Source organism: Streptomyces sp. NBC_00829 (genome assembly GCF_045161795.1).
In the GTDB taxonomy this organism is placed as follows: domain Bacteria; phylum Actinomycetota; class Actinomycetes; order Streptomycetales; family Streptomycetaceae; genus Streptomyces.
Window position 1 is genome coordinate 575,377 of record NZ_CP108867.1, and the last position, 230,686, is coordinate 806,062.

Consider the following 230,686-nt stretch of genomic DNA (forward strand, 5'->3'; position numbering starts at 1 on the left):
CCGGGACTGCCCCGGGTGCCCCTGAGGCCTTCGGAAGGAACATCACACCCTCGACGCCCGCTGCCGATTCGACCGGCAGCGGGCGTCGCTGTGCCCGGACCGGCCCGCCGTCAGGGCCGGTGACCATGGAGGCGGCCGGTCACCCACGTCTTCCTCCGACACGACTGTCTCCGAGGCGGCCGGTCGCCCACACCGGCGGCCGCTGTTACCCGTCGGCGGTCGCTGAGGAGCGGGGCAGAACGGCCAGTACGCGTGTCCCCCTGCGGAGCGGGCCCACGGTGCACCAGCCACCGATCTCCGCGGCCCGGTCCGCCATGGAGCGCATGCCCACGCCGCCGCAGTCCGGGACCTCGGCGAAGCCGATCCCGTCGTCGATGACGGTCAGTGTGAGCGTGTGGGCGTCGACGTCCACACGGACCTGGGCATGCCCGGCACGGGCATGGCGCAGCACGTTGTTGAGGGCCTCGGCGGTGATCCGGTAGACCGCCACCTCCATCGCCGCCGGAAGAGGCGGCAGCGGAGACGGGACGAGTTCGGCGCTGACAGTCAGGCGGGTGCCGTCGAAGGCGGAGACGAGCTGCTGAAGGGCGCTGCTGAGTCCCAGTTCGCCCAGGGGCGCGGGCCCGAGCCGGTCGGTGATGCGCCGCACTTCCTTGATCGCCATGCCCAGGTCCCCGGAGACGTCTCTCAGCGCTTCGCGTACGGGGTCGTGGGACGGCATGCGCGCGGCGGCGCTGTCGACGCGCAGCCGGAGTCCGGCGAGCGCCGGGCCGAGACCGTCGTGGATGTCACGCCGCAGGCCGCGCCGTTCTTCCTCCCGGGCGGTGACGATCTGCTCCCGGCTGGTCTGGAGATCTTCCTGGAGGCGCAGAGAGGCGACGGCGGGGGCGGCCTGGTTGGCCAGGGAGGACAGGATGCCGGTGTCCTGGTCGTCGAGCGCGTCCTCCCCCTCGCGGGGGCTGACCGACAGTCGGCCGATGACGGTGCCGTGGTGCAGCAGCTCGAAGAACTGCCCGTCGCCGCCCGTCTTCCCGGCACGTGCCAGGACTCGCGGACCGGCGCGGGTGTGAACGGCCAGGGCGGCGCCGGGCAGCCGCAGTGTCTCCACGACGGTGGTGCACAGCGTGGCCGGGATGTCCTGGGGGCTGCCCGCGCGGCTGATGCGCTCGGCCAGGGTCTGCAACACCTGGTAGGGCTGCGTCCTGTCGCCGTAGTACAGCCGGTCCACCAGCCCGATCGACCAGCTCGTGGTGCGGCGCAGACCCGCTCCGAGCAGGAATGCCAGCACCACCAGAAGCACGCCGTCCGCGGCACGACCGAGAGTCAGCCCACCCGCCAGCAGGGCCGCGGCAGCGACGAAAACGGCGGTGAGCAGAGTGGCCACGAGCAGCCCGGCCAGGATGCGTCGCGCGGACCGGCCGATGCGCCAGGAGCCCGAACGGATCACCACATGGACCACTGACGCGGCCCACAGCGCCGAGGCGGCGGTGAACAGCCAGTACGTCGGCCAGTAGAAGCGGTCGTGCAGGAGGTAGTACGCCTGCTGTGCGCCCGCCCACACCAGGTAGGTCGACAGCAGCAGGAGGAGCTGACTGCGCAGCCGGGGCTCACCGCGACGGATGCGCAGCAGGAGCACGGACGAGCTCACCGCGATCAGTACGAAGTGCAAGACCTCCTGAGAGGTACCGAGCGAGCTGTTCAGCACGGTGGCGGTTTCGCCCCACCAGCCGGTGGCCAGCGGGTTCGGCGCGTCGAACGGCTCCCCGGCGGCAGCGTACGCGAACGCCTGCGGCGCAACCCATACGGCCACCGCCGCCAGATAGCACCACCACCGCCTGGTCAGCCGGCCTTGCGGGAACCACAGCGGGAGTGTGTACCAGAGCGTGACCTTGACCAGATTGGCGACGGCTCTGAAGACGAGGGCGGCACCACGCGCCCCGGGCCCCGCCTCCTCCACCCACACGGGTGCGTCCACGACGGACGGCAGAATCACGGCCATCGCGTAGGCCAGCAGCGCCCAGCCGACGGGAGCGCCGGGCCAGTGCGCATGGATCAGTACGCCCGCGGCGGCAAGCGGCAGGCCGTAGATCAGGCCGTTCAGCTGTTGGGCGCTGCCGGCGACCCCGGGTGAGCCGAGGTTGGCGAGGAGGTAGCAGATCCACAGGGCGCCGAGGGCCAGCGTGGCCGCGGCGCACAGGGCAGCTGCGGCCAGCTGCCTGTCGCCTTCCGCTCGAGGGGCGCTGAGCAGCGCTCCAACACTCCATGGAGTCATTTGCTTACCTATAGTAATCGCCATGACGGAAGAAAGGCCCGCACGGCCGGATTCGGATGCCGTGACCGTGCTGCTGGTGGACGACCACCCGATGTTTCTGGACGGGCTGCGCGGTGCCCTGCTTCCGCAGGACGGATTCCGCGTCGTGGGCGAGGCGAGTTCCGCCGAGGATGCCATCGCGCTCAGTGTTCAGATGTCTCCTCACGTGGTGGTGCTCGACCTCGGGCTGCCCGACGCCTCGGGCATCGAGGTCACCCGGCGCCTGCTGAGCGACCGTCAGGACGTCAGGGTTCTGGTGCTGAGCATGTCCGAGGACGACGACAACGTCCTCGCCGCGATGCGGGCCGGTGCCAGCGGCTACCTCGTCAAGGGCGCGGACCGCGAAGAGATCCTCGCCGCGATCCGGACCGTCGCGGGAGGGGGGGCCGTGTTCGGACCGCGGATCGCCGAGCGTCTGCCGTCGTTCTTCGGGGCTCTGGCAGCCGCTCCGGGGCGGAGCGTGTTCCCTGATCTGACACCGCGCGAGCTGGAGATCCTGGACCTGGTCGCGAGCGGCCTGGACTACCGCCAGATCGCGAGGCGTCTGACCATCTCCGACAAGACGGTCCGCAACCACGTCACGAACATCTTCACCAAGCTTCAGGTGAACGACCGCGCCCAGGCGATCGTCCGGGCACGCAACGCGGGCCTCGGCGCGGAAGGGGCGCCACCGCCCGGCCACGACTGACGGCGGTGGGTCGCCGGGCCGGCGGAGCCGACCCGGGTCGGCGAGGCCGTCGCCTCGCGGACTGCGGCGTGGGCAGCGCTCTCCGCCGGGAGCGGTATCTCGCATATGAGCGCTCAAGGCAACCTCCTCAGCCATGCGGCCCCGCCGGAAGGACCCAGTCTCGTGCGCCCACGGGACCGGGCGCATGAGTCCCGTATCCCGCTTGCGCCCCAAAACGCTTCCCGGCGCGGCCCGGGCACGGGCGCTTCGCGGACGCGGGCCCCGCACCCGGCGCCGTGCGGCACCGTGCGCGGCACACCCCCGGCACGACGATCCCGTCCTCGAACGGGAGGTGACGGGGGTGTCCGGCTCAGGTGCCCGGGCGCGTGGGCCGCGCACTGTGGGGCGACGACTCAGATCGACCGACACCGAAGGGACCGGCCATGTTCCGCACCGCACATCGACAGGCGTTCACCGACGCGGCCGAACTGCGCGAACTCAATCGCGCGACGGTCGAGACGTACATGAACACCAGTGGAGCCGACCGGCTGCGCCGCCACGAACTGTTCACCGAGGACGGCAGCGGCGGCCTGTGGACCACGGACAGCGGCACGCCGATCGTCATCAGCGGCCAGGACAGGCTGGCAGAGCACGCCGTCTGGTCACTGCGCTGCTTCCCCGACTGGCGGTGGTACAACATCCGGATCTTCGAGACGCAGGACCCGAATCAATTCTGGGTGGAATGCGACGGCTGCGGAAGGATTCTCTTCCCCGGCTACCCGGAGGGTTACTACGCGAATCACTTCCTCCACTCCTTCGAGCTGGAGAGCGGAAAGATCAAGCAGAACCGCGAGTTCATGAACCCGTTCGAGCAGCTGCGCGCGCTGAGGATTCCGGTGCCCGAGATAAGGCGCGATGGAATTCCGATATGACCGTGCCCGCAATTTGGCCTTTGGAGATCGCCATGGAAGATGTTCTGAACGGCATACGTTCCCAGAACGCGCCGCAGCAGCCCGAGTGGCCCAACCCCTCTCAGGTCAGGCGTGTTTGTGAAGCCCTGGCGTCGCGCCCCGCACTCGTCAGGCCCGAGGACCTCCGCACACTGCGCACCCGTCTGGCCCGGGTGGCCGACGGCCGGGCCCTGGTCGTGCAGGCGGGCGACTGCGCCGAGGACCCCGAGGAGCGACATCCCGTCCATGTGGGCCGCAGGATCGCGGTACTGGAAATGCTGGCCTGCGCGCTGCGCACGGCCACGGACAAGCCCGTGCTGCGCGTGGGCCGCATAGCCGGCCAGTTCGCCAAACCCCGCTCCAGTCCGGTCGAACGCGTGGGAGACGTCGAATTCCCCTCGTACCGCGGCCACATGGTCAACGGACCGGAGCCGGACCTCGAAAGCCGCCGGCCCGACCCGCTGCGCATGCTGACCGGCTATCTCGCGGCCGGCGACATCATGGGACACCTGGGCTGGCTCGGACACGACCCGCCGCGGGGCTCCGGACCGCCGGTCTGGACCAGCCACGAGGCGTTGTTGCTCGACTACGAGATCCCCATGCTGCGGCGGGACGAAGAAGGGCGCCTGTTCCTGGGCTCCACACACTGGCCGTGGATAGGCAAGAGGACCAGTCAACCCGACGGCGCCCATGTCGCTCTGCTCGCCGTGGTCTCGAACCCGGTGGCCTGCAAGGTCGATCCGGACATGAGGTCCGCCGCACTCCTCGCGCTGTGCGAGCGGCTCGATCCGGGGCGGCAGCCGGGCCGCCTCACGCTCATCGCCCGCATGGGCGCCGACCGTGTCACCGACCGTCTTCCGCCGCTCGTCGAGGCCGTGAAGGGCGCGGGCCATCCGGTGAGCTGGCTCACCGACCCAATGCACGGCAACACGATCACAGCACACGACGGCAACAAGACCCGCCTCGTGAAGACCGTCCAGCAGGAAGTCGCCCTGTTCCAGGAGGCCGTGCGGTCCGCGGGCGGCATGGCCGGCGGACTGCATCTGGAGACCACCCCGGACGACGTCACCGAGTGCGCCACCGAACAGGCGGACCTCGGGCGGGTCGGCGACACCTACACAAGCCTGTGCGATCCGCGTCTGAATCCGTGGCAGGCCCTGGCCGTGGTCACGGCCTGGCGGGCCGAACCACCGGGGAACTGGAGTACCGAACCATGACCGGACTGCCCACGATCGAGCGCTATGCCCTTCCGTCGGAAGGTGAGCTGCCCGCCAACACCGCCCGCTGGACGGTGAATCCGGACCGCGCGGTGCTCCTCGTCCACGACATGCAGCAATACTTCCTCGCCCCCTTCCCCGCGCCCGTGAGCCGTCAGCTGGTGGCGAACACCGCGCTCCTGCGCATGCGCTGCGCCGCCCGTGGCGTCCAGGTCGCCTACACCGCTCAGAGCGGTGACATGAGCGAGCACCAGCGCGGCCTGCTCAAGGACTTCTGGGGCCCCGGTATGCGCAGTACCGCGCAGGACCGCCAGGTGGTCCCGGAACTCGCGCCCGCCGAGAGCGACTGGGTCTTCCCCAAGTGGCGCTACAGCGCCTTCTTCCGCTCCGGACTGCTGAGGCGGATGCGGGAGAGCGGGCGCGACCAACTGGTCCTGTGCGGGGTGTACGCCCACCTCGGGGTGCTGATCACCGCGGTCGACGCCTTCACCAACGACATCCAGACATTCCTCGTCGCCGACGCGGTCGCCGACTTCTCGCGGGAGTACCACGACCGGGCCCTGCGCTACGCGGCGGAACGCTGCGCCGTGGTCGTGACTGCCAAGGAGGTCCTGTCATGAACGATCCACTGGACCAGGTGCTGGGCCCCGGGCCGGGCCCGTTCGCGCTGCTGCACCGCCCCGAGTCGGCCGGTGCCGGACGCCTCGACGTCCTGACCGGCACGCTGTCGCTGCCCCTGTCACTGGGCCGGATCCCGTTGCCCGGGCGGGCGCGGGAGGACCGCTCCGGCTCTCGCGAGACGCTGGTCGTCGTCCCGTACCGGCAGATCACCGAGCGCGGATTCAGCTGTACCGACGACGGTTCACCGCTGATCGCGATGGCCGTCACCAGTCATCGCACGGTGGGTGTGCGTCACGCGCTGGCCCGCCTGCCGCGGACACCTCTCACGCTGACCGACGGCGGCTTCGACGTCGACGACGACACCTACGCGCGTACCGTACGCCGCCTCGTCGAGGAGGTGATCGGCCGGGGCGAGGGCGCGAACTTCGTCATCAAGCGGTCGTTCACGGCCGAGATCGGCGACTACGGGCCGCACAGCGCGCTCTGCTTCTTCCGCCGTCTGCTGGAGCGCGAGTCCGGGGCGTACTGGACCTTCCTCATCCACACGGGCGCGCGCACCTTCGTCGGGGCGTCACCCGAGCGGCACATCAGCGTCCGCGACGGGACCGCCGTGATGAACCCCGTCAGCGGCACCTACCGCTACCCGGACACCGGCCCCACCCTGCCGGGCGTGCTGGAGTTCCTCGCCGACCGCAAGGAGACCGACGAGCTCTGCATGGTCGTCGACGAAGAGCTGAAGATGATGGCCCGGATCTGCGAAACGGGCGGCAAGGTGGCGGGCCCGTACTTCAAGGAGATGGCCCGGCTCGCCCACACCGGGTACCTCATCGAGGGCCGGACCACCCGCGACCCCCGCGACATCCTGCGCGAGACCCTCTTCGCCCCCACGGTCACCGGCAGCCCGCTGGAGAGCGCCTGCCGCATCATCAGCGCGTACGAGCAAGGCGGCCGCGGCTACTACGGCGGCGTCGCGGCGCTCATCGGCCGCGACGACCGCGGCGGGAGCACGCTCGACTCCACCATCCTCATCCGCACCGCCGACATCGACAGCGACGGCCGGGTACGGATCGGCGTGGGCTCCACGCTCGTACGCCACTCCGACCCGGACTCCGAGGCCGCCGAGACCCGGGCCAAAGCGGCCGGACTGCTCTGCGCGCTGGAGATCCCGGATGCCGGACTCCTCCCGGCCCCGCGCGCTTCTCATGCCCCCGGTTTCTTCGCCGCGCACCCCGGCGTCCGCACCGCGCTGGAGCGGCGCAACGACACCCTCTCCGGCTACTGGCTCCGCGACAGCCGGAAGCGGCAGCGGCCACATCCCGAACTGGCCGGGCGCACCGCGCTGGTCGTCGACGCCGAGGACACGTTCACCTCCATGATCGACCATCAGCTGCGGTCACTGGGCCTCGCGGTCACCGTGCGCCGATTCGACCAGGACTACGCCCTGGACGGATACGACGTGGTGGTGATGGGGCCGGGCCCCGGCGACCCGCAGGAGCACGGGCACCCGAGGATGGACCACCTCCGTTCGGCGGTACGCACCCTCCTGGCCCAGCGGCTGCCGTTCCTCGCCGTCTGCCTCAGCCACCAGATCCTCAGCCTTCAGCTCGGCTTCCCGCTTCAGCGCAAGGAATCCCCCGACCAGGGCGTCCAGAAGGTGATCGACCTCTTCGGCCACCGCGAACGCGTCGGCTTCTACAACACGTTCACCGCGCGCAGCAAGGACGACAAGGCCGAGATCGACGGCGTGGGCCTGGTGGAGGTCTGCCGCGATCAGCGGAGCGGCGAGGTGCACGCGCTGCGTGGACCTCACTTCGCCTCGCTGCAGTTCCACGCGGAGTCGCTGCTCACGCAGGACGGCCCGGGCATCGTCGCCCGGACCCTGCGCGAAATGGCCGCCCCGCGCCACAACGACCGCCCGCACGAAATGAGCTGAGGACCCATGCACTCCTATGTCGTCATCGACGCATTCGCCGGGAAGCCCCTTGAGGGCAATCCCGTGGCCGTCTTCTTCGACTGTGCCGACCTACCCGCCGAGCGGATGCAGCGCATCGCCGGGGAGATGAACCTCTCGGAAGTCACCTTCGTGCTGCCTGCCCGCAGCGGCGGCGACGCCCGCGTCCGTATCTTCACGCCCGTCAGGGAACTGCCCTTCGCCGGCCATCCGGTGCTTGGTGCCGCTGTCGCCCTCGGCCCGTTCACGACGGGAGACAGGCTGAGCCTGGAGACCGCCATGGGAACGATCCCCGTCGAACTCGACCGGAAGGACGGCAGGGTGGTCGCGGCCCGTATGCGGCAACCGCTGCCCACCTGGAAGCCGTTCGACCGGACCGCCGAGCTTCTCGACGCGCTGGGCGTGGAGAAGTCCACCCTGCCCGTGGAGATCTACCGCAACGGGCCCCGGCATGTCTTCGTCGGTCTCGGGAATGTGGCGGCCCTGGCAGAGGTCGCGCCGGACCACGACGGCCTCGCGGCATTCGACGACATGGCCGCCAACTGTTTCGCCGGTTTCGGTACGCACTGGCGGAACCGGATGTTCTCGCCTGCATACGGGGTACGGGAGGATCCGGCCACCGGCTCGGCGGCGGGCTCCCTCGCGGTCCACCTCGCCCGGCACGGACTGACCTGTCACGGCGAATCAATCGAGATCCTTCAAGGCGTCGAGATGGGCCGTCCCTCCCGGATGCTCGCCCGAGCCGACGGATACGGAGACCGGATCACCGCCGTCGAAGTGGGCGGCGAGGGCGTGACCGTGGCACACGGGACGATCCATGTCTGAGCGCACGCACGCACGCGCCGGCATACGCCCGGGAGCGGGCTCTTCGGAGACCCTCACCGGGTCCTGCGACCTCCCCTTCCCCGAGTACGCGGCTCCGCCGGCCGATCCGATCCCGCTGCTGCGGCACTGGCTGGACTGCGCCGTCGAGCTCGGTGTCCGCGAGCCGCGGGCGATGGCACTCGCCACCGCCGACGACGAAGGGCGTCCCTCGACCCGGACCGTCGCCCTGAACCAGGTCAGGGACACGGGCCTGGTCTTCGCCACCCATGACGACAGCCGCAAAGGGCGCGAACTGCGCCGGAATCCCTGGGCTTCGGGACTGCTCTACTGGCGGGAGACCAGCCGGCAGATCAGCACGGGCGGCCTCGTGCGGCGGCTGTCCGACACCGAGACGGGCGCCCTGTGGGCAGCCCGCCCGGCCTTCACCCACGCGATGACCGTGGCCTCGCGGCAGAGCGCTCCGCTGGCGGACGTGGCTGAGCTGCGGGCCCGCGCCGGACGCCTCTCCGACGCCGGCCCACAGCCACGCCCGCCCTCGTACATCGGGCTCGAACTGGTCCCGGAGTACGTGGAGTTCTGGGCGAACGGCACCGGACGACTGCACGAGCGGCTCCGGTACGACCGTACCGGCGAGGACTGGCGGACCATCCGCCTCCAGCCGTGACCCCGTCACCCCCTTGAAAGGAGCCCACGTCGTGGCTTTCCACCCGCCCGAACCGGCACCCGCACCCGCACCCTTTCCCGCCCCTGATCGAGCACCTGCGCCCGCTGAGCTCCGCCACCCCCACAACAGGAGTGAACCCACCATGACCGTCGACACACAGGCCGCCGGCACCGCCATCGACCTCATCACCGGCGCCTGGCGCACCCAGGCCACCTACGCCGCCGCCAGACTCCGGCTTCCCGACCTGGTCGCGTCCGGACACAGCAGCAGCGGAGACCTCGCCCGGGCCACAGGCACCGACGAGGACATCGTGCGACGGCTGATGCGCCTGCTCGTGCTGCTCGGCGTGTTCGACTCCGACGGCCACGGCGGCTACCGCACCACGCCGGTAAGTGACCTGCTGCGGGAGCGCCCCGGCACTCTGCGCGAGATGTGCCTGCTCTACGGCGAGGAGTTCTACCAGGCCTGGGGGCAGGCCTGGCACGCCTTCACCACGGCCACCCCCGGCTTCGCCGAAGCCCATGGCCAGTCGCTCAACGCGTATCTCTCCGACCACCAGGAGACGGCCGACCGGTTCCAACGGGCCATGCAGGACGGCGGCTTCGTCTTCGACGACATCCCCTCCGTCTTCGACTTCTCCCGGTGCCGACGCGTGGTGGACATCGGAGGCGGCAACGGGCATCTGCTGTCCACGGTGCTCGCTGCCGCCCCGGAGTCGACAGGCGTACTCGTCGACCTCCCCCATGCCATCCCGATCGCCCGCGCCTACCTGGCCGACGCCACCGGTCTCGACCGCGTCGAACTCATCGGCCGTGACATGTTCAGCGGCCCCCTGCCCACCGGAGACGTCTATCTGCTCTCCAGGGTGCTGGGCGGCTGGGATGTCGACTCCTGCACACGTCTGCTGCGGGGTCTGCGTGCCGCCATGACCGAGAAGTCGCGGCTGCTCGTGCTCGATCGCGTCGCCATGGACGACGGCACCGGCCCGCTCGCCGCCCTGTGGGACCTGCATCTGCTCATGACGAACGGCGGTCGTCAGCGCACGCTCGACGACTTCCGATCACTTCTCGACTCCTCCGGCCTGGCCATCGAGCGGATCGCGGAGCTCCCCATGGAACACAAGGCACTTGTCGTCTCGAAGGCGCCATGACCGCTGCGGCCCGCCGGAGAAGCGGCGGGCGAGGAGTGCGGCGGACGAGCGCGTCAACTGGTCCTGCGGAGCGTGCCAGGGGCTCGCCCTGCGTCTGGGCGGGAGTCCGGCCGGTCAGGACACGCGAAACCGACTTCGCCGTCCGTGTCACGGGAGCGCGCGACCGCAGCCGTACGATCGGGCACGACACAGCGGTCCGGGTCGGACGAGGAATCGAGCAGAAGATGGATGCGGTCGTCGCGATCTCCGCGGGCATGGTCCGCGGAACGACCCACGAGGGCATCACCAGCTTCAAGGGCATTCCCTTCGCCGCCGCTCCGGACGGGCCTCTGCGCTTCCGGACGCCCGTGCCCGCACCCGGCTGGGACGGCGTCAGGGACGCCGTGGCGTTCGGTACGCCGCCTCCCCAGCTGGCGCCCGCGCCGGGGGCGCCGCCTGTCTGGCGGCCCGACGACGGCCTGGACTGCCTGACGGTCAATGTGTGGACCCCCGACCTCGGCGGGGCAGGTCTGCCGGTCATGGTGTGGATCTACGGCGGCGGTTTCAAGCACGGGTCCTCGGGTCGGCCCGACTTCGACGGCGTGTGTCTGGCCGGCTCCGGGGTCGTGGTGGTCACCTTCGACTACCGCTTCGGGTTCGAGGGCTTCGGGCACCTGCCCGGGGTGCCGGACAACCGCGGGCTGCACGACCAGATCGCCGCACTGGAGTGGGTGCAGGGCAATGTCGCCGCCTTCGGCGGGGATCCTGGCAACGTGACCGTCTTCGGCCAGTCGGCGGGCGCCGCCTCGGCCGCCCTGCTGACCTCGGCACCGGCAGCGCGCGGCCTGTTCCGGCGGGCGATCGCCCAGAGCATTCCCGACGCCTTCGTATCCACCGCCGACGCGGAGCAGGTCACCCGGGTCCTGGCCGCCGAGGCCGGGGTGGAGGCGACATGGGAGGGCTTCGCCGCCCTGCCGCCCGAGGCGATCCTCCAGATCCAGGACGTACCGCTCCAAGGGCCCGCGGCGGGCATGAGCGCCTTCGGCCCGGTCATCGACGGCGATCTCGTGACCGGACCGCCGTGGGAGCAGCTCCGCGGCGGAGCGGGCCGGGACGTGGATCTGGTCTGCGGGTTCACTCAGGACGAAGCCCGGCTGTACACGGCCGCCATGAACCTGCCGACCGTCGACCTCTCGGCGGTGGCCGCCTCCATGCGGCTCCCGGCCAGCGCGGTCGCCGACTACCGCGGCGCGTATCCCGGCCTCACCAATGCCGACTTGTTCACGGTGTTGCTGTCCGACGCCCTGTTCCGGATGCCGACGACCTGGGTGGCCGAGGCCCATGCCACAGCCGGGGGCCGCACCTGGCTCTACGACCTCGCCTGGCAGAGCCCGCCTCTCGGCGCCTGTCACACCTTGGACGTGCCTCTCACCTTCGGCGCAGCGGCGGGCCCGCACGCAGCCCGGCTCCTCGGCTCTCCGCCGCCTGCCGATTTCGCGGTCCTCTCCGAGCACATCCGCACGTCGTGGACCGCCTTCGCCTCCACCGGCGACCCGGGGTGGCCGCGCTTCGACCTCGAAGCGCGGATCACGCGGATCTGGGACATCCCGCCGAGCGATGTGCGCTATCCGCTCGACGGCTCCCGGCGCATTTGGGAACGGGCGGTGCGCAGCTCGTAGCCGGAGGTCGTAGCCGGAGCTCCGGCAAAGGGCGGAGCGGCCGGCAGGAAGAGGCCCCGGCTGGACGGGGGAGACCAGCCGGGGCCGTACAGGGTGACTGGCGGAGGGCGGTCGCCTCTCGGCGAAGGGCTCCATGGGGCTTCAGCCGAACGATCTTCCCCATGGGCTATAGGTGGGCCCGGGGACACTGTCCCCTCCGCAGCCACATATCCCTCAACGGGCGCCCGCCGCGAATTGTTCCCGCCCGGCGTCTGGGCGACCGCCGTCAACGGGAGCTCCGTGCGCGGGAGCGCAGCCGGGTCGTGCGGCGCTTGAGGGCCCGCCGTTCGCTCTCGTCGAGTCCGCCCCACACACCGGAGTCCTGGCCGTGCTCCATGGCCCATTCCAGGCACCGCTCCACGACCGGGCACCGGCGGCAGACAGCCTTGGCTTCGGCGACCTGGAGCAGGGCGGGGCCGGTGCTTCCGATGGGAAAGAACAGGTCGGGGTCCTCGTCGCGGCAGGCCGCGTCCTGACGCCAGTTCTCGTACTCCACGGGGAGGCCTCCTCCATTCGCATGCGTTCATCGGTCCTGTGTCGGGTCGCCGATGATCGGCAGCTGAAACCAGGGAGGCGCCTGCGATTCCCGCATCTGTCCGAAACCGGTCGGCATCCGCCTCGGGACCGCCTCGGGACCGTTCGGTGCCTACGTCGCAACGTCACCCCCGGCCGCCAGCGCACCCGGAGCCCTTCCGAGCGCGAGCCCGGGGTGCGTTTGCAGCCAAACGCACGTCGTTCACCGAGAGCGCCCGGGTCAAGGCCGCCCCCAGGACGAAGCCTCACGAAGAAAGTGGATATTGTGCTAATTTCACAGCTAGTGTCACATTTAGTGACTGATACAGCTGTCCCTCACGACCGAGCCAGGCGCAGGAGCGACGGAATGCGCGACCTCAGATTCCACGCGGACTCCGGCGAGCTGCCCGGGCCCGCGGCTGAGGCCGACGTCCTGGTCGCCGGCGGCAAGATCGTGGCCTGGAGCGAGGGGGCTGCGGACCTGCTCGGCTACCGGGCGGAGGAGGTTCTCGGGCAACCGGCGGACGGCCTGCTCCTCAATCCCGAGGACGCGGAGTCCCTCGGCCGCCGGTCGGTGGTCGACGAGGCCGGACGGCTCGGACCGGTGGCACTGCGGCACCGCAGCGGTGACCGTGTCGACGTCGAGTTGTGGGGCCGCCCTCTGGCATCGGCGAACGGCGAGCGCCCCTGGCTGTTCCAGGCCGCGCGCGCCGACACGATCAGGACCTACGAGTTCGGCCGGGCCCTGCTGAGAGGGCTGTTCACCGACTCACCCTTCCTCATCGACGTCTTCGACACCGAACTGCGGTTCGTCGCGCAGAACCAGTCGCACCGCGGGGTCACGGGCTTCCGGGGCCGCGAGCTCGCCGGACGCACCATGCGCGAGATGGCCCCTCCCGGCATGATGGACATGGATGCCTTCGAGTCCAGGCAGCGCCAGGTTCTGGACAGCGGCCAGCCTCTGATCCACACGGAGGTCGTCGGCAACATCGTGCCGGGCGGCCCACCTCGGGAGTACGTCTGGTCCGAGTCGATCCTCCCGCTCAAGGACCGGTCCGGTGAGGTCATGGCGCTGGCTCACACGGTGTTCGACGTCACCCAGCAGGCCCGGTCCCGGGAGCGGTTGGCGCTGGTCAACGACGCGAGTATGCGCATCGGCCGCACTCTGGACCTGTCGCGGACGGCGCGCGAGCTCGCCGATGTCGCCGTCCCGCGCTTCGCCGACTTCGCCTATGTCAACCTGCTGGACGGTGTGTTCGGCGGCGATGAGCCGGTACGTGGGCAGCCGCCCGAGGCGATGCTGCTGCGCCGGGTCGCGCACCGCAGCGTGCTCCGCGAGGGGGTACGGCTGGGAGCCGTGGCGGAGGGCGAGGTCGACAGCTTCGCGACGGTGCCCGGATCGCCGTTCACCGACGCGCTCACGCACGGCGCGCCGGTGCTGCTGACCGGCGACGAGCTGCGTGTCGCCCTCGCCGAGATCGCGCCGGAGCGGGCCGCGCTGGCGAAGGAGCTGGAGGTCCACTCCTGGCTGCTCGTCCCCATGTTCGCCAGGGGCGCCGCGCTGGGAACAGCGGTGTTCGTGCGCTTTCGCAACCCCCGCCGGTTCGAGACCGATGACGTCCTGCTCGCCCGGGAGTTCGTGGCGAGGGCCGCCGTGTGCGTCGACAACGCGCGACGGTACGGCAGGGAGCGGTCGACCGCGCTGGCCCTTCAACGCAGCCTGCTGCCGCAGCGGTTCCCCTCGCCGACGGCGGTGGATGCCGCCTCCCGCTACCTGCCCGCGAGCGGGCACGCGAGCCTCGGCGGCGACTGGTTCGACGTCATCCCCCTGTCCGGTGCGCGGGTGGCACTGGTAGTGGGCGATGTCGTGGGCCACGACCTGCACTCCGCGGTCACGATGGGCCGTCTGCGGACCGCCGTACGTACGCTCGCCGATCTCGGTCTGCCGCCCGACGAGCTGCTCACGCATCTGGACGACCAGATGAACCGGTTCCTCGACGAGCGCGGCAGCGAGGACGTGCAGCTGGGCGCCGCGACGGGAGCCACCTGCCTGTACGCGGTCTACGATCCGCTGACCCGGCGCTGCGTCATGGCGCGCGCCGGACACCCTCCGCCGGCGGTGCTGTCCGCGGACGGCGAGGTGACCTTCACCGATCTGCCGGACGGCCCTCCCCTGGGCCTTGGCGGCGTTGTCTTCGAGTCGGCCGAAGTCGAGCTCGCCGACGGGGACCTGCTGGTTCTGTACACCGACGGTCTGGTGCGCTCGCGGGAGCGGGACCTCAGCGCGGGAATGGAGCTGCTGCGCGAGACACTGTCGGCGATTCCGTCCTCGGCGACCCCGGACGACATCTGCGACACTCTGGTGCGCTCCCTGCTTCCCGATCACCACCGCGACGACATGGCGCTGCTCGCGGCCCGCGCCCACGGGCTGCCCGAGGACTCGCACGCGACCTGGACCTTCGCCGCGGATGTGGAACTGGTGGCGCGCGCACGAGAAGTGACGAACCAGCAGCTCGCGCGATGGGGACTGGAGAACGAGGCGTTCACCACCGAACTGATCGTCAGCGAACTGGTGACGAACGCGATCCGCCACGGCGACGAGCCGATCACCCTGCGGCTCATCCGCGACCGCAACCTCATCTGCGAGGTCTCCGACGGCAGCAACACGTCCCCGCACGTCAGGAGGGCCCGGGAGACGGACGAGGGCGGGCGCGGGCTGTATCTCGTGGCCCAGCTGACCCAGAGCTGGGGCACCCGCTACGGAGGGCGGGGCAAGACGATCTGGGCCGAGCAGACGCTGTCCGACTGAGTCAACGTCCCGTACGCGGAGCTCCGTTGACCTCGTACGTACCTTCGGGTTTTCGCCAAGCCCGAACCCCGCGGGCAACCGGGTGCCCGCTGGATCAGTCTTTCGACGAGGGGTACGGGCGGACATCATGGGGATGATCGCGCAGTGCTCCAAGGGGTCCGCCATGCCATTGCGATTTCACTTCACCGACGACGACTTGGTACGCGTGAGACTGGCCCAGGAACCGGACGTCCTGTGGGAGTCGCTGCTGAGCATGCACCTGCTCCAGACGGCGGACAGCGCGTCAGTATTCGGCCATTGGCGTGGGACCGTCCGGGAGCAGCTGACGCCCCGTGCCCGTGAGGTGGTTCGGCTCGCGCCACCGACCGGTTACTCGCCCGACTTCCTGACGCCCACCGCGGGCGAAGGCTCCGTGGACGCGGCCATCGACGCCCTGCTGGGGACACCGCCGTCCCGGGTGCATCACGACCTGTCGGAGCTGGCACGTTCGACAGGCCACCTGCCTCGGACCGCGCACTGCCTGAGGGAAGGGAACGACACGGCGATCGAGCGGCTCGCCGTGGGCACGAAGGAGTACTTCGACATCGCCGTGGAGCCGCTGTGGCCCCGTATCGAGCGGCGCTTCCACCTTGAACGGGCGGCCCTTGTCCGTCAGTTCGCGCACGCGTCGCCGGGGTCGGCGCTGGCGGCGCTGCATCCGTCGCTGTCCTGGGACGAGCCGGTGCTGACGGTCACGGGCATCCGTATCGAGCGCGATGTACACCTCGGCGGCAGGGGCATCCTCGTCCTGCCGTCCTTCTTCTGCCGGCGTGTGCCCACGGTGCTCAGGGACCCGGGGCTGCCGCCCGTCCTGGTTCTGCCGATGGCCCTCGGCGACCGCGCCCCGGCGGAACGGTCTCCCGGGGAAGCCGTCGGTCCCGAGGAGCCGTTGGACACGCTGCTCGGACGCACGCGTGCGTCGATCCTGCGGGTTTCAGCCGTGAGCCGCACCACGACCGAGCTGGCGCGGAGAACGGGAGTGAGCACGGGAACGGCGAGCTACCACGCCAAGGTGCTGCGCGAGGCGGGGCTGATGGTCAGCAGACGTGCCGGAACGGCCGTACTGCACCACCTCACACCGCTGGGCCGGGCGATGGTGGACGGGCGCGGAGCTGTCGGGTAGGGCCTTCTTCCGGGCGGCACGGGGACAGCGTCCGCGGCGCAGACACCAGCCGGGCGGCGGTGTGCGGGCTGGTGCCTGTGCCGCCCTCCACCCACTCCCCAGGACCTGGAGCCGATCGTCACCGGTCACTTCTCGGACAGGCGCACCGCTCCGGTGACCGCGGCGCCCAGGACGACAGCCGCCGTGGCCGCGGTCAGAAAACCGCCGGACGAGCGCCAGGAGAATGCCGACCACCGTGAGCGGGCGGACAGCAGGGAACCCGTGCTCATCCACGACCCCGCCGACAGCAGCGACTGGGCAGATCCGATCGAGCCGACCGACAGAACGCTGCCGACCGAGCCGACCGACAGCGCGGAGCCGACGGATCCGATGGAGAGCACCGACCCCACCGAACCGATCGAGAGCACGGAGTCCTTCGAACAGAGGGAGAGAAACGACGTGTACTTCGTGGTCCCGGCGGACCTCATGGGATTCTCACACTTCTTGACCATGAGGCCATCCTGCCGCGAGACGCACCCCGGCGGGCGCCTCGCACGCCGGGATGTGCGCGCCGATAGGCCGTACGCGGGGCAACTGCGCGTGACTTGACCTGTTGCGGGGAGTTCCGGGGCGCGCAGCGCCTTAGGCTGGCCCGATGATCACAACCGAGCCCGGAGGAGTTCCTGTGACGCCACCTCAGCAGCCCGCCCAGCCCTCGGCCGTCCGCCGACGAGGCGCCGTTGTCGCGGCGGGCCTTCCCCTCGCCGTCGTGGGTCTGCTCGCCACCGCCGCCGGCCCCGCCGCGGCGAGCACGGTGGGTTCGGCGGGGGTGGGCGACCCCTACTTCCCTCTCGCGGGCAACGGCGGCTACCACGTCCACCACTACGACCTCACCCTCGGCTACGACCCGAAGACCCGTCACCTCGACGGACGGGCCGTCATCACGGCGAGCGCCACCCAGCGACTGACGCGCTTCAACCTCGACCTGAAGGGGCTGAAGGTCACCAGCATCACGGTCGGCCACGCGAAGGCGACCTTCCGCCGCGCCGGCCAGGAGCTCGAGGTCACCCCGAAGCAGCCCCTGCGCAAGGACCAGGAGTTCCGTACCACCGTCACCTACTCCGGAACTCCGGGGCCGGTCACCGACCCGGACGGCTCGCTGGACGGGTGGATCCCCACCGACGACGGCGCGTTCGTGGCCGGGGAGCCACAGGGCGCCATGACCTGGTTCCCCGCGAACAACCACCCCAAGGACAAGTCCGCCTACGACTTCACGATCACCGTCCCGCAGGGTCGCACCGCCGTCGCCAACGGCGTCTTCCGCGGGCAGAAGACGGCGAAGGGACGTACGACGTTCCGCTGGCATCAGCCCGAACCGATGGCCGCCTACCTCGCCACGGCCACGGTCGGAAACTTCAAGGTCGAGCAGTACACCGCGCCGGGCGGCCTCAAGGTCTACAACGCCGTCGACCCCCGCGAGGCGGCAGCCGCAGCGCCCGTGCTCAAGCAGCTTCCGTCGGTCCTGGAGTGGGAGAGCGAGCTGTTCGGCCCCTACCCCTTCAAGGCCGCCGGAGCCATCGTGGACCGCGCACCGAACGTCGGATACGCGCTGGAGACGCAGTCACGTCCCGTCTACGACCGCGCCCCGGACCTGAGCACCCTGGTCCATGAGAGCGCCCACCAGTGGTTCGGGGACTCCGTATCGATCACCACGTGGAAGGACATCTGGCTCAACGAAGGCTTCGCGACGTACGCCGAGTGGCTCTACGAGGAGCAGCACGGCGGCAAGAGCGCCCAGCAGACCTTCGACGCCCTGTATGCCAGCCCCGCGGACAGTGAGCTGTGGGCGTTCCCGCCCGCCGACCCGGGCAGCGGGGCGCACATCTTCGAGGAGCCCGTCTACGCACGCGGCGCCATGGCCCTGCACAAGCTGCGCCAGGCGGTCGGCGACAGGACGTTCTTCCGCATCCTGCGCGCGTGGGCGACCGTGAACCGCGAAGGACACGGAACCACCGCGCAGTTCATCCGCCTGTCGGAGCGTCAGTCCGGCATGGATCTCGACGAGCTGTTCCACACGTGGATCTTCACGGCGGGCAAGCCGGCCCAGCCGTAGGGCAGCGGCGGCCGGTGAGGCCCGGTCAGTCGGCGGGTTCGAGGCCGTCCTCGCGGACCCTCAGCGACAGGTCGATCTTTGTGTAGGAGGGGCGGCCCGCCTGCTGGTACTTGTCCTTCACACGGTCCAGGTAGTACTTGGCCGTGTGAGGGCTGATGCCGGCGCGCCTGGCGGTGGTCTTGAGGGTGAGGCCCGACGCGTAGCCGAGGAGGACTTCCAGCTCCTTGGGCGACAGTTGCGGTCGCGTCGGGCCGGGGTCGTGGGCCCAGGCGAAGGCGAGCTCCGGAGAGTGCGCCGTGCCGCCCGCGGCCACCTCCTCCACGGCGTTCACCAGGGTCTCCAGGTCGTGATCCTTGGTGAGATAGCCGTCGGCTCCCGCCGCCACGGCGGAGACGATACGGGGACGGTCCGCCACGGTGCTGATGATCAGCACCCGGCTCCCGGCCGCGCGCAGCCGGCGGATGTTCGTGTCGGGCCGGGACCCGTCCTTGAGCAGCAGGTCGAGTAGTACGACGTCGGCGGAGCCCGGCGCCTTCCGGGGCCCGGGGCCGTCCGGCGCCGAGGACAAGCCGGTGAGCAGCTCATCGACGGTGGCCACCGCAGCCACCACCCGGATCCGGGGTACCGAGCCGAGCCAGGAACGCAGTCCGTCGAGCAGCATCCGGTCGTCGTCGACCACGGCGACGGTGATCATCCGGGCCAGCGCAGTTCGACGCGGGCGCCCTCACCGGGCGCGCTGTCGACGTCGGCCGCGCCGCCTATCTCGCGCATCCGGGCGTGTACGGAGCCGCGCAAACCGAACCCGCCGCTCCCGGAGCGGGCGGGGTCGAAACCGACTCCGCGGTCGACGACGGTGACCACGAGGTGGCCGTCGCTCCCGGTGGCGGTGAGATAGGCACGCCCGGTGCCGGCGTGTTTCACCACGTTGTTGAGCGCCTCTCTGACGGCATCGCCGAGCGCCACCGCGACCCCGGGCGGAACGGTGGGCAGGTCGTGGTACTGCGCGGTGACCTTGAGATCCAGGTCTTCGGCGGACCGTACGGCGCTCTCCAGAGCCGCGCCGACCTCCGGGTTGGGCTCCTCGTCGGCATGCTGCTCGATCAGTCGGCGCAGATAGGCGGCTTCCCGGGCACAACGCCGCTTGATCTGTTCGGAGTTGGCGTCGATGCTTCCGCTCGCGATGGTGGTCAGGGTCGCGAGCACCGTGTCGTGCAGGGCGCGGTGGTGGGCGATCCGCTCGGCGTACCGGGCGCGTTGTGCCTCGGCCGCCATCGCCTGTTCGGTGGCTGCGTCGAGCAGCCTGCCCTGCCGCCGCAGGTACCACCAGAACACCGCCGTCATGACGGCGGAGGACAGCACGGAATTGGTGTGCCCGACGGTCACGGCGACACCGGCGTGGACCATGCGGTACCCGACGATGTGTGTGGCGGCGATCAGCAGCACCGCGGCGATGGCCGTCCATCGTTCGAACGCGACGCCGGCCGCCGCGCTCGCCGACCCCCCGAGCAGCATGACCCAGGCGATCGAGGGTGCCTGCTGGGCACCCGCCCAGGTATAGGCGACGAAGGGGAGCACGCACCCGGTCACGAGCACGTCGGCGGCAACGAACCGCCGGTCGAACCAGCCGTTGCGCCGGGCGTTTCCGTACACCAGCACACTGCAGCCGACCGCCGTGGCCAGTACGGCCCAGGAGACGGGCCGGTCCCGCTGGTGCTGGACGAGGGCGGCCAAGCCGACCAGGAGATGGCTGCCGCGATAGAGCAGCGTGGCCAGGACCATGAATGCCTGCGCTCGTTGTAACCCCGAGCCGATCGTCACCCCATGCCTCCTCCGCAGACATGCCTCCGACACGCAACCCGCCCGAACAGGCGGTACAGCGGCGCTGTGGGTCTCGCTACGTTCATGGCGTCACGTACGCCGCATACACGGGTGGCGCGGCGGACGCGGTCGGCGGGCGCCGGCCAGGGACATCAGACCACCGCGTCGGCCTGCGACGCCCGTCCATCGGAGAAAGAGGAGGCAAGGTGGCTCGAATCATGCACCGCGGGGCGGTCGCCGTCCTGATGTCGGTGCTTGTGCTGCTGCTGTCCACGCCCGCGCAGGCCGCGGACCCGCCGATTCGGTACACGACGACACCGCTGAACGCCGCCATCTACGAGATCAGGGCCTCGTACTCGTGGCAGTGTCTGGACGTCCGCGGCGAGTCGCAGCACCCGGGCGCGGTCATCCAGAGGTTCGACTGCAAGGGCCGGCTCCACCAGCGCTTCTACTTCATGCCCTCGAACACGCCCGGCCTGTTCCATATCGGTGTGTTCGGCCAGTACTGCGTCGGCGCGCAGAACGCCTCGACGGCCGACAACACACCGATCGTGCTGGGCTACTGCCAGGGGCCGGGACAGTACTTCCGCTGGGTCGACCAGGGCAACAACCACTGGGAGATCGTGGAGGCGTCGAGCGGCAAGTGCCTGCACGACACCGGCCGCAGATCGGCTGTGATGCTGAGGGCGTGCGGCAGCATCCAGGAGCCGTACCCGAGTCTGTGGACGCCGCGTTACGACCGGCAGTACGACTACTCCAGCGTCTGGGGCTGACGACTTCCACCCACAGCGCAGACGGGGAACGCGGGGGTGGTGGGGTGACGGGGGAAGGCGCCCGGTGGCAGGAGGAGGCCATCGGGCGCCTCGCGTCGTGCGCCGCCAGGCCGGATACCGCCCCGGACCCGCCGAGGAGGAAGGGCAGGCCGCGCCGCGGTTCCGTCGTTGAACGGCACGGCGGAGGGGACGCGTTCGGTCGTACCGCCGTCGCTTCGCCGTCGGCAGTGCCGGTCACGGCTCGGCCGGCCGCCCTCTCAGCGACGGACGGACCACGTGACCGAGGAACGAAGGGCCTGGGCAACCGCCGGATCGCGGACCGCGGCCGTGCGGTCGGTGACGGTGACGGACAACCGGTGCGTACGGTGGTGGCCGGGCCTCAGCGGCAGTGCCCGTACGGGCACTTCGGTGCGCCCGGCGAAGACGATCAGTTCCTCGCCGTCCAGATACCAGCGGACCGTAGGCTGCCGCGCCCCCGTCCCCACCAGCCGGGGCACAGTGACCTTGGCCGTGCTCCGCCGGCCCAGTGGGCGCTCGGTGGGGGTCGCGGCCGTGGCGATCGTCGCATGGCGGTAGAACCCGGCGATCATCGCCTCGACACCCGGCAGGTTGAAGGGCTTGTCCAGTACGCGCATCAGGGAGTTGTCGGTTGGCCGGTTCAGGCCGGTGACGTAGTAGCCGCCGCCCTCGTACGTTCCGACCGTGCCGCCGTCGGGTGACTTCTCGCCGAGCCAGCGATGCCACTTGGCGCGCAGCGCGGCCATCCGGCCGGCCGTCAGGACGGAGATGTTGGATTCGCCCGGCTCCGGGCCCGTGTACCGCTCGTAGCCCGGGTAGCCGGGGTAGAAGTACTCGTCGGCGAGCTTGCCGAGCGAGTGGCCGGTCTCGTGGATGGCGACCTGCCCCGAGCGTTCGTTGCCGGCGGAGGCGGTCGATATGCCCTCGTAACCGAGGCTCTCGCTGGGTTCGTTGTAGCCGGCACCGCCGTATTTCGCGCTGTTGGCGAGGACGATCACGAGGTCGGCCTCGGGCGCTCTGGCCACATAGGAGTCGACCTTGTTCTGGTCGATGCAGAGCAGCCGCTCGGTGTCCTCGCACCAGAAGTACGAGCCGAGCGCCGTGTCCTTGACTGCGGACTTGTCCGGATCCCCGGAGACACCCGACTCGTTGGAGACGGCATCGACGGTCCAGACGTTGAAAAGGTGCTGGTACGTGGTGTAGGGCTCGATGCCTGTCAGCTCGCCCCACTTCTTCTTTGCGTCGGCGTGGAAACGGCCCAGTTCGGCGGCGGTGTAACCGTCACCGACGACGACGATGTCGAGCCGGTCCGCGGTCGGGCCGTTGTCGACCGTCTTGGTGACTTCGCCGTCCGCCGCCTTCTCGGTGGGCGACAGGCGCGAAACGGAGGTGCCGCGACCGGCGACCGGCACACGAATGGTTCCCGATCCCGCCCAACCGCCGTGCTCGGGGCCCGGTATCTCCACCTCGGTCCCGGATCGGCCGGCCACCGGAGCGGAGTCGGCGGCGGCACCGGGTCCGGTGACCAGGGCCGCGGTGACGGCTGCCACGGCCAACGCCGTGACCGCGGCCCCGCGCAGGAATGAGCGCACGAAGTCCTCCACCCGGCAAGGGAATTAAGTCATCTGCTAAGTGTGCTGAATGCGGTGCTTAAACTAGAGGGCTGCCCAGAACGTGCGCAACGGCTGCGCCCCCTGAATACTGGGCGGGCCGAACACCCAGGGGGACTTCATGGACGAACCGGCCGAGATCGGCCGACGGGTACAGCGACTGCGTGCCCAACGAGGCCTGACACAACGCCAGTTGGCGGACACCTCCTACACCCCTGCCTACATCTCGACCCTGGAGGCCGGCAAAGTCCGCCCCTCCGAGACCGCGCTGCGCTTCCTCGCCGAACGCCTCGGGACCTCCTACGAGGAACTGGCCACGGGCCGCCCCGCCCATCTGGCCACTCAGCTGCGGCTCGACCTCACCGACGCCCAGCAGATGCTGGCCGACGGAGCCGCCGACGACGCGGCCGTGCGCTACCGCGAGCTCCTCACCGACGCCGAACAGCTCGGACTCGAACCGGAACAGGCGGAAGCCCTGCTCGGGCTCGGCGACTGCGCCATCGAGGGCGGAGACCTCTCCGATGCGGCGCGGCACTTCGAGGCCGCCGAGCGCATCCTGTCGAACGAGCCGCTCCCCCGGCGCGCCGGCGCCGTACGGGGCCGGGCCGTCGCACATCTGCTGGCGGGAGAACTGCGCTACGCCTGCTACCTCCTCGAGTCCACCATCGACGAACTCACCGCAAGCGGTCTCGGCGACCCCGAGGCGCTGGTGCTGCTGTACGCCGCCATCATCGGTCCCTACATCGACATGGGGGCCCACGCCCGAGCGGCACATGCCGCCGAACTCGCCCTCGCGCTGGCGCCGCAGGTCAACGACCCGGCGCTGGTGGCCGGCATGCACCGGCAGGTTGCGCGCACCTTCCTCGCGGAGGGCCGGACGGCCGATGCCGACGCCTCACTCGCCAAGGCCCAGACGATCTACCAGCAGCTCCGGCTGACCACGGATCTCGCCCACTGCCACTGGATGCGCGGCTACGTCCACGCACAGCGGGCCGAACTCCAGGCCGCCGAGCAGGAGTTGCGCACCGCCCGCTCCATGCTGGCCGCGAAACGTGCCGCGCTCTACACCGCCCAGGTCGAGGTCGAACTCGCCGACGTGCTGCGCCGCCTCGGCCGGCATCAGGAGGCGGCCGAACTCCTGGCCCAGCTGCTGGAACTGGGCGACCGGCACGGCGCCGTGCACGCGGGCGGCGCGCACCGGCTGCTCGGACTCATCGCCGACGAGCGGGGCGAGACCGAGGCGGCCGAGGAACACTATGTGACGGCACTCGGCTTCCTGGAACGCAGCGGGGCGACGGGCGACCTCGCCGACCTGTGCCGTCTGCTGGGCGACCTGCTGCGCCGTACGGGCCGGACCGAGGCCGCCCTCGACGCGTACCGCACAGGACTCGGGCACCGGGCGGCGCCCGGCACGACGACGCTCGGCCCCGCTCCCGCCTCGCCTCTCTGGTCAGTGGCAGACGCGGACGACGCGCCGTGATCAGCCGACGTGGATACGGGGTCTGCGCTTCGGATTGGGCTCGGCGCGGCGCAGCACCTCGCGGGTGACCGGGGCGACCTCGCCGTCGCCGAAGACGAGGAAGCGCAGCAGATGGCTCAGCGGATGGCCTTCGGTCCAGTTGAAGTAGGCGTGCGGGACCTGGCCGGTGCGGTCGCGCAGCTGCACCAGGACGGCGGCGATGGCGTTGGGAACCCCCGCGCTCTTCACCCGGAGCCTGCGGGCCCCGTGCTTCTCGTCGCCGTGGACGGCGAGGTCGGCGGTGAAGTCGGAGGAGTCCTGGACGAAGACCTCCAGGAAGAGAACGGGCCCGGCCTCGGGAATGTGGGTCTCCTCGCGCTGGGTGTACTCCTTCATCCGGTACTCGACCGTGCTGTGTTCCTGCGGCTCGTTGGCGATGATCCGCAGCGGCCCCTGCGCCGCCGCCTCGTCGATCAGGCGGGCCGCCGTCTCGTCGAAGGTGACCTCGGCGGTGCGCAGTTCGAAGGCACGGTGGATGCGGGACGCGAAGGAGGTGAGCAGGATGGCGAGGATGAAGAAGGAGGCGATCTTGATGCCGTCCGGCCTTTCGACGACATTGGTGACCAGGGTGTACGCGATGACGGCGGTGATCGCGCCGAAGCCGGCCGCGGCGCGCCGGTGGCCGCGCCGGTGCACGGCGACGGCGGAGGCGAAGGCCGCCGAGAGCATCAGGACCAGGACACCGGTCGCGTACGCGCCGCTCTGCGCGTCGACATCGGCGTCGAACCACACGGTGATGCCGACGGCGATCGCCATGAAGACCAGCACGAGCGGGCGCACGGCCCGGGTCCATTCCGGTGCCATGCCGTAGCGGGGGAGATAGCGCGGTACGAGGTTGAGCAGTCCGGCGAGCGCGGACGCGCCGGCGAACCAGAGGATCGCGATGGTGGACAGATCGTAGACCGTGCCGAAGGCTTCGCCCAGATGCTCATGGGCGAGAAAGGCCAGGGCACGTCCGTTCGCGGAACCACCGCTTCTGAACTCGTCCTGCGGGATCAGGATTGTCGTGGCGAGGCTGGACAGCAGCAGAAAACAGCTCATGATCACGGCGGCGGCGGTGAGCAGCTTGCGGGTGTCGCGGACACGTCCTGCCGGATTCTCGTACGTGTCCGTGGCATCGCCGCGCACCTGCGGCATCACGGCGACGCCGGTCTCGAAGCCGGACATGCCGAGGGCGAGTTTCGGGAAGACGAGAAGCGCGACGCCGACCATCGCGATCGGTGAGGAGTGTTCGGTGGTCAAGGCGTCGGTCCAGTCGCCGATCACATGGGGTTCGCTCACGACCTGCCATGCGGAGCTGAGCAGAACCACCACGTTCAGCGCGAGATAGAGGCCGACGAGCACGACGGCGACGCCGATCGCCTCACGGAATCCCTTGAGGAAGACAGCGCCCAGTGCGCCGATGAGGACAAGGGTGATCCAGACGCTGCCGCCGTGTGTCCAGTGCGGGGCGAACGGATTCTCCACCACGTGGGCCGAGGCGTCGGCGCCGGACAGCGTGATGGTGATGATGAAGTCGGTCGCGGCGAATCCCAGCAGCACAAGGACCAGGACCTTCCCCGCCCACCAGGGCAGCAGCCGCTCCAGCATGGCGATCGAGCCCTCACCGTGCGGGCTCTCCTTGGCCACCCGGCGGTACACGGGGAGCGCGCCGAGCAGAGTGAGGACGATGAGTACGAAGGTCGCCAGCGGTGAGAGCAGCCCGGCCGCGAGCGCGGCGATGCCGGGCTGGTAGCCGAGGGTGGAGAAGTAGTCGACGCCCGTGAGGCACATCACCCGCCACCAGGTGTGCCCCTTGTGTTCCGGGTGCGGCGTCCCGTGGGGGCCGGGGTGGCGTGCGGACGTCTCGCTCAGGCCCTCCAGCAGCCAGCCCCTCCATCGGCGGGGTCGTGCGACCCGCAGGTCCGCCTGGACCTCGGCCCGTGTGCCGGTCATGTGTGTGCTCCCCGTGCTGGTCCGCCGTGCAACGAGGAGCGAGTATCCAGGACGGCCTCATCACCCGGGCGACCGGGGGTGAACGCGCCAGTGGCGCGAACCGTCGCGCGTGGTCAACGCCACTGCGGGCACGACCTGGAATCGGTCTGCTCCGTGCTTTCTCCGGAGCTGTTCCAGCAGAAGTGCCGCGGTGGCCGGGGAACCGGGGGCACCGAACTCGTCGTGGAGAGGTCAGAGGAATTCAGCCATTCCGAGGGGGAAGCTGTGGGCGAGACGCGGATCGACGGAAACTGTCTGCATCTGCCGGGCGGGGTGCGCGTCCGCTTCATCCGTACGCTGCGCCTGCCGGAATCGGGAACGCATGCGCTGCCGCCCGGGCTGGGCGAGTTCCCCGTACGCCGGGTCGAGGACCATGCGGACCGGGTCCCGCCCGAGTGGCGCAAGCGCGGCGGGGTGATGCTCCCGGTGTATCTGCGCGAAGCGATGTGGCTGAGCTTCGCGGGGACCACCGAGCCGGCCGCTCTGCAGGTCGGCGTGGGAAAGGTGTGTGCGGTGTCCGGCAAGCCGTGGAGCAGCCGTCTGTCGCGCAACCCGCAGAACTATCTCGTCCTGCCACGGCAGCCCTGGCTGGACGGAATCAACTCGGGCACCGGGACAGTGCGTCAGTTCGTCGCGGTTCCGCTGGGCTTGGGTGCCACAGTGGAGGGACAGATCACCGGCGAGGAGACGTGGGGCGGGGTGCAGTTGCAGTCGTTCCCGCTCACGGCCACGGCGTTGACTGCGTGGCGCGAGGAGCAGCGCGAACTCGCCCGGCTGGCGGCCGAACGGGCGCGGTCGGCACCCACCGGGTACGGAGCGGCGCCCGGCGGCCCTCCCCTGCCGCCGCCGATGGCCGCCTTCGCCGGAGCGCCGGCGCCCGCACAGCCCGGCAGCGCGCCTCGGCCAGGCTCGGCCATGGGCCTCGGAGTCGGCGGAACGATGCGGCAGGAGGTCTATCAGGACGATCGATCGGGTACCGACTGGTCCCAGGAGCCGGCGGGCCGGGTCTTCGTCCATCTCGTCACCCCTCCGGAGTGGCAGCGGATCACCGGAGAGACTCCCCCGCCGTCGCCCGTCGATCGCGCGGCGTACACGCGTGCCGGACTGCCGTGGTTCGACTACTACGATGCCGACGCGACGGACCTCGCCGAGTCCGAGACCCTCAGTGGTGTCAAGCCGGTCGGAGCGTGGCTGGGCCAGGACCTCGATCCGTGGCAGCAGCCCTCACCGTCCCAGGTGAAGCCGCTCGGGGACGCGCCCGGGCCGGGGAAGCCGGTGTCGGAGGGCGACTGGTGACGCCGGACCGACCTTGGTTGGCGCACCCGGGCTCAGGCCTGTCTCAGGCGGCGGCGATGCCCGGCTTTCCGGCCCGGCGGCGGAAGACGAAGGCCGCCGCCACACCGGCGATCAGGCCGAAGAGGTGCCCCTGCCAGCTGACGTCGGCTCTTGCCGGAGATATACCGAACAGGATCGTGCCGCCGTAGACCGCGCCGATGATCAGCCCCACGCCCACGTCCAGCAGCTTGCGGTCCACGAACCCGCGCGCCACCAGGTAGCCGAACAGTCCGAAGATCAGGCCGGAGGCGCCCGCCGTGTTCGTGTGGGACGGCGAGACCAGCCAGACGCCGAGGCCGTCCACGAAAACGATCAGCAGCGACACCGCAAGGAAGCGGCGGATGCCGCCGAGCGCGGCGAGGAAGCCGAGGGCCAGGAGCGGGACGCTGTTCGCGGCGACATGCCCGAAGCCGAAGTGGATGAACGCGGCGGGGACGACGTCTGCCAGTTCGCCCGGCTCCCGCGGCACGATTCCGAAGGAGTCGAGGGCATGGCCCGTCAGCACGTCGACCGCTTCGAGTGCCCACAACAGCGCCACCCATCCGGCCATCAGCTTGGCCGCGGCCGAAGCCCGGTCAGATGTGCGCCGCTCGGTGACGCCTGTGCCTGTCATCTCGGCCCCCTGGTCTTTCGGCCATACGTACGCATCCACCCCGGAAACGACCGGCGCACCCTACTCGGTTCCGTATCCGCGTCATGGAGTGGGTCGTCGGTTCCGGCGTCGTTCGCCGCGCCCCGGCCGGACTGCGAGAGGGCCCCGGGGCGGGCCGTGACGGCTCCTCCCCGGGGCCCGGTGACGCACGTACCCGGACCGCCTCTAGAAGGTCAGGTTCCAGGCGTCGATCTTGCCGGTGTCCTGGGACGCTCCGTCACGCACGCGAAGCTTCCAGGTACCCGCGGCCACCTCCGACGAGGCGTTCACGGTGTACGTCTTGGCGACGTGGTCGGTGCCGTCGTTGTCCGGGAAGTCCTCGAGCGGGTAGAGCGTGCCGTCGGGGGCCACGAGGGAGAGCACGAGGTCGCCGCGGTAGGTGTGCTTGACGTCCACACCGACCTTGAGCGTGGCCGGGGCGTTGCCGCTGACACCGGTCACGGTGAGCGGGGACTCCACCGTGGCGTTGTCGGTGATCGCGACATCCGCGGTGTTCTCGAAGTACGCACCGGGCGGCGGCGTACCCCCGACGGCCTTCAGCGCGTCGACCTGGCCCTCACCGAAGAAGCTGTTGTCGGCGGTCGTGCCCGTGCAGCGGCTGTCGGAGGGGCAGGCCGTGTCGGTGGCCTGGGCAGACAGCTTGGCGCGGAGGTCTGCGGGCGTGGAGCCGGGGTTGGTTCTCGCCAGCAGCGCTGCCACACCCGCTACGTGCGGGGAGGCCATCGAGGTTCCGTTCATGGTGCCGTACTCGCCGCCCGGCAGCGTCGAGTAGACCCCCGACGCTCCGTCCCCACCGGGGGCTGCGACATCGATGACGCTCCGGCCGAGGTTGGAGTACGAGGCCTTCACGTTGCCGTTGCCCATGGCCGCGACGGTCACCACCCCCGGCAGCTCCGTGGGGATGTCGATGCAGGCGTTGGTGATGGTGCGCGTGACAGGCGTCGAGTCGTTCGGGCTCGACGTGTCGGTCCGCTTGTTCGCCAGGTCGTAGTTGGAGTTGCCCGCGGCCGCGACCTGCAGCGAGCCCTTGCTCTCCGCGTACGCCTGGGCACGCTTGACACCCTCGATGATCGCTGCCTGGTCCACGTTGTCCGGGCAGTTGAACATCCAGGGGTCCGTGTAATAGCTGTTGTTGGTGACCTTGAAGCCGTGGTCACCGGCCCACATGAAGCCGCAGACGGTGTTCTCGGCGTAGAACATGCTGCTGCTCGGCTCGGCGATGCGGACGGAGGAGATCTTCACGCCCGGGGCGACACCGACGACGCCCTTGCCGTTCTTGGCCGCCGCGATGGTTCCCGCCACGTGCGTACCGTGGTCTCCGACCGGACGCCAGGCTCCGGTGCGGGTGTCCGCCTTGCCGTAGGCGCAGGAGACGGAGTCCGCGGCGTCGAAGTTGGGCGCGATGTCCTGGTGCAGGTCGTCGACGCCGGTGTCCAGGACGCCGACCTTGACCGCGGAGGAACCGGTGGTGACGGCCCACGCCTTGTCGGCCTTGATCTGGGTCATGTCCCAGCGGTTGGACTCGGTGAGGGTGGTCGGCGTCTGCGAGGGAGCGGCGGGCAGCGCGGGGTTGTACGCGTCGGCCGGTACGTCCGAGGTCCGGGTGGCACCGACCTGCTGGACGCCGCTGACGGCCCGCATGGTGCCGGCGAAGGTCGTGGACGCCGAGTGCGCCACGATCACGCCTATCGCGTCGTAGTGCGCGAACACCGTCCCGCCGTTGGCGGTGACAGCGCTCTGTACGGACGATGTGTCGCCCGGCGCGGTGATGACCAGGTAGGCCCTGGTGCCTGCGGCCCACGCGGCGGTGGACTTCGCGGCGGCTGCCGGTGTCCCGGCCGTGGCCGGCGCGGCGTGCGCCGCCCCGACAGGATTGATGAGCGCCACAGCCGCACCGAGGACGGCGGCGGCGACCGAGCGTCTCAGGCGGCTGGATATGGGGGTACGCAATGCATCCTCCGAAAGCCCGGCTGCGCTGGTGGCGCGGACCGGGCCGAGTGTGGGAAGTGGTGGACGCAAGATGGCAGACAAGGACACTGGATGAAAAGGGCTCGATCACACAAGTGCGCATACTTGATGGTTGGTTGACTTGGAATCGGCCCATCCGGAAGACCCGATCCGGTCGCGCCCGGACGTCGGGGACGTCGGGCAGGGCCCGGGTTCTGGATCAGGCCGTGGGTGTATCGCCCTGTGACGTCGGGGCCGGCCTGTGGAACGTTCCAGCCCTGGCAGCCTGGTAGGCGGCTTCGGCGCTGATGTGGACGAGGCGGGCGTCGATCTGGCCACGGGTGATGAGGAGCCGGTAGTAGAAGGGTGCGCTCAGCGCGGCGATGACATCGGCAGGATCGGTGTCGGGGGCGAGTTCACCGCGTTCGATCGCCCGCCGCACCAACTGCGCGACGTGCTCGGTGCGGGCCGCGAAGACGTCACGGACGATGTCACCGAGGCGCGGGTCGTGGGCGGCGGCCGCCACGATCCCTTCGATGAGGTTGCGGTTGCGTCTGCTCGCATGGAAGTTCGCGATGATCTGGGCCAGGGCACGGAGATCCTGGCGGAGGTCGCCGGTGTCGGGCGTCGGGATCGTCGTGCTGTGCTGCGCCAGGAGGTCACCGATGACGCCTTCGACGCTGCGCCAGCGGCGGCGGATGGTCGACACATGGACGCCGGAGCGCTCGGCGATTCTCTCAAGGCTCAGCTCGCCGAAACCACCGATGTCGAGCTCCTCGAAGGCGGCGGCCAGCACGGCCGCGCGGGTGCGGGCCGTCCGCCCGCCGGGACGGGCCGAGCCGTGAGGTGTTCGCTCCGTCATGGTCCTGTGCTGTCCGGTGGCTTGGCGGGCGGAAATCGTCTCCCGCACAACCTAATGCGCACGAGACCTTCACCGCCCGCCCCCGCCGCGCCCGGCCGACTGCGATCGCGCCCCCGCCCGGGTGACACGAGGTCCGTTGTCGAGCACATCGACGCGCACGACGACGGACCTCGTGCTGGCCGCCGTGAGCGGGGTGCGCCGCTTCGAGCGCCTCTGCGCCCTGCTACGCCCCCGTGCGCCGGGCACCGGGTTCGAATACGAGCTCGGCAGGGCCGTACACTCGGCCACTGCTTCCGGCACAGGCCGGCCGGCAGTGAACAGGCCCGAGGGAAGAACCACTTCATGACTTACGGCGGCAGCGCCCCCATCTACGCGCAGCTCGTGCGAGAGCGCGGCGACATTCCGGCCGAGGTGCGCGACACCGCCGAGCGGACCCTGCGTGAACTCGACCGCGTCATCGCCCCGAAGGGCCCCTACCGGGGCGGACAGCCGGACCCGGGGCAGCGGCCGCTCATGCCGCCGCTGCGCTGAGCCTTTCGGATCAGCGGCACAGCGGCAGCGAGGGCGGCACCGCCGGGCGGTTGTGTCGGAGACCGAGCGGCGGGCGGCTCTTTGGCGCCGCCCGCCTGCGGGCCGGGGACGGCCAGGGTCGGCCGGGCCAGGGGTCCACCGAGGCCCCGGCCTCACCCGTGTCGCTCAGGACTCCTCGAAGTAGACGTCCAGGACAGCGTCCAGCTCGTCCGACCAGCCGCTGAGCTGGCTCCTGGCCGCCGCCTCGACCTCGGCGTCGAACCAACGGCGCGTCGACAGATGGACGGTAACGGTGAATCGGCGCCCGAACCGTGCCGGCTTGACCTCGACCGCTCCGATCTCGTCCCACCGGAAGTCGGCTTCCTGGTCGTCGAGCCGGAACAGGATGCCGTCCCGGTCCGCTCTGATCGAACCTCGGCGGTCGCTGACCTCGAAGACGGGGCCGGCCTCGTCCTTCTCCGCGTCGCCGGCCCCGGTCTCCTCCTCGGAGGCCGTGTCGGGCCCGGAGTCCTCGGCTGTGCCTTCGGTCAGGCCGTCCGAAGGCAGCACCGTGTCCTGAGGGACGGCCGTATCGGCCTCGGCGTCGTCCGCCTGTTCCGGGACCCGGTCCTCCGTCCCACCGCGGCCGGGGCCCGTGAGGCCGGGGATGTATGCCGGGTCTGTCCCCGCGGCGTACTCGAGCTTGATGTTTGGATCTACGCGCTGCTCCACGGCGGGCAGTATGGACGACGAACCTGTGCAATACCAATGCCCCTCATGCGAAACCCCTCACGACCGGCCAAAGTTAACGCTGGCTAACATGGCTCGGCAGCGTGTCCGACCAGGCGGACCTGACGTGAGGAAGACCACCGCGACCGCCACCCGCATGGAAGTGATGTACCGCGGGCCGGTCTACCGGCGAGGTGGCGGCCCTCGCGTGCTGACCGGCGTCCACATCGACACGAAGGAACGCCGCTCCTGCCCGCTGCCGGAGGCAGCAACGGGCGCGGGCCGCCGCCCTGGTCACGACTTCGATCCCGGCCTCTGAACCGCGCCGAGGGAGCCGAGTTGACCGCGCCGCGGCCCCGGGCCGGGCAGGCACCCGTCCTGGTCCGCGGGCGGCGGGCGCCTGCGGGGCGGGGCCCGCCCGGGGCTCGGGCGGGCGTCAGATCGGGTAGTGGGCGTGCCCCTTGGCCTGGACGGTGATCCAGCGGGTGTCGGTGAACGCTTCGACGCCCGCCTGGCCGCCGAAGCGGCCGTAGCCGGAGTTCTTCACGCCACCGAAGGGGGCCTGGGGCTCGTCCGCGATGCTCTGGTCGTTGACGTGGATGATGCCGGTACGGATCCTGCGGGCGATATCGAGGCCGGCCGCGAGGTCTTCGGTGATGACGCCCGCGGTCAGTCCATACGGAGTGTCATTGGCCAACTGCACGGCTTGGTCGGCGTCGTCGACGACATGGACGACGGTGGCAGGGCCGAAGATCTCGCGGGAGAAGATGTCCATGTCCCGGGTGACGCCGGTGAGGACGGCGGGTTTGATCAGGGTGCCGGGCGCTTCGACGGTGCCAGTTCCGGCCAGCAGGGTGGCGCCCTTCGCAACCGCGTCGGCGATCAGGGCGGCAACCCGTTGCGCGGCCTGCGCGGTGACCACCGGTCCGACCGCGGTGGCCGGGTCGGCGGGATCCCCGGACGGAAGGGCGTCGACGCGCTGCGCGAACTTGGCCAGGAACTCCTCCGCCACGGCCCGGTGGACGATGACCCGGTCGACGCACATACAGATCTGGCCCGCGTTCATGAACGCACCGAACGTTGCGGCGTCCACCGCGTAGTCGAGGTCCGCGTCCTCCAGTACGACGAGCGCGTTCTTGCCGCCCAGTTCCAGGACGGCCGGCTTGAGATGCTGGGCGGCCAGGACTCCTACGGCGCGGCCGGTCTCGGTGGAGCCGGTGAAGTTGACCATCCGCACGCGCGGGTCGCCGATGAGGGCCGACACCACCGCGGCGGCATCCGCGCGGTCGTTGGTGACCACATTGAGCACACCGGCCGGGAGTCCGGCCTCGTGCAGTACGTCGGATATCAGCAGGCCGCAGGCGATCGGCGCATCCTCGCTGGGCTTCATGACGACGGTGTTGCCGAGGGCCAGCGGGAGCGCCACGGCCCGGACCCCGAGGATGACGGGGGCGTTCCACGGCGAGATGGCGGCGACCACCCCGACCGGCACCCGTACCTGCATCGAGTAAGCGCCCTGGTGGTCCGTGGCCAGCATCTGCCCGGTGGGTTGCGTGGTGGCGGCCGCGGCCTCCAGCAGGATGTCGGTCGCCAGCTTGGCGTTGAACGCCGCCCACGGAGTCACGGCTCCCACCTCGGCAGCCATCAGCTCCACGATCTCCTGCGTGCGCGACGCCATGATCTCGGCGGCGCGCAGGAAGATCGCGCGCCGCCGGGTGGGAGGTGTTGCCGCCCACCCTTCGAAGGCGGCTTCGGCGGCGTCCACGGCGCGGGTGATGTCCTCGACCGTCCCGGCGGCGACCACGGCGCAGGTCTCACCGGTCCACGGGCCGACGTCGGGTGCGGTACGGCCGCCGGAGGCCGGGATCTCCCGGCCGTTGATGATCAGGCCGCGCGTGCGGTTCATGGCAGTTCTCCCAGGAGTCGAAGCAGAGGCGGGCATCAGGAAGCGGGGGTGGCCGGGGCGGGCCGGGGGGTGCGGCTGCTCGACGTGCGCAGGCGGCGGTGGGCCAGGCCCACGACGGCGGCGCCGACGAGCGGCGCGGTCATGTACGTCCAGAAGTGGTCGTACTGCCCGGACAGCAGAGCGGGACCGAAGTGACGGGCGGGGTTGATGCTCGCTCCGCTGACCGTTCCGAGTGTGGCGATGACCAGGCCGACCCCGACGCCGACGGCGAGGGGGACGAACTTCGGCCGCGCCATGACGAGCGCGACGAGGACGAAGACGGCGCCCAGTGAGGCGGCCTCGACGACGAACAGGCCGGCCGTACCGGTGCCTTGGGCGGGGTGCACGGCGGCGTACCCCATCCGGGAGACGGTTTCGCCCCAGACCAGGCGGGCCAGCCCGGCCCCGGCCACCGAACCGGCGAGCTGAGCGGCGGCATAGGGCACCACCGCCTTGCCGGGGAAGAGTCCGTTCGTCCAGAGGAAGACCGTGACACCGGGGTTCAGGTGCCCTCCGGAGGTCCGGCCGGGTGGTGAGTACATCAGGGCGGTGATCACTGCCGCGACCAGGACTCCGGCCACAGCGAACAGGGCATGCGGATTGCTGATCGCCAGCGGGGAACCGGGTATGGCCAGCCAGCGGACGAAGCTCAGGACGGCGAAGAACAGCACCGTGGTGAGGACGAATTCGTAGGAGCTGTTGCGGACGACATCGGCGTTGCTCAGGGCGGGTGCACTCACGGGAGGCTCCTTTTTCACATAGTGAACTATAGTTCACCTCGATGGGTGGAGGGGAGTCTGCGGCCTCCGACTCCGGCTGTCAACGCCTTCGCGGGTACCTTGCTCATGACCGGAACCGCCGAACTGGAGGAACACCCGTATGGCACTGGCCGAGAGCACGCCCCACGCCCCGCGCGCCGAGCAGCTCGGTCCGCTGGAGCGCGGTCTGTGTGTGCTGCGCGCCGTCGCCACCGCTCCTGAGCCCCGTATGCGCCCCGGCGATCTGGTCCGCGCCACCGGCCTTGCCCGCTCCCCCGTCGACCGGATCACCAGCACTCTGATCCGCCTCGGCCATCTGCGCTCCGACGGCCGCGATCTGGTCCCGGCGCCCCGACTGCTGGAACTGGGCAATGCCTTTCTGTCCGGCAGCGGCCTGCCCGACCTGGTCCAGCCGTATGTGAACCGGCTCGCCGACGAACTGGGCGAGTCCGTGTCGGTGATCGTCCCCGACGGTTGCGACATGCGCCTGATCGCCCAGGCCGTGGTGCGCCGTCGCACGCTCTCGCTCGCCTTCCACATCGGCGACCTGCTGCCCGCCGAGCGATGCGCGGCGGGCGCGGTGCTCGCCGCCGGCTGGGGAGCTGCCGAATACGACATCTGGCGGGCCCGGCGCGACGAGGATCCGACCGACGCCCGTTTCCCCGTCGTCCCCGTTCGTGTCTCCGTACCGCAGGAGCAGGAGGTGGAGCGGCGGTTCGTGGCCTGGGCACAACAGGCCCGCGACACCGGCTGGGCGCTCGACGACCAGCTCGTCGCGCCCGGCCTGGTGGCCCTGGCGATGCCCGTTCCGGGGCCGGACGGCGAGGCTGTGTGCGCCGTGAGCGTGCTGAGTCACACCCACCGTCACAGCGCGGAGGGACTCCGGGAATTCGCCCTGCCCAGGCTCACCGCGGCCACCGCCGACATGGCCGAGGCACTGCGCCGTGGGACGCCTGGCACCGACACCGCTCACGCGCCCGCCTCCGCCCCGGGCGACCGTCCGGCCGCCCGCTTCGAAGACCCCGACTTCGACGATGCCAAGGGCGAGATGGGCTCCGCCTTCGTGCAGTCGCTCGCCCGCGGGCTGGCCGTCATGACCGCGCTCGGGACCGCCCGCGGCGGCATGACGCTCAGCGCCGTGGCGGAGGCCGCCGCGCTGCCCGCCGCCAGCGCCCGCCGCGCGCTGCTGACCCTGGTGGACCAGGGCTACGCGACCGCCGACGGCCGCCTCTTCAGCCTGCTGCCCAAGGTGCTGGAACTGGGCTACGCCCGGCTGTCGGGACTCTCCTTCACCGAGATCGTGCAGCCGCACCTGGTCGAACTCGTCCAGCAGGTACGGGAGTCGGCCTCCATCTCCGTCCTGTCCGGCGACGACGTGCTCTATGTGGCCCGGGTGGCCACCGGCCGGATCACCAGTGCCAGCATCTCCCTGGGCACCAGGTTCCCGGCGTACGCCACCTCCATGGGCCGAGTCCTGCTCGCCGACCGGTCCGCGTCCGAGCGCGCGGCCTACTTCGAGCGTGTCAGCCCCCAGCCGCTGACCCGGCACACCCTGACCTCACCGGCCGGCATCGGCGCCGCCCTGGACACCGCCGCCCGCGAGGGACACGCCCTGGTCGACCAGGAGCTGGAGGAGGGCCTGCGCTCCGTCGCCGTGCCCATCCGCGGCCGTAACGGACGTGCGGTGGCCGCGCTCAACGTCGCCCTGCACGTCGGCCATGAGACCCCGCAGGACACCAGGGCCATGATGCTCCCCGCGCTGCGCTTGGCCGCGGCCCGGATCGAGGCCGACCTCGCGGTCGTTTCCGAGCGGACGTCAGTGGCCATTCCCTGAGACGGACGGCGGCCCCTGCCCGGCGCACGCTGGCGGGCGTCCGCGTCAGGCCTCCGGGCCCTTCCGCAGGAAGCGGCGCAGCTTCGCGAGCGGCCAGGTGTTGATGACGTAGTCCCGCGTCAGCCATCCGCGCTGCGCGGTGCCCACGCCGTATCTCACATACGGCAGATGTGTGATCGAGTGCGCGTCGGAGTTCACCGCGAACTTCACGCCGTACCTCTTCGCGCGCAGGATGTCCTCGTCGCGGAGGTCGAGGCGTTCGGGATGGGCGTTGATCTCCAGCGCGGTGCCCGTTCGCGCGCAGGCCTCGAAGACCGCGTCGAAGTCGGCGTCGATGCCGGGGCGTTTGCCGATCCGGCGCGTGGTGGGGTGGCCGATGACGGCGACGTACGGGTTCTCGCAGGCGCGTACGAGCCGACGCGTGAGTGCCTGTCTGCTCTGGTTGCAGTGTGAGTGGACCGAGGCCACGCACAGGTCGAAGCCCTCCAGGAACTCACCGGGCCAGTCCACCTCACCGTCCGGGCCGATGTTGAGTTCGGTTCCGTGAAGCAGCCGCATCCCGCGGTGTTCCTGGTCGAGTTCGCGGACGCGTTCGCGCTGCGCGAGGATCTTCTCCTCGGTCATGCGCTGCATGTACAGGTTCGGTGCGTGGTCGGTGATCGCGTAGTACGCGTACCCCCTGTCCGCGGCGGCTGCGACCATGTCCTCCAGTGAGGCGAGGCCGTCGGTGAGGTCGGTGTGGGTGTGGAGGTCTCCCCTGATGTCCTTCTCGCCGACGAGTTCGGGGATTTCGCCCCGCAGTCCCGCCGCGATCTCGCCCCGGTCCTCCCGCAGCGTCGGCGGTATCCAGGGCAGGCCGAGCCGGGCGTAGATGTCCTCCTCGGTGTCCGCGGCGACCCGTCTGCCGCTCTTGGCATGGAAGAGTCCGTACTCGGAGAGCTTGAGCTTGTGACGTACCGCGATCTCCCGGGTCCTGATGTTGTGCGCCTTGGACCCGGTGAAGTACTGGAGCCCGGCCCCCCAGGAGACGGGCGGAAGCACCCGCAGGTCCACCTGGAGGCCCTTGGTGGTGCGGACGGAGGTCTTCTTCTCGCCGTGGGCGATGACCTCGGCCGTGTACGGAAGACCGCTCAGCGCTTCCATGAAGGGCGCCGACCTCTCGGCGGCCACCAGGATGTCGATGTCGCCGATCGTCTCCCGCATGCGGCGCAGGGATCCTGCGTAGGTGCACCGTTCGCATCCGGGGATCCGGGAGAGCTCGGCGACGATCTGCTCGGCGATGTCCATGGCGGCGTTGATGAGAATCCTGTCCCCGCCGGCCTTCTGCATCAGGGAGATGCCGTGGAGGATGTTCTCCTCGGTCTTCTCACCGAAGCCCTTGAGGTCGCGCAGCCTCTCCGCGTGGATGGCGTCCAGGAGCTGGTCCACGGAGGTGACGCTCAGCTCCTCGTACAGGACCATGGCCTTCTTGGGCCCGAGGGTGGGGATGGTGATCAGCTCGCGGACGCCCGCCGGGATGGACGCCCTGTTCTCCTCGATGGTGGCGACGCGGCCCGACTGCAGATACTCCACGATCTTGTCGGCGATCGATTTCCCGACGTTGGGGATGTCCCTGAGGCCTTTGGCGTCGAGCTTGGAGACGTCCGCGTGGTAGCCGCCGACCGCGCGGGCGGCCTTCTCGTAGGCACGCGCCTTGAAGGCGTCCCCGCCGCTGATCGCGATCAGGTCGGCGTACTCCTGCAGGAGTGACTCGACCTCCTCGTTGGCTCGGACCATGTCTTCATGGTGCTCCGCCAGGACGGAACCGGCTTGCCCGCACGGAGGCGTCCGGCAAGCCCTCCCCTTGCGGCGAACATGTTCGTCACCTACCCGTTCGTCACGAACGCACTCGTTACCGTGGATATGTGGACACACATGCCCGTACGCCGCACAGCCGCCGTGAACGCCCCGCGAAGCCGCCTCTGACCCGGGCCGGGATCGTCTCGACCGCCGTCGGCCTCTTGCGGGCCGAAGGTCTTGAGCGGGTGACCATGCGCCGCCTGGCACAGGAACTCGACACCGGCCCGGCCTCGCTCTACGTCTACGTACACAACACCGCCGAGCTGCATGCCGCAGTTCTCGACGAGCTGCTCGGCGAGGTGGTCCCGATCCCTGCCGGGACGGACCGGGACTGGCGCGACCGGCTCGCGCACGTCCTCACGTCGTATCTGGAGGTGCTGTTCGCGCACCCGGGCCTGGCCCGCTCGGCACTGGTTGCCCGGCCGTCGGGTGAGCACTACCTCGATCTGGTGGAAGCGGTGCTCGCGCTGCTGGACGAGGGAGGGGTGCCACCGGGCCGCGCGGCGTGGGCGGTCGACCTGCTGCTGCAGTTCGCGACCGTGACCGCCGCCGAGCAGACAACGCGCGATCGGGGCGTCGCCGCCGAGGAGGACCGGGACGCGCTTGCCGCCGCGCTGCGGGACGTCTCCCGCGACCGGCACCCGCACATCGCGGCCCTGGGCACCGAGCTGCTGTCCGGCTCCGGCCGAACCCGCCTGGCCTGGGGCATCGACGTGCTGATCGGCGGACTGCTGACCACGCCCCGGCCGGACACCGGTCCCTCGCAGGACCAGCGGGGATGACCCATGCCTCCACCCGCGCGGCGCTGAGCGAGGCGGCGATCGATGAACTCGGGGCGGTCCGGGCCTGTCGCGTCCCCGTACGCAAGGAACTCAAGAAGACGTCCCTGTCGCCCGCGGCTTTCGGATGAACGGCCCAGCACCTCCGAAGGCCCCGACCACAGGCTCGACCCGCGGTCGCGGGAGAGAATCACGAAGTGACCGAACCATCAGCGGCTCCGGACGGCGGTCTGTCCGGGCAGACCGTCTGCGGCGACGACCTGCGGACGCCATGGCGCGATTTTCTGCGGACCGAGACGGGCAGTGCCATCTTCCTGCTGGCCGCGGTGCTGGCGGCGCTCGCCTGGGCGAACATCGGGCCAGGCTCCTACGAGGAGTTCTGGGGCACGCACCTCTCGCTCGAACTCGGCACCCACGGTGTGTCGCTCGACCTCCGCGAGTGGGTCAACAGCGGTCTGATGACACTGTTCTTCTTCGTCGTCGGGCTCGAGGCGCGCCGGGAGTTCGACATGGGGGAGCTTCGCGAGCGGCGCCGCGTGACACTGCCCTTCATCGTCGGAATCGCCGGCATGGCCGTGCCGGTGGCGATCTTTCTCGCCATCAACAGCGGTCGCGACTCGGTGCACGGGTGGGGCGCCGCGATGTCCACGGACACCGCCTTCGCGCTGGGCATGCTCGCCCTGCTCGGTTCGCGCCTGCCGACGAGCCTGCGCGCCTTCATCCTCACGGTCACCGTCGTCGACGACTTCGTCGCGCTCGGCGTCATCGCCGTCGCCTACAGCGATCGCATCGCCGTGGCCCCGCTTCTGGTGGCACTGGGCGTCTTCGGCGCGCTGTTGCCGCTGCGGGCCGCCGGCGTGGACCGGGGCCCGGTGTACGCGCTGTTCGGCATCGCGACCTGGACCGCGTTGCTGAAGTCGGGTGTCGACCCCGTGGTCACCGGTCTTGCACTCGGGCTGCTGATGTACGCGTATCCGGCGGCCCGCAGCGACCTGGAGCGGGCCAGTGGACTGTTCCGCCTGTTCCGTGAGCAGCCGACGCCGGAGCTCGCCCGCTCGGTTCGGCAGGGACTGGCATCGGCTCTCTCGCCGAACGAGCGGTTGCAGCGCATGTTCCACCCATGGACCAGCTATGTGATCGTGCCGCTGTTCGCGCTGGCCAACACGGGCATCGCGATCAGCGGCGAGCAGCTGTCGAGCGCTGTGAAGTCACCGGTGACCCTGGGCATCTTGTGCGGCTATGTCCTGGGCAAGCCGATCGCGGTGCTCGGTGCCTCGTGGCTGACGAGCCGCCTCAGCCATGGCCGCGTGCGTCCGCCGGTCGGCTGGGGCGCGACGGCGGCGGGGGGCACCATCGCGGGCGTGGGCTTCACCGTGTCCCTCCTGATCGCGACTCTCGCCTTCACCGGCGACCGGCTGGAGGAGGCGAAGATCGGCATCCTCGGCGCGGTCGTCTGCGCCTTCGCCCTCACCTGGGCGGTCACCGCGGTGATCGGTCTGCTGCCGCGCCGCCGGAAGATCCGCGCTCTGCTCGGCGATTCGGAGCGGATCGTCGACTTGGCCGTCCCCGTCGACCCCGGACGCGACCACATCCGCGGCCCCATGGACGCTCCGGTGACGGTGATCGAGTACGGCGACTTCGAATGCCCCTACTGCGGTCAGGCGGAACCCGTCGTCCGCGAGCTCCTCGCCGACTTCGGGGATGTCCGCTACGTCTGGAGGCATCTGCCTCTCCAGGATGTCCACCCCCGGGCCCAGCTGGCGGGGGAAGCGTCGGAGGCCGCGGCAGCGCAGGGCGCCTTCTGGCCGATGCACGACCTCCTCCTCGAACGCCAGGATGCCCTGAAGGCGCCCGACCTCGTCCGGTACGCCGGGGAACTCGGTCTGGACGTCGAGCGTTTCGAGCACAACCTGCGCAATCGGGCCGGTGCCACGCGGGTGGCCGCTGATGTGGAGTCCGCCGACCTCAGCGGCGTGTCCGGGACGCCGACGTTCTTCGTCAACGGGGTGCGCCATCACGGCGCGTACGACATCGGGCACCTCTCCTCCGCCGTACGGACGGCCAGAGCGCGCGTGGCCGTCCAGCGGCAGTAGCCCCTGGACGACATGTCCGCACCGGAGGTATCAGGTACCGGCACAGGCGCGCCGGATCGCGTCGAGTGTGCGCGTCACGTCGTCCTCGGTCGTGGACCAGTTGCTCACCGAGATGCGCATGACACGACGGCCCTGCCAGGTGGAGCCGCTGATCCACGCCGTGCCGTCGTCGAGGAGGCGGGTGAGTACCTCATCGGTGCGTTCGTCGCTCCCGAAGCCGGCGCAGACCTGGGTGAACACCACGTCGTTGAGGACACTCGCCTCCTCGATGGCGGCGATGCCCGCGGCGAATGACGCGGCGTGCCGGCACAATCGGTCGACGAGGTCGGTGACGCCCGACCGGCCGAGGGACCTGAGCGCCGCCCACACGGTGAAGGCCCTGCCACGCCGGGAGAGCTCCGGGACCTTGTCGAAGGGGTCGCCGTGTTCGTGCTGGATGAGGTAGTCGCCGCGCTGCCCCATGGCCGCACGGACCGCGGACGGGTCGCGCACGACGGCGAGTCCGCAGTCGTAGGGGACGTTCAGGGTCTTGTGGGCATCCGTGGCCCAGGAGTCGGCGCCCGCGCAGCCCGCCGTCAGATGCGCGTACGCCGGTGAGGCGGCGGCCCATAGTCCGAAGGCGCCGTCGACGTGGACCCAGGCGTCCGCCTCGCGGGCGGCGCGGATCGTCTCGACGAAGGGGTCGAAGGCGCCGCTGTGGATGTCCCCCGCCTGGAGGACGACGATCGTGGGCCGCCGCTCGCCGGCCGTGAGCGCGCGGCGCAGCGCACCCGCTTCGATGCGGCCCTGATCGTCCGACGTGACCGTTTCGGGTTCGCCGAGGCCCAGGTAGCGCAGCGCCAGGTCGACGGCCATGTGCCGGTCCTGGCCGACGACGACGCGTACGGGCGGCCCGCCCGCGAGCCCGTCCCGGGCGACGTTCCAGCCGGAGCGCCGAAGCACCGTGTCGCGCCCGGCGGCGAGGCAGGTGAAGTTCGCCATCGTGGCACCGGTGGTGAAGCCGACGGCGCTGTCCTCGGGCAGCCCGAGCAGATCGAGGAGCCACATGCCTGCGATGTCCTCCACGGCCGTGTGCGCGGGCGAGACGGCGCGCAGCACGCAGTTCTGGTCCCAGGCGCTGACGAGCCAGTCGGCGGCGAGCGCGGCCGGTTCAGTGCCCCCGATCACGAAGCCGTAGAAGCGGCCGCTGGGGAACGCGGTCAGCCCTGGTTCGCAGGCGGTGGCCAGCAGGTCGACGACATCGGCGGGCGTGCTCGGCCCGCTGGGCAGCGTGGCGCCGAGCGCGCGCACGATGTCGTCGACCGAGGCGTCGGCGGGAACCCGACGGTCGGACAGGCTCGCCAGCCAGCGGACGGCATGCTCGTAGGCCTGCTGAAGCGCAGTCTCGCGCGCGTCCATGCCTCGGACTATGAGTCAGTCGGCGCCGCGGCGCAACGCGATGGCCGACGACGTTCGGCCTGCATCGGTCCGGTCGAGACCCACCGGCGTTCGAATACGAAGCCACTGTCCACATACTTGATCAGCCCGGGATTGCCTGCGCTCGTCTTCATTGAACGCCGCAACCATATGGTCCGACACCCCTACGGCGGGGCGGGCAGTTCCCGCCTTGCTTGCCGTGGCGATGATTTCGTGCCCCTGGTGGGAGTCTGCCCTCCGACTGACCGCACACTCAAGAAGGTGGACCGATGACCAGTCTGCGCGACACTCTGGAGCCGCACGTCAGCAACGGATCGGTGCCCGGAGCGGTGGGTCTGGTGGCCCTCGGCGATCGGGTCGACGTACAGGCCGTCGGATTCGTCGATGTCGACGGCACCGCGCCGATGGCCAGGGATTCGATCTTCCGTATCGCCTCGCTCACCAAACCGCTCGTCGCCGCGGCGGTCATGATGCTCGTCGAGGACGGCCGGATCGAGCTCGACGACCCGGTCGAGAGGTGGCTTCCCGAGCTGGCCAAACCGTCTGTCGTGCGCGTTCCGGACGGCCCGGTCGATGACGTCGTCCCCGCCGCCCGGCCCATCACCGTCCTCGACCTGCTCACCTCCCGCGCCGGGTACGGCTTCGCGTCCGACTTCGCCCTGCCGGTGCTGGGTCTGCTGTTCAGTGAGCTGAAGCAAGGGCCGGTACAGCCCCAGCACGTCCCGGAACCGGACGCGTGGATGGCGGCCCTGTCCCGCATTCCGCTGCTGTACCAGCCCGGTGACGCCTGGCTCTACAACACCACCTCCGACATTCAGGGCGTGCTGATCGCCAGGGCGTCGGGCGGTTCCCTGCCCGACTTCCTGGCGGAGCGCCTGTTCGAACCGCTCGGTATGGCCGACACCGGTTTCGAGGTCCCCGCGGCCAAGCTCGACCGGTTCACCAGCTGCTACCGCATCGACCCGAGAGACGGCCTCGAACTGGTCGACACCCCCGACGGGCAGTGGAGCAGCATGCCGGACTTCCCGTCCGGAGCGGGCGGACTGGTCTCCACCGTCGACGACTGGCTCGCCTTCGGCCGGATGCTGCTCGCGGAGGGGAGCGTCGCCGGCCGCGCGCTCTTGTCTCCCGCATCGGTACGGCAGATGACCACCGATCACCTGACACCGGCTCAGCGCGAGGCCGGGGCACTCTTCCTGGAGGGCCAGGGCTGGGGCTTCGGCGGTTCCGTCGACATCGCGGCCATCGACCCCTGGAACGTCCCGGGACGCTACGGCTGGATCGGCGGCACCGGAACCGCGGCCCACATCACTGCCTCCACCGGCGCGGTCACCGTCCTGCTCACCCAGCTCGAACTGGGCGGACCGACCCCGCCCGCGATGATGCGGGACTTCTGGCGGTACGCGGCCGACGCCTGAGCCGGGTCGCGGGACGCGGTCCTTCCCCCGGGACGCACAGCGGACACCTGGCATCCGGGGGATCCCTGCCGCCTCCACGACGCGTTGCGCGGTCCGCGCCCGGAGGTCCGGCTACGTTCGCCCTGACGGCGGCGCTGCACCGGATGCACCGGGACCCGGTGACCGCCGGGTCCAGGAGGTGAACGGTGGGGCGTACCAACACACAGGCCCGCCCGGCGGGGGCGTGCGTCGCCGCCGTATCGCCGCGAACCGCCGGTCGTGGCACCGCCCGCCGGCTTCGCTGCCTGAGCGTACTGCCCCTGCTGGCCGCACTGCTGTCCTCCTGCGACTCGGGCACCTCCGGCACCGTCACACTGAACTGGTACAACTTCCCCGACGACTCGGGCGCCCTGGCCGACGCGGCGACCAACTGCACCCGCGCCTCCGGCGGGCGGTACAGGATCGCGTACAACAAGCTCCCTCGCGGCGCCGACGGCCAGCGCCAGCAACTCGTCCGCCGACTCGCCGCGCACGACGACACGCTCGACATCCTGGGTCTCGACGTCACCTGGGCCGCGGAGTTCGCCGAGGCCAAGTGGATTCTGCCGTGGACGGGCGACAACCGGCGCAGCGCGACGGTGGGCACCCTCGAGGTGCCGCTGCAAACGGCTACCTGGAAGGGCAGGCTGTACGCCGTCCCGTACAACACCAACACGCAGTTGCTCTGGTACCGCAGCGACCTGGTGCCCAAGCCCCCCAAGACATGGGCCGAGATGGTGACCATGGCGACCGCACTGGCCGAACAGGGCAAGCCCCACTACGTCGAGATCCAGGGCGCGCAGTACGAGGGGCTGACGGTCTGGTTCAACACGCTCGTGGAGAGCGCGGGCGGCTCCATCCTCAACGCCTCGGCCACCGCACCCTCGCTCGGGCCGCCCGCGGTCCAGGCGGCGACGATCATGCGCAACCTGGCCAGGTCCCCCGCCGCCGACCCCTCCCTGTCCAATCAGATGGAGGATCAGAACCGGCTCGCCATGGAGTCGGGAACAGCCGCCTTCGAGCTCAACTATCCCTTCGTCTATCCGTCGATGAAGGCGAACAATCCGGCCCTGTTCAAGAACTTCCGCTGGGCGCCGTACCCCGGAGTGGACCCCGGCCGGCCGTCGAAACCGACCATCGGCGGCATCGATCTCGCCATCGGGGCCTATTCACGCCACCCCGCCCTCGCCTTCGACGCCGCACTGTGCCTGCGCAACCGTGAGAACCAGATGACCGCGGCGCTCAAGGGCGGCCTTCCGCCCACGCTGCGCGCCCTCTACTCCGACAAGGCGCTCATCAAGAGCTACCCGTTCTCCGCCGACGTGCTCAACGCCCTGGAGAACGCCAGCACCCGCCCCCAGACCCCCGCCTATCAGAACGTGTCCATCGCGATCTCGCACACGCTCTCCCCGCCCTCGGCGATTCAGCCCCGGAGCGACATCGAGACCATCGGGAGCCAGATCGAGGACGCCCTCGAGTCCAAGGGGCTGATCCCGTGAACACCCCGACCCCCGCAGCGCCGAAGGCTCCGGCCCCGGCACCGGCCAGTACCAAGGGTTTGTCCGAGGGCGCACGGCAGGAGCGACGGCTGGGCTGGATGCTGTGTGCGCCCGCGGTGGTCGTCATGCTGGCGGTCACGGCCTACCCCATCGGCTATGCCATCTATCTCTCGCTCCAACGCTATGACCTGCGCTTTCCCAACCAGGCGGAATTTGTGGGCCTGAGCAACTACGGCGCCGTACTCTCCTCCGATTTCTGGTGGGAGGCGTTCTGGGTCACCCTGTTCATCACGGTCGTCTCCGTCGCCGTCGAACTCGTCTTCGGCTTCGCACTGGCCCTGGTCATGCACCGGGCCATCTTCGGCCGGGGAACCGTACGGACGGCGATCCTGATCCCGTACGGCATCGTCACCGTGGTCGCCGCCTACTCCTGGCAGTACGCGTGGACCCCGGACACGGGCTACCTCGCCGCGCTCCTGCCCGCCGGTGAAGCCCCGCTCACCGAGCAGTGGCCGGCGATCGGGCTGATCATCCTGGCCGAAGTCTGGAAGACCACCCCGTTCATGGCCCTTCTCCTGCTGGCCGGGCTCGCCCTGGTGCCCGAGGAGACACTGCGCGCGGCCATGGTCGACGGCGCGTCCGCCTGGCAACGGTTCGTCCTGGTCACCGTGCCGCTGATGAAGCCGGCCATTCTGGTGGCGCTGCTGTTCCGCACTCTGGACGCCTTCCGGATTTTCGACAACATCTATGTGCTGACCTCCGGCGCTCATGGAACAGGCTCACTGTCGATCCTCGGTTACGACAACCTCTTCACCGCGCTCAACCTCGGCATCGGATCGGCGATCTCCGTGCTCATCTTCATCTGCGTCGGCCTGATCGCCTTCGCCTTCATCAAACTCTTCGGGGCTGCCGCCCCCGGTTCGCAGGAGGCGGGACGCTGATGGCCGGCGCAGGAAAGCGACACGTAACCCGCTGGGCCATCGCCAACACCGTAGTGATCATCTACGCCTTGTTCCCGGTCTGGTGGATCGCCGCCCTGTCGTTCAAGGACCCCAGCACGCTGACGGACGGCGACTTCATCCCGCGGGAGTGGACGCTGGAGAACTACCGCGGCATCTTCGAGACCTCGGAGTTCACCCGCGCTCTGATCAACTCGATCGGGATCTCACTGATCGCCACCGTGATCGCCGTCGCGCTGGGCACCATGGCCGCCTATGCCGTGGCCCGGCTTCGCTTCCCGGGCAAGCGCCTGCTGATCGGGATGTCTCTGCTGATCGCGATGTTCCCGCCGATCTCCCTGGTGTCCCCGCTGTTCAACATCGAGCGGATTCTGGGGATCTTCGACACCTGGCTGGGCCTGATCATCCCGTACATGACCTTCTCGCTCCCGCTCGCGATCTACACGCTGGCGGCGTTCTTCCGGGAGATCCCCTGGGATCTGGAGAAGGCGGCCAAGGTGGACGGGGCCACCCCCGCCCAGGCGTTCCGGCTGGTGATCGCACCGCTGGCCGCGCCGGGCGTGTTCACGACGGCGATCCTCGTCTTCATTTTCTGCTGGAACGACTTCCTCTTCGCGATCTCACTGACCTCGACGACCGCGGCCCGCACGGTGCCCGCGGCGATCGCCTTCTTCACCGGGAGCAGCCAGTTCCAGCAGCCCACCGGGTCGATCGCCGCAGCCGCCGTGGTGATCACCATTCCGATCGTCATCTTCGTGCTGCTGTTCCAGCGGCGCATCGTCGCCGGACTGACGTCCGGGGCCGTCAAGGGCTGACCGGCAGCAGCCGAACGTCAGGACAAGGAGCACCGACCGTGGCCGAGATCGTTCTCGAGGGCATCACCAAGAGGTATCCCGACGGCGCCCTCGCCGTGAAGGACGTCGACCTCCAGGTCGGAGACGGGGAGTTCGTCATCCTGGTCGGGCCGTCCGGCTGCGGCAAGTCCACCACACTCAACATGATCGCCGGGCTGGAGGACATCACCGAGGGAACGCTCCGCATCGGCGATCAGGTCGTCAACGACAAGCCGCCCAAGGATCGTGACATCGCCATGGTCTTCCAGAGCTACGCGCTCTATCCGCACATGACCGTGCGCGACAACATGGGCTTCGCCCTGCGTCTGGCCAAATTCGACAAGTCCGACATCAGACGCAAGGTCGAGGAGGCGGCGCGCATCCTCGATCTGACGGACCATCTCGATCGCAAGCCCGCGAACCTCTCGGGCGGACAGCGCCAGCGCGTGGCCATGGGGCGGGCCATCGTCCGCAGCCCCAAGGCGTTCTTGATGGACGAGCCGCTCTCCAACCTGGACGCCAAGCTCCGCGTGCAGATGCGCACCCAGATCTCCCGTCTGCAGCAGCGGCTGGGCACCACCACCGTGTATGTCACCCATGACCAGACCGAGGCGATGACGCTCGGAGACCGGGTGGTCGTCATGCGCAGCGGACTGGTCCAGCAGGTCGGCACACCGCAGCATCTGTACGACGAGCCGCGCAATCTCTTCGTGGCCGGGTTCATCGGTTCGCCCGCCATGAACTTCCTCCACGCCGAGCTGGAGGAGAACGTGCTGCGCACCATCGTCGGCGAGATCCCGCTGAGCGACGAGGTGCGCCGGCGTCTGGAGCTCCGCAACGCTCCGCGTGAACTTATCGTCGGCCTGCGGCCGGAAGCCTTCGAGGACGCGTCGCTGGTGGACCCGGGCCGGCCGGGTTGCACGTTCACCGTCACTGTGGACGTGGTGGAGTCGCTCGGCTCCGACGTGTACACCTACTTCACCGACGAGGACTGGCGACCGGCCGCCACCTCGGAACTGGCGGAGCTGGCCGCCGACTCGGGCGTCGCGGACTCGGGAGCGAGCGGCCACCAGATCGTCACACGGCTGAGTACGCAGACGGAGATCCGCGAGGGAAGCCGGGCCGCGCTGTGGGTCGACACATCAAGGATCCATGTCTTCGACCCGGGCACCGGCGTGAACCTCACCCGCCGGGAGAACAGCGGGGAGTGAGGGCCGGGCGCGTCCACTGCCGTACGGCTGCACGCGTCCGTGCACAGTCCCCCTCGGACAGCACGGGACAGGACGGGGACGGTGCGCCTTGGACGGTCAGCACCGTGCAGCCGGTGATCGTCTGCGTGGAGCGGAACAGATACGCCTCGGCGATGTCCTCCCCACGCGTAGGCCGCCCTCGCCGGACCGCCCGGCCCGGCCCGCGTGTCAGCGGCGGCGGGCCACCTGGGCACCCTCCGCCGCCGCCTGGAGCGAGCGCAGCGCGAGCAGCAGAATGCCGATGTCGTCGAGGAGGATCGGGTCGGGCAGCAGGTCGACCGGGCTGACGAGGTAGATCAGCGCACCCCAGAAGACCAGCTTGTTCGTCGCGGGAATCCCTGCGTCGCGCAGCAGCCGCCGTGCCTTCACCAGCCTGACCGTGAGCATGCCGGCCAGCACCACGGTGACGGCGACCAGGACGGCGACAACCGCCACCACCATCCACGATTCGGTATGCACGGCCTCTCCTGTCTCCCTTGACGGCCGCTCCTGTCTCCCTTGTAGGGGGATACCCCGTTCTGACCGAGTATCCCACCTCCGTACACAGTGATCACAGGCATGCCGTCCGGCTGATCGGCCGCTACAGCGCGCCGGGCGTTGATCCACAGGGAACCCGACCGATGGGTCAGATCGTCAAGTGAGTGACGTAACCGATCAGGGGAGGGGCTGCGCATGCGCGGATTACTGAAACGGCACAGCGTCAGACAAGGAGTTCCGCAGCGGGGCGGGGCACGCCTGGGGGCTGTCGGCGGAGCGGTCGCCATGGTGGCCGCCGGCCTTGTGGGGCTCACGGGAGGCGTGGCCACGGCCGCGGCGCCGGAGGGAAGCCCGATCACGCTGGAAACACCGGATGTTCAGCCCGGCGGCAAGGTCACACACACGGTGACGGTGCACGCGGCTGAGGCAGGGCAGCTCACGGTGGCGTTCAAGCCGTCGCAGGAGCAGCGGTGGTGGGATCTCAACGAGGAGTGGACGCTCGGGATCCAGGCATCGGGTACGGACGCGCGTTGCCGCTACCCGGCGACGATCGTGTCCGAGACGGTCTCGTGCGAACTCCCCCCGGGCGACCACACCATCTCGTACTCGGTGAGCGCGAACACCGACGCCCAGGCATGGAAGATCGACGTCAGTGCCTCGTTCACGGGCAGCACGGAGGCGGCGAACAGTGCGTTCACCGCGGCGGTCGGCAACCGCGCGCCCGCGATGGACTACTGGCTGCTCGGGCGGGACAAGACCGGCACGCTGTGGTCGCACAGCTTCTCCTACGGCGAGCTCGGACCTCTCGACATCGAATGGCGGAGCCGGGTCTCCACCGCCTTCGACCAGTACGACCTGCTGACGAAGACCGCGCCCATCACCGTCCGTGGCAAGGGCGGGGATGTCCTCACCCGGGACTCCTCGGGTCATCTGTGGTTCCATCCCACGCTCCCGGGCGAGGTGATGAAGCTCGGAAAGCCGGTGGACGTCGGCTCCGGCTGGGGGCAGTACACGTCCGTGCGCGGCGCGGGTGACCTCAGCGGTGACGGAGAGCCGGATCTGATCGCCCGGGGCTCCGACGGCACGCTGTGGCTGTACAAGGGCACCGGCAACGACGCCGCACCGCTCACGGCCCGTACGAAGATCGGCACCGGCTGGAACATCTACGGCTCGCTCACCGGTGGAGTGGACCTCACCGGGGACGACAACGCGGATCTGCTGGCGCGGGACTCCTCGGGCGGCCTGTGGCTGTACGAGGGCACCGGCAGTGCGGCGGCGCCGCTCAAGGCGCGGATGAAGGTCGGCTCCGGCTGGAACATCTACAACGCGCTGGTGGCATACGGCGATGTCGGCGGTGACGGGCACGCCGATCTGATCGCGCGCGACACGGCGGGTGTGATGTGGCTGTACGAGGGCACCGGCAATGCGGCCCTGCCCTTCGGGGCACGCGTGAAGGTGAACCGGTACTGGGAGGGATACGACGCCGTGATGTGATCCCGGCGCTCCACGCGGTCGCGCCGGTCCGCTGCGCGTTATTCGCGTGCCTGCGCGGCCGGCCGGGACTACCGTGAACGCGTTCAGGTGCGCAGGCCACGGGTACTTCTCCTGTCAAGAGAGCAACGCGGGTTCGAATCCCGCCGCCGGCTCATGCCGGTGTCGTCCAGCGGCCAAGGACCCTTGTGCCGTAGCCGATCTCGAACTCTGAACATCGCGACACGAGCCGTCCGCCCCGGGAGACCGGGCGGGCGGCTTCGCCGTACCACCGGGCGCCCACGATCCACCCCTGCCACGCCCGAGAGCAACTGACGCCGGAGCGCGCCGGGGCAGGGCAGGAGGATCACGGCGCCGAACGGGAAGGCTTGGTCGCATGCCTGAGGAGAACGAGACGCCGGCCGCGCTGAAAGACAGGCCGTGGTTCGCGGCCAACGAAGTACTGGCGCTTCTCGTGGAGCTGGCGGCGCTCGCGCTGTGGGCGATCTGGGGCTACCGCACGGCGGGCGGCGGTGTGGCGGGTGTCCTGCTGGGCATTGCGGTGCTCACGGCGGCGATCGCGCTGTGGGGGCTGTTCGCCGCCCCACGAGCCCGGTTCCGACCACCGCTCGCCGGGGTCCTGGCGGTCAAGGCAGTTGTCCTGGGCGGAAGCGTCTGGGCTCTGTGTGACCTGGGGCACCGGGGCCCCGCGATCGCCTTCGGCGTGGCGGTGCTCGTGAACACGGCGCTGGCCGAGACGTTCCGCCGCCGCTAGAACCCGTTCTGCGGATCAGGCCGGTTCACCGTCGGCGCCCTCAGCTGCCCGACCCGAACGCCTGCGTCCACCACGGCCCGCCCACGCCGTCATGGATCCCCATGCCCATGTCCTTGAAGGCGCAGTTGAGGATGTTGGCCCGATGGCCGGGGCTGTTCATCCAGCCGTTCATCACGTCCGCAGCGGTCTGCTGGCCCCGCGCTATGTTCTCGCCGTACGTGCTCCAGTCGTAGCCCGCTGCGGCGATCCGGTCCCCCGGATCCCTCCCGTCCTGGCTCGTGTGGGAGAAGTAGTCGTTCGCCGCCATGTCCTCGGAGTGCAGACGGGCTGCCGTGTCCAGACGCTGGTTGTCCCGTACCGGCGCACAGCCCTGTTTCGCCCGCTCCGCGTTGACCAGGGCCAGTACCTGGGCCGCTGCCGTCGACGCGGGCCCACCGGAATCGGGTGCCGGGACGGGTGCCGCGGTCGACGGGCGTGGGGCCGGCTTCTTGGTCGCGGGACGCGGCGACGGGGTCCGGGGCGGCGAAGGAGACGGGGACGGGCTCTTGCTGCTCGGCGAGTGCGACGGGTCGGGCTCGGCCGAGCGCCCGAGCGGCAGGACCACTTCCGCGTCGGTGGCCGTCGTGGCCCTCGTCCCGGATTCTCCGTCCCGGTCGTCCGCGTACAACTGGATGGCGCCTCCCGCGGTGACGAGAACGGCGACGGCCAGCGCCACACCGCTCGTACGGCGACGGCGGCGAGCGCGATCGAGTCGGCGCTGTCCCTCCCGGCTCCGGGCACGCCAGTCACGGGCGGCTTCGGCCACCGGGTCATGATGGGCCCCGACGACGGCGAGATGCGGACTCCGCGAAAGGGCCGCACCGACGGCGACGGGCACCAGTGCCAGCCCGGCAAGGAGCCGCTCTGCGGGAACGAGTCCGGCCGAGAAGCCGGAGCAGACCGTGCATTCGCGGGCGTGCCGGGCCATGCGCTTGCGCCACAGCGCGGACGGTACGCCGTCCCATTCCTCGACCAGCGGCTCAAGGAGCACACAGCGCGGATCGGCCGACAGTGCGCGCACCACGACACGGGACGCCTCCAGTTGGGCCTTCATCCGCTGGACGCGTACGGCCGTGTGCCGGGGGGAGAGCTCCAGCGCGTCGGCGACCTCGGCCCGGGTGAGCTCGCCGGCTGCCTCCAGCCACCACAGCGAGAGGAGCGACCTGTCGTCCTCGTGGAGCCAGCGGGTCGCTTCGGCCACCTCGCGGCGCTGCCCCGCCAGTCCGAGTCGGGCGATCGTCAGATCGACGAAGTCCGCTCCGGGATCGGCGAGGTCGTACGCGTCGTCCAGGCCGCCGTCGAGCGGCGCCTCCCGGTGCCGCCTCCAGTGCCCTCGTATCTGGTTCACCGTGATGGCCACCAGCCAGGACCGGAAACTTCCCGGGTCACGCAGTCCGTGCAGGCCCGCAAGGGCCCGGAGCATCGTCTCCTGCGTGACGTCGTCGACGTCCGCGTGACCCTGAAGGGCCCGGCCGACGATGTTGTAGACCAGCGGCAGACATTCGGCGACGAGCCGGTCCTGGGCCTGCTGGTCCCCGGACTGCGCCGCCATGATCACCGCGGTCTTGAGGTCGCCGCTCACGTTCTCTCCACACCCCTCTTGCTCCCCGGCTCGGACCTTTTCCGACCCACAGAACGGGAGATGCCGTGCGCCCGGGCCGATAACAGAAACCGGGAGAAGCGCCGGCGTGCTCCCCTCGGCACGGCGGGGACCCGATCCTAGGGAGTGTCCGCAAGGCATCGGCGTCCGCCCCCCAAGGGCGGGTCACGGACCAGGCGAGACTGGCCGGACACGACCTGGGCCCGGACCTGTATGCCGGGGACGCCACCGGGCACTGTCGGTGGGGCCGCCCAGGGTCTGATCCAAACGAGAGGGCCAATGTGTGCCGTCCTGCGCTCCTGGGAGGACCGCTTCGGGATACGGGATCGTAGCACTCATGTTCGACCAGCTCGTGGTCTCCGTGGCGGCTCCTCCGCACACGCAGACCGAGGCGGAGGCGGTCGCCGCCGAGCACCTCGCCTTCTGCCCGGACAACCTCACTCAGGGCCCTCACACGGCGCTGCGCGAGTATGCGACCCATGCCGTGCTCATTCATGGTCGTTCTGATGGGACCAAGGGTCGTCCCGTCATCCCCGGCGGGTCAGCGCACGGCGGTAGATGCGGTGCATCGCAAGGCGGAGGGTCGTCCTCATACGGGTCGTATTCGGATGAGCCCGACAACGCAGCGAGGTGCCGTAGCCGGCGTCAGGCGCCAGGTGGGGATTACGGGACAGCCCTTGGTTAGGGAAAGACGAGCGGAAAGCCTGCCCGTCGAGAAGGCGACCGCCGCCACGACAAAGCTGTTCGGCAACGCCTTCTTCACGTGAGCCGTGCGCCGGTGCCCCCGGTGCCGGTATCGCTCAGACTTTCGCCGCTTCCTTCTCGATTGCGCTGTAGTACACGGAATTCTGCTGCTTGCTGCGTTCGGTCTGGTTCCTCGCGACCGACGCTTCGAGAGCGTTGCGCACCAGGGTGATGTTCAGCGAGCGCTCGGGGTGTGTGCGGGCGAGCTCCTGTGCGACTTCGGCCGCCGACGACGGCGACTTGCGTTCCACCAGCACCCCGACGACGAGTTCCCGCAGCGGGACGGCGGGCTTCGCACCGTTCGTCGGCTTGGGCGTCCGCTTGGTGCGCCTGCCCTTGCCGGCGGGTGCGTCGTCATGGGCACGCCGGGCCTTGGGAACAGCGGGACCACTGTCCTTCTTGGCGTCTGCCTCGGCCGACTCGCCCCCCAGGGCGGTCTGCACACTCACCAGCAGCGAGTGGTCCTTCTGCAGGGTTTCCAACAGGTCCTGCAGTGCGGCCGCCTCCGTCTTGATGCGGTCCTGCTCTTTCGCGTTCCGCTCCAGATCGGCGGCGACCTGCTGAGCGTATTGGGATTGAAGGTTGTGGGTGTTCTCCGGCATGGCTGCTCTCTTTCCTCACCTACCTGTTGGCCGGATGTTACCTACAGGAACGGTTTTTCAGAACGCCGCGGCTGCAATTCACCCTTGGGTGGCGGATCGTGTTGGTGTTCCGGTGTCTCCAACCGTACGAGAACATGCCCACGACCACGGTCCGACGAGGACGTCCGGGGCAGACTTCAGTGGCCGGAGAAATACGGGCATCGGCCTTGTCCCTCACCGGTGTTGTCGTCGGCGGCGGCTGACCGGCCTTCACTCGACGCGCCCCACAACGATCCGCGGAGCGAACGGAACAGAGGCGAGCGGCGTTCATGGCCCCGGGCGCGAGCCGATCTCGCGTCGCAGCCGGTCTCCGTCGCGCCGGAATCACTCGCGCGTGATTCCGGCGCGACGGCGGTCGCCGCGGGTCCCGCCGCGCACAGCGGGACGCTGCGTCGGCTGTGTGCCCCGGTGTGGTCAGCCGGTGGCGCGGATACGGTGGATGGAGTCCATGGTCTCCGCGCCGACCGCCGCCTTGTCGACGACGTAGGCAGTGCCGCGTGTGACGATGACGTGGTCCGTGTTCGCGCACGTCGACAGGTCCGCGACGACCGTTCCCCTGCGCGGATCGACCACCGTCGTCGTCCCGGCCACCCGGTTGGCGACGAAGACATGGCCGGTGCAGACGTCGGTCGCCACGGCCAGGGTCCCCGCGCCCGTCGCGATCTCCCTCTGCACCGCTCCCGTACGCAGATCGATGACGGAGACGGAGCCGCTGCCCTGGTTGGCGGTGTAGGCGGTCCGGCCGACAGGGCGACGTCGATGGTGCCCTGGCCTGCCGAAATGAGCCGGGGCTCGTCGGACGTGGGGGAAACCTCGATCAGCCGGCCGTTGTTCAGGTCGGCCGCGTACACCGTGCCGGTGCGCCCGTCGACGGCCACACCCGTCGGCGCGGAGCCCTCGGCGGCGATCCGCCGCTTCTGCTGGAACGTACGGGTGTCGAAGGCGACGACGCTGCCGTCCTCCAGGCCGGTGGCCCAGGCCAGGTTGCGCCGCTCGTCCACGACGACATCGCGGGCGTGCTTCACGCCGGGCAGCGATACGAGGTGCCGGCCGGTGCGCTGGCTGTAGACGGTGAGGGAGTTGTCGAGGGTGTTGGTGACCCACACGGTGTTGTGGACGTCGTCCACGGCCACACCGTAGACGGCCCTCCCGCGCGCCTGTGGCCTCGTCCTTGACCGGAGGCGTGTAGGCGGCCTTCACCTTCAGGGTCTGCGGGTCGACCTTGAGCAGCCGGGACTGCGTGACCGGGGGGAATCCGACCGAGCTGGTGAACCACAGGACGTTGTTCCGCGCGGAGTAGGCGGACTGGTACCACCCCTGTCCCAGCGGGGCCGAGTCCACGGTGTAGGACGCCTGGCGGACGTGCACCTGCGCCGGGGTGTCCGCCGCGGCCACACCGACCGGACCGAACGCGCAGGTCGTGGATATGGCGGCGGCCAGCAGGATCCGGCGGTGCATTGCGGTACGGGCACGAGACATGGTGGTTCCTCCAGAGCTTGGAGATGCGGGTGCCGTTCGGTGATGGGTGGCACACACGACGGGTGTCTCGGTGAGTGGTTCGGGGTGGTGGGGTCAGGTCGACGGTGCGCGCCGTGCGCCGAGTTCCTCCAGCCGGACAGCGAGCACGCCGGCGATTTCGTCGAGCTGCCGCGGCTGTGTCATCTCGGGGTGCAGGCAGTCCAGCGGGTGCTCGTCGAGCCGGCCGGTCATATACGGCCGCCAGGCTTCGGGGGCCAGCCAGTCCTCGGCCCGGGGTGCGGCCGCGGTGAAGAACAGCACGTCTCCGTCGAAGACGTGGTGCCTGTGGGTACGCATCAGGCGGGCATTGTTGGTGACGATGCCGAGAACGGCGTTCAGGACCCGTTCGGGGAGAGCCGCCAGCGCACTGCCTCGTGACGCAGGGTGGCGAGGACGCTCTCCCGGGTGAGACCGTCGCCGCCCTCGAACCCGGCTATGCGCAGCAGGGCGTTGAGCGCGTCGGACTCGGTGGGGCCCGCGAGGTCCCGCCACTGGTCGGACCGCCCGACGAACTCGACGCGGTCGGGAACTTTGTAGGCGGCCAGGCCGCGTTCGCGTACGTACCGTCGCAGTGCGGCGGGGCGCAGCTCGGCCCCGGCGCGGAGGATGACGTAGGCGCAGGTGCGTTCGCCGAGGTAGTCGTCGGGGACCGGGACGACGGACACGTCGTGCACGGCGGGGTGTCCGAGGATGACGTTCTCGACCTCTTCGGGCGCGATCTTCTCGCCGCCTCGGTTGATCTGGTCCTTGGCGCGCCCTTCGACCACGAGGTGTCCCGTGGGGGTGGCGCGGGCGATGTCGCCGGTGCGGTAGAAGCCGTCCTGGGTGAAGGAGCGGGTGTTGTGCTCGGGCGCGCGCCAGTAGCCGCGGATGGTGTAGGGACCGCAGGTCAGGAGATGGCCGGTGGCTCCGGGTGGGACGTCGATGTCCTCATCGTCGACGATGCGGATCTCGTCGTCGGGCGAGATGGGCAGTCCCTGGGTGGTGAGGACGGTCTCCTCGTCGTCGTCCAGCCGGGTGTAGCTGACGAGTCCCTCGGCCATGCCGAAGACCTGCTGGAGCGTGCAGGCCAGGGCGGGCCGCACACGCCGGGCCGCCTCTTCACCGAGCTTGGCGCCACCCACCAGGAGGACGTCGAGGCTCCCCAGGTCGCACGAGGTGGCGGGGGCTGCATGTGTCCAGGCGAGAGCGAGCGGCGGTACCAGGCCGGTGATGGTCACTCGCTCGCGTTCTATCAGGGGGAACGCGGTGTCGGGGTCCGGTGACGGGCACAGGACCACGCGTCCGCCCGCCTGCAGTGGCCGCCCCGCTTCCACGGAAAAAGATCGCAAAGCACTCAACCCTCGGTTCCATGGCGCAGCCCACCGAGTGGGCGCGGAGCGCCGCTAGCGCCACGAGTAGACAGTGTCTACGCTCGTGCTGTAGACACTGCGCATGGAATCCGGGAGCTCACTGAGAGAACGACTCGTCGACGTCGGAGTGGACCTCGTGCTGACCGAGGGAACCGCCTCGCTCGGGCTGCGCGAGATCGCCCGCCGGGCAGGGGTGTCCCACGGGGCTCCGCGCCGGCACTTTCCGACACACCACGCTCTGCTCTCCGCGATCGCCCGCCGCGGTTTCGCCGACCTCGGCGCGCGGTTCGCGACGGCCGCACGCGGGGCGGCTTCGCCGCACGGTCAACTGCGGGCGCTGGGGCGGGCATACGTCGCCTACGCGCTGGAGTGCCGCGGCATGTTCGAGCTGATGTTCCGGCACGACCTGCTCACCAGTGAGAACGAGGTGTCGGGCCAGCCACCGCTTCGCGAGTCGACCCTCCCGCTCTTCGAGCATTTCGCCGGGCTGGTCGCCCGGTGCCGCGCCGATCGCGTCGGCCAGGGGAGCGAGACGCCGCAGGACGCGGAAACCCCCGCCGCGGTCATCGCCGCGGCCCTCTGGTCCAATCTGCACGGCGTCGCCCAGCTCTGGGCCTGGGGCAGCCTTCAACTCGTCCTCGGCGCCTCACCATCGGTGGTCGGCACGTCCGACGACGACCTCCTCGACCGGCTCGTGGCGGCCGCCCTCGACGCCCACCTCGGCCCGGTGAACGCATGACCGCAGCCGCACGACACCGCTTCGCACTCTTCGCCGCCGTGGCCGGTGCGATGATCGTCGCACTGGACGGCACCGTGCTGATGGTGGCTCAGCCCAGCCTGCAACAGGATCTCGGCGCGACCGTGGCCCAGGTCCAGTGGACCAGTACCGGCTATCTCCTCGCGGTGGCCGCGCTCCTGGTCATCGCGGGGCGTCTGGGCGACCGGTACGGACACCGGCGGCTGCTGTTCATCGGCGTACTCGGCTTCGCCGCCGCGTCGGCGGGCATCGCACTCGCGCCGGGCATCGGCTGGGTGATCGGACTGCGCGCCGTGCAGGGCGTGTTCGGCGCGCTGCTCCAGCCGGCGACGCTCGCCCTGCTGAGGCTGGCCTACCCGGCGGACCGCATCGGTGCGGCGATCGCCATCCGTACGAGCGCGATCGGGGTGGCCGCGGCGGCCGGTCCGCTGCTCGGGGGCGTACTCGTCGCGCACCTCGGATGGCGTTCGGTGTTCGTCATCAACATCCCGATATCGCTCGCCATCGCCGCGCTCACCCTCGCCGTGCGGGTGCCGGCGACGCCACGGGCCGTATCCCAGCGGCTCGACCTCACCGGCGCGGCCCTGCTCGCGACGGCACTCGCCGTCCTCGTCCATGCCCTGGCGGGCGTTCCGACGCGGGGATGGACCGCCCCGCCCACGCTGCTCGGGCTCACCGCCGCCGTCTGTGTCGCGGCCGGTCTTGTGCTGCACGAGCGCCGTGCCGCGCATCCCATCGTGCCGCCGGTGGTGGCGCGGTCGGTGCCGGTGGCAGCGTCGATGGTGATGTTGCTCGTCACCAGCGGCGGACTGTTCGGCGCGCTGTTCGTGACCACGTTCGTATTTCAGGACGTGCTCGGACTCGACGCGCTGGCCACCGGGTTGCGGGTGCTTCCGCTGACCGTGTTCATGGTCCTGGGCGCACCGGTCGCCGGTATCGCCCTGCGCCGGTACGGCCCGCGTCGCAGCGCGGTCGCGGGTACGGTCCTCGTCGTCCTGGGCATCGTGGGCCTGTCCCGGCTCGGCGCGGCCGGATCGTGGACGGCCACGGGCGCGACGTTCGCCCTGCTCGGTGCGGGGTTCGCCACTGTGATGGTCACCGCCACCGGGACCGTCGTCGGGGACGCGCCGACCGGGTACGCCGGGGTCGTCGGCGGGCTCAAACAGACCGCCGTGAATGTCGGGCCCGCCCTCGGCATCGCCGTCGCCGCCGGAACGATGCTGCTGGGCGCGTCCCCCGCTCGCTCCGCGTCCGCGCCCGTCTCCGCGACGGGCCCGACCCTTCTGGTCCTGGCCGCCATGTCCGCTCTGGCCCTGATCCCGGCGTCGATACTGCCGTCCCGGCCTGCGCCGAAGGCGGAACTCGCCAGTGATGAGGTACGACTTGACGGCGAACCATGTACCGATCAGCAGTCGCGGGAGGCAACGTATGTCACGTCCGGTCACGATCGTCACGGGCGGCAGTAGAGGCATCGGCGCGGCGACCTGCGTCCGGCTGGCGGCCGACGGGCACGACCTGGCCCTGGGGTACATCAGCAACAGCGGCGCCGCCGAGGAGACGGCCACCGCGGTCCGGGCAGCGGGGGCGCGGTGTGTCACGGTCCGGGTGGACACCTCCGACGAGGCGGACGTGGAGCGGCTGTTCGACATCGCGGGCGCCGAACTCGGGCCGGTGACCGGACTGGTCAACAACGCCGGTGTGACCGGCCCCCTCGGCAGGCTCGCCGACACCCGCACCGAAGACCTGCGCCGGGTGCTGAAGGTGAACCTCCTGGGGTATCTGCTGTGCTGCCGCAGGGCTGCCCGGGACATGGCGGTCCGCGGTTCGGGCGCCATCGTCAACATCTCCTCGGCGGCGGCGACCCTCGGCAGTCCCGGCGAGTACGTCCACTACGCCGCGACCAAGGCAGCCACCGACGCACTGACCGTCGGACTGGCCAAGGAGCTCGGCCCCGACCGCATCCGGGTCAACGCGGTCGCTCCCGGGGTCATCACGACCGAGATGCACGCAGCCATGGGCGATCCGGAGCGCCCCGCCAAAACGGCCGCGCAGACGCCGCTCGGGCGGCCGGGCGAGCCGTCCGAGATCGCGGGCGCGGTCGCCTGGCTGCTGTCGGCCGACGCCTCGTTCACGACGGGAGCGGTGCTACGGGTCTCCGGCGGCCGATGAGGCGCACTCGCCCCTCCTCGCGCCGTTCGGCATGCCGTCGGCCCGAGGAACACCCCGCTGTCATCTCCGTAATCAGCGACCGCACAAGGCGCGCACATCTCAATCAGCAGTCAGGGCGCCCCGGAGAGCCGGGCGGCCACTCCTTCGAAGCCACTGATGGCAGAGAACCGTCAGCCACACCCGGCCCTCCCGGGCCGCCTAACAACTTACGGAGAGCCGTGCCTTCTTCGCCGCGTCGGTCCCCGACCGCGGCGACGACTACTTCGCGCACTTCGAGACCCGGCACAGTGCCCTGCTGGCCGAGCAGGCCATCGGGCTGTGCGTCTTCCACGTGCTGGTGGACGAGAGCGGTGCGGTGCTGGGGCGGGTCAACCTCGTCGATGTGGCGGACGGTTCGGCGGAGCTCGGATACCGCATCGCCGAGAACGCCGCCGGGCGCGGTCTGGCGACTTCCGCCGTCCGTGAGGCCTGCGCCCTGTCCGTGGCGGAGTACGGCCTCACCACCCTGCGTGCGGTGACCACGCTCGACAACGCCGCCTCGCGCGCCGTGCTGGCCCGTACCGGATTCGTCCCCACCGGCGAGATCGTGCTCGACGGCCGGCCGGGCATGGGCTATGTCCGGGATCTGACGCACCTGCCGTCGTAGTCGCAGGCAACAGCACCGCCACAAGGCCGGCCGGACCGGCGGACGCTGCCCGGGAACGGGCCGTCGGGGAGCCGTCGCGGCAACGCCTCCCGCTTGGTAGCCGATGCCGCCGTACCGCGGTGGCACGGTGCCGCAGGGCCGCACAGCGCCTGTGCGGCACGAAGGTCGCCGGCCGGACCTCGGGGAGCCCCCGGCAGGTCCTCCGGACGGTTGCCGCCGTCCGGCCGCACCGGGTGGCTGGGCCTCAGTAACCGGGTGGCTGGGCCTCTGTAGTTGGGTGCTCCCGAGTGCCGTGCATGCCGCCATTCGAGTGAGCGGTAAGGGACATTTCATGCCCTAATGGAAGAGGGGTGGAACCTGCGGAACCCGGACACGGACGAGGGCCACAAGGAGGCGGGCCGCCATGGCAGTGGAGCAGTTGCCCCGGGCGGAGGCGGAGTACCTGGCACAGGCGAGAAGCGCCGGCGAACGCTACGCGATGCGCGCCGCGGACCGAGCCCGCAACCTGCGGGTTCTCGACGAGGACGGCATCCTGTACGCCGACTCCCCCGAGCGGGTCAGCAAACGGCTGGCACGCCTCGGCGCCGATCTGTCGATGGCCAAGCAGATCGAACAGACACCCCGGGAAGCCACCCCGGGAAGCAGTCTGAATCTGGACCCGGACACCGCCGGGGCCGATCTGCTGGGGCTGGAACGCCTCATGGGGCGCAACGACCTCATCGGCGTCGGCTTCCTCGACACGGGCTTCCTTGCGTCCCGCTCGGTCGGGCGGATCACCGTCCGGGGAGGCGGCAGAACCTTCCACGGCACCGGATTCCTTGTGTCCCCCTCGCTCCTGATGACCAACAACCATGTGCTGCACTCGGCGGACGAAGCGTTCCGCGGTGTTGTCGAATTCAACTTCCAGGCGGGCATGGACGGGACGCTGCTCAATCCTGTGGTGTTCGCCCTGGAACCGGGGACCTTCTTCGTCACGGACCGCGCTCTCGACTTCAGCGTCGTCGCCGTGACGCAGCACTCACAGGACGGCCGACCGCTCTCGCCGTTCGGCCGGCTGCCTCTCAAGGAGGCCGAGGGGAAAGTCATCCTCGGCGAGATCGTCAATATCGTCCAGCATCCCAACGGGGAACCCAAACAGCTCGCGCTGCGTGAGAACAAGGTCGTGGACCTGCTGGAGACATTCCTCCACTACGAGACCGACACCGCACCCGGCTCATCGGGCTCGCCGGTCTTCAACGACCAGTGGGAGGTCGTCGCGCTGCATCATGCCGGTGTACCGCGCACCGACGACCAGGGCCGGCCCCTCTCCGTCGACGGGACGGTCTGGGAGCCGGGCATGGGTGAGAACCGGCTGGCCTGGAAGGCCAACGAGGGCATACGGATCAGCCGCGTACTGGCCGCACTCCGGCAGGCACCTCTGACCGGCTCGGCAGCCGCGCTCCGCGAGGAACTGTTCGCCGCCGGAGCGGCCCTTCACCCGGTGGAGGCCTCACCGCCGCCGTCGAACGGGATGAACAGCGTCGGGCCGCAGAGCCTCGCCGTGAGCGGAGCCGGGCAGCAGACAGCGCCCGGTGGCACCGTGCAGTGGAGCATTCCCCTGCACATCACGGTCAGCCTCGACGCCTCGACCCTCCAGGGCAGGGTCCAGCCCCAGGGACAGACACCGCCCCCGACCGCGCTCCAGCCCCAGCCCCTGCCGCCCGCCGCGGGCTCGGCCCCTGGTCCGGTCACCCCCTACCCGGTGGAGCCGATTCCCGGGATCGGGCACATCGACGGCCAGTCCCCCGCGGAGACCGACCTGGCAGCCGCGATGGTCAACCTCGCGACCGGCCGGGCCCGCCCCTACTACGACGCGCAGGCGGACGACACCGCACGAACCGCCTACTACGCGGACATCCGTCCCGGCAACCCGAGCGACATGCGTCGCGCGCTCGGCGAGCTGCTGGAGGCGACGCATGTGCACCGGCCGGCGTACAAGCCGATGCGCATGCTCTACCCGTGGGTGGACCTGCATCCCGACGAGCAGTTGCGGAGCATCTACTCGGGCAAGGACTTCACCCCTGAGGAGCTCATACGGGCCGACGCCGCGGTGGAGGCCGTGCGGATCGGACGCTGGCAGGAATTCCTGCTGCACGAGAGCGCGCCGGGACCGGCCGAGCTGGAGGCCCAGTTCGACGCGCTGGAGGCGGCGCTGCCGTTCAACTGCGAGCATGTGGTGCCCCAGTCCTGGTTCGCCAAGAAGGAGCCCATGCGCGGCGACCTGCACCACCTCTTCGCCTGCGAATCGGAGTGCAACAGCTTCCGCGGGAACACCCCGTACTTCGACTTCGCCGACACGGAGGAAGTGGTGCGGCAGGCGTGCGGGCGCCGTGAGCCGGACAGGTTCGAGCCGTCGTCCGGCAAGGGGCCGGTCGCCAGGGCGACGCTCTACTTCCTGCTGCGCTACCCCGGGTTCATCGGCAACGAGGCGCGCGAGCTCCAACGGGAGCGCCTGAGCCTGCTGTTGTCCTGGCACAAGGACAACCCGGTGGGTGAGTACGAACGCCACCGCAACACGGCGACAGCCGAGATACAGGGCAATCGCAATCCCCTCATAGACCACCCGGAGTGGGCCGAACAGATCGACTTCGCCGGCGCCTGGACATGACGGACCCCCTCACCCCCGGTCGCGACCGCGACCGCCCAGGATGCAGTCGCGCCACGGCAGCGGGACCATAGAAGTAGAGGCGCGATGCGCTGCGCATCCCTCACACATCACGCTGCACCCGTCGACAGACAGTGAGGTGGAGCTCCCATGAGGGTACTGATGACCGTCCAGTTCGACACGGAGAAGGCCAACAGGGCGATCAAGGACGAGAGTATGGGCGCGACGGTGCGGTCGGCTCTGGAGCACCTGAAGCCGGAGGCCGCCTACTTCGGGGCGAAGGACGGGCTCCGCACCGCTTTCATCGTCTTCGACCTGCAGAATCCGACCCGGATCCCGTCCGCCGCCGAGCCCTTCTTCCAGGAACTCGGCGCCAGGATCAGTCTGATACCGGTGATGGACTTCAACGACGTCCAGGCCGGTCTCCAGGCATACGGCTCCGGCTGACCGAGGCGGTGAAACACCCATGCCGAAGTACCTCATCAAGGCAAAACTGACCGCAGACGGGCTGAAAGGCCTGATCAAGGAAGGCGGCACCGCACGCCGTCAGGTCGTCGACACCATGGTCAAGAGCCTCGGAGGCCGGCTCGAATCGATGAACTGGGCCCTGGGCGATGACGATGTGTACCTCGTCGCCGAGCTGCCGGACAACGCCGCGGTCGCGGCCGTAGGCCTGGTGGCCTCGTCGTCCGGTGGCGTACGTACGAGCACGGTCGCGCTGCTGACGCCCGAGGAGATCGACGAGGCGGTCCGCAGGAAGGTCGACTACCGGGCCCCCGGCGCCTGACCTGAGACCGCCCGCCTGTACATCACGCGAGACGACGCCCGCCTTGGGATGCTCCCTGTCCGGTCGCCGGGGGACGCATCAGTGCAGCTGCCGCTGCCAGTCCGCGGGCACCGCGCCCCGGGGTCCCGGTGTCGGCTGGGTGACGGGACGAGAGGTGGGGGCCGCCAATTCCGGTCCCTCGTAGTACTCCTGGGTCCGCACGTTCCAGAACCAGTCCTCACCCGGCTCGTAACTGGTGATGAAGGGGTGCCCCGACTCCCTGGCATGCCGCGTCCCGTGCTGCGAAGGTGACGAGTCGCAACAGCCGATGTGCCCGCACTCGGCGCAGCGCCGCAGGTGCATCCACCAGCCCGGCCCGTCACCGGCCAGACACTCGACGCAGCCGTCGCCGCTGGGCCTGGCGTCGACGTCGATTCCCGGGATCTGTTCGTCCGCCATTTCGTCGCTCCTCTCCTGCATGTCCCGGCCTCAGCCGGAGTCTGCAACCCCGTCGTCCGGGGGCGGGTCCACCGGCAGCGAGACGCGGAACCGGGTGTCCCCCGGCCGGGATTCCACGCGGATGTCGCCGTGGTGCTTGTCGACCACGATCCGGTACGAGATGTCGAGTCCCAGTCCCGTGCCTTCACCGACCGGTTTCGTCGTGAAGAAGGGCTCGAAGATCCGCGGCCGGATGTCGGGCGGGATTCCGGGACCGGTGTCGCGGACCTCCACGAAGAAGTGGTCGCCGTCGCACCGGGTCGCGATCGTGAGCGTCCCGCTTCCCTCCATCGCGCCCAGTGCGTTGTCGATGAGGTTCGTCCACACCTGGTTGAGCTCAGCGCCGTACGCCGGTACCGGCGGCAGAGCACTGTCGTAGTCCTTCACGACGTTCACGCCCGGAGGGATCTTGGCCTGGAGCATCACCAGGGTCGCGTCGAGCAGCTCATGGACGTCCACGGGCTGTTTCGAGGCGCGGTCGAGCTGAGAGTACTGGCGTGCCGCCTCCACCAGGCCGGAGATGCGGTTGACGGCGTCCTCTATCTCTCCCATCAGGAGCTCGGTGTCGATCGTGTACGTGAGCCAGCCGACCGCGGCCTGCCGGTTCTCCTCCCCCAGGCTGTCCGTCGCGTCGGACAACCAGGACGGGTCGATGCCACCGGCGACCAGGACCGGGGCGATGTCCCACGGCCGTCCGACTCCGTGGTCCTCCAGCCAGTCCCCGAGCTCGTCCTCGGCGTCCGACGCCTCGATCGCCGAGAGCTTGCGGGCCTTGGACGCGCGCCGGACCGCCTCGTCCTGCATCTCGACCAGGCGGTGCAACCGGGTGCCGTCGACGCGGCCGTCGGCGATGAGGGCGAGCTTGTGGCGCATCTTGGTGACCCGGTCACGCAGGGTGTCGGTGGCGCGTACCGCGGCTGCCGCGGGGTTGTTGAGCTCATGGGTGAGCCCGGCGGTCAGCGAGCCGAGCGCGACCAGGCGCTCCCGCTCGCCGATGATGGTGTTGCTCGCGCGTGTCCCGAAGAAGAGGCCCTCCAGCAGATGCAGCGCCATCGGGAACCAGGTGCGTACAGCGTGGGCGAACTCCTCGGCGGGCAGCACGAAGAATTCGGCGTCGGTGATGGCCCGGAGCGTGTTGGGATAGACCTGGTCCACCCGATCGCCGAGGTAGGCCTGTGTGGCTCCGGCGTACACGCCCTTGTGGTCGGTGCGGGTGAGCTCGATGTCGTCGCCGTGGAGGCGGCGGACGACGGCCACGGTGCCGCTGAGGAGCACGAAGAAGCAGGTGGCCGCCTCACCCTGGGAGTAGACGGGCTCTGCGCCGGGCCGCGTCTCGACCCGCCCCCGGTCGGCGAGCCACTCCAGTTGCCTCTCCTCCAGGCTCTCGAAGAGAAACAGGTCCCGGATCTCGGCCGCGGTGAGCCGGGTGCGCGGGCCCGGGGCATTCATTGCGCCTCCAGGTAGCGATGCACCAGGGTGACGGCCATGGCGCCCTCCCCCACCGCCGACGCGACCCGCTTGACCGATTCGGCGCGCACGTCGCCGGCGGCGAAGACACCGGGCACGCTGGTCTCCAGGTGGTACGGGTCGCGCGACAGCGGCCAGCGTGCGGGGCGCGCGCCTTGGGACAACAGGTCGGGACCGGTCAGGACGAAGCCACGCTCGTCGCGGGTGACGACGCCGTCCAGCCATCCCGTGGGCGGCTCCGCGCCGATGAAGACGAAGAGCCAGGAGGCGTCGGTCGTGGTGACGGCGCCGGTGCTGTTGTCGCGCAGCATCAGCCGTTCCAGATGCTGGTCCCCTTCACCGCCCGCCACTTCGGTGTGCGGGTGAACCAGGATGTTGGCGATGCTCTCGATCTGCGCCACCAGATAGTGCGACATCGACCGGGTCAAGTCGGCTCCGCGGACGAGGAGATGGACGCGGTCCGCGTAGCGGGAGAAGTAGACGGCGGCCTGGCCCGCGGAGTTGGCTCCGCCGACGATGTACACGTCCTCCCCCACGCAGTTCGCCGCCTCGAACGAGGCCGACCCGTAGAAGACGCCCGCTCCGGTGAAGGCCTCGAGGCCCGGCCCCTGAAGCCGTCGGTACGACACGCCTGTCGCGAGGACGACGGTGTGCGCGCCGATCGAGGTCCCGTCACTGAACCGGAGCACCCGGCCCGCCCCGGCGGCCTCCAGGGAGACCACTTCCCGGGCGCTGAGGATCTCGGCGCCGAACCGCGCGGCCTGGCGGCGCGCCCGGTCGGTGAGCTGAGCGCCGGACACCCCGTCGGGGAAGCCCAGGTAGTTCTCGATTCGGCTGCTCTGCCCGGCCTGTCCACCGGTCGCGCTGCGCTCGACCAGGACCGTGCGCAGCCCCTCGGACGCCGCGTAGACGGCGGCGCCGAGCCCCGCGGGACCGGCTCCGATGACGACGACGTCGTAGAAGTCGGAGGCGGGCGTGGTGGTGAGGCCGACGTGGGCGGCGAGTTCGGTCTCGGTCGGTGCTTGCAGGGTCTTGCCCTCGGCCGTGACCACGAGGGGCACGTCGTCGGCCGTGAGCCCCGCCGCGTCGAGCAGCCGCCGGCCTTCCGGTTCGTCGGCGGAGAGCCAGCGGTAGGGGACGAGGTTGCGGGCGAGGAACTCGCGGACGGCGAACGACGGCGCCGACCAGCGGTGGCCGACGATCCGTGTCTCGCCCGACTCCAGGTCGGGCGCCGCCGCCCACAGCTCCAGCAGTGTGTCCAGCACCGGATAGAGGTTCTCCTCCGGCGGACTCCACGGCTTGAGCAGATAGTGGTCGAGATCGACGATGTTGATCGCGTCGATGGCCGCGCCCGTGTCGGCGTACGCGGTCAGCAGCACCCGTCTGGCGAGGGGGAAGAGATCCATGGCCGCCTCAAGGAACTGCACGCCGTTCATCGTGGGCATGCGATAGTCCGCGATCATCACGGCGAGCGGCTCGCCCCGCAGTTTGACCTCCCGCAACGCCTCCAGGGCCTCTTCACCGGAAGGCGCGCGCACCACGCGGTACCGGTCGCCGTACCGGCGCCGGATGTCTCGGGCGATGGCTCGGGAGACTCCCGGATCGTCATCGACGGTCAGGATGGTCGGCTTCGCCATGCCCCCATCATGCGCCGCGCGGATCACGCACGCGATGGGAATGACCGAGCGTGACCGCCGGCACCCGCCGGGCAAGGGGGACGGAAGCCCGCTCGACAGCCCGGCGCGGCACCGGTCGGCGTCGGCTCGGCCCGTGCCGGACGCCCGCGCCGCGTGCGCACGATCGCCGCGCACGGGCGGAGCGCACGGGCGGAGCGCACACCGCTCAGTCGCCGGGCGGCGTGGGGCAGTCGTCGCTGCGCCGCTCCACCAGGTCATGTCGCTTCGACGGCCAGCTCACCTTGGGAGGGCGCTCATGCGGCACGGACAGGGCCCGCTCGCGCGAGCGCGAGCGGGCCCTGTCTTCGGTTCGCCCTGACGACCGGGTGGTCAGGGGACCTTGATCAGGTCGTGCGGAGGGACGGTCACCTTGCGGGCGCCCGTGGTGCCGCTGAGGACGACCTTGCGCAGGGCGACGTTGTTGTTGAGGTTGGTCTCCTGGAGACGCTTCGCGGGGTTGGCGATCACCTGGATGTAGTAGGTGCCGTTCGGCAGATCGGTCACGTCGAAGGACTGGCCGGGACGGTTCTGCGTGTACGTGTCGCCGGATCCGACATCGAGCACTTCACGTACGGACAGCGAGCTCTGCTGGCCGCATGCGGTGGACAGGTCGGTGTTGTTCGGGTGCCAGTTGGCGTTCTTCACCGTGTAGTCGATGGCGTCGGTGTTGGCGAGGCAGAAGGCTTCCTTGCCGCTGCGCACGATCTCCTTCTGGTCGGCGCCGAGCAGGCGGTAGCTGGCGAAGTCCGTGAAGTGCCAGTGCTCGTGCCCGACCCGCGCGTCCCACTCCATGGTGCCGGTGGGCGTGTAGCCGACCTGCTTTCCGTTGGCGTCGTAGAAGTACTGATACGCATCCATCAGGTCCTTGCCCGGGCTCCGGAAGCCGTCCACGACCAGTGGTGCCGGGCCCGCGTTCCACACGTTGGCGCTGAAGACCATGTAGTCCTTGCCGGGGGCGTCGCCGTCCTCGCCGTCGGAGATACCGATGTCCCAGGCCGGCAGCGAGCGGAGGTCGGGCTTGGGTACGTTCGGCACGCTCGCCCGGCCCGTGGGGCGCTGTGCGTTGGCCTTGAGCGCGGAAGCGATCCGGGAGCCGTCGGTGTGGCCGGGCCCGTCGCCGGCGTGCGCCATGGCGTGCGCATGCTTGACGGCGTACGGAAGGGCGGGCGGGGCGGGGGCATCGGCGCCGCGACCCTGGTGGTAGGCGTGACCCGTCCCGCTCGGCGCCTGCCCGGGTGCTCCGGCTCCGTGGCCGGAGTGACCGGAGTGACCGGACGCCGTGGAGCTGTGCGAGCCCCGAGCCGCAGCGCCTGCGCCGCCGCCCCCCTCGGGCTTGCGCTCACGCACCGACACCTTCAGCGTCTTCGTCTCGTTCGGCAGGTTGAACAGGTCGCGGTAGCGCTTGGTCACGGACACCTTGGCGGTGTACTCCCCGGCGGGCACATCCACCGGGTTGGAGTAGTAGCCCGCGTAGGTGTTGGACGCCCAGCCGTTCTCGACGCCCCACACCGAGCCCAGTGTGAAGGGGTTCGTGGGACAGCTCTCGGGATACTTCGACTTGGCCGGGGCATCGGGGCGTACCCGCCCGGACGCGTTGTTGGGACAGAAGGTCTCCGTGCGGTTGACCACCTGCTTGCCGCCAGCGTCGGTGAGGGTGATCTGGACGAAGTCGGACAGGCCGGAGAAGTCCTTCACCAGACCCGCGGGGAGATCCCTGGTCCGGGTTTTCGTCCCTTCGCGGATGATCTGTTTGGCGACCACCGGGTCCTTGTAGGACTTGCGCGTCACATTGAATTCGAAGGGGCTTCCCTCGGAAGTGACATACGTGCCGAGGTCCAGGTAGACCCCCGTTTCTCCCTCCCACCGGTCGAGCGTCACGGAGTTCGACGCGGCGATCAGCCGGAGCTTGGGAGAGGTTTCCGCTTTCGCGCCCACGGGCGCCGCGCCGGCCACGCCGGCGATCACGGTGAATGCTGCTGTTGCGGCGAGCGCCGAACGCCATAAGCGATCGCGGTGATGTCTGGTCATCAGTTCCTCGTTTACGAGTGCCACTGGGACATGGGGCTGAACAGGCGGCACACGCGCAGAGCATCGACCGGATACGGTCGGCAGTTCTGAGGGGAATCGTGGCCGGCCTGTGAGATCCGCGGATGACAGGGCGGGTTGCCTGGTGACTCGCAAGTGCCTGATCGTTGTCCGGAAATGAGTCCCGGATGGTGGATCAGGCCGTCCCTGCGCAATTTCCTCCACCTAAGCTTGAAGGTCTCGGTTGTGATAGCGCCTGAACAGCGGATCGATGCGCTCGTCCCGCACCCGGACCGGTCAGGCGGCCAGCGTGCCCCACCGGTCCGCGAGCAGGCCGAACAGCAGGTCGTCGGTCCACTCGCCCTTGATCCAGGAGAAGGCCGGACGATGTCCCTCACGCTGGAAGCCCACGCGTTCCAGCAGCCGGGCGGAGCGCAGAATGCGGGCGTCGCACTCCGCCGAGACGCGCCGCAGCCCGCGCCGGAATCGGTCGTCCAGGACGGCACGCACCGCTTCGGTGGCATACCCGTGCCCCTGGCGGTCGGGAGCGAGGGTGTAGCCGAGGTCGGCCTGCATGAGGTTCTCGTGCAGTTTGACGGCGACATCGCCGATCAGAGACCCGTCGGCCTTGAGCTCGACGGCGTACTCGAACCACCCGGGCCGGTCGGGATCGCCCTCCGCGAACTCCTTCACCCGAATGGCAGCCGACTCCGGCGACACCGGTGGCGTCCACGGCTGATAGCGCGCTGTCTCGGGGTCCGACTGGTACGCGGCCAGCGCCACCTCGTCGCCGGGGTGGAAACGGCGCAGATACAGCCGGGAGGTCTCAAGCAGCATCCGTGGAGCATGCCATGGCAGACCTGCCCTGGTCGCAGGGTTTACGGTGCATGGTCCGGGCTCAGTGCTTCTTCCCCCGCGGGATCGCCAGGTCGGTCAGCAGGGCGGTGCCCGGCGCCAGGTCGGACCAACTGCCGCGCCAGGTCAGCACGGCGACCGCGGAGGTCGGGAACTTGGTCCGCGTGCGGTACAGGGCGTCGCCGATCGCCTCGCCAGTCAGCAGCAGAATCAGCTCCTGCAGCCCGGGGTTGTGGCCGATCAGCAGCAACGTCTCGATGTCGGCGGGCACTTCGCGTACGGCGTCGAGCAGCTCCTGGTCGTCCGCCGCGTAGATGCGCCGCTCGTACCGGACCTGTGGGACGCTGCCCAGCTCACCGGCGGCCAGCTGCCAGGTCTGGCGCGTGCGACGGGCGGTGGAGCAGAGAACGAGATCGGGCAGGCAGTCGGCCGTGGCCAGCCAGCGGCCGACGGCGGGGGCGTCCCGCAGGCCCCGCGGACCGAGCGGGCGGGCATGGTCGGCAAGGCCCTCCGGCCAGGCGGACTTGGCGTGCCGCAGGACGACAAGCCGCCGCAACGGGTTCATGCCGGCGCCCGGTCGGCCGCGCGCCCGGACCCTGCCCACGACACCACCTGCGCACGGCACCGCAGCGGATCCCGGCCCGCCCGTTCGTCAACGATTCGCAGCACATCACAGAGCCTAGGCGCAGCGACTGCGCCCCGCACCAGCGCCTGTCTCACGCTTCGGCCGCCCGCACGAGCACCGCAGCGGGTTCACTGCCCCGGGTTCGCGGCGATCACTTCGAGAATGATCTCCGCAACCCGGCCGGGCTGGTCGGTCATCACCATGTGCGTCGCGTCGGGCACGTCCACCAGCGTGACCCCGGGGCATGCCTCGACGTCGCGCCGCTCCTCGGCCGAGAAACCGACCTCGTCCCGGTCTCCTCGCACGACCCAGGCGGGTGATCCCGACCGGCACAGCCGGGGGACGAGCGATCCGTGGCGGTCCAGGTAGGCGAAGTAGTTCCGCACGATCCGGCGGCAGAACGCGGGATTGTTCTTTCTGAGCTCCGCCGTCAGCGTTTCCCTGCGAGCCTCGGGCAGACTCTTTCTGGCGGCGTACGGCACAAGCTTCAGCATCACCGTCCAGATCAGCGAGCCGATGACCGGCACAGGGTCGACGCGGTTGACGAAGGCCAGCTCCCTGGCCTCGTCCGCCCGCGAGAACGTGGGCGACAGCAGCACCACGGGCCCGGAGAAGTCTCCGGCGGCCACCATCTCGATCGCCACATTGGCGCCGAGACTGTGGCCGACCACGACGTCGCAGCCGGTGTCGGCGGCGAGACGGCCCGCGAGCCTGGCGTAGTTCTCCATCGAGAGGTCCCTGGGGTACGGCGTGTTCCCGAACCCAGGCAGCGTCGCGGCCACGAGGCGGACCGGTGCCCGGACCAACTTCGGCTGGGACATCAGATCCTCGTAGAACGCGGTCGTGCACAGCCCGCCGGGGAGGAGGAGCACGCTGTGCGCGGCGTCGACCGGGCCGGACTCGCGGACGTCCCAGCCGTCGAACCCGCTGCCTGTTGTCATGTCCCACTCCTCCGGTCGGCGCCGCGCAGAAGCACAGGGTGCCGCCGCAGGGTGGGGCAGCAGGCCACCTTGCTCCGAACGCGGCGTGTCCCCGCCCGGTGACGCGAGCCCGGCGCTGCGGCCTCGTGCCCCGGGGGTGAGCGCCGCACGCCCTGCGGGGAGGCCGACGTAGTGGTTGTCGGTCACCGCCGCCCTGGTGCGGGAGCGTGCCGGGGCACCGACCGCCCCCTCCGCGTACGCCGACCTCCAGGGTCCCGATGTCCTTGGCCGTTGGTCATGGGATGACTCCACCAGCGCAGAGACCTGCCTCAGGATTGCCGTCAGGCAGGAATCACGGGTCAATTCTCCGTGCGGGTCGGCCGCGTCCGGCGCCTCGGCAGGCGTGTCGCCGCCTGGCAGCACACCGCCGTCCGCGGGGACGCCGACTTGCCATACGGTCGCTTCGGGCGATGGTGGAACTGGGCACGAAGCGTGCTCGGAGGTGACCGGTGGTCGAGGACAACGAGCGCGAGGCGGATGCGGCGATCCTGGACGCCCTGTTCGCCCAGTCGCCGCAGGGCCTGTACGTCTTCGACACCGACCTGCGCGTCACCCGTTTCAACCAGGCGGCGCGCGGCGTCCGCGGTATGCGCCCCGATGAGGTGCTCGGGCTCACGCTCGGCAAGGTCGCCCACGGATTCCCGACCGAGGAGATCACCAGCCTGGCCAAGGAGGTCCTGCGCACGGGCGAGGTGATCCGCAACCGCATGGTGAGGGGGCGCCCTCCCTCGATGCCCGGGAGGGAGATGGTCGCCTCCCTGTCGCTCTTCAGACTGAAAGGAGCCGCGGGGCAGACACTGGGCCTGGCGGTGCTCGTCGACGACGTCACCGAACGCGAGGCCGCTCTGGAGCGGCTGGACGTCCTGCACGAGGCACAGCGAACCGTCGGCACGTCCCTCGACGCCTTCCGCACAGCGGCGGAACTGGCGGACGTCCTGGTACCGCGCCTCGCCGATGCGGCCTCGGTGGATCTCGTCGACGACACCCTGCGCGGGCGGTCCCCGCACCGTGGCCCCGTTACCGCGGACACGCCTCTGCGCAGGGCCGCCTTCCAGTCGCTGCGCGGCGAGGAAGGACCGCTGGCCGCCGGGGAACTGAGCACCTACCCCTTCCCCACTCCGTACACCCAGGCCCTCAATGACCTCAGTCCACGGCTCGTCCCCCGGATCCGGGCGGACGACGCCTGGCTCGATGCCGACCCGGACCGCACCGAGGCACTCGTTTCCGCCGGCGTCCACTCCCTCATCGTGGTACCGCTCAAGCTGCGGGAAACAGTGATGGGCCTGGCGTCCCTCTACCGCTTCTCGCGCCCCGAGCCGTTCGACGAGGAGACCCTCGCACTGGCGACGGAGGTTGTGGCCAAAGCGGCCGTTCACATCGACAACGCGCGCAGCTACGCCCGTGAGCGCGACATCGCGACCACTCTGCAGCGCGGCCTGATGCCCGACCGGCCGCCCGAGCTGTCCGCTGTCGACACCGCGTACGCCTATCTCCCCGAGGGCGCGGGAGGCGACTGGTACGACGTGATTCCGCTGTCGGGCGCCCGTGTCGCCCTCGTCGTGGGTGATGTCACCGGTCACGGGATCGAGGCCGCGGCGACCATGGGCCAGCTGCGTACCGCGCTGCGCACCCTCGCGCTCCAGGAACTGGAACCCGACGAGCTGCTCGTTCGCCTCGACGAGACGGCCGCTTTCCTGGCCCGGACCCGTTCGCCCGCCGGCTCCGACGGCAGCGACGCGGCCGGGGAGTTCCTCGCCACATGCCTGTGTGTGGTGTACGACCCGGTGTCCCGCACCTGTACCGCTGCCCGGGCCGGACACCCGCCGCCCGTTCTGTTGGGGCCCGACGGATCCACGACACCGTTCGACGTGCCCGCGGGACCGCCTCTCGGAGCGGACGGCGCGGGCTACACCTCCGCCACGATCACACTGCCGGAGTCCAGCCTCCTCGGCCTGTACACCAACGGCCTGGTGTCGACCCGTGGAAAGGACGCCGACGCCACCATTGGCCGGCTCGTCGAAGTCCTCGCCCAGCCGGAGCAGTCCCTCGGGCAGCTGTGCGACGAGGCCGTCTACGAACTCATGCCCGCCAGGCCCCAGGACGACGCCGTACTGCTCCTGGCCAGGACCCGGGCCCTGCGCGCGGAGTACATCACCCGATGGACCCTCCCCAACCGCAGGTCCGTCGTCTCCACGGCCCGCCGACTGGTCGAACACCAGCTTGAGGACTGGGGTCTGGAGGACGCCGTCTTCACCACCGAGCTGATCGTCAGCGAACTGGTGACCAATGCCATCCGCTACGGCGAGGGGCCGATCGAGCTGCGGCTGGTCTACGACCGCAACCTCATCTGCGAGGTTTCCGACGCCAGCAGCACCTCACCCCATATGCGGCAGGCGACCGAGAGCGACGAGGGCGGGCGTGGGCTGTTCATCGTCATGCAGCTCAGCGACCGCTGGGGCTCCAGGACGTCCGGGAACGGCAAGACCATCTGGTCGGAACAGTCCCTGTCCCGGGACACTGCGGCCGACCCGGGCCTGTGACGGTGGCCTCCGGCGGGCGGGAAGGCCGCACCCGAAAGGGCGCGGCCGGTGCGGCCCGCCGCTCACCCGCTACGAGCGGCGCTCCAACGCTCCCCGGGCGAACGCCGCCTGACCCGCGTGCTGAAGATCGTCGGAGATCACGCTGAGCAGCCGGACGCCCAGTGTGACCGGCGGGGACCAGGAGTCGTCCACGACGCGGTCCAGCGCCGCGTCGTCGAGCCCGCGCACAAAGCGCCTGGTCTGCTCGTGTACGGCGTCGAAATAGCCGAGCAGCAGCTCCGCGGACTCGACCCGCACGGCCGCGACTTGCTTGCTGGAATGGCCGTACCCCGTCGCGTCCTTCGGGAACGGCAGCTCGAAGCGCTCCGCCCAGCCCTGGGCGAGCCAGACCTGCTCCGCCTCGGCCGCGTCGGCCAGGTGGTCGTCCTGGATGCGCGACAGATGCCACACGAGCCAGGCGATCGAATTGGCGCCGGCGTCGAGCCGGGCGTTCAGATCGTCGGTCGACAGCTCCTCGACCGACGCATGCACTGCCTCGCTGATCCGTTCGAACGCATCCGACAGCAAGTCCGCACTGTTCATGGACCGATCCTTGGTTCTCGGGAATGCCGATTGGGTGGTACTGCCTCCGGAACCACCATGGCCTTCCTCCCGCACGGCACGCGGTCGACACGGCAGAATCCGGATCAGCACGACGCGTACGGCCCCCGCCCCGCAGACGGCCATGTCGACCTCGGGCCCGGTTGCCCTGACCGGCCGCGGCACACCAGGGCGCTCCGGGGGCGACCGCCCCGGAGCGCCCCGCTGCGGAGTCTCAGCAGATCCGCGGCAGCTGCTCCCCGATCGGCAGGTCCACCACCCGCGTGCCGCCGAGTCCGGTGCGTGCCACGACCATGCCGGGGTGTGCCTCCACCGCCTCGCCGATCACCTTCGCGCCCGCGCCCAGAGGGTGCGCGCGCATCGCGTCCAGGACCGCTTCCGCGTGTGCGCGCGGGACGAAGGCGACCAGCTTGCCCTCGTTGGCGACGTACATCGGGTCCAGCCCCAGGATGGCGCAGGCGTTGGCCACGGGTGGCGGGACAGGGATGCTCCGCTCCTGGACGACGACGCCCGTGCCGGAGGCCACCGCGATCTCGTTCAGCGAGGCCGCCAGGCCGCCGCGGGTCGGATCGCGCAGTACATGCAGGTCGGGCGTGACCGCGAGCATGGCCTGCACCAGGCCGCCGAGCGCCGCACAGTCGCTCTCGATCTCGACGTCGAACTCCAGGCCCTCGCGCACGCTCATGACGGCGACGCCGTGGACACCGACGTCTCCGCTGACGATCACGACATCGCCGGGGACGACGCGCTGCGGGCGCAGGTCGACTCCCGCGGGGATGACCCCGATCCCGGCGGTGTTGATGAAGATGCCGTCGCCGTGGCCCGCTTCGACCACCTTGGTGTCACCGGTCACCACTTCCACCCCGGCAGCGCGTGCCGCGGCGCCGAGCGCATCGGAGACGCGTGAGACGACCGCGAGTTCGACGCCCTCTTCGAGGATGAATCCGCAGGAGAGGTAGGCGGCTCGCGCCCCGCTCATGGCGAGGTCGTTGACGGTGCCGTTGACGGCCAGGTCGCCGATGCTGCCGCCGGGGAAGAACAGCGGCCGCACCACGAAGGAGTCGGTCGAGAAGGCAAGCCGGACCCCGCCGAGGGTGACCGCTGCGGAGTCGCCGAGCCGGCCCAGCACCTCTCCCCCGAAGGCGGGCGCGAAGATGTGCTCGACGAGCTCGGCGGAGAGCGCGCCGCCGCCGCCGTGGCCCATCACCACACGGCTCTGGCCCCTCAGGGGGGCGGGGCACGTCCACGCGGTGAGGTCCGGCGGCGCCTGTGTCCGCGGCGCGTGTGTGGTGTCAGACAACGGGGCTCGCCTCCATCGCTGCGTTCGGGATGTCCAGCCGCCGGTAGAGGTAGTACGCGGCACACGCGCCCTCGCTGGAGACCATGGTGGCGCCGAGCGGGGTGCGGGGCGTGCACAGCGTGCCGAACGCCTCGCACTCGTGCGGCTTCAGCAGGCCCTGCAGAACCTCGCCGCTGCGGCACTCGGCCGGTTCCTCCGTCTTGATACCGGTGACCGAGAAGCGGTACTCGGCGTCGTACTCCCGGTACCGCGAGGACAGCCTCCACCCGCTGTCGGGAATCGTGCCGATGCCGCGCCAGGCCCGGTCGGTCACCTCGAAGACGTCCGCCAGCATGGCCTGCGCGGCGGGGTTCCCCTCGGGGCGGACGGCGCGCTGATAGGCGTTGTCGACACCGTGCTCGCCACGTTCCAGTTGCCGTACGGTCCTGCGTACGCCTTCAAGGATGTCCAGCGGCTCGAATCCGGTCACGACGATCGGGACCCGGTACCGCTCTGCCAGCTCCGGGTACTCCGCGACGCCCATCACGCTGCACACGTGCCCGGCCGCGAGGAACGCCTGCACCCGGCAGCTCGGCGACTGCATGATCGCCTCGATGGCCGGGGGCACCCGCACATGGGAGACGAGCAGGCTGAAGTTCCGGATGCCGAGCTTGCGCGCCTGGTGGACCGTCATCGCATTGGGTGGCGCGGTCGTCTCGAAGCCGATGCCGAAGAACACCACTTCCCGGTCCGGGTTCTGCCGGGCGATCTTCAGGGCGTCGAGCGGCGAGTACACGACCCGTACGTCGCCGCCCTCGCTGCGCACCTGGAAGAGATCGCGGCCCGTGCCCGGCACGCGGAGCATGTCTCCGAAGGAGCAGAAGATCACGTCGGGGCGGGTGGCGATCTCCAGCGCCTTGTCGATGACTTCCAGCGGAGTGACGCACACGGGACAGCCGGGTCCGTGGATCAGCTCCACCTGGTCCGGCAGAAGCTGGTCGATGCCGTGGCGGATGATGGTGTGCGTCTGACCGCCGCAGACCTCCATCAGCGCCCAGGGCCTGGTCACCGTGGAGTGGATGTCGTCGAGCAGCCGACGTGCCAGGTCGGGGTCCTGGAATTCGTCGATGTACTTCACTTCTGCGCCTCCTCGGCCGCGTCGATACCGGCGGGCAACGGGGATCCACCGGCCTCGGCCGCCAGTTCCCACGGGTCTCCGAACTCCTCCTGAAGCGTCCCGAGCGTCGCGAAGAGCTCCAGTGTCTGCTTGGCCGACTCCTCGTCGAGCCGCTGGAGCGCGAACCCCACATGGACGATGGCGTATTCGCCGACCTGGAGGTCCGGCAGATACTCCAGGCACACCTCCTTGACCACACCGCCGAAATCGACGTTGGCCATGCGGGTGCCGTCGCGTTCCTCGATGTCGAGCACTCTCCCCGGTACCGCCAGGCACATGGGCCTCTCCTCACTGTGGGTGGTTCTTGCCCGGCCGCGCCGGGGTACGTGGTCAGTCGGCTTCCCCTCGCCCGGCCTTGGTACGAGCGGCCACCATGAGCTGACCGAGCGCCAGCCCGCCGTCGTTGGGGGGGACATGGTGATGGCGCAGGACGGTGAAGCCGTCCTCGCGCAGGGCCCGCGCACAGGCCGAGGAGAGCAGCGAGTTGGCGAACACGCCGCCGGTGAGGGCGACGGTGTCCGCTCGGTACCGCTCTCGGGCCATGCGACAGGTCTCGCGTACGAAGCCGGTGACGGCCCGGTGGAAGCGTGCGGCGACGACGGACGCGGCGACACCCGCCCGTACGTCGTCGACGACCGCCGCGAGTACGGGCGCGGGGTCGGCGGTCACCGCTCCCCCGCCGTCGGCGGGCGCGGGCCTCAGGGCGAAGGCGTATGCGGTGTCGTCCCGGGCCTCCGCGTTCAGCGCTGCGGCCTCCAGTTCGATGGCCGCCTGGGCTTCGTATCCGGCGTGATGGCAGACACCCGCAAGGGAGGAGACGGCGTCGAAGAGGCGCCCCATACTGGAGGTGGGTACGCAGTTGAGGCCGCGCTCCAACTGGCTTTGCAGTACGCGCAGTTCGTCCGCCGGGCAGGCGGCGGCACACGGCAGGTCGGGCGACCAGCCGATGCCCGCCGCGTGCAGGTGCGCAAGCGCCATGCGGTACGGCCGCTGCACCGCGGCGTCGCCGCCCGGCAGCGGGACGTAGGCGAGGTGACCGAACCGGATGAACCCGTCGTAGTCGGCCAGCAGAACCTCCCCGCCCCACACCGCGCCGTCGTCGCCGTAGCCGGTGCCGTCGAAGGCGACGCCGATCACCGGACGGCTGCCGTCGAGGCCGTGTTCGGCCATCGCCGCCGCGACATGGGCGTGATGGTGCTGGACGTTTCGGAGCGGCCGGCCGGCCGCATGGAGGGCGGCCCACCGACCGGAGCGGTAGCCGGGATGCCGGTCGGCCGCAAGCAGTTCGGGAGTCACCCCGGTGATCGACTCCAGCTGCGCCTCGGCGCGCTCGAACGCCTGCTGGGTGGCCAGGTCGTCCATGTCCCCGATGTGAGCGGACAGCCAGGCTCTGCGCCCTTGCGCGAGAGCGAGGACATTCTTCAGATCTCCCCCGACGGCGAGGGCCGCCCGCACGGGTACCGGCAGCGTGAGCGGCAGGGGGGCGTATCCACGAGCGCGACGGACGGTCAGCAGTTCCCCGTCGCACACGCGCACCACCGAGTCGTCGCACGGCACATGGATGCGGCGGTCGTGGACGAGCCAGGCGTCGGCCACGTGTGCCAGCCGGTCGAGAGCCTCCTCGTCGTCGGTCACGATCGGCTCGCCCGCCAGATTGCCGCTGGTCATGACGAGCAGGCGCGGCCCGTCCGCATCGCCCGGCAGGCCCAGCAGCAGATGGTGAAGGGGGGTGTACGCGAGCATCACCCCGAGATCGGGACTGCCGGGGGCGACCTCCTGGCAGACGCGCACCTGTCCGGGCGGCGGTTCGCCGCCCCGGCGGCGCAGGAGCACGATGGGTCTGACGCCGCCCGTCAGCAGGCGCCGCTCCTCGGGGCCCAGGTGCACCAGGTGCTCGATGTCGGCGGCGCTCCGGGCCATCAGGGCGAACGGCTTGCCCCCTCGGGCCTTACGGCTGCGCAGAGCGGCCACGGCCCGGGAGTTCGATGCGTCGCAGGCGAGGTGGTAGCCGCCGATGCCCTTGACGGCGAGGATCGCGCCATGGGCCAGCAGGTCACGCGCCCCGGAGACCGGGTCCGCCGCCGACGACGGCTCGGGCCGGCCGCCGGTGCCCGGCCGAGGCGTCAGCAGACGCAAGCGCGGGCCGCAGTCGTGGCAGGCAACGGGCTGCGCGTGAAAGCGGCGGTCGGCCGGATCGGTGTACTCCCGGGCGCAGTCCGCGCACATCGCGAAGTCGGCCATGGTGGTGTGGGACCGGTCGTACGGCAGGCCGGTGACGATGGTGAAGCGCGGGCCGCAGTGCGTACAGGTGATGAAGGGGTGCCGGTGGCGCCGGTCGGACGGGTCGGCCAGTTCTGCCAGACAGGCGGCGCAGGTGGCCATGTCCGGGGAGACCAACGTGCGCGCGGGCCCGCCGCTACGGGAGGCGGCGATGGTGAATCCGTGTCCCCCTGCCGGGGGTACGTCCTCGTGGTCGACGGATTCCACGCGGGCGAGCGGTGGCGCCTCGGCCGAGATCCGGTCGCAGAACGACTTCAGGGCCCTGGGTGGTCCTTCGACTTCCGCGACAACACCCTCAGCCGTGTTGGTCACATGTCCGACGAGGTCCAGCCGGGTGGCCAGCGCGTAGACGAAGGGCCGGAACCCGACGCCCTGGACGACACCCCGGACAGTGACCCGCCTGCGCCCGACCGTCCGGTCGACGACGGTGGCGCCCGGCTGCGTACCGGTCACGAGCCCGACTGCGCCAGGGCGCCCGAGCCCGCCGTGTGGGAGTGCGTGCCGTGTTCGTGTCGATGGATGTGCTCCTGGCGGGCCATGACGGGTGCGTGCGTCACCCCGCCGTCGGCCGTAGCCACGGCCCGGTCCAGCAGAGCCCCGATCCCCGTCCCGCCACGCGCCGACGTCAGCAGCACTTCCACACCCGGATTGACCTGTTCGACATGCGCACGAAAAGCGGCTTCGTCGAATTCCACGGCTTCCGCGATATCGGTCTTGGTGATCACGACCAGTTGCGCAAGGCCAAAGGCGGTGGGGTACTTCAGGGGTTTGTCCTCGCCCTCCGTCACCGATGCGAGGACAACTCGCAAGGATTCCCCGAGATCGTAGGAGGCCGGGCAGACGAGGTTGCCCACGTTCTCCACGAACAGCAGTCGGGTGGCATCGGGGAGCCATCCGTCGATGTGCCGACTCAGCATTCCGGCCTCCAAATGGCAGAGGCCGTCGGTCAGTACCTGCTTGACCGGAACTCCGGAACGGGCCAACCGCATTGCGTCGTTCTCGGTGGCCAGATCGGCCGTGAGGGCCGCGACCGGTACTCCCCGATCCCGGGCGAGCAGCAGTTCGGCCTCGAGCAGTGCCGTCTTGCCGCTGCCGGGACTGGAGAGCAGATTGACCACGGTGGTCCCACGGGCGGCGAGTTCGGCGCGCAAAGTGGCCGCTGTCGCGTCGTTCTTGGCGAGTACGGCCTGGTGCAGATCGACCTCACGGCACATTGCTTCAGCACTCCTCGGAGACGGTTTCACGGGTGCAGGCGTGCGGCTGGCCGTCCTCCCAGTGCACGCTGACGATCTGCAGCTCGCGGCCGGCGAGCAGTTCGGCGGTCGCCTCTCCGCACCCCGGGCAGCACAGCTGCGGGGGCATGCCGACTGCCCATTCATCAGCGCATGGGGCACAGCGGGCGCGGCCGGGCACGGATTCGGTGACCAGTTCGGCACCCTCAAGAACAGTGCCGGCGCAGGCCAGTTCGAAGCAGAAGGACAGCGCGTCGGGCACGACTCCGGCCAGTTCGCCTACCTGGAGCCGTACGGACGTCACCGCGGTGACATCGCCCGCTTCGGCCGCCGCCTGCTCCACCTGACCGACCACGGCCAGCGCGATGGACATCTCGTGCATCGGTCTCCGTCCTGGCACAGGCCGAGCTGTCGACCGCCCTGGCCGGGTGCGGCCGGGGCCCGCTCGGGACCATTACAGGCAGGTACCCCGTGGCCGGGAGACCGGCACGCCGACGCCGTGGGGCCGCGTACACCGTTCGGTGCAGCCGGGGACATCGCAGGGAGCGGAGTGCGCGGCCGGGGCCGTGGCCACATCACGTCGCGTGCCGCCCGAGGGGACGCGATTGCACCTCAAACGGGCAGATCCTACCGATAAGCGGCGCTAAAGGAGTATAGGCGAAATATGGGAGTCGAATATCCGAGACCGGACAAACAGCGGGGTTCAAAGTGTCCGGAATGAGCTTTTGCTCAACATTGCACCCGGCATCCATATTGGGGGAACTCGCACGACTTGTCATGCTATTTCGCAGTGCCGCGGAACAGATCACCACACGTCATATCCCGTGACATGAGTCACGTCTCCAAGGTCACGCGAGAAACATCGGCCACGCCCAGACCCGTACCGCAGAAAGAAAGTTGAGTTATCCGCTCGAATTGGATCACGCAATTTCTCCCGCCAGAATCCACATGCCCCATTGCAGTGGTGAATTCGGGACTTGTTCCATCGAGTCCCTCTCGCTTAACGTCACCGTCAATCCCGGACGGACCGCCGAATCCTGCCGCCGTCCGGTAAACCGAACCCACTCACGTGCGGCAGGAGCGGGGGACCCAGGTAAGCCGCCGATCCGGAATCCGGAACGGCTTGGGGTGAAGTCGCATTCCAGTGCGACCGGGCATCTCCAGCCCGAACCCGACAGCTCACCTCGCAGGCGACGGAGAGGAATTCGTCATGCCTGCAAAGGGCAAGCACCGCCGTCCCAAGTCCAGCCCCCTCACCCGTTGTTTCATGGCAGCCGGAGCGGGCGGCGCCGCGCTCGCCCTCCCGGTGATCGGCGCGACCACAGCCTCCGCGGTGCAGCCGGTCGCGCACTCCGCCGTCGCGGTGAAGGCCGTGGCGCCGGCTGTCGCCCCCGCGACTCCGGTCGTCACGAAGAAGGCCGGACCGACGATCTATTCCGTCATCACGGGCGACTCCCTCTCCAAGATCGCGTCGGACCACGCGCTCAACGGCGGCTGGAAGCGGCTCTACCAGGACAACCGGCAGGCCGTGGGCGACAACCCGTCGCTGATTCACCCCGGCCTCAAGCTGACGATCGGCAAGAAGGCCGCAACGGGCGCCCGCGCGTCCTCCGCGCCGGAGCGGGCCAACCGTTCCGCGCGGACGACCGCCCTGTCCGCCAAGACCACCGCTGCCGCGAAGCCCGCCAAGACCGCCGCGAAGCCCGCCAAGACCGCCGCGAAGCCCGCCAAGGCCAAGACCTACACCAACGATCTGGACGGCTGGATCAAGGAGTCGCTGGACGTCATGGCCAAGCACGGCATCCCCGGCACCTACGAGGGCATCCACCGCAACGTGATGCGCGAGTCCTCGGGCAACCCGCTGGCCATCAACAACTGGGACTCCAACGCCGCGGCCGGAACGCCGTCCAAGGGACTCCTCCAGGTCATCGACCCCACGTTCCTCGCCTACCACGTGCCCGGCACGTCGATGGACAGCTACGACCCGGTCGCCAACATCACCGCCGCCTGCAACTACGCGGCCGACAAGTACGGCTCGATCGACAACGTGAACGGCGCCTACTGATCGTCCCGGCAGACCCGCTCGGGCCGTCTCGTCCCGTCACTGGCGTCACATCCTGCGCATGCGCAGATAGCGCCTGAGGTCCGGCAGGACCTGCTTGACGACGGCGGCCAGAGCGGCCGCGGCGGCCGCGCCGCCGATGATGGTCTTCTTCATGCTGTGCTCCTCACTGTGCGGCCTTGGCGGCCTCAGGCGGTGACGCGGACGTCTTCTGTTCGCCGTCCCGCAGCAGGCCCATGATCATCCGTACGGCCTCCGGAACCGCGGCGGCCACGGACGGGCTGAGGCCGATGCCCTCCTCAACGGAGGCGGGTTCGCAGCCCAGGACCAGCGTGCGCCCCGGCGGGCGCGCGCCGGTCCCGGCGCAGAGCGTCCCCAGCAGGGCCAGCACCGCGTCGGGTGACATCTTGTGGCCGTCGAGCTGGGCGTTCCGGGGCTCGACGGCACCGGGCGCGTCGGGTTCGATGAGATACAACGTGCCGGGCTCCTGGCCGCGCTCCGTGGCATCGACCAGGACGACGGTGTCGTAGCCGTCGAGCAGCTGGTACGCCAGGTGCACCCCCCGTACGCCGATGTCCGCGGTCTCCACGCCCTCGGGCAGCCGCTCGGCCGCGAGCCTGCGTACGGTCTCGACGCCGAAGCCGTCATCGCCGAGGAAGATGTTCCCCACCCCGGCGACCAGGACCCGCCGACCGGGCCGGGTGGCGCTCCTCGCGTTCATGCGTCCTCCAGCGGGGCGACCTCGTCGGGCTGGAAGTACAGATACCGGCCCTGTTCACGGCGGATGTCGGCGCCGGGATCGCCCTCCACCGTCACCGCCAGGTGCACCGCCCCGTCCACGTCGTGGAGCACCGCCTCGACCGTGGCACTGCGACCGTACAGAAACAGGTCCTGGGCGTCGGTACGCCGAAGGCCCGGCCGCAGCACGACGCGGCTTCCGGCGCCCAGCGACCGGCCGTCCACCAGGACCCGGTCGCGTGCCGGGTCGAAGCCGGAGTCGCTCGCCGGGTCCCACCACGGGGTGTCCGGCCGCTCCACTCCGTGTTCGTCGGGGAATCCGCGTCCTCCCGCCGGAGATGTCTCAGAGGCGGCGGGGCCGGTCACGTCGCGCAGCGCGCGCACCGCGCCGTGCAGGCGTTCCAGTACCTCCGGCGGCATCGAGTCGGCCAGGTCGATCACCGCGGCGGCCCGTTCGTCGGTCCCGCGGGCCTCGCGCTTCTCCTCGTCGGTGAGGGCGGCGGTGCGCAGCGCCAGGATCTCGTCGATCTCGGTGGCGTCGTACAGCGCCCCGGGGCTCTCCGGGGCGATGGCCGGATGGTCCTCCAGGATGATCGGCGAGGAGAGCACCAGGTCCGCGCGCCCCGGTTCGCCGGCGAGGACCGGCCAGGTGTGCAGGTTGCGGCAGGACGCGACGGCGCCCTTGGCCCACTGCGGCGGGTCCGTCATCGACAGGAACGACCCGGCGCTGAGCCCCATCAGGAGGTGCGCGGCCACCAGTGCACGCGGCAGGGCCGCGTCCCGGTCCGCGGCGGTGCCGTACGACGGCGTCCAGGTGCTGGTGTTCTCCACGACGGCGGTCAGCCGCAGCACCCGGTAGGGTCCGTCGATCTCCTGCGCGGACAGGCGCAGGACGCCACAGATCTCCTCGCAGCGGCGGACCAGACGGCCGACGGGCCGACCGGATGTGTCGAGGACGGGTTCGCTCTCGTCGCGCTCAGGGCGGGTGAAGGGAACGGTGACGCCGTCCCCGGTCAGCTGGGCCACGGGGAAGACGACTTCGATGCGTTCCTCGACGCCCTCGTCCCACGGCACCAGGACCCGGTCCTCCAGGCGGAGTTCGGGAACCGTCTCGAAGCTGCCGTCCGGCCGGGCCTGTTGCACGGTCCTGCGCCGCGCGTGCAGGAAGCGCACCTCGACCGCCAGCGACGCGTCGGCCTTCGGTTCCATCAGGCACTCGGTGTGCTGGAAGTCGTGCTCCTCGCGATCGGCGCCCCAGGCCGGCGGTACGAGCACTCCGAACTGCCAGCGGAGCCGGTTCTTGGCCGCCGACGCCCGGTACGGGTAGAGCACATAGCCCTCGAAGAGGACCGCGTCGGCGACCTGACGGGCGACGGCGAACCGGGCCTCCGTCCGAGCCGTGAACGCAGTGGTGGTCATGGCGCGGTCCTCCCGGTGGCGCGTGCCGCCGGCGCTCCGGCCAGGGCGCGGACCCGCGGCGGCTCCGGCGGCTCCGCCCTGCTCAGCAGGGCCTGGACAGCCGCCTCCCAGGAGGCGAACGCCCCGCGCGAACGGAAGGCGAGCAGGGCATCCATGGTGTCGCGGGGCAGCCGGATCCAGCCGCAGCCGGGGAAGTGCTGCTCCATCATCTCCCGCCACACCGCGACCGGCATCCGGTAGTTGGCCTCCCGGTCCCAGGGCACCGGCTCGACGTGGAAGCCGCCCGAGCCAGTGAACGCCGTTCCGGAGAAGAGCATCAGCAGCGGAACCTCACCGTCGCAGAGCGCGCTGAAGTACCGGGTCGCAGCCACGTCCATGTCGTAGGTGCAGGGCACGACGAGGTCGGTCTCCGTCTCGCCCGTGAAGCTCGGGACCATGTGCGAGACCTGGGCGAACTGCACCGGCTGGAGTGTGCTGCCCCAGCGCGAGCGCTCACCGAAGAGGTCGGCGAGGCCCTCGGCCTCCGCAGGCTCGTAGCCGCGCCGGGCGGGCTCGATCCGGATCTGGCAGCGCAGGGCGAGGGCGTGCACGCGAGCGTTCCCGGACGCGGTGATGCGCAGCCGGAGGACGAGCGTGGGACCGGCGGCGTACGGGTCGGCGCGTACGCCCGTACAGGTGAAGGAGAACTCCGTCACGAGCGGTCCTCTCGCTGTGCCGCCCGGGCGCGGCGTTTCACCTGCTCGAAGAACTCCTCCAGATCGGCGCGGGCCTCGGCGCCGCCGTCGAAGCCCTGCCACAGCAGTCGCATACGGCCCACCAGTTCGTAGCAGATGTCGATGGGGACGAGGTAGCACTCGGCGCGGCCCTGCGAACGGCGCACCAGCAGTGCCTCCACGTCGTCTTCGAGGAGCCGGGCCAGGCGGCTGCCGCCGAGTACGGCCTGCCAGGCCGAGGGCTCCAGTTCGCTCTCGGTCGCGCCTGCCGGGCTCGGGTAGAGCGCGACCAGCCGGTCGAGTGCCGCGTTCCGGAAGAAGAACGCGACGCCGACCGGAATCTGCAGCGCCTCCCAGGCGCTGTCGTCCAGGCGGTGTTCGGGGTCCGCGAGGAAGCGGTCCGGAACTGCCCGGAACCGCCCGCCCGCGGCGCCCGGCCGCTCGAAGAGGAGCGCGCAGGAGACGCAGGCGCAGGCCAGCGCCCTCTTCTCCGTGTCCACCAGGTGACGGTGCCCCCCCTCGGCCACGGCCACCGCGCACAGTTCGCAGCGCTCCTGCCGTGGCCGGCGCTCTGTCAGGAAGCGCCGCAGACCGCGGTGTTCCGTGGCTGCCCCGGCGGGCTTCGGCCGGACCTGAGGCGCGCTCACGGCGCCTTCGCCGGGGCCGGTCCGGACGAGGTGCGCAGCCCGTGCGGTGTGCCGATCTGGAGCAGGGCGGGCTCCTTGGGCACGGTGACCTGTTCCGTCTCGACGGCGGTCACCTCGGGAGCAAAGCAGGCGAGGGCGTCCTCGACCGCCTGTTGAGCGGCCGTACCGGTACTGGCGCAGCCACAGCCCGTGCCTGCCGTGTAGCGCAGACGCAGGATCCCGGTCCCCTCGTCGAAGCCCGCCGTCTCCCAGGCGTCGTCGCCGACCGATTCCAGGGCGCGCCCGATGCGGGTGGCGGCGTCCTCGGGGTGCAGGTCGTGCAGGACCAGCAGGCTGGAGACGAGTTCGTCCGTGAGCAGCCCGGTGATCGGGGCGGCGGCCGTCCTGCCCGCGGCCGGCGCCTCCAGGAGGCGCACGATCCGGGCCAGACCGGCGCCGTAGAAGTCCATCAGGACCCCGACCAGTTCCTCGGCGGCGGCACGCGCCTTCGGGTCGCCGGTGGCGGCCAGCCGGTCGAGTACCTCTTCCACACGCCGTCCGGCCTGTTCCGCGGTCGTGGCGCGGGCGGACGGGCCGGAGCTCGGGGCCACCGCGTGTGCTGCCGCGCTCATCCGCCCAGACCGCTCAGGCCGGTGGGCACGTGCATCGACTTCACGGTTTTTCCGCCGCCGACGTACATGTGGACGCCACAGGGCAGGCAGGGGTCGAAGCTGCGCACCGCGCGCATGATGTCGATGCCCTTGAAGTTCTCCGGGGGGTTCTCCTCGAAGATCGGGGTGTTCTGGACGGCGTCCTCGTACGGTCCGGGAGTGCCGTACGAGTCGCGGGTGCTGGCGTTCCACGGGGTCGGCGGGTACGGGTGGTAGTTGGCGATCTTCCCGTCCCGGATGACCATGTGGTGCGAGAGGACGCCGCGCACGGCCTCGGTGAACCCGCAGCCGATGGACTCGTCAGGCACCTCGAACTTCTCCCAGGTCTGGGTGCGTCCGGCGCGTACCTCTTCGAGGCCCTTCTCGGCGCAGTGCAGGGCGATGGCCGCCGCGTAGGCCTGGAAGTAGGTGCGGGCGCGGTTGCGTTCCAGCGCGTTGCTCCACTGCGGGATCTTCCACTCGAAGGTGGTCTCGGGCTTGGTCATGGTGCGGGGCAGGTTGATGACCACGCTGTGGCCGGTGGCCTTGACGTAGCCGACGTCGACGAGTCCGGACAGCGCGGTCGACCACAGGCGCGCGATGGGGCCGCCACCGGTGTCCAGCGGCAGGTGGTCCTTGCCGTCGAACCAGCGCGGGGACATCACCCAGCTGTACTTGTCGTTGAAGTCCCGCTTCTGCGGTGCGGGGATGGTGTGCTGGTTCCACGGGTGGCGCGGGTCGACCGGGTTGCCGAGCGGGTCGTGGGTGACGAACTGCTCCTGGCCCTGCCAGTCGTCGTAGTACGAGCTGCCGAGCAGGATGCGGATGCCGAGGTTGATCTCGGTGAGGTCGTTGGTGACGAGCTTGCCGTCCACGATGACGCCGGGGGTGACGAACATGCGCCGTCCCCACTCGCTCATGTTGGCGTAGGTGAAGTCGCAGTACTCGGGGTCGTTGAGGGCTCCCCAGCAGCCGAGCAGTACACGCCGTCGGCCGACCTCCTCGTACCCGGGCAGCGCCTCGTAGAAGAAGTCGAACAGGTCGTCGTGCAGGGGGACGACACGCTTCATGAACTCGACGTACCGCATGAGGCGGCTGAGGTAGTCCGTGAAGAGCTGCACGGAGGCGATGGTGCCGACGCCGCCCGGGTAGAGCGTGGAGGGGTGCACATGGCGGCCCTCCATCAGGCAGAACATCTCCCGGGTGTAGCGGCTCACCTGGAGCGCTTCCCGGTAGAACTCGCCCTCGATGGGGTTGAGGGAGCGCATGATGTCGGCGATGGTGCGGTAGCCGTGCTCCCCGGCGTGCGGTGCCTCGGTGCGCTCGGCGAGTTCGAGCACCCCGGGGTTGGTCTCGCGGACCATCTTTTCGCAGTAGTCGACCCCGACCAGGTTCTCCTGGAAGATGTTGTGGTCGAACATGTACTCGGCGGACTCGCCGAGGTTGATGATCCATTCACCGAGGTGCGGAGGCTTCACTCCGTACGCCATGTTCTGCGCGTACACCGAGCACGTGGCGTGGTTGTCGCCGCAGATGCCGCAGATGCGGCTGGTGATGAAGTGTGCGTCTCTGGGGTCCTTGCCGCGCATGAAGACGCTGTAGCCGCGGAACACGGACGAGGTGCTGTAGCACTCCGCGACCCGCTTCTGCTTGAAGTCGATCTTTGTATGGATACCGAGGCTGCCCACGATCCGGGTGATCGGATCCCAGGCCATCTCCACAAGACCGCTGCCGTCGCCGGCCGCCTTCGTCGTCGGTGCCATCGTGTGTGCCGTGCCCTTCTTCAAGCGGGGGGGGTGGGTTGTGCGCGGAGGTCCGAGCGGGGGGTTCGGGTTCAGCGGGGAATCACCAGGGCGGCCGGTAGCCGGTGGTCAGTTTCTGGCCCCTGCCGCGCCACTTCGGCTCCTGGTCCACGGTCCTGGCCGTGATGTTCCGCAGCTTGCGGATCACCGCTCCGTAGGCTCCGCTGGCGGCGCTGGAGACCTTTCCGCCGGGCGGTTCGTCCATGAACGGCATGAACTTGTCCGGGAAGCCCGGCATGGTGCAGGCGATGCAGATGCCACCGACGTTCGGGCAGCCGCCGATGCCGTTCATCCAGCCCCGCTTGGGCACGTTGCACTTGACGACGGGTCCCCAGCAGCCCAGCTTGACCAGGCACTTGGGCGAGTCGTACGTGTGGGCGAACTGTCCCTGCTCGTAGTACCCGGCGCGGTCGCAGCCCTCGTGCACGGTGGCGCCGAAGAGCCAGGCCGGGCGGAGCTTGTCGTCCAGCGGAATCATCGGAGCGGAGCCCGCCGCCTGGTACAGGAGGTAGGTCAGGGTCTCCGAGAAGTTGTCGGGCTGGATCGGGCAGCCGGGTACGCAGACGATCGGGATGCCGGCCTTGGAGGTCCAGTCCCAGCCCAGATAGTCGGGCACACCCATCGCGCCGGTCGGATTGCCCTCCATGGCGTGGATTCCGCCATAGGTGGCACAGGTTCCGATGGCGACGACGGCAAGTGCCTTGGGCGCGAGCCGGTCGATCCACTCACTGGTGGTGATCGGCTGGCCGGTCTCCGGGTTGTCCCCGAAGCCGCACCAGTAACCCTCCGGCTTGATGGACTCGTTGGGGATGGACCCTTCGACCACGAGGACGAAGGGGTCGATCTCGCCGCGCTCCCCCTTGAAGAACCATTCGATGAACGTGTCCGCGCCGCCGACCGGACCGCATTCGAAGTCGATCAGGGGCCAGTGGACAGCGATCTTGGGCAGGCCGGGGAGCACACCCTGCACAATCTCCTCGATGCTCGGCTGCATCGCGGCGGTGAGCGCGACCGAGTCACCGTCGCAGCTCAGTCCGGCGTTGATCCAGAGGATGTGGATCGGGGACGCTTCCTCGTCCGGCGTGCCGGTGGCGCCCGCGGCTTCGGCTGTTGTCGACTGTGCCGCATTCATCATGAGGTTCCTCCTCGGGGAGGTATGAAATGAAAGTCCGCATTTTTCGGCCCTCAGCCTTCTTGCTAGCAGGCATCCGGTGCCGACGCCGCGTCTGGGTGGGCCAGTCCAGTGACATCGGCCCCGGTCTGCGACGGATCCGCCGTTCGTCGTCCCGGCAAGGGCACGGTCAGGTGCGGCGGGGTGTGCGGCGGCTTCTCCTTGCGGACGAACGCGCGGCGCAGCGCGTGGTACGGGGCATCCGGGTCGAAGAAGGTCCGCCGCATGCGCGCCAGCTCTTGCGCGCGGTGGACCGCGAGCGGTCGGATGCTCTCGTCGCGGTCCCGTTCGGCCTTCTTCGCGGCGATCCGTGACTGCGCGGCGGGCAGTGCGGCCAGGTGGGCGGCCAGTCGGCGCACCTGCGCAGTGAAGTCCTGCGGGGTGCTCCCGACCAGCCGGTCCACGAGGCCCAGGTGCCGGGCGGTGGCGGCGCTCACCGGGAGAGCCTGGCTCATCAGCCGGTCGGCCGCCTCCCGCCCCGCGCGGCGCGGCAGGGTGTAGGTCCAGTACTCCGAGCCGTACAGCCCCATCAGCCGGTAGTGCGGATTGAGGACCGCGCCCGACCGGCACCAGACCTCGTCCGCCGCCAGGGCGAGCATCGCTCCGCCGGCCGCCGCATGCCCGCCGACGGCGGAGACCACCAGCCGGTCCGTGGTCGTCAGGACCGCCTCGACCAGGTCGTCCATGGCGTTGATGTTGGCCCAAGACTCGGCGGCTGGGTCGCCGGCGGCCTCGATGACGTTGAGGTGGATGCCGTTGGAGAAGATCCGGCCGCCGCCCAGCACCAGGACGGAGGTGGGCCGTGAGCACGCCTGCCGGTAGGCCGCCAGCAGTCGCCGGCACTGTTCGGTGCTCATCGCGCCGCTGGGGAACGAGAACGAAAGGAAGCCGATATTCCGGTCTTCCCGGTAGCTGATGTCGCTCCAGGTCCGTCGATCCGCGTCCGGGCGCAGTGGTGCCGGGCTCTCGGGCAGGGAGGGCAGCCGGCCGGCCAGCGCCTGGACGGCGGGCAGTTTGAACGTGGGGGGCTGCCCCTGCCTCCGTCGTCCCCGTAGTTCGGGAATCCACACGGCGCCGTCGATGGTCGCCCGGCAGATCGCTCCCGCCCGGGTGGCCAGGAGTTCGCCGGGGTCGCCGCGCAGCCGGTCCTCGGGGTGACCGCCGTGGAGGTACCACTGTTCACCGTGGAGCTCGTCCAGTACGCCGGGCTGCGAGTCGGCGGCGCGCAGCTTGCGGACGACGCTCTCGGTCGGCTCCGAGGCCCAGTCGATCCGGCGCACGCTCTGGTCGAGATACGGCCGGGCGAGTCCGGTGCCAGCTGCCTGCGCCCGGGGGGTGTACGTCCCGGAGGCGAATCGTTCCACCGCCACCAGTACGGCCGCTGTCGCCGCGTCGGACACCTCGTTGCGGTACAGGTCGCTCTTGGCCGCTGATGTCATCGGGAAGGAGGCCGATGCCCACACGTCGCCCGCGTCCATCTCCGCGTCCGCCTGGAGGACGGTCACGCCCCACTGGTCGGCGTCGTCGTGGATCGCCCAGTCGAGGGACGAGGGCCCGCGGTCGCCGACCGGGCCGGGATGGACGACGAGACAGGTATAGGCCGACCAGACCTCACGCGGGATCGCAGTCTTCAGCATCGGCGCGACCACGAGCCGCGGCGCGTGCCGGCGGACGGCGTCCGGCAAGGACGCGGGGTCCAGCGCGAGTTCGACGGCCACGGTGTGGCCACGGTCCCTCAGCTCGGCATGGAGACGCTGGCTGAGGCTGTTGAACGCGTCGGCGACGAGCAGGATGTGCACGGCGGCCTCCAGCGATCGACGTATCGGGCACGGACTCCCCGGACGCCAGCGATCGTCGACCGTGCCGGAGGGGCCTTGGCCCACGCCGAGCCGCTGGGTCACTCGAAAGCGGACACGGCGGCGGCCAGTTGGTGGCTGGGGTCCGCAGACCCGGCGCGGCGTGTCCGCCCGGGTTCCCGGATGCCCTCATGACCGGCCGGGCCAGGCGGGTTTGCCCGCCGGCAGGACGGCCTGCGCAGTCTCCTCCGGGAACTCGTCGGCGTCGTCGCGATCGCGCCGCGATCAACCAGGATGGAGCAGTCGGGGGGCCGGTATCGCGGTCCGCTGACGAGCCCGGCGTTCGCCGAGGCTCAGTGGACGAGGGTGTAACTGCCCCATGGCCGCGCCCCGGGCGCGATGGTGTCGGAGGAGGCGGTCGCCACGTACGTCGTCATGCCCCCGGAGCATTCGCGGTTGGGGTACAGCACCATGTCGATCAGGGTCTTGTTGGAGACGGCCGTCGCTCCCGAGGGCGACAGTCGATGGCAGCCGGTGACCAACGGGTTGGTCACCGTCACCACCCGCTCCCGCTCGGTGACGTACTCAATGGTGCCCACGGCGTTGCGCCCGAGGCCGGAGCAGCCCGCGACGGCGATGGTCAGGAGCGCTGCCCCGGCGGCGACGCCGATGCGCCGGTGGTCGGTCACGGACATGAGCGGTCCTCGTCTGTGCGGGATGGTCCTCTGGTGGATGTCACCTTGCCGCCTTCCCGCCGGGGCGGCATCCGGTGGGCGTCCGGCCGGGCTACGCGTGCCGACCGGGGCTCGCCGCGCCCGCGGCGGTCGCGGCGGTCGCGGCCTGGGCGATGTTGCGCGCCATCCCTCCGAACACGGCCGCATGGAACGGCGAGACGCTCCACCAGTACAGATGGCCGAGCAGGCCCCGCGGATGGTAGAGCGCCCGCTGCCGGTAGCGCGTGCGGCCCCGGTCGTCCGTCTCCGCGTACATCTCCAGCCATGCCAGTCCCGGCAGCCTCATCTCGGCGCGCAGCCGCAGCAGTCGGCCCGGCTCGATCTCTTCCACGCGCCAGAAGTCGAGGGAGTCACCGACCCTGAGCCGTTCGGCGTCGCGTCGGCCGCGGCGCAGCCCGACACCGCCGACCAGCCGGTCCAGCCAGCCGCGTACCGCCCATGCCAGCGGCAGGGAGTACCAGCCGTTGTCGCCGCCGATGCCCTCGATCACGCGCCACAACGCCTGGGGAGTCGCGTCGACGGTGAGCACGCGGTGGTCGGTGTAGAGACTTCCGCCCGCCCAGTCCGGGTCGGTGGGCAGCGGATCGCTGGGGGCTCCGGGCACCGAGGCGGAGGACCAGCGGGTGGTCACCTGGGCATCCTGGACACGGCGCAGCGCCAGGGTCACGGCGGCGTCGAAACCGGCCGGGCTGCCCGGCGGATCGGGCAGGTACTGGGCGATGTCGTGTTCTCGGCAGACGACTTCGTGGCGCAGCGACTCGGTGAGCGGGCGTGCGATCGACGCGGGAACCGGGGTGACCAGTCCGACCCAGAGGCTGGAGAGCCGCGGGGTCAGTACGGGCACCGGCACGATGAGCCTGCGCGGAAGGCCTGCGATCCGGGCGTACCGGTACATCATCTCGCGGTAGGTCAGGACCTCGGGTCCGCCGATGTCGAAGGTACGGTTCACCTCGTCCGGCATGCGTGCGCTGCCGACGAGCAGGCGCAGCACGTCCCGTACGGCGACCGGCTGGATGCGCGTGCCCACCCAGCTCGGTGTGACCATGACCGGGAGGCGTTCGGTGAGGTAGCGCAGCATCTCGAAGGAGGCCGAGCCCGAGCCGATGATGACTGCGGCGCGCAGCACGGTGGTCGGGACGCCGGAGTCGAGAAGGATGCGGCCGACCTCGGCGCGCGACCTCAGATGGGGCGACAGCTCCTCCTGCGGCACTCCGCGCGGCGTGAGCCCGCCCAGGTAGACGATCCGGCGGACACCGGCGGCGCGGGCCCGCTCACCGAAGATCTCCGCGGCTTTCCGGTCGGTCTCCTCGAAGCCGCGGCCGGTGCCGAGCGCGTGGACGAGGTAGTACGCAACGTCGATGCCTCGCATCGCCTCACCTACCGAGTCCGCGTCGGTCACATCGCCCCGGACCGTCTCGACGCGGTCTGCCCACGGGTGGTCGCGGAGTTTCCCGGGTGAGCGTGCGAGGCATCGCACCTGATGCCCCGCGTCCAGCAGCTCCGGCGCCAGGCGCCCGCCGATATAGCCGGTGGCACCGGTCACCAGGCACCTCAGGGGCCCGCCCTGTCCGCTCATGGCCGCCTCCGTCCACGTCGTGGCAGCGTCCCCGGCCGCTCCCGTCCACCGCACCAAAGCCCCAACGACACGGCACCGCATCCTCGCCATGGCCGATCGGTCCTCGGCCCTCGGCCCTCGGCCCTCGGTCCTCTGTCCTCTGTCCTCTGTCCTCTGTCCTCTGTCCTCCGAGCCTGCCCCGAGCCGGGAGAACACGCCCCTTCATCCAGGAGCCCCTTCATCCAGGAGACACCCGCCGGTGACCACTGGCGCGCTCGCCGCCGAGGAGCGGCCGATCTGGCGCCTGTGCGGATCTGAACCGTTCGACGCGGCGACGAGCGTCGGCGCGGCGGAGGGCCGATCATGCGTGAGGCGGGGGTCGCGAGAGGAGCAGGCCAATGTCCCACCCGGCGTCCCCGGGTAATCGCCCCGCACGCCCCGCGCGTGGTCGCAGCCGCTGGACCTCCTTCGTCGCCGATCCCGCGACCGGGGACAAGGCGTCGCGGGGCCTGCACGAGGCGGCGCATCCCGAGCACCGGCTCCGCGTCGAGCACGACCAGCACACCCTGCTGATCCACCTCAGCGACGAAGACGGTCAGGGATGGACGACCATCGCGGTCGACAGGGCGACACGTCAGTGGGCGGTCGCTCAGGACCGCAGGCAGTCGGACACCGCGCGCATCGCCTACGAGAGTCTCTACGGGCCGCAGGACACCGGTTGAGCCGGGGCTTGCTGCCTCAAGCCGGCCCGGCGGGCTGCGGGGCCGGGTTGAATATCCGGGCCCCGGGGCCCGGATGGCCGGTCATGCGACGGTGACGACCGCCTTGCCCCGGATGTGCTTCGTGGCGAAGTCGGTGACCGCCTGCGCGGCGTCCGCGAGCGGGTAGCGGGCGCCGATCTCCACGTGGAGACGTCCGTCCGCCGCCCGTGCCGCGAGATCGTCAAGGTCTCCGGGCTCCGCCCGGAACGAGCCGATGTACACGGGCTCCACGTCACGCCCCAGGTCGGCAGGCCCGAAGAGCGGCGACACCAGCCGGCCGCCCGGCCGGGCCGCCCGTGCCGTACCGGCCAGCGCCTGGCCCGAGTTCACCACGTCCACGACGACGTCCACGCCGCCGGGCACCATACGCAGCGTCTCCTCCACCACATCGGTCCGCTTGTAGTCGACGATGTCGTCGGCGCCGAGACCTCGCAGGTACGCCTCGTCCTGTGCGGTCGATGTGGCGATCACCCGGGCCCCGAGCGCGTGGGCCAGCTGCACGGCATACAGCCCGATTCCGCCGGTCGCCCCGACCACCAGCACGTTCTCGCCCGCCGTCAGACGGACGGCCCGCAGGAGGCAGACCGTGGTGAGCCCGGATTCGGGAATGGCCGCGGCGTGCACGCTGTCGAGTCCTTCCGGACGTCGGGCGAGCAGCGGGCCGGGCGAGGCCACGGTGTACTCGCCGACGGCGCCCGCGTTCCCGGTGAAGGCAAGGACCGGATCGCCCGCCGCGTATCCGGAAACGCCCTCGCCGACCTCGGCGATGCTTCCCGCAGTGTCCATGCCCACCACCAGCGGGTGGTCGACCGGATACATCTCCTTCGCCGCACCCGTGATCAGTGCCAGGTCGAGGGGATTGAGTGCCGCGGCCTCGACCTTGATCAGTACCTGGCCCGGTGCGGGGGTGGGGGTGGGGTGCTCGGTGACGGAAATCTGATCCAGCGGGCGGTAGTCGGGTGCGACAAGGGCTTTCACGGGGTGGCTCCCTGATACGGCGTGAGGAGCCCCGGCCTCGCGGCGCGCGGGGACGGGCAGCTCCGGGCACCAGGTGTGAGCGCCCGTGTCCCTTCTACGCCGTCGTCCCTGCTCAAGCGAGGAGCCCGACCGTGGGAGCGGCCGAACGGGCGTCTGCGCGGGCCGTCGCGGGGTCGAGGCCGGCCGTCGCTGGATCGGGCGCTCTGTGGCGGCGTCGGCGGTCCGCATGCCTTGGGCAGCCGGAGCAGACCCCGGACATGCGTCGAGCGCCCACCCCCCAAGGAGTGGACGCTCGATGCACCGGTCATGCGCTCAGCACATCTTGTAGTCGACCTTCGTCGAGTTGTAGGAACAGGTGTCTGCCGTGCTCCCCGTCGACCTCTTCAGCGTGGCCGTGTCCCTGTCGTTGTTCCACACGTAGGCGGCCCGTCCCTGATAGCGGTGCGCCGTGTTGTTCGTGCCCCTGCCGGTGTGCACCGTGACCGTCTTTCCCTTGCCCAGCGAGAACGCGCCGAAGACGTACTTGTGGTTCGAGGCGTCGACGAGCGTCCAGCCCTTGAGGCTGACGGCCTTCGAGGTGGTGTTGCGGATCTGCACGTACTCTGCGTTCAGGCTGGTGTTCGATCGCCTGTCCACGCCGGGGCTGTCGTAGTAGATCTTGTACAGGTGGACCGAGCCGGCCGCTGCCTGCGCCTGTGACGGCACGAGGCAGAGTCCGGCGAGAGTTGCCGCGACGGCGGCAACGGTGGTGCGGGTACGGAGCATGAGCGTCCCTCGGTTCGGCCAGGCACCCCCCAAATCGGGCCTGGCGAGAGGCCCAGAATAGGGACTGATCGCTTACGGAATAGCCGAGTTGAAGAACTCGGGCAGATTGGGGGCGGCCATCGGCTCGGCGTTCCGCGGCCCCGGAGTCACCGGCGGTTCAGGTCCGGCGCGGACGACCGGATGCGCCCCTCCCCGTCGGCGACGAGACGAGCCTGCGGGCCGCGGACCCACCCGTACGCCCGGCGCAACTTCTGCCCGATCCACGAAAGGGACATATCGTTCATAGTGCTGTTTTGACGGCTCTGGAGGCACCTGCCGTTCCGAAAGGTCCCGATGCACCCCGAACTCAGCTCCGCCGCGCTGGCCCGACTGAGGCAACAGCGTCCGTATCCCGCGGTGTCGGTTCTCATGCCCACGCATCGGCGGGAACCCGACAACGCCCAGGACCCGGTCCGGCTACGCAACCTGATGGCCCAGGGCGAAGGAGAGGCTCCACGCCGATCCCGCACTCACCCGGGACAGGAGGATCGATGTCATCGAGCAGCTGGATCTGGTTCCTCCGGGAGGCGGACACTGCGCTGGGAGCTGTCCTCAAGTCCGGTCCCCGGCCCCTGTATGTGGCCGGTGAAGCCTCGGCCCTCTCTCTCCTCGATGGTGTCGGCACGGCGGCCAGGGCTGCCGTGCACGTACCCGTGCGGGCCAACGACGGCCATCTGCTCCCGGCCGAGCCCGGTGATCTGGACGCCGTCGAGGACATCGTCGACGAGATCGTGGAACGTTCCCTGGACACGGGTGCAGAGGTGCGATTCGTCCCCGACGGAACGCTCGCCGAGGTAGGCGGGATCGCGAGCCCGCCGCGCTATTGAGCGTCCACCCGAGCGCCGCCGGGGGTCCCAGGTCAGGTCACCAGCAGCGAAAGGACTTCCATGACCGCACGCGTGAAGGGCCGGGCGGGCAGGTACCGGCCGGCCACCGTCGCACTGACACTCGTCTCGACGGCGTCGAGCGTGGCCTTCCTCGTCTCCTGCACCACCGACAGTCCCAGCGGTGGGAGCAGTTCCTTCAGCCCCCGCGCCACCCCTCCCGACACGGCTTCCTTCTCCGGCAGCCCGCCGTCCACACTGCCGTCAGCAGCCGCCTCCGCGCTCGCCTCGGCGTCCGCAGCGGCATCGTCGGCGGCTGCCGCAGCCTCCTCGTTCGAGGCGTCGGTGTCGGCGGAGGTGACCCGGGCGAACCAGCAGGCCGAAGCCGAGCTGAAGAACGTTCAGGGCAAGGGCAACGCGACGTCCGACGTCGCCCTGAGAGGCAAGGCCACCGCGCAGACGAATGGGCTGCGCGCCGTGCTGGTCAGCATCACCAACAGCACCGACCAGCAGGCGTCGTACGCCGTGCAGGTCGACTTCACCGACTCCTCCGGCAAGGTGGTGGAGAGCAGGTTCGTGGGTGCGCCGGATCTCGACCCCGGCAAGAGCGCACAGTCCCTCGTCGTCAGCCGGTTGCCGGCGGACCAGAACCTGACGCCGTCCATCGCCAAGGCCCAGCGGTACTGACGCGCCGGTGCCTCGCTCCTCCCCTTCCTCCGTGGATGAGGACGACGGCCGGTACGGCGGGGGCGAGTTCCCGCGCCGGGCGCCCGGGAGACTGGGCCTCACACCGATTTCAGCCGTGGTGGGTGAATGGCCCCCGCCGTGTCCGCCAGCGGACTTCCGCTGCCGCCCCAGCGCAGCGCGACGATCTCCGCGGCGATCGAGACCGCAACCTCCTCGGGCGTGCGGGCCCCGAGGTCGAGGCCGATGGGTGAGCGCAGCCGCGCCAGTTCACCGGCCTCCATGCCTCTGTCGCGCAGCCGCGCCAGCCGGTCCTCGTGTGTGCGCCGGCTGCCCATCACACCGATGTAAGCGGCCGGGGAGCGCAGCGCCACCTCCAGCAGCGGGACGTCGAACTTCGGGTCATGGGTGAGGACGCACATCACGGTCCGGTCGTCGACGTCCGTGCCGCGCAGATACCGGTGGGGCCAGTCGACGACCACGTCGGCCTCGTCCGGGAAGCGCCGCGGGTCGGCGAAGACCGGGCGGGCGTCGCAGACCGTGACGCGGTAGCCGAGGAACGCTCCGATCCGGGCCACCGCCGCGGCGAAGTCGATCGCACCGAAGACCAGCATCCGCGGCGGCGGCGCGAACGCCTGGAGGAACATGGTGACATCGTCCTCGCGCCGCTCGCCGTGCGGGCCGTAGTGCCGCAGCCCGGTGGCCCCTTGGGCCAGTTCGCCGCGCGCGTCGGCGGTGACGGCGGCGTCGAGTCCCTGCGACCCCAGCGTCCCCGAGATCTCCTGGGGCCACACCGCGAGTGTCGCCCCGCGCGGGGCGGGGCCGTCGGTCACGGTCGCCACCACCACCGGGCGGTGCCCGGCGACCGACGCGGCGACCTCGTCGAACGAGGTGTCGGCCGCGGGCGACACGGACCGTACGAGAACGGTGATCTCGCCGCCGCAGGTGAGTCCGACGGCGAACGCGTCCTCGTCGCTGTAGCCGAACGTCTCCAGCCGTGCCTCTCCGCTCTCCACGACCTCCTTGGCCAGGTCGAAGACCGCGCCCTCCACACAGCCGCCGGAGACGCTGCCCACGACCTGATCGCCGGGGCCCACCGCCATCGCCGCCCCGGGGCCACGCGGCGCGCTGCGGCTCACCGCGACAACCGTGGCCAGACCGAACGGCTCTCCGGCCGCGTACCAGCGGCTCAGCGCCGGGAGGATCTCGCGCACCGGACCACCTCCCCACCGGTCGAGGGCAGGCAGTATCTGCCGTTCCGCACCGACATCGGCAACTCTAGGCCGCCCTCACGGCAGGCGCGAGCCCATGCGGGGACCGCCCGCGGTCGCGTCGGGCCGGGTGGGCGTTACGCCGCAAGCTGACCCTCTTCCCTCCGCCTCACCGCTGAGTAATGTTGATTACATGATTACCAACGAGCAGGAGAAGGCGCTGCGCGGCTGGTTCGCCGGGCGGCTGCCGGAAGGACTCTTCGTCGAGCTCCTGGACGTCGCCGTCGACCGTGAGGAGATCACCGTCGTCGGCCGGATCCCTGAGCCCGACCTCGGCGAGGACGCGTCCACGACGGAACGTGAGGCCTCCCTGGAAGGACGCGTCTCGGAGTTCCGGGAGCGCACCCGCGACGAACGGATCGACGTCGCCCGCGAAGCCGAGCGGCGCTTCGGGCGCAAGGTCTCCTGGGGCGCGCAGTGCGGCGACCGGCGGGCCATGTTCACCACCGTCTCCGCACCCGTGATGACACGACTGCGCCAGTCCGAGCGACAGACGCTCGACACCCTCATCGCCGGGGGCGTGGCCCGGAGCCGCAGCGACGCCCTGGCCTGGTGCGTCCGCCTGGTGCAGCGCAACGCGGACACCTGGCTGACCGATCTGCGCGAATCCCTCGAACACGTACAGCAGGTCCGGGCGCAGGGCCCGGACAAGGATTAGGCCACCCGATCGCGGGCAACGCCCGGAATCGGGTCGGCACACCGGCCCGGTCGGAATGCTCCGCCGGGCCGGCCGTCCTGCATGCGTGTCGGCCTTCTGTGTCAGCCGCCCGCGTCAGCCGATCTCGATGAGCAGGTCACCGGCCTCGACCTGCTGGATCCTGCCGATCGCCAGGCGCTGGACCGTGCCGGAGCGCTGAGCGGTGATCGACGCCTCCATCTTCATCGCCTCGATGGTCGCGACCGTCTGGCCCGCCGACACCGACGCACCCTCGTCCACCTGGAGCGTGACGACTCCGGCGAACGGCGCGGCGACATGGCGCTCGTTGCCCCGCTCGGCCTTCTCCGCCGCCTTGACGTCCGTGGCGACCGACGTGTCCCGCACCGACACCGGGCGCAGCTGGCCGTTGAGCGTGGCCAGCACGGTACGGAAGCCTCGCTCGTCGGCGTCGGAGATGGCCTCCAGCTCGATCAGCAGCGTGACACCCGGCTCAAGGGTGACCGTGTGCTCCTTCTCCTGCTCCAGGCCGTAGAAGTAGTCCTGCGTGGGCAGGACGGACGTGTCGCCGTACGCCTCGCGGTGGGCCTCGAAGTCCTTCGTCGGGCCGGGGAACAGAAGCCGGTTCAGCGTCGACCGGCGCGCGTCCTTGAGACCTCGCTCATCCTCGGACGACAGCGTGGCGACCTCCGACTTCGGCGGGCGGCCCTGCAGCGCGCGGGTGCGGAACGGCTCCGGCCAGCCGCCGGGCGGGGTGCCCAGTTCGCCTCGCAGGAAACCGATCACGGAGTCCGGCACGTCGAACTTGCCGGGGTCCGACTCGAAGTCCGCGGCCTCGACCCCGGCCCCGACGAGATGCAGCGCGAGGTCGCCGACCACCTTCGACGACGGCGTCACCTTCACCAGGCGGCCCAGCATCCGGTCCGCCGCCGCGTAGCAGTCCTCGATCAGCTCGAAGCGGTCGCCGAGGCCGAGCGCGATCGCCTGTTGGCGCAGGTTGGAGAGCTGCCCTCCGGGGATCTCGTGGTGGTAGACCCGCCCGGTGGGCGAGGCGAGCCCGGACTCGAAGGGCGCGTAGACCTTCCGCATGGCCTCCCAGTACGGCTCCAGATCACCGACGGCCTGGAGCGAGAGACCGGTCGCCCGTTCCGTGTGGTCGGTGGCCGCGACCAGCGCCGACAGCGACGGCTGGCTGGTGGTGCCCGCCATGGAGGCGACGGCGGCGTCGACGGCGTCGACCCCCGCGTCGATCGCGGCGATCAGCGTGGCGAGCTGCCCTCCCGCGGTGTCGTGGGTGTGCAGGTGCACCGGGAGGTCGAAGCGCTCGCGCAGCGCCTTCACCAGCGTGCGTGCGGCGGGCGGGCGCAGCAGCCCGGCCATGTCCTTGATCGCGAGCACATGTGCGCCCGCCTCGACGATCTCCTCGGCGAGCCGCAGGTAGTAGTCGAGTGTGTAGAGCGGCTCGGCGGGGTCCGACAGGTCTCCGGTGTAACAGAGGGCGACCTCGGCCAGCGCCGTGCCCGTGGCGCGCACCGCGTCGATCGCGGGGCGCATCTGCGAGACGTCGTTGAGCGCGTCGAAGATCCGGAAGATGTCCATCCCGGTGGTCGCGGCCTCGGCGACGAACGCCTCCGTCACCTCCGTCGGGTAGGGGGTGTATCCCACCGTGTTGCGCCCGCGCAGCAGCATCTGCGTACAGATGTTGGGTACGGCCTCGCGCAGGGCGGCGAGGCGCTCCCAGGGGTCCTCCGCGAGGAAGCGCAGGGCCACGTCGTAGGTGGCGCCGCCCCAGCACTCCAGGCTCAGCAGCTCCGGTGCCGTACGGGCGACGTGCGGGGCGACGGCGAGCAGGTCGCGGGTGCGCACCCGGGTCGCGAGCAGCGACTGATGGGCGTCACGGAAGGTGGTGTCCGTGACGGCGACGGCGGACCGGGCGCGCAGTTCGGCGGCGAAGGCCTCGGGGCCGAGGGCGGCGAGGCGCTGCCGGGACCCGGCCGGCGCGGACGCGCCGAGCGGGATGGGAGGCAGCTTGTCGACGGGGTTGATGACGTCCGGGCGAGGCCCGTGGGGCCGGTTGACGGTCGTCTCGGCGAGGTAGGTGAGCATCCGGCTGCCGCGGTCGGCGGACGGACGGGCCCGGATCAGCTCGGGATGCTCGTCGATGAAGCTGGTCGTGATGCGGCCGGCCCTGAACTCCGCGTGGTCCAGCACGGCCCCCAGGAACGGCAGGTTGGTGGCCACTCCTCGGATGCGGAACTCGGCGATCGCGCGGCGCGCGCGACGGGATGCGTTGGCGAAGTCGTGCCCGTGACAGGTGAGCTTGACCAGCATCGAGTCGAAGTGCGCGGACACCTCGGCGCCGGTGTGGACGGTGCCGCCGTCGAGCCTGACGCCGGGGCCGCCGGGCGAGCGGTAGGCGGAGATGGTGCCGGTGTCGGGCCGGAAGCCGTTCGCGGGGTCCTCGGTGGTGATGCGGCACTGGAGGGCGGCGCCCGTGAGAACGATGTCGTCCTGGGTCAGGCGCAGTTCGGGAAGCGACTTGCCTGCGGCGATGCGCAGCTGGCCGATCACCAGGTCCCGGCCGGTGACCTGTTCGGTCACCGTGTGCTCGACCTGGATGCGGGGGTTCATCTCGATGAAGACGTGATTGCCGCGCTCGTCGACGAGGAACTCCACGGTGCCCGCGTTCACATAGCCGATGTGGCGGGCGAACGCGACGGCGTCGGCGCAGATCCGCTCGCGCAGATCCGGGTCCAGGTTCGGTGCGGGCGCGATCTCGACGACCTTCTGGTGGCGCCGCTGCACCGAGCAGTCACGCTCGTAGAGGTGGACGACATTGCCGTGGCCGTCGGCGAGGATCTGAACCTCGATGTGGCGGGGGTTCACCACGGCCTGTTCGAGGAAGACCGTGGCGTCGCCGAACGCGGACTGCGCCTCGCGCATCGCCGCGTCGATCGACTCGCGCAGTTCGGTGGCCTCGGCCACCCGGCGCATGCCGCGCCCGCCGCCGCCTGCGACGGCCTTGACGAACAGGGGGAAGCCGATCTCGTCGGCCGCGGCGAGCAGCCCGTCCACGTCCGTGGAGGGCGGCGACGACTTGAGCACGGGCACCCCGGCCTCGCGCGCCGCGGCGACCGCGCGGGACTTGTTGCCCGTCAGGTGCAGTACGTCCGAGGGCGGCCCGACGAAGGTGATTCCCGCCTCCGCGCACGCCGCGGCCAGGTCCGGGTTCTCCGAAAGGAACCCGTATCCGGGGTAGATCGCGTCGGCGCCCGCCTTGCGGGCGGCCTTGATGATCTCGTCGACCGACAGATAGGCGCGCACCGGATGACCGCGTTCACCGATCTGGTACGCCTCGTCCGCCTTGGCCCGGTGCAATGAGTTGCGGTCCTCGTAAGGGAATACCGCCACGGTGGAGATACCGAGCTCGAACGCCGCGCGGAAGGCGCGGATGGCGATCTCACCTCGGTTGGCGACCAATACCTTGCGGAACATCAAACTCCCCTGTCGTGTCGCGGGCGGGCGGCCTCAGGTGTAGGGATGTCACGTCCGGTGCCGAGAGGGGCATCCGGTGTCCATGTGGACGATGTGGGCGATGTCGATAATTTGCTGGTGTTGTGCACCATGTCGACCACTGTCGGCCGTTCTGCCGGACTCCACCACTCTGTGGAGCCGGGAGCGTTGGTCACCGTACCCGACGGCATCCGACCAGGTCGCGGGCAGCAGGGCGGCCGGCGCGTGACGTTGGACACGCGCCGGAAGGTTTCGTGGGCGCACTCAATTCCCGTGGTGCGGCAGGGAAGAGGCGGTGTGCGGCGTGCCACGGCGGACTGATGCGCGCGTGAGAGCACGGACCAGCCCGGAGTGTCACGTACGGGGGGAACGGACACGCCGGGCTGGTGGGATCACCGTAGCGCCCTTGACGCCCACTCGTGCAGACGGCGACGGAAGTACGGCTCGGTTGCACACCCCGGCAACTGCCCAGAGTTCCGGCGTCAACACCCGCGACCTTGGATTTCCGCGGACGGCAGCGGCGAGGTACCGGTCGGTGCGATGCCAGGCCGCTGGCCGGAAAGCAGCCAGGAGCGACGGTGAGGCCGTGCGGGCCGCGGGGGAGGGCACTCGGGCCCCGCCATTCTTCGCCTTACGCCGAATGTGTGGTGTTCAGTCAGACGTTTCAGCGCCCACGCTGTCCGTTTTTGCCGGTCCTGGGCATTACGGTGATGGCTTCTCGCGGACAACCGGAGCGGATGCGAACCACCCGGAAGGACTCACCGAGGAACGGCGGGCCGACACCGATGCACGGCGCGAAGGCGCCGCCCCCGGACAGCTGGGTGAGGGTCACGGGCACCTGGCACCGGGCGGGCCGCTGGGCACCCCGTGCACCGCTCCCGGCCTCGATGTCGCGACGCTGCCGGGGTTCCCCGAGCCGCCGAGCCCCTGTCTCGACCGCGCCCCGGCCGTGGGCTGAGAACCCACCGCCCGAGGGTCCCGGCTGCTGGTCACCACCGGTCTGGCCGACGAGCTGCCCGATGCGGCCGGGCTCGGGGAGCGGTGGGGGGCGCGTCGAGCCCCTGCCCGGCCGGTGCTGCACGACTCGGCGCCGGCCGCGGGCTTCGGCTTTCACCTCCGCCACACCAGGGAGGTGACCCATGCGCGACGGCCGTGCAGCAGGCCGAGAACGATCGCCGCCGCTATCGCGACCAGATGCTCACGCGCCGCCAGATTCGGTTTCACGACCGACTCCAGCACCATGGACCCGCCGGTCAGCGAGAAGAGGACGGGGGCACGGCGGACCACGGCGAGGTAGGTGAACAGCCCCACGACCGCCGCGGACGGTCCCGTGTCGAGCACCTGCCCGATCTCGGGCGGCAGACCGCCCCAATGATCCGGTCCGATCGCGATCATCACCCGGACGCTGAGGGTGCCCGCCAGCGTCGTGGCGTACGCGACCAGCAGCGTCCGGGTACGGCCGAGGGCGAGCTCGGCGAGCGCGAACGCCAGGAAGAGCTGCGTGATGCCCGCCCACACCGGCAGATCCAGGGCCGGTACGAACAGCGACACAGGAGTCCGCAGCAGGGCGATGGGAAGCGGGAGATCGGCCCACACCCCGCCGAGCACCCGCACCACGACCGCGCCGGTCGGCGTCTGGTGGATGGCATGGAAGAAGATGACCGCGAAGTTGGCCAGCAGCGCCAGGGACACCCCGCTCAGGCGCCGGCGCAACAGTTCCTTGGTGGGCGCGACGACGATGCCGCGCCATTCGCCGTACAGGGTGCGCGCGACGAAGCGCAGAAACCAGCGGAAGGCCGAGTCCTGCCCCTGGACGTCTCCGTCGAGGGGCTCGCCCCTGGAAATGTGGTCGTCCCCGACAGTGTCGCGACGAACATCAGCCACAGGCATCACCGGCCGCTCAACCCCTCACGCTCACAGCACCGGGCGAATGTGTCGCAACCGGCGCATCGAAGTGCCCCCCTTACCTCCAGATCGTGCACCAGGCCGGACACGCGCTGCGCATGGGGGTCACGTCACAGAAGATGACGGACGGGGCCGACACGTTCCGAGAAGCCATTCCTCACCGGGGCCTGACGGGTCACCGCCGGAGACGTAACCGACCTCACGGCCCTGTGCGGAGCGCCGCCGCCGTCCGCCATCTGCTGCCGCGCGTGGCGGCGGAGCCCGGTCCTCGCGCGGGCGTACGGTCCGGCAGAACTCTTGGTTTCATGGGCCGTTCCTCCTGAATCCGCTACTGCTCGCGGCGGGCCGCGCCCGCCACGGTGATGTTCACGAACCGCGGCACGCGCAGTCCGCAGGCCCGGAACTCCTCGGCCACGCAGGCACGGACGCCGGTCAGCCGGTCCTCAGGCAGCAGCACCAGCGCGCTGCGCTCGGGCCGCGCCCCGGGCCACCAGGCGGCGCTCGCGCCCGCCCGACGGGCGCTCGCCACGGCGCGCCGGATGTCGCCCGGGCCTTCACCTCGGGTGACCACCAGCATCAACCTCGCTCCTTGGCCGGCCGGGTCGAAGGGGATGTGCCGCCGGCCGCTCTCGCCGAGCAGCAGCGCACGGCCGGGGCGGGCGAACAGGACGGCCTCGCGCAGCGCTGCGTCGCCCTCGGGTGCGGCGTCCTTGGCGAGAGCGGCGAGTCGGCCGCGCGGCGGTTCGGCCCGGGTGTCACCGGCGTGCAGGTCGGCCACGGCAAGGGCCACGGCGCACTCCAGTGGTTCCACGCTGGACAGCCCGGTGGCGGCGGTCAGCGTGGAGTGGATGTGCAGGTCGATGCCTCCACGTCCGTATCCGACGCCGGCCATCGCCCGCAGCAGGGCATAGGTGCGGGCCGCCCAGTCCGGGTGGGGTGCGGGCGGACCGGTGAGCGGGAGTTCGCAGCTGTGCGCGGGGTGTGCGAGCGAACTCAGCCGTGCGATGCCGTCGTCGCGCGGTGCCGCGGCTGCCGCCACCGGCCACCCCGCCGCCGCGACGAGATACGGCGAGCCGAGGTGGAAGGCGTGAGGGGCGCTCCACACCGTGTCCGGGAGCCGCTCGTGTGCCGATTCGAGGGCGTAGGCGACCAGCCGGAAGAGCGGGTCGGCCGTGTGGCGGCGGGCGATGTCCTGCAAGGGCACGCCGGTTCACCCCGCCTTGTGGGGCGCCGGTGTCCTGCGGGCGAGCAGGCGGTAGGCGTTGCCGCCGTCGTTGGCGCGGGCCACGACCGCGCGCACACGGTCCAGTCCCGCGGCGACGGCGAAGCACGGCAGCGCCGCCGTCCACACGGCGGCGCGGCGCGCGCGCCGGGCGGTGGTGGCACTGCCCGGTCCCCAGGGGGCGTACGGATTGGGGGCGAGCCGGTTCGCGGTGAGCAGGACGGCGCCGACGAAGTCACAGGCCTGGTGGGCGGTGCCGTGCTCCTCGGCGAGCACGGTGAACCCGCGGTCGGCCAGTGCCCGCTTGAGGTTGCCGATGGGCATGAGGTGCTGGTGCTGCGGCTGGAACCACGGCAGCCAGTACGGGCCCAGCAGCCGGGCGAGGCGCGACTCGGGGTCGGGCAGCTCGATGAGCAGATGCCCGCCGGAAGGCAGTACCGCGGCGGCGGCGTCGAGCTCGGCGAGCGGGTCCCGGGTGTGTTCCAGGTAGTGGGACATGCTGAGGGTGTCGTAGCGGCCGACGAGCCCCGGGGCGAGTTCGGGGAACTGCCCGCAGTGGGCGGTGCCGACCCAGCCACGGGCCTCCGCCTCCCGCACCGCTTCGGCCATGTCCAGGCCGTCGAACCGGGTTCCGGGCCAGATGTCGCGTGCGCTGTTGCAGAAGTGGCCGTGCCCGGTGCCCACGTCGAGCCAGGCCGCGGGCGTACCGAAGGGCTTCAGCATCTCGGCGCGGGCACGGTAGGAGCGGCCCATTCCGCCGAACACCTGGGCGGCGCCGCCGACGCCGAGGCCCTCGTAGAAGTCGCGGTAGTAGAAGTCGAGGCCGTCGAGGGAGAGGCGGGGGTTCTGGAAGACGTGCCCGCAGTCGCCGCACTCTTCGAGGGTGAACAGGCCGGGCTTGCCCTGGAACTGGTCCGGCATCCGGGTCCGGACGAGGAGTTCGGTGGAGCCGCACCAGGGGCAGTCGGGGCGGCGGGCCTCGAAGAACCGCTCCGTGCCCGCCTTGAGTTCGATGGTGTAGCCGGGCCGCAGCGCCTCCATCGCGGCCGATGTCTCCGCCTTGCCGGGATTCTCGCCCACGGCGGTGCGCAGCGCCGCCGCCAAGGAGTGCAGGGGCCTCGCGGCGACGGCACCGCGCAGGTCCCCGGGCCGCAACGCACCGCCGGAGCCGCCGAGGACCAGGGCGGGCTGGAGCCAGTAGAGGGCGAGCGCCGCGGCACCCCAGCGGCGGTCCCTGACGGCCGTGCGGGTCAGCAGAGCCAGTCCCGCCAGCTGGGCGGCGGCCACCAGGCCGGGAGGGAGCCCCTGGGCACGCAGCTCGCCGGCCCGCAGGGCCGGATCGGGGGCGGGGACTCTCATGCCGGGGGCGATGGCGACGCTCGTCGCCGCGGGCGCGTATTCCTTCAACCGGCCAAGCAGCGACTGCAGTTCCACGGTGTCGAGATCGGCTCCGCTCGTGGCTTCCGCCCGGCGCAGGACGTCGTCGGCGACCAGCAGGGCGTGCCCGGCGCCGCGGGGCCGGTGGGTGCGGGCGAAGCGGGAGTCCTTCAGGTGGAGATCGCGCAGCAGGCCCAGGGCGTGGTCGGTGTCGAGGAGGCCCGGGATCAGGTCGAGGAGGTCGAGGCCGGCGTGTTCCGCATGGCTGATCGCCGCTCTCAGGGTCGCCCGGTCGACGTCGACGCCTCGCGCGGTGATCAGGTGCCAGCCGTCCTCGGGAGGCGTGTCCGCAGTCGGCGCATCTGCGGGGATGTCGAGGACCGGTATGGCTGCCAGGCGGCGCCGGGCGCGTACGGTGCCCGCGGTCAGCCCTGCCAGGGCGACCACGGCGGCCCAGGGGACGCCGGTTCGGGGCTGTGTCATATCAGCTTCTCCAACCTGTCGGCCGCGGCCGCGGCACCGCCGGCGGCGGCGAAGGACGCCTGGATACGGCGGGCGGAACTGCGGTGGTGCCCGTTGTCGACGACGGCACACAGAGCGTCGTGGATCTCGTCCGCGCGCGGGCGCCCGAAACGCACCCGGACACCCGCCCCGGCGTCCGCCACCTGCTGGGCGACGATCGGCTGGTCGTCACGGACAGGCGCGACGACCAGGGGCAGGCCGTGGGCGAGTGCCTCGCAGACGGTGTTGTGCCCTCCGTGGCAGACGACGGCGTCGAGGTGGGGCAGCAAAGGGAGTTGGGGGACGTACTCCTGGAGCAGGACGTGCTCATGGCGCACCGCGCCGACGACATCCGCCGGCGCGGCGAGGATCAGCTGCACACGGTCGGCGAGACGTTCGCCCGCCCGCAGGACCGCGTCGTAGAAACGCCCGCCCGCCTCGCGGTTGAGGGTGCCCAGCGAGACGAGCACCCGGCTTCGCAAGGGGTCGAGCCTGCGCCAGGGAAAGGTCGAGCCGTCGGGCGGACGGGAGCCCAACGCGGGTCCGACGAAGGCGTGGTGTCCCGGCCGGCTCTCGCGCTCGCCAAGGAGTTCCGGGGTGGAGAAGACGAGGACGAGGCGGTCCGAAAAGCGGGGGTCCCAGCCGGCGGGCGCTCCGCACGCGACGAGGAATCCGGCGACCTGGTCGGTCACCCACTCCCCCACCTTCGGGAAACCGGCGAAGGGCCGGGTGAATTCGGCGGTGGTCGTCGCGGAGGTCACCCACGGCAGTCCCCTCTGCCGGGCGACGACGGCGCCGGCGAGCGCCTGCTGATCGGCGACGACCACATCGGGGGCGTAGGCCTCGACGGCCGCGTCGACTCCGGGCAGCATCCCGTGCGCGAGGGGGACGAGTGCCTCCTCCCACAGGAAGCGCAGCGCGGCGACCCCGCGCAGGTCGCGCCAGCGTTCGTGCAGCGCGCCGAAGCCTCCGGCCCCGGTGAGGTCCCCGGCGGGCAGGAGAGTGGCGCGGGCGGGCAGCAGACGGGAGAGCACCTCGGCGGGACCCGTCCAGGCGACCTGGTGTCCTCGCGCGGTCAGTTCGGCGGCCACGGCGATCGTCGGATTGACGTGCCCGGCGAGCGGCGGGACGACGAACAGCGCCCTCATACGGTGACCGCTTCGAACTGCTGCCGCACGGCCTGGCCCAGCCACGCGAGGACGGCCTCCCGGAGCTCGGCGGTACCGCCCTGGAGGACGTCGTGGCCCAGTCCCGGCAGTACGCGGACGGTGCTGTGAGGCGCGTGGCGGGCCAGCTCCCGTGCTCCGGGCACGAGTTCGGAGTGCTCTCCGCAGACGGCCAGTACCGGGCACCGCACCTCGGCGAAGTCGTCGGCCGTGAACGGACGCCCCGCGGCGATGTCGTCGATCAGGGTGGTGCGGTTGAGGAGCTCGTCGGCGGTGGCGGTCAGCCGGGCGGCCTTGCGGGCTCCGATCGAGGCGAGTTCGCTCGGCACCCGGCTGCCTTCGAGGCCGATCGCGGCTACGGAGAGCGTGTCGAGCATGTTCTCGATCCACGGGCCGCTCAGCGGAGCCTCGATGAGGATGAGCCCGGCGACGAGGTCGGGGCGCGCGAGCGCGGTGTGCAGTGCGAGGGTGCCGCCGTAGCTGTTGCCGATCAGCTGTACGGGCCGGTCGTCGAGGCCGAGGGCCGCGAGCAGGGTGGTCAGATCGCGCACGGCGGTGGCGATGTCGTATCCGGTGGGCGGGCGCTCGGTGCGGCCGTGGCCGCGCAGGTCGTAGAGGACGACGTCGTGCCCTGCGCGGGCGGCCGGGACGGCGAGGGTGCAGTAGAAGCTGGAGAGGTTGTCGACGACCAGGCCGTGCATGAACACGGTCGTCACTCCCGGGTCGCCGCCGGCCTGTGGCGCGCGCAGCCGCTGGACGTGGAAGCGGAGCGAGTTGGCGAGTATGTCGGCCATGGCGGGCTCAGCGGGCCCGGGCCGGGGCGGCGGCATCGGGTGCCGCGAGTGCTCCGGGTGCTTCGGCGGCTCCTGGGGCTCCTGGGGCTCCTGGGGCTCCTGGGGCTCCGGCGATGTGGGACACGAGGTCGCCGACCGTCATGGCGAGGATCTGCTCCATGTCCTTCTCGGCCAGGAGGGCCATCAGGTCCACCGACGCCCCGTACCGTTTCTGGAGCAGTTCGGCCAGCGCGACGAACTCGATGCTCTCCAGGGCGAGATCCTCGTTGAAGGTGGTCGTGGGCGAGACCTCTTCCGCGAGAAGGAACTCATCGCCGACGGTCTCGACGAGCATGGCGGTGATCTCGGCGAGTATCTGGTCGGCGGTGGGGTCAGATGCCATGTCCGGCCTCCGTCGGAGTGGGGGTGGGGGCTAGGGTCCGGGCGACAACATGGATCGTGGGTGTGCCGTGCGGGCCCGGCAGATCGTGGACTGTGCTGATCCGTACGGTGTGACTGCGGCCCCCGGGCGAGCGCACCCGCAGCCCGGAGACTCCCTCGGTGACGGACCACTCGCGCGGGCGTCCGCCGAGGCCGGTGCCCTCGGCCTTGGCTGCGGCCTCCTTGGCGCACCACAGCGTGGTCAGCGCCTGTGCCGGGCCGTGCCCCTCGCGCGCGGCAAGCTCTTCGGCGACCAGGCGCTCTTCGGGACCGAGCGCGATACGGGCGAGCGCTGCCGGGTCCTCGGTGACCGTTTCCACGTCGATGCCGACGTCATGGGTCGGATGGGCGCAGGCGACGGCCAGCCGGTCCTTGTGTGCGAGGGAGAGCCGCAGTCCGGCGGCGACCGCCCCTTCCGCACGGGGGCGGCCCAGGTCGTCGTTGCCGACCGCGACCTCCGCGGGGAACAGCGGCCCCGCACCGCCGTCCCACAGCAGCTGGCGCACGGCGTCCTTGGCCGCGATGCGCCCGAGCAGCCAGGCTGCGCGGGACCGGGTCGGGCGCCGGTCGTACACCGCGCGTTCGGCGGCCCCCAGATAGCGTCGCATCACGAGCTCCTGCGAGGCGGGGTCGGTCCAGCGGCGCCGGGCCAGGCACCAGCCGCCGGGCTGCGGCTCGCCGATCCCGCAGATCTCCGGTGTGAACTTCATCGGCCACACCCGCTCGTCGGCGGCGAAGCGCCGGTACGTCCAGCCCTCAAGGCGGGCCCAGACGCTCCCGTCGGAAGCGGTGAGTTCCACGTCCCCACGTACGGAGTCGGGCCGCACGGCGCGGATGCGGGCGGTGGCGCCGATGAGCGCGCCCTCGCGCGGAGCGGGCCCGTACATGCGGACCCGTTCCAGCGACGCGGGGAAGACCAGCCGGTCGGCGGGCAGCTTCAACTGCATCCAGTGGCCGAGCAGTTGCCCGGCGGCGTCCAGCAGCGCGCCGGGGGCGGGCAGGGCACGCAGGACCCCGCGGATGCCGTCGGCGGCGACGCCGGTAACCTCGTGGACACCGGCGAAGGCGGGGCCGTGGAACATCCACCGGTCCCGGTAGAGGGCCTCGGCACTGACGGGAGGCGGGTCTTCGCGGGTCGGCGCCGAGCGGTCGGGGGCGGGAGGGGAAAGATGGTGGTCGGCGAGGACGACGGTGACGGTCGCGCTCCCGCCGATCTCCACTCGTATCCGGTCGCCCGCCGAGGCGATGTCCAGTTCGGCGTCGAGGGGCGGCTCGACGGGCAGCCAGCGCAGGGCCCGCATCTCGTCGAAGCCGGTCACGACCCGTCCGGGTGCGGCCTCGCGCGCCGCGTCGGCGGCCAGTTCGAGCAGGGTGGTCATGGGGACGACGGGGAATCGGTCCGAGGGCTCGGGCCAGTTGTCCGGCTGGAGGTAGACGCAGTGGTCGCGGACGTACGGCATGGTCTCCAGGGACAGCCGCCGTGTCCGGCGGGCAGGGGCCGGGGCCGGGACGGGTGCGGGCGGTGTGCCGGGGGCGGGAGCCGTGCGCAGCGCGGCTGCGACGGCGCGTACCGCGTCCTGGGTCTCGTCGAGTACGGCGTCGAAGGACGTCAGCAGTCCCGGATCACCGGTGGAACCCGAGATCGTACGGACGGCGAGGGCGAGGGGCGGCACGGTGCCGCCCAGGCTCACCAGCCCCGATCCGAGGTCGAGCCGTACCGGGCCGTTGACGCCGGCAGAGGCGGGCGGCGAGGCGGCAGAGGCTGGGTGTCCTGCTATCGGCGCGCTCCTGGCGTCGCCCCTCGCGTCGCCGTTCGCGTCGCCCCTCGCGTCGCCGTTCGCGTCGCCGTTCGCGTCGCCCCTCGCCTCGCCTTTCGCGTCGCCCCTCGCCTCGCCTTTCGTGGTCGCGCGCTCGCGACCGGCCTCCGTCAGCCGGTCCCAGCAGGGGTCGAGACCCTCGGTCCACAGCGCCGCGGCCAGGCGGCGGAGTTGGTCGAGCCCGCTTGCGCCCCGCCCCGCGCCGGCGGATACGGCGAGGTGTTCGCGGCCGTGCAGGGTGTCCCCCACGAAGCCCGGAAGGCTGCCGGGCCCCATCTGCACGAAGGCCCGCACCCCCTCCGCGTACAGCCGGGTCGTCAGTTCCCTGAAGCGCACCGGCTCCAGCAGATGGCGCAGCACCACGTCCCGTACCTCCATCTCGTCGCGCGGGTACGCGGCGACGGTGGTCGCCGACCAGACGGGCACGTTCGGGGGTCGCAGCGGCAGCGCGGCGAACGCGGCACGCACTTGATCGAGGTACGGGGCCCACATGGCCGTGTGGAAACCCGACCGGAACGGCAGCTCCTGGGTGAGCACTCCTTCGTCCGCCAGTCTGCGCAGGGCTTCGGCCAGGGGACGGGGTTCGCCGCACAGGACCGACTGGTGGGGACAGTTGTCGTGGCTGACGGCGACACGGTCCAGCCCCTGGAGCACGCCGGCGGCCTGTCCCGCCCCGCATCCCAGTGCCGCGTAGACGAGATCGGGGACATCCAGGTCGCCGGGCCGCAGCGAGTCCAGGAACGTGTCCACAGCCTGCTGGGGATACATCCCGGCGACCACCATCGCGGTCCATTCGCCCAGGCTGTGACCGGCCAGCAGATCGGCGTGGATGCCGAGCTCGGGGAGCACACGGGCGTAGAGACGGCCGACGGCGACGGCGTCGAGCGCCCGTTCCATGAGCGTGCCTCCACCGGTCAGGGCGGGTCGCGGCAGCCCGAAGCGGTCGGCGACTTCGTCGGCGCTCGGCGCGAAGTCCGGTTCCAGGCCGGGGAAGAGAAAGGCGAGTCGGCCGCCTTGGGCGGCAAGCAGGGGGCTGGGCGTGAACCAGACACCGCCGCGGCCACGCCACGGTTTCCCGCGGGCGACGACCGCCGCGGCCAGGGCCCGGCGCTTCGCGGTGAGCCCGAGGACGGCGAGCCGGTACGGGCGTGTGCGGGACATCCGCTCGACCGGCTCCGGGCTCGGCGACCCGGAGCCGGAGCCGAAGCCGAAGCCCGAGCCCGAGTACGAGTCCGAGTACGAGCCCGAGTACGAGTCCGAGCCCGAGTACGAGCCGCGGCCGGGCAACTCCTCGACGAGTCGCCTCAGTTCGCCGGCCGTCGAGGCGGCCAGCAGAGTCACCCCGCAGTCCTCCGGGGCGGCCTTCGAGGCGACAGCGACAGCGGGGCGGCCTGACCGCCCGCCCGGTACGAATGCGCCAGGGACGAACGCGCCGGGCGCCTCCTCCAGCACCACGTGGGCGTTGATCCCGCCGAAGCCGAACGCGTTCACACCCGCCCGTCGCGGCCCGCTCCCCCGCTCCCAGGGCTCCGCCGCCGTCACCGGACGCATGCGCGTCGCCGCGAACCCCTCGTGCGGCTCGTCGAGATGGAGGGTCGGCGGCAGCGTTGCGTGGTGCACCGCGAGGACGGCCTTGATCAGCCCGGCCATCCCTGAGGCCTGCATCGTGTGACCGAGCATCGACTTCACCGAACCGAGCGCGACGGACCCGGCGCCCGCCGTACGCGGGCCGAAGACCTCGGCCAGGGTGGTGAGTTCCGCCGCGTCGCCGACCGGGGTGCCGGTGCCGTGCGCCTCCAGGAGGCCGAGTGCGCCGGGCGCGGTCGGATCGAGCCCGGCCTGCGCCCACGCCCGGCGCAGGGCCCGTATCTGGCCGTCCACAACTGGGCTCATCAGGCTCGCGGCCCGCCCGTCGCCGGCCACGCCGGCTCCTCGGACGACCGCATAGATCCGGTCGCCGTCGCGTTCGGCGTCCTTCAGGCGCTTGAGGAGCACAACACCTGTGCCCTCCGACAGCAGTGTGCCGTCGGCACGGCGGTCGAAGGGGCGTATGCACTGGCTCGGGCTGAGCGCCCGCAGCTGGGTGAAGACGCTCCAGAGCGTGGCGATGTGGCAGTGGTGGACAGCCCCGGCGACCACCAGGTCGCAACTGCCGCCCGCCAGGAGCCCGATGCCCTGCTCGACGGCGAGCAGGGAGGACGCGCAGGCCGCGTCGAGCGTGTAGGCGGGGCCCCGGAAGTCGAGGCGGTTGGCCGCCCTGGCGGCGGTGAAGCTGGGCACCAGACCGATCGACGCCTCGGGCCGTTCGGGGCCGAGCCCTGCCTGAAAGGCCTCGCGCACGGCGGTGATGCGCTTTTCGCCCAGCTCGGGGGCGAGTTCGCGCAGGGTCGCCGCAAGCTGGTGTGCGGTACGGACACGCTGGTCGAGCCGGGCGGTCGCGACGCCCATGAACCCGCCGCGGCCGAGGATGACACCGATGCGGGACCGGTCGGCGGGCAGCCACTCCTCGCCGCCCGCGTCGGCGACGGCCTCGGCGATGACCCGCAGCGCGAGCATCTGATCCGGCTCGGCGCCTTCCACGGCCGCGGGCATGATGCCGAACGTCGTCGGATCGAAGGCGGTGAGATCGTCGATGAAGCCGCCGCGACGGCAGTAGAAACGGTCGCTTCGGGCCGCCCCTTCGCTGCCGTTCGGGTCGTAGTAGACCTGGGGATCCCAGCGACCGGGCGGTACGTCGCCGATGGCGTCCGTGCCGGCGAAGAGGTTTCTCCGGTAGGCGGCCAGGTCCACGGCGCCCGGGAAGACGGCGCCCATGCCGACGACGGCGGCGTCCGTCGGCAGGGGGCCGTGGCGGAGATCAGCCACGGCCCTCCTCCCCGCCCGTGTTCTCCTCGGCGAGCAGGACGACCTGACCGCTGGTGCGGTGCGCCAGTTCGGCGAGCAGGGCGGCGCACCCGGCAGCAGGGTCGAGGAGCGGGATGCCCCGGCTCGCGTACATCCGTTCCAGTTCCGGGGTGACCATGCCTCCCGCCTCGGCGGCCCAGGGGCCCCAGTCGAGGGACAGGACCCGGCCCGGGAAGCGCTGGGACCAGGAGGTCGTGGCGGCGAACGTGTCCAGGGCCTCGTTGGCGGCCGCGTAGTCGGCCTGACCGCGGCTGCCGAAGACGCCGGCGACGCTGCCGAACAGTACGAGGAAGGCAGGCGCCGGGCAGCCGCCGGGGTCGGCGGCCGCGTCGGCGAGATGGCGGGCGCCGTCGACCTTGGTGGCGAAGACCCGCGCGAAGGACGCCGGGTCCTTGTCGCGGAGCAGCTTGTCCTCGATGGTTCCGGCCCCGTGAACGATGCCGTCGAGCCTGCCGTGTCGCCCGCGGATGTCCTGGACGACCTTGCGCACGGCGTCGGCGTCGGTGACATCGGCCGTGTGGTAGCGGACCGACGCGGCCGTTCGGGTGAGGGCGTCGAGGGTGGCGCCGACCTCGCGTGCGGCGAGGATGCGTGTCGCGGCGGCCTCGATGTCCGCGGGCGTGCGCAGGCCCCGCGCCACGAGGGCCGCGCGCAGGGCCACTCGGTCATGGGCGTGGCCGACGGTGGGGTCCTCGGCTCCGTCGGGGGGTGCCGTGCGGCCGATGAGTTCGATGTGGCAGCCGGTGGCTCGGGCCAGTGCCAGGGCCGTACGCGCGGTGATGCCGCGGGCCCCGCCGGTGAGCAGCACCACCGCCTCGCGGCCGATGGGGAGCGACGGAGCGGGTTCGTCGACGGGAAGGGGGGCGGCGACGGTACGCAGGGTGTTGCGGGTGCCGGCCGTGTAGCCGACGACCACCGGCTCCTCGGGGCCGCACAGTTCGGCGATCAGATGGGCGGCGATCCGCTCGGGGCGGTCCTTGGGGTCGATGTCCACGGCGCGCACGGCGGTGCCGGGGTGCTCGATCGCGGCGGTACGGGCGAAGCCGTACAGCCCGGCGCCGGGGACCGGATCGGGTGAGCCGGGTGTCTCGTCCGACGGCGTGGTCCGACCGAATGCTCCCCCGCGTCCGGTGACGAGCACCAGCCTGCGTGTGCCCGCTGTCAGGATCTCGCGCAGTGCGCCGAACGCCTCCGGGAGCACGGGTTCCGGCGCGGGGCGCAGCGAGCTGAGGTCCACGACTCCGTCGGCTCCGGCGGCGTCCGCGAGTCGCTCGGGGTGCAGGGTGCGCACTTCCGCTCCGTGGGATTCCAGGGCGGCGGCGAGTGCGGCGGCGACCCCGAGGCCGTCGTCGACGACGGCGAGCCGCAGGCCGGGGAGCACCTTGGCAAGGTCGCCGGTGTCGGGCGGCCCCACGGCGGTGACCTCCACCACGAGCCGGGCGGGGCGGGTGGGCCGAGGAGGGCCGGAGGCGGGCGTCGATGCGGAGGTCGGCAGGGCCACGGGGGTGTGATCGGTGTCGGCGGGCGTGAGATCCGTGTCGGCGGGGGTAGGTGCCGGGCGGTGGGCGACGATCCAGTCGACGATGCCGCTGATGGTCTTCAGCCTGGAGAGTTGCTCGACGGCGGATTCGGAGGGGCCGTCCGTGCCGCGCGGGAGCCCGATCCGGTCGGCCAGGGCCCCGATGATCTCCACGCGTTTGATGGAGTCCACCGAGAGATCGGCTTCCAGGTCGAGCGCGGGGTCGAGCATCTCTCTCGGGTAGCCGGTGCGACGGTGGACGATCTCCAGTACGGCATCGAGAAGTTGATCGGGCGTCAGCAGCTGATCCGTCGGCTCCTGGGATGCCGGTTGCGGGGCAGCGCTCTCTCGTGGGGCGGCGATCTGCGGCAGGCCGGGCTCGGGCGCGTTCGGCGCGCTCGCCCGGCCAGGCGCGCGCTGCGCCCCCAAGTAGCCCAGCAGTACGTCTCGTTGCGCGGCGACCAGTTCCCTCGCGCCCCGCAGATACTCCAGTACCGCGTCCTCCCGCCGGTCCGTCGATGCTCCGGCAGGGGCGGCCGGGGCCACCCGGCGGGCCGGGAGCAGGCCCCCGGTGACGGGCCGGCCGTCCGCCGTCCGCACGAGGTGTCCGTCGACGAGCCATCCGGCGCGCCGTGGCGCCTCGGCGGGAAGGGGCGCGGATCGCCCCTTGAACAGCGGCTCCGGATCGAACGGGACCCCTGCCGCGGCGAGTTCGGCGAGGGCGGTGACCAGGCGGGTCAGACCGTGTTCGCCGGGGACGTCGACGGGGACGGCCGTGTGCGGGCGGTCGCCCAGGATACGGCCGACGAGTCCCGTGAGCACCCGGCCCGGCCCCGCCTCCACGAAGGTCCGTACCCCGGATGCGTACATGGCCTCGATCTGGTCGGCGAAGCGCACGGGTTCGGCGAGCTGGCGTGCCAGCGTCCGGCGGACGCCTTCCTCGTCCCCGGGATAGGGCCGGGCGGTGGTGTTCGACCAGACAGGGAGCGCCGGCACGCCGACGTGCGAGCCGGCCAGCTCCGCGGCGAGGGTGTCGGCCGCGCCCGCGACCACCTCGCTGTGGAAGGCACAGGCGACAGGGAGGCGCTCCGCGGTGATCCCCGCCCGGCGCAGCAGCGTGATCGCCGCCTCGACCCTCGCGGTGGGGCCCGAAATCACACACTGCGCAGGGGCGTTGTGGTTGGCGACCACGCATCCGGCCGGCAGCTCGGGCAGATCCTGCGGGGCGGCGGACACCGCCGCCATCGCTCCCGGATCGTCACCGGCGGCGGCGAGGATCGCGTCGGCGCGGCGCTCGCTCAGCCGCAGCAGGGTCTTTGTGTCGTACGCGCCGGTGGCCCAGAGCGCGACCAGTTCGCCGTAGGAGTGTCCTGCCACGCAGTCGGGGCGCAGTCCGAGCGAGGTGAGCAGCAGGTGGGCCGCCGCGCCGGTGAGACCGAGGGCGGGCTGGGCGGTGCGCGTGTCGGTGACGGCCGCGCGCTGCGCGGCGCGCTCCTCGGGTGTGAAGGCGGCGGGCGGGAACATCGCGGCCACGCGGCGCGGATCGGCGTCGTACAGCAGTGTCCGCAGCCGGGGGAAGGCGATGAACAGGTCGCCCAGCATGCCCGGACGCTGGCTTCCCTGCCCGGGGAAGAGGAAGGCGGTGCGTCCGGGGCCGGGTGTTTCGCTGCGCACATGGATACCGTCGCCGCCTGCGCGGTCGCGGGCGCGGGCGGTCTTGGCGGCCAGGTCGTCGAGGTCGGTGGCGACGACCGCGATCTGCACCGGCTCGTGACCGGCCGAGGTCTCGGCGGCCAGATCGCGCAGCGGCCATGGGCGTCCCGCCGCGTCGTTCTGCGCCAGTCGGGCGGCGAGGCGGTCGACGGCCCGCAGCGCGGCGACGCGGTCGGCTCCCCGGAAGCAGATCAGCTCGGCGGGCCAGACGTCCAGGCCGTGTACGGGCTCCTCGCCGTCCCCGTGACCGGCGAGGACGGCGTGGTAGTTGGTGCCGCCGAAGCCGAAGGCGCTGACGGCCGCGCGCCGTTCCCCGGCGGGCACGGCCCACGGCCTGGCCTCGGTGTCGAAGCAGAAGGGGCTGGTGTTCGCGCGCCAGTCGGGGTTGGGGCTGGTCAGATGGAGGGTGGGCGGCCGTACGCCCGAGTGGACGGCCCGTGCCGCCTTGATCAGCCCGGCCAGGCCCGCGGCGCACTTCGTGTGCCCGAGCTGTGACTTGACCGACCCGAGGGAGCAGGCACCGGCGTCGTGATCGCCGAACACTTTGGTGAGGACGGCCAGTTCGGTGCTGTCGCCGACGACGGTGCCCGTGCCGTGCGCTTCCACCAGACCGATCTCGGCCGGGGCGATTCCGGCCCGCCGGTAGGCGCGCTCCAGTGCCCTGCGCTGGCCTTCGGGGCGCGGCGCGGTGAGACCGAGTGAGCGGCCGTCGCTGGACGCGCCGACGGCTTTGACGACGGCGTAGACGCGGTCGCCGTCGCGCTCGGCGTCCACCAGTCGTTTGAGTACGACGCAGGCGACGCCTTCGCCGAGGGCGATGCCGTCCGCGGACGCGTCGAAGGGGCGGCAGCGGCCGGTGGGCGACAGGGCCCGTACTGAGGCGAACATCAGGTAGTCGTTGATGCCGTTGTGCACGTCCGCGCCGCCGCACAGCACCATGTCGCTGTCCCGGTCGCGCAGTTGCTTGCATGCCAGGTCGAGGGCGGCGAGGGAGGAGGCGCAGGCCGCGTCGATGGTGCAGTTGGCGCCGCCGAGGTCGAGGCGGTTGGCGATCCGCCCGGCGATGACGTTGGCCAGGACTCCGGGGAAGGAGTCCTCGGTCAGCCGGGGCAGCTGTTCGTCGAGTTCGGGCGGCAGCGCGCCGAGATAGCCGGGGTGCAGGGCGCGGTAGCCGTAGGCTCCCGCGAGGTCCGTGCCCGCCTCGGCGCCGAACACGACGGAGGTACGGGAGCGGTCGAACTGCCGCCGGCCCCCGTATCCGGCGTCGGTGAGCGCACGGGACGCGATGTCGAGGGCGAGCAGCTGGACCGGTTCGATGCTGCCGAGCGAGGCCGGGGCGATACCGTGCGCGAGCGCGTCGAACGGCGCGGGCGACAGGAATCCGCCCCATCGCGACGAGCTCCGCTCCCCGGCCCGTGCCGGGTCCGGGTCGTAGTAGGCGTCGGCGTCCCAGCGGTCGGACGGGACCTCGGTGACGGAGTCGGTCCCGGCGACGATGTTCGCCCAGTAACCGGCGAGATCGTCGGCGCCCGGGTAGCGGCAGGCCATGCCGACGACGGCGATGTCGAGCGGGGCATCCTCGGCCCGGGGCATCTCCGACGCGACCTCCCGCATCCGCTCCAGCCGGTTCTCCAGCAGCAGTGTCGCGCCGTCGGTCACCTGGGCGTGCAGCGCGGAGACGGTGGTGGTGGCGGTGCGGGCGGTGGCGATCTGACCGAGCATGTAGAGGCCTTCGCCGCGCTGCTCGTCCTCGTCGGCCGCGGTGAGGCCGCTCGCGGTGTGCCGCAGGCCCTTGCTGGCGATTCGCAGGCGCCCGATGTTGAGCTTCTCCAGCTCCTCCCAGACCTCGTTCGGGCTCGCACCGTCCTGTCGCAGCCGCTCCGCGGTTGCGGTGAAGACGTCGGCGTACGGGGTGGTGGCGCAGCGTGTGGCATGTCCGGGGGCGGTGCGCAGCAGCGTCGTGGCTTCGCAGTCGACGGCTGCGCGCTGGAAGCCGGGCAGTACGGCTCCGGCGGAGACGGCCTCCTCGGTGAAGAGGTAGGCGGTGCCCATGAGGACGCCGGTACGAGCCCCGCGCTCGGCGAGCGGACCCGCCGCGGCCACCGCCATCGCGGCCGAACGCTCGTCGTGGATGCCGCCCGCGAAGAGCACGTCGAGTTCGGCGGCGTACGGGCAGGAGAGCAGCCGATCGATCTGCTCCTCCCAGAGCGGGAAGGCGGCGCGGGGGCCGATGTGTCCGCCGCATTCGAGGCCCTCGAAGACGAACCGCCGTGCTCCCTCGGCGAGGAACTGTTCCAGCAGTCCGGGCGAGGGCACATGGAGGTAGGTCCGGGTCCCGGCGGCTTCGAGCGGGGCGGCCTGCGCGGGCCTGCCTCCGGCGATGATCGCGTACGGCGGCTTGGCCTCGGCGACGGCGGCGAGCTGTTCGCGGCGGAGCTCCTCGGGTGCGAAGCCGAGGAGTCCGACGCCCCAGTCCAGGCCGGAGAGGCGTTCGGCGGTGTCGGTGAGCAGGTCGCGCACGTCCCGGCCGTCCATCACGGCCAGGGCCAGAAAGGGCAGCCCTCCCGCGTCTGCGACGGCCGAGGCGAAGGCGGCCCGGTCGCTGACCCGGGTCATGGGCCCCTGGGCGACGGGCAGATGACGGTCGTCGGGGCGCGGCCGAAGCGGACGGGCTCGTACCGCCGCTTCGATATGGCCGGATATGGCCGCCCGGACAGCCCCTACGACGGACCCGGTGGTGCGGTGGCGGGCGGCGAGCCGGGCAGCGGTCGCGCCCTCCTGTCCGATGGGCAGCGGCTGGACGGTGAGGCCTCGCGCTCCCAGCAGAGGGGTGATGTCTCCCTGCGGCGGGGACAGATCGGGGCGGGCGTAGATGCGGTGTCCGGCCACGAGCGCGGTTTCACTGCCGTCCATCGCCAAGATCGCTGCCTGGACGTCGCCGGGCAGTTCGGCCACGCCCTCGGTGGTGAGCGCGAGCTGGGAGTCGAGTACGACACCGGTGGCGCCGCCCGCGACGGCGGCGGCTGCGGTGTTCGGTCCGATGCCTCCGGCGGCGAAGACCGGGACGTTCAGCTCCGGGTCGGCGAGCAGGCGTTGGAGCAGGACGAAGGTGGTGAGCTCGCCGACCCGGCCGCCCGCCTCGTGCCCCCTGGCCACGAGGCCGACGGCTCCGGCGGCAACGGCGGCCGCGGCCTCGGCGGGGCTGATGACCTCGGCCCACACCCGGCGGGCAGTGCCCGCCGACCACCGGACGGTGCCCGTGCGCCAGTGCTCCTTTGCGAGCAGTACGGTGTCGGCCGCAGCGGGGAGTTGGTCCGGCGCGAGGGGGCACCCGGCCGGTACCCGGACTCCGTACGGCCCGCGGAGTCCGGCCATCGCCGCGCACGCCCGGTCGCGGTCCCTGCCGAGGTCGAGCAGGCCCAGCGCACCGGCACGTGCGGCGGCCGCGACCATCGCCGCGTTGGGCTCCTCGAACGGGCTGACCACGACGACGAGATCCCGGCCGGGGTGCCGGGTGTGCTGAGGGATCACGGGCTCTCCTTGGGTTCCGAGCAGGGCCGGGCGAGGGAGCGTCGAGCGTTGGTTCACGGCACGGAGGGCCGGGGCGATGCCGGTGCCGCGGTGGCTCGGACCGCGGTGGGTGGGGGGCTTTCAGCATCACGAGACAAGCTAATCGGCGGTAACTTCGCCATGCCGCGTTGCATCGTGCGGCTGACCGCTCACACTGTCAAGCACATCCGCCACCCTTGCCACAGAGGTATGGAGTGCTGCCAGCCAACTCTCAATTCCCTTACCGTTAAGGGGATTTGTTCGCCTGTGCGGCCCTTGCTCCCTCCCGGACCGACAGTTTCCGTCCGGGCACGGGCTCACACTTCAGCAGGCGCGCCGTCTCGTCGCCGTGGCCCACTCCGCTCGATCAGGGCCGCGGCGTACTCGGCCCACGTCACCCGGCCCGCGGCGGCGGACAGGGCTCTGTCCGCGCGCCATGTTCAACACCGCGAGGTTGTCCTGATCTCCCCGGTTCCGCACCGCCCGAGCCGCCCCACGACGGTCTTCGCCCCCTTGCGCGGACCGTCGACCCTCGGCGTCAGCAGCGGCCCCCACCACGACCCGCACGCCGACTCCGTCCTGGTGACGGAACTCTGCGCGGGACTGGGCGACAGCCGCGTCGAGTTCCGGACATTCGACACACATATCAACGACCCGGCCTTCGGGCGGGCCGCCGCCGACCGCCTTGATCGGATGATCTCAGGTCGTTCGGCGACGACCGCGGCCACGGCCTGAGCCGGATCCTGTCGTCGTCGTCCGCGGCGGCGGCGACATGGCGTGGGAGCCGCCACGTCAATTACCGAAACGTGGGCTCACCCTCCACATGGGCGGGCTCCGTGCGGGTTCCGCGCGCGCGGTGGGGGCGGGTCGGATACCTTCGTAACCGCCGATGGTGTTACGAGGGCGCGGATCATACTGCGGCCGCGACCCGAGTCCGGGCACTTCGGCTGATAAGAGCGCTGCCAACGGCACCCCTGTCCAGCATGCTGGGCTGTGGTGCCGTTCCGGGCTGAAGCCGCTGGGCAACGGGAGGCAACGGGTGTTCGGTTTGGTGCAAGCGCCCGACCGCGACGGGAAGCTGGCCTATGAGGAATGGGGGGACCCCAAGGGGTACCCGGTGTTCCTGCTGCACGGCACGCCCGGCAGCCGGCTCGGCCCCAGGCCGCTCACCTTCGACCTGCACAAGCTCGCGATCCGCCTGATCGCGTACGACCGTCCGGGGTACGGCGACTCCGACCGCCACTACGGCCGGAGGGTGGCGGACGCGGCGAAGGACGTCGCCGCCATCGCGGATGCGCTGGAGATCGAGAGGTACTCCGTGGTCGGCCGTTCCGGCGGAGGTCCCCACGCCCTCGCGTGCGCGGCACTCAGCCCCGGCCGGGTGGCGAGCGCGGCGGCCGTGGTCACGGTGGCGCCACCGGACGCCGAGGGCCTGAACTGGCTGGTCGGCATGGCCGACTCCAATGTGATGACGTACAGCATGATGGCCCGGCACTCACCCGACCTGACCCAGGTGAGCGCCCTGCTCGCCCGGAACGCGGACGCCATCCGAAGAAATCCGTCGTCCCTCCTCAACTCCCTCAACGAGGAGATGCCCGATGTGGACCGCCGGGTGGTCGAGGACGCGGGGATCCGGGATCTGCTGCTGCTCAACTACCTTTCCGCGGTGGGCGAGTCCACCGGTTCCAGGACGGAGTTGGAGGACCCGCCGGAGCCGACGGGCTGGGTGGACGACCTCGTGTCCTTCCGTGAGCCGTGGGGGTTCAAGCCCGAGGACATCGAGGGCGTACCGATTCTGCTCTGGCACGGCGAGCACGACGTCTTCTCCCCGGTGAGCCACTTCCGCTGGCTGGCGGAGCGCATTCCCGGAGCGTCCGCGGTGCTGCAGCCCTCCGCCGCCCACTTCGCCGCTCTGCCGGCGCTGCCGCCGATCCTCGCCTGGGTCCGCGACAACGCCGCCTGAGACATTCCGCGGCCGTCAGATCGGGTGCGGCTCCAGCTCCAGACCGGTTCGGCCCCACGAGTGAAGCGCCGCCGTCCTCGGATGGTCCGCCCCCAGCCGCTTGCTCATCTCCGCCAGCACCTCGTCGCGCATCGACTCGGCCACACTGCTGTCACCCAGCTCCCGCAGCAGCACGGCCAGATTGCCCGCGCACACCAGCGTGGACGGATGGCTGGACCTGAGGACTTCACGCAGCTGGTCGAAGACCGATTCGTAGGTCTTGCGGGCGTCCTTGCGCCGCCCTCGCTCCGCCTGCGCGTTGGCGAGATTGACGCGCGAGACGAGCACATGCGGATGGCTGTCGCCGAGGAGGCCGGTGAAGGCCCGCACCGCCTGCTCCGACAGCGCCTCCGCCTCGACCGCCCGGCCGGCACCGAGCAGATGGACCGCGTAGTTCGCGGAGCACGCGACCGTGGACGGATGCTCTTCGCCGAGGCTGTGCCGCAGGCCGTCGTGGACCCTGCGCACCAGCTCCAGGGCCTCGTCCTCCCGGTTCAGCGCCATCAGATCGCTGGCGAGGTTCATTTCCAGCAGCAGCCGATCCGGGGAGTCGCCGCCTTCGACCTCGGGGGTGTGCGAGAGAACGTTGCGGGTGAACTGTTCCGCCTCGGCCGGTCGGCCCGCACCGCGCAGCGAACCGGCCAGCCCCTTGACCGTGTTGAGCACGGTCGGCGCGCCCTCGGTGAGTTCGACATTGCGCAGACAGCGTTCATGGGCCCGCTTGAGCAGACTCACCGAGGCCCCGTAGTCGCCGCAGTCCCGCAGATCGCGCCCCAGGTTGACGGCCGACTCGATGGTGAGCGGATGGTCGGGGAGCAGGATCTCCTCCCGTGTCTCGAAGGTCTTGCGGTCCAGATCGCAGGCCGCGTAGTAGTCACCGGACGCGCGCAGGGAGACCGCCAGGTTGTTGGCCGCCGTCAGGGTGCGGGGATGGTCCTCGCCGTAGACGTCGCTGTATCTCTGGTGGGTCTCGCGGTCGTACGCCAGCGCCTCGGAGAAGCGGCCGAGGCCGCGCAGATCGGCGGCGATGCTGCTGGTGGTCATGAGGACGTGCTGGTCGTCCTTGTCGCCGAAGACGGAGAGCTGCCGCTCCAGCACCTCTTCGTCCAGGGCGAGCGACTCCTCGTACTTGCCCTGCGCCCGCAGAATGTTGGCGATCTGGAAGCGCATGTGCAGCGTCCAGCGCTCGTCCGGGTCGCCGTCCGAGCACCAGCCGGTCACACATCGCTCGCTCAGCTCCATGGCCTGCGCGAACTCGCCCCGGCGGCGAAGCTGGCGGACACGGTCCACGATCAGTTCACGGACACCGTCGTCGGGGGTGCTCAGCGACCAGGGCGTGCCGAGGTGCGGCCAGATGATCCGGTACTGGTCCCAGGTGTTGGGATCCTCGGGGTCGTCCTTGCCGGGCCGGGCGGCGACCAGGGCGCGGTAGACCACTTCGCGCGCGTCCTCCTGCTCCTGCTCGGTCATGCTGTGCCGCATGGAGAGCTGGACGAGCCGGTGCACCTGAACACTTCTGGCCTTGCGGTCGACCCGGACAAGGGCGAAGCGGCTCAGTTCCTGGTAGGCGCGGGCGACGGTGCGCCCGCCGCCCAGGGCCCGGGCGATCTCGATTCCTTCCAGCAGGTCCATCGAGATGGGCTCGGGACTGAAGTAGGAGCACAGCTGGAGCAGTCGTACCGCCGGCGGATAGTTCTCCCGCAGCCGTCCGATGGCGAAGTCCCAGGTGCCGCCGGTGGCCTTGTTGAAGTCGGCGACCTGGTCGCCCTCGCCTCGTTCCTCGGTTCCCGCGGTGGGCCGCTGGAGCAGCCTGATGTACTCGCGGGGGCCCAGACCGGTCTGTTTGATGCCTGCCGCGGCCTGCTCGACGGCGATGGGAAGGTCACCCAGGGCGTCGGCGACGAGGTTCGCCTCCTCCGGGCCGCAGTCCGGCAGCCGGCGTCGCAGGTGGCTGATGCTCTCCTGACGGCTGAAGACGCCGACCTCGACCGTCTCCGCGTACTTGCTCCAGCCTTCGGAGCGCTGGCTGGTGACGAGCACATGTCCCGAACGGCCGCGCGCGAGGAAGTCGGTCAGGCTCCCCGCTTCGTCCGCGTTGTCCAGGATCAGCAGCCAGCGGTGGTACGGCTCCCCCAGATCGAGCGCGTCCCGGACCGCCCGCGCCGCGTCGGTGGGGTTCTTCCGCTCGGCCAGGCGGAGCGGCCGGGCCATCGCCGCGTACTGTTCGACGGCGAGGTTGCGCTGCTCGGCCTGGATGTGCCACACGATGTCGTAGTCGCCCTTGTAGCGATGGGCGAACTCCTGCGCAAGGAGGGTCTTTCCGACCCCGCCCATACCCCGGAGCAGAATGGCCTGGTTCCCGGTCCGCAGCCGTTCCCTGATGGTCTCCAGCAGTTCGGTGCGTCCCGTGAACGACGTGGTGCGCAGGGGCACTGACCAGACGGGCGGCTCGGCTCCGGGATAGCGGGGGGCCAGCCGGTCGGCTCCGGTGAAGTGTGCGCGGGGCTGCGGTTCGGATGGTGCGTCGAAGGCACGCAGCAGGGTCTCGCGGGCGACGTCGTCGGTGTCGCACCGGGTGAGGTCGACGAGCCGGTCGGTGAACGGAGCGTTGAGCGGCACTTCCTCGATGCGTACGGGAACCAGGTGGCGGCGGTTGCCGAGCCGGTCGGGAGAGAAGACGGTCTCCCAGGTGGTCCTGAAGCGGGAGGAGCGTAAGTAGGCGGCGGACATCACGGTGAGGGTGTGGGACGTGGACTCGACGCCCCGTTCGGTCTCGGTCTTGAGCCGGGAGCCCTCGTCGGTGCCCTCCTGAGCCAGATGCACCCTGAATTCCGCGCCTTCGAGCACGGCACGGATCCAGTCGGCCCAGGTGCGGTCCTGGGGTACGTAGCTGATGTACACGTCGGACACGTCGAGGGGACGACGGCGCGTGTACAGGTCGAGGTAGCGCTGGCGCAGGCCCTCCTCCATACGGGGCATCGAGATCACCTCGCCGTCGGACACGACCTCGGTGAGCCGTTCGTAGGCGGCAAGCAGCGAGGAGTGGCTGCCGGGCGTGTCACGGAAGGGGGCGAGCAGTTCCTCGTAGGAGTACGCGGGCCGGTAGGGGATCTCGACCCTGCCCCAGTAGTCGTGCGGGGCAATCGAGCAGTGCCGGCCCAGGATCCTGGCGAAACGCAGCCGGATCTGGGCGCGGGCCGCGTCGAGCCGGTCGGCCTGGCCGTTGGTGTCCTCGACCCGCATGGGGACGGGCAGGATACGGATGTTGCGGTTGCTGTACATCGCCTCGATGCGCTCGACGACCGCCGCGGCGCCGTCGATGCTCTGGCTGCTCGGGGTGAAGCAGGTGACGAGGGTGTGCGGCAGGTTGACCGTGCAGATGTCGGAGATGTCGCTGAGTCCGGTCCGGCTGTCGATCAGTACGTAGTCGTAGTTCCGGACGAATTCGCGCTTGAGCGACTCGATGAACTCCGTCGCCAGCGGGCCGTGCATGAAGGGCTTCCAGTCGAACTGCGAGAAGGCGCTCAGATAACCCTTCGTCTTGGTGCCGGCCGGAAGGAAGTCGAGCCGGCCGTTCTCCGGGAAGTCCCAGATGACGGGGATGACGCAGTGGTTGAAACGGGCACGCTCGGCGACCCACTCCTCGTTGACGGCCGGGGCCTGCTCGCTCGCTCCCCAGCCCGGGTACTGGGCCTCGGAGAGCCGCTGCTCCTCCAGCAGGGACTGGCTGAAACGGGTGACGAGGTCGATGACGCCGGGGGTGGTGAGGAGCTTGTCCCTGTCGAGGAAGGGGTGGAGGAACCGGTCGAGTCCCGGGGCGTCGAGGTCCCAGTCCACCACCAGGACCCGTTTGCCGGACGAGGCCATGATCCAGGCGGTGTTGGCGAGAGCCATCGTCCGCCCCGTGCCGCCCTTGTACGAGTAGAACGTGATGATTCTGCCCGCGTCCTCACCGGTCATGGCCTGTCCTCCGCGCCACCCTCGTCGGTGCCGAGCCGGTCGGCACCGACCCCCGGCATTCTCCCCTGTGCCATATTCCGCGGGGACGATTGCGGCTGAATGTATCGCAAATAACGCATGTAGGCGGACTCGGCCAACTCGCCGAACCACAGCGCGAATGCGTCGGCCGTTGCGAGCCCCCGCACGGCGTCCTGCTCGCCCATTCTTCCCTCCCTCAGATAGCGGGGGAAGGTGGATTCCAGCAGTGCGCCCAGTCTTTCGGAGTGCTCCTTGGTCTGCGGGTCGTCGTCCGCGAGGGCGGTGAGGACGGAGGTCCAGGGCCGGTGCGCCTGGTCGAACGCCCTCGCCTGGCGCGCCACTTTGGGATCCTGAAGTGCCCAGGGGTCCACGATCAGGATCCAGGGAGCGGCCGGTGTGCCCGTGCCCCACAGCTCGACCAGCGCCTTGTCGAACGAGACCACCTCCGGGTCGAAGCCCAGATTGCGGGCGAGCTCCGCGACCTGTTCGGCGACCGGGCCTCCGGCGACCGGCCCGTACGGGCGCCAGTCCAGTGGTCGCGGACCGTAGCGCGAGGCCTCGCGGCCGATCGGCAGCCGCTCCTCGGACGGTGCCAGCACGGTGACGCGCAGCGGCGGGCTGGGCGGTGTCGCCGCGAACGCGTCCGGCATCCGGGCCAGTCCCGCCAGGTCGAGGTGGCCGGGCGTGGCCGGCCCCGTCGCCACGGCGGCGATGCGCTGAGCGAGCCACTCGGTGACCTGGCGGGCCTGTCCCTCCTCCAGGTCCAGTAACTGGTGCAGTCCCATGGCCGCGTACCCCTCCTCCGCGTCGCCGGTGCCTTCCGGGACGGCGGGGGTCTCGTGCACCGCCTCGGGTACCGACGCCGCCGGATAGGGAGTCCACAGCACCGGTACGATCCTCGGAGCGGGAGGTGAGGTGGTCCGGCGGGCGATCGCGGTCCACTGACGGCCGCAGAGCGGGTCGGTGAAGTACCGCTTGGAGTACAGCGGGACGAACACGCGGCAGCGGGACAGCGCCCGCGCCGAATCCTCTCCCCGGGTTCCCGGCTCCTCGACGAAGCCGACGGCGGCCCTGTCCACTCCGGCGTGCACGGCGACCCTGTCGCGCAGCTGCCGGTAGAAGTCGAAGACCAGCTGGTCGGGGTCGTGGCCGGTGCGCCGGTCGCCCGGGATCCGCGCGTAACTCAGGAAGAAGAGCGGCATCTTACGGTCCCCCCTCGAAGACGTTCCGGAGGTTGTCGAACAGCCCGACGTCGCATGGTTCGAGGCTCGCCTGCTGGGCGACCTTGACGATCGTCTGGGCAATGCCCCACACGGCCCTGCGGTACTGCAGCGCGTATCCGGCCTCACGCAGTCCGTAGAGGCCCATCTTGAGATAGGGCTGGCCGAGGTCCGGGTGGGTGTACTGGACCGCCTCCGCGACCGGGGGCAGCTCCAGATGTGCCGGGCTCAGCCACAGCACGGGAACGATCGCGTTGACCGTGTAGGGCCGGGTCCGGTGCTGGAGCTCCTGCCTGCGGGCGAAGGCGTCCCATTCCTTGCCGCACCACTCCCTGGAGAAGTACCGCTTGGTGTAGACGGGCACAAAGACCTGACAGGTCGCCAGGGCCTGTTTGAGATTTCTCTCCCAGTCGGCGCCGACGCCCATCCGCCGGTCCAGGAATCCCGGTGGCTCGGTGCCGTCGTGGTCGGTCAGCTGCATGACGTGCCGGCATAACTCCCGATGGAAGTCGACGAGATCCTGGTCGGGGTGTTCTCCTCGCCGCTCTTCCTCCGTCGAGGGGACGCGCGCGTAGCTGAGGAAGAAGTACGGGTCCTGGTTCGCGGCCAGCGGCGGCGAGGAGGCAAACGGATGCGTCATGGCCTCGCCTCCCCCGTCGTCACTGCCCGCCACCCGGGCGAGCCGGTGCGGTACCGGTACTGATGCCCAGGATTCCATGGGACCGCGACATCAGCGGCCGGGTCCAGATGTCCGAGCATGCCAGTTGCCGCGTGCACCGGTCCAGAGCGCACCGCTGTCCGGCCGCCGGCGCACGCCGGCGCACGCGACCGCTCATCGCGACGGCCGACCGAGCGCCTGTGCCGTGGCGCGCATTCCGGCCAGCAGGCGCTCGCCCACACCGGTGGGCGCTCCGGCCCAGGCGAGGGTGCCCAGCGCGTCGAGCACCGCGTCCCGCCAGTACTCCGCCAGCCGTGCGGCCTCGTCCGCACCGGGTCCGCGCCCGGCCCGGCGGGTGCGGGTGCGCCAGACGTCGGCGACCGCCAGATGGGCGTACGTCCCCTGCAGTACGGCGTCGAGCGGCCGGGGATCCGGGCGCCAGGCCACGGTGTGCCGCCCGCCGCCTGGGTCGAGGAGGTCGTACATGTCCTGGAGGGCGCCCAGCTTGACGTGCTGGAACTCATGGATGAGCAGCAGGGCGAGGGCCTCGGCGGACGGCGGCAGCGCAATGCCGAACGCGCCGAACGCGTGCCGGGAGGTCTCCCCCACCACATGGCCCGGCGGTGCTGCCAGCGGGGTCACCGCGCGTAGCCCGGCGGCGATTCCGTCGCCATAGCGCGGGAATTCGGAGCTGACGATCCGCCAGGCACCACGGAACGTCTCCTGCCAGGCCCGGAATTCGACGTCCTCCAGGCGCTCCACCGCGTCGACCCGGTACCGGTCACGGTAGGGATCGGTGTCCTCCAGCGCCACACGCACGCCGTCCGCCTCCAGATACCGCATCGGCTGCCAGAGCATGCCGCGGGGCAGAGCGCCGAGCCGGCTGCCCTCGACGACGAGCTCACCGGCCTCGGCCGAGAGTGTCACCGCGGGCACGCCCGTCTCGACCACCAGCCGTCCCAGGCCCGGCAGTTGCAACGTCCCCTGGCGCAGCGGAACGGTCAGCCTCAGCGATCCCCCGGTCCTTGCCACCGCGGCCAGGGCTATCTCCGCGGGCCTGCCCGGATCGGATTCCTTCGCCTCACACACGTCCAGCGCCCACACGCGCAGATAGGGGTCGTCCAGCACAGCGCCCAAGGCGGCCTCGGACAGCCCGAGGACCGCGTCCCACGCCGTCGTCGGGTCGGACGCACGACGGGCGGCCGCGAGGAGCACCCGTCGCAGGCTGCGCTGCGAGCACGCCAGCTCCTCGACGGCCGCCGCGTCGCCGTAGCCGGCGGCCAGGTCGTCGAAGTGCGCGGGACGCAGCCCGTGTGCGGCGGCGCTCCCGTCGGACTGTTCCACGTGGCGGATCAGCTTCAGCAGATCGGCGCAGTACACCGAGGGGTTGTCGAAGCCGCCCGGCCCCTGTCCGTCCGCCGGTGTACGGAAGCGGTGTCCGTACAGTCCGCCGCCGCAGACGGAGACCACCGGGCAGGCCCGGCAATGTGCGGAGAGTCCGTCCAGACCCTGGCGCTGGGCGCGCACCCCGGGGTGTGCCGCGGCGGCGTCGAAGCTGTCACGCGCCACGTGGAAGCCGGTCTCCGGGGCGCCGTGGGCGACGGTCTTCAGCCAGTCCGCCTGTTCGACGGAGCCGTCGGTCTCCACGACGAGCAGATCCGAACTTCCCAGACCCAGCGCCTCGGTGAGGCTCATACCGCCGTTGGAGAGGCGCGTGATCGACTCGAACATGCGGATCCACACCGGCCTGCCGTCGGCCGTCCACCGCCGATGGACGGCGATGAGCCAGTCGGCGTAATCGCTCTCGCCGCGCCGACGCGGTGGGGGGCGGTCCCAGGTGGCGTGCGGCAGCAGGAAGTCGATGCCGGGCGGATCCAGTTCGGCCAGGGCGCGGTAGACCGCGACCGGATCGTTGTCGACGTCGACGGTGCACAGGATGCCTCCGAAGGCCCGCCGGTGCGCGGGCGCGCCGAGCAGGCGAACGGCACGCACCACGTCCTCGTAGCTGCCGGATCCGTTGAACCTGATCCGGTGCCGGTCGTTGGAGACGCGGTCGCCGTCGAGCGAGATGCCGGTGACGATGCCCTCGTCGGCCAGCATGGCGCAGAACTCCTCGTCCAGCCGGAGCCCATTGGTCTGCATACGCAGATCGAGGCTGCTCACCCCGTCCAGCGCGCGGCGCAGTTCCCGGGCGAAGCCGCGCAGGCGCTCGCGGCCTGCGAGCAGCGGCTCACCGCCGTGGAACACCACATGCACCCGCGCCAGGCCGTGCGCGCGGGCGTGCTCGGCGATCCGGCCGGCGGTGAGCCGGAAGATTTCACCGGACATGGCCACCGGCCGGCCGCGCCAGCTCTGGTCGGCGTGCCGGTAGACGTAACAGTGATCGCAGGCCAGATCGCAGCGGCTGTGCACCTTGAGCACGAACTGGCGGAACGGCCGTGTCCCCGCAGGCACTTGAGCGGTCCTCCAGGCCCGTGCTTCAAGGTGAGGGCTGTTCCGATGCCGCGGACTGGAATGCCGACATCGTCTCGCCGCGCGCCGATCCGACTCGCGCCAGCGCGGCGGCCTGCTCTTCCACCGTCACCTGACCGAGGGGGGTTCCTCTATGGTCCGGTACCACGCCCAGGATGGTCGCGGGCTGCAGCTCGTCGCTGTCCATGGGGTCTCCTCGGCGTGTACGGCTCCGGGCGGCATTTCTTATCGTGATGCCCCGAGGACCTGCCTACAAGACGCTCACCGGCCAACCCGAACAGAACTGACGCTCGGGTAACCGGTTCCGGCCAACGAACCCGGGACCAGTGCCGAAAGCCCTGTCCGCGCCGCTACCGTGCCCCGCGTTATTCGAAACGACCTGCGAACACCTCCACCGGCGCCCGCCGCCGCGCCCGTTGCGTGCCGCCCTCGCGGGGAGCGCCGCCGCGGGCACCGGCCTGCGCGCTCGGAGCCGCACCCGCCACAGCGGCACCAGGTGCCACCGCACGCGCGACGGGCGACCGCCCGGACACGCCCGCCGAGGCACTGCGCGGGCTGCCGGACCTCCGCCGGCGCGGACTCCGGGAGCGCCACCTCCATGAGTCGCGTTCGCTGCGTCAGACGCTGGTCCCGGGCCGGCGCCCCTTCGCCGTCGTACTGGGCCGCGCCGACCCGCGTGTGCCGCCGAAGCTGGTCGTCGACCAGTCCCCACATGCGGTACCTGGCCGACCGAATACAGCCCGCAATGGACCGCACCCAGCACGGCGACGCCCGGATCGGCGCGACGATCACGAGGAGCGTCGCTCTGGTCCGGGCCCGGCCGGCGGCCGAGCCCGGACCTGGCCGCGACGGTGTCGGCGGGAGATCTCGCCATGGTCGGGGCCCGTTTCGAACCCCGTTACGAACTCGGCTCCCAGCTCGTCCGCACCGTGTGCCGACCCCCGCCGACCCCCGCCGATCCGCCCGCACCGCCACCCTCGCCCACTCGGGAACCAGTCGTGACAAAGATGTGTCTGTCCTGGGGAGAGCAGGTGGGCTACTCTGCGCCGGTCGTGCACAGCCGGCCACGACGCAGGGCACAGCTGGAAGAGATCGCCACGGCCTCCTACGGAGCGGACTGGGAGGAGCGGGGCCAGCGCAAACTCGCCGCGCTCGCGGCCCTTCTGCCGCTGCTCTTCCCCTCCGCCCAGGGCCAGGCCGCCGGGACGACGGATCTGGCCACGACCGCACTGCCGAGCGGCTGGGCCCGCGTGCCCAGGCCCGGTCTGCGCGGCATACTGACCGGCGTCGCCGCGCTGGTGGTCGCCGTCATCGTCGCCGTCGCGGCGAACGCGGGCGGGGAGAGCCCGGGGCAGACGACGGCGGAAGCCGTCGCCACGACCAGCGCGCAGCCCGGCACTTCCGCGACGCCGACCGCCGAACCGTCCGCCTCGGCATCCGCGAGCCCGTCACCGAGCGAGAGCCCGTCCGACAGCGCTTCTCCCTCCGCCAGTGCGAGTTCGTCGCCCGCCACTCCCTCACCGGGGGAGACCTCGACCCCCGTGTCACCGCCGACGCCGTCCACGTCCACTCCGGCCCCGGAGCCGAGCACCTCCACGCCGAGCACACCCGCGGTGGGCGTGAAGTCCGTCTCGGTCACGATCCTGCGGCAGACGAGCATCAGCGGTGCGACCGCGTCGTTCGACGTCACGACGGACGGCCCGGGGCCGGTGACCGTCGTGATCACCTGGTTCACGGGCGACACGAAGGGGAGTCTGGGCGCGCCGGAGGGAACCCAGACCTTCCAGCGGAGCGGAGCGACGCAGTACACGATCACGCTCGGCCACACCTTCACGGGGAAGGGCTGCTACTGGGGCGTACAGGCCTCGACGAGCCCGTCCGCCGCGAACGGCTCCTCCTCGCAGCAGATCTTCATACGGCGGTGCACGATCTCATGAACGATCCCCGCGTCCCCTTCGACCGGGACGAAACCCTGCGGCAGGAGGATCCGCCGCAGCACGCGCCCGCGGAGGCCGCGCCCGACGAGGCGGCCGAAGACGACGGGTACAGCGCGACCGCGCTGGGCAGTCACTGGTTCGAGCGGCCTCAGCCGCACCCCGAGCCGGAGGCCGTCACGCTTGTCCAGGGCCACGCACCGGAGGCCGTTGTAGCGGACGACGCACCGGAGGCCGTCACCGTCATCGACGAAGACCCACCGGAGGCCGTCACTCTCGTCAAGGGAGACCCAGCGGAGGCCGTCACCCTCGTCGAGGAAGACATACGGGAGGCCGTCACCGTCGCCGACGACGACGCGTCACAGGCCGTCGCCCTCGTCAAGGACGCGGCTCCGGCGGGGGTGGCGCCCGACCGTGTGGAGGGCGACGTCCTGCGCTTCGGCCCGGGAGTCACAGCGGCCGTCATCCACCGCAGCCAAGGCAACAACACCACGGCCGCCGTCTGGCACGGAACCCTGGCCGGTCAACCCGAGAGCCCGCCACCGCCGGAGGAGCGCCGTCGGGGCGGACTGCGCCGGTACGCCCTTGCCGGAACGATCCTGCTGGCTGTGATCGCGTTCCTCGCCTGGCAAAGGTTCGGGCCTTCGCTCGCCGTGCGGGACGTGAGCGTGAGCACCGCGGCACGGACACTCGGCTGCGACAGCACGGCCGACATCGTGGCCGTGCTGCGGACCAACGGCCGGGCCGGGACCGTGACGTATCGCTGGGAGCGCAGCGACGGCACCACCTCGGGCGTACTGACGGAGAAGCTGACACGCGGACAGAAGCAGGCACGGCTGCATCTGCTGTGGACGTTCAAGGGCCGGGGCGAGTACCGGGCTAGCGCCGAGCTACGGATCCTCACACCCACCCGGCACACGGCCGACACCGCTCTCACCTACCGCTGCTCCTGAGCTCCTGCCCGGCAGGCCGCTCCGGCAGCGGTTCGGCCCCGGTCCTCACTCTCGGGCAGCGGTCGGCGCCGGTCCTCGGGCCCAGCGGACCGCGGGCCCCATCGCGAGTCCCACGGCCGCGGGCCGCCCCGGGCGTGACGCCGAACGGTGTCTGCGGCGAGACCGGCGGGACGGGTACGCACAGAGAGCCGAGAAGCCCGGAGGCGACGGCTATCCGGCGGAGATCTGGTCCGGCGCTACACGGAGCGTGCCCTGTACGACCGTCAGCTCCCGGATCGCGGCACCGCGGCTGGGGCTCCGGGTGCCGTGCAGGACGGATCCGGGCCGCGCTGACGAACACGGCGGCACGGGCGGACGCGACGCTTCGCGCGTGCCCTCGGCCGTGCTCACACGAATGCAGCAGGTGCCGGGCAAGGGCGCGATCCTGCCTGAAGTCGCTGGTCAGAGCGGGCACCAGCATGAAGGACACGCCGCGACGCCACCCAGACGGCTGCAATGGATCTGTTGCGCTGAGTGACAGTGCTTTACACGGTGGGCGAGAGATCATTTCCCCTTTGGAAGGAACCGCCGATGCGCCTCACCCTGGCGTCCCGCGTCCTCGTACCACCGGCCTTGTGCGCCGCCATAGTCTTTGCCGCCACGGGACCCGCGGCCGCCCTGACCTCCACACCCGACCCCTACCGTGCCGCCGCCGCGACATCGGCCGAGACGCCGAAGTCTGGCGCCAAGGCGCCGATTCCCGGTGCAGCGGCACTGGCGCAGCAGGTGGAGGCCCTGCGAGGCAAGTCCGGTGCTCCGGCTTCCGTCACCGCACTCCTCGACGATGTCCTGGCAGCGGACGGCGGACGGCTGAGCGCGACCCAGGCGGCCGAGCACTCCACGGCGGTCAAGCGGGAGCTCTCGGCCATGAGCAGGTCGGGCACGTCCCGGGCCGCCCGTGCCGACGCGGTCGACGACGCACTCGTCACCTTGGAGAAGGCAACCGACGACGTGATCGCGGCCGCTGCCTCCGGCGGCTCGCTCGCGGAGGTCACCGCACTGGTGGACACCGCGACCGGACTCGTCGACTCCACCGTCTCGGACATTCTCGACGCAGTCCTGACAGGCCTGCCCGACCCGTCTGCGCCTCAGCCGGATCTGCCCGTGACGATGCCCGACACCCAGGTTTCCCTGCCGCCGACGTTGCCGACGACAGTGCCTGACATGGCCTCGCTGTTCACTGCGGACTTCATGCCGGACCTGTCCGGCGTATCGGACGCGTCCGATACGCCGGATGTCTTGGAGGTCCCCGACACCCCCGAGGTCGCCGACTTCACCGAGATTCCCGAAGTCGCCGACTTCACCGAGATTCCCGAAGTCGCCGACTTCACCGAGATCCCCGAGGTCGCCGACTTCACCGAAATCCCACAGGTCTCCGACTTCCTTCCCTCCTTCTGGGCAGCACACTGAACGACCCGTGGCGGGCCTCGACCGGGCCCGCCACCGGGGCACGCGACGCCGGGAGTTGGCGCCCCAGCCTTGATCGTCGAGCTGTGCGCATCGGCAACGTGGCACGGGATCCGACCCACGATGTCGCCCTCGCGAACCGCGCCACGACCTGGGTCGACGACGCGTCGACCAGGACTCGCATCTGGGAGCGCTTCCGCGACACCCCCGAACCCCTCGGCTACGGCTTCTCGGGGTGAGCGGGTGATGGTACAGCCCGGCCCCGGTGGATCAGTGACGGGCGGCGGGCACACCGGCCCGCTCGGGCGTCGCGGCTTCAGCACCTCAGGGGCGCCCACCGCTGCACCCGGGCACGGGCCGGACAGGGCCTTCGATCGCCCCGATCGGCGGGCCGTGGCCTCCGACCGCAGCGCCAGGGTGCCTTCTGCGGTCGCGCGGCTGCCGCCCGCCCCCGACCAGGACAGGGGCGAGCAGGACCAGCGCGCCCAGGGCTGATCGCGCGAACGCTGCGGTCAGCCCGTCGGCAGTTCCTCCGCGGATGCGGCGAGCGCGTCCAGCACGGGCCGGATCAGCGGATGCGTCTCCGCGCCCGCGCGTACGGCGGCAAACACCCTGCGGGTCGCGGCCGGGCCCGCCACGGGACGGACGACCGTCTCCGAGAGCTCCATCCCGCGCAGCGCGGAGCGCGGCACGAGCGCGACCCCGGCGCCTGCCCCGGCCAGAGCGACGACTGCACGGAAGTCGTCCGACGAGTGCACCAGTCGGGGCTGAAAACCGGCGAGCTCACAGGCGAGCAGCACCATGTCGTGGCAGGGATTGCCCGGATACGGACCGATCCAGTCACTCCCGGCGAGCCCGGCCAGCTCGACACGCTCCCCCTCCGCGAGGAGATGGCCGACGTGCAGGACCGCGTCGAAAGGCTCGGCGTAGAGCGGCACTCGGGCCAGGCGCCGGTCGTCTTCACGGGGCGCGCCCCGGTACTCGACCGCGACGGCAATGTCCGCCTCACCGTCAAGGACCAGCGGAAGGCTCTCGTCCCCCTCGGCGTCCCGCACCCGCACCCGGATGTCCGGGTGCTCCTTGGCGAGATGCCCGATCGCCGGGGCGACCACTTCGGCGATGCCTGTGGCGAAGGCGGCAACCGTGACATCGCCGGCCGCACCGCCGGCGTAGGCCGCGAGCTCGGCCTCGGCACGCTCCAGCTGGGCGAGCACGGTATGGGTGTGGGCGAGCAGGATCTCGCCCGCGGCCGTCAGCCGCACCCCCTTGCCGCTGCGGATCAGCAGGGCATGGCCGGTCTCCTGTTCCAGCGCGTTGAGCTGCTGGGAGACGGCCGAGGGGGTGAGGTACAGCGCCGAGGCCGCGGCGGTCACCGTTCGGTGGTCCGCCACGGCCCGCAGGATACGCAGCCGCCGGGGGTCGATCACCCGGCCATTTTGCCAGCCTTCGTCAACCCTTCAACGTCTGGCGGGCGTCGATGAACGCGGCGACGGCCCGCTCCACGTCCTCGGTGGAGTGCGCGGCGGAGAGCTGGACCCGGATCCGCGCCTTGTCCATCGGGACGACGGGGTACGAGAAGCCGATGACATACACCCCGCGCTCCAGCAGGAGTTCGGCCATCCGGCCCGCCTCGGCGGCGTCGCCGATCATGACGGGTGCGATGGCGTGGTCACCGGGCAGGATCTCGAAGCCGGCCTCGGTCATCTTCGTACGGAACAGAGCCGTGTTCGCGTTGAGGCGATCGCGCAGGTCACCGGCCGACTCCAGCAGGTCGAGGACCTTCAGCGACGCGGCGGCGATCACCGGGGCGAGGGAGTTGGAGAAGAGGTACGGGCGCGAGCGCTGGCGCAGCAGGGCGACGATCTCGGCACGGGCCGCGACATAGCCGCCGGACGCGCCACCCAGCGCCTTGCCGAGGGTGCCGGTGATGATGTCGACCCGGTCCATCACACCGTGCAGCTCGGGGGTGCCGCGACCGCCGGGGCCCACGAAACCGACGGCGTGCGAGTCGTCGACCATGACCATGGCGTCGTAACGGTCGGCGAGGTCACAGATCTCGGCGAGCGGAGCGACGTAGCCGTCCATGGAGAACACACCGTCGGTGACGATGAGGCGGCGACGGGCGTCCTGGGTCTCCTTGAGCTGCTGCTCCAGCTCGACGAGGTCGCGGTTGGCATAGCGGTGGCGGCGGGCCTTGGACAGGCGAATACCGTCGATGATGCTGGCGTGGTTCAGCGCGTCCGAGATGACGGCGTCGTCGGGGCCGAGCAGCGTCTCGAACACACCGCCGTTGGCATCGAAGCAGGAGGAGTAGAGGATCGTGTCCTCCTGGCCGAGGAACGCGGACAGGCGGGTCTCCAGCTCCTTGTGCACGTCCTGGGTGCCGCAGATGAAGCGGACCGAGGCCATGCCGTAGCCCCAGCGGTCCAGCGCCTCCTTGGCCGCGGCGACGACCTCGGGGTGGTCGGCGAGGCCGAGGTAGTTGTTGGCACAGAAGTTGAGCACCTCGCCCGACGCGACGGACACGGATGCACTCTGCGGAGAGCCGATGACCCGCTCGGGCTTGTAGAGACCGGCGGCGCGGATCTCGTCGAGGGTGGTACGGAGGTCGTCGCGGACGGACGCGTACATGGTGGGGCTCCTTAACGAAATGCTCAGACGGTCCAGTCGAGGATGATCTTGCCGCTGCGGGCGGTGGCCGCCTCGTCGAAGGCGGCGTCGAAGTCCCGGTAGCCGTAGGTGCCGGTGATCACGGGGCTGAGGTCGAGCCCGCCTTCGAGCAGCACTGTCATCGCGTACCAGGTCTCGAACATCTCCCGGCCGTAGATCCCCTTGATCGTGATCATCGAGGTGACGATCTTCGACCAGTCGACGGCGAACTCCTGCGCCGGCAGGCCCAGCATGGCGATACGGCCGCCGTGGGTCATGTTGTCGACCATGTCCCGCATGGCCTCGGGGCGGCCGGACATCTCCAGTCCGATGTCGAAGCCCTCCTTCAGACCGAGCTGCCGCTGCGCCTCGGCGATGTCGCTCTGGGACACGTTCAGCGCGAGGGTGGCGCCGACCTTGCGTGCGAGGGCGAGGCGGGAGTCGCTGACATCGGTGATCACGACATTGCGGGCGCCTGCGTGCCGGGCGACAGCCGCGGCCATGATGCCGATCGGGCCGGCGCCGGTGATCAGTACGTCCTCTCCGACGAGCGGGAAGGAGAGCGCCGTGTGGACGGCGTTGCCGAACGGGTCGAAGATCGCCGCGATGTCCAGATCCACCTGCGTACGGTGTACCCAGACGTTGGACGCGGGCAGCGCGACGTACTCGGCGAACGCGCCGTCGCGGCCGACACCGAGTCCGATCGTGCTGCGGCACAGATGGCGGCGGCCCGCGAGACAGTTGCGGCACTTGCCGCAGACCAGGTGCCCCTCGCCACTCACGACGTCGCCCACCGCGATGTCCTCGACATCCGCGCCGACGGCAGCGACCTCGCCGACGAACTCGTGGCCGAGTACGCGGGGGGTCCGGACGGCCCCCTGAGCCCAGCCGTCCCAGGACCTGATGTGCAGATCGGTGCCGCAAATGCCCGTGCGCAGCACCTTGATCAGCACATCGCCGGGTCCGGTCTCCGGCTCGGGCACATCCATGAGCCACAGGCCGGGCTCGGCATGCTGCTTGACAAGTGCCTTCATGGGTGCGGCTCCAGGCATCGTGGTGGTGGCTGGCCCGGGACGGCTCGAAACGCCGTCCGGTGGACCTGGACCAATCTGCCCAGCCGCGACTTCAGAGTCCATCGAGGATTTCTTAAGCGGGCCCACAGGCCAGCTTCATGCGTCCAGGTTCCCGAGAGGACAGGGACAGGAAAACACCACGGCGCGCCCCCCTGCCCGTACGACACGGCTCAGTCGACACCGCGGACGCTCGGCGCGTGGTCGACGGTGCCACCGGGCGGGCGCGGCAGGCGCGCGCCCAGGGTTCCCGGCAGTTCTGCGGCCGGGGCGTTTGCATGCCGGTCGGTCAGCGCCGCGAGCCGCGCCCGCAGGCTCTGGTTCTCCGCGTACAGATCGGCGAGAGCCCTGACTTTCGTCCGTACCACCCAGGGGTCGACGGGCTTGACGAGAAAGTCCGAGACGCCCAGGTCATAGGCTCGCGTGGCCAGGTCGTGGTCCCTGCCCAGGCCGGTCATCAGCACCACGGGAAGAGTGCGGGTGTGGTCCAGCCGCCTGAGATAGGCGAGCACCTCGAGTCCGTCCATCCGCGGCATCACGACATCGAGGACCACCACCGCGATGCCGCCGCGGAGCACGCTCTTCAGTGCTTCGTCCCCGCTGCGCGCCCGGACCACAGGGCGCCCGACGGGGCGTAACAGGCTCTCGATCGCGAAGAGGTTGTCCTCGCGGTCGTCCACCACAAGAATCTTCAAGGCACAGCCCGCATCCCCATCTGTGGCGCCGTCGAACGGTTCGGTCACATCAGCCTACGCCGTGCCGTACCGCCGAAGGAGCCTCCTAGCGGAACGCCGAGAGCCCGGTGACGGCCTGACCCATGATCAGCGTATGCACCTCCCCGGTGCCTTCGTAGGTCATGACGCTCTCCAGGTTGTTCGCGTGGCGCAGCGGGGAGTGGTCGAGCGAAATGCCGTTGCCCGCCGAGGATGGCGCGGGCCTGGGCATAGCCGCTCGCACCGGCGAAGCCGACCGTCACCGTGCCGGACTCACCGCGGAGGCGGCCCTGACCACGCGCCTGGCGGTCGCCGCTTCCGCCGGCACCCGCCGGGCGGAGTCACCGCCCCTGATCACACCGAGTCGACGCCATCAGGCCCCGGACGTCGTCGTCTCTCCTCAAGCCACCGGCCGGGCCTTCCTCTGCCCGGCCGGTCGCGCCTTCCTCAGCCGCAGCCGCGCGAGCAGCCCCCGCCCGTAAGGACTGCGGCGCACCGGCAGGGACTCCGGCCTCGGGCGTGGGTGCCTCAGCACATCCCGGCGTTCGCACGCGGATCCGGACTTCACCGTCGGCCGCGGTGCCGGGCACACTTCGCGCGCCTCCCGCACCGCGTGCCCCAGACTCACCCGGTGCCACAGGATCTCGTCGGGATGATCGGCGAGCACCAGCCGCTCCACCACCTCTCGCGCGGCCGGCGATTCCGGGCGTCCCGGGACCAGCTCGGGTCTGAGCACCCGAAGATGCGAGCGTTCATAGGGATCGGACACCGTCTCGGCCAGGGCCACCGGGTCGAGCACGGACGCGATGGCCGCCGCCCTCCGCCACGGATCCTCGGTCGTCCGCAGCAGAAGCCCGAGCCGTCGGCCACGCCAGTTGCGGGCTCGCCGGTCCTCTCCCGCGTCCAGCATCGCCCGCAGTGCAGGCGGGGTCCTGCCGGTGAGGAGCGCGGGGTGGGCAAGGGCGAACTCGCTGAGCTCCTCCGCGAGATAGAGCCACACCACCGCCCGGTAGCGGTTGAGATAGAACCGGATCGGAGTGAAATGGCCCGTGCGTGCGAGCCGGGTGAAACGCTCCGGGCTGATCGAGACGAGCTGTGCGCCCTCGACCGTGCCCACCGTCCGCACACGCTCCCGCAAGGCGCCCGGAAACCCTTCGGCTCCGCGCAGCCGCTCGACCTCCTGCCGGTCGATCCGCGGCGCGCCACCACCCGCTCCCGCCGTGGCGCGGACAAGGCCGAGCTGGACCGCGAGATCGAGCTCTCCCCGCCTGAGCTCCAGCTCCCGCGCCGCGCCGCCCAGCGCCAGGCTGCGCCCCGCAAGACCGGTCGTGGCTGCTTCCCCGGCCGGCTCCTTCAGCGAATCCTTCACCGACATGTCGGTCTCCCCCGTGAGGTGTGAATACTCTCGGTGACGACCGTAGCCCGGCGGAGACGCATCCCGCTCGGCCTGTGGACAACTTCGTCGGGCGGGCGGCCCAAAGTTGAATTCCCGCAGCTCAGAGCAGCAGTTCGGACAGGGTCAGAGCGCGCTTCCGCCCGGTTGCCTGGCCGCGACCCCCAGGTGCTCGCCGACGCGGTTCACCATGAGCGTCATCTCGTAGGCGACCTGGCCGACGTCGGCCTCGGCAGCGCTCAGCACACAGAGACAGCTGCCCTCACCGGCCGCCGTGACGAAGAGCAGTGCCTCGTCGAACTCGACCATCGTCTGACGCGCCTTGCCTGCGCGGAAGTGACGTCCGGACCCGCGTGCGAGGGAGTGCAGACCAGAGGAAACAGCAGCGAGGTGCTCCGCGTCCTCGCGTGCGAGACCCGTGCTCGCACCCGTCACGAGACCGTCGTTGGACAGCACCAATGCGTGGCGTATGTGCTCTATCCGCTGCGTCAGGTCGTCCAGCAGCCAGTCAAGTCCCTTGTCCAACGGCATTGATCGGTCCTCCCCGCTCGTACGATCCCCGTGGCCCCGCGTTTGCCCGTAAGCCTTTCGTACGAGCGACGACTCGGCAAGGTGCCTCTAGCCGACCGAGTCGAGCAGTCGGGCCGTGTGCATCCGTCCGGCATATTCGACCAGGCGGACGAGCACCTCCTTCCCCGAGTCACGGTCCCGTGCGTCGCACAGCACCACAGGTGTCCCGCGGTCGAGATCAAGAGCGCGTGAGACTTCGTGCGCCCCGTAGGTCCGGGCACCGGCGAAGCAGTTGACCGCGACGACGAACGGAATCTTCCGGTGCTCGAAGTAGTCGACTGCGGGAAAGCAGTCCCCCAGACGCCGGGTGTCGGCGAGCACGACCGCGCCGAGAGCTCCCTGGGACAGCTCGTCCCACAGGAACCAGAACCGGTCCTGCCCGGGAGTCCCGAACAGATAGAGCGACAGCCCCGAGCGGATGGTGATCCGGCCGAAGTCCATGGCGACGGTCGTCGTGGACTTCTGGTCGACTCCCGCGGTGTCGTCGACCGTGCGGCCCGCCTGGCTGAGCTGTTCCTCGGTCCGCAGGGGACGAATTTCACTGATCGCGCCGACCAGCGTGGTCTTGCCGACGCCGAATCCACCGGCGATGAGAATTTTCAGCGCCAGGGCGGTGTCTCCACCGGGGCTGTCAGGGCTCTCGGAGGCCATCGGTAACTTCTCTCGGGAGTGAGCGGGCAGCGTATTCAGGGGTGATGCCGACGCGGGGGACGGGCTGGCCATTCGGGGCCCGCGGGGCAGGGAGATAACCGCTGGCGGGTGTCTGCGGCCGGGCCGAGGATCGGAGCATGGGTTTCTTCCTTCAGACCGACCGACTGGTGCTTCGCGCCTTCCGGGAGGACGACGTGGACGATCTGCTCGACCTCGACAACGACCCCGAGGTCATGCGTTTCCTCAACGGCGGCCTGCCGAAGACCCGCGAAGCGATGCTGGCTCAGTCGGTGCCACGGTTTCTCCGCGATTACCCGTGCTTCGGCAACCGCGGCTTCTGGGTTGCCGAGGAACGGGTTGCCGGCCGGTTCCTCGGCTGGTTCGAACTGAGGCCGGTGGACGACACCAGTGCTGCCGAAGTGGAATTGGGATACCGCCTCGGCAGAACCGCCTGGGGCCGCGGCTACGCCACCGAAGGTGCGCTCGCCCTCGTCCGCAAGGGATTCACCGAGCTCGGCGTGGAGCGCGTGACCGCGCACACGATGACGGTCAACACGCGCTCTCGGCGTGTGATGGAGAAAACGGGTCTGAGCTATGTCCGGACCTTCTTCGAAGAGTGGCCGGAGACCATCGAGGGCTCCGAACTCGGTGATGTCGAATACGCCCTGACCAAGGCGGACTGGGCGGCCTTGAACGCATGGGCCTGAGGAACACCCTGACCTGAGGTTCGCTCGGGCCCGAGGAACGCACGGTCTGCGGACGTACCGGCCCGTGAACACCCGGGACCGGCCTTAGAGAGCCCTCAGCCCCTCGATCACCTCCCTGAGGATCCGCTCGTCGGGGAGCTGAGCGGGCGGTACCGGCCGGCTCACCCGGACGTGACCCGCTTCGAAGAGATCCCCGACGAGGACACGTACGACACCGACGGGCAGATCGGCGTCCGCGGCGAGTTCGGCGACGGACTGGGTCTCGCAGCGGCACAGGGTGAGCAGCGCCCGGTGCTCCGGCCCGAGGAGGGACTCCTCCGTGGGTCCGGGCGCGTCGGCTGCGATGTCGACCAGCGCGATGAGGTCGAACCGTACGTTGCTGGGACCCGGCTTGGTCCGCCCGCCGGTCATCGCGTACGGGCGCACGAGGGGGCCCGCCTCGGCGTCGTACCACTGGCTTGCGGTGACGTCGGCCGCGCCCCGCACGTCTCCCGGATCCCTCGTTTCCGTCATGGCACTCACGTCGCGCTGAGGCGCGGCGGGGTCCGCAGATGTTCCCCGACGCGCTTGACGAGGCGGGCCATCTCATAGGCGACCAGCCCGATGTCCGCGAGAACGGAGGTGAGGACGGCCAGACAGGAACCGTCGCCCGCCGCCGCCACGAAGAGGAAACCATCGTCCATTTCGACCATCGTCTGACGGACGCCCCCGGCGTGGAAGTGCCGCCCGACCCCCTTGGCGAGGCTGTGGAATCCGGAGGCGACTGCCGCGAGATGCTCCGCGTCCTCGCGGGTCAGCGCGTTCGAAGCCCCCACAGGCAGCCCGTCGTTGGACAGCACGACCGCGTGGCGGACCTCGTGGACGCGCAGGACGAGGTCGTCCAGCAGCCAGTCGAGGTCGCCGAAGGAATGGCGGGCTACGGCTGACACGTGCTCGGTCATACTCTGTCTCCTTCGCTGCCGGGTCCGGCCGTGCCGGGCGCGGCGCCGCCGCCCCGTCGCCAGCCGTCCCGGTAGGCCGTCATACGGTCCCGTACCTGTTCGGGAGTGCGGTCCGGGGTGTCTTCGCCGCCGGTTCCGGCGTCCTGTGGCTCCTTGGGCCGGGATTCCTCGCGCAGCTGCGGGACGAGGTGCGCCTGCCTGACCCGGCGTGGGAGTTCGCCGTCCTCGGGCTGCGGAGGTGCGCTGCGCAAGCGCAGCGCGGTGACTCCGGGCGGTATGGGGGGCACCGACCGCTCCGCCACGGCGGGTCGCGGGGCCGGAGCCGGGACGGGGGCGCTCTTCGCCCGCGGAGCCGGCTCGGGCTCCGGGGCCGGGGGCTCGCCGCCGGTGACGGCAGCGCCCTGCGACCCCATCCGTGTGGTGAGGGCGCTCTGCAGCAGGGCCGTGGGCAGCAGCACCACCGCGGTCGTGCCGCCGTACGGCGATGTGCGCAGATGGACCTTGATGTCGCGCCGGGAGGCGAGCCTGCTGACGACGAAGAGGCCGAGGCGGTCGCTGTCGAAGAGGTCGAGCGCTTCGGACTGCCGCAGCTTGCGGTTGGCGTCGTCGAGGGCCTCCTTGCCCATGCCGAGGCCGCGGTCCTCGATCTCCAGGGCATAGCCGTTGCCGACAGGCTCGCCGACCACGCGCACCTTGGTGTGCGGCGGGGAGAACTGGGCCGCGTTCTCGACCAGTTCGGCCAGCAGATGCGTCACGTCCGCCACTGCCGCGCCGACGACCGCGGCCTCCGGGAGCTGGCGCACCTCGACGCGCGCGTAGTCCTCGATTTCGGAGACGGCGGCCCGTACGACGCTGGTCAGCGGGACAGGCATACGCCAGGCCCGCCCGGGCGCGGCGCCGGACAGAATGATCAGGCTCTCGGCGTGCCGCCTCATACGGGTTGTGAGGTGATCGAGCCGGAAGAGGTCGCCTAGCTCGTTCGGATCGTCCGCGCGGCGCTCCATGGTGTCGAGGAGCGTGAGCTGGCGGTGGACCAGGATCTGGCTGCGCCGGGCGAGGTTGACGAAGACTCCCGAGATGCTCCCCGCGAGTTCGGCCCGTTCGACGGCTGCGCTCAGCGCGGCCCGGTGCACGGTTGCGAGTGCCTCGCCGACCTGGCCGATCTCGTCCTCGGCCGGCGGCCCGGGAGGAGCCTCGGCCCGGATGTCGATCTCCTCACCTGTCCGCAGTCTGCGCATGGCCTGCGGCAGCTGGTGGCGGGCGATGTGGAGCGCGCCGTTGCGCAGGCTGATGAGCTCGACGACGAGGGCGCGGCCGATGCGCACGGAGATGACCAGGGAGGCGGCGACGGCGGCCAGTCCGAGCAGCACGGCCGCTCCGACGGACGTGAGCACGGCGCCCGCTACGGGGTTCGCCCGCTCGGTGGCGCTGCGGCGGGCGTCGTTCTCGATGGCGCGCATGCCGTCTCCGACGGCGGCGCGCGCCCCGTCCCAGGCTTCGGCGGGGACGATCTGTGCCGCGCCACGCCCTGCGGGGGCACGGAGGATCTTGTCCTCCGCCGTCCGGAGCTGCCGGTGGACACTCTGCCCGGCGAGCCGGCGCCAGGCGGTCCGCTCGGGGCCGCGCAGATCGGCGACGGCCGATTCGGTGAGGCTTCTGCGGGTCGCGACGGCGCCGGTGAACAGCCGCAGGCGCTCGGCGGCAAGGGATCTGCTGAGCTGTGCCGAGCCGAGGAGCGCGTCCTCACGGGCGAGCATTTCGCCGGCCCGGGCGAACTCCAGCAGGACGCGGGCGTCGGATCCCGGTCCGGCGTCCTGGATGCCGGTGAGTGCTCCGCAGACGCCGAAGGCGGAGGTGACCGCGGCGGTGTACTGCTCGAAGGTGGCGTCCCAGGTGGCCTTGCGGTCGAGGACGGCGGTCCGCAGGGTGCGCAGCCGTGCGGCGCGCGCCACGAACTCGTCGAGCCGTGCCGCCGCCGCGCCGGGGATCCCGCCGCCCGTCGCGACCGTCGTCGTGTCGTCGAGACGCAGCTTGCGTACGGCGTCGTCGGTGCGCCGGGCCTCCTGCTGGAGGGCGGCGGCGCGTTCGTCGGACGGGGCGGTCACCTGACGTACGGCTGCCCGCCGTTCGTCCTGCAGAGCGGTGACGGCGAGGGCCACGGGTTCGCGTATCTGGGTGTCGGCCCACTCCGACTGCCGCAGGCGCGACATCTCCTGGGCGGTACTCACGGCGGCGAATCCCCACAGGGCGAGCAGCGAGACGACGGGCACCATGAGCAGCGAGATGATTTTCGCCCGGACGGTTCGGGGGCGTGGCAGCCATCCTCGGCGTACGGCGGCGGGAGGCGGCGGTGTCTCCCGTGGCTCCTGCCCCGTGTGTTCGACTGCCGGCGGCCCCGCGTGCGCGCGTCGCCCGCGGGCTGCCGGGGCGGGCGGGGGCGGGGGCGTCGGATCGGCGCCCGGGGTCCTGCGGGGTGTACGCATGGCCTCCTCGTTCCGGTTACGGGCTGGTGTGCGGCGGCCGGGCCCGCTAGGCGGTGACGGTGGTGCTGTTCGCGGGCCCCGGGTCTCTCTCGGGCGGGGCTGCGGTGCCGGGTGCGGTGGCCGGTGCGGCTGTGGGCGAGCCTTCCGCCGCGGGCGGAGCTGCCGGGACGGTGTCGGCCGGCCGCTCGGCGAAGGTGTATGCGGCACGCTCGCGGCCCGTCGGGGAGAGCGCGACGAACGCCGAGGTGACGAAGAGATACGACCCGAGGCCCACGGCGAGGGGGAAGATGAACTGCATCGTCGCTGCCCCGGGCAATGGGCCCCCTGAGGGTTCGATCCGCACGCCGACCGCGAGCATTCCGGTGTAGTGCATGCTGCTGACCGCCGCGCCCATGACGAGCGCGGCGACGGCGACCGCGATCGGCGACCGGATGTTGAGCGCCGCCCACAGGGCCGCGGTCGCCGCGACCACGGCGATGGCCACGGAGATCGCGACGAGAATCGGGTCGTAGCGCACCGAGCCGTGCAGTCTCAGCGCCGCCATGCCCAGGTAGTGCATGCTCGCCACACCGAGTCCGGTGGTGAGCCCGCCCACCAGCAGCGAGCGCACACGGTCCCGGCCGTAGCCGACGCAGAACACCCCGGCGCCGACGACGAGCATCGCGACCAGGAGGCTGAGGAACGTCAGCGGCACGTCGTAGCGGATGTCGGTGCCGCGTACGGCGAAGCCGAGCATCGCGACGAAGTGCATCGTCCAGATGCCGGTGCCGATCGCCGATGCCGCGGTGATCAGCCAGTTGCGGCGCGAGCGGCCGTTCGTGCCGAGCGCGCGCACGGTGCAGCGCAGCCCGAGGGCCGCGCCGATGACGGCCATCGCGTACGACAGCACAGGAGTCAGCAATCCGAAGGCGGCGTGGTCCAGATGTCCCATGGCCCAGTGACGCTAGACCCGCAGGGGGCGTGCGCTGGGGGCGCATTTCGAAAGCTGATGGAATATGACAGAGAGAGGTTTCTGAACGATCGTGCCGCGTTCGAACGTGTGCACCGCGCGGTCACCCGAGACGCTGGGAGATCATGTTCATATGGCCGACGACCACACGCATGTGCAGGAGTTCTTCGGCGCCCGGGCCGCGGGCTGGGACGCGCGCTTCCCCGACGACGGTCCGGCCTACGCCGCCGCCGTCACGGAGCTCGGGCTGAGCCCCGGCGACGCCGTGCTCGACGCGGGCTGCGGGACCGGAAGGGCCCTTGCTCCGCTACGGCGGGCCGTGGGGCCGACGGGGACGGTCGTCGGCGCCGACCTCACACCCGCCATGCTGGAGGCGGCCCTGCGTGCGGGACGCGGCGCGAGCGGGCAGCTGCTGCTCGCCGATGTCACCCGGCTGCCGCTGCGCACCGGATCGCTGGACGCGGTGTTCGCGGCGGGCCTGGTCGCCCATCTGCCCCAGCCGGAGGTGAATCTGCGGGAGTTGGCGCGGGTGGTGCGTCCGGGCGGGAAGCTGGCGCTCTTCCATCCCATCGGCCGAGCGGCCCTGGCCGCCCGCCAGGGACGGCAGATCACCGACGACGATCTGCGCGCCGAGCCGAATCTTCGTCTCCTGCTGGCCGGTTCGGGCTGGCGGACGGTTTCCTACGTGGACGAGGACGCCCGCTTTCTCGCGCTGGCCGTCCGTCAGGACTGAGCCGCTGCCACTACGCCCACGAAAGCGGCCGGATCGTCGAACATGACCTTGTGACCGGCGCCGGGGACCGTCACCCCGCCTGGCCGCGCACCACGATCCGCTCGCTCGGTACCGACGGCTGAGGTGGCACAGCTTGAGGAGTGCCGGCCGGCACCGCGAACCAGGCGGGACCTCGCGGACACCGCATGGGCCGCCGCACGAGCCGCCGCAGGTCCAACTCCGCACAGAGATGGCAGACTTGAAGGATCGGCGGCGGCCCGCCGCCCTGGGGGAGGGTGGTCCGGGTGTTCCGCAGGCTCCGCAAATTCCTCGCGTACAGCCCCGACGAGACGCCGGTCGCCCGGCCTCCCGTCGCGCGCCGGCACAACATCTTCGAGGCCGCGGCGGTCTATGTGTCGGCGTGCGCGGAGGACGATCAGGACCGGCTGGACGAGGCAGTGACCTGGGTGTCCCCCGAGGCTCTCTCGTTCGGGATCAGCGAGCTCGCCTGCCGCGCGGTCATCGCCCTCGCCCGCGAGCGGGACGAGTCGCCGCAGACGGTGGCGCGCAGCCTCCTCGGTCTGCCCACCTCCTGACGCGGCCGAGAACAGGTCGCACCAAACGGCTGCCGGGCGCTGCGGTCGCGGAGCACGGTCCCGGAGCGCGGTCCCGGAGCGGTCCCAGAGCGCGGTCCCAGAGCGCGCGGAACCACTTTCGGCCCTCCGGCTCTCGACGGGCGGGATACCCACTGGTTATGGTGCGCCGACGACCGATCGGATGGGGAGGGTGACGTGGCTGGGACGGAGGATGCCGTCGACGACGACGCGCTGTATGTGCTGACCGCGGTGCTGCTCACGCCCGCGCAGTTCCCGAGCGTGCTCGGCGACGACTTCCCCGCCGCGTGCGCGGCACTGAACGTCGAACCGTATGCCGTCGGGTACGGACTGGTACTCGGCCAGGACTCCGACGGCGCCCGGTGGACGGTCGTGGTCGACGACGTGTCCCTCGTCGCCGTTGCCATCGCGTCCTGGGACTGTGGCATGGAGTACGACCTGTCCCCGCGCGAGCGTTCTGTGGTCTGCGCGCTTCCGGGCTGGCCGCTGGCCGTCGCTGTCGCGGCGCCCGGCGTACCCGCACCGCACGACCCGACACCCGAGGAGGGCGACCGGCCACCTCTCGCGCCGCCCGACCCCGAGGAGTGGGGACCGGCACAGCGCCGGCTGGGGGCGGACGAGGTCGCTCTCCAATGGACGCAGTGGCGCCGGCAACTCGGCGACAAGGGCATTTCACCGCGAGACACCTCGGACAAAGCAGGGCAGACGGCGGGAGTGGGGCACGAGGGTGTCCGGCGGGCACTCGAAGAGGCTCATGCCTATGTGGACTCGGCCCCGCCCGCGGGGCGCGTCCGCTCCAGCTTCGCACCCGGGGGCGCACGCACCCTCCGCGCCGACGGCCCCGGCTGGTCCATCGTCGCCAGGACCGACGACATCGCCTTCGTCCTGCTGGACGAGGAGCCGGGCGAGGTACTGCCGGTGGGGCGCGGACCCGAACTTCCCGGCCTGCTGGAAGGCCTCGACAAGATCGCCGTACGGCCGTCCTGAGCCGGAGGGACGTCTCTGCCGAGTCGGCGCGCCCCTGCCCCGGTCGGCGCACGTCCCGCCCGAGCGGAGGTGTGACCGTCCCTGAGGCACCGGATGTGGGGTCGGTCCGTCAGCTCGACGGCTATCGCATCCCCCGGCCTCACCACTCCGCCGGACCTGACTCTCCCGTGCCGGTGATCGTCTTCGAGACTACCCGGCACGGTCCGAGGGGCTCCGGGTCAGCGGCCGATCTCCTTCCGGGAGACGCGGCGCAGCCTGCGGCGCTGGCTGGGGTCGAGCGTCAGATACGCCGCCACCGGCACTCCGACGACCACCAGCAGCGCCAGCCAGAATCCGATCAGCGGCCACAGGAGCAGGCCGACGGCCACTCCCCCTATCACGATCTTCGTACGTGTCGACATCACGACGCCTCCATTCGCGGCCTGGGCCGCTCCTGCTGTGAGAACGTCCGCACACGTTCCACGGTTCCACTATGCGTCCGCGCGCAGCGGTTCGCCGACCTCGTGCATATGGCCCAGCGCCTGCCGGTACGACTCGATGAGTCCGGTCTCGGTGTAGGAGACGCCGAGCGAGCGGCAATGGGTGCGTACCAGCGGCTGTGCCAGTCGCAGATGGGGGCGCGGCATGCTCGGGAAGAGGTGGTGCTCGATCTGGTAGTTCAGCCCGCCCAGGAACCAGTCGGTGACCGGGCCGCCGCGGATGTTGCGAGAGGTCAGCACCTGCCGGCGCAGATGGCCCCAGCGCTCGCCGCTCTCCTCGTCGGGCATCTCCATTCCCTTGTGGTTGGGCGCGAAGGCCATGCCGAGGTGGAGGCCGAGGAGCAGCTGGTGGATGAGCGCGAAGAGGAGGGCCCGCCCGAGCGGCATGGTGGTGAGCAGCAGGGTGGCGTACGCGACGAGATGGGCGACGAGCAGCAGGCCCTCGACAGTTCGCTGCCGTCCGGACTGACGGTCGCCGGCGCCCGTGGAGAAGACGGCCCGGAATCCGTAGATCTTGAGGGCGATGCCTTCGAGGGTGGTGAGGGGGAAGAAGAGCCAGGCCTGGTGGCGGGTGAGCCAGCCCCGGATCCCGGCGCGGCCCACTGCCTGCCGCTGGGTGAAGACCAGGATGTCGGCGGCGACGTCCGGGTCCTTGTCGACATGGTTGGGATGGGCGTGGTGCCGGTTGTGCTTGTCGTTCCACCACTCCTGGCTCATACCCAGGAGCAGATTGGCATGGACAAGCTGGACGAGCCGGCTCTTGCGGCGGTCTCCGGTGATCTGTGTGTGCCCGGCGTCGTGGCCGAAGAAGGCGGTACGGGCGGACAGCACCGAGAGAAGCGGTGCGAGTACGAGGACCCACCAGGAGCCGCCGAGCATCGCCATACAGGTGATCACTGTCGCGAGTGCGAGCAGATTCATGGTGATACCTCGCGCGTACCAGCCGGTGCGGCGCTCCAGCAGCCCCTGTTCCCTGACGGTCCGCAGGAGGGGCGCGAAGTCGCTTCCGGCGCTCTGCCGCGCCCCGGCCGTCCGGGTGGGCGGCGCGGATGCGGGGGCCACGACGGTGGCGGTGGCCTGGGGCATGGCGGTCTCCGGTCTGTAGGCCGTGCGCTGCGGTGTGCAATGCGCTGACCTGAGAAAACGTAGGTTCGTGCGACCGTGGTGGACCATGGCGCCACCACCCGGACGTCCCTGGGGGCAGCCCGTGGCCCGGGGTGGTGCTGAGTACACCCCGCCCGCCCATGTGACTCGGATCACTGGGAGATCGCACCCGTCCTGCGCCTGCAGCGGAGTACCCTCGGCGACCCCGGCACACAGTAGTCAAATTTGAGGAATGCGCCATCGCTGTGCACAGGCCCCCCGTGTCAACGCTGTCACCGACCACCGTCCCTCTCGCCGAACTCACCCTCTGCTCCGTCGTCTTCGCACCCGGGGACCCGGCCCGAACCGGACGCGTCTGCTTCTGGCGTCCCGACGGCGGCCCCCTCCCTGACGTGCCGGGCTCCGTCGAGCAGTTGACCGTGGCAGGCGACGACGCCCGACCGCACTCCGTACGGGCACTGCTGCTGCCCGTACGGGACGCGCTGCCGCTCCTCACCAGGGCCCGGGCGGCGCAGGACGCGACGCCCGCCGCCGCCTTCTGGGGTGCCGCGGCGATCCTCGCCCTGCAACTCGCCGCGCGCGGACTGCTGTTGCCGGGACTGACCGCCACCGACCACGACGCGTGGCGGGTCGGCCCGCTGACGCCGCAGGACCTGGAGCGCGTGCGGACGCTCGCCGCGTCCATGCCACCCACCGCGCATGCCCTGCCCCTGGAGGTGAGCGCCCATCCGCTGCTGCTGCCCGAACCGGAGCGGCTGTTGCGGGCGTTCCTCGACGCCGTCGCGGACGGGCTGCCGCGCACCCCCGCCGCCCCGATCGCCACGGGCGGCCCCGCCTTCGCCGCACAGGCGCCACGGCGGCTGCCCGGCCACCGCGCGTGGGCGGCGGACGTGGCGGCGGGCCACGACACGGGCGTACGGCTCTCCCTGCGCGTCGAACTGCCCGGCCTGGAGCAGTCCGGGACCCGGGCGCCCGCGTTCCGTGCCGTCGTACAGATGCACAGCGTCAGCGATCCGGCCGTCGTCGCCGACGCCGGCGACGTCTGGGCGGGCGGCGCGGAGGAAGCCTTCGGGCCGCGCGCCCGCATGGACGCCCTGCTCGCCCTGCGCCGGGCCGCCCGCGTCTGGACACCGCTCACCCCGCTCCTCCAGGCCGCCGTGCCGGACGCGATCGAGCTCGCGGACGAGGAGATCACCGAACTGCTGGGCGAGGCGGCCAGGGCACTGGCGACGACCGGCGTGCGGGTGCACTGGCCGAAGGACCTGGCGCGCCGACTGACCGCACGCGCCGTCATCGGCCCGCCGGACGAAGCCGAGGGCCACGGCAAAGCAGCGTCGGGAGTGCCCTCGTTCCTTTCCGGGGACGCGCTGCTCGCCTTCAACTGGTGGTTCGCCCTGGGGGATCAGCAGCTCACGCGGGAGGAGCTCGACCGCCTCGCCGAAGCGAACCGGCCGGTCGTGCGACTGCGGGACCAGTGGGTGCTCATCGACCCGGACGAGGCGAGGCGCGCCCGCGAGCGGCAGGACCGCAAGCTCACCCCCGTCGACGCGCTGAGCGCCGTACTCACCGGCTCCGCAGAGGTCGACGGCCGCCGTGTCGAGGTACAGGCGTCGGGGTGGCTCGCGCGCCTGCGCGACCGGATCGCCGAACCGGAGGGCGAGGAGCCGGACGTCCCCCAGCCGGCCGCGCTCGCCGCGACGCTTCGTGACTACCAGCTGCGGGGCCTGGGCTGGCTGAACAGGATGACCTCGCTGGGCCTCGGCGCCTGCCTCGCCGACGACATGGGCCTCGGCAAGACCATCACCCTCATCGCGCTCCATCTGCACCGCCGGTCCGAGGAGTCGGCCGCGGGTCCCACGCTCGTCGTCTGTCCGGCGTCCCTGATGGGCAACTGGCAGCGCGAGATCGAGAGGTTCGCCCCCGGCACCGCCGTCCGCCGCTTCCACGGCGCCTCCCGCAGTCTCGACTCCCTCCAGAACGACGGTTTCGTGCTCACCACGTACGGCACGATGCGGCTGGACGCGGCACGGCTCGGCGAGGTGGCCTGGGGCATGGTCGTCGCCGACGAGGCGCAGCACGTCAAGAACCCGTACTCCACCACCGCCAGGCAGTTGCGCACCATCCCGGGGAAGGCGCGCGTGGCACTCAGTGGCACGCCGGTCGAGAACAATCTCTCCGAGCTGTGGGCGATCCTCGACTGGACGACCCCCGGGCTGCTCGGCCCGCTCGGCACCTTCCGCGCGCTCTACGCCCAGGCCGTGGAAGGCGGCAACGACCCTGGCGCGGCCCGAAGACTGGCCGCTCTGATCAGGCCCTTCCTGCTGCGCAGGCGCAAGTCGGACCCGGGCATCGCGCCCGAACTGCCGCCGAAGACCGAGACCGACCGTGCCGTGTCCCTGACCAAGGAGCAGACCGGCCTGTACGAGGCGGTGGTGCGCGAGACCCTCGCCGCGATCTCGGCGGCGGACGGAATGGAACGGCGCGGCCTGGTGGTGAAGCTGTTCACGGCTCTCAAGCAGATCTGCAACCACCCGGCGCAGTATCTGAAGGAGGAGCGCCCCCGCATCCCGGACCGTTCGGGAAAGCTGGAGCTGCTGGACGAACTGCTCGACACGATCCTGGCGCAGGACGCGAGCGTGCTCGTCTTCACCCAGTACGTACGGATGGCGCGGCTTCTCGAACAGCATCTGGCGGCCCGCGGCGTGCGCACCCAGCTCCTTCACGGCGGCACGCCGATCGCCGAGCGCGAGGCGATGGTGAACCGTTTCCAGGACGGCGAAGTCCCCGTCTTCCTGCTGTCGTTGAGGGCCGCCGGCACGGGACTCAATCTCACCCGGGCCGAGCATGTCGTGCACTACGACCGCTGGTGGAACCCGGCGGTCGAGGCCCAGGCCACCGACCGTGCGTACCGCATCGGCCAGCACCGTCCCGTCCAGGTCCACAGGCTCATCGCCGAGGGAACCATCGAGGACCGGATCGCGGAGCTGCTGGCACGCAAACGGGAGCTGGCGGACGCGGTGCTCGGCGGCTCGGGCGAGGCCGCACTGACGGAACTGACCGATGCCGAACTGGCGGATCTGGTGAATCTGCGAGGGGGCGGACGATGAGGGCCGTGGACGCGAACGAGCGGACGTTCGCCGCGCTGCCGCCCGCGCACGGCCGTGGCTCCGCGGAGACCTGGTGGGGCAGGGCCTGGCTGAAGGCACTCCAGGACACGGCCCTGGACGGCGAGCAGCTGAAGCTGGGCCGCAGGCACGACCGGGAGGGATCGGTCGGCGCGGTGTCGGTGCGCCCCGGCCGGATCACCGCCGTCGTCCGTGACCGCGACGGCACCGCCCAGCGCAGCGATGTGCTGCTCCAGGAGCTGACCCACGCGGAGTGGGACCGGTTCCTGGACATGGCGGTGGAGCGCGCCGGGCACATCGCGGCGTTGCTGGACCGTGAGATGCCCCCGCATCTGGTGGAGGACGCGGCGGACGCCGGGGTCGAACTCCTGCCGGGGATCGGCGATCTGGAGCCGGAGTGCGCCTGCGGCGCCTGGGACCACTGCCCGCACACGGCGGCCCTGTGCTACCAGCTGGCGCGGCTGCTCGACCAGGATCCCTTCGTGCTGCTTCTGGTGCGGGGGCGCGGGGAGCGTCGGCTCCTGGACGAACTGCAGACACGGAGTGCGGCGCGCGCGGCCGCGACGGCACCGGCACAGGCACAGGCACAGGCGACCGAGGGCGTGCGGGCCGACGAGGCGTTCGCGGCACAGGACATCCTTCCGACGCTGCCCGCTCCCCCGCCGGTGCCTCAGGAGCCCGGACGGCCGCACTCCCTGGACACCGAGACTCCTCCTGGGCCGGGCATCGACCCCGCGGCACTGGAGCTCCTGGCGGCGGACGCGGCCGTGCGAGCCCACCGGATGCTGGTCGAGGCCCTCGCGCCTGGGCATCAACAGCAGTCCTTGGAGCCGGAGTTGATGGTGGAGCAGGATGCGGTGCGGCTGGCGGCCGGGATGCCGGGGCCGGCGATCGTCTCCCGCCTCGCCACCGGCAGCGGCCGGCAGCGTGCCGAGCTGGACCTGGCCGTACGCGCCTGGAACCTCGGCGGCGCGATCGCCCTCTGCGTCCTCGAAGAGGAGTGGGCGCCTCAGGACGAGGCCCTCGCCCGGGCGGGCACAGCACTGGCCAACGCCTGGGAGGAGAGCGAACGGCCGCAGCTGCGCGCGGCCGGCGCCGGTCGCTGGACCGTGGTGGGCGCCGGGGCTCAGCTGCGGCTGGGGCGGGACGGACGCTGGTGGCCGTATCGCAAGGAGCGGGGTCGCTGGGCACCGGCCGGGCAGGCGGACCACGATCCGGCGGCCGCGCTGGCCGGAGCGCAAGGCGGGTGAGGCCGTCGGGGCGGAAGCCGCAGGGGCCGCGGCTCGCGTCTCCCGCGGCCACCGTGGACGCGGCACCGCAGCAAGAACTCGACCCGTGGCGCTCCGGCCGCACTGTGAGCGGACTCCTGTCCGGCTACGCGGCGCTCGCTGTCGCCGAGCCGTTCTCGGCTGCCGTGGGGCCCGAGGCCGACCCGGTCGTCGCCGTGCCACCGCCACCGCCACCGCCACCGCCACTGTGTACATCCGCGACACGGTCCTGATGCCCAAGTAACCCTCACGGCGCGGTGGGTTCGCAGGAGGATCGCTGTGCGGTCCCGGGCAACCCCCGGGACGGCACAGCAGAAGACGAGCGGCAATGGCGGCTCCAGGACAACCATCAGGTGTCCTGGAGCCGTTCCCCGTCTGCGGCAGGCGCCGGATCTACCCTGAGGCATGACCGAGCTCGAACCGTCGTGGTCCGACACCGCTCTGCCGGGGCTACAGGTCCGCCGCTTCGCCGAAAGGGTGGTGGGCATACGCCTTCTCGGGTGGGAAGCGCTGCTGCCGCTGTCGGTGGTAGAGGACGCGATCGACCAGGAACACCCGGCGCTTCGGCCGCCGTCCGGCGCGCTGCCGCAGGCCGGTGTCAGGTCGGGCGGCTGACCGAGCCGAGCGGGACGGTCGTGTGCGAGGCGGAGCCTCCTGCGGGCCCGACGGTGAATGTGACGGCCCGGCGCCGGCCACCGGCCCGTCGAGCAGGGACAGTTGCCCACCGGAGCCCCGGCTCAGATGTGCCGCGAAGCCCTGACGCTCCTCCTCGGGAAGCGCGTGCAGCGCGTGGGCCCCGGACACGGTGTGCAGGTCGGCGGTGATCATGACGCCGAGCCCGGGCAGGTGTGTTGACAGGGCGTCAAGCGGTGTTCATCCGGACGCCTCACGGTGTTCGGGCGGAGCGCTCACCCTGGCGGCTGTCACATGATCTGTTGCCCAGGAGGCCCCATGTCCGCGCAGGCGCAGAAGCAGCGCACCGTTCGACGCTCCATCGCCGCGGGAGTTCCGGTCGCTCTGCTCGCGGCCATCGCCGTGGCGGGGACGGCCACGGGCGTTCCGGCTCACGGCGTTGGGCAGGAGCCCGCTCCGCGGGTCGTGGGCACAGCCACCCTCGGCGACGTTCCGCTCGGGCCCTTCAGCAACGCACTGCTCCCCGGCTCGGTCGCCGACGACCTCGGGGTCGACCTCGGCGGGATCGGCAGCGACATCTACCCGGCCGGCCGCAGGGGCGAGTTCTGGACTGTCACCGATCGTGGCCCCAACGGCCAGATCAAGGTGGACGGCAAGAAGCGCCGCACCTTCCCCGTCCCCGGATTCGATCCGGCGATCGTGAAGGTGCGGGTGTCCGGCGACCGTGTGAGGGTCCTCGCCGCTCTCCCGCTCACCACGCGGTCGGGAAAGCCGGTCACCGGCCTGCCGAACCAGGCGTCGCGCGACGAGGCTCCGTACACCTATGACGCGAAGACCCCGCTCTCGTACGACCCGAACGGCATGGACACCGAAGGCATCGTGCGGGAGCCGGACGGCACTTTCTGGCTCGCCGACGAGTACGGCCCCTCCCTGGTGCACGTCTCCGCCCGCGGCCGGGTGCTGGAACGCCATGTGCCCAAGGGGCTGAAACTGACGGGCGCCGACTACCCGGTGGTGGAGTCCCTGCCGGGCATCCTGCTCCAGCGCAAGATCAACCGCGGCTTCGAGGGACTGACCCGGCTCCCGTGCGGTGACCTGATCCTCGCGGTGCAGAGCCCGTTGTCCCTCCCGGACGTGGATGCGGGCGAGGCCTCGCGCAACGCCCGTCTGCTGCGCTTCTCACCGAAGAAGCGCGCCGTGACGGCGGAGTACGCCTATCGCTTCGACGCCGTCGACGTGGTCGACCCGGGCGAGGACGACCCTTCCGAGCTCAAGATCTCCTCGGTCGTGGCGCTCGGGCGGGACAGTCTGCTGGTGCAGGAGCGCACCGACAGGACGTCCCGGGTACACCGGGTCAGGCTGCCGCGCGGCGCGGGCATCCTGGGCGGCCCGTGGGACGACCCGTCGACCTCGCCCTCGTACGAGCAGATCGAGGACCCGTCGGCGGCGGGCGTCCAAGTGCTCGGCAAGAGCCTGGTGGCCGATTTCGGCACGGTCGCGGGCGTGCCCGGAAAGGTCGAGGGAATCGCCGTGGTGGGCCGGGACACTCTCGCGCTGATCAACGACAACGACTTCGGGATGACGGACGGTCCGGGAGCGTTCGACGCGCAGGGCCGACTGGTGGACAGCGGGATCGAGACGACGATCACGTATGTGCGGCTGCCGCGGGCGCTGCGGGGCTGAACAGGGCATGTGTGAGGGGTGTCGGAGCTCGGGCCCTCGGCCCAAGGCCCCTTCCGGCGAGGGCCGTTGAAACGGGCACGCATGGTGCCCGGGTGAGCGGTGAGTGGTGGGCGGTGGGCGGACTGCGGCCCACGCCCGGTCGGGGGAGCTCGGACGCGCTGGCCGCGCGGAGTCCGCTCGCCCATCAGGCCCGACCGGGTCTTCGAAGGCGCCTTACCGCTCTCGCCATCAGGGACCGGCCCGGCGGCCGGGGCTCGCGGGGGTCACCCGGCCGGCCCGCGCCGGCCGGACAGGCGGGCTGCGCGCAGACCGGGGTCTCCACGGCGGGCGGGATGCGTGCCGCCGGGGGCACCCGGGCGGGCGAGGCCGCGCCGGCCGGTGTCCGCGACACCAGCCACACCGGCGTCGCCGAGATCCGCGAGGAATGACCTCCGGCGGGAGATCCTCGTGACAGCCTCCGCCGCCGCCCGCGGGAGGCCGCCGCCCCGGCCCTGACCCCACCAGGAGAGGCCCCATGGACCGTAGACGACTGCTCCGGGGTGCCGCCGCCGCGGCCACCGCCGGTGTCCTGCTGCCGGCCGCCCGCGCGCAGGCCGCCGCCCGCGCGGACACCGACTATCCGCCGGCCCTCTGGACGCCCGCGACGACCGTCAACTACACCGCTGCCAGCCGCCCCTCGGAGTATCCCGTCCAGTACGTCGTCATCCATGTCACACAGGAGACCTTCGACGACACGATCGGCATCTTCCAGAACCCGGAGAAGCAGGTGTCCGCGCACTATGTGGTGCGCTCGGCGGACGGGCATGTCGCACAGTGCGTGCGGGAGCGCAATGTCGCCTGGCACGCGGGCAATTGGGACTACAACACCCGCAGCGTCGGCATCGAGCACGAGGGCTGGATCGACCAGGCCGCCTACTTCACCAACGCGCTCTACGAGCGGTCGGCGGCGCTGACCGCCTCGGTCTGCGACCGCTACGGCATCCCCAAGGACCGTTCGCACATCATCGGCCACAGCGAGGTGCCCGGCGCCACCCACACCGATCCCGGACCGCTGTGGGACTGGTCGCGCTATATCCGCCTCGTCAATTTCGCCTGACGCGGCACGCTTGTCGGGCTCCAGCGCCTGGGCCACGATGGGCCCAGGAGGCCGAGTTGAGCGACGCATGGGTGGCCCTTGAGTCGGGCGCGGATCCGACGGAGCGCGTCGGCGCGCTGCGCAGGGCGTACGACGCGTATCTGACGGCGGGACTCGTCGAGCGCCCGGTGCGTCCGGTGGTGGCCGAATCCTGGCGTCGATCGGCACGCGCCCGGGTCAGTCCCGAGGGCACCGCCGGTGTGGAGCTGGATGCCGACACGCTGACCGCGTACCGCGAGAGCCATCCGCTGGCCCGGGTCATGCCCCTGGTCAGGGAGCTGATGGGCGCGTACGCCCAGGACGGGGAACATCTCGTCGCCGTCTGCGACGCGCACGGGCGGCTGCTCTGGGTCGAGGGGCCGTCCGCGACCCGCGGCAAGGCCGGCCGGATGAATTTCGTGCCCGGCGCGCGCTGGGCTGAGGCGGTCGCCGGGACGAACGCCCCGGGCACGGCGATCACCGAGGACCGTCCCGTGCAGGTCTTCGCGGCCGAGCACTTCCTGCGGCCCGTCCAGGCATGGACGTGCGCGGCTGCTCCGATCCATGATCCGGCCACCGGCCGGCTGCTCGGCGCTGTGGACATCACGGGCGGGGACCGGCTGGCGCATCCGCACAGTCTCGCGTTCGTGGGCGCGGTCGCGCGGGCCGCCGAATCACAGCTGGAGCTCCTCGCGCCGCCGCCCGCCGCCGGAAGTGTGCGGCTGTCGGCGCTGGGACGGGACGAAGCGCTGCTGGTGACGGGCGGGCGCAAGGTACGCCTGAGCCGCCGTCACAGCGAGATCCTGGTTGCGCTCGCCCACCGGCCTGAAGGCATCGGCGGCGACGAGCTGCTGATGGAGCTGTACGAGGACGAGTCGGTCACCCCGGTCACGCTGCGGGCGGAGCTGTCCCGGCTGCGCGGCCTGCTGGGCCCCGGGCTGCTGCTCTCGCGTCCCTACCGCCTCGGCATCCGTGCGGACGCGGACTTCGACACGGTGGCCCGGCGGCTGGCCTCGGGGGCGGTGACCGGCGCGCTCAGCGCCTACGCGGGTCCTCTGCTGCCCTCCTCGCAGGCGCCCCTGGTGGCGCGGCTGCGCCGCCGCCTGGAGGACCAGCTGCGGGCGGCGCTCGTCGCACGCGGTGATCCGGGGCTGCTCGCCGACTGGGCCTACAGCCCGTGGGGCGAGGACGATCTGATGGTGTGGCGGGCTCTCGCGGCCGTGCTCCCCGTGCAGCAGCGTCCCTCGGCGCTTGCCCGGGTGAAGGAGCTGAACGACTGGCAGCGGGCCTGAGCGCGGCTGTCCCTTCAGGCCCCGACGGCCGACGGTCGCGGACGGCTGAGGCGCTCCGCCCGCACCGCCCGCTGTCCGGTTCCGGCTTCTCGGCGCCTGTCGCCGCGAACCCGGCCGTCGGCCGCCGCACACCCGGCCGTCGGCCGCCCGCACCCTCCGCCCGGATATCGAACATCTGGACAGTGGCCCTCCCCCACCGGTTGACGGTTCCCGCACTGCGAACACGGGCCCTTCTCCTTACTGTCAATGGGTAGAGCACCACCAGGGAGTGTCCGCAAAGTATCGGCGTCAGCCCCGAGGGCGTCGCGAACCAGGCGAGACTCTGCGAACCAGGCGAGACTCTGCGGACACGGCCTGAGGCGTGACCCGGCCGGTCCCGTGTCGGGTGCCCGCCCATCCGAACCCGGAGGAGCCCCATGCCGGAGCTGTTCATCGGCGGTACGTGGACCGCCGCGGCCGACGGGCGGACGCGCGAGATCCGTTGCCCGGCGGACGGCACGCTGGTCGCGACCGTGGACGAGGCCGGGCCGAAGGACGCCGCCGCGGCGATCACCGCGGCCCGCGACGCCTTCGACAGCGGTCCCTGGCCCTCCACCCCGGCGGCAGAGCGTGGCCGCCTGCTGCTGCGCGTCGCCGACCTCCTGGAACGCGACAAGGACGCACTCGCCCGCGCCGAATCCCTGGACACCGGGAAGCGGCTGGTGGAGAGCGAGTACGACATGGACGACATCGCCGACTGCTTCCGCTACTTCGGCAACCTGACGGCCTCGGGCGGCAGCGACCGGATCGTCGACACGGGCAACCCCGACACGGACAGCAGGGTGGTACACGAGCCGGTGGGCGTGTGTGCGCTGATCACTCCGTGGAACTATCCGCTGCTGCAGACCTCGTGGAAGGTCGCACCGGCGCTCGGCGCCGGCAACACCTTCGTCCTCAAACCCAGCGAGCTGACCCCGCACACCTCCATCATCCTGATGCGCCTGCTCACCGAGGCCGGTCTGCCCGACGGCGCCGCCAATCTGGTCCTCGGTGCGGGCCCCGGCGCGGGCGCCCCGCTGAGTGAGGATCCCCGGGTCGATCTGGTCTCGTTCACCGGCGGGCTGGTGACCGGACGGCGCATCATGGCGGCCGCCGCGCCCACGGTGAAGAAGATCGCCCTGGAGCTGGGCGGCAAGAACCCCAACATCGTGTTCGCCGACGCCGATTTCGACGCGGCGGTCGACTACGCGCTGATGGCCGTGTTCCTGCATTCCGGCCAGGTCTGTTCGGCCGGGGCACGGCTCCTGGTACAGGAAGAGCTGCACGACCGGTTCGTGGACGAAGTGGTGGTGCAGGCCAAGCGGATCCGGCTCGGCGGCCCGTTCGACGAGAACGCCCGCACCGGGCCCCTGATCTCGGCCGCGCACCGCGAAAAGGTCGCGGCCTACGTCGCGGCCGGTCTCGCCGACGGCGCGGTGCTGCGCTGCGGCGGCGCACCCCCCGACGACCCGGCCCTGCGCGACGGCTTCTACTACCTGCCGACCGTGCTGGACGCATGCACACCGGGCATGTCCGTGGTGCACGACGAGTCGTTCGGCCCGGTGCTCACCGTCGAGACGTTCCGCGACGAGGACGAAGCGGTGGCGCTCGCCAACGACACCGTTTACGGACTGGCCGGAGCCGTCTGGTCGCAGGACGTCGGCCGGGCCCACCGGGTGGCGTCCCGGCTGCGCGCCGGAACCGTGTGGATCAACGACTTCCATCCGTACGTACCCCAGGCGGAGTGGGGCGGAATGAAGCAGTCTGGATTCGGCCGAGAACTGGGTCCCGCGGGCCTCGCGGAGTACCAGGAGGCCAAACACGTCTGGCGCAATCTCGCGCCGCGCCCGCAGAGGTGGTTCGCATGAGCGCCGGCACAGGCAGCGGACCGGAACACCCGAGTCCTTCAGACGCACAGCTCACCCAGAGCAGACACGACGACGACGCGCTCGGCGACTTCGGCTACAAGCCCGAGCTCAAGCGCACCCTCGGGAACTTCCACACCTTCGCCGCCGGGATCAGCTACATCTCGATCCTCACCGGCACCTTCCAGCTCTTCTACTTCGGTGTGGCCTTCGGCGGCCCGGCCTACTGGTGGTCCTGGCCGATGGTCTTCTTCGGCCAGCTGATGGTGGCCCTGTGCTTCTGCGAGCTGGCCGCCCGCTACCCGGTGGCCGGGTCCATCTACAACTGGTCCAAGACCATGGGCGGCCCGCACGTCGGCTGGCTCGGCGGCTGGATGATGATGACGGCCACCATGGTGACGCTCTCCGCCGTGGCTCTCGCCTACCAGATCACGCTGCCGCAGATCGACGACTGGTTCCAGTTCGTCGGCGACGGCAGCGGCAAGACCGACGCGGCGGCCAACGCCGTTCTGCTCGGCAGTGTGCTCATCCTCTTCTCCACCCTGGTCAACGCGTTCGGCGTGAAGCTGATGGCGAGCATCAACTCGGCCGGTGTCTTCATCGAGCTGATCGCCGCGGTGGGCCTCGTCATCTTCCTCGCGGCCCACATCACCCGCGGCCCCAGCACCGTCCTGACCGATACCTACGGACTCGGAGCGGGTGACGCCCTCGGCTACTTCGGGGCGTTCCTCACCGCGTCGCTCGCCTCCGCGTATGTGATGTACGGCTTCGACACGGCGTCGTCCCTCGGCGAGGAGTCCCACGACCCGAGCCGCAACGCTCCGCGTGCCATCCTGCGCGCACTGATCGCGTCCTTCATCATCGGCGGTCTCATCCTGCTGTTCGCTCTGATGGCCGTACCCGATCTGAACGCCGAGCAGCTCGGCACGGAGGGACTGCAGTACGTGGTCCTGGCGACGCTCGGCAAGACCATCGGCGAGATCTTCCTGTGGTGCGTGGTGGTCGCCATCACCGTCTGCGTCCTCGCGGTGCAGGCGGCGGGAATCCGGCTCATGTTCGCCATGGCGCGGGACAACAACCTTCCCGCGGGTACCCACCTGGCCCGGGTCAGCCCGCGCTTCAAGACGCCTGTCGTGCCCTCCGTGGTGATCGGCATCGTGGGCGTGGTCATTCTCGTCATCAACATCAACCAGCCGCAGATCTTCTCGGTGATCACCAGTATCGCGATCATCATGATCTATCTGGCGTATCTGCTGGTGACGCTCCCCATGCTGGTCAAACGGCTGCGCGGCACATGGCGGCCCGCGGAGGGGAAATTCTCCCTCGGCCGGTTCGGATTGCCCGTCAACATCCTCGCCGTGCTGTGGGGCGCGGCCATGTCCCTGAACCTCGCCTGGCCGCGGGCCGAGGTCTACAACGCCACCGGGCCGCAGCACTGGTACCTGCGCTGGGGAGCGTTCCTCTTCGTCGGAGCGGTCGCCCTGGGCGGCTTCGCCTACTACTGGTTCGTGCAGCGGCACCGTACGGGCGTGCTCGAGGAGCACCGCTTCGTCGTCCCCGGCGGCCCGGCGGCCCCCTCCGCCTGACGCCCTGGCCTCGTGACGTCCTGGCGTCCTGCTCGACCCCGATCCTGGAGATGCGATGTCCGCACAGAGTCCCGTCGACGCGTTCGACTACGTGGTGGTCGGCGGCGGCACGGCCGGTGCCGTCATCGCCGCACGACTGACCGAGGACCCGGACGTCAGTGTCTGCCTGCTGGAGGCAGGGCCCTCCGACGTCGGCGACGAGAACATCCTCAAGCTCGACCGGTGGATGGCGTTGCTGGAGTCCGGCTACGACTGGGACTATCCGGTGGAACCGCAGGAGAACGGCAACAGCTTCCTGCGGCACGCCCGCGCCAAGGTGCTCGGCGGCTGCTCCTCGCACAACTCCTGCATCGCCTTCTGGGCCCCGGCCGAAGACCTGGACGAATGGGGCGCGCTGGGGTGCACGGGCTGGAGCGCCAAGGACTGCTTCCCGCTCTACAAGCTCCTGGAGACCAACGACGCGGCCGGAGACCACCACGGCCGGTCGGGCCCGGTCGTCATCCGCACGGTCCCGCCGAACGACCCGTGCGGCCGTGCGCTGCTCGCGGCCTGTGCCGAGGCCGACATCCCCACCACCCCGTTCAACACGGGCCGGACGGTGGTGCGCGGTGCGCACTGGTTCCAGATCAACTGCCGTGCGGACGGCACCCGTTCATCCTCCTCGGTGTCCTATCTCCACCCGGTTCTCGGCAAGCGGCCCAACCTCGACGTGCGTACCGAGCTCCAGGCCAAACAGCTCCTCTTCGACGACCAGGGGCGCTGCACCGGCGTGGAGTACCTGAAGCCGGACACCCTCCACAGCGGGTCCGTCGCAGCCCGCCGCGAGGTGATCGTCTCCTGCGGCGCCATCGACTCGCCCAAGCTGCTGATGCTCTCGGGCATCGGCCCCGCCGCGCATCTGCGGGAGTGCGGCGTGGACGTACGCGTCGACGCCCCCGGCGTCGGATCCCACCTCCAGGACCACCCCGAGGGCGTGATCATGTGGGAGGCGAAGCGGCCCATGGTCACCTCGTCGACCCAGTGGTGGGAGATCGGCATCTTCACCGACACGCAACCGGGCCTGGACCGGCCGGATCTGATGTTCCACTACGGCTCGGTGCCCTTCGACCTCAACACCTACCGGCGCGGCTTTCCGACCACCGACAACGCCTTCTGCCTCACTCCGAACGTCACCCGGGCCCGGTCCATGGGGACGGTGCGGCTGCGCACCCGCGACTTCCGCGACAAGCCGAAGGTCGACCCGCGGTACTTCACGCACGAGCACGACATCCGGGTGATGACATACGGACTGCGGCTCGCGCGGGAGATCACCTCGCAGGCCCCGATGGCCGACTGGACGGGCAAGGAGCTTGCTCCGGGGCCCTCGTGCCAGTCCGACGGGGAACTGTTCACCTACATCCGCGAGACCCACAACACCGTCTACCACCCGGCGGGCACGGTGCGGATGGGCGCGGCCGACGACGCGGACTCGCCGCTGGATCCGCAGCTGCGGGTCAAGGGTGTCACCGGGTTGCGGGTGGCCGACGCCTCCGTCATGCCGTTCCTGCCCGCGGTCAATCCGTGCGTCACGACGATGATGATCGGCGAGAAGTGCTCCGACCTCCTCAAGGCCTCCTGACCGGCGGACACGCCCCGGCCACCGCAACCTCCTTGCAACCTCCGAGCTCCTAGCCTCGCGGCGAGCGCCGTCCGATGGCGGACGGCACCCTCACCGGGAGGCCTTGGAGATGACCCGATACGCAGCGCCGGGCAGCGACGGCGCGATCGTCTCGTACCAGCCCCGCTATGACCACTGGATCGGCGGCGAGTACGTCCCGCCGGCGCGCGGCCAGTACTTCGAGAACCCGACCCCGGTCAACGGCCGCCCCTTCACCGAGATCGCCCGCGGCACCGCGGAGGACGTCGAACGTGCCCTGGACGCGGCGCATGGGGCCGCTCCCGCCTGGGGCCGTACGTCGGCGGACGTGCGTGCGGGGATCCTCAACAAGATCGCCGACCGGATGGAGGCGCATCTGGAGGAGCTGGCGGTGGCCGAGAGCTGGGAGAACGGCAAGCCCGTCCGGGAGACGCTCGCGGCCGACATCCCTCTCGCCATCGACCACTTCCGCTACTTCGCGGGTGCGCTGCGCGCCCAGGAAGGCTCCCTGAGCGAGATCGACGACGACACCGTCGCGTATCACTTCCATGAGCCGCTCGGCGTGGTGGGGCAGATCATCCCCTGGAACTTCCCGATCCTGATGGCGACCTGGAAGCTGGCACCCGCGCTGGCCGCCGGGAACGCGGTGGTGCTCAAGCCCGCCGAACAGACTCCGGCCTCCATCCACTTCTGGCTGAGCCTGGTCGCCGATCTGCTGCCGCCGGGCGTCGTCAACATCGTCAACGGCTTCGGAGCGGAGGCGGGAAAGCCACTGGCCTCCAGCGCGCGCGTCGCCAAGATCGCCTTCACCGGCGAGACGACGACGGGGCGGCTGATCATGCAGTACGCCTCCGAGAACATCAAGCCGGTCACGCTGGAACTCGGCGGCAAGTCCCCGAACATCTTCTTCGACGACGTGTCGTCGGCGGACGACGACTTCCGCGACAAGGCGCTCGAAGGCTTCACGATGTTCGCGCTCAACCAGGGCGAGGTGTGCACCTGTCCCTCGCGTGCCCTGATCCAGCGGGGCCACTACCGCGAGTTCCTGGAGGCGGGCATCGCGCGTACGGAGAAGATCGTGCCGGGCCACCCGCTCGACACGGACACGATGATCGGCGCCCAGGCGTCCAACGACCAGCTCCAGAAGATCCTTTCGTACCTGGACATCGGCCGGCAGGAGGGCGCGAAGATCCTTACGGGCGGACGACGGATCGAGCACGGCGGCGAACTGGCCGACGGCTACTACGTCCAGCCCACGGTCTTCGAGGGCGACAACCGGATGCGGGTCTTCCAGGAGGAGATCTTCGGCCCGGTCGTCGCCGTCACCTCCTTCGCGGACTTCGACGAGGCGATCAAAACGGCGAACGACACGCTGTACGGTCTGGGCGCGGGAGTCTGGACGCGTGACATCAACACCGCCTACCGGGCCGGCCGCGCCATCCAGGCGGGCCGGGTCTGGACGAACTGCTACCACGCGTATCCGGCACACGCGGCGTTCGGCGGCTACAAGCAGTCGGGTATCGGCCGCGAGAACCACAAGATGATGCTGGAGCACTATCAGCAGACGAAGAACCTGCTGGTGTCGTACTCGCCGAAGAAGCTGGGCTTCTTCTAGCCACCGAGAAAGGGCGCCTGAACAAGGGCCGCCTCGCGGGCGATGTCGGCGCCGGTCACGACCGCGGTGGTGGCCGGCGTCGGCTTGGGGAGAGTCATGCGCCGACCCATTCGTCGTTGAGTGTGGTGGGCTGAGGACGAGGACCAGGATTCTCAGACGAATGCGGAGTCCTCCTCGCCGCGGCTGGCTGCCGCCGCCGGCGGTTCTTCCCGCCGGTGCTTTCGTGTGGCCCGGCGGCCGGGGAGAACGGCGAGGACGATTATCGTCCCGGCGGCCATGATGATTCCCCCGACGAGGCTGGTCTGGGCGACGCTGTGGGCGAAGGCTTCGTGGACGGCGTCGACCAGGGCCTGTGCCTGCTGAGCCCCGCCTGCGGGGTTCAGGGCGATCTGCTCCGCGACCGCGAGGCCGCCGCCCACCGAGTCCTGGGCTGTCTCCATCGCCGCGGTCGGCAGCCGGCCGCCGACCAGGTCGGCCAGCTCGTCCCGGTAGGCCGTACCGAGAAGCGAGCCCAGCAACGCGATGCCGAGTGAGCCACCCAGTTCCAGCGAGGTGTCGTTGGCGCCGCCGCCGACGCCGAGTTCCGACTCGGGGAAGGAGTCCATGATGGTGTCGGTGGCCGGGGAGACACTCAGGCCGATCGCGAAACCGAGCATCATCATCGGGGCCAGGAAGTCGGTGTACGTCGAGCCCTTGTCGATCTGCGTGAGCAAGAAGACGCCGACCGTACCGATGACCATGCCGGTCACCACCATCGGCTTCACGCCCAGCTTCGGGGTCAGGCGCCCGGTCACCGCGGCCCCCACGAAGACGGCTCCGGCCAGCGGCAGCAGTCGTACACCCGTCTCCAGCGGGTCGTAGCCGAGGATGAACTGCAGGTACTGGGTGGAGTAGTAGATCGCGCCGAAGGTGCCGAAGAAGAAGAAGAACACCGCGATCATCGAGCCGGTGAACGGGCGCAGTTGGAACTTGCGCACGTCCAGCATGGGGTGCGGGTGGCGCAGTTCCCAGGCCACGAAGGCCACGAGACCGACTCCGGCCACCACGGCCGCGGTGACGGGGCCGGCACCCCAGCCGAAGTGCGGGCCCTCGATGGTCGCGTAGACCAGGGAGCCGATGGAGACGATGGAGAGCAGACCACCGACGTAGTCGATCCGGCCCATGCCTTCCGCCTTGGACGGCGGAACCAGCACCAGCGCGCCGATAACGGCGACGACGGCGATCGGCACGTTGATCAGGAAGGTCGAGCCCCAGGAGTGGTCCTCCAGCAGCCATCCGGCCACCAGCGGGCCGACGGCGATGGCGAGGCCGGAGGTGGCACTCCAAACGGTGATGGCCTTGACGCGCTCGACCTTCGGGAAGGTTGCGACGAGCAGGGACAGCGTGGCCGGCATGACCACGGCGGCGCCGACGCCCATGATCGCGCGGGCCGTGATGACGAGCGCGGTCTGATCGACGAGGCTGCCCATCACCGAACCGCCCGCGAAGATCAGCAGGCCGGTGATGAGGGCGCCTCGGCGGCTGTACTTGTCGCCGATCGCACCGAGGACCAGCATCAGCGCGGCGTACGGGACGGTGTAGCCGTCGATGACCCACTGCAGCTCACTGCTGCTCAGGTTCAGATCCCGAGTCATGTCGGGCGCGGCCACGATCAGCGACGTGTTCGCCATGACGACGATCAGCAGGCTCAGGCAGAGCACGATCAGCGCCCACCAGCGCCGTGCGTACGGTCCGGTCATCTTCTCGACGGGTGTGTTGGCAAGAAAGGGCACGGGGGCTCCCAAGGCAGCAAGTTATTTGCACATCCATGAGCAGACTAGCTTCTTGCTCATAGATGTGCAAATAACTTGCTGCACCCCCGCCTCGCCGTCACCAGTACTCCGACCCTGATCCCGCGAGCGCCCTGGCCCGCTTCCCCCTCACCCTGTGGCCGGTCGGCGACTGCTACCGCACGCCGATCGTGACGACGAGCGTCTCGAATGCCTCCGGCAACCGCATCGCCTTCAAGGAATTCGAGGTCACGGGCGGTTCACTGCCCGCCGCCGGGAGCGCGTTGCTCGTCAAGGTCTTCGAGAGGCCGATCCAGTTGCGGAACATTCCCGACGGCCTGCACCCTGCGCTCGGTCGCCTCACGGCAAGCGGCTTCAGTGCCCGCTTCCCGGGCCAGTCGGTCATCTTCCGGCCCGACGGCGCTTCGCAGGACGTCCCGGCAGAGGGCGACGTATCGGTCCGGGATGCCTGAGAACGCGACCGCATACGGCTCCGGACCGCATCGGAGGTCGCATGTCAGAATGGAGATTCCGTTCGTTCCGCTCTGCCGTTCGCCGAATCGATCCACCGAGGTTTTCGTGACCAAGAAGGTTGCCCGCGAGCCGCAGCGACGTAATTCGCGGTCCAACCGGGCGCGCATCCTGACAACAGCGCGTAGGGAGTTGGGGCGGAACCCGGACGTCACCCTGGAGGAGCTGGCTCGGGCTTCGGGTGTCGTGCGGCGCACTCTCTTCGGTCACTTCCCGGGACGGGCGGCGCTTCTGGAGGCGCTGGCCGAGGAAGCTTCCGAGACCCTCCGGGCCGCGGTGGTGGCGGGAGTGAAGCCGGAGGAACCGGCGGAGCGGGCACTCGCGCACTTCTTGTTGTCGACATGGCCCGTGGGGGACCGCTACCGGATGCTCCAGGCGCTGGCCCGGCACGACCTGGGCGCGGAACGCGTGACCGAGATCCTCAAGCCGGCCCGAGACGCGGCCGCCGCCATCCTGGAGCGAGGGCAGAGGGACGGCGTCTTCCACACCCTTCTGTCGGCCGCCGTGCTGAGCGCCGGGCTGGAAGCGATCACGGTCGCTCTCTTGGAGGAGGTCAACACCGGGGCGCTCAAGGACGACGGGACCCGGGTCGCGGTCTCCGTGCTCATTGCGGCCGGTGTGCCAGAGAAACAGGCGCGTGCCGTGGTCGGCGACGTCGTCTCCACGGTTGCCGCGGAGGCTGCTGACGAAGACTGAGCCGTGCACGGGCACGGCAGTCAATAACGCTTCGACAGGCCCGGCGCGCCGCGCCGGGCCTGTCGTGTGCGCCCCGCCAGCTTCCACCCAGCCCTGGGCGCTTCCGGCCGCAGTCGCCAGGAGCCGGGGAAGTCGGGAAAGCCCGGGACCCGGCGATGGCGATCCCTTCCCAGAGGAAACCTGCTGGGACGTCATCAACGACTGTGTGTGGTCCGGGCATCGGCCGGTCCTACGCGGTGAGGTGGCCATAGGCGACGACCTGCGAGGCGGGCGTTAGGGGGCGATCGTGACAGTGCTGCCGGGGCGGGGTGCGTCGATGGCTTTGCCGTTACCGATGTAGGGCGCGGGCAGCCGCCGCGGTCTCGTTGGGTCCCGCTTCGTCGCGGTCGCAGAGGACGAGTGTGGCGCCGCGCTGGGCGCTGAGCAGGGCGGTGGCGCGGCCGATGCCGCTGCCGACGCCGGTGATGAGTCCGGGATCAGGGTTCTTTGTGACGGGGGGCAGACGTCTGGTGGCGAGTGGGGCTCGGTGCGAGGGTGTGGCGCAGGAATGTGAGCTGATCGGCCAGCGCGTGTGCCTGCGCCGGGCCGGTGTAGACGTCGAGATGGTCGATGGGGTACTCCACCAGCTGGGCCCGGCTGCCCGCCTTCGCGGCGGCCCGGCGTGCGGGCGCCGGTGGCACGAGTTGGTCGTGGGTCCCGGCCTGGATGAGCAGCGGGCAGGAGACACGGGAGGCGAACTTGATCGGTCGGTTGAACGCCACTTGGAGTGCTGTGCGTGCGCATACCTCGTTGCGCCAGGCCGGGCCGGCGACGGCGCGGTAGGCCGGCAGGAGCCCTCGCTTGACCATGATGGCGTTCGAGCCGGGCTCTCCGCCCACCGGAACGAGGAGAGGGGTGCGGCCGGTGACGGCCCTCAGTGCATCACGGAGACCGTTGACGGTGGCCCTGATCAGGTGCAACGGGCCGCCGTTGCGGGCCAGTTGCCGGACGACGGTGATGCCGTCCATCGCCGGCGTCATCGAGATGACTGCCGCCACGTGCTGGTCCCGGGCAGCGACCGCGACGACGTGGCCGCCCGCGTAGGAATTGCCCCAGAGCACGATCCGGGCTGGGTCGATGCCCGGCAGCCGACGAGCCGCGGTGATGGCTGCGTGATAGTCCTGCCGCTGGCGCAGGAAGGAGACGTCCTGTCGTGGGGTTCCGGTCGAACCGCCGAATCCACGGTAGTCGAAGAGCACGACGTCAAGGCCGGCAGTCGCGAGGCCCTCGGCGTAAGCCTGGAGGCCGCCGTCGCGGGTGCCCCCGAAGCTGGGCGCCATGACGACGCACGGCCGTCCGCCTGCGCCGGCGAACGCGTCACCGGTCCCCGGGAGATGCCAGGCGGAGCAGTGGTCTTTGCCGCTGGGAAAGGTGATCTCGTACATGGACATGGTTCCGTTCCTGGTCGGTGGGGAGTGAGGGTGTGGCCGTTCGGGGGCCGCCGGCCGGAGCGCGCGCTCTGTCCGGCGCTGCGTCGTGGCGTTGCGGTGGTTGCTGTGCGGTGTTTGTGTCGGGTGGTGGGTGCTATTGCGGTAGTGCGGTCTCCAGGTAGGCGGTGAGTGCGATCCGGCCGTGGCGGATTACGTCGGGGTCGGGGTCGCGGCGCTCGCGGAAGGCGAGGTCCAGGGTTCGGTCGCCGAGTTCGACCGTCATGACGAAGGGGAGCAGTTCGGTCTGTGGGGTGGTCGGGCCGGCCGTGACGGCCAGGCTGTGCAGGTGTTCGGCGGTGCGGTGGTGGTAGCGCCGGACCTCGGCCCGCACGGTGGGTGAGACCCGCCCGTCGAACCACAGCCGGGCGGCGTTGGGATTCGCCTGGAAGTAGGCGGCGAAGGAGTCGAGCTCGCGTCCCACGAGCTGTGTCAGTGACGCGGGCGACCAGCTCTCCTCCGCCCCGGCGAGGAAGGCGCTGAGTCGTTCGAGGTGCTGTTCCATCAGCGCGTCGAGGACCTGGTCACGGTCGGCGAAGAAGCGGTAGAGCGACGGTGCGGTGATACCGGCGCGCTCGGCGATGGCACGGGTGGTGACGGCGTCGACGCCGCCCTCCTCCAGGAGGGCGGCTGCGGCGTCGAGGATCCGCTCGACGGTCTCGCGGCTGCGGGCCTGGACCGGCTGCCGGCGGCGCGGGCGGCCGGGTCCGGCCGGGTCCGGCCCGGGGCTGGACGGTTCGGGGCTGGACGGTTCGGGGCTGGACGGTTCGGGTTCTGGGCTCTTGACGACTGCTGCCATGAATGGGAGGTTAACGCGAATCACGTTAGCTTTTCTAGAGGGGCTGGCACGCATGACCGCTGAGTTCGAGCCGCAGCATCTGCGCGTTGTCGTTGTCGGGGCCGGATTCGGCGGGCTGGCCGCGGCCCACGCGCTCAAACACCAGGGGGAAGACTTCGCCGTACTGGAACGCGAGCAGGAGGTGGGCGGCGTCTGGCGGGACAACACCTACCCGGGCTGCGCCTGCGACATCCCGTCGAACCTGTACTCGCTGTCCTTCGCACCCAACCCGCGCTGGACCCGCGCCTTCTCCCCGCAGTCCGAGATCCGCGACTACCTGCACCGGGTCGCCCGCAAGCACCGGCTGCTCCCCCACATCCGCTTCGGCTGCCGCCTGCTGGAGGCAGCCTGGGACGACACCGCGCAGCGCTGGCGGATCGAGACCAGCGCCGGACCGCTGACCGCTGATGTGCTCATCGACGGCAGTGGCCCCATCGCCGAGCCCTCGCTCCCGCAGTTGCCGGGCCTGGACGGTTTCGCCGGTGAGGTGTTCCACTCGGCCCGCTGGAACCATGACCTCGATCTGGCCGGCCGCACCGTGGTGGTCGTCGGTACCGGTGCCTCGGCGATCCAGTTCGTGCCCGCGATCCAGCCGGTCGTCGGGCAGATGACGGTGGTGCAGCGGACGGCGCCGTGGGTCACCCCGCGGATGGACCGTGCGACAACCCGGATCGAGCGGCGGCTCTACGCGGTGGTGCCCTGGCTGCAGCGGCTGGTGCGCCGCCGGCAGTACTGGATGCGTGAGCTGGTGATGTGGAAAATCATGGTGTCGCCGCGGGTACGGCAGACCGCGACCAGGGCCGCACTGTGGCAGCTGCGCCGCCAGGTGCCCGACCCGGCACTGCGCAAGCGGCTGACCCCGGACTGGGAGCTGGGCTGCAAACGCATCCTGATATCCAACAACTGGTATCCGGCCCTGTCGGCACCCAATGTCGAGGTGGTCAGTGCCGGCATCCGCGAGGTACGGGCGGACTCGGTGGTCACCACCGACGGCCGCGAGCACCCCGCCGACGTGATCGTCTTCGGCACCGGGTTCCACGTCAGCGACCCGCCGATCGCGCAACACCTGCGCGGACGCGACGGACGGACCCTGGCCGAGTGCTGGAACGGCAACCCGCACACCTACCTCGGCGTCACCGTGACCAACTTCCCCAACCTGTTCCGCCTCGGCGGCCCCGGCAGCGCGACCGGCCACAACTCCCACGTGTTCCAGGAAGAGTGCCAGGTGGCGTATGCCATGGACGCGCTGCGCCTGATGCGCGCACGCGGCATCACCAGCATCGAGGTCCGCGCCGCGGAACAGCGCGCCTACGTCGGGCAGCAAACAGCAAAGCTGGCGCGCACGGTCTGGTCGGTCGGCGGCTGCCAGAGCTTCTACCAGGGCACAGACGGCGTGGCCTGGGGCAACTGGCCCGACACGACCTGGAAGTACCGCCGCCTGACCCGACGCTTCGACCCCGCCCCCTACCAACTACGCACCACCACCACCGCCGTCACACCCGCAACGAACTGAACCCGACCCCGCCCCCTACGAACTGCGCACCACCACCACCGCCGCTGTCACACCCGCAGCGAACTGAAACCTCCCCACCACTTCCCAACTTCCCATTCCATCCCGATCCCGAATTGCCATCCCGAATTGCCATCCCGAACGACAGGGAGACCTGGTCATGACCAACCTCGCGCACAGCCTGGCCGCGTCGGCGGCACGCGACGGCGACGCCCCCGCGATCCGCCTCGGCGACACGCTGCTGACCTATGCGCAGCTCGACAAAGCCAGTGCCCGCGTGGCGGGACTGCTGCGCGACCGGGGCGTGCAGCCCGGCGACCGGGTCGGCATCATGCTGCCCAACGTGCCGCAGTTCGCCGCGGTGTACTACGGCATCCTGCGCGCCGGCGCCGTGGTGGTACCGATGAACGTGCTCCTCAAGGCACGTGAGGTGGCGTTCTACCTGGGTGACTCGCAAGCGAAACTGGTGCTGGCCTGGCACGGGTTCGCCCAGGACGCCCAGGCCGGCGCAGCGGCCGCGGGCACCGAGTGCCTGCTGGTGACACCAGGCGATTTCGAGACCCTGCTCGCCATCACCACCGCGCAGCCCGCGGTCGTGGAGCGCGACGCGTCGGACACCGCCGTCATCCTCTACACCTCGGGCACCACCGGCACCCCCAAAGGCGCCGAGCTGACCCACGCCAACCTGACCAGCAACACCAAGGTCTCCATCGACCTGTTCTCCCTCACCGCCGGTGACACGGTGCTCGGCGCGCTGCCGCTGTTCCACGTCTTCGGCCAGACCTGCGGCCTGAGCGCCTCGATCGCCGCCGGCGCCTGCCTGGCACTGGTGCCGCGCTTCGACGCGCACGCAGTACTCGAGACGATCCAACGCCACCGGGTCAGCATCTTCCAGGGCGTGCCCACGATGTATGTCGGACTGCTGAGCCACCCGGAACGGTCGACGTTCGACACGCACAGCCTGCGGCTGTGCATCTCCGGCGGCTCAGCGATGCCGGTGGAGGTACTCCACGCCTTCGAGGCCGAGTTCGGCTGCATCATCGTGGAAGGCTACGGCCTCTCCGAAACCTCGCCCGTGGCCTCGTTCAACCACCCCGACCGGGTCCGCAAGCCCGGGTCGATCGGCCAGCCCGTCGACGGAGTGGAGATGACCCTGCTGGACCTCGCAGACGGCATCGGCGAGATCGCCATCCGCGGCCACAACATCATGAAAGGCTACTGGGGCCGCCCCGAGGCCACCGCCGAAGCGATCGACACCGACGGCTGGTTCCGCTCCGGCGACCTGGCCCGGGTCGACACGGACGGCTACTACTACATCGTCGACCGCAAAAAGGACCTCATCATCCGCGGCGGCTACAACGTCTACCCACGCGAGATCGAAGAACTCCTCTACACCCACCCCGCCGTCCGCGAAGCCGCCGTCATCGGCATCCCACACCCCGAACTCGGCGAGGAGATCTGCGCCGCCGTCGCACTCAAAGACGGCACCACCGCCACCCCCGAGGAACTACGCGAGCACATCAAAGCCCAGGCCGCAGCATACAAATACCCCCGACACATATGGATCGTCCCGGACCTGCCCAAAACCCCCACCGGCAAAATCCTCAGACGCAACGTCAAAGCACCAGCAAACATGACCAACCCACAGACCAACAGCTGAACCCACCCCCCCCAAAGCCACCACCAGCCACCACCCCCAACCACCACCCCCAACCACACAACACACACCCCGCCACCCCCCACCCCCACAACCCGCCTCCCGACACACCCAACCCGCCTCCCGACAACAAGAGAAGGAGGCGACACCGAATGAATGAGACGTCCGGTGGTGGTCCTAGGTGCCCGGTGCGGACTGGCGGCACCCGGGCGGTCCGGGCACCTCGCTGCGCGACCGGCTCGATCACCCGGTGATCCATGTGACATGGCCGGATGCCCTTGCCTACGCGGAGTGGGCCGGCAAGCAGATCCCCACCGAGGCCGAGTGGGAATACGCCGCACGCGGCGGCCTGCCCGACAGCGAGTTCGCCTGGGGCGACGAACTCAACCCGGACGGCCGGTACATGGCCAACACCTGGCAGGGCGAGTTCCCGTACGAGAACCTGCAGTTGGACGGCTACTCCGGCACCTCGCCGGTCGGGGCCTTCCCGGCCAACGACTACGGCCTGTACGACATGATCGGCAACGTGTGGGAGTGGACGTCGGACTGGTACGCCGAACGGATCGGAACAGGTGGTTCCGCTGTATTCGCCAGCCATGCGGCCGTCCATCTGGACCTCCGCATGGGGAAACCGAGCGGGGTGCCCGTCCGGTATCCCCATCTCCCTTGACTGTCCATCGCCCAGACCACAGGGCCGTTGCGGAGTGTCTGGATGTCTCTGAACCTCGACCAGCTGGTGATCTTTACCCACGTCATCGACTGCGGCGGCTTCTCGGCGGCCGCCCAGAAGCTCTTCATGAGTCAGTCGACGGTGTCCAAGCAGATCAGGAAGCTGGAGGCCTCGCTCCGGACGACGCTTGTGGACCGGTCCGGCCCCACCGCACGTGCGACGCCGGCCGGTGAGGTGCTGCTCACACAGGCCCGGGAGATCCTGACCATGGCGGAACGGGCGGTAGGCGCCGTGCATGACGCATCGAGCCCGGGGCAATCCCGTCTGGTGGTCGGGGGGACCTGCTCGTTGGGCACATACGTGCTGCCGTCGTTGATCCTGCAGTTCCGGCAGCGCTTCCCCGCCCTGGACTGCAAGCTAGTGGTCACCAATGCCGGCGACCTGGCAGAAAGACTCACGACAGGGGAGGTCGGTATCGGGGTGTCCAGCGGAGTGCCGCCTGTCGGCGATTACGTCATGGAGGATCTCGTGCCGGACCCCTTGGTCGTGGTGGGGCGCGCCGATCATCCGCTGTCCGGGCGGCCCCTCACAGCCGACGAGTTGTCATCGGAGACGTTTCTGCTCCGGGAACCGGGGTCCAGTACCCGTACGCATACGCAGGAGATGCTGCGCCGATGGAGCCTGGGCTCGGCGCCGCAGATCGACATCTGGGGTACGGAAACGATCAAGCAGGCGGTCCGTGTCGGCCTCGGCATATCCCTGATGTCGCGGTACGCCGTGGCCCAGGACCTGCAGGATGGATCTTTCTGCGCACTGGATGTGCGGCCGAGCCCCCTGTCCAGGCGTGTGGTCGTCGCCTATCGCCGCGACCGGTCACTCTCCGCAGCCGAACTCCTCATGCTCCTGCTGGTGCGGGCGTCACGCTGGTAAGCCTCGCCACGATGGCCGTCAGGAAGGTCACCGACGACGAGGCCGAGCTGCTGGCGTTTCTACGACTTCCCCGCCGACTGGACCTACTGCGGACCACGAATCCCATCGAGTCGGCCACCGGCCCATCGACGTGAGCCGCACTTCTGGGGCGTCGTGTGGGTGATCAAGCGGCTTGGGCTTCATCGTGTTCGGTCGGGGGGAGGGTCTGTTCGGCCCAGATGGTCTTGCCTCGTGCGGCGTATCGGGTGCCCCAGCGGCGAGTGAGCTGGGCGATGAGGAAGAGACCCCGGCCGCCTTCGTCGGTGTCGTACGCGTGGCGCAGGTGTGGGGCGGTGCTGCTGTTGTCGGTGACTTCGCAGATGAGGGTGAGGTCGCGGACGAGGCGTAGGTGGATGGGGCCGTCGGCGTAGCGGATGGCGTTGGTGACCAGTTCGCTGACGATCAGTTCGGTGGTGGGCTCCAGTTCTTGCAGGCTCCAGTTGGCGAGTTGCCGGCGGGTCAGCGTGCGGGCGGTGGTGACGACTGCGGGGTCGTTTGGCAGGGTCCAGGCCGCGACTTGGTCTTCGCCGAGGTCTTTGGTGCGTGCCAGCAGCAGGGTGATGCTGTCCTGCCCGTTGTCCTGCTGTGCGCGGACCAGGGCGTCGCAGGTGTCTTCCATGGGCCGGTGGGGGTTGGCCAGGATCTGCTGCAGGCCGGCCGGCACGGTCTGCGGGTCTCCGTGTTGGACGAGGCTGCTGGTGGACAGGACGATGGCGCTTGCCTGCGGTAGTTCCACTTCGAGGGTCGTGTAGGGCGGACGGCCGCTGCCCAGTGGTGGGCCGGACGGGACGTCGGGCAGTTCCACCGTGCCGTCGGGCTTGATGATCACGGGTGCCAGGCCGCCGGCCCGGGCGAAGGTGCAGCGTCGGGAGATGGGGTCGTAGACCGCGTAGAGGCAGGTGGCTCCTGCCAGAGGCGTCCCTGCCGGGGTGTCGTCGGGAGGCCGGGCATCGGCCTGGCCGGTCACCAGGTCGTTGAGCTGGGCGAGGAGTTCGTCGGGGGCCAGGTCCTGTGCGGCCAGGGTGTTGATGGCGCTGCGCAGCCGGCCCATTTCCGCCGCTGCCTGCATGCTCTGCCCGACCAGGCGGCCCACCACGAGTGCTACCCGCGCGCCGGAGAGCGGGATGACATCGAACCAGTCCCCGACGTTGCGGGAGGGCTCGTGGCGCCAGGCCACCTCCACCGCGTTCTGGGCCGGGACGCGCCGCGGCAGCAGGCTGCGCTGCAGGATGAGTGCGGCGCTTCGCTCGCGTGTGTACTGCCGCGCCCGGCACCGAGACCACGGCCAGCTCCTTCGCCGTCGTCATCACGTCCAGCGTCGTACCGATCCGGGTGCCCGCCTCCACCAGCAGCGCCAGGCGCATCTGTGCCCGGTGCCGCTCGGACACGTCCTCCGACGTGAGGCACACCCCCAGAACGCTTCCGTTCTCATCCTTCAGCGGCAGCAGCGTCACCGAGTACACGTGATCGTGATCAGGATCGGACGGGGGGCGGCCGATGTGTTCGTAGTCGGTCACCGGCTCACCGGTCTCCAGCACCGACCGGATGACGCGCTCCGCAGCGTCATCGATCACGCCCGGTGCCACCTCACGAGCGAGGCGCCCGATGGCCTCCTGGCCCACCGCCCCCTGTGCCCCCGGCCCGGCAAGAGTCAGCCGCAGAACCCGCAGCCCGGGGTCGAGGACCTGCACACCCAGCGGGGACTCGGTCAGCAGCGCCCTCAGCAGCGCCGTATCAAGCACCTGCTCATCGGTGCCGTCCACGGCCTTCAGAACCACTGCCCAGCCCACAGTGCCCTCTGCCACCAGGAGACGCACCTGCACCCGGACATCAAGGAGGCGCCCGTCCCGATGCCGGGCAGCCAACCGTTCACCAGGGCCCGGCACCTCCCGGATAAGGCCCGCGGACGCCGACCGCTCCCCGGCAGACAGCAGCGCCGTCACAGGACGGCCCACGACCTCATCCGCCGGATAGCCAAGCAGCTCCTGCGCCTGCACACTCCACTCGGCGATAACACCCCGCCCATCCAGCACAACCCGTGCACCACCCGCCGCAGACCACCCACGGAGCTCAGAGGTGCCCGGTCGCGCGTTCATGATCGACTCCTCCAGGCCGCTTCCCCCCGCCGCCCCAGGCAGCGAGGCCAACAGCCCCATTCCACCGCAGACAGCCACCAAGCGCCGCTCAGGACAGCCGACCACACCCACTGGCCGGTGCCGGAGGACCGCGGTGCGGCCCCCCGCACCTCAGCGAATACGCCCATGGGGCCGTTGTCGGCCAACGTCCGCAACCCGCTGTAGTGACACACCCGCAGTCCGTGATCGCCGCGACCATCTTCGGCAATCCGGAATGCCACCTGCCCGATCTCGGTCGTCCGTCCCGTGGTGTGCCCGGCCGACGAGTGGGTGTGTGCGATGTCCGGAGGCGACGAGACCAGTCAGTGTGGTGGGGAACCGGGCACATGCAGCAATCTGTACCCGCCAGGTATGAGGGTCCTTGTCACCGGGGCACTTGTCACAGCCGTGCAAGACCGTCCCTCACTCTGTGCAGCAGGGCGAGCCCTCCGTCGTCCGACGCCCTGACTGGTGCATGAGCGGTGATCAGACCCTCGTCGAGCAGGTCCGACAACATAATGGTGGCCACCGAAACCGGCAAGTCGAGATGGGCCGCGACCTCGGCTACAGCCTTCGGCATGGTGCACATCTGCACTATCTGCCGGTGTTCCGGAGGAAGTGCGCGAGTACGGCGAGGTCCCGCGTCCTTGGCCGTGGTGATGAGGGTGATGAGGGTGAAGATGTCCCGTGTGGGCTCTGTACGTCCGCCGACGAGGGTGAAAGGGCGCACCAGACGGCAGACGGCGTCGTGCGATGTCCCGTTCCCGGGCTGATCGGTATGTTGGCTCATGGCTCTGGAAAGTTACGGAACGCGATTCACGAAGCTGGTTCGATACGCGGCGATGCGCTGAGCGGACCGCCGATTTCCCTGACGAGCATACTCATCTCGAAGGCCACCACACCGATGTCTGCTTGTGCGGAGGCAAGCACCGTCAGATGCGCGCCCTTCCCGGCCGAGGCAAGAAGGACGAACCCATCCTGCATCTCGATCAGCGTCTGGAACACAGCGCCGCCCGCGAAGTCGGCGCAGATGCCGTTGCCGAGGCTCACCAGTCCTGACGTCGTGGCCGCGAGGCGTTCCGAACGGGCGCGGTCGACCGAGCTGGACTTACTGACGACCAGTCCGTCGTCGGAGACGACGACGGCGTGGCGCACATGGGCGACTCGCTCCACCAGACTGGTCAGCAAAAGGCCGACCTGGGTGTCGTTCGCTGGGAGGTTTTCAGGACGGGGCGTCATCAGGGGCCCTTCGAGGGAGCGATGTGGGTCGAGAGCGAGGACCGCCGAAATCGCGCGCATGTACCGATCCGCGCTGGAACGCGGCCATAGTCGCGGCGAGGCGCTCGGGCGTAGGCAGCGGTCCCGGACGCGGGTCCGGTTCTGACACGGGAGCGCAGGGGCGGCGCAGCTCCTTGACCCGGGAAGCCTGTGGAACACGCTGGGGCAGGCGTGGGGGATTCTGAGGAGAGCCAGGGAATGGCGCCGCTGTCGGACGTTCCGCCGGTTCTTGCTGCGGAGACAGCGGGGGTAGGGGGATGGAGCGGGGCGTTCCACTGTCTGAGGTCGCCGTCGGCCCGGAGTCGAGAGCGCTGGGTCTGGGAAAGTCGGTCACTGATGCCATGAGGCTGGTCCCGCCGGGGTGGTCGACATCTGCCGTAGCCCCCTTCAGTGAGGGAGCGTTGATCACCAGCTTTGCCGGAATGAGGACAATGGCGGACGTGCCGCCGAACGGCGAGGCGCGCAGTGTGATCTCTATGTGGTGCCTGGCAGCGAGCCAGGCGACCACGAACAGGCCCACACGAGCGTCCTCGGCCAGGGCGAAGACGTCAAAGGGGGGCGGCTCTGCCAGCCTCCTGTTCGACTCGGCATAGCCGTCCTCACTCATCCCGAAGCCACGATCCTCGATCTGGATCACAAGGCCCTTGCTCGCCTGCTCGACATTGACCGCGACAGGGAAGTCCGGCGGGGAGAAGCTCGCTGCGTTGTCGATGAGTTCGGTCAGCAGATGGATGAGGTCGGCGACCGCGTGCGCAGCGAACCGGAGCGTTCCATCGGCGCAAATGGCGATGCGCTGGTAGTCGGCAACCTCCCCGACCGCGCTGCGCAGCACGTCGACGACGGAGACCGGTTCGTTGAAACGGCGCCCTGGCTGGGAACCAGCCGTGATCACAAGGTTCTCCTGGTATCGACGTATCTGGCTCGCCTGGGAGTCCAGCTCGTAGAGACCCTTCAGAACTTTGGGCTCCTGGTGCTCGCTCTCCAGCCTGTCCAGCAGGGTGAGTTGTAGGTTCACCAGGTTCTGCGTGCGGCGGGCGATCCCCAGGATCACATTCTCCAACCCATGGCGGACGTCGGCCAAGGCCACGGCGCTGCGGACGGCGGTCCGCTGCACCGTGTTGAACGCCTTGACGACTTGCCCCAACTCATCGTGTCCGTAGTCCAGTTCTGGCGCCACTTCGCTGACATCTATCGCCTCATTGCGGTTCAGTCGATCGACCAGAGTGGGCAGACGACACTCGGCAAGCTCGAGGGTGGCCTGGCGCAGGCCTGCCATTCTCCGCAGCAGGGACTGGGCAGTGCGCCACGACAGGACCGCCACGACGGCTACTACGGCGAGTCCTGCGGCACTGATGGCGATCGACTTCCGTATGAGCTGGCTCCCCTGTTCCGTCTGAAGTGCCCGGAAGTTCTCACTACTTTGCTGGATGAACTGATCGAGATCATTGCTCACCTGGCGCAGAGCGCCATCCCACCGACTTGCCGACGGCGGCGGGGCATTGGCCGCACTCTCTACGGAGCCGCTGCCGTCAGCGACCTCAGGCTGGCCCAAGACCGCATTCTCGATCGAGACCATGGTCTTCCAGGCAGCACTATTCGTGATCCTCTGGAATGCTGGCCGACTGCGGTCGGAGAGCTGGGCGGACAGTGCGGCCACAAGAAACCGCTGGGTACCTGTGGCCATGATGAACTCTGCCCGTGCCCGATCGGTGAGCAGACCGGTCGCCACGGCCGGTGCGAGCACAGTGTTCTCACGCGCGATCTGTTCCGCAGCGTTCACCACCAGCCCCAGGGGCGCCACCGCGGCCACCAGGGACCCGTTATCGACCTGGGCGCTGATCTCACTCGTCACCTGGATCTCGAGGTTGATGAGTTGAGTGAACGCGCTGAGGCCTTGTTCATCGCTGATGGACTGCGTGTCGATCCCTTCCCGCAGGACTTGGAGGGGGAATCGCTGGAGTGCGTCCGCGAGCGGCTGGAAGGAGACCCTGGAACGCGGAGGGGCGTCCTTCATGGCCTCCGCCAGACCACCCATCGCCCCCAGGGCGGCATCGGTCTTCGGACGCTGGGAGTCCAGCGCCTCGTGCGAGGAAGCAGTGTCAGCGAGCCAGACCGCGGTCAGGGCACGCTCCCGCTGCAGGTTGCGGAACATCTCTACGGCCGGCGGCTGGAGCATACGGCCGGCCTGGACTCTGTTACGGAGGTCAGCTCCCTGTCCCAGCATCTGACTGGTTGTTACGGCCCACAAGCCGGCGAGCGCGATGCAGGGGACCAGGGACAGAAGCATGAGAGAAGTCCGGATCGACCGGTGCCGTCGCCGCGCGTGTGTGCCGGGCATACGTCTCGTTTGAGACGGAAACGGGCGCATACGCGAGGCAGTCCTCTGTGAGGTACTCCTGGTCGATCCGCTCGCAGGCATGTACGCCACTCCTCGGGGTTGCCGCTGCTGTAGGGCTCGGAATCAGGTGTTGCTCCGGTGCCCCTGGCAACCCGTCATCGATGACACACCTGCGTCGCCTCATCAAGCTTCCCCAGCTACTCGTCGTTTCCCTTGGGGTTGTCGCCGCACCGTTTTCACCGTCCACCGCTGTCGCGTCATCGGTGAGAGCGACGGTTCCCCGAACAGCAGGACGAACTTTCGAGAGAATTCCCGTCTGCCGGTGACTCACCGTAGACGGCCACGACTGCCATTACGCGATATCTCCCATGGCATGCCAATGCGTCATAGGTTTCTGGTTGCCGAACCACGGCAACGACCTACTCAGGCAAGGGTTCGCACTCCGGTGAATCAGGGGCTGAACTGCCCACTCGGGCAGGATGTCCAGATCCCTGGGGTGCGAGCAACCGCGGCTTGCACTGAGCGGGATTCCCTACATGTGTGAATAGCTGCGGAGATGACAGACGTCCATGCCCAGGCTGCCGTGCCACGTGATAAAGATGCTGAGCCAGGCCCCGGCTTCCTTCGAGGGCCAGCTCAGTAGCCCAGGCCCGAAGGGGATTTACTCAGAGGGCGAGCAGGTCGGTGGCGGCCAGGGACAGCTCCAGCCACGCTTGGTTGAGGGTGAAGTGGCCGAAGGGAAGCGGCAGAAGCCGGTGGTCTTTCCGCAGCGAATGCGGTCCTCGACGCGTGCGGGCGCGCGGTGGCGGACCTCCAGGTGCTGCAGTGAGCCTTCGCCGTAGGGGGTCTTGGTCAGGAGGACCTGGTGGCGCATGCCTCGTCGACGTCGAACACGGAAGTTGGGCGTGGTAGCCGAAGCTCCGCTTGTACGTGGCTGCGGCCTGGTCGCGCAGGAGGGCCAAGTCCGCGATGGCTTCGCCGCGTCGGCGAGCATCACCGCCAAGTCCACCGCGATCCTGCCCCCGGGTTGTGTCCAGTGCCGTGTGGCCGCAGGCGGCGCAGCGCGTCGGTTGACCCGGCGGTCAGGCCGGTGGCGTCGGCGAGATCGGCCAACAGACGGGACCCGGCATGGCTGGCCACCCCGTGGCCGTCGGCCGAGACGACGAGTTTGGGGTGCGACCCGGTAGTGTGCACGCAGAAAGTGCCCTCCTGTTGGGATGGCAGAGACCTTCGACAAGCCTCATCTTCCCAGCTCAGAGCAGCTCAGGGGGCACTTTCGCGTTGCCGATCAAGACCCGGACACCGCGGCAGGAGAAACGCGCGGTTCAGCGGTCCTCCTGGTGCGGCTTTCGGTTATGCGGGTACCTGTACGCATGTCCGACCGCCCAGCCGCCTGCGAGTCGAGCCCAGTCTTCCTGCTCTGGTCTTGCGAACGATCTCGTCGGCCTTCGGTCTTGCGTACATCATGCCCTCAAGGCGGCGTGCTCGCGGGTACGTAGGCGCGCGGGCGGTACGGAGTCCGGTCAGCGCAGGATCTTCTCCTTGGCGTGCTGGAACTCTGCGTCCGTGAGGTCGCCCCTGGCCTTGATTTCCGAGAGCTTCGCAAGTTCCTCGGTCGCGCTCAGCCTGGCGGTGCCGGCGGTCTCGCGCACATAGCTGTCGAACGCCTTCTGCTGGGCTCGGGCCTGACTCAGTTCGCGCTGACCCATGCCTCTGCCACGAGCTACGAGGTATACGAAGACTCCGAGGAAGGGGAGGACGATCACGAAGATGCACCACCCTGCCTTGGCCCACCCGTTGAGGGAGTCGTCACGGAAGAGGTCCATGAAGACCCGGAGGAGCAGGAAGATCCAAATGCCCCACAGGCATATCCACAGCACGGTCCAGAATGCGCCCAGGAGCGGATAGTCGTAGGCCAAGGTCACTTGCCCAGTCATGCGTTTTCTCCTCTAGTGCTAACTCGTTGGGTTGGACTGCCGGAGGGCTGTTGTCTTTTGTTCGGGGTGGTAACTGGCGGTGACAGATGGAGCATGCACCGGTCCAGCACAGCAGCAGTTCCTGCAGGGTGTATGGGGGACTTCATAGAAGGTCAGGCCGACGCTGTTGCTTTTGGTGCGATGCGGCGGCGAGGGCAGCGTGGTGGTTTCACGCGAGCCATGTCAATCCCCTCGATCTGCGGAGATCTTCTATGCGGCCAGCCGCAGGGCGGTATTGGCCCGGTGGATGCGATCGTAACAGCGCCTGATAGATCGCTTCGTGTGAGATCCCGGGTGTCACCCCTGGTCGAGAGGAACACAAGAACGCGTATGACAATTCGTCATAGCAACACTCCTGCCACTCCCCTTTATCTGAATCTTCACCACCGCCCCGAAGGGACAAACGGCTCAGACAAGTCCCCCACCACCACCCCGGAGTGCGGTTTTCACCAACTTGAGCGCTCTTCAGGAAGGTTGTCTGGATTCGACATCTGACAGGTAGGCAGACGGAGGTCAGCGATCCGCTTGACTCAGGAGTGGAGAACGCACAGAATTCCCGGCAAATGCACACAAGTGCTCGGGGGGATGCGTTCCGTCTCCCGTAGGACGGTGGCACAGCTGCGAGTGAGAGGCGAACAGTGTCCGAGCCAATGGCGGCCCAGCTCTTGGATGCCGAACTTGCCCAACGTATACGGGGCGAAGACGAGGTACTGCGGTCGGAGGCCGCATCCGAGATCGTCCGCCGGCACAGGGCGGCCGTACTGGCCTACGCCCACTTGTGCTTCGGGGAACCACAGGCTGCAGAAGACGTTGCGGATGAAGCGCTTGCACAGACCCTTCGAAGCGTCCGCTCGGGTAATGGGCCCACCGAAGCCTGGCGGCCCTACCTGGTGACGGAAGTGAGACGAACCGCTGCCCGGTGGGCGGCTACCGGCCGTGAATCCGGGCTCGCATCCGGCCTCACCTCGTGGCTTCGGGCGCTGCCCGGGGCGGACCGTCCCGAGTCCGCTGCCAGGGCAGCCGAGGAGAACTCCGCTTTACTGAGGGCCTTTCGCAGCCTGCCGGGGCTGTGGCAGGCGGTGCTGTGGAACGCCCACGTGGAGACCGCCGAACATGCCGGGCCTCTGCCGGGCCTCTCGCCCACCTACATGGCTTCCCGGACCAGGCTCGCCCAGCAGGGTTTTTTCAACGCGTACTTGCGGGGGTATGCCAACGGTGCCTCCAGCCGTGAGTGCCGTCACCTCGCCGCCGTGCTCGGTGAGATCGTGCGAGGGAGTCTTTCCCACTGCTCCGAGGAGCTGGAACCGCATGAATCGAGCTGTGAGAGCTGCTTGCAGGCCCGGACCGACCTCAGCATCATCCATTCCGGCGCGCGTGCCGCTCTGTCAGGCGCGCTGTACTGGCCGGTGCCCTCACCCTCACCTGCGTCCGCGTCGGATGGCATCGAAGACACGGCAGAACGGTCACCGGGTACCGAGGGCGCGGACCGGCCCACCCCTCCGGCGGACGGCCCGCGCCGCTTCATATCGAACTCCCCTCTGCATGCAGCAGCAATGGTGGCCGCGATCGCCACAGTGATCGCCATCGCGGGAATCGGCCTGACCCAGGGGGGAGACGACGACGCCCAGAGGCCTCTGGCACAGGTCACGACCGAGCGCGACGCGGTGAAATCCGCTGCGGCAACCGCGCCAACACCTCATGCCTCTGCCGTGACGGTGACCGCCAAGACCTCAACGGCGCCCACCAGACCGAAGCACACTCGCCCGAAGCCTGCCCTCCAGTCCGCCATCCCGGCGGGCGCCCCTTATCCAGCCGGCTTCCAGCTCGTGAACAAGCGGTCTGGGCTGTGTGTGGGCATCAAGGGCAACAGCGCCGACAACAATGGCGTGGTGCAGCTCCAGAGCTGCAGTAGCAGTGCATACCAGCGCTGGCAGCGCATCGCGGCCGGCAAGGACGCCTACCTGCTGCGCAACACAGGATCCGGCAAATGTCTTGACGGCACTTCTGACAGCGGAAACCCCATCAGAGTCGTCCAATGGGAATGCTACTACGATGCCGGCAAGGACCATGACGCACAACTGTGGGTGTTCGCACCCGACACGGACGCTTCCTCCTACCGCCTGTGGTTCGTACCCGAGGCTCAAGGGAGCGACTACTCATCGCACCTGCTCGCTCCGGAGGACTGGCCTGAAGGCAGTCCGTCGAGGGACGGAACCTATCTCGAGCGCATGCCCAACTACTACAACTCGGGGAGTTTCGTCTTCACGATGAACGTCGGTCCATAAACAGCAGGCAGGACGCCTCCCCCGCGGACACGAGGATGCATCTCGCGTGAGCTCGGTGCCGGACGGCCCGGCCTCGCCACGCAGATGCATCCGGACCGCACGCCGCGGTCCACGCCCGTCGGCCGCGTCGGCCGGTGGCGCCATCAGCGGAGGGGGGCGTAACTGTCAGGGGGAAAGGTCTCTCCAGTACATGGCTGTGAGGAGAAGAGGAACCGCACACCTGCCGGCGGAGGCGACGAAATTCATCGGGCGGCGCCACGAGCTGTCAGTGGCCCGGCGCATGCTGTCCCAGACCCGGCTGCTGACCCTGACCACCCCAAGCGGCGTGGGCACGACAGGCACTGACGAACACAGTGCTGGAATTTCTCGACCTGAACTGGGGCCAGGGACATCTCACTCCTGCAGACCTGAGCGAGCGAATGCGCAGCAAGCGGATCGATCAACGCGGCGAAGCACTAGTGTCCTGCGGCTGGGGCGTATCCTGCGGCGCTTCGGCCTCGCCCGCCGACGGCGTCGCGGTCCAGGCGGCGCAGTACAGCAACAGTTTGGCCGTGAAGTTGATCCACAGCAGCAGCGCGACGGGCACGCCGAACGCCCCGTACATCGACTTCGCGGCGACGCCCGAGATGTAGCCGCTGAGCAGCACCTTCAGCAGTTCGAAGCCGGCGGCGCCGAGCAGGGCCGCCACGATCAGCCTGCGGCGCGGCGGTTGCACCCCGGGCAGCAGCGTCAGTAGGTAGAGAAGCGTCAGGAAGTCGGCGAGCACCGCGACGGCGAGAGCGGCGAGCTGCAGCAGGACGCCACCCGCCCCGTCCCGTTCGATGCCCAGCCGGACCGCGCCCCAGCCGACGGCACTGGAGCCGAGCGACGAGGCGGCGAACGACGCCAGCGCGACCGCGCCGAGCCCGAGTAGGACGACAGTGTCCTTGCCCTTGCGCACGAACGGGTTGTCCCCGTCCTCCTCGTCGAGGTCCCAGACGACGCGCAGGCACTCCCGCATCGATCCGATCCAGCCGATGCCGGTGAGTAGCAGCAGGGCACTGCCGATCAGCCCGACCGTCCCGGCGTTGTCGCCGAGGGCCCCGATGTCGAGTTGGTCGGAGATCCCGGGCACCTTCTCGGCGAGCTTGTCTTCGAGAGTGCGCAGCTGCTCCGGGCTGAGCAGCGCCGCACCGATGGCCGCGGCGACCGTGATCAGCGGGAAGAGCGCGAGAAAGCTGAAGAAGGTGATGGCCGCCGCGAGCTGGGTCCAGCGCACCCGCTCCAGCCGTGCGTACGAGCGCCACGGGTGGGTCCGTATCAGCCGCTGCGCGACAGGGCCGATGACGGGGAGCCGGGTAAGCCAGTCCATGAGTTTCTTCTTCCAGAGCCCGGAGACCCAAGGTCAACGTCGTTGCATTAGAGGTTGAAGCCGCAGGTCAAGGGGTTGGTTGAGGCAATGAGACCCTTGATGACCAACGATCGGACCGGCCTCGCGGTGGCCATCCCGGACGTGCTCGCCGACCGCGGCGAATCAGCCCTCAGAGCGGGGCACATACGCTGCCCGACGGCGGCGGACATGCGCAAATGCGTTCCGGGTTAACCAGTGAGAGCGGTGTCCGACAATTCAGTTTCGGAATAGCATTCGGGTGCTTCGCAGAGAGCCGGATGCACCGCGCTGCCGACGAACTGTGTGCCGTGCAGATCGTGCGGCTACGCAGGCCATGACGGATTGGCATAACCGAACCGCTCGGCCGCGACAGGTGAGGGCGGTACGCCTCGGGGGCCTCCCGCACACCACGGGCAGAATGTTACGACGACACGACAGCGGCACCGCCAGTGTGTGACTCGTCGGTATCCGGCTCGTGCGGCGATTCGCTGAACTGCTCGCGCAGATAGTTCCAGACCACCGCGATCACTGCCGCCACCGGCACCGCGAGGAGGCTGCCGACGATGCCAGCCAGACTGCCGCCCAGCGTCACCGCCAGCAAGACCACCGCCGCGTGCAGGCCAAGCCCACGACTCTGGATCATTGGCTGGAACACGTTGCCCTCGAGCTGCTGCACCACGACGATGATCGCCAGCACGATCAGCGCGTCCGTCAGGCCGTTCGATACCAAGGCGATGAGCACCGCGATAAGACCGGCGAAGAGGGCGCCCACGATCGGCACGAACGCGGATACGAAGGTCAGTACCGCCAGTGGGAGCACCAGTGGTACTCCCACAATCCACAGGCCCATGCCAATGAGAACGGCGTCGAGAAGGCCGACGAATGCCTGGGACCGCACGAACGCGCCCAGGGCGTCCCAACCGCGCGCGGCCACGATCGGAACGTGGATGGCGAGATGACCGGGCAGTTGGCGAGTGAGCCACGGCAGGAACCGCGGGCCGTCCTTGAGGAAGAAGAACATGAGGAAGAGTGCCAGGACGACCGTGGCCACACCGTTGACCACAGCGCTCACCCCCGTGACGACAGTGGTGACCATACTGCTGGCGCTGTCCTGGATACGGGCGACTGCGGCGTCGAAGGCACCTGTGATCTGATCATTCCCGAAGTTCAGCGGCGGCCCGACAGCCCACTCGCGCAGCTTCTGGATTCCTTGGACCACACCGTCCGACAGCTCACCGGACTGGGATGCCACCGGCACCGCGATCAACGCCACGACGCCCGCAGCGACCAGTACAAACAGCACGGTCACGGCCGACGCGGCAAGGGCAGGACGCCATCCGCGCCGACGTAGGAACCGAGTCGGGGGCCAGGTCAGCGTGGTGAGGAACAGGCCCAATATCAGCGGCCAGACGACCGACCACATCCGGCCCAGCGCCCACAGGGCAACCGTGACCATGACGAGCACCACCAACAACTCAGCGGAGACTCGTGCCGATGCGCGGAGCGCTGCGCGGGCACTCGTGGAACTCGACGTGGCAGACATGGGATCACCCTATTGGCACTCCCGTCACATGTTGGTGTCCCGCCAGGCCCAGGGTGGATGCCCGTCTGTGAGGGCCTCCGAGCTGGGTTATCATCCGTCCCCAGTGGCCGACAGCCACACCGTGATCACGTCGCCGTCGAGGGTGACGTGCCGCCCCGGGAAGCGGCGGCGCACCGGGGCGAACCACTTGTCTCGTCACCTGAGAACGCATCCGCCGGGGTGCGGGGGCATCGCAGGGGCGAACGCCTTCTGCCCGGCAGGGGAGACCTACGCCGCGGCGTTCGCGCCGGCCGGCCGTGCTCGTGCGGGCAGCAATACACGTCCTTCGCGTTCACCGCGCACCTCCTCGACACCGGCACCGACACATCGATCGGCACCGTCGGCGACGCCCTGGACAACGCGCTCATGGAGCACCGGCCCCAACCGGCGGCTGGAGCCGACGCATAGAGCGTCCACCGATCCCGGAGCGGTCCAGTTGGAGCACGGGGTGGTGCGTGGGCTGGAGTTTTGATGCTTTCGTGAGAACGCGCGATGTGGGTCGGCCGGGGGCTGTATGTGGGATGGCCTGGGGTTGAGTTCGAGCTCTACCTTGTGGACAGTGTGCGATGGGCCCCTCAGGGGGCCCTTCTCGTTCGCCCGGCACGGCGAATGAGCACCAGAAGTGCATCCGCCCCTTCGGGCACCTCCTGCACCGACGACGACAACCGCCGTACGTCCCCCACCAGTTCATTCACGCGAGGATCGACGACCGGGAACACTCACCGATTCGGATCAGTAACAGCCGTCGATATCAGCCGGGTACGAAGCCGGTTTCTTCAGCGAGTCGGCGGAGGGTGAGGGCAGCGCCGAAGATCTGTACGCCGCGGGTGGTGTGCGGGTACAGGCCGGTTAGTTGGGCGATGCGGGCGAGGCGGTTGTCGACGGTGTTGGGGTGGACCTTGAGCACTTGGGCGGTGCGGCGCCGGTCAAGGTCGCAGTCGAGGAACGCGGCGACGGTCTCGATCAGACCGACGTGGCGGTCCAAGGGGTCCAGGAGCGCGGCCAGTTCGGCGGCGCTGTCCTTGGATCCGGCCAGATGGTAGTCGAGCAGCACATCCTGGAGCCGGTGCACGCCGGGTGTGCGGGCGACGGCAGCGATCCGGCGCGCCTGCTCGGCGGCGGCAGGGACGTCCCCTGGGGTGGCCGCGAGGGCGGCCCCCGCGATCATCGGCCGGGACAGGCCGGTGGACAGGTGCCGGACGAGGTCGGCGTGCGGTGTGCCGAGGGGGAGCAGGATGTGGCCGCCTTGGTCGTCCGGCAGGCTGAGCTCTCGGCCTTCTGTAGCTGGCGCTAGCCGGCCCAGGACCTGATGGAGCAGTCGTCGCGCGGCCACCGGCTCCAGGGGCACAGGGGCGCGGACGCTGAGCACGAGGTAGCCGGGTTCGAGAGGCAAGCCACAACGGGCGGCCACCTCCTGCGGCGCATCACCGCGGACCAGCGCTGCGGCCAGCTCCCGCCCAGACCCCTGCTGGTCGGCCATCTCCATCAGGTACGCCTCGGTGACCTGCTCGACCATGACATTGACCGTCCTGCACTGGTGGCGGACGAGCCACAGCAGGGCGGCCTCCTCTCCGGGGCGGGCGGCGTCGCAGAGCGCGTCTGTCAACGCCTCGGCGCCGACGTGGTACGACCTGAGCAGCCCGACCAGGGGGACGCCTTCCGCGGCACGCTGGGCGGCGCGTTCCCGGAACACCTCAGCCTCGGGGTCCGCGAGGCTCTGCGTGCAGCGGAGGATGCTGCGGATCGCTTGGCGGGCGGTCGAGGCGATCTCCAGGTCCTGCATATCGCCGGGGAGGCGGTCGTAGCCGGGGACCTTGGCCCGCTGGCGCTCGATGACCAGCCTGGCCAGCTGGTTGATCCGGGGCTCGAGGCGCGCGGCCAGTCGCATCGCCTGCTCGCGTATGTCATCGCTGGCCTCTGGGGCCTCATGTCGCGGCGCGCTTCGTTGTGACATATCACAACGATACACAGTCTGGAGTGTCCACCCCGCCCATTGCCCTGGCCCGCCGGTGAGGCGACAGTAAAGCCCGGCGAGCGATCTTCGCCTACGGAGTCATCAAGGTCATGAATGCCGGGACACCCCGTTGGGGTGGCATGGGCTCTCTCACCGGGTACGCCGCAGTGCGTCCAGTCACACGAACTGTCCAGCGGCGCGGGCGTGCCTTCCTTTCGGCCGGGCGAAACATTGCCGCTGCGGCCACGGGATGCGGTCAGCTCTCAAAACAGCCTTGAAAGGAACAACCGTTATGAAGGCAATACACAAACGGCGCGGTTGGCGTGCCGCCGTCTGTACGGCGGTGGCGGCATTTACGCTGGCCGCCGTGCCGGGAACCGTGGCCCAGGCGAGCGTGCCCCCCAAGCCCAAACCCGACGTCACCGCCGACGCGGTCAACGCGTATATCTACGGCTACTCACTGATCATGATGCGGGCCACCGAGCAGGCATCCACCAACGTCGTCGAGCCTTCACCGGCGACCATTCAAGCGCCGGTGAACCAGTTCGCCAACGCGGACACCATTAACACCCCAGACCAACGCGTCATCGCAGCCGGCAACGTGGACACCCTGTACTCCTTGGCGTGGCTGGACCTGAAAAAGGAGCCCATGGTGCTCCATCTGCCGGACACCCACGGCCGGCTCGTCATGATGCCCATGCTCGACGCCTGGATGAACGTGTTCGCCTCACCAGGAACCCGCACCACCGGCAGCGCGGCCGGTGACTTCGCCGTCACCGCTCCCGGCTGGAAAGGCCGGCTGCCCGCCGGAGTCACGCAGATCAAGTCCCCGACCGACACCGTGTGGATCGTTGGCCGAACCCAGCTCGACGGCCCCTCCGACCTCCCCGCCGTCAAAGACCTGGTGGGCCAGTACACCCTCAAACCACTGAGCGCCCACGGCCGCGACTACACTCCGCCGGCAGGCCAAATCGACCCGACCGTCCCTGCCACAAACCCGGTCGACCGCGTCGCCGGAATGGACGCGGAGACCTACTTCTCCCAGCTCGCCTCGCTCATGGCCACCAACCCGCCCGCGAAGGAAGACACCCCCATGGTGGCCACCCTGGCCCGCCTGGGCATCGTCCCCGGCAAGCCGTTCGACATCAACGCCAGGGGCCCTGCCACAGCAGAAGCCCTTCGCCAGGCCGTATCCGAGGGCTATAAGCAGATCCAGAACGGGATCCCCAAGGTCACAGAGCAGGTCAACGGCTGGAGCGTCAACCTCCACCTGGGCACGTACGGCACCGACTACCTACTGCGCGCGGTGATAGCCCTGGTCGGAATCGGCCCCAACATCCCCGAGGACGCGGTCTACATGCAGGCCTTCCGTGACGGCCAGGGGAATCCGCTCAACGGAGCGAACAAGTACGTCATCCACTTCGCCCCCGGCCAGACCCCGCCGGTGAACGCTTTCTGGTCCCTCACGATGTACGACCCGTCCGGCTTCCTGGTCGACAACCCGATCAACCGCTATGAGGTCGGACACAACGCCAAGCCGATCCCAAACGCCGACGGTTCCGTGGACATCTACATCCAGCACGACGCCCCGGCAGGCATGGAGTCCAACTGGCTACCCGCACCAAGCAGCGGGTTCTGGGTGTGTCTGCGCATGTACTCGCCCCAGACCAGTGTCACCGACGGCACCTGGACGCCGGCCGCGGTCACCGTGACCAGCTGAGCTTGGCGTTTAACCTTGCCGGTCACCCGACCTGCTGATCTGCGGTTCTTCCCGGGACAGCAGGGGCGGCCGTTCTCCACGCTTCGAGATGTCGAGTCACGAAGCACGAGAGAACGGCCGCTGCGTATGAGTCTCCCGGTCGACGCGCCCGCAGGCGATGCATTGGGCATCTTGTCCCGCTTTCGGGTCGAGTTCTACGAATGCCTCTACGCCCGCGCGGACGCGCTGTTCGAGCTCACCGACGCGATCTTGTGCACGGACGGGCCGGTGAAGACCCTGGTCGAGCTCTGCCTGGCGGTCGAGCACCGGCGCGGGCACGGCGCCCTGTACGCCGCGCTGGACAGGGGCTGGCTGGAACCCGCGCGCCTTCGCCGCACGCTGGCGGGCCTGCCGCTGCCAAAGGCGGCCGACGGCCGGATCGTGCTCGCCGTGGATGTCAGCCACTGGCTCCGCCCGGACGCCCCGACCAGCGAGGACCGGCTCTTCTGCCACGTCTACGGGCGCGGGGACCGCAAGACGGACCAGTTCGTGCCCGGCTGGCCCTACTCCTTCGTCGCCGCCCTGGAGACGGGCCGCACCTCCTGGACCGCTCTGCTGGACGCGGTGCGCCTGGGGCCGGCGGACGACGCGACCGCCGCCACCGCCACCCAACTGCGCGACGTCGTCGCGCAGTTGACGCAGGCCGGACACTGGCAGCCGGGCGACCTGGAGATCCTGATCGTCATGGACTCCGGCTACGACGTCGCCTATCTCTCCCACGCCTTGGCGGACCTGCCGGTCGTGCTGGTCGGCCGGCTGCGCTCGGACCGTGTGATGCTCCGCGACCCGGGCCCCGCCCGCTCCGGCCCCAGGGGCGGACGGCCCCGCCGCCACGGCGGCGTCCTGACCTTCGGCAGGTCGGACACCTGGCACGAACCCGAGACCATCACGGTCACGGACACCGCCCGCTACGGCAAGGCCGAGGCCAGAGCCTGGGACCGGATGCACCCCCGGCTCACCCACCGTGGCCCCTGGCTGGACCACGCGAAGGAGGAACTGCCCGTCCTGCACGGCACGTTAATCCGGCTCGAAGTCGAGCATCTGCCCGGCGACCGCACCCCCAAGCCGGTCTGGCTGTGGTGCTCAGCCACCGCCGCCACACCGGCCGACGTGGACCGCTGGTGGCAGTCCTTCCTCCGCAGATTCGATCTCGAGCACACGTTCAGGCTGATGAAGCAGACCCTCGGCTGGACCGCCCCGAAGGTCCGCCACGCGGACACCGCCGACCTGTGGACCTGGCTCATCATCGCCGCCCACACCCAGCTCCGCCTCGCCCGCCCGCTCGCCGAGGACCTCCGCCGCCCCTGGGAACGACCCGCCGGACCCCGCCGCCTCACCCCCGCCCGCGTCCGGAGGGGGTTTCGCAACGTCCGCGCGACAGCAGCGAGGCTGTCGCACGGCTCCTGCCCGGTGAAGGTCAAGAGTGCTTCTTGGGCGTGTGATTGATGAGCTTGTTGACGTTGTGCACTGTGCCGAGGAGCTTGATCTCGGAGTCCACCGCCTGGCGGCCTCGGTAGTTGAGGTGTCGTCCGAAGCGTTGGAAGATCTGGGCGAATCCCGGCTCGACCAAGGCACTGCGTTGACGGTACTGGGCCCGTCCTGTTGGGGTGACGAGACGGGCCGCCATATCCTGCTGGCCGGCAGGGGCCTGCTGACGTTTCGCGGGAAAGCCTGCCTGGTCGGCATCGCTGGTGACCGAGACCAGTAGCGGGAGGTCGGCGAGCGCCTCGAAGGACGCGGCGGAAGCGTACCCGCTGTCGGCGAGCCAGAGTTGGATGTCGCCGGGGAGTCGTGCGGCCTGGTGATTGTGCTGGGTCTTCCTCACCATCGGAACGAGGGCCGTCCTGTCCGAGGGATTGTCGTGTGCTTCGATGGCCAGCAAGAATTGACGGCGGGCGCACACGATCTGGATGTTGTATCCCTGCAGGTAGCCGCCGCGTTTGCCGGGGATCAGCCGGGAGTCGGGATCGCTCAGGCAGGCACGGGACTCCGGGGAGGGGGCCGGTCGGGGTGTGCGGGCCCGCTCCAGCCAGGCCCGCATCTTCACCAGTCGCGTTCGCTGGCGAACGAGGACGGTCTTGTGCTCCATCGGGACCGGCGGCCGTCCGTTCGCTCCACGACGTCCTGCCGCCCGGTCCTCTCGGACGCGGAGCTCGTACTTCTTCAGTTTCTCCTGGTGAGCCTCGGTCTCGGCGGCAAGGCGCTTCTCCGCGCGGGCCACCATCCGCTCGGCGGCTTCGACCTTGATCCGGATCTCGGTGGGTGAAGGCATAGCCCGTTCATGCAGTCTGTCCCTGGCCAACTGGGCCCGGGTGAGCCGGTCGCACAGTCGGGACAGGCGCGGCCAGTTGTCGCACGCGTCCTCGCCACTGCCCTGCGCTGCCGAGCCATCGGCCTCGACGCTGAGCGCGTGGTCGACTACCTCCTCCATCAGCGCGTGGATCTCTTTCTCGCACTGGGAGATGGTCTCCTCCAGGCGCTGGAGCCGCTGATTGGCGTCGCGTGAGGCGTTCGCCTCCATCGGCGAGCCGTCCACGGCCACCGCCGAAAGATCGACCAGGCCACGTCGGCCGCACAGCGACAACACCTGCACGAACAGCGAGTTCAAGGCAGCACGGTGGCGTCGTACGAACCGCGCGACGGTGGAGTGGTCCACTCGGCGGTTCGCAGTGATGATTCGGCAGCCCACGTCGTCCCAGCAAGCCTGCTCGATGCGACGGGAGGAACGCACTCCCTTGCTGTAGCAGTACAGGAGCAACGCAATCAGGCTCGCGGGAGGGTAGGCCACCCCGCCCCGCCCGTCGTCACGGTAGCTGTTCTCGAACGCCGATAGGTCAAGTAACTCGACGACGTCGAGCACCTTCCAGCACAGGTGCTCGGGCGGCAGCCAGTCCCGCACATCCCGCGGCATCTCAAGATCACGTTCACGGTCGCACGACAAGAAGTTCCGCCCCACAAACCAAGGTTCAGATGCCTCCCTGATCCTCGGAACCGAACAACGAATCGCTCTTGACCTTCACCGCGCAGGAGCCGTGCGACAGCCTCCAGCCCGTCCGGCAGCCGCACCGAAACCCTCCCGCCCAGGACCCGGACGGCCTCCCGGATCGAAAAACAAGCACCCGGCCAGGCACCACGACGTCGGCAAAACCGTCAAACGCGCCGAATCGATCAAGGCACACCAAGCCCGCCATGGATAAACGCCAAGAAGCCGTTTCTCAACCGATCTTGGAACTGCGGACCGAACGGGTGTCCCAATCGGGTGATCTTCCGGCTTTACGCGCATGAATGGCAGGGCCTCCCGGTAGCTCGGGGATGTGAATCGAACCGAGCGATGCCGGGAGGCCCTGTTGTCGTTGTTGTACGCGTCGGCGCCTGGTGACTTCAACTCGGCTGGTCTGTCGTGCGATTGTCTCTCGCACGTGTACGGGAACGGCCGATCACCCGGACCGGGCAGTGCAGACCGGGGGCCGGGTTCCTGCCCAAGGCCTCGGCCTCTTCCTTGACCCATGAAGGGTGCCTGACCTTCAGCGGCTCGATGGCTCAGGTCAGGTCTTCGCCGCCCTGGCCGGCGAGGACTGCTCATCGGCGCTGCGCCGTCACGTGTGCGGGCCGCGGCGGCCGGAGGCCGTGGGTGACGGCTCCCAGAGCAGGCGCACGCCGGTGGCGCGGGCGATGGCGCGCAGGTGTCTGCCGGTGTTGCCGACGTACCAGATCGGCCGGTCCTCGTGCGGCCATACGTAGGCCGGGACACCGTCGTCCAGGAGGTCCGGCAGCCGCGGTTGGTCCAGCGACACGGCCGAAAACTCGTAGAGTGCGGGCAGCCGTGGGGCGATCACGCCGTAGTCCAGCATGCGGGCGAGGGCGTGTTCGTCGAGGATGGTGTCCTCCACGGGCGCAGTCACCGGGTATTCGGGTGGGAAGGAACGGCCCAGGTCGAGGAACATCTGGACGGCCCGGTGTCGGGGATCGGCCACCAGGGGACCGAGCGCGGACAGCCGGCCGAGCGCGAGTCGCGGTTGCACGAGCATGGTGTGGGTGAACAGGACGCGGAGCAGTGCGACGTTCATCATGAACCGCTCGACCTGAAGCTCGGCGGCGGCCAGATCCTCGTGCTGCAGATAGCCGGCGACGATGCTGGCGTTGTGCGCGCGGTACCAGCGGCCGGGTTCGGGTGCGCGGATGAAGTCCACCCAGAGCTCGACGCTGCGGGCACTGGCCGTGCCCGTGGCCTCGGCGGCCAGCAGGTGGGCCTCGGCCTTGTCCCGCAGCAGCCGTTCGTTGACGGAGCGCCACCAGGGGCTGCCCGGCGGGTCGGCGGTTTCCGGCGCGAGTACGCCACGGGCGAGTGACCAGCGCATGAAGCTCAGCTCGGCTGTGCCGTACTGGTGGCCCGGCCCCGTGGCGCGCCGGTAGAACTCCTGCGCCAGCGTGTAGCGTCCGGCCGCATCGTCCCGCACGCGTGCGACCCGCTGCTCCGCGCGTGAGGCTGCGTCAGCCACGGCTGCTCGATCGGATCGGCATCATGCGGCGACCTCGAGGATTCAGGACTGGAACGGGCGGGGTTCGGTGCGGGCCGGTGGCGGACTGCGTGTCACCGTATCGCGGGCGTAGCCGAATCCCATCAGATTGTCCCGAGTTCTGCGGGTTGTCGGACGACCGTTGGGATTCATGGCCGAGGGCGTGGGCACCGAGGTCTCCCAAGGCGCCGAGGTCCGCGAGGACACCGAGGCCGCCGGAGCATGCTCGCCGACGTCGACCGGTGCCCGACGAGTGGTGGCGTCATGCCCCGCTGAGGTGGCAGGTCGCCCAGATAAGAGGGTGCTGAAACTGAAATTCGGTCAACTCCGCGACGGCGTCGGCCGACAGCGTCGCACCCGCGACGTCGCTCATCCATGCCTCGATGCCGGACGGCGATGTGGTCGCGAACCACACCTGCGCCGCGGTGAGGGCGGCGCCCGGGTCCGACGGCAACCGTGACCACTCGTCGAAGAACCGGGGAATCAGGATGAGGCCCACCGTGTCCGCGAGGGGCCAGATGGTGCTCACCTGTAGGTTCCCGAAGGCCGTGTCCTCACACGTCGCTCTGATCTGCGGTTTCATGGCCGGATCCCGCAGTCGTGTCACACCCCCTGTCCCGGTGGGCTGTCCATTTCCCCGGTCCCAGAGGGCTGTTCAGCACGTCATGTATCGGGACCAGGCGGGCTGCAGGGCTCAGGGTGAAGAAGTGGCGGCGGTGGCCAGCTCCGCCTCGGCGGAGTCGTTCCTTCGTCGTTTCGCGCCGGCTTTGCAGCCAGCCGGCGGCCACCAAACTGGGGAGCTGACCGTAGAGGGTGGCGGTCCCAATGCCGGTGAGGGCGTGGATCTGCCTCACATACGTCTCCGGGGCGGCGTCGGTGAAGAAGTGCCGCAGGAGCGGAAGCATGTGTGCAGGGACGTTGATGTGCGCCGGGAGCCCGGCCGCCGGGGCGAGCCTGGTCAGGGGGCCGCACTTCCCGTTGAAGGCGACAGCCGCCTCTGCCAGCACGGCTGTGCTGGGCATCGGTGTGATGTCGGGCCCAAGGGCGTGCTGCATCAGTTCCCGGGCCTGCGGTTCATCGAGTCGTCGCAGAAGCGAGGCGCCGCGGCGGGTTGGCCGCTGGGGTGCGTGCCGTGCCGGCCGATGGACCAGTTCGGCGCCGACCGCGGCTTCCAGCTGCTTGAGCTGCTTGGACAGGGAGCTGACTGCGACGCCGAGGTAGGCCGAGCTGGTCGTCAGCGAGGGGAAGGCCATGTGGATCTGGAAGCGGCGCAGGCGAACCCAGCCGTGAGTGGTCCCTTCTAAGCTTGAAATTAAAGGTTTCCCCTCGGTTCTTCGGGTCGAGGGGTGTCCTTTTTGTGCTGGTGTTTGCCGACGGGGTGTCGGGGGGCGGGGCTGGTGGTGGTGCCCCGTGGGCGGCCTGGGCCGGGGTGGGTGGCTTTCGGCGGTTTCGCGGGAGTGCCCAGGATCTTGCGGATGCGGGGATAGCCGCGGCGGACCCGGCCGGGAGTGAGCTGATCCGATGTGAGTGGCTTCTCCCAGGGCCGGCGCAGATCGCCGGTGAGGGTGCGGGCGAGTCGGAGCTGGGTGTAGGCGGCGAGGATCAGCCAGACCCAGCGGTCGGCCTGAGCGGGGTGACGCAGGCGGGGGCGGGTCATGCCCAGGGCCTGCTTCCAGAACCGGAATGTGTGTTCGATGTCGAATCTTCTCAGGAAGATCCGCCACAGGCGGTCGACGTCGTGAGTGTCGGCGTCGGGGGCCGAGTGCCATAGCCATAGCGGCTTGGGATCGCGGTTGCCGGGCAGGCGCTCGACCGCGAGGTGTACCAGCGTTCCCTCCACGTTGGGCAGGTCACCCGGGTGATCGGCCCAACCGCCCTGGCGGCGTTCGAGTTTGGGGTGCAGGCGTCCCCAGCAGCGGGCGGTCACGGCACCGAACCGGTCATGACGGGTGGTGGACTCCTGGACGGGTGCGGGGTGGGTGGCCGGGTCGGCCAGCCGGAAGGGTGCGCCATGACGCGGTTGGCGGCCTTTGGTGGGTCCCCTGCGGCGCCCTGGCGGGTGGTGCATGACGCGGTCGGCGCGGATCCGCCCGAGCAGCCGGACCGGCTCGTTGCGCAGCAACCACGTCAGCCGCACGATGTCGTAGCCGGCGTCCAGCACGAACAGCACCTCGGGGTCGCCCTCGCGACACTGACCAGCCTCGCGCAGGCGCGTGAGCAGGTTCCGGACCTGGGCGGCGGTGACCTCGGTCAGGTCATCGTCCGGGCCGAGGCGGACCGCGTCCAGCGGCCCGGTCCACGAGGTCCGTCCGCCGCCCAGCGCGGCGGCGACCTGGTAGGGCCAGCCCGGAATCGTCTGCCGCACCCCGTCGCAGCGGCACGGGCGGTGGCAGTGCAGCCGGTCCGGCGAGCACTCCGCGTCCGGGCGCGGCCACGGTGTCACGTCCAGCGCGATCGAGATCTGCCGGTCCGTCCCGCGCGGAAGCTCCAGCCCGGCCAGCGCCAACCGCAGCCGCGACACATCCAGGCGGCCTCGGGCGAGCGCGTCGTACATCGCCCCGTGCCCACGCCGGTGAACTGTCTCAAGCGACAACTCCGGCAGCGACACCACCGGGCCGCCCGCGCACAGCACCGCGTCCGTCAACTCGAACAACGCATCGGCACGGCGGGGCATTGCCGCGTACAACTCCATTCGAAAGGAGGACAGTTCGGCAAGTGCCTGCCGATGAGCGGCTCCAGGGACGACACTCGACACTGACGACCTCCCGGCCCGTTGTGCGACTCGACATCACACAGCGTGAAAGGGAGGTCGTCGCCATGTCCGGCAGATCCCCATGTGAGTGAACGATCCGAACCTCAAACGATCACTGAAGGTTAAATTTCAAGCTAAGGCCGCCCGGATGTCGCGGGAAACCGACTCGTCGAGTCGGGCGATCATCTCCTTCCGGCTGTAGGGCCCGACCGGGCGCAGTGCGATCTCCAGCTCGGCCAGCCTTCGCTTGACGGGACCCTCGCTGATTCCGATGCCCTTCCCGATCCCCCTGATGCTGCGGAGATGGATGACGTACTGCTCGCGCAGCCAGACGTCGTCGAACGTGAGCGGGCGGCGTCCCGCCGTGACGGTGAAACCAAGTTCCTTGGCCCGCTCGATCACGATCCGGTAGGGGAGGCCGAACTCGACGGCGAGCTCACTCAGGGACTTCTTGTTCTCGTCGTACTCGCAGTTCAGGACGTCGCGCGTGAGGGCGGTGCGGGCCCGTTCGCGCATGCGCCAGCCGCAGAACTGTGAGGCGGGATCGTTGACGTCGTCGAATGCCCGTTCCCACGTGCTGAACGCTGCGGGGCTCATGCGATCGAGCTGTCCGGCCCGTCCGTGTTCAACCGGTGTGAGCAGCTGGTCTACCCGTGCGAAGACGGTGCCGGGGTCCTGGTGTCCGTCGACGGGGATGGCATCGAGTTGCTGCTGGACTCCGAGCAGGGAGTGATACGTGAAGAGGGTAAGAGATGGAGCGAAGGTCAGGTCGGCTCCGCAGACCCTGCTCTTCCGGGCAACCCTGTTGAGGCATCGCGCGGGGCGGTGCAGGTGGACCTGGCCCGGGACTCGTTGGCGTGGCGGGGTCCCGCAGCGGGGGCAGACGATGTGCAGAAGGGCCTGGTGGCGGCTGCAGGCGAGGGTCCAGGGCAGCCACCAGCGCAGTTTCCAGCACCCCTGTGTCTCGGTGAGGCACTCGGGGCAGAACCTGCAGCGCGGTGCGCGTTGGCCGAAGAGGTCGCCCGGGACGACGGCCTGGTCGAGGCGCCCGGGAGGTAGCGCGAGCCGGTGCTCGACCTGCCGCAGGTCGTGTTCGGTGAGACCGGTGACGAGCCTGTGGGTTCGGTCGATGCGTGGCAGGCCGAACGCGGAGATCAGCGCGGGCAGCGACATCGAGCAACGCCGGGCAAGTGTCTCGAGCCAGCTGTCCATGCTCTCGTCCGGAAGCGGTGCCAGCCGGATCGAAAGCGTCCGCGGTTCGCTCAGTTCGCCCATGCCGCAGCCCCTTGCGGCCGGCTGACGAGACGGCCCGAAGTGAGGGCTTGCTGGAGCTCTGCGCGGGCTCGCTCGGCCGCGCATTGTTCTTGACCTTGTCCAGCAGTGTCGTGTCCAGGCGTTCGACGCCGGTGCGTACGGCTCGCTGGCAGCCGCGGTTGATCAGCGTCATCAGTGAGCCGATGTGCCCGCTGCTGCGGGCGAACAGGTAGTCGGACAGGTCGTCGGCGAGCATTCCGGAGTACTTGTCCGCCAAGACGAGGCGCTCTTCGACGGCGAGCAGGGTGTTGCGCCAGTCGAAGCGTCCCTGCGCGGAGGTGATGGTGAACGGGGCCATGTCGAGGCGGGTGGTGCGGCGACCCGTCTGGGCGAGGATCGCGGCTCGGTAGTCGCTGCCCTCGCTGAAGACCCCTCGTTCTTCCAGCCCCACCCCGATCAGCAGCAGGGTGACGGGGAACTCGTTGGCGATGTACTTGAAGTGGTTGCTGACCTCGATGCCGGCCTGGTGCCTCCAGCGGAGAAAGTGCAGGTCATCGACGATCAGGAGCCGTGTCTCGGCTGTCAGGATGCTGTCCAGGGCGCGGTAGCCGAAGTCCGCGGCGGTGCCGCGGAAGCGGCCGGGGTGCTCGTAGTACTCAAGGATCGCCCGGTTGAAGTCGCGCATCCCGGTGTTCGCGGTGAGCCCGACGCGGCAGACCGGCCAGCGTTCCTGCCCGGCGTCGGTGAGCTCTCCTTCCTCCCGGATGACCCGGCGGTGGAGCTTCCGGGCGAAGGACAGCACGGCCGTCGTCTTGCCCAGGCCGGGAAAGGCATCCAGCGCGATACCGCCCTTGACCTTGTCGCAGTCCTGGTCGTTGCTGTCGAAGATGTCCCACAGGTCCTCGTGCAGGGCCTTCATCTGCGGGGTCCACACCGGAAAAGTCGTCCTCGACCCGGACACCGCGATCCAGCGGGCGATCCGCACCGTGTTCACGCTGTTCGACACCACCGGCTCGGCCACCGGCGTGGTCAAGGCGTTCAACCACGACCGCCTCACCCTGCCGCGGCGGATCCAGTCCGGCCCGGACAAGGGCAAGGTCGTCTGGGGGCCGATCGCGCACTCGCGGGTGCTGCAGATCCTGCACAACCCGCGCTATGCCGGGGCCTTCGTCTATGGCCGTCACCAGCACAAACCCACAGCGAGCGGGAAGAGCGCACCGGCTTTGCAGCCACGCGAGCAGTGGATCGCGCTGTTCCCCGATGCCCACGTCGGCTACATCTCCTTCGACAAGTACGAGGCCAATGAGGCCAGGCTGACCTCGAACGCCGTCGCCCATGGCAAGGACCGCCGCCACGGACCGGCCCGCGAGGGCCCGGCCCTGCTCCAGGGAATGACCCTGTGCGGGATCTGCGGACGCCGGATGACCGTGCGCTACCACCAGCGCAAAGGCGGCCTGGAGCCGGAGTACGTCTGCCAGGCCAAGGGCATCGAGTACGGCAACCCGATCTGTCAGCGCGTGCACGGCGCCGTGGTCGACAACGCCGTCGGCCGCCTCCTCATCGAGGCGCTGACTCCGCACGCGATCACCGCCGCCCTCGCGGTCGCCGACGAACTCGCCGCCCGCGCCGACGAGGCCGAGAGGCTGCGGGCCGCCGGTGTCGAACGTGCCCAGTACCAGGTCGACTTGGCCCGCCGTCGCTACCTCGCCGTCGATCCTGACAACCGGCTCGTCGCGGGCAGTCTGGAAGCCGACTGGAACACCGCCCTGCGCGAACTCACCCAGGTCCGCGAAACGTACGAGAGCGCCAGAAACGACGGTGGAGGTGTCCTCGACGACGCCCAGCGGGCCCGGATCACCGCCCTCGCTGGAGACTTTCCCGCCCTCTGGAAGGACCCCGATACTCCGATGCGGGAACGAAAGCGCCTGGTCAGACTGCTGGTCGTCGACGTCACTCTGGTCCGGGCCGACGAGATCGCCGTCCACGTCCGGCTGACCGGCGGCCAGGAGCACACTCTGACCCTGCCCGTCCCTCTGGCCTCCTGGCAGATCCGGCAGACCCCGCCCGAGGTCGTCGCCGCCATCGACGAGCTCCTCGACGACCACACCGACGGCCAGGTCGCCGCCATCCTCACCGAACGCGGCCACGTCAGCGGCACCGGCCACGCCCTCCGGCCCACGATCGTCCGGCACATCCGGAACAGGTACGGACTGCGCAGCCACCCCCAACGGCTCGCGGACCAGGGCATGTTGAGCCTGCGCGAGATCGCCCGGCGGCTCGGCATCGGCCTGAACACCGTCCAGGTCTGGCGGAACAACGGCCTGCTGACCGGCCGCGTCGCCAACGACAAGGGCGAGTACTTCTACTTTCCGCCACCACCCGACCTGGAACGGCCCAGGATCGGACGGCCACCGGGACCACGACCAGCACCAGCTGGAACACCCACCGAATTAGCCCAAGGAGGCGCAGTATGAAGCACGAGGTTTGTCCCGGCCCGTTCGCAGCCTCGCCGGCTGCACCGAGATCCCCATGCGGTGGCAGACGCTGGTCAGATGCGCCGAGAGATAGATCTTGCCGTGGTCCACGATCAACGTCTCCGGCACCAGCGACGGGCCCGAGGCGCCTGTGATCGGCCCGTGAACGGCCTCGGTGTCCACCAGCACCTCACGCGGAATGCCGTGATCGGGCCAGACCGCCTCCCGCGGCCAGCTCTCCGGAACGGGGCGAGGCCGGTAGGACTGGTAGAGGACGGCCGCCGCGTCAACGGCCTTCGTCGAGACCGGGGTGACGCGGATGCCGGTGATGCAGCGGGTGTACCAGTCCATCGCGACGGTCAGTTCCGCCAGCCACCGCAGCGTCACCGGATCCAGTGCGAACACGTCCAGCCGGGTGGTGTCCATCAGCACGTACTCACCCGGCCTCGTCGGCCGCAGCTTCCCGTAGACCCCCTTCGGGCGGTCAGCGATGTCCCGGTTCCGCTGCGTACTCAGCCGGAACGTCGGATGGCGGCGCTCGAGCTCCTGCATCCACCGGTAGCTCGCCGTGCGCTTCGTCAGCGGCACTTCCTGCGGCCCGAACTGGGCCTCGAGTCGGGCCTGCACCCGCTCAAGAACCACCTTCACCGACGGCCGGGACTCCTCCTGGTACTCGTTCAGGATGCCGACGGCCGCCTCGACCCACCGGGGATCGGCATGGCCCAGTCCGCCGTCCGGTCGCGCGGTCTTCGGCACCAGGCCCGCCTCGCCGCACTCGCGGAAAGCCCGTGCCCACCGCCGAACCGTCCGATCGGTGACCCCCAGCTCCGCCGCCTTGGCCGCATAGCGCGCCCTCAACGGCAGCCCAGGGAGGTACTGGGCGCGCGGTTCGTCGGGCCGCGGCAGTTCCTCGCTGCCGGAGCGGTAGCCGCTGAGCATCTCCCGGACGTGCTCGGCCCGCTCCAGAAGGCTCTTCCTCTCCTTCTTGGTCAGCCGATCGAGGACCACGGCCGCCACATCCTCATCGTCAGCGGCTGACGGCCCCGCGCTGCTGGGGATCACCTGAGCCCGTCCCGGACTCAGCAGTTCGCGTACCGACATACGTGCCAGTCGGTCGCGCCCGTCCTTGAGGACGACCTCCATCCCGGTGGCGAGGCTCGCGAACTCCACGACCTGGACCGTCTCGCCGTCCAGCCGGAAGTGCGTTCCGATACCCAGTTTCGCGCCGGCCCTGCTCATGCCGCCCTCCGCAGGACGTGCCCCGCGCTGAGCGGGCGGTCCAGAGCCGTCGTCACATGCCCGGACCACAGCAGATGCAGCACCGCTGCCTTCACCAGCGGCCGGGGATACGCCGGCACCAGCTGGAATGCCTCGCCCAGCGACATCCCGTCCAGTCCCACCACCCGCAGGGCGTTGACCAGTTCGGCGTCGAAGAGCCAGTCCCGGCGGTAGCCGGCCAGGAACCGGATGTTCTCCAGCAGGTGCGGGTCCGGCTCGCTCCACACTTCGTAGCGCCACCCGCGCGAGCTGACCGCGTCCCGGGTCCACGCGAAAGTAGAAGCGACCTCGGGCCTCTCCAGCCGGTGCCGCGGCTTGACGTCCACGACCACCGGGCCGTCATCAGCCAGCACCAGGTAGTCCGGGACGTGCTTGCGCACCCTGCCCTGCAGGTCTCTCTTCAGAAGGAAGGGCTGGGCGACGATGTGCCGCACCTCAGGGGCGAAGTCGGCGAACAGCAGCCGTCCCAGCTCCAGCCGCGACTCGTAGATCACGTGGTCGCGCAGGGTCGACGACCAGTACGTACCCGAGTAGTGCTTCTGCCCCTGGTGCCACCGGAAGGTCCGCCACGGCCGGGCGGTCCGCAGCAGCCCGAGCGCGACCGACGACCACTCCAGGTCCTCGGCAACGGCCTCGTCACCGCACCGGATACTCACCCGTACCGACGTCGCCAGCTCCGCTGTCCCCATCGGACCCCCACCCGCGTCGTGCCAGGCGGCCCGGTTGGCCGTCGACCGCTGGGTCCTGCCCCGGTCCGTACGCACAGATGGCAGCCGGAAGGCTCCTGTACACGAAGAGGCGAAGTACCAGCGCTGGAGGCATGTATCCCGCCCTCATGCCCAAATGGACATCACCACGCGGAAGAAGACACGAGATTCGGGACCCCACACCAGACACCTCTGATACACGAATTCCTGGCATCGCGCCCGGTTACTTGACGAGTGCCGGGTTTCCCAGCACCGCGACTCGGTCCCCAGCGATGTTGGAAACGTCGGTGTCGTCGCAGAAGATTCTTAGACGCAGAGCATTTTTGACTTTGATCTTCACGTTCTTACTCATGCCGCGCACCAACGTCTGCGTGCCCACGAGCTGGTCGTCCGCGTATACCGTGATCACCACTGTGCCATCGGCGGATTCGTCGGTCAGGCCCGCACTGTAACTAAGCCAGGACCATTCACGGTTTAGGTTGTACTCGTTCGGATAGCTTGTATTGCAGTAGTCACTTACCAAGGCGTCCGAGTACTTCTTGGTATTGACGATCGCCTGACCGGAGCTGAACGCAGAATAGTCGGGGCCGCCCAGCGTTGGCACTCCGGCAAGCGGCAGGCTTGTTTGTTCCGGGGGTACGGTGGGCGAGTCGGCGTCAGGTGAACTGTCGGTCGGCGAGGCCGTATCCGGAGAGGATTCCGTCTGCGGGGAGGCTGCGCCGCTTGGCGTTCCGTCAGCCTGCATCCCGCCATTTCCCTCTGCTTCACGGTCCATGAACCGCATCCCCGCGTAGGCCCCTCCGAGGATGATCGCCAAAGCCAATACGGATGCACCCACGATCCTGCCGCGGAGGCGTCTCGACGGTACCGGAGTGTCCGCTAAGGGAGGGGACTGTGGCAGGGGTGGTGCGGTAGGGGTGCGGTGCACAGTTGCGGCACTGTGAAGTGCGGGAGCGGCTGTCGTTGTGGTTCCGACAATGCGCCGCAGATCGCGCACCCATGTGGTGAGCGCGGTCGGCCGCTGAAGCGGATCTGGAGAGAAGATCGCGGCGATGCGGTTCTCGTGCTCCAGGTCCGGAGCTCCTGACCTGGCAAAGAAGGGCAGCGCGAGAAATGCCGCTCGCAACTCGTTGGCTTGTGGAGCGGGGGTGTCTCCGCTTAGCAGGAAGTATGCGATCGCACCAAACGCATAGCGATCGGTGGACGGATTGCGCGCCCCGGAGAAAACCTCGGGGGCGGCGTAGCCAGGCGTGAACCAGATTTCAGCTGTTCGATGGTCTGCTGCCAATTTACTTAATCCGAAATCAACCAGCGTGGCCTGTCCGTCAGTATCGATCATGACATTTCCTGGTGAAAGGTCCCCGTGGACGACGACCCGTCCCGAGGGTGTGGCCATACCAGAATGCAGATGGTCCAGCACCTCTGCGAGCTGCTCCAGACAGCGCATCGCTTCACGCCGTTCCGCCGGAGTCTGCACCTGGCGGTCGGCTCTCCAGTCCTGGAGATCTGTTCCGTCCACGTGGTTCATCACCAGGTAGAGGGCCCGCCCTGAGTCGGATCGGGCTTCACCCTTTCCGTGGGCGACAGAACCCTCGAAGTGTTCCCGCACCCCCACTACGCCCAGCCGATGAACGAATCTCAGCAGCTCGGCCTGCTCGCTCCATTTCGCGCTGATGCGGCCGAACTCTTCAGGGGAAAGGGTTTTCCGGGAATCCAGCACCTTCACCACGACGGGTTCGGTCGCACCCGCGAGCTCTATCTCGGCGAGGTAGAGGACTGCCTCACCTCCCCGGCCGATAGACCGCAGAAGCCGATATCGATCGGATGCCCCGTCAGGACCTACATGCAGATTCGAACCCACAACCAACTCCTCGCCTCACGTGCGTATCACCCGATCATGCCCGGCGTTGCGCGGTGCGTCTGCCCGATTGGCTTTCTCTGTTCAGTTGAGCCAAGTTGCCAGCCAGGTCGAACAGCTGGGGGGCATGCAGCACACAGGATCTGCGCGCTGCCAGGAGTTTGTTCGCCGCCGGTCTGGATCGGCACCCGCATGTTGTGGGCTCCCTCGGGCGTGAGTGACAGGCTGAGCATGCGATCAGCTGCCTCCCGGCCCGGCAGTGCTCTCAACCACGTCCAGTCGCGGCCCGGATGGGCACGGCCGGCAAGACCGGATGGGGGCCCTGCCCCCGTCCGTACGCACAGATGGCAGCAGGACGGGTCCTGTACACGAAGAGGCGAAGTACCAGCGCTGGAGGCATGGATCCCGCCCTCATGCCCAAATGGACATCAGGTGGACATCACCACGCGGAAGAGGACACGAGATTCGGGACCCCACATCACCACACCTGCCGCTCCGAGGCGGAGAAAACCGGACGCCAGCGACATGAATTCGTTGGCATTGTCGGCGCTCGGGCTTCCGCTCTCGCACGCCGAGAGCACCGCGAGCCGGATCTCGCCCAGGCCGATGCGAAGAAGGTCGCTCAACCGCAGCAGCCCCTCGTCGCCGGGGCGCGCCGGATTGAGCCGGAAGTGGCTGCTCAGCGGCTCTTCGTGGTTCACCCTCGCATGACTGGCGATGTGGACGACAGCCGGAGCGGGATCTTCGGACATGGTGCGGACGAGCGCCTGCTCGACGGCCTCAGGCGTCGCCGCGTCCTCGGCGAACGTCTGCCTGTCGACGAAGTGCTGTGCGGCGGCCTTGAATTCACCTTGCACTCCTTCCTCGATCGCACTGTCCCAGAAGGCCACCCCGATGTAGCGGTCGGGCAGGCCGTGCGACGTGACCGAGGACAGGGAGGCGGCTCTCGCCCGGCACTCGCTGAGAATGCCGACGGTCGGCGCGTAGGAGATGACCGCTTCATGAACCAGTGATCGCCGCTCACCATCCGCCCGCCTGCGCACCGAGGCGGCGTGCAGCGGCAGGCGGCTCAACTGCCCGTCCGGGAGCAGAACAAGCCGTCCGGGCCAGCCTGCGCAAGGCATGACGGGCTCCATGACGGCCGTGCCGATCTCCTTGAGCACCGCCTGCGCCTCCTCCCTGTCGCCCGCATGCGCTGCCGCGTCCCACCGCTCCCTCCATGCCACCACCGCGGAGCCGGTCATCCTCGGCAGGGGGAGCACCTCGGTCTCCACACCGTCGCTCCCGCCGGCCCGGACGAGCACCGCGAAGCCGGCAAGGTCGGGCCCGTAGCCGTCCTCGGCGGGAGGCAGGTGGGAGAGGTAGCACAGAGGCCCTTGCGCAACCGCATCGGCCAGCGGGTCCCGGGAACTCGGGCCCTGAACTCCCGTCGCGGCGAACTCCGCGCGCAGCGCGCGCTGGTCGTCCTGGGCACGCAGCACCTGGTCCCGGAAGAGGCTGCTGTCCCCCGTCGTGCTGGAGCGGATCCTCACGGCCCGCTGGTCGTCTCCGCGCTCGGCGAGTTGAAAGGCCTCCAGTTCGCCTAGGCGCCGGGCGAGGTCCCGTGCGCGGGCAGCGATCCCGGGATGACCGGCCGCCTCCAGCGCCGACGCCTGTTCCTCGACGCGCGAGAGTCCCAGTGCCTCCCGCCTCCCGCCTGCCGCCCGGCGAGGGTCGATGGAGCACTACGTCTCGGGTTCATCACCCAGCAGTAGTTCCCTGAAGCCTGATTCATCGATGTCCGGCCTGCGGAGGCACCACCCGTTGGCCCAAGGGGCCGGTTCGATGCGCTGGAAGCTGACCGTGAAGTGCTGCCCGGGCAGCTCGACATGGAACCATCGAGCCAACGCGACCGCGTCGTCTGCCTGACCCTGGATCGTCACCTCGGCCCCTTCCCGGGCGGTCACCACTTCGATGGTGCACGCCGGGTTCCCGTCGGCCTCGAGGACGATGTACGTGCATCGAGGCGTGTCCTGCGAGGTCGGCACTTCGGAGAGGCTCACCGTGCGACCGGGCCGGGCCTCCCGGATCGCAGCGGCCAGATCCTGGAGGGAGGGCAGGTGGCTCTCGCTCACCGCCGCCCGCACATCCCTGCACGTGATACGCACGAACAGCACGACAGCGCCGGGCGAGGGCTGCGTCGCGGGCTCGTCCGCCTCGGGCGCGGCGGCGGACGGCTCCGGCATGTCCGCCTGGCGGGGCCGGGTGAAGACGCGCTGCCTGACATACGCTTTTCCGTCCGCCAGGTAACCGGGCACCGTGACGAACTCCGCGACCCCCTCGGCGTCGCATCCGCCGTGCGGTTGCTGGCGTTGCGGGTCCAGTTCTTCACCGGGGGCCAGGGTCGTGTCCCAGACGATGGTGTGCCCGGTCGCTTCGGCCTCGGTCCGGATCTCGCCGGCCAGTTCGCAGGCCCGGCGGAGGCGGTCGGGAGGTACCTGGTGACCGGAGTCGAGCAACTGCCGGGCGAGGGTGTCCGCGTCGGGACACGGGCCGTCCGCGCAGAACAGCCGCCGTGCGATGTGCCCGATGAGGCCGGCCTCCTTCCGCGCGTCACCGGTCGCGGATGTGGTGGCGGCGATGTCCACGAGAACCTGGTCGGCCAGCATGTTGATCTTGGTTCGGATGTCCTGGTGATCGAGGTACGGCGCCGGGACCAGCCGCCGCTCCTGCGTCCTGGCCCTGCTCAGTGCGTCCAGTCGGGTGTCGTGTTCGTCCATTCTCTTCTTGACGGCGTGGAGTTCGGTATCGATGTACTCCCGCAGCTCCCGGTTCTCCCGCGCGAGTTTCTTGAGTTCCGCCTGGACGCGCTTCCAGTACGGCCCGATCAGGATCTTCCGCACGTCGAAAAGTTCGGATGCCGCCCCTGTGTCCCCTTCGCGGGACGAGTGATGCCGTTGGCCGTCGTCGCCCTGATGCATGGTCATGTCCGCTCCCCCGCCCGCTAGTAGCTGCTGTCAAAATGCAGCGTGGTGTCCAGCTCCGCCCCGGTATGGGTGTTCACCGCGTGGGCGGTGATCTCGGAATCTCCGAATCCCAGCCGGATCTCGATCTTTCGCTCGTTCAGGGGAAGAGACATGGCCTCCCCCAACTTCACCCGGAGTGTCCCGATCTCCTCGCAGCCCTCGTCGTCGACATAACGCGGGTGGGCGGCGAGCGTGCGGAAGAACCTGAAGGTGATCGATTCCTGGTCCGGCTGGAGGGGAACGAACGGCGACGGACCACTCGTACTGCCGGTCTCGACGGTGTCACCGACACCCACAAAGCGGTGGAACCGGTCGTCGCACATCAAACGGCCCCCGTGGCCCACCAGGCGCTTGCCCTCCGGATCCCTGGCCTCGTCGAACGGCAGTGCTATGGCGCAGCCGTAGGTGTAGCGACTGCGCCGGGCGATGATGAGCTCGGGGTCGTAACCGAGCAGGACGGCGCCGCGCAGGACCGCGGCCACGGCGTTCGTGGTCCGCACGAGGGTCACTTTGTCCCCGAAGTGGGAGAGCAGGCGCTGGCGCAGATACTGGGCTCCCGACAGGCCGCCGACCAGGAGCACCTGCTCGGGGCCGTCCGGTGCGCCGTCCAGTTCCCGCATCACGGCGAGCTGCTGGTCGACGAGTTCGGCCAGATCCCTCAGCACGCCGTCGAAGAGTTTGCGTACCTCCTCGGTGGTCACCACGATGCGCGACGCCGTGCCGCCCGGGCGGTCGGCCAGCCCCCTGCGGACGTCGTCGGTGAGCAGGTCGTGCACCTCAGGAGGCAACGTCACATAGACCGGCTGGTCGATCGAGAGCTCTTGGTTGTCGCCCCGGGTGGCGGTCACGGAGATCTTTCCGCTCTCCCAGAGCTGCATGATCTCCAGGAGGATGTCAGGACGCTCACGGCCTATGCGCTCCACCACCTGACGGCCTCCGAGCCGGTCGGCAAGGATGTCGTTGACGAACGCCTGGTTGATGTACTCGGACCCCAGCTTGCCGCCGGAGACCTTGCCGATCTCGACGAGCCGCCGACGGTCAACGTCCGCGGTGCCCACCACCCGGTACGCCGTGATGTCGACCGTGCCGCCGCCGCAGTCGACCACCATGAACCGGCTGCCGGCCCGGGTGATCTCCGCCGTGGCCTCGTCTCCCCGGGCCGCGATGACTCTGGCGAGATGGATCTGGCAGTACAGTGCGGCCGCCTCCGGTTCCCGGGCCAGGATGAGCCGGTCGTGATCGGGCGGCATCCCTGCCTCCACCGCCGCGTCGCGCATCAGCTGCTTCTCGGCTTCGTCCCAGATCGCCGGAATGGTCACGCACCACCTGATCTGGCGCTCCAGATATCCGCTGACCTCGACCTCCTCCTTGACGATCGCGTACATCCGGCGCAGCGATCCGACGACGAGGGGATAGGCCTTCGCCGGGGTGTCGATCGTGGTGCCGGCGATTCCGAGGACCGGTGCCCCTGCGGTGGTGCCGGGTTTGAGGGCCATCTTGAAGCCGTGGGCGTAGGTGTGGTCCGTGTGCGCCCCGGCCCGTGCCAAGGCCGTCCAGTCCAACAGGGCACGGTGGCCCCAGGCGGTGGGCTCGCCGGACGGGCCGAGGAGCACGGTGGTCAGGTCCTTGGGGTAGTAGTCGCCCCTGCTTCCGTCCCACTGCTCCTGGATCTGCGTCAGACGGTCCAGCCCCCGGGGGCCCGGTCCGTCCTCGTCTCCGACTTCGGCCCAGGCGTATCCCGTGCCGTGGGTGCCGAAGTCGATGGCGGCCACGATCGGATACTGGCTGATCATCGAATTCCCCCTCCGATGGTCGAGTGCGGTCGTCATGTGCCGGTTCAGGACCGCGGGCTCACCACGGCGACGGAGCGGTCCTGTGGCAGTTCCACGTGGAAGCGTCCGGTGCGGTGGCCGGTGGCCACCACACAGTCGATGAGCGGGGCCCGGACCGAACGGTCGAGGATGTTGCGGATCTCCCGGCCGCCGAGCGCCAGCGACCGCGGGTTCCGCATCTGCCTGGCCACCCCCGCGGTGATGGACTCCTGGTCGAGCTCCAGGTCGATGCCGGCGCGGGCCGCGGACGCCGTGATCTGTCTCAGGAACTTCGCCGTGATCGCGGGGATGTTCTCCGGTCGCAGGACGTCGAAGGCGAGTACGCCGTTGCCGATGCGCCCCAGCAGTTCGGGCCGTTTGAGAGTGGTGGCGAAGTGCTCCGAGACCTCGTGCTGGAAAAGCTCGGACACCTCCTCGTACGAGGGGAGTTCGCCTTTCTGCAACAGGGAGTAGAGCGGTGTCGCTCCGAGGTTCGAGGTGAAGATGATCAAGGACTGGGAGAAGTACGCCGTCCGGCCGAGCCCGTCCGTCAGCCGACCGTCCTCCAGGATCTGCAGGAACTTGTCGAATACGCTTTCGTGGCTCTTCTCGATCTCGTCGAAGAGGAGGACGCTGAACGGTCTGCTCATGACCCGGTTGGTGAGTTCACCGCCACGCTCGTGCCCGACATAGCCCGGCGGCGCCCCGGTGAAGCGCTCGGCCGCGTGCTCCATGGCGAACGTCGACATGTCGAAGCGGGTGAGCGCCGTCTCGTCCTCGAAGATCATTTCCGAGAGGGCGCGCGCCAGTTCCGTCTTGCCGACGCCGGTGGGACCGGCGAAGAAGAAGACGCCCTTGGGCCGGGCCTCCACGCTGTACGGATCGGACACGAAGTCGACGTTGAGAGTGCCCGCGGCCAGTGCGCGGCTGACCGCCCGCACAGCGGTGTGCTGGCCGATGACCCGCTCGCCCAGTTGTCTCTCGGCATGCGGGACCCGGTCGACGAGACGTACCCAGGGGTCGTCCTGCTGTCCGAAGAGCGCGCGCTTGATGAGCTCCCGGGGCTCGGACAGCGGCACCTTCTCCACGCGGCTCGTCTGGGCGAGTCCGTTGAGTTCGGCCAGTGCCATGCCGTCGGTCAGATTGGCCAGTGTCCGCACCGCCGCGGCCGTCTCCTCCTGCCCCGCCCCTCCGTGCCCGTAGAAGCCGCCCGCGATCGTGGCCAGGTACCCCTGCCGTTCGCGGTACGAGGGCAGCGGCACCTCCACGGCTCGTACGAAGGGTTCGTCGCGGTGCAGCCAGGGCGGTACCGATGCCAGATCCGGCACCACGACGACCAGCAGATTGTGCACCTGCGCTCCGGCCGCGCGGCCCGATTCCAGCATCATCTTCTTCGTGAGCAGCAACAGGTCCCGGTCCTGCCGGTCGTGATGGGCCGGGTCCAGGAGCAGCAGCTCGGCGAAGTCCAGGATGAAGGCGACCGGCCGGGACTCCTGCGCCAGACCGCGGCGGACGGCGGCCAGAGCCTCGCTGGGCTGACGGTAGCGAGGCGCCTCGGCTGCTCCCTCCCTGAGATTGCTGCGCATCCGCCGTTGCAGCTCTCGGGCGCGAGCGCCACGGGAGTCGTCGGCGGCATCGGGCGGATCCGCCGGCTGCTCCTGCGGCGGTCGGTCCGCCGGGTCGGCCTCGGGCGTCGGCGCATCGATCAACTCTGCGAACCGCCGATGCCCGTGCTCACCGTCGAAGACCAGGCCGTCCACCTGGTCGTACCTGCCGACCAGGTCGTAGGAGAGGGCGCTGAGGATGGAACCGAGCGCTGTGCTCAGCGGTACGAAACCGCCCTGCCACCGGACCATGTCATGGATGTTGCCGTGCAGGATGACATGGCGGCTGCGGGCGATCTCGGCGACGAACTGCCGCACCCAGGGCGACACCCACCGTCCCGCACGCCTGCCGTCGCCGGACGGGGTACTCATCGCTGCTCCCTGGAGCGGCTCGTGGGCAGTTGCTTGGCCTCGCGGGCCGGCGGACGCTCGGGCTTGCCGGCCCAGTCGAGCTCACCGGCCCGCACACCCTCCGGAGCCAGCGCCTCGTGGAACTGCTCCAGGACTTCCGCTGTCAGGTCGCAGCGGCTGTCCTCGGTGCCTTCGGCCGAGAGGCGGGTGACGAAGTCGTGGCCCTCCGCCTCGTAGACGAGCTGGGCGCCGCCGGGTCCGTCCGGTACGACGGCCATCACGATTCGGTCGCCCGACGCGCGGCGGGCGGTCAGCATGCTGCTCGTTCCGACGGATTTCACGCTGTCCGGTTCGAGGCGCAGCCCGGCGGCCGGGAGCGCCCGGCGCACCGCGTCAAGGATGATCTCGGCGCAGGCCAACTCGTCCAGCCAGGTGTCGAAGGCGGTGCCGAAGGCCGCGAGCCGGTCCCGGGCCAGGCCCGTGAGGCGCGTCATCTCCAAGAGGTTCCCGCTCCCGGCGGCCCCCGTCAGTGCCCCCAGGAGCGTGCCGGCCGTGTCGAGTCCCTCCAGTTCGGCGCCCGCCTGCTCGGCCTCCGACAGGAGGGCGGTCAGTTCCTGATGCGCCTGTTCCGCTTGCCGTCGCGCCCGGGCCAGTTCCTCGCGCCGCTCGCGTGCCCGGCGCAGGTGCTCCTCGGCCGCTTCGGCAGCCCGTAGCCGGGCGGCCGGGAAGCGAGCGGGAGAGCCGAGTTCTTGCCGGGCCCGGCGCAGCGTGGCTGCGACCTCCTGCGCCCCCTGAGGGTCGAGTTCGGCCCGGTCCGCGATTGCCCCGAGCCCGGATTCCAGGGCTGCCAGGGCTGCTGCGTGCTCCTGCCGTGTCAGGGCGGCGCTGACCGCGACGTCAAGCGCGGTGGAAGCCTGCTCGGCGGCGGCCAGGGCGGACCACGCGGCTTCCAGGGCCGCGTCGTCGGAAGCGGAAGCGATGGCGTCGGCCAGCGCGGTGAGCGCCGTCGTGAGCTCCACGTGTCGCGAGGACGCGTCGGCGGCCAGGGCCCCGGCCCGCTGCGCGGCGACCCGGGCGGCCAGCGCGGAGTGCTGCGCCGTCAGTTTCCTCCCCTCGGTCCGCACCCTGCGGGCGAGCTCCCGCTGCCGCTTGACGCGTGCCAGCTCCTCGCGCTGACGGCGCTGCTCGGCCAGCTGCTGCTGCCTGATCCGGTCGAGTTCGGCGGATGAGTACTTGGGGCTACCGGACATCGGTCCTCCGGGAGATGGTGAGGTGGATTCCGTCGCGGTCAAGGGCACGCTCGAAGTTTTCTCGGAAGCCGGGGACCGGAGGAACGCCGTTCCACAGGACGCTCCCCGGCCCGATCTGGGCTTCCACTCCGGCGCTTGCGTCATGGTCGGGTAGCTGGTGTCGGCTGGTCAGGCAGTGGATGCGCTGGTTGTCGGAGCCCCGCCACAGAAGGGGGCGGTGGCGCTCGGACAGAAAGGGACCGTCGACGAGGATGTCCAGCCGGGCCAGGAACTCCCGCTGGTCCGGGTCCCCCCGCCCCAGACGCTCCAGGGTGAAACCGGAGTAGGACATCACCGACCAGTCCCGTTGCGCACGCAGGCGATCGACCAGCGCGGCCAGGGCTCGGGCCTGTGCCATCGGTTCGCCTCCCGAGAAGGTCACCCCCGTCACCTCCGCCCCCAGGGAGTTGAGCCGCATCGCCAGTGCGTCGACGTCCCAGGACTCACCGCCTTCGAAGGGCAGACCCTCGGGGGACAGACATCCGGCGCAGCGCAGCGGACAGCCCTGCACCCAGACCACGGCCCGTAGACCGGGGCCCAGTACCCGGACCGATTCGGAGATGCGGGTGACGGAGAGCACCGGGGGCCCGGAGGAGCCCGGCGGGGCTTCGTGGGAACCGATCATGGCAAGTGCCTTCCTGAGGAGTTTCAGTCGAGAGGGAAGGGATCGCGACCGGTGCGGGCCGCCAGCTCGCACCACGGGCAGCCGGCGGCCTCTCGGAGGTGTACGTGCAGGGGTTTGGCCGGGCAGCGGCGGATCGCGTACTGGGCTTCGGTCAGTGCCGCGATCCATTCCTCCGGCCGGGGGCGGAGCTCCGGGTGGTCGTAACCGTCGTCGAGGCACCGGCGGAGCAGCAGCCCGAGCGGACCGCCCAGCACCAGCTCCGCCAGGGGCGCGCCGGGTGGCGGGCGCATGGGTGTGCCGAGGAACACGGCGCGCCGGGCCTCGACATTGGCGCGTACGTCGAAGGGAGGCGCCGCACCGGGAGGGATGCCCGCGAAAGGATGGGTGCCCAGTTGGAGGATCGCCGCGATGAGCACGGACAGCGCCCATCGGTCCGAGGATGGCTGTCGTTGTCCGCGGGAGGCGGGATCCGCAAGATGCTCCGGTGGCGTGTACTCGTCGCGCGAGAACGGGGACGGCAGCGGTGTACCGCCCTGTGGATCGTGGATCTGCCAGCCGTCGACGTCCACGAACGCGACGGTGGCGCCCGCAGTGGCGAAGAGGTTCTCCGGTGACAGATCGGCGACGACATGGCCGACGCGATGGATCTCGCTCATGGTCCGCGCCAGATCCAGCGCGAGTTCCAGATACCAGCGCCAGGTGGCATGCGGCGGCACCAGTGGCCGACGTCCGGTGAGCGCCTGGTGCAGCGAGCGGAACTCCGGCTGGAGGAGCGCGGGTTGCGCATAGCCGATCAGTCGGTCCCCGCCGGTGGCCCGGACCCGCCCGAGCGGCCATGCCACCCTGACGATGCCGTCCCGGGCCGTCAGGTTCCGCGGCCGAGAGCGGAGCATCACCTCCAGCTTCCGGGCGAAGCTGTCGGCTTCGGGTCTGCGCTCCAGTTTGACGACCAGTTTCGGCCATTCGACGACGCGCCAGACACTGCCCTGCGATCCAGGTGGCCCGGCCTGCTCACCCAGTGTCGCCCGACGCCTTCTTCCGTCCGCAGCCTCCAGGACGATCTCTCGCGGAATTGATCTCATGGGCGCTCCACCGCTACGAGCAGTGTCTTGTCGTCGCCGGTCAGCGCGGTGATCCGCTCCCCGGCGAGGAAACGTGCGAGGTAGGTGTCGTCCTCCCCGGCCTTGACCGCGTGGGCGAAGAGCGGGGTGAAGAACTGGTGGTAGGGCTGCACGGCGTGGGCACCCTCGTGGAGCAGACCGACGTCCCGAAGACCGTCGCTGCTCACCGCCACCCCGGTGAGATCGGGAAGTCGTGCCACCACTCGCCGGGCCCGGCCGGTGGCGCCGGGAGACGTGACGAACACGGTTCGTCCCGGTTCGGCAGGCGGCCCGTCGGCATCACCACCGCCCCTCGTCGTGCGGGGCGGCCGGCCGGCCCCGCCGCGGGGTAACTCGTCCGGAGGCAGGAACAGATCGAAGTGCGACGTCCCGCACCGGGTCACGACGAAGCCGTCGCCGATGGCGACCGCCGCGAGCCAGGGACGGTGGACCATGACCAGAGTGAGCGTGGTGCCCCATTGGTTCATCCGGTACCCGTCGCGGTCGGACAGGGTCGAGGACATCGCGGCTGCGGCTGCCCGGAACCTCCGGACGACATCCCGGATGACCCGGTCGAGACGACGACCCCACTCCGCGGCTTCGGCAGCCGGGTCGGGACGGTCGCCGGTGGGGGGCAGCGCCCGCCGGGCTTCGTCCGCGGCGAGGGTGGCGGCGAGCGACGACGCGGTGCGGGCCAGGCGGGCTCGGCTTCCGCCGTCGGCGCAGGCGAGGATCAGAGTGTCCGCCTCCTGATGGGCGGCGAAACTGTCCTGACAGTCGGTGACGGACCGGGCGTGCCGGCTTCCCATCACGGACGCGGCGGAGACCAGCCACGGTGCCGGTCTCATGTCCGGCCCTCTGGCTGCGGCTCTGCGGACTCCCAGTGGGCCTGCTCCCACACCGCGGTGTAGGGGTCCTCGGCCGAGGTCGCCACGAGCACCAGATCGAGGAGCTCGGTGAAGTCCAGGTCGGACAGGGGTACGTAGCCCTGCTCCGTGGCGACGGCTCGCAGCATCTCCTCATCGGCACCCGGAGCGCCGAAGGCAAGGAACACCAAGCGCCGCTGCTGACGGCGCGTGCGTATCAGATCGGCGACGGAACGCCAGGCGTCGACGGGGAGTTCGTCGTTCGGTTCACCGTCGCTGAAGAGGATGAGCCGCACCTGTCCGGTCTGCAGACCGTGGCTGTCGGCCAAGTACTGGACGCGGCGGTCGCCCAGGCGCAGGGCGAACTCAAGGGCTTCGACCATGGGTGTCGTCCCGGAGGCGGTCAGGTCGCCGATGGCCAGGTCGGCGGCGGCCACGAACGCCCCGCCGTCCTGGGCGAGTTCCTCCTCAGGGCGGTGAGGGTCGCAGGTCACGGCCCTGACGCCGTCGCCGCCGAAGGTCACCACCGCGAATTCGACAGCCCTGAGGGGGCCTTCTCCCTGTTTGCGGATCTCCGGCAGCCAGGCGCGCATGCTCCGGTTGAGTTCATCGATCGGCCGCGTCCCCTTCTCGGCGAACCGCATCGACCCGGAGACATCGATAAGGAGAATGACGACCCGTCGGTGATAGGTGTCGGTGTTGCATTCGATGTCGTCCGTCGGGTCCGCGGATCCACCGAACAAGTCGTCGAAATCATCGAAGACGGTCATGGGTTTGCGCCACCTTCCCGGGGCCCCTCAAGCGGCCATGCATCCCATGTGCCGACGCCTGACTGTCTGGTCAGCCGGACCATGCCCCCGCGCCCGGGGGGCACCGTCTCCCCCTGCCAGCGAGCCGGTTCCACCAGCCCGTCGACGGCTACCAGCCCACGTGGCCGCAAGAGGGCATGGACAGTCCCCACGGCCGCTCCTGGGTCGGCGGGGACACGCTTCACAGCTCCCGTGTGCGGCGCTCTCCGTGACACCACGGCGGCGGCTGCGAGGGCCGCCAGTGCCGCGACGAACACGGACCATGAAATGAAGCGCAGGCCCCGGCCGAGCATGCCGTCAGGAAGTCGCATCCCACCTCCCCCGAGTTCCGACGGTATGTCCGCCGACAGTGGGAAATTCATGCTACCTACCTGACGCACCCTCTAATCCCGTTTTACTGCGGAAAGTTGGAGAGGAATTCCCTCCAGTGTGGACCGTTTTGCGAACGAAATCCGGAGTGATGCTCCGGCCGTCCTGACCCGGCCGGAGCAAGCGGCACACCGCCTCGGCGGCTTGGGGCACGGCGGTATCGGCGCCGTGGCCCTGCCTCCGGGCCACGGCGCCGAGCCCGGGGCGAGGGCAGGGGCGAAGGCAGGGGCAGCGGCTGCCGGAGCGCGCCGGAGCGCCGGTCATTGTCCGGCTGCCGCCGGGCGCATCGCGCGGATCCAGGCCACGCCGGTGAAGTTCTTGGCGGCGATCTCGATCTCCGCCCTCTCGAAGCCCTCGGCCGACAGCCCCGCGTAACCGGTGCCGACAAGGTCTGTGTAGAGCGGATCCGAAAAGGCGACCACGAGGTGGGAATCGGGGGACTCGTGAAGCACACGGCGTACGGGGGCGGAGTCGAGCACGCGAAAGAGGCTGACCACGGCGGAGCCCGCGTATCCACTGTCCGCCTCGTGCACAATGCCCTGGTGCAGACTGGCCCGCATGCGGACCGCGTGCGGACGTCCCGAACGTGCGCTCTCCCCGGCGGAGTTCGTGTCCTCGGCGTGGTCGTTGGCCGCCGCCAGGCCTTCGGTCAGCCCGTCCAGAAAGTGGGGGACCACTCTCGTCTCGTCGGCGCCAGGTTCCAGGACGAGCAGATAGCCGTCGCCCTGCGCCTGTCGGCCGCAGCGTTCCCAGGCGACGCCCGCCCGCGCGCAGGCCCCGCGCAGGGTGCGCAGCAACACACGCTGCAGCCGGACCATGTCGGCGTTGTCACGCGCGCTGTACTTCTCGATGTCGACGGCGAGACAGAGCCGTCGCAGCCCCGGAGGCAGCTTCTCCTCCTCCGACTCGGGCCCTTCGGCCTTCACGTCCGGCAGGTCGTCCTCGTACCCGGTCAGAGCCCAGGCGCCGGGAAGTGCTCTGTGCTGCGCGAGCGAGGCGGCCGTCGGCCATGCCTCCTCAGCCGCGATACGGAACGCCGTGTCGTAAGGGGTCTGCGCCGACCTGCGCCGCAGGGCCCCTCCGAGTACGGGCTGCACGATTGTCGTGCTCAGGCTCAGCCGGCCGGACACGGCGTCCGCGGTCGCCGGCATCCGCACCACCGCCTGGGCCCAGCGTCCGTCGGGGCGGAGCGCGCCGCCGCGCCCGACGGCCCGGAAGGTCCATCGGAGCCGGGGCCTGCCGAGCCCGAAGACCGCGATCTCGCTCCCGTCGGCGGCGACCGCGCCGGCGGCCGGTTCGAGACTCAACGCATGCATACCGTCAGGCAGTTGGACGGTGAGGGTGACCTCTTCGTAGCGTCGTCCGCCGGGCAGTTCCTCCAGGTCGAACGGGAAGCAGACCAGGACCGCGCGGCCCGGTTCGCCAGGCGTCCGCTCAAGGTCTGTGTCCCGGAGGCCGTACACGAGCGGACGGCCGAGAAAGGCACCGCCGATCCGCTCCCGGACGGACGGCCCTCCTCTGGATACCTCGCCGTCGACGGCGAGGAGGTCCGGGGTGGCGAGCACATCGCCCTGGGCCGGGGCGCCGCCACGACCGACGACCGGTGTTTCCACCCGCGGTGGGGTACCAAGACGTCCGCCGCCCCGGACTGAGTCCGGCGAAGGAGCCCCGTCGCCGAAGCCCGTCACCCTACGCGCCATGCCGTCGTCCCGCATCCGTTCACTCCCCCTCGATTCCCTACCAGCGATGCTCGATGACGTGCCGTCAGATGTCGGACTCCAGCCGGGCGGCCCGGCGCAGCCCGTCGGGTGACAGGACGGTCGTCCGGCCGTAGCCGACCCGGATCACCGCCTGTCCCCCGAGTTCCCCCAGGACGTGGTGAACCCGGCGTTCCTTGGCGCCGACCAGTCCGGCGAGCTCCGCCTGGGTGAGCCGTGGCCCTATCACCACGCCGTCGCGCCGTGGCTCGCCGTAGTCCTCCATGAGGTCGACGAGGACCCGGGCGACCCGGGTCGCCACCGGACAGCCGCTGAAGTCGCCCCGGCGCCGGACCGACCACCGGTTCTTGCGCACCAGCATCCGGCTGACGGCGAGCGCGGCGGCGGCATGGCCGTCAAGGAAGTCGAGGAAGTCCCGCTGGCCGATCCGCCGGGCGCCGACATGTCCGGCGGCGGTGACCGTTGCCGACCTGGGCCGGTTGTCGAAAGCCGCGAACTCCCCGACCAGGTCCCCGCCGAGCCGGATCGCGAGCAGCGCGGTGTCGCCTTCCTCCATGGTCGCGGTGACCTTGGTGACGCCGCCGAGCAGCAGCAGGACGGAGGTCTCCCGCATTCCCTGGATGAGCAGGTGTTCACCTGCGTCGTAGGAGCGTTCCGTGCCCAGGGACAGCAGAGTCTTGGCAGCCTCGGGCGAGGCGGTCAGATCGGCCAGGAGTGTGCCACTCGGCCAGCGGTCAGCGGATCCCGGACCCTCCGCGTATCTCGGCGGCATCATGACACCTACCCATACATCATGATCTTCTGCGCTATCTGCGATGTATGACAGCGTATCCGCCTGACATCGCATGTCCCTTTCCTTTCAACCAAGTTGGAGCATGAGGATGGGTCCTCGGCCGGCCGGTCGCCGCGTCGTCCAAGTCGTCGCCGGGATTCCGCACTGCTGCTGGGAGGTGACACGGCGGCTGCCGCACTCTGGCCGTCCGGGGGACAGCGCGGGGGCCCGGACCGGCGTCAATCGGCGACCGGGTCCCCGTAGCCTCCGCCAGGCGGTCCGCCGACAACCGGCCGAACGGTCCCCGTCGATGTGCCGACTCGGCGAGCAGCGGCGCGGGATCGACGCCACGCTGCTCGGTGAGCAGCGGTGTGGCCAGCACCTCGACGTCGATCCCGCCTTCCCCGCTTCCGGCGGCTGCGCCCCCCATTGTCCTGTGACACGACTCCCCCACTTCGCGCCATGCGTCCCCACTCGACGTGTCTCCGCTCACCGACGGCAACGGCAACGGCAAACAACCTCGATGGACCACGCTGCCATGGGTACCACGGCCCCGCGCACCACATTCCGCACCAGCGCCGGTTTCCCGCGCACGGCCACCTACCGGCTCGCATCGCCTGTGGAGCAGCCTGGAACGGCGTCAACGTCACGTACCCGCTGACCCGCTGACCGGCTTCAGCCAGCCGAACCACCAGCGGTCCGGCCGGTGGTTCGGACCGCCGGGACGTCCCGTCGCGTCCGCCGTCGGCGTGCTCCAGTCCCGCGTGGACAATGGAGTGATCGCCATTCGGCCAGAATCGTCGCACCCGATCGCGAACAACCAGGAGTTCCGAATTCGCTTCCGGCTCCCACGCCTGCCGGGCACAGCGAGCCTTACATTGCAGCTCCCCTGCGATTCTTCCTCGACGGGCCGCAATCCCTGCCCTTCCGCTTTTTGAGACGACGTCGGCGACGTCTCGGTCCCGACACACTCCCGACACACTCGTCCGCCAGTTTTTGGCCATTACGTATGGCAACTCTCCATGAGCAACGAGTGGTGATCATCACAGGCTCTCAGCGTGAGACCCCCTGAGCAGTGCGCTAACGTCAACGGACAGCGCATCCGACGCCCGGGATCCCGCGACGCGGGACCAGGCGGCTCGGCGGTGAAACCAGAATCTATCGAGGGCTTCACCGAAATGAACACGACTCGGGCGGAAGCTGTCTGACGTCCCCTCAACATTCGCGGTGTCGGCGCGCCGTGTGAACGAATAACCATCAGGAGAGGTTTGTGTACAACAGTCGCTTAGAGTCCATCGGGGTGTATCTGCCTCCGACGGTCATGACTACTCCGGAACTCCTCGATCGCATGGAGAAGGCACCGGAATTCGACCTCTTCAAAATCACGGGAATGGCCGAACGACGTGTGGCGGACGATACCGCCGACGTCCCCGAGGACTGCCTCACGATGGCAGTCTCGGCGGCCCGCGAGTGCCTGGACCGTTCGCACTACGCTCCCGACGAGATCGACATCGTGATCTCCTGCTCGATCAGCCGCACCACTGACGGCAGACGCCATCACTTCGAGCCGTCGTTCGCCCATCGCATCGCCCAGGAGATCGGCGCGGCCAACGCCATTCACTTCGATGTCTCCAACGCCTGCGCGGGCATGATGACCGGCGTCTATCTGCTGGACCGGATGATCAGGTCCGGCGAGGTACGCAACGGCCTCGTGCTCAGCGGGGAGCACATCACCCCGATCGCCTTCACTGCCGCGCGTGAGATGGAAGACAGCCGGGACCCCCAGTTCGCGTCCCTGTCCGTCGGCGACTCGGCCGTCGCCGTGGTCGTGGATCGCGCCACCGACGACGCGGATGTCATCCATGACGTCGAGCTGATGACCTGCTCCGAGTACTCGCATCTGTGCCTCGGCATGCCCAGCGACGAGACCGGCGATCTGGCCATGTACACGAACAACAAGGTGATGCACGCCGAGGAACGTCTCGCGCTGTGGCCGACCTTCCACCGCGACAAGCTGGCCGACGACGGTCGTCAATTCGCCGACGAGGGCTACGACTTCATCGTCCAGCACCAGGTCGGCAGCCGATTCGTCGACTTCATGAACAAGGTCGGCGAAAGCATTTTCCAGGCACCGATGCCGCCGTCGCTGTCGGTCGTCGAGAAGTTCTCCAACACCGCGACCACCTCGCACTATCTGGTACTGCACCAGGCCCTCGCGGAGCGCCGGATACCCAAGGGATCGAAGATCCTCCTGGTGCCCGCCGCCTCGGGTGTGGTGACCGGTTTCCTGTCCGCGACCGTCTCCTCCCTGGAGGTATGACATGGCTACCGTCATCGCCTCAACCGCACTCAGTCCGGCCGACGACACCGGCAGTTCCATCGGGTACGCGGCTTCGGCAGGCAGCGCATGCCTCCAACAGGCCGGGCTCACACCCGCGGACGTCGACGTTCTGATCAACGTCGGTGTCTACCGCGACTCCAACATCTCCGAGCCGTCCGTCGCAGCGCTCATCCAGAAGCGCATCGGCATCAATCTGGACTACCTGCACGACGCCGACCGGCGGGCCGCGTTCTCGTTCGACCTGATGAACGGCGCCTGTGGCGTGCTCAATGCCGTCCAGGCCGGGGGTGCGCTGCTCGCGGCCGGCAGCGCCCGCCGGGTGTTGGTGGTCTCGGCCGACACACACCCCTCGATGGACCCGGCCAAGGCGGGCACCGCCGAGTTCCCGTACGCCGCCACGGGCGCGGCCCTGCTGCTGGAACGCACCGACGACGCACGCGGCTTCGGCCGGGTGCACCACCGGTCGCTCCCGGGCGGGCACGGTGTCAGCGGATATGTGCCACTGACCGAGGCAGGCGCAGAGGCCCGGAACACCATCACCGTCGAGCGCGAACCGGGCGTACTTCAGCGGATGCTCGATCTGGCCGTCGACTCGGTCCAGGGCTGCCTGGCCGCCGAGTACGGCACGGACGCCGCCGGCTCGCAGACGGCCCTCGACCGTACGCTGCTGGTCACCTCGCAGCCGTCGCCCGACTTCGCGTCGCGTCTGGCCAAGCGGCTCGGCCTGGCGTCCGACGCCGCCGTCACCGTCGAAGGTCTCACCGGCGACCCGCATACCTCGGCGCTCGCCTACGGCTTCCGGCAGGCACAGGACGCGGGCAGGCTCGCGGGCCACGACCGGATTCTCTTCCTCGCCGTCGGCGCGGGGCTCGGTTCCGCGGCCTCGCTGTACCGATTGAGCGCCGACACCGAGGGAGCCGGGCTGCGAGGCACGGCATGACGAGCGAGGTACGTCAGGAGGCGTTCCTGGCGGAGCTGCTCGCCCGCCACGCGGCCCGTACGCCCGACAAGGCAGCCGTGATCCATCCGGACGGCCGAAAGGACACGGCCGGACGGCCCGGCTACACCTCGGTCGGCTACGCCGAGTTCGCCGCCGACGTCGCCGCGTGCGCCGCCGGTCTCCAGGAGCACGGCATCGGGCGCGGTACCCGCACCGCGCTGCTTGTGACTCCCGGCGCCGACCTGCTCACCCTGGTCTTCGCGCTGCTGCACGTCGGCGCGGTTCCCGTGGTGGTCGATCCCGGCATGGGTCTGGGCCGCATGCTGGACTGCATCCGCCGCGTGGGGGTCCAGGCCTTCATCGGCGTACCGGCCGCACACCTCCTGAGGCGACTGCGCCCGCGTGCCTTCGCCGGGGTGCAGAGCGTGATCAAGGTGGGCGGTGGCAAGGGCAACGGACTCGCGGAACTGACCGCCCTCGGGGCGGGCAGGCCACCACTGCCTGCGCTGGAGTCCGGGCCCGACGACCTCGCGCTGATCGGCTACACCACCGGCAGTACCGGTCCGGCCAAGCCGGTCGAGATCACGGTCGGCATGCTGCTGGGCATGGCGCACGGCGTCGAGGAAGGACACTTCACCGCCGACATGACCAGCACCCTGGTCACCCTGCCGCTGATGGGTGTGTTCGACCTGGCGGCGGGCCGTACGGTGGTGGTGCCGAAGATGAACATGGGCCGGGTGGGCTCGGCAGACCCGGCTCTGATCACGGATGCCGTCCAACGCTTCGGTGTGAACGCCATGTTCGCCTCCCCGGCGCTGCTCGGCCCGCTGTCGGCCCATCTGGCCCAGACGGGTACCCCGGTGACGTCGCTGCGGATGATTGTCTCCGGCGGCGCTCCGGTGAGCCCTCGGCTGATGAGCGCGCTGCGCGCCGTACTGCCCGACGAGGCACGGGTGTTCAGCACCTACGGTTCGACCGAGGCCCTGCCGATCGCACTCGTCGAGAGCAGGGAGGCCATGGCCGGACCCGCCGACGGCCCGGCTGACGGCCTGGGTGTCTGTGTGGGCCGTCCCGCGCCCGGCACCTCGGTGGCCACCATCGGTATCAGCGACGGCCCTGTCCCCCACTGGACGCCCGAACTGGCGGTGCCCGCGGGCGAACTGGGTGAGATCGTGGTCAGCGGCCCGGCGGTCAGCCCGCGTTACTTCCAGTCCCCGCGGGCCGACGAGGAGCACAAGATCCAGGACGGCGAGCGTCGTTGGCACCGCACCGGCGACGTCGGATGGATCGACGGCAAGGGACGCATCTGGTTCTGCGGACGCAAGAGCCACCGCGTCCGCACCGCGAGCGGCGATCTGCACACGGTGCGTTGCGAAGGCATCTTCAACAGCCACCCCCTGGTGAAACGCACCGCGCTGGTCGGTTTCGGCCCGCACGGCGAGCAGCGTCCCGTGCTCTGTGTCGAGCTCGCCC

At 70.1% G+C, this 230,686-nt stretch carries 181 protein-coding genes, 1 tRNA gene, 10 pseudogenes and 1 riboswitch (1 of these 193 cut by a window edge); of the genes and pseudogenes, 80 read left to right on the forward strand and 112 right to left on the reverse strand.

Annotated features, from left to right (window positions below; translation table 11 throughout):
* Positions 1–205: 205 nt before the first annotated feature.
* Positions 206–2,272 (reverse strand): sensor histidine kinase, encoded by a 2,067-nt coding sequence (locus tag OG293_RS02340; RefSeq protein ID WP_405997057.1) that lies wholly within the window; start codon positions 2,270–2,272, stop codon positions 206–208.
* Between the two features lie 22 nt (positions 2,273–2,294).
* Between OG293_RS02340 and OG293_RS02345 the strand changes: the two genes are divergently transcribed.
* The 9 genes from OG293_RS02345 (at position 2,295) to OG293_RS02385 (ending at position 12,014) form a co-directional block, all read left to right on the forward strand.
* Complete coding sequence (locus tag OG293_RS02345) at positions 2,295–2,999, forward strand: response regulator (protein WP_405997058.1); 705 nt, start codon at positions 2,295–2,297, stop codon at positions 2,997–2,999.
* A 422-nt stretch (positions 3,000–3,421) separates the two neighbouring features.
* Positions 3,422–3,910 (forward strand): PhzA/PhzB family protein, encoded by a 489-nt coding sequence (locus tag OG293_RS02350; RefSeq protein ID WP_405997059.1) that lies wholly within the window; start codon positions 3,422–3,424, stop codon positions 3,908–3,910.
* A 32-nt stretch (positions 3,911–3,942) separates the two neighbouring features.
* The gene (locus tag OG293_RS02355; protein ID WP_405997060.1) at positions 3,943–5,145 is read left to right on the forward strand and encodes a 3-deoxy-7-phosphoheptulonate synthase; all 1,203 of its coding nucleotides are present in this window, start codon (positions 3,943–3,945) and stop codon (positions 5,143–5,145) included.
* The gene (locus tag OG293_RS02360; protein WP_405997061.1) at positions 5,142–5,765 is read left to right on the forward strand and encodes an isochorismatase family protein; all 624 of its coding nucleotides are present in this window, start codon (positions 5,142–5,144) and stop codon (positions 5,763–5,765) included. The genes OG293_RS02355 and OG293_RS02360 overlap by 4 nt, the downstream gene beginning before the upstream one ends.
* Positions 5,762–7,699, forward strand: coding sequence for an anthranilate synthase family protein (locus OG293_RS02365; RefSeq protein ID WP_405997062.1), 1,938 nt, complete (start codon positions 5,762–5,764; stop codon positions 7,697–7,699). The genes OG293_RS02360 and OG293_RS02365 overlap by 4 nt, the downstream gene beginning before the upstream one ends.
* A 6-nt stretch (positions 7,700–7,705) precedes the next feature.
* Positions 7,706–8,542 (forward strand): PhzF family phenazine biosynthesis protein, encoded by an 837-nt coding sequence (locus OG293_RS02370; protein WP_405997063.1) that lies wholly within the window; start codon positions 7,706–7,708, stop codon positions 8,540–8,542.
* Complete coding sequence (gene phzG, locus OG293_RS02375; RefSeq protein WP_405997064.1) at positions 8,535–9,206, forward strand: phenazine biosynthesis FMN-dependent oxidase PhzG; 672 nt, start codon at positions 8,535–8,537, stop codon at positions 9,204–9,206. The genes OG293_RS02370 and phzG overlap by 8 nt, the downstream gene beginning before the upstream one ends.
* A 142-nt stretch (positions 9,207–9,348) precedes the next feature.
* Positions 9,349–10,356, forward strand: a complete 1,008-nt coding sequence (locus OG293_RS02380; protein ID WP_405997065.1) for a methyltransferase — start codon at positions 9,349–9,351, stop codon at positions 10,354–10,356.
* Positions 10,357–10,580: 224 nt separating this feature from the next.
* Positions 10,581–12,014, forward strand: coding sequence for a carboxylesterase/lipase family protein (locus tag OG293_RS02385; protein WP_405997066.1), 1,434 nt, complete (start codon positions 10,581–10,583; stop codon positions 12,012–12,014).
* 265 nt (positions 12,015–12,279) lie between these two features.
* Here OG293_RS02385 and OG293_RS02390 read toward each other — a convergent pair whose 3' ends face one another.
* Entirely contained in the window at positions 12,280–12,549 is a 270-nt protein-coding gene (locus OG293_RS02390) for a WhiB family transcriptional regulator (RefSeq protein WP_405997067.1), read from the reverse strand.
* A gap of 384 nt (positions 12,550–12,933) precedes the next feature.
* On the opposite strand from OG293_RS02390, the gene OG293_RS02395 reads away from it, so the two are divergent.
* Together OG293_RS02395 and OG293_RS02400 are read left to right on the forward strand one after the other, a co-directional pair.
* Positions 12,934–15,375 carry a SpoIIE family protein phosphatase gene (locus OG293_RS02395; RefSeq protein WP_405997068.1) on the forward strand — a complete coding sequence of 814 codons (2,442 nt, stop codon included), beginning with the start codon at positions 12,934–12,936 and terminating at the stop codon, positions 15,373–15,375.
* A gap of 163 nt (positions 15,376–15,538) precedes the next feature.
* On the forward strand, positions 15,539–16,537 hold the full coding sequence (locus OG293_RS02400) for a winged helix-turn-helix domain-containing protein (RefSeq protein WP_405997069.1): 999 nt from the start codon (positions 15,539–15,541) through the stop codon (positions 16,535–16,537).
* A 125-nt stretch (positions 16,538–16,662) separates the two neighbouring features.
* Here the strand turns inward: OG293_RS02400 and OG293_RS02405 are convergent, their stop codons facing one another.
* Entirely contained in the window at positions 16,663–17,028 is a 366-nt protein-coding gene (locus OG293_RS02405) for a hypothetical protein (protein ID WP_405997070.1), read from the reverse strand.
* A 143-nt stretch (positions 17,029–17,171) separates the two neighbouring features.
* On the opposite strand from OG293_RS02405, the gene OG293_RS02410 reads away from it, so the two are divergent.
* Positions 17,172–18,629 (forward strand): M1 family metallopeptidase, encoded by a 1,458-nt coding sequence (locus tag OG293_RS02410; protein ID WP_405997071.1) that lies wholly within the window; start codon positions 17,172–17,174, stop codon positions 18,627–18,629.
* A gap of 25 nt (positions 18,630–18,654) precedes the next feature.
* On the opposite strand, the gene OG293_RS02415 is transcribed toward OG293_RS02410, so the two are convergent.
* Both OG293_RS02415 and OG293_RS02420 read right to left on the reverse strand, forming a co-directional pair.
* Positions 18,655–19,323 carry a response regulator gene (locus tag OG293_RS02415; protein ID WP_405997072.1) on the reverse strand — a complete coding sequence of 223 codons (669 nt, stop codon included), beginning with the start codon at positions 19,321–19,323 and terminating at the stop codon, positions 18,655–18,657.
* Complete coding sequence (locus OG293_RS02420; protein WP_405997073.1) at positions 19,320–20,447, reverse strand: sensor histidine kinase; 1,128 nt, start codon at positions 20,445–20,447, stop codon at positions 19,320–19,322. The genes OG293_RS02415 and OG293_RS02420 overlap by 4 nt, the downstream gene beginning before the upstream one ends.
* A gap of 206 nt (positions 20,448–20,653) precedes the next feature.
* Here OG293_RS02420 and OG293_RS02425 point away from each other — a divergent pair, with 206 nt between their 5' ends.
* On the forward strand, positions 20,654–21,220 hold the full coding sequence (locus OG293_RS02425) for an RICIN domain-containing protein (RefSeq protein ID WP_405997074.1): 567 nt from the start codon (positions 20,654–20,656) through the stop codon (positions 21,218–21,220).
* Between the two features lie 257 nt (positions 21,221–21,477).
* Here OG293_RS02425 and OG293_RS02430 read toward each other — a convergent pair whose 3' ends face one another.
* Positions 21,478–22,830, reverse strand: coding sequence for a M64 family metallopeptidase (locus tag OG293_RS02430; protein ID WP_405997075.1), 1,353 nt, complete (start codon positions 22,828–22,830; stop codon positions 21,478–21,480).
* Between the two features lie 139 nt (positions 22,831–22,969).
* Here OG293_RS02430 and OG293_RS02435 point away from each other — a divergent pair, with 139 nt between their 5' ends.
* Positions 22,970–24,328 carry a tetratricopeptide repeat protein gene (locus tag OG293_RS02435; protein ID WP_405997076.1) on the forward strand — a complete coding sequence of 453 codons (1,359 nt, stop codon included), beginning with the start codon at positions 22,970–22,972 and terminating at the stop codon, positions 24,326–24,328.
* Here OG293_RS02435 and OG293_RS02440 read toward each other — a convergent pair whose 3' ends face one another.
* Positions 24,329–26,302 (reverse strand): amino acid transporter, encoded by a 1,974-nt coding sequence (locus tag OG293_RS02440; protein ID WP_405997077.1) that lies wholly within the window; start codon positions 26,300–26,302, stop codon positions 24,329–24,331. It abuts the gene before it with no gap.
* Between the two features lie 264 nt (positions 26,303–26,566).
* On the opposite strand from OG293_RS02440, the gene OG293_RS02445 reads away from it, so the two are divergent.
* On the forward strand, positions 26,567–27,637 hold the full coding sequence (locus OG293_RS02445; protein WP_405997078.1) for a hypothetical protein: 1,071 nt from the start codon (positions 26,567–26,569) through the stop codon (positions 27,635–27,637).
* A gap of 43 nt (positions 27,638–27,680) precedes the next feature.
* Here the strand turns inward: OG293_RS02445 and OG293_RS02450 are convergent, their stop codons facing one another.
* The 3 genes from OG293_RS02450 to OG293_RS02460 form a co-directional block, all read right to left on the reverse strand.
* Positions 27,681–28,289: a rhomboid family intramembrane serine protease gene (locus OG293_RS02450; RefSeq protein WP_405997079.1), complete on the reverse strand. Its 609-nt coding sequence runs from the start codon at positions 28,287–28,289 to the stop codon at positions 27,681–27,683.
* 204 nt (positions 28,290–28,493) lie between these two features.
* Complete coding sequence (locus tag OG293_RS02455) at positions 28,494–30,278, reverse strand: S8 family serine peptidase (protein WP_405997080.1); 1,785 nt, start codon at positions 30,276–30,278, stop codon at positions 28,494–28,496.
* Positions 30,279–30,495: 217 nt separating this feature from the next.
* On the reverse strand, positions 30,496–31,137 hold the full coding sequence (locus OG293_RS02460; RefSeq protein WP_405997081.1) for a TetR/AcrR family transcriptional regulator C-terminal ligand-binding domain-containing protein: 642 nt from the start codon (positions 31,135–31,137) through the stop codon (positions 30,496–30,498).
* Between the two features lie 342 nt (positions 31,138–31,479).
* Here OG293_RS02460 and OG293_RS02465 point away from each other — a divergent pair, with 342 nt between their 5' ends.
* Entirely contained in the window at positions 31,480–31,668 is a 189-nt protein-coding gene (locus OG293_RS02465) for a hypothetical protein (protein WP_405997082.1), read from the forward strand.
* Between the two features lie 165 nt (positions 31,669–31,833).
* Here the strand turns inward: OG293_RS02465 and OG293_RS02470 are convergent, their stop codons facing one another.
* Complete coding sequence (locus OG293_RS02470; protein ID WP_405997083.1) at positions 31,834–32,379, reverse strand: hypothetical protein; 546 nt, start codon at positions 32,377–32,379, stop codon at positions 31,834–31,836.
* Between the two features lie 124 nt (positions 32,380–32,503).
* On the opposite strand from OG293_RS02470, the gene OG293_RS02475 reads away from it, so the two are divergent.
* Positions 32,504–32,695 (forward strand): hypothetical protein, encoded by a 192-nt coding sequence (locus tag OG293_RS02475; protein WP_405997084.1) that lies wholly within the window; start codon positions 32,504–32,506, stop codon positions 32,693–32,695.
* Between the two features lie 117 nt (positions 32,696–32,812).
* On the opposite strand, the gene OG293_RS02480 is transcribed toward OG293_RS02475, so the two are convergent.
* Positions 32,813–34,282: an aldehyde dehydrogenase family protein gene (locus tag OG293_RS02480; RefSeq protein WP_405997085.1), complete on the reverse strand. Its 1,470-nt coding sequence runs from the start codon at positions 34,280–34,282 to the stop codon at positions 32,813–32,815.
* 35 nt (positions 34,283–34,317) lie between these two features.
* A complete protein-coding gene (locus OG293_RS02485) occupies positions 34,318–35,061 on the reverse strand; it encodes an MIP/aquaporin family protein (protein WP_405997086.1) in 744 nt (247 codons plus the stop codon).
* A 139-nt stretch (positions 35,062–35,200) separates the two neighbouring features.
* Between OG293_RS02485 and OG293_RS02490 the strand changes: the two genes are divergently transcribed.
* On the forward strand, positions 35,201–36,913 hold the full coding sequence (locus OG293_RS02490) for an IclR family transcriptional regulator C-terminal domain-containing protein (protein WP_405997087.1): 1,713 nt from the start codon (positions 35,201–35,203) through the stop codon (positions 36,911–36,913).
* 45 nt (positions 36,914–36,958) lie between these two features.
* Here OG293_RS02490 and polX read toward each other — a convergent pair whose 3' ends face one another.
* Entirely contained in the window at positions 36,959–38,689 is a 1,731-nt protein-coding gene (polX, locus tag OG293_RS02495) for a DNA polymerase/3'-5' exonuclease PolX (protein ID WP_405997088.1), read from the reverse strand.
* A gap of 128 nt (positions 38,690–38,817) precedes the next feature.
* Between polX and OG293_RS02500 the strand changes: the two genes are divergently transcribed.
* The 3 genes from OG293_RS02500 to nhaA all read left to right on the forward strand — a co-directional run bounded on the left by OG293_RS02500 (position 38,818) and on the right by nhaA (position 41,624).
* Positions 38,818–39,534, forward strand: coding sequence for a TetR/AcrR family transcriptional regulator (locus OG293_RS02500; protein WP_405997089.1), 717 nt, complete (start codon positions 38,818–38,820; stop codon positions 39,532–39,534).
* Positions 39,531–39,662, forward strand: a complete 132-nt coding sequence (locus OG293_RS02505; protein WP_405997090.1) for a hypothetical protein — start codon at positions 39,531–39,533, stop codon at positions 39,660–39,662. Before OG293_RS02500 ends, OG293_RS02505 begins: the two co-directional genes overlap by 4 nt.
* Positions 39,663–39,728: 66 nt before the next feature.
* Complete coding sequence (gene nhaA / locus OG293_RS02510; protein WP_405997091.1) at positions 39,729–41,624, forward strand: Na+/H+ antiporter NhaA; 1,896 nt, start codon at positions 39,729–39,731, stop codon at positions 41,622–41,624.
* 30 nt (positions 41,625–41,654) lie between these two features.
* Here the strand turns inward: nhaA and OG293_RS02515 are convergent, their stop codons facing one another.
* Positions 41,655–43,022, reverse strand: a complete 1,368-nt coding sequence (locus OG293_RS02515; RefSeq protein ID WP_405997092.1) for a pyridoxal phosphate-dependent decarboxylase family protein — start codon at positions 43,020–43,022, stop codon at positions 41,655–41,657.
* Between the two features lie 287 nt (positions 43,023–43,309).
* Here OG293_RS02515 and OG293_RS02520 point away from each other — a divergent pair, with 287 nt between their 5' ends.
* The 5 genes from OG293_RS02520 to OG293_RS02540 all read left to right on the forward strand — a co-directional run bounded on the left by OG293_RS02520 (position 43,310) and on the right by OG293_RS02540 (position 48,978).
* Complete coding sequence (locus tag OG293_RS02520; RefSeq protein WP_405997093.1) at positions 43,310–44,458, forward strand: serine hydrolase domain-containing protein; 1,149 nt, start codon at positions 43,310–43,312, stop codon at positions 44,456–44,458.
* A gap of 185 nt (positions 44,459–44,643) precedes the next feature.
* Complete coding sequence (locus OG293_RS02525) at positions 44,644–45,975, forward strand: ABC transporter substrate-binding protein (RefSeq protein WP_405997094.1); 1,332 nt, start codon at positions 44,644–44,646, stop codon at positions 45,973–45,975.
* 98 nt (positions 45,976–46,073) lie between these two features.
* On the forward strand, positions 46,074–46,916 hold the full coding sequence (locus tag OG293_RS02530; RefSeq protein WP_406003486.1) for a carbohydrate ABC transporter permease: 843 nt from the start codon (positions 46,074–46,076) through the stop codon (positions 46,914–46,916).
* Positions 46,916–47,749: a carbohydrate ABC transporter permease gene (locus tag OG293_RS02535; RefSeq protein WP_405997095.1), complete on the forward strand. Its 834-nt coding sequence runs from the start codon at positions 46,916–46,918 to the stop codon at positions 47,747–47,749. The genes OG293_RS02530 and OG293_RS02535 overlap by 1 nt, the downstream gene beginning before the upstream one ends.
* Positions 47,750–47,787: 38 nt before the next feature.
* A complete protein-coding gene (locus OG293_RS02540; RefSeq protein ID WP_405997096.1) occupies positions 47,788–48,978 on the forward strand; it encodes an ABC transporter ATP-binding protein in 1,191 nt (396 codons plus the stop codon).
* Positions 48,979–49,185: 207 nt separating this feature from the next.
* Here the strand turns inward: OG293_RS02540 and OG293_RS02545 are convergent, their stop codons facing one another.
* The gene (locus tag OG293_RS02545) at positions 49,186–49,476 is read right to left on the reverse strand and encodes a DUF1232 domain-containing protein (RefSeq protein WP_405997097.1); all 291 of its coding nucleotides are present in this window, start codon (positions 49,474–49,476) and stop codon (positions 49,186–49,188) included.
* 213 nt (positions 49,477–49,689) lie between these two features.
* On the opposite strand from OG293_RS02545, the gene OG293_RS02550 reads away from it, so the two are divergent.
* From OG293_RS02550 to OG293_RS02560, 3 genes are all read left to right on the forward strand, one after another.
* Entirely contained in the window at positions 49,690–50,988 is a 1,299-nt protein-coding gene (locus tag OG293_RS02550; protein WP_405997098.1) for an FG-GAP repeat domain-containing protein, read from the forward strand.
* 57 nt (positions 50,989–51,045) lie between these two features.
* Positions 51,046–51,140, forward strand: a tRNA-Asp gene (locus tag OG293_RS02555).
* Positions 51,141–51,361: 221 nt separating this feature from the next.
* Entirely contained in the window at positions 51,362–51,739 is a 378-nt protein-coding gene (locus OG293_RS02560; protein ID WP_405997099.1) for a YrdB family protein, read from the forward strand.
* A gap of 40 nt (positions 51,740–51,779) precedes the next feature.
* Here OG293_RS02560 and OG293_RS02565 read toward each other — a convergent pair whose 3' ends face one another.
* Positions 51,780–53,360 carry a sigma-70 family RNA polymerase sigma factor gene (locus tag OG293_RS02565; RefSeq protein ID WP_405997100.1) on the reverse strand — a complete coding sequence of 527 codons (1,581 nt, stop codon included), beginning with the start codon at positions 53,358–53,360 and terminating at the stop codon, positions 51,780–51,782.
* 355 nt (positions 53,361–53,715) lie between these two features.
* Here OG293_RS02565 and OG293_RS02570 point away from each other — a divergent pair, with 355 nt between their 5' ends.
* Entirely contained in the window at positions 53,716–54,063 is a 348-nt protein-coding gene (locus OG293_RS02570) for a DUF4253 domain-containing protein (RefSeq protein ID WP_405997101.1), read from the forward strand.
* Positions 54,064–54,178: 115 nt separating this feature from the next.
* Here OG293_RS02570 and OG293_RS02575 read toward each other — a convergent pair whose 3' ends face one another.
* The gene (locus OG293_RS02575; protein ID WP_405997102.1) at positions 54,179–54,724 is read right to left on the reverse strand and encodes a hypothetical protein; all 546 of its coding nucleotides are present in this window, start codon (positions 54,722–54,724) and stop codon (positions 54,179–54,181) included.
* A gap of 453 nt (positions 54,725–55,177) precedes the next feature.
* Positions 55,178–55,501 (reverse strand): annotated as a pseudogene (locus tag OG293_RS02580) (YncE family protein); the annotation flags it as partial.
* A gap of 42 nt (positions 55,502–55,543) precedes the next feature.
* Between OG293_RS02580 and OG293_RS02585 the strand changes: the two are divergent.
* Positions 55,544–55,831 (forward strand): hypothetical protein, encoded by a 288-nt coding sequence (locus OG293_RS02585; protein ID WP_406003846.1) that lies wholly within the window; start codon positions 55,544–55,546, stop codon positions 55,829–55,831.
* Between the two features lie 504 nt (positions 55,832–56,335).
* Here the strand turns inward: OG293_RS02585 and OG293_RS02590 are convergent.
* Positions 56,336–56,578: a hypothetical protein gene (locus tag OG293_RS02590; RefSeq protein WP_405997103.1), complete on the reverse strand. Its 243-nt coding sequence runs from the start codon at positions 56,576–56,578 to the stop codon at positions 56,336–56,338.
* 140 nt (positions 56,579–56,718) lie between these two features.
* Positions 56,719–57,579 (reverse strand): annotated as a pseudogene (locus OG293_RS02595) (AMP-binding protein); the annotation flags it as partial.
* Positions 57,580–57,715: 136 nt separating this feature from the next.
* Between OG293_RS02595 and OG293_RS02600 the strand changes: the two are divergent.
* From OG293_RS02600 to OG293_RS02630, 7 genes and pseudogenes are all read left to right on the forward strand, one after another.
* Positions 57,716–58,372, forward strand: a complete 657-nt coding sequence (locus tag OG293_RS02600) for a TetR/AcrR family transcriptional regulator (protein WP_405997104.1) — start codon at positions 57,716–57,718, stop codon at positions 58,370–58,372.
* Positions 58,369–59,856: an MFS transporter gene (locus tag OG293_RS02605; protein WP_405997105.1), complete on the forward strand. Its 1,488-nt coding sequence runs from the start codon at positions 58,369–58,371 to the stop codon at positions 59,854–59,856. The genes OG293_RS02600 and OG293_RS02605 overlap by 4 nt, the downstream gene beginning before the upstream one ends.
* Complete coding sequence (locus tag OG293_RS02610) at positions 59,819–60,559, forward strand: SDR family NAD(P)-dependent oxidoreductase (protein ID WP_405997106.1); 741 nt, start codon at positions 59,819–59,821, stop codon at positions 60,557–60,559. The genes OG293_RS02605 and OG293_RS02610 overlap by 38 nt, the downstream gene beginning before the upstream one ends.
* 211 nt (positions 60,560–60,770) lie before the next feature.
* A pseudogene (locus tag OG293_RS02615) lies at positions 60,771–61,205 on the forward strand (GNAT family N-acetyltransferase); the annotation flags it as partial.
* A 403-nt stretch (positions 61,206–61,608) separates the two neighbouring features.
* Positions 61,609–63,852 (forward strand): endonuclease, encoded by a 2,244-nt coding sequence (locus OG293_RS02620; protein ID WP_405997107.1) that lies wholly within the window; start codon positions 61,609–61,611, stop codon positions 63,850–63,852.
* 147 nt (positions 63,853–63,999) lie between these two features.
* A complete protein-coding gene (locus OG293_RS02625) occupies positions 64,000–64,296 on the forward strand; it encodes a DUF3303 family protein (RefSeq protein WP_405997108.1) in 297 nt (98 codons plus the stop codon).
* Between the two features lie 19 nt (positions 64,297–64,315).
* Complete coding sequence (locus OG293_RS02630; RefSeq protein ID WP_405997109.1) at positions 64,316–64,636, forward strand: GYD domain-containing protein; 321 nt, start codon at positions 64,316–64,318, stop codon at positions 64,634–64,636.
* A gap of 78 nt (positions 64,637–64,714) precedes the next feature.
* Here the strand turns inward: OG293_RS02630 and OG293_RS02635 are convergent, their stop codons facing one another.
* From OG293_RS02635 to OG293_RS02665, 7 genes are all read right to left on the reverse strand, one after another.
* Positions 64,715–65,074 (reverse strand): UBP-type zinc finger domain-containing protein, encoded by a 360-nt coding sequence (locus OG293_RS02635; RefSeq protein WP_405997110.1) that lies wholly within the window; start codon positions 65,072–65,074, stop codon positions 64,715–64,717.
* A 30-nt stretch (positions 65,075–65,104) separates the two neighbouring features.
* Positions 65,105–66,562, reverse strand: a complete 1,458-nt coding sequence (locus tag OG293_RS02640) for an ATP-binding protein (protein WP_405997111.1) — start codon at positions 66,560–66,562, stop codon at positions 65,105–65,107.
* Positions 66,559–68,217 carry an FAD-dependent oxidoreductase gene (locus tag OG293_RS02645; protein WP_405997112.1) on the reverse strand — a complete coding sequence of 553 codons (1,659 nt, stop codon included), beginning with the start codon at positions 68,215–68,217 and terminating at the stop codon, positions 66,559–66,561. The genes OG293_RS02640 and OG293_RS02645 overlap by 4 nt, the downstream gene beginning before the upstream one ends.
* A gap of 369 nt (positions 68,218–68,586) precedes the next feature.
* Positions 68,587–70,284, reverse strand: a complete 1,698-nt coding sequence (locus OG293_RS02650; protein ID WP_405997113.1) for a lysyl oxidase family protein — start codon at positions 70,282–70,284, stop codon at positions 68,587–68,589.
* 294 nt (positions 70,285–70,578) lie between these two features.
* Entirely contained in the window at positions 70,579–71,118 is a 540-nt protein-coding gene (locus OG293_RS02655; protein WP_405997114.1) for a GNAT family N-acetyltransferase, read from the reverse strand.
* A gap of 61 nt (positions 71,119–71,179) precedes the next feature.
* Positions 71,180–71,701 (reverse strand): SixA phosphatase family protein, encoded by a 522-nt coding sequence (locus tag OG293_RS02660; protein WP_405997115.1) that lies wholly within the window; start codon positions 71,699–71,701, stop codon positions 71,180–71,182.
* A gap of 188 nt (positions 71,702–71,889) precedes the next feature.
* Positions 71,890–72,702 (reverse strand): alpha/beta fold hydrolase, encoded by an 813-nt coding sequence (locus tag OG293_RS02665; protein ID WP_405997116.1) that lies wholly within the window; start codon positions 72,700–72,702, stop codon positions 71,890–71,892.
* Between the two features lie 488 nt (positions 72,703–73,190).
* On the opposite strand from OG293_RS02665, the gene OG293_RS02670 reads away from it, so the two are divergent.
* Positions 73,191–75,281, forward strand: a complete 2,091-nt coding sequence (locus OG293_RS02670) for a SpoIIE family protein phosphatase (protein WP_405997117.1) — start codon at positions 73,191–73,193, stop codon at positions 75,279–75,281.
* 69 nt (positions 75,282–75,350) lie between these two features.
* On the opposite strand, the gene OG293_RS02675 is transcribed toward OG293_RS02670, so the two are convergent.
* The 7 genes from OG293_RS02675 to OG293_RS02705 form a co-directional block, all read right to left on the reverse strand.
* Positions 75,351–75,863 carry a DUF664 domain-containing protein gene (locus OG293_RS02675; protein ID WP_405997118.1) on the reverse strand — a complete coding sequence of 171 codons (513 nt, stop codon included), beginning with the start codon at positions 75,861–75,863 and terminating at the stop codon, positions 75,351–75,353.
* Between the two features lie 232 nt (positions 75,864–76,095).
* Entirely contained in the window at positions 76,096–77,181 is a 1,086-nt protein-coding gene (gene hypE, locus OG293_RS02680; protein WP_405997119.1) for a hydrogenase expression/formation protein HypE, read from the reverse strand.
* Complete coding sequence (gene hypD, locus OG293_RS02685; RefSeq protein ID WP_405997120.1) at positions 77,174–78,298, reverse strand: hydrogenase formation protein HypD; 1,125 nt, start codon at positions 78,296–78,298, stop codon at positions 77,174–77,176. The genes hypE and hypD overlap by 8 nt, the downstream gene beginning before the upstream one ends.
* On the reverse strand, positions 78,295–78,615 hold the full coding sequence (locus OG293_RS02690) for a HypC/HybG/HupF family hydrogenase formation chaperone (RefSeq protein WP_405997121.1): 321 nt from the start codon (positions 78,613–78,615) through the stop codon (positions 78,295–78,297). The genes hypD and OG293_RS02690 overlap by 4 nt, the downstream gene beginning before the upstream one ends.
* Before the next feature lie 52 nt (positions 78,616–78,667).
* Positions 78,668–81,070, reverse strand: a complete 2,403-nt coding sequence (gene hypF, locus OG293_RS02695) for a carbamoyltransferase HypF (RefSeq protein WP_405997122.1) — start codon at positions 81,068–81,070, stop codon at positions 78,668–78,670.
* On the reverse strand, positions 81,067–81,831 hold the full coding sequence (gene hypB / locus OG293_RS02700; RefSeq protein WP_405997123.1) for a hydrogenase nickel incorporation protein HypB: 765 nt from the start codon (positions 81,829–81,831) through the stop codon (positions 81,067–81,069). The genes hypF and hypB overlap by 4 nt, the downstream gene beginning before the upstream one ends.
* A 4-nt stretch (positions 81,832–81,835) precedes the next feature.
* Positions 81,836–82,231, reverse strand: a complete 396-nt coding sequence (locus OG293_RS02705) for a hydrogenase maturation nickel metallochaperone HypA (protein ID WP_405997124.1) — start codon at positions 82,229–82,231, stop codon at positions 81,836–81,838.
* Between the two features lie 661 nt (positions 82,232–82,892).
* Positions 82,893–83,055, forward strand: a riboswitch (cyclic di-AMP (ydaO/yuaA leader).
* 4 nt (positions 83,056–83,059) lie between these two features.
* Between OG293_RS02705 and OG293_RS02710 the strand changes: the two genes are divergently transcribed.
* The gene (locus tag OG293_RS02710) at positions 83,060–83,914 is read left to right on the forward strand and encodes a transglycosylase SLT domain-containing protein (protein WP_405997125.1); all 855 of its coding nucleotides are present in this window, start codon (positions 83,060–83,062) and stop codon (positions 83,912–83,914) included.
* A 45-nt stretch (positions 83,915–83,959) separates the two neighbouring features.
* Here OG293_RS02710 and OG293_RS02715 read toward each other — a convergent pair whose 3' ends face one another.
* The 11 genes from OG293_RS02715 to OG293_RS02765 all read right to left on the reverse strand — a co-directional run bounded on the left by OG293_RS02715 (position 83,960) and on the right by OG293_RS02765 (position 95,136).
* Positions 83,960–84,067 carry a DUF6893 family small protein gene (locus tag OG293_RS02715; protein ID WP_405997126.1) on the reverse strand — a complete coding sequence of 36 codons (108 nt, stop codon included), beginning with the start codon at positions 84,065–84,067 and terminating at the stop codon, positions 83,960–83,962.
* A gap of 10 nt (positions 84,068–84,077) precedes the next feature.
* Complete coding sequence (locus tag OG293_RS02720; RefSeq protein ID WP_405997127.1) at positions 84,078–84,632, reverse strand: hydrogenase maturation protease; 555 nt, start codon at positions 84,630–84,632, stop codon at positions 84,078–84,080.
* Entirely contained in the window at positions 84,629–86,068 is a 1,440-nt protein-coding gene (locus tag OG293_RS02725) for a hypothetical protein (protein WP_405997128.1), read from the reverse strand. Before OG293_RS02725 ends, OG293_RS02720 begins: the two co-directional genes overlap by 4 nt.
* Positions 86,065–86,763: a DUF6084 family protein gene (locus tag OG293_RS02730; RefSeq protein ID WP_405997129.1), complete on the reverse strand. Its 699-nt coding sequence runs from the start codon at positions 86,761–86,763 to the stop codon at positions 86,065–86,067. The genes OG293_RS02725 and OG293_RS02730 overlap by 4 nt, the downstream gene beginning before the upstream one ends.
* The gene (locus tag OG293_RS02735) at positions 86,760–87,428 is read right to left on the reverse strand and encodes a DUF5947 family protein (protein ID WP_405997130.1); all 669 of its coding nucleotides are present in this window, start codon (positions 87,426–87,428) and stop codon (positions 86,760–86,762) included. The genes OG293_RS02730 and OG293_RS02735 overlap by 4 nt, the downstream gene beginning before the upstream one ends.
* Positions 87,425–88,039 (reverse strand): hypothetical protein, encoded by a 615-nt coding sequence (locus OG293_RS02740; RefSeq protein WP_405997131.1) that lies wholly within the window; start codon positions 88,037–88,039, stop codon positions 87,425–87,427. Before OG293_RS02740 ends, OG293_RS02735 begins: the two co-directional genes overlap by 4 nt.
* Positions 88,036–89,820, reverse strand: a complete 1,785-nt coding sequence (locus OG293_RS02745) for a nickel-dependent hydrogenase large subunit (RefSeq protein WP_405997132.1) — start codon at positions 89,818–89,820, stop codon at positions 88,036–88,038. The genes OG293_RS02740 and OG293_RS02745 overlap by 4 nt, the downstream gene beginning before the upstream one ends.
* A gap of 82 nt (positions 89,821–89,902) precedes the next feature.
* Positions 89,903–90,991: a hydrogenase expression protein HypE gene (locus tag OG293_RS02750; protein ID WP_406003487.1), complete on the reverse strand. Its 1,089-nt coding sequence runs from the start codon at positions 90,989–90,991 to the stop codon at positions 89,903–89,905.
* A 65-nt stretch (positions 90,992–91,056) separates the two neighbouring features.
* On the reverse strand, positions 91,057–92,829 hold the full coding sequence (locus OG293_RS02755) for a hydrogenase maturation protein (RefSeq protein WP_405997133.1): 1,773 nt from the start codon (positions 92,827–92,829) through the stop codon (positions 91,057–91,059).
* Between the two features lie 350 nt (positions 92,830–93,179).
* Positions 93,180–93,521 (reverse strand): hypothetical protein, encoded by a 342-nt coding sequence (locus OG293_RS02760; RefSeq protein WP_405997134.1) that lies wholly within the window; start codon positions 93,519–93,521, stop codon positions 93,180–93,182.
* A 91-nt stretch (positions 93,522–93,612) separates the two neighbouring features.
* Positions 93,613–95,136 (reverse strand): SDR family oxidoreductase, encoded by a 1,524-nt coding sequence (locus tag OG293_RS02765; protein ID WP_405997135.1) that lies wholly within the window; start codon positions 95,134–95,136, stop codon positions 93,613–93,615.
* 377 nt (positions 95,137–95,513) lie between these two features.
* Here OG293_RS02765 and OG293_RS02770 point away from each other — a divergent pair, with 377 nt between their 5' ends.
* The gene (locus OG293_RS02770; protein ID WP_405997136.1) at positions 95,514–95,837 is read left to right on the forward strand and encodes a hypothetical protein; all 324 of its coding nucleotides are present in this window, start codon (positions 95,514–95,516) and stop codon (positions 95,835–95,837) included.
* An 81-nt stretch (positions 95,838–95,918) separates the two neighbouring features.
* Here OG293_RS02770 and OG293_RS02775 read toward each other — a convergent pair whose 3' ends face one another.
* Positions 95,919–96,854: an NADP-dependent oxidoreductase gene (locus tag OG293_RS02775; protein ID WP_405997137.1), complete on the reverse strand. Its 936-nt coding sequence runs from the start codon at positions 96,852–96,854 to the stop codon at positions 95,919–95,921.
* A gap of 312 nt (positions 96,855–97,166) precedes the next feature.
* Positions 97,167–97,619, reverse strand: coding sequence for a lamin tail domain-containing protein (locus tag OG293_RS02780; RefSeq protein WP_405997138.1), 453 nt, complete (start codon positions 97,617–97,619; stop codon positions 97,167–97,169).
* A 333-nt stretch (positions 97,620–97,952) separates the two neighbouring features.
* Between OG293_RS02780 and OG293_RS02785 the strand changes: the two are divergent.
* A pseudogene (locus OG293_RS02785) lies at positions 97,953–98,485 on the forward strand (hypothetical protein).
* 60 nt (positions 98,486–98,545) lie between these two features.
* The gene (locus tag OG293_RS02790) at positions 98,546–99,169 is read left to right on the forward strand and encodes a hypothetical protein (protein ID WP_405997139.1); all 624 of its coding nucleotides are present in this window, start codon (positions 98,546–98,548) and stop codon (positions 99,167–99,169) included.
* 98 nt (positions 99,170–99,267) lie between these two features.
* On the opposite strand, the gene OG293_RS02795 is transcribed toward OG293_RS02790, so the two are convergent.
* Positions 99,268–100,380, reverse strand: coding sequence for an XdhC family protein (locus OG293_RS02795; protein ID WP_405997140.1), 1,113 nt, complete (start codon positions 100,378–100,380; stop codon positions 99,268–99,270).
* Positions 100,381–100,570: 190 nt separating this feature from the next.
* Between OG293_RS02795 and OG293_RS02800 the strand changes: the two genes are divergently transcribed.
* Complete coding sequence (locus tag OG293_RS02800; RefSeq protein ID WP_405997141.1) at positions 100,571–101,095, forward strand: hypothetical protein; 525 nt, start codon at positions 100,571–100,573, stop codon at positions 101,093–101,095.
* A 114-nt stretch (positions 101,096–101,209) separates the two neighbouring features.
* Here OG293_RS02800 and OG293_RS02805 read toward each other — a convergent pair whose 3' ends face one another.
* The 9 genes from OG293_RS02805 to OG293_RS02845 all read right to left on the reverse strand — a co-directional run bounded on the left by OG293_RS02805 (position 101,210) and on the right by OG293_RS02845 (position 123,474).
* Positions 101,210–104,587 carry a pyruvate carboxylase gene (locus OG293_RS02805; RefSeq protein WP_405997142.1) on the reverse strand — a complete coding sequence of 1,126 codons (3,378 nt, stop codon included), beginning with the start codon at positions 104,585–104,587 and terminating at the stop codon, positions 101,210–101,212.
* Between the two features lie 1,128 nt (positions 104,588–105,715).
* Positions 105,716–106,489 carry a hypothetical protein gene (locus OG293_RS02810; protein ID WP_405997143.1) on the reverse strand — a complete coding sequence of 258 codons (774 nt, stop codon included), beginning with the start codon at positions 106,487–106,489 and terminating at the stop codon, positions 105,716–105,718.
* Between the two features lie 349 nt (positions 106,490–106,838).
* A complete protein-coding gene (locus OG293_RS02815) occupies positions 106,839–107,714 on the reverse strand; it encodes a galactokinase (protein WP_405997144.1) in 876 nt (291 codons plus the stop codon).
* Between the two features lie 6 nt (positions 107,715–107,720).
* Positions 107,721–109,592, reverse strand: coding sequence for a class I SAM-dependent methyltransferase (locus tag OG293_RS02820; protein WP_405997145.1), 1,872 nt, complete (start codon positions 109,590–109,592; stop codon positions 107,721–107,723).
* A complete protein-coding gene (locus OG293_RS02825) occupies positions 109,589–110,758 on the reverse strand; it encodes a glycosyltransferase (protein ID WP_405997146.1) in 1,170 nt (389 codons plus the stop codon). The genes OG293_RS02820 and OG293_RS02825 overlap by 4 nt, the downstream gene beginning before the upstream one ends.
* Positions 110,755–111,570: an alpha/beta fold hydrolase gene (locus OG293_RS02830; protein ID WP_405997147.1), complete on the reverse strand. Its 816-nt coding sequence runs from the start codon at positions 111,568–111,570 to the stop codon at positions 110,755–110,757. Before OG293_RS02830 ends, OG293_RS02825 begins: the two co-directional genes overlap by 4 nt.
* 7 nt (positions 111,571–111,577) lie before the next feature.
* Positions 111,578–111,952: an acyl carrier protein gene (locus tag OG293_RS02835; protein WP_405997148.1), complete on the reverse strand. Its 375-nt coding sequence runs from the start codon at positions 111,950–111,952 to the stop codon at positions 111,578–111,580.
* Positions 111,942–116,672: a beta-ketoacyl synthase N-terminal-like domain-containing protein gene (locus OG293_RS02840; RefSeq protein ID WP_405997149.1), complete on the reverse strand. Its 4,731-nt coding sequence runs from the start codon at positions 116,670–116,672 to the stop codon at positions 111,942–111,944. Before OG293_RS02840 ends, OG293_RS02835 begins: the two co-directional genes overlap by 11 nt.
* Positions 116,665–123,474, reverse strand: a complete 6,810-nt coding sequence (locus OG293_RS02845; protein WP_405997150.1) for an SDR family NAD(P)-dependent oxidoreductase — start codon at positions 123,472–123,474, stop codon at positions 116,665–116,667. The genes OG293_RS02840 and OG293_RS02845 overlap by 8 nt, the downstream gene beginning before the upstream one ends.
* Positions 123,475–123,702: 228 nt before the next feature.
* Here OG293_RS02845 and OG293_RS02850 point away from each other — a divergent pair, with 228 nt between their 5' ends.
* Both OG293_RS02850 and OG293_RS02855 read left to right on the forward strand, forming a co-directional pair.
* Positions 123,703–124,227: a Tm-1-like ATP-binding domain-containing protein gene (locus tag OG293_RS02850; protein ID WP_405997151.1), complete on the forward strand. Its 525-nt coding sequence runs from the start codon at positions 123,703–123,705 to the stop codon at positions 124,225–124,227.
* 304 nt (positions 124,228–124,531) lie between these two features.
* Positions 124,532–125,455, forward strand: a complete 924-nt coding sequence (locus OG293_RS02855; protein WP_405997152.1) for an alpha/beta fold hydrolase — start codon at positions 124,532–124,534, stop codon at positions 125,453–125,455.
* A 15-nt stretch (positions 125,456–125,470) separates the two neighbouring features.
* Here the strand turns inward: OG293_RS02855 and fxsT are convergent, their stop codons facing one another.
* From fxsT to OG293_RS02880, 5 genes are all read right to left on the reverse strand, one after another.
* Positions 125,471–129,454: an FxSxx-COOH system tetratricopeptide repeat protein gene (fxsT, locus tag OG293_RS02860; RefSeq protein ID WP_405997153.1), complete on the reverse strand. Its 3,984-nt coding sequence runs from the start codon at positions 129,452–129,454 to the stop codon at positions 125,471–125,473.
* Positions 129,451–130,674 carry an FxsC protein gene (gene fsxC / locus OG293_RS02865; protein ID WP_405997154.1) on the reverse strand — a complete coding sequence of 408 codons (1,224 nt, stop codon included), beginning with the start codon at positions 130,672–130,674 and terminating at the stop codon, positions 129,451–129,453. The genes fxsT and fsxC overlap by 4 nt, the downstream gene beginning before the upstream one ends.
* Position 130,675: 1 nt before the next feature.
* Positions 130,676–131,332: a TIR-like protein FxsC gene (locus OG293_RS02870; RefSeq protein ID WP_405997155.1), complete on the reverse strand. Its 657-nt coding sequence runs from the start codon at positions 131,330–131,332 to the stop codon at positions 130,676–130,678.
* 192 nt (positions 131,333–131,524) lie between these two features.
* The gene (locus tag OG293_RS02875) at positions 131,525–133,804 is read right to left on the reverse strand and encodes an FxsB family cyclophane-forming radical SAM/SPASM peptide maturase (RefSeq protein WP_405997156.1); all 2,280 of its coding nucleotides are present in this window, start codon (positions 133,802–133,804) and stop codon (positions 131,525–131,527) included.
* Positions 133,805–133,829: 25 nt separating this feature from the next.
* Complete coding sequence (locus OG293_RS02880) at positions 133,830–134,009, reverse strand: hypothetical protein (protein WP_405997157.1); 180 nt, start codon at positions 134,007–134,009, stop codon at positions 133,830–133,832.
* Between the two features lie 844 nt (positions 134,010–134,853).
* Here OG293_RS02880 and OG293_RS02885 point away from each other — a divergent pair.
* The 4 genes from OG293_RS02885 to OG293_RS02900 all read left to right on the forward strand — a co-directional run bounded on the left by OG293_RS02885 (position 134,854) and on the right by OG293_RS02900 (position 138,394).
* Complete coding sequence (locus OG293_RS02885) at positions 134,854–135,759, forward strand: hypothetical protein (protein ID WP_405997158.1); 906 nt, start codon at positions 134,854–134,856, stop codon at positions 135,757–135,759.
* A complete protein-coding gene (locus OG293_RS02890) occupies positions 135,756–136,709 on the forward strand; it encodes a hypothetical protein (protein WP_405997159.1) in 954 nt (317 codons plus the stop codon). The genes OG293_RS02885 and OG293_RS02890 overlap by 4 nt, the downstream gene beginning before the upstream one ends.
* 570 nt (positions 136,710–137,279) lie before the next feature.
* A complete protein-coding gene (locus OG293_RS02895) occupies positions 137,280–138,158 on the forward strand; it encodes a hypothetical protein (protein WP_405997160.1) in 879 nt (292 codons plus the stop codon).
* Between the two features lie 83 nt (positions 138,159–138,241).
* On the forward strand, positions 138,242–138,394 hold the full coding sequence (locus OG293_RS02900) for a hypothetical protein (RefSeq protein WP_405997161.1): 153 nt from the start codon (positions 138,242–138,244) through the stop codon (positions 138,392–138,394).
* 273 nt (positions 138,395–138,667) lie between these two features.
* Here the strand turns inward: OG293_RS02900 and OG293_RS02905 are convergent, their stop codons facing one another.
* From OG293_RS02905 to OG293_RS02940, 8 genes and pseudogenes are all read right to left on the reverse strand, one after another.
* Positions 138,668–139,582, reverse strand: a complete 915-nt coding sequence (locus OG293_RS02905; RefSeq protein WP_405997162.1) for a LysR family transcriptional regulator — start codon at positions 139,580–139,582, stop codon at positions 138,668–138,670.
* 22 nt (positions 139,583–139,604) lie between these two features.
* Positions 139,605–140,786, reverse strand: coding sequence for a glycine C-acetyltransferase (locus OG293_RS02910; protein ID WP_405997163.1), 1,182 nt, complete (start codon positions 140,784–140,786; stop codon positions 139,605–139,607).
* Between the two features lie 23 nt (positions 140,787–140,809).
* A complete protein-coding gene (gene tdh, locus OG293_RS02915) occupies positions 140,810–141,838 on the reverse strand; it encodes an L-threonine 3-dehydrogenase (protein ID WP_405997164.1) in 1,029 nt (342 codons plus the stop codon).
* 209 nt (positions 141,839–142,047) lie between these two features.
* The gene (locus OG293_RS02920; protein WP_405997165.1) at positions 142,048–142,569 is read right to left on the reverse strand and encodes a two-component system response regulator; all 522 of its coding nucleotides are present in this window, start codon (positions 142,567–142,569) and stop codon (positions 142,048–142,050) included.
* Between the two features lie 85 nt (positions 142,570–142,654).
* Positions 142,655–142,789 (reverse strand): annotated as a pseudogene (locus tag OG293_RS02925) (acyl-CoA dehydrogenase); the annotation flags it as partial.
* 198 nt (positions 142,790–142,987) lie between these two features.
* Entirely contained in the window at positions 142,988–143,962 is a 975-nt protein-coding gene (locus tag OG293_RS02930) for a DUF6397 family protein (RefSeq protein ID WP_405997166.1), read from the reverse strand.
* 144 nt (positions 143,963–144,106) lie between these two features.
* Positions 144,107–144,511, reverse strand: coding sequence for a roadblock/LC7 domain-containing protein (locus OG293_RS02935; protein ID WP_405997167.1), 405 nt, complete (start codon positions 144,509–144,511; stop codon positions 144,107–144,109).
* 87 nt (positions 144,512–144,598) lie between these two features.
* Positions 144,599–145,201 carry a GTP-binding protein gene (locus OG293_RS02940; protein WP_405997168.1) on the reverse strand — a complete coding sequence of 201 codons (603 nt, stop codon included), beginning with the start codon at positions 145,199–145,201 and terminating at the stop codon, positions 144,599–144,601.
* 137 nt (positions 145,202–145,338) lie between these two features.
* On the opposite strand from OG293_RS02940, the gene OG293_RS02945 reads away from it, so the two are divergent.
* Positions 145,339–145,908, forward strand: coding sequence for a GNAT family N-acetyltransferase (locus tag OG293_RS02945; RefSeq protein ID WP_405997169.1), 570 nt, complete (start codon positions 145,339–145,341; stop codon positions 145,906–145,908).
* Between the two features lie 84 nt (positions 145,909–145,992).
* Here OG293_RS02945 and OG293_RS02950 read toward each other — a convergent pair whose 3' ends face one another.
* Genes OG293_RS02950 through OG293_RS02965 form a run of 4 tightly spaced genes read right to left on the reverse strand, consistent with a single transcriptional unit; the run spans position 145,993 to position 150,263 of the window.
* Positions 145,993–146,421, reverse strand: coding sequence for a DUF742 domain-containing protein (locus OG293_RS02950; protein ID WP_405997170.1), 429 nt, complete (start codon positions 146,419–146,421; stop codon positions 145,993–145,995).
* Between the two features lie 5 nt (positions 146,422–146,426).
* Positions 146,427–146,849, reverse strand: a complete 423-nt coding sequence (locus OG293_RS02955; protein ID WP_405997171.1) for a roadblock/LC7 domain-containing protein — start codon at positions 146,847–146,849, stop codon at positions 146,427–146,429.
* Positions 146,846–149,332 carry a nitrate- and nitrite sensing domain-containing protein gene (locus OG293_RS02960; RefSeq protein ID WP_405997172.1) on the reverse strand — a complete coding sequence of 829 codons (2,487 nt, stop codon included), beginning with the start codon at positions 149,330–149,332 and terminating at the stop codon, positions 146,846–146,848. The genes OG293_RS02955 and OG293_RS02960 overlap by 4 nt, the downstream gene beginning before the upstream one ends.
* Positions 149,333–149,378: 46 nt before the next feature.
* Complete coding sequence (locus OG293_RS02965; protein ID WP_405997173.1) at positions 149,379–150,263, reverse strand: MHYT domain-containing protein; 885 nt, start codon at positions 150,261–150,263, stop codon at positions 149,379–149,381.
* Positions 150,264–150,414: 151 nt separating this feature from the next.
* Between OG293_RS02965 and OG293_RS02970 the strand changes: the two genes are divergently transcribed.
* The 3 genes from OG293_RS02970 to OG293_RS02980 all read left to right on the forward strand — a co-directional run bounded on the left by OG293_RS02970 (position 150,415) and on the right by OG293_RS02980 (position 152,594).
* Positions 150,415–151,014: a class I SAM-dependent methyltransferase gene (locus OG293_RS02970; RefSeq protein ID WP_405997174.1), complete on the forward strand. Its 600-nt coding sequence runs from the start codon at positions 150,415–150,417 to the stop codon at positions 151,012–151,014.
* Positions 151,015–151,298: 284 nt separating this feature from the next.
* Positions 151,299–151,589: a hypothetical protein gene (locus OG293_RS02975; RefSeq protein WP_405997175.1), complete on the forward strand. Its 291-nt coding sequence runs from the start codon at positions 151,299–151,301 to the stop codon at positions 151,587–151,589.
* Between the two features lie 195 nt (positions 151,590–151,784).
* Positions 151,785–152,594: a hypothetical protein gene (locus tag OG293_RS02980; protein WP_405997176.1), complete on the forward strand. Its 810-nt coding sequence runs from the start codon at positions 151,785–151,787 to the stop codon at positions 152,592–152,594.
* A gap of 218 nt (positions 152,595–152,812) precedes the next feature.
* On the opposite strand, the gene OG293_RS02985 is transcribed toward OG293_RS02980, so the two are convergent.
* Together OG293_RS02985 and OG293_RS02990 are read right to left on the reverse strand one after the other, a co-directional pair.
* The gene (locus tag OG293_RS02985) at positions 152,813–152,995 is read right to left on the reverse strand and encodes a hypothetical protein (protein WP_405997177.1); all 183 of its coding nucleotides are present in this window, start codon (positions 152,993–152,995) and stop codon (positions 152,813–152,815) included.
* 69 nt (positions 152,996–153,064) lie between these two features.
* Positions 153,065–154,159 carry a fatty acid desaturase family protein gene (locus OG293_RS02990; RefSeq protein ID WP_405997178.1) on the reverse strand — a complete coding sequence of 365 codons (1,095 nt, stop codon included), beginning with the start codon at positions 154,157–154,159 and terminating at the stop codon, positions 153,065–153,067.
* Between the two features lie 263 nt (positions 154,160–154,422).
* Here OG293_RS02990 and OG293_RS02995 point away from each other — a divergent pair, with 263 nt between their 5' ends.
* From OG293_RS02995 to OG293_RS03045, 11 genes are all read left to right on the forward strand, one after another.
* Positions 154,423–157,284: a DEAD/DEAH box helicase gene (locus OG293_RS02995; RefSeq protein WP_405997179.1), complete on the forward strand. Its 2,862-nt coding sequence runs from the start codon at positions 154,423–154,425 to the stop codon at positions 157,282–157,284.
* Positions 157,281–158,552: an SWF or SNF family helicase gene (locus OG293_RS03000; protein WP_405997180.1), complete on the forward strand. Its 1,272-nt coding sequence runs from the start codon at positions 157,281–157,283 to the stop codon at positions 158,550–158,552. Before OG293_RS02995 ends, OG293_RS03000 begins: the two co-directional genes overlap by 4 nt.
* 423 nt (positions 158,553–158,975) lie before the next feature.
* Positions 158,976–159,185 carry a hypothetical protein gene (locus OG293_RS03005; protein ID WP_405997181.1) on the forward strand — a complete coding sequence of 70 codons (210 nt, stop codon included), beginning with the start codon at positions 158,976–158,978 and terminating at the stop codon, positions 159,183–159,185.
* Positions 159,186–159,521: 336 nt separating this feature from the next.
* Positions 159,522–160,886 (forward strand): esterase-like activity of phytase family protein, encoded by a 1,365-nt coding sequence (locus OG293_RS03010; protein ID WP_405997182.1) that lies wholly within the window; start codon positions 159,522–159,524, stop codon positions 160,884–160,886.
* A 92-nt stretch (positions 160,887–160,978) separates the two neighbouring features.
* Entirely contained in the window at positions 160,979–161,314 is a 336-nt protein-coding gene (locus OG293_RS03015) for a hypothetical protein (RefSeq protein WP_405997183.1), read from the forward strand.
* A gap of 86 nt (positions 161,315–161,400) precedes the next feature.
* Entirely contained in the window at positions 161,401–161,982 is a 582-nt protein-coding gene (locus tag OG293_RS03020; protein WP_405997184.1) for an N-acetylmuramoyl-L-alanine amidase, read from the forward strand.
* A gap of 56 nt (positions 161,983–162,038) precedes the next feature.
* Positions 162,039–163,292: a GAF domain-containing protein gene (locus tag OG293_RS03025; protein WP_405997185.1), complete on the forward strand. Its 1,254-nt coding sequence runs from the start codon at positions 162,039–162,041 to the stop codon at positions 163,290–163,292.
* Positions 163,293–163,708: 416 nt separating this feature from the next.
* Complete coding sequence (locus OG293_RS03030; protein ID WP_405997186.1) at positions 163,709–165,178, forward strand: aldehyde dehydrogenase family protein; 1,470 nt, start codon at positions 163,709–163,711, stop codon at positions 165,176–165,178.
* Positions 165,175–166,761: an APC family permease gene (locus OG293_RS03035; protein WP_405997187.1), complete on the forward strand. Its 1,587-nt coding sequence runs from the start codon at positions 165,175–165,177 to the stop codon at positions 166,759–166,761. Before OG293_RS03030 ends, OG293_RS03035 begins: the two co-directional genes overlap by 4 nt.
* A gap of 55 nt (positions 166,762–166,816) precedes the next feature.
* Positions 166,817–168,379, forward strand: a complete 1,563-nt coding sequence (locus tag OG293_RS03040; protein ID WP_405997188.1) for a GMC family oxidoreductase — start codon at positions 166,817–166,819, stop codon at positions 168,377–168,379.
* Positions 168,380–168,488: 109 nt separating this feature from the next.
* Complete coding sequence (locus tag OG293_RS03045) at positions 168,489–170,012, forward strand: aldehyde dehydrogenase family protein (RefSeq protein WP_405997189.1); 1,524 nt, start codon at positions 168,489–168,491, stop codon at positions 170,010–170,012.
* A 152-nt stretch (positions 170,013–170,164) separates the two neighbouring features.
* Here OG293_RS03045 and OG293_RS03050 read toward each other — a convergent pair whose 3' ends face one another.
* Entirely contained in the window at positions 170,165–171,784 is a 1,620-nt protein-coding gene (locus OG293_RS03050; RefSeq protein ID WP_405997190.1) for an MFS transporter, read from the reverse strand.
* Between the two features lie 188 nt (positions 171,785–171,972).
* On the opposite strand from OG293_RS03050, the gene OG293_RS03055 reads away from it, so the two are divergent.
* Both OG293_RS03055 and OG293_RS03060 read left to right on the forward strand, forming a co-directional pair.
* On the forward strand, positions 171,973–172,254 hold the full coding sequence (locus OG293_RS03055; RefSeq protein WP_405997191.1) for a hypothetical protein: 282 nt from the start codon (positions 171,973–171,975) through the stop codon (positions 172,252–172,254).
* A 106-nt stretch (positions 172,255–172,360) separates the two neighbouring features.
* On the forward strand, positions 172,361–173,008 hold the full coding sequence (locus OG293_RS03060; protein ID WP_405997192.1) for a TetR/AcrR family transcriptional regulator: 648 nt from the start codon (positions 172,361–172,363) through the stop codon (positions 173,006–173,008).
* Positions 173,009–173,336: 328 nt separating this feature from the next.
* Here OG293_RS03060 and OG293_RS03065 read toward each other — a convergent pair whose 3' ends face one another.
* The 3 genes from OG293_RS03065 to OG293_RS03075 form a co-directional block, all read right to left on the reverse strand.
* Entirely contained in the window at positions 173,337–173,567 is a 231-nt protein-coding gene (locus tag OG293_RS03065; RefSeq protein WP_406003488.1) for an SDR family NAD(P)-dependent oxidoreductase, read from the reverse strand.
* Positions 173,485–174,438 (reverse strand): alpha/beta hydrolase, encoded by a 954-nt coding sequence (locus OG293_RS03070; RefSeq protein WP_405997193.1) that lies wholly within the window; start codon positions 174,436–174,438, stop codon positions 173,485–173,487. Before OG293_RS03070 ends, OG293_RS03065 begins: the two co-directional genes overlap by 83 nt.
* A gap of 133 nt (positions 174,439–174,571) precedes the next feature.
* Positions 174,572–175,273 (reverse strand): TetR/AcrR family transcriptional regulator, encoded by a 702-nt coding sequence (locus OG293_RS03075; protein ID WP_405997194.1) that lies wholly within the window; start codon positions 175,271–175,273, stop codon positions 174,572–174,574.
* A 52-nt stretch (positions 175,274–175,325) separates the two neighbouring features.
* Between OG293_RS03075 and OG293_RS03080 the strand changes: the two genes are divergently transcribed.
* From OG293_RS03080 to OG293_RS03100, 5 genes are all read left to right on the forward strand, one after another.
* Positions 175,326–176,825 (forward strand): flavin-containing monooxygenase, encoded by a 1,500-nt coding sequence (locus tag OG293_RS03080; protein ID WP_405997195.1) that lies wholly within the window; start codon positions 175,326–175,328, stop codon positions 176,823–176,825.
* Between the two features lie 157 nt (positions 176,826–176,982).
* Positions 176,983–178,482: a long-chain-fatty-acid--CoA ligase gene (locus tag OG293_RS03085; protein ID WP_405997196.1), complete on the forward strand. Its 1,500-nt coding sequence runs from the start codon at positions 176,983–176,985 to the stop codon at positions 178,480–178,482.
* Positions 178,483–178,660: 178 nt separating this feature from the next.
* Positions 178,661–179,149 (forward strand): SUMF1/EgtB/PvdO family nonheme iron enzyme, encoded by a 489-nt coding sequence (locus tag OG293_RS03090; RefSeq protein WP_405997197.1) that lies wholly within the window; start codon positions 178,661–178,663, stop codon positions 179,147–179,149.
* Between the two features lie 42 nt (positions 179,150–179,191).
* On the forward strand, positions 179,192–180,079 hold the full coding sequence (locus OG293_RS03095) for a LysR family transcriptional regulator (RefSeq protein WP_405997198.1): 888 nt from the start codon (positions 179,192–179,194) through the stop codon (positions 180,077–180,079).
* Positions 180,080–180,090: 11 nt separating this feature from the next.
* The gene (locus OG293_RS03100) at positions 180,091–180,213 is read left to right on the forward strand and encodes a hypothetical protein (RefSeq protein WP_405997199.1); all 123 of its coding nucleotides are present in this window, start codon (positions 180,091–180,093) and stop codon (positions 180,211–180,213) included.
* A 29-nt stretch (positions 180,214–180,242) separates the two neighbouring features.
* Here OG293_RS03100 and OG293_RS03105 read toward each other — a convergent pair whose 3' ends face one another.
* From OG293_RS03105 to OG293_RS03135, 7 genes and pseudogenes are all read right to left on the reverse strand, one after another.
* Complete coding sequence (locus tag OG293_RS03105) at positions 180,243–181,295, reverse strand: ATP-binding SpoIIE family protein phosphatase (protein WP_405997200.1); 1,053 nt, start codon at positions 181,293–181,295, stop codon at positions 180,243–180,245.
* A gap of 253 nt (positions 181,296–181,548) precedes the next feature.
* A pseudogene (locus OG293_RS03110) lies at positions 181,549–182,274 on the reverse strand (PAS domain-containing protein); the annotation flags it as partial.
* A 358-nt stretch (positions 182,275–182,632) separates the two neighbouring features.
* The gene (locus tag OG293_RS03115) at positions 182,633–183,022 is read right to left on the reverse strand and encodes a DUF742 domain-containing protein (protein ID WP_405997201.1); all 390 of its coding nucleotides are present in this window, start codon (positions 183,020–183,022) and stop codon (positions 182,633–182,635) included.
* A 26-nt stretch (positions 183,023–183,048) separates the two neighbouring features.
* Entirely contained in the window at positions 183,049–183,471 is a 423-nt protein-coding gene (locus OG293_RS03120; protein WP_405997202.1) for a roadblock/LC7 domain-containing protein, read from the reverse strand.
* Complete coding sequence (locus tag OG293_RS03125; RefSeq protein ID WP_405997203.1) at positions 183,455–185,686, reverse strand: nitrate- and nitrite sensing domain-containing protein; 2,232 nt, start codon at positions 185,684–185,686, stop codon at positions 183,455–183,457. Before OG293_RS03125 ends, OG293_RS03120 begins: the two co-directional genes overlap by 17 nt.
* Positions 185,687–186,783: 1,097 nt before the next feature.
* Positions 186,784–187,072: pseudogene (locus OG293_RS03130) on the reverse strand (IS1380 family transposase); the annotation flags it as partial.
* A 299-nt stretch (positions 187,073–187,371) separates the two neighbouring features.
* Entirely contained in the window at positions 187,372–187,785 is a 414-nt protein-coding gene (locus tag OG293_RS03135) for an SHOCT domain-containing protein (RefSeq protein WP_405997204.1), read from the reverse strand.
* 1,136 nt (positions 187,786–188,921) lie between these two features.
* Here OG293_RS03135 and OG293_RS03140 point away from each other — a divergent pair.
* Positions 188,922–190,109: an RICIN domain-containing protein gene (locus tag OG293_RS03140; RefSeq protein WP_405997205.1), complete on the forward strand. Its 1,188-nt coding sequence runs from the start codon at positions 188,922–188,924 to the stop codon at positions 190,107–190,109.
* Positions 190,110–190,548: 439 nt separating this feature from the next.
* On the opposite strand, the gene OG293_RS03145 is transcribed toward OG293_RS03140, so the two are convergent.
* The 3 genes from OG293_RS03145 to OG293_RS03155 all read right to left on the reverse strand — a co-directional run bounded on the left by OG293_RS03145 (position 190,549) and on the right by OG293_RS03155 (position 195,014).
* The gene (locus tag OG293_RS03145; RefSeq protein ID WP_405997206.1) at positions 190,549–191,460 is read right to left on the reverse strand and encodes a YihY/virulence factor BrkB family protein; all 912 of its coding nucleotides are present in this window, start codon (positions 191,458–191,460) and stop codon (positions 190,549–190,551) included.
* Between the two features lie 439 nt (positions 191,461–191,899).
* Positions 191,900–193,021, reverse strand: a complete 1,122-nt coding sequence (locus OG293_RS03150) for an AI-2E family transporter (protein ID WP_405997207.1) — start codon at positions 193,019–193,021, stop codon at positions 191,900–191,902.
* Positions 193,022–193,811: 790 nt separating this feature from the next.
* Positions 193,812–195,014 (reverse strand): PucR family transcriptional regulator, encoded by a 1,203-nt coding sequence (locus tag OG293_RS03155; RefSeq protein ID WP_405997208.1) that lies wholly within the window; start codon positions 195,012–195,014, stop codon positions 193,812–193,814.
* A gap of 292 nt (positions 195,015–195,306) precedes the next feature.
* On the opposite strand from OG293_RS03155, the gene OG293_RS03160 reads away from it, so the two are divergent.
* Together OG293_RS03160 and OG293_RS03165 are read left to right on the forward strand one after the other, a co-directional pair.
* Entirely contained in the window at positions 195,307–196,734 is a 1,428-nt protein-coding gene (locus tag OG293_RS03160; RefSeq protein WP_405997209.1) for a DUF1254 domain-containing protein, read from the forward strand.
* A gap of 126 nt (positions 196,735–196,860) precedes the next feature.
* Positions 196,861–198,192 (forward strand): annotated as a pseudogene (locus OG293_RS03165) (NF041680 family putative transposase); the annotation flags it as partial.
* On the opposite strand, the gene OG293_RS03170 reads toward OG293_RS03165, so the two are convergent.
* Positions 198,191–199,684: a transposase gene (locus tag OG293_RS03170; RefSeq protein WP_405997210.1), complete on the reverse strand. Its 1,494-nt coding sequence runs from the start codon at positions 199,682–199,684 to the stop codon at positions 198,191–198,193. The pseudogene OG293_RS03165 and the gene OG293_RS03170 sit on opposite strands and share 2 nt — an antisense overlap.
* 142 nt (positions 199,685–199,826) lie before the next feature.
* Here OG293_RS03170 and OG293_RS03175 point away from each other — a divergent pair.
* Positions 199,827–199,970, forward strand: a pseudogene (locus OG293_RS03175) (transposase); the annotation flags it as partial.
* A 399-nt stretch (positions 199,971–200,369) separates the two neighbouring features.
* Here OG293_RS03175 and OG293_RS03180 read toward each other — a convergent pair.
* The 6 genes and pseudogenes from OG293_RS03180 to OG293_RS03205 all read right to left on the reverse strand — a co-directional run.
* Positions 200,370–201,272, reverse strand: coding sequence for a hypothetical protein (locus tag OG293_RS03180; protein ID WP_405997211.1), 903 nt, complete (start codon positions 201,270–201,272; stop codon positions 200,370–200,372).
* 280 nt (positions 201,273–201,552) lie between these two features.
* Positions 201,553–201,819, reverse strand: a complete 267-nt coding sequence (locus tag OG293_RS03185) for a hypothetical protein (RefSeq protein WP_405997212.1) — start codon at positions 201,817–201,819, stop codon at positions 201,553–201,555.
* A 25-nt stretch (positions 201,820–201,844) separates the two neighbouring features.
* Positions 201,845–202,543, reverse strand: a complete 699-nt coding sequence (locus tag OG293_RS03190) for a LysR family transcriptional regulator (RefSeq protein WP_405997213.1) — start codon at positions 202,541–202,543, stop codon at positions 201,845–201,847.
* Between the two features lie 59 nt (positions 202,544–202,602).
* The gene (locus OG293_RS03195) at positions 202,603–204,045 is read right to left on the reverse strand and encodes an NF041680 family putative transposase (RefSeq protein ID WP_405997214.1); all 1,443 of its coding nucleotides are present in this window, start codon (positions 204,043–204,045) and stop codon (positions 202,603–202,605) included.
* Positions 204,046–204,171: 126 nt separating this feature from the next.
* Entirely contained in the window at positions 204,172–205,317 is a 1,146-nt protein-coding gene (locus tag OG293_RS03200) for a TniQ family protein (protein WP_405997215.1), read from the reverse strand.
* Positions 205,318–205,804: 487 nt separating this feature from the next.
* Positions 205,805–206,215: pseudogene (locus OG293_RS03205) on the reverse strand (AAA family ATPase); the annotation flags it as partial.
* Between OG293_RS03205 and OG293_RS03210 the strand changes: the two are divergent.
* Positions 206,148–207,770 carry a recombinase family protein gene (locus OG293_RS03210; protein WP_405997216.1) on the forward strand — a complete coding sequence of 541 codons (1,623 nt, stop codon included), beginning with the start codon at positions 206,148–206,150 and terminating at the stop codon, positions 207,768–207,770. The pseudogene OG293_RS03205 and the gene OG293_RS03210 sit on opposite strands and share 68 nt — an antisense overlap.
* Here the strand turns inward: OG293_RS03210 and OG293_RS03215 are convergent.
* The 14 genes from OG293_RS03215 to OG293_RS03280 all read right to left on the reverse strand — a co-directional run bounded on the left by OG293_RS03215 (position 207,747) and on the right by OG293_RS03280 (position 225,935).
* Complete coding sequence (locus tag OG293_RS03215) at positions 207,747–209,009, reverse strand: helix-turn-helix domain-containing protein (protein WP_405997217.1); 1,263 nt, start codon at positions 209,007–209,009, stop codon at positions 207,747–207,749. The two genes, OG293_RS03210 and OG293_RS03215, sit on opposite strands and share 24 nt — an antisense overlap.
* Positions 209,006–209,737, reverse strand: a complete 732-nt coding sequence (locus tag OG293_RS03220; RefSeq protein ID WP_405997218.1) for a TnsA-like heteromeric transposase endonuclease subunit — start codon at positions 209,735–209,737, stop codon at positions 209,006–209,008. The genes OG293_RS03215 and OG293_RS03220 overlap by 4 nt, the downstream gene beginning before the upstream one ends.
* 241 nt (positions 209,738–209,978) lie before the next feature.
* On the reverse strand, positions 209,979–211,616 hold the full coding sequence (locus OG293_RS03225; RefSeq protein WP_405997219.1) for a protein kinase domain-containing protein: 1,638 nt from the start codon (positions 211,614–211,616) through the stop codon (positions 209,979–209,981).
* A 425-nt stretch (positions 211,617–212,041) separates the two neighbouring features.
* Positions 212,042–213,145 (reverse strand): CHAT domain-containing protein, encoded by a 1,104-nt coding sequence (locus tag OG293_RS03230; protein ID WP_405997220.1) that lies wholly within the window; start codon positions 213,143–213,145, stop codon positions 212,042–212,044.
* Between the two features lie 192 nt (positions 213,146–213,337).
* Positions 213,338–214,579 carry a hypothetical protein gene (locus tag OG293_RS03235; protein ID WP_405997221.1) on the reverse strand — a complete coding sequence of 414 codons (1,242 nt, stop codon included), beginning with the start codon at positions 214,577–214,579 and terminating at the stop codon, positions 213,338–213,340.
* 17 nt (positions 214,580–214,596) lie between these two features.
* Positions 214,597–216,411: an Hsp70 family protein gene (locus tag OG293_RS03240; protein WP_405997222.1), complete on the reverse strand. Its 1,815-nt coding sequence runs from the start codon at positions 216,409–216,411 to the stop codon at positions 214,597–214,599.
* A gap of 44 nt (positions 216,412–216,455) precedes the next feature.
* Complete coding sequence (locus OG293_RS03245) at positions 216,456–218,405, reverse strand: AAA family ATPase (RefSeq protein WP_405997223.1); 1,950 nt, start codon at positions 218,403–218,405, stop codon at positions 216,456–216,458.
* On the reverse strand, positions 218,402–219,634 hold the full coding sequence (locus OG293_RS03250) for a hypothetical protein (RefSeq protein WP_405997224.1): 1,233 nt from the start codon (positions 219,632–219,634) through the stop codon (positions 218,402–218,404). Before OG293_RS03250 ends, OG293_RS03245 begins: the two co-directional genes overlap by 4 nt.
* Positions 219,624–220,298: a 4Fe-4S single cluster domain-containing protein gene (locus OG293_RS03255; RefSeq protein ID WP_405997225.1), complete on the reverse strand. Its 675-nt coding sequence runs from the start codon at positions 220,296–220,298 to the stop codon at positions 219,624–219,626. Before OG293_RS03255 ends, OG293_RS03250 begins: the two co-directional genes overlap by 11 nt.
* Before the next feature lie 23 nt (positions 220,299–220,321).
* Positions 220,322–221,380 carry a hypothetical protein gene (locus OG293_RS03260; RefSeq protein ID WP_405997226.1) on the reverse strand — a complete coding sequence of 353 codons (1,059 nt, stop codon included), beginning with the start codon at positions 221,378–221,380 and terminating at the stop codon, positions 220,322–220,324.
* Positions 221,377–222,246 (reverse strand): protein phosphatase 2C domain-containing protein, encoded by an 870-nt coding sequence (locus OG293_RS03265; protein WP_405997227.1) that lies wholly within the window; start codon positions 222,244–222,246, stop codon positions 221,377–221,379. The genes OG293_RS03260 and OG293_RS03265 overlap by 4 nt, the downstream gene beginning before the upstream one ends.
* Entirely contained in the window at positions 222,243–223,034 is a 792-nt protein-coding gene (locus OG293_RS03270) for a vWA domain-containing protein (protein ID WP_405997228.1), read from the reverse strand. Before OG293_RS03270 ends, OG293_RS03265 begins: the two co-directional genes overlap by 4 nt.
* Before the next feature lie 668 nt (positions 223,035–223,702).
* On the reverse strand, positions 223,703–225,055 hold the full coding sequence (locus OG293_RS03275) for a hypothetical protein (RefSeq protein ID WP_405997229.1): 1,353 nt from the start codon (positions 225,053–225,055) through the stop codon (positions 223,703–223,705).
* 151 nt (positions 225,056–225,206) lie between these two features.
* Complete coding sequence (locus OG293_RS03280) at positions 225,207–225,935, reverse strand: Crp/Fnr family transcriptional regulator (protein ID WP_405997230.1); 729 nt, start codon at positions 225,933–225,935, stop codon at positions 225,207–225,209.
* A gap of 1,387 nt (positions 225,936–227,322) precedes the next feature.
* On the opposite strand from OG293_RS03280, the gene OG293_RS03285 reads away from it, so the two are divergent.
* The 3 genes in view from OG293_RS03285 to OG293_RS03295 are tightly spaced (at most 1 nt apart) and all read left to right on the forward strand, a layout consistent with a single transcriptional unit that may run on beyond the window.
* A complete protein-coding gene (locus OG293_RS03285; protein WP_405997231.1) occupies positions 227,323–228,252 on the forward strand; it encodes a 3-oxoacyl-ACP synthase III family protein in 930 nt (309 codons plus the stop codon).
* Position 228,253: 1 nt separating this feature from the next.
* Positions 228,254–229,213, forward strand: a complete 960-nt coding sequence (locus tag OG293_RS03290; protein ID WP_405997232.1) for a hypothetical protein — start codon at positions 228,254–228,256, stop codon at positions 229,211–229,213.
* Positions 229,210–230,686: the 5' portion of a fatty acid CoA ligase family protein gene (locus tag OG293_RS03295; protein ID WP_405997233.1), read on the forward strand. 479 nt of this gene lie beyond the right edge of the window; only the first 1,477 of its 1,956 coding nucleotides appear in the window; its start codon is at positions 229,210–229,212; the stop codon falls past the right edge of the window. The genes OG293_RS03290 and OG293_RS03295 overlap by 4 nt, the downstream gene beginning before the upstream one ends.

Coding starts and splice junctions, on each gene's coding strand:
- OG293_RS02340 (WP_405997057.1), bottom strand. CDS start 2,272: ATGACTCCATGGAGTGTTGGAGCGCTGCTCAGCGCCCCTCGAGCGGAA.
- OG293_RS02345 (WP_405997058.1), top strand. CDS start 2,295: ATGACGGAAGAAAGGCCCGCACGGCCGGATTCGGATGCCGTGACCGTG.
- OG293_RS02350 (WP_405997059.1), top strand. CDS start 3,422: ATGTTCCGCACCGCACATCGACAGGCGTTCACCGACGCGGCCGAACTG.
- OG293_RS02355 (WP_405997060.1), top strand. CDS start 3,943: ATGGAAGATGTTCTGAACGGCATACGTTCCCAGAACGCGCCGCAGCAG.
- OG293_RS02360 (WP_405997061.1), top strand. CDS start 5,142: ATGACCGGACTGCCCACGATCGAGCGCTATGCCCTTCCGTCGGAAGGT.
- OG293_RS02365 (WP_405997062.1), top strand. CDS start 5,762: ATGAACGATCCACTGGACCAGGTGCTGGGCCCCGGGCCGGGCCCGTTC.
- OG293_RS02370 (WP_405997063.1), top strand. CDS start 7,706: ATGCACTCCTATGTCGTCATCGACGCATTCGCCGGGAAGCCCCTTGAG.
- phzG (WP_405997064.1), top strand. CDS start 8,535: ATGTCTGAGCGCACGCACGCACGCGCCGGCATACGCCCGGGAGCGGGC.
- OG293_RS02380 (WP_405997065.1), top strand. CDS start 9,349: ATGACCGTCGACACACAGGCCGCCGGCACCGCCATCGACCTCATCACC.
- OG293_RS02385 (WP_405997066.1), top strand. CDS start 10,581: ATGGATGCGGTCGTCGCGATCTCCGCGGGCATGGTCCGCGGAACGACC.
- OG293_RS02395 (WP_405997068.1), top strand. CDS start 12,934: ATGCGCGACCTCAGATTCCACGCGGACTCCGGCGAGCTGCCCGGGCCC.
- OG293_RS02400 (WP_405997069.1), top strand. CDS start 15,539: ATGCCATTGCGATTTCACTTCACCGACGACGACTTGGTACGCGTGAGA.
- OG293_RS02405 (WP_405997070.1), bottom strand. CDS start 17,028: ATGGTCAAGAAGTGTGAGAATCCCATGAGGTCCGCCGGGACCACGAAG.
- OG293_RS02410 (WP_405997071.1), top strand. CDS start 17,172: ATGATCACAACCGAGCCCGGAGGAGTTCCTGTGACGCCACCTCAGCAG.
- OG293_RS02415 (WP_405997072.1), bottom strand. CDS start 19,323: ATGATCACCGTCGCCGTGGTCGACGACGACCGGATGCTGCTCGACGGA.
- OG293_RS02435 (WP_405997076.1), top strand. CDS start 22,970: ATGGACGAACCGGCCGAGATCGGCCGACGGGTACAGCGACTGCGTGCC.
- OG293_RS02440 (WP_405997077.1), bottom strand. CDS start 26,302: ATGACCGGCACACGGGCCGAGGTCCAGGCGGACCTGCGGGTCGCACGA.
- OG293_RS02450 (WP_405997079.1), bottom strand. CDS start 28,289: ATGACAGGCACAGGCGTCACCGAGCGGCGCACATCTGACCGGGCTTCG.
- OG293_RS02460 (WP_405997081.1), bottom strand. CDS start 31,137: ATGACGGAGCGAACACCTCACGGCTCGGCCCGTCCCGGCGGGCGGACG.
- OG293_RS02465 (WP_405997082.1), top strand. CDS start 31,480: ATGACTTACGGCGGCAGCGCCCCCATCTACGCGCAGCTCGTGCGAGAG.
- OG293_RS02480 (WP_405997085.1), bottom strand. CDS start 34,282: ATGAACCGCACGCGCGGCCTGATCATCAACGGCCGGGAGATCCCGGCC.
- OG293_RS02490 (WP_405997087.1), top strand. CDS start 35,201: ATGGCACTGGCCGAGAGCACGCCCCACGCCCCGCGCGCCGAGCAGCTC.
- polX (WP_405997088.1), bottom strand. CDS start 38,689: ATGGTCCGAGCCAACGAGGAGGTCGAGTCACTCCTGCAGGAGTACGCC.
- OG293_RS02505 (WP_405997090.1), top strand. CDS start 39,531: ATGACCCATGCCTCCACCCGCGCGGCGCTGAGCGAGGCGGCGATCGAT.
- OG293_RS02515 (WP_405997092.1), bottom strand. CDS start 43,022: ATGGACGCGCGCGAGACTGCGCTTCAGCAGGCCTACGAGCATGCCGTC.
- OG293_RS02520 (WP_405997093.1), top strand. CDS start 43,310: ATGACCAGTCTGCGCGACACTCTGGAGCCGCACGTCAGCAACGGATCG.
- OG293_RS02530 (WP_406003486.1), top strand. CDS start 46,074: ATGCTGTGTGCGCCCGCGGTGGTCGTCATGCTGGCGGTCACGGCCTAC.
- OG293_RS02535 (WP_405997095.1), top strand. CDS start 46,916: ATGGCCGGCGCAGGAAAGCGACACGTAACCCGCTGGGCCATCGCCAAC.
- OG293_RS02550 (WP_405997098.1), top strand. CDS start 49,690: ATGCGCGGATTACTGAAACGGCACAGCGTCAGACAAGGAGTTCCGCAG.
- OG293_RS02560 (WP_405997099.1), top strand. CDS start 51,362: ATGCCTGAGGAGAACGAGACGCCGGCCGCGCTGAAAGACAGGCCGTGG.
- OG293_RS02570 (WP_405997101.1), top strand. CDS start 53,716: ATGTTCGACCAGCTCGTGGTCTCCGTGGCGGCTCCTCCGCACACGCAG.
- OG293_RS02575 (WP_405997102.1), bottom strand. CDS start 54,724: ATGCCGGAGAACACCCACAACCTTCAATCCCAATACGCTCAGCAGGTC.
- OG293_RS02585 (WP_406003846.1), top strand. CDS start 55,544: ATGAGCCGGGGCTCGTCGGACGTGGGGGAAACCTCGATCAGCCGGCCG.
- OG293_RS02590 (WP_405997103.1), bottom strand. CDS start 56,578: ATGCGTACCCACAGGCACCACGTCTTCGACGGAGACGTGCTGTTCTTC.
- OG293_RS02600 (WP_405997104.1), top strand. CDS start 57,716: ATGGAATCCGGGAGCTCACTGAGAGAACGACTCGTCGACGTCGGAGTG.
- OG293_RS02605 (WP_405997105.1), top strand. CDS start 58,369: ATGACCGCAGCCGCACGACACCGCTTCGCACTCTTCGCCGCCGTGGCC.
- OG293_RS02610 (WP_405997106.1), top strand. CDS start 59,819: ATGTCACGTCCGGTCACGATCGTCACGGGCGGCAGTAGAGGCATCGGC.
- OG293_RS02620 (WP_405997107.1), top strand. CDS start 61,609: ATGGCAGTGGAGCAGTTGCCCCGGGCGGAGGCGGAGTACCTGGCACAG.
- OG293_RS02625 (WP_405997108.1), top strand. CDS start 64,000: ATGAGGGTACTGATGACCGTCCAGTTCGACACGGAGAAGGCCAACAGG.
- OG293_RS02630 (WP_405997109.1), top strand. CDS start 64,316: ATGCCGAAGTACCTCATCAAGGCAAAACTGACCGCAGACGGGCTGAAA.
- OG293_RS02635 (WP_405997110.1), bottom strand. CDS start 65,074: ATGGCGGACGAACAGATCCCGGGAATCGACGTCGACGCCAGGCCCAGC.
- OG293_RS02640 (WP_405997111.1), bottom strand. CDS start 66,562: ATGAATGCCCCGGGCCCGCGCACCCGGCTCACCGCGGCCGAGATCCGG.
- OG293_RS02645 (WP_405997112.1), bottom strand. CDS start 68,217: ATGGCGAAGCCGACCATCCTGACCGTCGATGACGATCCGGGAGTCTCC.
- OG293_RS02650 (WP_405997113.1), bottom strand. CDS start 70,284: ATGACCAGACATCACCGCGATCGCTTATGGCGTTCGGCGCTCGCCGCA.
- OG293_RS02655 (WP_405997114.1), bottom strand. CDS start 71,118: ATGCTGCTTGAGACCTCCCGGCTGTATCTGCGCCGTTTCCACCCCGGC.
- OG293_RS02660 (WP_405997115.1), bottom strand. CDS start 71,701: ATGAACCCGTTGCGGCGGCTTGTCGTCCTGCGGCACGCCAAGTCCGCC.
- OG293_RS02665 (WP_405997116.1), bottom strand. CDS start 72,702: ATGACAACAGGCAGCGGGTTCGACGGCTGGGACGTCCGCGAGTCCGGC.
- OG293_RS02675 (WP_405997118.1), bottom strand. CDS start 75,863: ATGAACAGTGCGGACTTGCTGTCGGATGCGTTCGAACGGATCAGCGAG.
- OG293_RS02690 (WP_405997121.1), bottom strand. CDS start 78,615: ATGTGCCTGGCGGTACCGGGGAGAGTGCTCGACATCGAGGAACGCGAC.
- hypB (WP_405997123.1), bottom strand. CDS start 81,831: ATGTGCCGTGAGGTCGATCTGCACCAGGCCGTACTCGCCAAGAACGAC.
- OG293_RS02705 (WP_405997124.1), bottom strand. CDS start 82,231: ATGCACGAGATGTCCATCGCGCTGGCCGTGGTCGGTCAGGTGGAGCAG.
- OG293_RS02710 (WP_405997125.1), top strand. CDS start 83,060: ATGCCTGCAAAGGGCAAGCACCGCCGTCCCAAGTCCAGCCCCCTCACC.
- OG293_RS02715 (WP_405997126.1), bottom strand. CDS start 84,067: ATGAAGAAGACCATCATCGGCGGCGCGGCCGCCGCGGCCGCTCTGGCC.
- OG293_RS02720 (WP_405997127.1), bottom strand. CDS start 84,632: ATGAACGCGAGGAGCGCCACCCGGCCCGGTCGGCGGGTCCTGGTCGCC.
- OG293_RS02725 (WP_405997128.1), bottom strand. CDS start 86,068: ATGACCACCACTGCGTTCACGGCTCGGACGGAGGCCCGGTTCGCCGTC.
- OG293_RS02740 (WP_405997131.1), bottom strand. CDS start 88,039: ATGAGCGCGGCAGCACACGCGGTGGCCCCGAGCTCCGGCCCGTCCGCC.
- OG293_RS02745 (WP_405997132.1), bottom strand. CDS start 89,820: ATGGCACCGACGACGAAGGCGGCCGGCGACGGCAGCGGTCTTGTGGAG.
- OG293_RS02750 (WP_406003487.1), bottom strand. CDS start 90,991: ATGAATGCGGCACAGTCGACAACAGCCGAAGCCGCGGGCGCCACCGGC.
- OG293_RS02760 (WP_405997134.1), bottom strand. CDS start 93,521: ATGTCCGTGACCGACCACCGGCGCATCGGCGTCGCCGCCGGGGCAGCG.
- OG293_RS02765 (WP_405997135.1), bottom strand. CDS start 95,136: ATGAGCGGACAGGGCGGGCCCCTGAGGTGCCTGGTGACCGGTGCCACC.
- OG293_RS02770 (WP_405997136.1), top strand. CDS start 95,514: ATGTCCCACCCGGCGTCCCCGGGTAATCGCCCCGCACGCCCCGCGCGT.
- OG293_RS02780 (WP_405997138.1), bottom strand. CDS start 97,619: ATGCTCCGTACCCGCACCACCGTTGCCGCCGTCGCGGCAACTCTCGCC.
- OG293_RS02790 (WP_405997139.1), top strand. CDS start 98,546: ATGACCGCACGCGTGAAGGGCCGGGCGGGCAGGTACCGGCCGGCCACC.
- OG293_RS02800 (WP_405997141.1), top strand. CDS start 100,571: ATGATTACCAACGAGCAGGAGAAGGCGCTGCGCGGCTGGTTCGCCGGG.
- OG293_RS02805 (WP_405997142.1), bottom strand. CDS start 104,587: ATGTTCCGCAAGGTATTGGTCGCCAACCGAGGTGAGATCGCCATCCGC.
- OG293_RS02820 (WP_405997145.1), bottom strand. CDS start 109,592: ATGACACAGCCCCGAACCGGCGTCCCCTGGGCCGCCGTGGTCGCCCTG.
- OG293_RS02825 (WP_405997146.1), bottom strand. CDS start 110,758: ATGAGGGCGCTGTTCGTCGTCCCGCCGCTCGCCGGGCACGTCAATCCG.
- OG293_RS02830 (WP_405997147.1), bottom strand. CDS start 111,570: ATGGCCGACATACTCGCCAACTCGCTCCGCTTCCACGTCCAGCGGCTG.
- OG293_RS02835 (WP_405997148.1), bottom strand. CDS start 111,952: ATGGCATCTGACCCCACCGCCGACCAGATACTCGCCGAGATCACCGCC.
- OG293_RS02850 (WP_405997151.1), top strand. CDS start 123,703: ATGGAGTGCTGCCAGCCAACTCTCAATTCCCTTACCGTTAAGGGGATT.
- fxsT (WP_405997153.1), bottom strand. CDS start 129,454: ATGACCGGTGAGGACGCGGGCAGAATCATCACGTTCTACTCGTACAAG.
- fsxC (WP_405997154.1), bottom strand. CDS start 130,674: ATGCCGCTCTTCTTCCTGAGTTACGCGCGGATCCCGGGCGACCGGCGC.
- OG293_RS02870 (WP_405997155.1), bottom strand. CDS start 131,332: ATGACGCATCCGTTTGCCTCCTCGCCGCCGCTGGCCGCGAACCAGGAC.
- OG293_RS02880 (WP_405997157.1), bottom strand. CDS start 134,009: ATGGACAGCGACGAGCTGCAGCCCGCGACCATCCTGGGCGTGGTACCG.
- OG293_RS02890 (WP_405997159.1), top strand. CDS start 135,756: ATGAACGATCCCCGCGTCCCCTTCGACCGGGACGAAACCCTGCGGCAG.
- OG293_RS02895 (WP_405997160.1), top strand. CDS start 137,280: ATGCGCCTCACCCTGGCGTCCCGCGTCCTCGTACCACCGGCCTTGTGC.
- OG293_RS02910 (WP_405997163.1), bottom strand. CDS start 140,786: ATGTACGCGTCCGTCCGCGACGACCTCCGTACCACCCTCGACGAGATC.
- tdh (WP_405997164.1), bottom strand. CDS start 141,838: ATGAAGGCACTTGTCAAGCAGCATGCCGAGCCCGGCCTGTGGCTCATG.
- OG293_RS02930 (WP_405997166.1), bottom strand. CDS start 143,962: ATGTCGGTGAAGGATTCGCTGAAGGAGCCGGCCGGGGAAGCAGCCACG.
- OG293_RS02935 (WP_405997167.1), bottom strand. CDS start 144,511: ATGCCGTTGGACAAGGGACTTGACTGGCTGCTGGACGACCTGACGCAG.
- OG293_RS02940 (WP_405997168.1), bottom strand. CDS start 145,201: ATGGCCTCCGAGAGCCCTGACAGCCCCGGTGGAGACACCGCCCTGGCG.
- OG293_RS02945 (WP_405997169.1), top strand. CDS start 145,339: ATGGGTTTCTTCCTTCAGACCGACCGACTGGTGCTTCGCGCCTTCCGG.
- OG293_RS02950 (WP_405997170.1), bottom strand. CDS start 146,421: ATGACGGAAACGAGGGATCCGGGAGACGTGCGGGGCGCGGCCGACGTC.
- OG293_RS02955 (WP_405997171.1), bottom strand. CDS start 146,849: ATGACCGAGCACGTGTCAGCCGTAGCCCGCCATTCCTTCGGCGACCTC.
- OG293_RS02960 (WP_405997172.1), bottom strand. CDS start 149,332: ATGCGTACACCCCGCAGGACCCCGGGCGCCGATCCGACGCCCCCGCCC.
- OG293_RS02965 (WP_405997173.1), bottom strand. CDS start 150,263: ATGGGACATCTGGACCACGCCGCCTTCGGATTGCTGACTCCTGTGCTG.
- OG293_RS02970 (WP_405997174.1), top strand. CDS start 150,415: ATGGCCGACGACCACACGCATGTGCAGGAGTTCTTCGGCGCCCGGGCC.
- OG293_RS02985 (WP_405997177.1), bottom strand. CDS start 152,995: ATGTCGACACGTACGAAGATCGTGATAGGGGGAGTGGCCGTCGGCCTG.
- OG293_RS02990 (WP_405997178.1), bottom strand. CDS start 154,159: ATGCCCCAGGCCACCGCCACCGTCGTGGCCCCCGCATCCGCGCCGCCC.
- OG293_RS03000 (WP_405997180.1), top strand. CDS start 157,281: ATGAGGGCCGTGGACGCGAACGAGCGGACGTTCGCCGCGCTGCCGCCC.
- OG293_RS03005 (WP_405997181.1), top strand. CDS start 158,976: ATGACCGAGCTCGAACCGTCGTGGTCCGACACCGCTCTGCCGGGGCTA.
- OG293_RS03010 (WP_405997182.1), top strand. CDS start 159,522: ATGTCCGCGCAGGCGCAGAAGCAGCGCACCGTTCGACGCTCCATCGCC.
- OG293_RS03020 (WP_405997184.1), top strand. CDS start 161,401: ATGGACCGTAGACGACTGCTCCGGGGTGCCGCCGCCGCGGCCACCGCC.
- OG293_RS03030 (WP_405997186.1), top strand. CDS start 163,709: ATGCCGGAGCTGTTCATCGGCGGTACGTGGACCGCCGCGGCCGACGGG.
- OG293_RS03035 (WP_405997187.1), top strand. CDS start 165,175: ATGAGCGCCGGCACAGGCAGCGGACCGGAACACCCGAGTCCTTCAGAC.
- OG293_RS03040 (WP_405997188.1), top strand. CDS start 166,817: ATGTCCGCACAGAGTCCCGTCGACGCGTTCGACTACGTGGTGGTCGGC.
- OG293_RS03045 (WP_405997189.1), top strand. CDS start 168,489: ATGACCCGATACGCAGCGCCGGGCAGCGACGGCGCGATCGTCTCGTAC.
- OG293_RS03070 (WP_405997193.1), bottom strand. CDS start 174,438: ATGTCCATGTACGAGATCACCTTTCCCAGCGGCAAAGACCACTGCTCC.
- OG293_RS03075 (WP_405997194.1), bottom strand. CDS start 175,273: ATGGCAGCAGTCGTCAAGAGCCCAGAACCCGAACCGTCCAGCCCCGAA.
- OG293_RS03080 (WP_405997195.1), top strand. CDS start 175,326: ATGACCGCTGAGTTCGAGCCGCAGCATCTGCGCGTTGTCGTTGTCGGG.
- OG293_RS03085 (WP_405997196.1), top strand. CDS start 176,983: ATGACCAACCTCGCGCACAGCCTGGCCGCGTCGGCGGCACGCGACGGC.
- OG293_RS03095 (WP_405997198.1), top strand. CDS start 179,192: ATGTCTCTGAACCTCGACCAGCTGGTGATCTTTACCCACGTCATCGAC.
- OG293_RS03100 (WP_405997199.1), top strand. CDS start 180,091: ATGGCCGTCAGGAAGGTCACCGACGACGAGGCCGAGCTGCTGGCGTTT.
- OG293_RS03115 (WP_405997201.1), bottom strand. CDS start 183,022: ATGAGCCAACATACCGATCAGCCCGGGAACGGGACATCGCACGACGCC.
- OG293_RS03120 (WP_405997202.1), bottom strand. CDS start 183,471: ATGACGCCCCGTCCTGAAAACCTCCCAGCGAACGACACCCAGGTCGGC.
- OG293_RS03125 (WP_405997203.1), bottom strand. CDS start 185,686: ATGCTCCAGCCGCCGGCCGTAGAGATGTTCCGCAACCTGCAGCGGGAG.
- OG293_RS03135 (WP_405997204.1), bottom strand. CDS start 187,785: ATGACTGGGCAAGTGACCTTGGCCTACGACTATCCGCTCCTGGGCGCA.
- OG293_RS03145 (WP_405997206.1), bottom strand. CDS start 191,460: ATGGACTGGCTTACCCGGCTCCCCGTCATCGGCCCTGTCGCGCAGCGG.
- OG293_RS03150 (WP_405997207.1), bottom strand. CDS start 193,021: ATGTCTGCCACGTCGAGTTCCACGAGTGCCCGCGCAGCGCTCCGCGCA.
- OG293_RS03155 (WP_405997208.1), bottom strand. CDS start 195,014: ATGTCACAACGAAGCGCGCCGCGACATGAGGCCCCAGAGGCCAGCGAT.
- OG293_RS03160 (WP_405997209.1), top strand. CDS start 195,307: ATGAAGGCAATACACAAACGGCGCGGTTGGCGTGCCGCCGTCTGTACG.
- OG293_RS03170 (WP_405997210.1), bottom strand. CDS start 199,684: ATGCCGCGGGATGTGCGGGACTGGCTGCCGCCCGAGCACCTGTGCTGG.
- OG293_RS03190 (WP_405997213.1), bottom strand. CDS start 202,543: ATGGCCTTCCCCTCGCTGACGACCAGCTCGGCCTACCTCGGCGTCGCA.
- OG293_RS03200 (WP_405997215.1), bottom strand. CDS start 205,317: ATGGGCGAACTGAGCGAACCGCGGACGCTTTCGATCCGGCTGGCACCG.
- OG293_RS03215 (WP_405997217.1), bottom strand. CDS start 209,009: ATGAGCAGGGCCGGCGCGAAACTGGGTATCGGAACGCACTTCCGGCTG.
- OG293_RS03220 (WP_405997218.1), bottom strand. CDS start 209,737: ATGGGGACAGCGGAGCTGGCGACGTCGGTACGGGTGAGTATCCGGTGC.
- OG293_RS03235 (WP_405997221.1), bottom strand. CDS start 214,579: ATGACCATGCATCAGGGCGACGACGGCCAACGGCATCACTCGTCCCGC.
- OG293_RS03240 (WP_405997222.1), bottom strand. CDS start 216,411: ATGATCAGCCAGTATCCGATCGTGGCCGCCATCGACTTCGGCACCCAC.
- OG293_RS03245 (WP_405997223.1), bottom strand. CDS start 218,405: ATGAGTACCCCGTCCGGCGACGGCAGGCGTGCGGGACGGTGGGTGTCG.
- OG293_RS03250 (WP_405997224.1), bottom strand. CDS start 219,634: ATGTCCGGTAGCCCCAAGTACTCATCCGCCGAACTCGACCGGATCAGG.
- OG293_RS03255 (WP_405997225.1), bottom strand. CDS start 220,298: ATGATCGGTTCCCACGAAGCCCCGCCGGGCTCCTCCGGGCCCCCGGTG.
- OG293_RS03260 (WP_405997226.1), bottom strand. CDS start 221,380: ATGAGATCAATTCCGCGAGAGATCGTCCTGGAGGCTGCGGACGGAAGA.
- OG293_RS03265 (WP_405997227.1), bottom strand. CDS start 222,246: ATGAGACCGGCACCGTGGCTGGTCTCCGCCGCGTCCGTGATGGGAAGC.
- OG293_RS03270 (WP_405997228.1), bottom strand. CDS start 223,034: ATGACCGTCTTCGATGATTTCGACGACTTGTTCGGTGGATCCGCGGAC.
- OG293_RS03280 (WP_405997230.1), bottom strand. CDS start 225,935: ATGATGCCGCCGAGATACGCGGAGGGTCCGGGATCCGCTGACCGCTGG.
- OG293_RS03285 (WP_405997231.1), top strand. CDS start 227,323: ATGGCCGAACGACGTGTGGCGGACGATACCGCCGACGTCCCCGAGGAC.
- OG293_RS03290 (WP_405997232.1), top strand. CDS start 228,254: ATGGCTACCGTCATCGCCTCAACCGCACTCAGTCCGGCCGACGACACC.